Annotated in this window: 219 protein-coding genes, 1 tRNA gene, 1 other RNA gene, 4 pseudogenes and 1 other annotated feature; of the genes and pseudogenes, 136 read left to right on the forward strand and 89 right to left on the reverse strand. The window is 54.4% G+C overall.

Annotated features, from left to right (window positions below; translation table 11 throughout):
• The 4 genes from IBT46_RS27240 to lpxO form a co-directional block, all read left to right on the forward strand.
• On the forward strand, positions 1-191 hold a 191-nt coding region (locus IBT46_RS27240), incomplete at its 5' end, for a hypothetical protein (RefSeq protein WP_234480037.1).
• Positions 192-273: 82 nt separating this feature from the next.
• Positions 274-534 carry an anti-adapter protein IraP gene (gene iraP / locus IBT46_RS08530; RefSeq protein ID WP_200545332.1) on the forward strand — a complete coding sequence of 87 codons (261 nt, stop codon included), beginning with the start codon at positions 274-276 and terminating at the stop codon, positions 532-534.
• 150 nt (positions 535-684) lie between these two features.
• A complete protein-coding gene (locus IBT46_RS08535; RefSeq protein ID WP_200545333.1) occupies positions 685-990 on the forward strand; it encodes a PsiF family protein in 306 nt (101 codons plus the stop codon).
• Positions 991-1,226: 236 nt separating this feature from the next.
• Complete coding sequence (lpxO, locus tag IBT46_RS08540) at positions 1,227-2,138, forward strand: lipid A hydroxylase LpxO (RefSeq protein ID WP_200545334.1); 912 nt, start codon at positions 1,227-1,229, stop codon at positions 2,136-2,138.
• An 82-nt stretch (positions 2,139-2,220) separates the two neighbouring features.
• Here lpxO and proC read toward each other — a convergent pair whose 3' ends face one another.
• Complete coding sequence (gene proC, locus IBT46_RS08545) at positions 2,221-3,033, reverse strand: pyrroline-5-carboxylate reductase (RefSeq protein WP_200545335.1); 813 nt, start codon at positions 3,031-3,033, stop codon at positions 2,221-2,223.
• Positions 3,034-3,235: 202 nt separating this feature from the next.
• On the opposite strand from proC, the gene IBT46_RS08550 reads away from it, so the two are divergent.
• The 6 genes from IBT46_RS08550 to ppnP all read left to right on the forward strand — a co-directional run bounded on the left by IBT46_RS08550 (position 3,236) and on the right by ppnP (position 6,874).
• Positions 3,236-3,691, forward strand: a complete 456-nt coding sequence (locus IBT46_RS08550) for a YaiI/YqxD family protein (protein ID WP_105590748.1) — start codon at positions 3,236-3,238, stop codon at positions 3,689-3,691.
• A 169-nt stretch (positions 3,692-3,860) separates the two neighbouring features.
• Complete coding sequence (gene aroL, locus IBT46_RS08555; protein ID WP_200545336.1) at positions 3,861-4,385, forward strand: shikimate kinase AroL; 525 nt, start codon at positions 3,861-3,863, stop codon at positions 4,383-4,385.
• Positions 4,386-4,541: 156 nt separating this feature from the next.
• On the forward strand, positions 4,542-4,733 hold the full coding sequence (locus IBT46_RS08560) for a YaiA family protein (protein ID WP_105590750.1): 192 nt from the start codon (positions 4,542-4,544) through the stop codon (positions 4,731-4,733).
• A gap of 298 nt (positions 4,734-5,031) precedes the next feature.
• The gene (locus IBT46_RS08565) at positions 5,032-5,817 is read left to right on the forward strand and encodes an IclR family transcriptional regulator (RefSeq protein ID WP_200545337.1); all 786 of its coding nucleotides are present in this window, start codon (positions 5,032-5,034) and stop codon (positions 5,815-5,817) included.
• On the forward strand, positions 5,814-6,491 hold the full coding sequence (locus IBT46_RS08570; RefSeq protein WP_200545338.1) for an AroM family protein: 678 nt from the start codon (positions 5,814-5,816) through the stop codon (positions 6,489-6,491). Before IBT46_RS08565 ends, IBT46_RS08570 begins: the two co-directional genes overlap by 4 nt.
• 92 nt (positions 6,492-6,583) lie before the next feature.
• Positions 6,584-6,874: a pyrimidine/purine nucleoside phosphorylase gene (gene ppnP, locus IBT46_RS08575; protein ID WP_105590753.1), complete on the forward strand. Its 291-nt coding sequence runs from the start codon at positions 6,584-6,586 to the stop codon at positions 6,872-6,874.
• Between the two features lie 49 nt (positions 6,875-6,923).
• Here ppnP and rdgC read toward each other — a convergent pair whose 3' ends face one another.
• Positions 6,924-7,835 (reverse strand): recombination-associated protein RdgC, encoded by a 912-nt coding sequence (gene rdgC, locus IBT46_RS08580; RefSeq protein ID WP_105590754.1) that lies wholly within the window; start codon positions 7,833-7,835, stop codon positions 6,924-6,926.
• Between the two features lie 145 nt (positions 7,836-7,980).
• Between rdgC and mak the strand changes: the two genes are divergently transcribed.
• A complete protein-coding gene (mak, locus tag IBT46_RS08585; RefSeq protein ID WP_200545339.1) occupies positions 7,981-8,886 on the forward strand; it encodes a fructokinase in 906 nt (301 codons plus the stop codon).
• A 115-nt stretch (positions 8,887-9,001) separates the two neighbouring features.
• Here mak and eat read toward each other — a convergent pair whose 3' ends face one another.
• Positions 9,002-10,366: an ethanolamine permease gene (gene eat / locus IBT46_RS08590; protein ID WP_200545340.1), complete on the reverse strand. Its 1,365-nt coding sequence runs from the start codon at positions 10,364-10,366 to the stop codon at positions 9,002-9,004.
• A gap of 230 nt (positions 10,367-10,596) precedes the next feature.
• Between eat and IBT46_RS08595 the strand changes: the two genes are divergently transcribed.
• Positions 10,597-11,601 carry a phosphotransferase enzyme family protein gene (locus IBT46_RS08595; RefSeq protein ID WP_200545341.1) on the forward strand — a complete coding sequence of 335 codons (1,005 nt, stop codon included), beginning with the start codon at positions 10,597-10,599 and terminating at the stop codon, positions 11,599-11,601.
• Between the two features lie 149 nt (positions 11,602-11,750).
• A complete protein-coding gene (locus tag IBT46_RS08600; RefSeq protein ID WP_234480038.1) occupies positions 11,751-12,818 on the forward strand; it encodes an AraC family transcriptional regulator in 1,068 nt (355 codons plus the stop codon).
• Between the two features lie 608 nt (positions 12,819-13,426).
• Here the strand turns inward: IBT46_RS08600 and IBT46_RS08605 are convergent.
• Positions 13,427-16,798, reverse strand: a complete 3,372-nt coding sequence (locus IBT46_RS08605) for an AAA family ATPase (protein WP_200545342.1) — start codon at positions 16,796-16,798, stop codon at positions 13,427-13,429.
• Positions 16,795-18,015 (reverse strand): exonuclease subunit SbcD, encoded by a 1,221-nt coding sequence (gene sbcD / locus IBT46_RS08610; RefSeq protein WP_200545343.1) that lies wholly within the window; start codon positions 18,013-18,015, stop codon positions 16,795-16,797. Before sbcD ends, IBT46_RS08605 begins: the two co-directional genes overlap by 4 nt.
• A gap of 219 nt (positions 18,016-18,234) precedes the next feature.
• Between sbcD and phoB the strand changes: the two genes are divergently transcribed.
• The 6 genes from phoB to proY all read left to right on the forward strand — a co-directional run bounded on the left by phoB (position 18,235) and on the right by proY (position 25,647).
• The gene (phoB, locus tag IBT46_RS08615; protein ID WP_105590763.1) at positions 18,235-18,924 is read left to right on the forward strand and encodes a phosphate response regulator transcription factor PhoB; all 690 of its coding nucleotides are present in this window, start codon (positions 18,235-18,237) and stop codon (positions 18,922-18,924) included.
• Between the two features lie 23 nt (positions 18,925-18,947).
• On the forward strand, positions 18,948-20,261 hold the full coding sequence (gene phoR, locus IBT46_RS08620; protein WP_200545344.1) for a phosphate regulon sensor histidine kinase PhoR: 1,314 nt from the start codon (positions 18,948-18,950) through the stop codon (positions 20,259-20,261).
• An 18-nt stretch (positions 20,262-20,279) separates the two neighbouring features.
• On the forward strand, positions 20,280-21,203 hold the full coding sequence (locus tag IBT46_RS08625; protein ID WP_200545345.1) for a PstS family phosphate ABC transporter substrate-binding protein: 924 nt from the start codon (positions 20,280-20,282) through the stop codon (positions 21,201-21,203).
• A gap of 209 nt (positions 21,204-21,412) precedes the next feature.
• Positions 21,413-22,513, forward strand: coding sequence for a cobalamin-independent methionine synthase II family protein (locus IBT46_RS08630; protein WP_200545346.1), 1,101 nt, complete (start codon positions 21,413-21,415; stop codon positions 22,511-22,513).
• A 408-nt stretch (positions 22,514-22,921) separates the two neighbouring features.
• Positions 22,922-24,244 carry a branched-chain amino acid transport system II carrier protein gene (gene brnQ, locus IBT46_RS08635; protein ID WP_200545347.1) on the forward strand — a complete coding sequence of 441 codons (1,323 nt, stop codon included), beginning with the start codon at positions 22,922-22,924 and terminating at the stop codon, positions 24,242-24,244.
• A 53-nt stretch (positions 24,245-24,297) separates the two neighbouring features.
• Positions 24,298-25,647 carry a proline-specific permease ProY gene (proY, locus tag IBT46_RS08640; RefSeq protein WP_200545348.1) on the forward strand — a complete coding sequence of 450 codons (1,350 nt, stop codon included), beginning with the start codon at positions 24,298-24,300 and terminating at the stop codon, positions 25,645-25,647.
• Positions 25,648-25,731: 84 nt separating this feature from the next.
• Here proY and IBT46_RS08645 read toward each other — a convergent pair whose 3' ends face one another.
• The 3 genes from IBT46_RS08645 to IBT46_RS08655 form a co-directional block, all read right to left on the reverse strand.
• On the reverse strand, positions 25,732-26,721 hold the full coding sequence (locus IBT46_RS08645) for a LacI family DNA-binding transcriptional regulator (protein WP_200545349.1): 990 nt from the start codon (positions 26,719-26,721) through the stop codon (positions 25,732-25,734).
• Positions 26,722-26,947: 226 nt separating this feature from the next.
• Positions 26,948-27,550 (reverse strand): peroxiredoxin C, encoded by a 603-nt coding sequence (locus IBT46_RS08650; RefSeq protein WP_056233921.1) that lies wholly within the window; start codon positions 27,548-27,550, stop codon positions 26,948-26,950.
• A gap of 198 nt (positions 27,551-27,748) precedes the next feature.
• The gene (locus tag IBT46_RS08655; protein WP_200545518.1) at positions 27,749-28,330 is read right to left on the reverse strand and encodes an ACP phosphodiesterase; all 582 of its coding nucleotides are present in this window, start codon (positions 28,328-28,330) and stop codon (positions 27,749-27,751) included.
• Between the two features lie 125 nt (positions 28,331-28,455).
• Here IBT46_RS08655 and queA point away from each other — a divergent pair, with 125 nt between their 5' ends.
• The 5 genes from queA to secF all read left to right on the forward strand — a co-directional run bounded on the left by queA (position 28,456) and on the right by secF (position 33,933).
• On the forward strand, positions 28,456-29,529 hold the full coding sequence (queA, locus tag IBT46_RS08660; protein ID WP_105591154.1) for a tRNA preQ1(34) S-adenosylmethionine ribosyltransferase-isomerase QueA: 1,074 nt from the start codon (positions 28,456-28,458) through the stop codon (positions 29,527-29,529).
• A 73-nt stretch (positions 29,530-29,602) separates the two neighbouring features.
• Complete coding sequence (gene tgt / locus IBT46_RS08665) at positions 29,603-30,733, forward strand: tRNA guanosine(34) transglycosylase Tgt (protein ID WP_105590771.1); 1,131 nt, start codon at positions 29,603-29,605, stop codon at positions 30,731-30,733.
• 17 nt (positions 30,734-30,750) lie between these two features.
• Positions 30,751-31,080: a preprotein translocase subunit YajC gene (gene yajC / locus IBT46_RS08670; RefSeq protein WP_056233931.1), complete on the forward strand. Its 330-nt coding sequence runs from the start codon at positions 30,751-30,753 to the stop codon at positions 31,078-31,080.
• 26 nt (positions 31,081-31,106) lie between these two features.
• Positions 31,107-32,954, forward strand: coding sequence for a protein translocase subunit SecD (gene secD / locus IBT46_RS08675; protein WP_200545350.1), 1,848 nt, complete (start codon positions 31,107-31,109; stop codon positions 32,952-32,954).
• Between the two features lie 37 nt (positions 32,955-32,991).
• Positions 32,992-33,933, forward strand: coding sequence for a protein translocase subunit SecF (gene secF, locus IBT46_RS08680; RefSeq protein WP_234471790.1), 942 nt, complete (start codon positions 32,992-32,994; stop codon positions 33,931-33,933).
• A 47-nt stretch (positions 33,934-33,980) separates the two neighbouring features.
• Here the strand turns inward: secF and IBT46_RS08685 are convergent, their stop codons facing one another.
• Positions 33,981-34,550 (reverse strand): DUF3251 domain-containing protein, encoded by a 570-nt coding sequence (locus IBT46_RS08685; RefSeq protein ID WP_200545352.1) that lies wholly within the window; start codon positions 34,548-34,550, stop codon positions 33,981-33,983.
• 188 nt (positions 34,551-34,738) lie between these two features.
• Here IBT46_RS08685 and nrdR point away from each other — a divergent pair, with 188 nt between their 5' ends.
• The 6 genes from nrdR (at position 34,739) to pgpA (ending at position 38,848) form a co-directional block, all read left to right on the forward strand.
• The gene (gene nrdR / locus IBT46_RS08690) at positions 34,739-35,188 is read left to right on the forward strand and encodes a transcriptional regulator NrdR (protein WP_105590775.1); all 450 of its coding nucleotides are present in this window, start codon (positions 34,739-34,741) and stop codon (positions 35,186-35,188) included.
• Between the two features lie 4 nt (positions 35,189-35,192).
• Positions 35,193-36,302 (forward strand): bifunctional diaminohydroxyphosphoribosylaminopyrimidine deaminase/5-amino-6-(5-phosphoribosylamino)uracil reductase RibD, encoded by a 1,110-nt coding sequence (gene ribD, locus IBT46_RS08695; protein WP_200545353.1) that lies wholly within the window; start codon positions 35,193-35,195, stop codon positions 36,300-36,302.
• A 126-nt stretch (positions 36,303-36,428) separates the two neighbouring features.
• Positions 36,429-36,899 carry a 6,7-dimethyl-8-ribityllumazine synthase gene (ribE, locus tag IBT46_RS08700; RefSeq protein WP_105590777.1) on the forward strand — a complete coding sequence of 157 codons (471 nt, stop codon included), beginning with the start codon at positions 36,429-36,431 and terminating at the stop codon, positions 36,897-36,899.
• Positions 36,900-36,914: 15 nt separating this feature from the next.
• Positions 36,915-37,334 (forward strand): transcription antitermination factor NusB, encoded by a 420-nt coding sequence (gene nusB / locus IBT46_RS08705; RefSeq protein ID WP_105590778.1) that lies wholly within the window; start codon positions 36,915-36,917, stop codon positions 37,332-37,334.
• A 52-nt stretch (positions 37,335-37,386) separates the two neighbouring features.
• Positions 37,387-38,361: a thiamine-phosphate kinase gene (thiL, locus tag IBT46_RS08710; protein WP_200545354.1), complete on the forward strand. Its 975-nt coding sequence runs from the start codon at positions 37,387-37,389 to the stop codon at positions 38,359-38,361.
• Positions 38,342-38,848 carry a phosphatidylglycerophosphatase A gene (pgpA, locus tag IBT46_RS08715; RefSeq protein ID WP_200545355.1) on the forward strand — a complete coding sequence of 169 codons (507 nt, stop codon included), beginning with the start codon at positions 38,342-38,344 and terminating at the stop codon, positions 38,846-38,848. Before thiL ends, pgpA begins: the two co-directional genes overlap by 20 nt.
• Before the next feature lie 174 nt (positions 38,849-39,022).
• On the opposite strand, the pseudogene IBT46_RS08720 reads toward pgpA, so the two are convergent.
• From IBT46_RS08720 to xseB, 4 genes and pseudogenes are all read right to left on the reverse strand, one after another.
• Positions 39,023-39,997, reverse strand: a pseudogene (locus IBT46_RS08720) (aldo/keto reductase).
• Positions 39,998-40,074: 77 nt separating this feature from the next.
• Positions 40,075-41,940, reverse strand: coding sequence for a 1-deoxy-D-xylulose-5-phosphate synthase (gene dxs / locus IBT46_RS08725; protein WP_200545356.1), 1,866 nt, complete (start codon positions 41,938-41,940; stop codon positions 40,075-40,077).
• 16 nt (positions 41,941-41,956) lie between these two features.
• Positions 41,957-42,856: a (2E,6E)-farnesyl diphosphate synthase gene (gene ispA / locus IBT46_RS08730; RefSeq protein WP_200545357.1), complete on the reverse strand. Its 900-nt coding sequence runs from the start codon at positions 42,854-42,856 to the stop codon at positions 41,957-41,959.
• On the reverse strand, positions 42,856-43,098 hold the full coding sequence (xseB, locus tag IBT46_RS08735; protein ID WP_200545358.1) for an exodeoxyribonuclease VII small subunit: 243 nt from the start codon (positions 43,096-43,098) through the stop codon (positions 42,856-42,858). The genes ispA and xseB overlap by 1 nt, the downstream gene beginning before the upstream one ends.
• 299 nt (positions 43,099-43,397) lie before the next feature.
• On the opposite strand from xseB, the gene thiI reads away from it, so the two are divergent.
• Complete coding sequence (gene thiI, locus IBT46_RS08740) at positions 43,398-44,846, forward strand: tRNA uracil 4-sulfurtransferase ThiI (RefSeq protein ID WP_200545359.1); 1,449 nt, start codon at positions 43,398-43,400, stop codon at positions 44,844-44,846.
• Positions 44,847-45,030: 184 nt separating this feature from the next.
• Here thiI and yajL read toward each other — a convergent pair whose 3' ends face one another.
• Both yajL and panE read right to left on the reverse strand, forming a co-directional pair.
• Positions 45,031-45,627: a protein deglycase YajL gene (gene yajL / locus IBT46_RS08745; protein WP_200545360.1), complete on the reverse strand. Its 597-nt coding sequence runs from the start codon at positions 45,625-45,627 to the stop codon at positions 45,031-45,033.
• On the reverse strand, positions 45,581-46,501 hold the full coding sequence (gene panE, locus IBT46_RS08750) for a 2-dehydropantoate 2-reductase (RefSeq protein ID WP_200545361.1): 921 nt from the start codon (positions 46,499-46,501) through the stop codon (positions 45,581-45,583). The genes yajL and panE overlap by 47 nt, the downstream gene beginning before the upstream one ends.
• A 138-nt stretch (positions 46,502-46,639) precedes the next feature.
• On the opposite strand from panE, the gene IBT46_RS08755 reads away from it, so the two are divergent.
• Entirely contained in the window at positions 46,640-47,131 is a 492-nt protein-coding gene (locus tag IBT46_RS08755; RefSeq protein ID WP_105590788.1) for a YajQ family cyclic di-GMP-binding protein, read from the forward strand.
• A gap of 212 nt (positions 47,132-47,343) precedes the next feature.
• On the opposite strand, the gene IBT46_RS08760 is transcribed toward IBT46_RS08755, so the two are convergent.
• The 8 genes from IBT46_RS08760 to IBT46_RS08795 form a co-directional block, all read right to left on the reverse strand.
• Entirely contained in the window at positions 47,344-48,711 is a 1,368-nt protein-coding gene (locus tag IBT46_RS08760; RefSeq protein WP_200545362.1) for an MFS transporter, read from the reverse strand.
• Positions 48,712-48,839: 128 nt separating this feature from the next.
• Positions 48,840-49,727, reverse strand: coding sequence for a heme o synthase (gene cyoE / locus IBT46_RS08765; RefSeq protein WP_123335681.1), 888 nt, complete (start codon positions 49,725-49,727; stop codon positions 48,840-48,842).
• Positions 49,728-49,740: 13 nt separating this feature from the next.
• The gene (locus IBT46_RS08770; RefSeq protein ID WP_105590791.1) at positions 49,741-50,073 is read right to left on the reverse strand and encodes a cytochrome o ubiquinol oxidase subunit IV; all 333 of its coding nucleotides are present in this window, start codon (positions 50,071-50,073) and stop codon (positions 49,741-49,743) included.
• A complete protein-coding gene (locus IBT46_RS08775; RefSeq protein WP_200545363.1) occupies positions 50,073-50,690 on the reverse strand; it encodes a cytochrome o ubiquinol oxidase subunit III in 618 nt (205 codons plus the stop codon). The genes IBT46_RS08770 and IBT46_RS08775 overlap by 1 nt, the downstream gene beginning before the upstream one ends.
• Positions 50,680-52,671: a cytochrome o ubiquinol oxidase subunit I gene (cyoB, locus tag IBT46_RS08780; RefSeq protein ID WP_200545364.1), complete on the reverse strand. Its 1,992-nt coding sequence runs from the start codon at positions 52,669-52,671 to the stop codon at positions 50,680-50,682. Before cyoB ends, IBT46_RS08775 begins: the two co-directional genes overlap by 11 nt.
• Positions 52,672-52,675: 4 nt before the next feature.
• Positions 52,676-53,605 carry a cytochrome o ubiquinol oxidase subunit II gene (gene cyoA / locus IBT46_RS08785; RefSeq protein WP_105590794.1) on the reverse strand — a complete coding sequence of 310 codons (930 nt, stop codon included), beginning with the start codon at positions 53,603-53,605 and terminating at the stop codon, positions 52,676-52,678.
• Between the two features lie 533 nt (positions 53,606-54,138).
• Positions 54,139-55,623, reverse strand: a complete 1,485-nt coding sequence (gene ampG / locus IBT46_RS08790; protein ID WP_200545365.1) for a muropeptide MFS transporter AmpG — start codon at positions 55,621-55,623, stop codon at positions 54,139-54,141.
• A 45-nt stretch (positions 55,624-55,668) separates the two neighbouring features.
• Positions 55,669-56,247, reverse strand: coding sequence for a lipoprotein (locus tag IBT46_RS08795; protein ID WP_105590796.1), 579 nt, complete (start codon positions 56,245-56,247; stop codon positions 55,669-55,671).
• A gap of 288 nt (positions 56,248-56,535) precedes the next feature.
• On the opposite strand from IBT46_RS08795, the gene bolA reads away from it, so the two are divergent.
• The 4 genes from bolA to clpX (IBT46_RS08815) all read left to right on the forward strand — a co-directional run bounded on the left by bolA (position 56,536) and on the right by clpX (IBT46_RS08815) (position 60,853).
• Entirely contained in the window at positions 56,536-56,850 is a 315-nt protein-coding gene (bolA, locus tag IBT46_RS08800) for a transcriptional regulator BolA (RefSeq protein WP_105590797.1), read from the forward strand.
• A 339-nt stretch (positions 56,851-57,189) separates the two neighbouring features.
• Positions 57,190-58,494 carry a trigger factor gene (tig, locus tag IBT46_RS08805; RefSeq protein ID WP_105590798.1) on the forward strand — a complete coding sequence of 435 codons (1,305 nt, stop codon included), beginning with the start codon at positions 57,190-57,192 and terminating at the stop codon, positions 58,492-58,494.
• A 360-nt stretch (positions 58,495-58,854) separates the two neighbouring features.
• Positions 58,855-59,478, forward strand: coding sequence for an ATP-dependent Clp endopeptidase proteolytic subunit ClpP (gene clpP / locus IBT46_RS08810; protein WP_105590799.1), 624 nt, complete (start codon positions 58,855-58,857; stop codon positions 59,476-59,478).
• Positions 59,479-59,578: 100 nt separating this feature from the next.
• A complete protein-coding gene (gene clpX, locus IBT46_RS08815; protein WP_105590800.1) occupies positions 59,579-60,853 on the forward strand; it encodes an ATP-dependent protease ATP-binding subunit ClpX in 1,275 nt (424 codons plus the stop codon).
• 81 nt (positions 60,854-60,934) lie between these two features.
• Here clpX (IBT46_RS08815) and IBT46_RS08820 read toward each other — a convergent pair whose 3' ends face one another.
• Complete coding sequence (locus tag IBT46_RS08820; protein ID WP_105590801.1) at positions 60,935-61,528, reverse strand: ATP-dependent Clp protease proteolytic subunit; 594 nt, start codon at positions 61,526-61,528, stop codon at positions 60,935-60,937.
• Positions 61,529-61,836: 308 nt separating this feature from the next.
• Between IBT46_RS08820 and clpX (IBT46_RS08825) the strand changes: the two genes are divergently transcribed.
• The 6 genes from clpX (IBT46_RS08825) (at position 61,837) to IBT46_RS08850 (ending at position 69,301) form a co-directional block, all read left to right on the forward strand.
• Entirely contained in the window at positions 61,837-63,111 is a 1,275-nt protein-coding gene (gene clpX, locus IBT46_RS08825) for an ATP-dependent protease ATP-binding subunit ClpX (RefSeq protein WP_105590800.1), read from the forward strand.
• 188 nt (positions 63,112-63,299) lie between these two features.
• Positions 63,300-65,654: an endopeptidase La gene (lon, locus tag IBT46_RS08830; protein ID WP_200545366.1), complete on the forward strand. Its 2,355-nt coding sequence runs from the start codon at positions 63,300-63,302 to the stop codon at positions 65,652-65,654.
• Positions 65,655-65,876: 222 nt separating this feature from the next.
• The gene (gene hupB, locus IBT46_RS08835; protein WP_105590803.1) at positions 65,877-66,149 is read left to right on the forward strand and encodes a nucleoid-associated protein HU-beta; all 273 of its coding nucleotides are present in this window, start codon (positions 65,877-65,879) and stop codon (positions 66,147-66,149) included.
• 259 nt (positions 66,150-66,408) lie between these two features.
• Positions 66,409-68,280 carry a peptidylprolyl isomerase gene (gene ppiD / locus IBT46_RS08840; protein WP_200545367.1) on the forward strand — a complete coding sequence of 624 codons (1,872 nt, stop codon included), beginning with the start codon at positions 66,409-66,411 and terminating at the stop codon, positions 68,278-68,280.
• A 139-nt stretch (positions 68,281-68,419) separates the two neighbouring features.
• Complete coding sequence (locus tag IBT46_RS08845; protein ID WP_200545368.1) at positions 68,420-68,785, forward strand: helix-hairpin-helix domain-containing protein; 366 nt, start codon at positions 68,420-68,422, stop codon at positions 68,783-68,785.
• 108 nt (positions 68,786-68,893) lie between these two features.
• Positions 68,894-69,301, forward strand: a complete 408-nt coding sequence (locus IBT46_RS08850) for a thioesterase family protein (RefSeq protein WP_200545369.1) — start codon at positions 68,894-68,896, stop codon at positions 69,299-69,301.
• Between the two features lie 116 nt (positions 69,302-69,417).
• Here the strand turns inward: IBT46_RS08850 and queC are convergent, their stop codons facing one another.
• Together queC and IBT46_RS08860 are read right to left on the reverse strand one after the other, a co-directional pair.
• Positions 69,418-70,113 carry a 7-cyano-7-deazaguanine synthase QueC gene (gene queC / locus IBT46_RS08855; protein ID WP_200545370.1) on the reverse strand — a complete coding sequence of 232 codons (696 nt, stop codon included), beginning with the start codon at positions 70,111-70,113 and terminating at the stop codon, positions 69,418-69,420.
• 67 nt (positions 70,114-70,180) lie between these two features.
• Positions 70,181-71,881: an SgrR family transcriptional regulator gene (locus IBT46_RS08860; protein ID WP_200545371.1), complete on the reverse strand. Its 1,701-nt coding sequence runs from the start codon at positions 71,879-71,881 to the stop codon at positions 70,181-70,183.
• Positions 71,882-71,981: 100 nt separating this feature from the next.
• On the opposite strand from IBT46_RS08860, the gene cof reads away from it, so the two are divergent.
• Positions 71,982-72,803: an HMP-PP phosphatase gene (gene cof / locus IBT46_RS08865; protein ID WP_200545372.1), complete on the forward strand. Its 822-nt coding sequence runs from the start codon at positions 71,982-71,984 to the stop codon at positions 72,801-72,803.
• Positions 72,804-72,853: 50 nt separating this feature from the next.
• On the opposite strand, the gene IBT46_RS08870 is transcribed toward cof, so the two are convergent.
• The gene (locus IBT46_RS08870) at positions 72,854-73,789 is read right to left on the reverse strand and encodes a DMT family transporter (RefSeq protein WP_370569426.1); all 936 of its coding nucleotides are present in this window, start codon (positions 73,787-73,789) and stop codon (positions 72,854-72,856) included.
• Between the two features lie 94 nt (positions 73,790-73,883).
• Here IBT46_RS08870 and IBT46_RS08875 point away from each other — a divergent pair, with 94 nt between their 5' ends.
• The 5 genes from IBT46_RS08875 to amtB all read left to right on the forward strand — a co-directional run bounded on the left by IBT46_RS08875 (position 73,884) and on the right by amtB (position 79,857).
• Positions 73,884-74,357: an Lrp/AsnC family transcriptional regulator gene (locus tag IBT46_RS08875; RefSeq protein WP_200545374.1), complete on the forward strand. Its 474-nt coding sequence runs from the start codon at positions 73,884-73,886 to the stop codon at positions 74,355-74,357.
• A 41-nt stretch (positions 74,358-74,398) separates the two neighbouring features.
• Positions 74,399-76,171, forward strand: coding sequence for a SmdA family multidrug ABC transporter permease/ATP-binding protein (locus IBT46_RS08880; protein WP_200545375.1), 1,773 nt, complete (start codon positions 74,399-74,401; stop codon positions 76,169-76,171).
• The gene (locus IBT46_RS08885; RefSeq protein WP_200545376.1) at positions 76,161-77,924 is read left to right on the forward strand and encodes a SmdB family multidrug efflux ABC transporter permease/ATP-binding protein; all 1,764 of its coding nucleotides are present in this window, start codon (positions 76,161-76,163) and stop codon (positions 77,922-77,924) included. The genes IBT46_RS08880 and IBT46_RS08885 overlap by 11 nt, the downstream gene beginning before the upstream one ends.
• Before the next feature lie 273 nt (positions 77,925-78,197).
• Entirely contained in the window at positions 78,198-78,536 is a 339-nt protein-coding gene (gene glnK / locus IBT46_RS08890) for a P-II family nitrogen regulator (RefSeq protein ID WP_105590813.1), read from the forward strand.
• A gap of 19 nt (positions 78,537-78,555) precedes the next feature.
• On the forward strand, positions 78,556-79,857 hold the full coding sequence (gene amtB / locus IBT46_RS08895) for an ammonium transporter AmtB (protein WP_200545519.1): 1,302 nt from the start codon (positions 78,556-78,558) through the stop codon (positions 79,855-79,857).
• A gap of 178 nt (positions 79,858-80,035) precedes the next feature.
• On the opposite strand, the gene tesB is transcribed toward amtB, so the two are convergent.
• Positions 80,036-80,896 carry an acyl-CoA thioesterase II gene (gene tesB / locus IBT46_RS08900; RefSeq protein ID WP_200545377.1) on the reverse strand — a complete coding sequence of 287 codons (861 nt, stop codon included), beginning with the start codon at positions 80,894-80,896 and terminating at the stop codon, positions 80,036-80,038.
• Between the two features lie 222 nt (positions 80,897-81,118).
• On the opposite strand from tesB, the gene IBT46_RS08905 reads away from it, so the two are divergent.
• Complete coding sequence (locus tag IBT46_RS08905) at positions 81,119-81,676, forward strand: YbaY family lipoprotein (RefSeq protein ID WP_200545378.1); 558 nt, start codon at positions 81,119-81,121, stop codon at positions 81,674-81,676.
• A gap of 37 nt (positions 81,677-81,713) precedes the next feature.
• Here IBT46_RS08905 and IBT46_RS08910 read toward each other — a convergent pair whose 3' ends face one another.
• Positions 81,714-82,028, reverse strand: a complete 315-nt coding sequence (locus IBT46_RS08910) for an MGMT family protein (protein WP_200545379.1) — start codon at positions 82,026-82,028, stop codon at positions 81,714-81,716.
• 242 nt (positions 82,029-82,270) lie between these two features.
• Between IBT46_RS08910 and ffs the strand changes: the two genes are divergently transcribed.
• An RNA gene (gene ffs, locus IBT46_RS08915) (signal recognition particle sRNA small type) lies at positions 82,271-82,367 on the forward strand.
• Between the two features lie 598 nt (positions 82,368-82,965).
• Here ffs and IBT46_RS08920 read toward each other — a convergent pair.
• The 3 genes from IBT46_RS08920 to IBT46_RS08930 all read right to left on the reverse strand — a co-directional run bounded on the left by IBT46_RS08920 (position 82,966) and on the right by IBT46_RS08930 (position 84,092).
• Entirely contained in the window at positions 82,966-83,184 is a 219-nt protein-coding gene (locus tag IBT46_RS08920) for an HHA domain-containing protein (RefSeq protein WP_105591157.1), read from the reverse strand.
• 27 nt (positions 83,185-83,211) lie between these two features.
• Positions 83,212-83,592, reverse strand: a complete 381-nt coding sequence (tomB, locus tag IBT46_RS08925) for an Hha toxicity modulator TomB (RefSeq protein ID WP_200545380.1) — start codon at positions 83,590-83,592, stop codon at positions 83,212-83,214.
• Between the two features lie 146 nt (positions 83,593-83,738).
• The gene (locus IBT46_RS08930; RefSeq protein ID WP_200545381.1) at positions 83,739-84,092 is read right to left on the reverse strand and encodes a hypothetical protein; all 354 of its coding nucleotides are present in this window, start codon (positions 84,090-84,092) and stop codon (positions 83,739-83,741) included.
• 413 nt (positions 84,093-84,505) lie between these two features.
• Here IBT46_RS08930 and IBT46_RS08935 point away from each other — a divergent pair, with 413 nt between their 5' ends.
• From IBT46_RS08935 to IBT46_RS08945, 3 genes are read left to right on the forward strand one after another with little or no spacing between them, the layout of a single operon-like run.
• On the forward strand, positions 84,506-85,195 hold the full coding sequence (locus tag IBT46_RS08935; protein WP_200545382.1) for a metal ABC transporter ATP-binding protein: 690 nt from the start codon (positions 84,506-84,508) through the stop codon (positions 85,193-85,195).
• On the forward strand, positions 85,192-86,055 hold the full coding sequence (locus IBT46_RS08940; RefSeq protein WP_200545383.1) for a metal ABC transporter permease: 864 nt from the start codon (positions 85,192-85,194) through the stop codon (positions 86,053-86,055). Before IBT46_RS08935 ends, IBT46_RS08940 begins: the two co-directional genes overlap by 4 nt.
• Before the next feature lie 4 nt (positions 86,056-86,059).
• Complete coding sequence (locus tag IBT46_RS08945; protein WP_200545384.1) at positions 86,060-86,938, forward strand: metal ABC transporter substrate-binding protein; 879 nt, start codon at positions 86,060-86,062, stop codon at positions 86,936-86,938.
• A 42-nt stretch (positions 86,939-86,980) separates the two neighbouring features.
• Here the strand turns inward: IBT46_RS08945 and IBT46_RS08950 are convergent, their stop codons facing one another.
• From IBT46_RS08950 to IBT46_RS08970, 5 genes are all read right to left on the reverse strand, one after another.
• The gene (locus tag IBT46_RS08950; protein ID WP_234480040.1) at positions 86,981-87,961 is read right to left on the reverse strand and encodes an LA_2272 family surface repeat-containing protein; all 981 of its coding nucleotides are present in this window, start codon (positions 87,959-87,961) and stop codon (positions 86,981-86,983) included.
• 411 nt (positions 87,962-88,372) lie between these two features.
• Positions 88,373-88,513 carry a type B 50S ribosomal protein L36 gene (gene ykgO / locus IBT46_RS08955; RefSeq protein ID WP_071997379.1) on the reverse strand — a complete coding sequence of 47 codons (141 nt, stop codon included), beginning with the start codon at positions 88,511-88,513 and terminating at the stop codon, positions 88,373-88,375.
• 9 nt (positions 88,514-88,522) lie between these two features.
• Positions 88,523-88,783 carry a type B 50S ribosomal protein L31 gene (locus tag IBT46_RS08960; protein ID WP_105590823.1) on the reverse strand — a complete coding sequence of 87 codons (261 nt, stop codon included), beginning with the start codon at positions 88,781-88,783 and terminating at the stop codon, positions 88,523-88,525.
• A gap of 119 nt (positions 88,784-88,902) precedes the next feature.
• Positions 88,903-92,052, reverse strand: coding sequence for a multidrug efflux RND transporter permease subunit AcrB (gene acrB, locus IBT46_RS08965; protein ID WP_200545386.1), 3,150 nt, complete (start codon positions 92,050-92,052; stop codon positions 88,903-88,905).
• Positions 92,053-92,068: 16 nt separating this feature from the next.
• Positions 92,069-93,268: an efflux RND transporter periplasmic adaptor subunit gene (locus IBT46_RS08970; protein ID WP_200545387.1), complete on the reverse strand. Its 1,200-nt coding sequence runs from the start codon at positions 93,266-93,268 to the stop codon at positions 92,069-92,071.
• Between the two features lie 140 nt (positions 93,269-93,408).
• On the opposite strand from IBT46_RS08970, the gene acrR reads away from it, so the two are divergent.
• Positions 93,409-94,050 (forward strand): multidrug efflux transporter transcriptional repressor AcrR, encoded by a 642-nt coding sequence (acrR, locus tag IBT46_RS08975; protein ID WP_200545520.1) that lies wholly within the window; start codon positions 93,409-93,411, stop codon positions 94,048-94,050.
• Here acrR and rsmS read toward each other — a convergent pair.
• The 3 genes from rsmS to priC are packed head-to-tail and all read right to left on the reverse strand — an operon-like array spanning position 94,047 to position 95,069.
• Positions 94,047-94,196, reverse strand: coding sequence for a pleiotropic regulatory protein RsmS (gene rsmS / locus IBT46_RS08980; protein WP_200545388.1), 150 nt, complete (start codon positions 94,194-94,196; stop codon positions 94,047-94,049). The two genes, acrR and rsmS, sit on opposite strands and share 4 nt — an antisense overlap.
• A gap of 42 nt (positions 94,197-94,238) precedes the next feature.
• Complete coding sequence (locus tag IBT46_RS08985; RefSeq protein WP_105590828.1) at positions 94,239-94,484, reverse strand: hypothetical protein; 246 nt, start codon at positions 94,482-94,484, stop codon at positions 94,239-94,241.
• A gap of 48 nt (positions 94,485-94,532) precedes the next feature.
• Positions 94,533-95,069, reverse strand: a complete 537-nt coding sequence (gene priC / locus IBT46_RS08990; RefSeq protein ID WP_200545389.1) for a primosomal replication protein PriC — start codon at positions 95,067-95,069, stop codon at positions 94,533-94,535.
• 65 nt (positions 95,070-95,134) lie between these two features.
• Here priC and IBT46_RS08995 point away from each other — a divergent pair, with 65 nt between their 5' ends.
• Both IBT46_RS08995 and apt read left to right on the forward strand, forming a co-directional pair.
• Complete coding sequence (locus IBT46_RS08995; protein WP_200545390.1) at positions 95,135-95,512, forward strand: DUF454 family protein; 378 nt, start codon at positions 95,135-95,137, stop codon at positions 95,510-95,512.
• A 156-nt stretch (positions 95,513-95,668) separates the two neighbouring features.
• Positions 95,669-96,220, forward strand: a complete 552-nt coding sequence (gene apt, locus IBT46_RS09000) for an adenine phosphoribosyltransferase (protein WP_200545391.1) — start codon at positions 95,669-95,671, stop codon at positions 96,218-96,220.
• Between the two features lie 105 nt (positions 96,221-96,325).
• On the opposite strand, the gene IBT46_RS09005 is transcribed toward apt, so the two are convergent.
• The 3 genes from IBT46_RS09005 to IBT46_RS09015 form a co-directional block, all read right to left on the reverse strand.
• Positions 96,326-97,018 (reverse strand): hypothetical protein, encoded by a 693-nt coding sequence (locus IBT46_RS09005; RefSeq protein WP_200545392.1) that lies wholly within the window; start codon positions 97,016-97,018, stop codon positions 96,326-96,328.
• Positions 97,019-97,525: 507 nt separating this feature from the next.
• Positions 97,526-99,943 carry an outer membrane protein assembly factor BamA gene (gene bamA / locus IBT46_RS09010; RefSeq protein ID WP_200545393.1) on the reverse strand — a complete coding sequence of 806 codons (2,418 nt, stop codon included), beginning with the start codon at positions 99,941-99,943 and terminating at the stop codon, positions 97,526-97,528.
• A 6-nt stretch (positions 99,944-99,949) separates the two neighbouring features.
• Positions 99,950-100,222 carry a hypothetical protein gene (locus IBT46_RS09015; protein ID WP_200545394.1) on the reverse strand — a complete coding sequence of 91 codons (273 nt, stop codon included), beginning with the start codon at positions 100,220-100,222 and terminating at the stop codon, positions 99,950-99,952.
• A 152-nt stretch (positions 100,223-100,374) separates the two neighbouring features.
• Between IBT46_RS09015 and dnaX the strand changes: the two genes are divergently transcribed.
• The 4 genes from dnaX to htpG all read left to right on the forward strand — a co-directional run bounded on the left by dnaX (position 100,375) and on the right by htpG (position 105,277).
• Complete coding sequence (dnaX, locus tag IBT46_RS09020; protein WP_200545395.1) at positions 100,375-102,315, forward strand: DNA polymerase III subunit gamma/tau; 1,941 nt, start codon at positions 100,375-100,377, stop codon at positions 102,313-102,315.
• Positions 101,651-101,712, forward strand: a sequence feature (DnaX frameshifting element). Its footprint overlaps the gene before it by 62 nt.
• A gap of 52 nt (positions 102,316-102,367) precedes the next feature.
• Entirely contained in the window at positions 102,368-102,697 is a 330-nt protein-coding gene (locus IBT46_RS09025) for a YbaB/EbfC family nucleoid-associated protein (protein ID WP_105590835.1), read from the forward strand.
• Positions 102,697-103,302 (forward strand): recombination mediator RecR, encoded by a 606-nt coding sequence (gene recR / locus IBT46_RS09030; RefSeq protein WP_105590836.1) that lies wholly within the window; start codon positions 102,697-102,699, stop codon positions 103,300-103,302. Before IBT46_RS09025 ends, recR begins: the two co-directional genes overlap by 1 nt.
• A 106-nt stretch (positions 103,303-103,408) precedes the next feature.
• A complete protein-coding gene (htpG, locus tag IBT46_RS09035) occupies positions 103,409-105,277 on the forward strand; it encodes a molecular chaperone HtpG (RefSeq protein ID WP_200545396.1) in 1,869 nt (622 codons plus the stop codon).
• Positions 105,278-105,345: 68 nt separating this feature from the next.
• Here htpG and IBT46_RS09040 read toward each other — a convergent pair whose 3' ends face one another.
• Positions 105,346-106,221: a LysR substrate-binding domain-containing protein gene (locus IBT46_RS09040; protein ID WP_105590838.1), complete on the reverse strand. Its 876-nt coding sequence runs from the start codon at positions 106,219-106,221 to the stop codon at positions 105,346-105,348.
• Between the two features lie 205 nt (positions 106,222-106,426).
• Between IBT46_RS09040 and IBT46_RS09045 the strand changes: the two genes are divergently transcribed.
• From IBT46_RS09045 to IBT46_RS09075, 7 genes are all read left to right on the forward strand, one after another.
• Positions 106,427-107,131 carry a hypothetical protein gene (locus IBT46_RS09045; protein WP_105590839.1) on the forward strand — a complete coding sequence of 235 codons (705 nt, stop codon included), beginning with the start codon at positions 106,427-106,429 and terminating at the stop codon, positions 107,129-107,131.
• A gap of 53 nt (positions 107,132-107,184) precedes the next feature.
• The gene (locus tag IBT46_RS09050; protein ID WP_200545397.1) at positions 107,185-107,583 is read left to right on the forward strand and encodes an NUDIX domain-containing protein; all 399 of its coding nucleotides are present in this window, start codon (positions 107,185-107,187) and stop codon (positions 107,581-107,583) included.
• Positions 107,583-108,458 carry a DUF6024 family protein gene (locus IBT46_RS09055; RefSeq protein WP_200545398.1) on the forward strand — a complete coding sequence of 292 codons (876 nt, stop codon included), beginning with the start codon at positions 107,583-107,585 and terminating at the stop codon, positions 108,456-108,458. The genes IBT46_RS09050 and IBT46_RS09055 overlap by 1 nt, the downstream gene beginning before the upstream one ends.
• Positions 108,455-109,357: a DMT family transporter gene (locus IBT46_RS09060; RefSeq protein WP_200545399.1), complete on the forward strand. Its 903-nt coding sequence runs from the start codon at positions 108,455-108,457 to the stop codon at positions 109,355-109,357. Before IBT46_RS09055 ends, IBT46_RS09060 begins: the two co-directional genes overlap by 4 nt.
• A gap of 94 nt (positions 109,358-109,451) precedes the next feature.
• A complete protein-coding gene (adk, locus tag IBT46_RS09065; protein ID WP_105590843.1) occupies positions 109,452-110,096 on the forward strand; it encodes an adenylate kinase in 645 nt (214 codons plus the stop codon).
• A 116-nt stretch (positions 110,097-110,212) separates the two neighbouring features.
• A complete protein-coding gene (hemH, locus tag IBT46_RS09070; RefSeq protein WP_200545400.1) occupies positions 110,213-111,172 on the forward strand; it encodes a ferrochelatase in 960 nt (319 codons plus the stop codon).
• A 93-nt stretch (positions 111,173-111,265) separates the two neighbouring features.
• Positions 111,266-112,570: an inosine/guanosine kinase gene (locus IBT46_RS09075; protein ID WP_200545401.1), complete on the forward strand. Its 1,305-nt coding sequence runs from the start codon at positions 111,266-111,268 to the stop codon at positions 112,568-112,570.
• Positions 112,571-112,664: 94 nt separating this feature from the next.
• Here IBT46_RS09075 and ybaL read toward each other — a convergent pair whose 3' ends face one another.
• Both ybaL and IBT46_RS09085 read right to left on the reverse strand, forming a co-directional pair.
• On the reverse strand, positions 112,665-114,347 hold the full coding sequence (gene ybaL, locus IBT46_RS09080) for a YbaL family putative K(+) efflux transporter (RefSeq protein WP_200545402.1): 1,683 nt from the start codon (positions 114,345-114,347) through the stop codon (positions 112,665-112,667).
• Between the two features lie 334 nt (positions 114,348-114,681).
• A complete protein-coding gene (locus IBT46_RS09085; RefSeq protein ID WP_200545403.1) occupies positions 114,682-115,881 on the reverse strand; it encodes an MFS transporter in 1,200 nt (399 codons plus the stop codon).
• 259 nt (positions 115,882-116,140) lie between these two features.
• Here IBT46_RS09085 and ushA point away from each other — a divergent pair, with 259 nt between their 5' ends.
• Positions 116,141-117,769: a bifunctional UDP-sugar hydrolase/5'-nucleotidase UshA gene (ushA, locus tag IBT46_RS09090; RefSeq protein WP_370569430.1), complete on the forward strand. Its 1,629-nt coding sequence runs from the start codon at positions 116,141-116,143 to the stop codon at positions 117,767-117,769.
• 49 nt (positions 117,770-117,818) lie between these two features.
• On the opposite strand, the gene IBT46_RS09095 is transcribed toward ushA, so the two are convergent.
• Complete coding sequence (locus tag IBT46_RS09095; RefSeq protein ID WP_200545404.1) at positions 117,819-118,271, reverse strand: multidrug/biocide efflux PACE transporter; 453 nt, start codon at positions 118,269-118,271, stop codon at positions 117,819-117,821.
• Positions 118,272-118,362: 91 nt separating this feature from the next.
• On the opposite strand from IBT46_RS09095, the gene IBT46_RS09100 reads away from it, so the two are divergent.
• Positions 118,363-119,229, forward strand: coding sequence for a LysR family transcriptional regulator (locus IBT46_RS09100; RefSeq protein WP_200545405.1), 867 nt, complete (start codon positions 118,363-118,365; stop codon positions 119,227-119,229).
• On the opposite strand, the gene ybaK is transcribed toward IBT46_RS09100, so the two are convergent.
• From ybaK to copA, 3 genes are all read right to left on the reverse strand, one after another.
• The gene (ybaK, locus tag IBT46_RS09105; protein WP_200545406.1) at positions 119,226-119,705 is read right to left on the reverse strand and encodes a Cys-tRNA(Pro)/Cys-tRNA(Cys) deacylase YbaK; all 480 of its coding nucleotides are present in this window, start codon (positions 119,703-119,705) and stop codon (positions 119,226-119,228) included. The two genes, IBT46_RS09100 and ybaK, sit on opposite strands and share 4 nt — an antisense overlap.
• 178 nt (positions 119,706-119,883) lie before the next feature.
• Positions 119,884-120,684 (reverse strand): TraB/GumN family protein, encoded by an 801-nt coding sequence (locus tag IBT46_RS09110; RefSeq protein WP_200545407.1) that lies wholly within the window; start codon positions 120,682-120,684, stop codon positions 119,884-119,886.
• 101 nt (positions 120,685-120,785) lie between these two features.
• Complete coding sequence (gene copA, locus IBT46_RS09115; protein WP_200545408.1) at positions 120,786-123,299, reverse strand: copper-exporting P-type ATPase CopA; 2,514 nt, start codon at positions 123,297-123,299, stop codon at positions 120,786-120,788.
• Between the two features lie 94 nt (positions 123,300-123,393).
• On the opposite strand from copA, the gene cueR reads away from it, so the two are divergent.
• On the forward strand, positions 123,394-123,804 hold the full coding sequence (gene cueR, locus IBT46_RS09120) for a Cu(I)-responsive transcriptional regulator (RefSeq protein ID WP_200545409.1): 411 nt from the start codon (positions 123,394-123,396) through the stop codon (positions 123,802-123,804).
• Here cueR and IBT46_RS09125 read toward each other — a convergent pair.
• From IBT46_RS09125 to allD, 7 genes are all read right to left on the reverse strand, one after another.
• Complete coding sequence (locus tag IBT46_RS09125) at positions 123,801-124,253, reverse strand: NfeD family protein (RefSeq protein WP_200545410.1); 453 nt, start codon at positions 124,251-124,253, stop codon at positions 123,801-123,803. The genes cueR and IBT46_RS09125 overlap by 4 nt on opposite strands.
• On the reverse strand, positions 124,253-125,167 hold the full coding sequence (locus tag IBT46_RS09130) for an SPFH domain-containing protein (RefSeq protein WP_200545411.1): 915 nt from the start codon (positions 125,165-125,167) through the stop codon (positions 124,253-124,255). The genes IBT46_RS09125 and IBT46_RS09130 overlap by 1 nt, the downstream gene beginning before the upstream one ends.
• A gap of 131 nt (positions 125,168-125,298) precedes the next feature.
• A complete protein-coding gene (gene allS, locus IBT46_RS09135) occupies positions 125,299-126,219 on the reverse strand; it encodes an HTH-type transcriptional activator AllS (RefSeq protein WP_200545412.1) in 921 nt (306 codons plus the stop codon).
• A gap of 182 nt (positions 126,220-126,401) precedes the next feature.
• Positions 126,402-127,187: a (S)-ureidoglycine aminohydrolase gene (allE, locus tag IBT46_RS09140; protein ID WP_105590858.1), complete on the reverse strand. Its 786-nt coding sequence runs from the start codon at positions 127,185-127,187 to the stop codon at positions 126,402-126,404.
• 53 nt (positions 127,188-127,240) lie between these two features.
• Positions 127,241-128,524 (reverse strand): MFS transporter, encoded by a 1,284-nt coding sequence (locus IBT46_RS09145; protein WP_244913645.1) that lies wholly within the window; start codon positions 128,522-128,524, stop codon positions 127,241-127,243.
• On the reverse strand, positions 128,521-129,768 hold the full coding sequence (gene allC / locus IBT46_RS09150; RefSeq protein ID WP_200545413.1) for an allantoate deiminase: 1,248 nt from the start codon (positions 129,766-129,768) through the stop codon (positions 128,521-128,523). The genes IBT46_RS09145 and allC overlap by 4 nt, the downstream gene beginning before the upstream one ends.
• A gap of 155 nt (positions 129,769-129,923) precedes the next feature.
• Positions 129,924-130,973: an ureidoglycolate dehydrogenase gene (gene allD / locus IBT46_RS09155; RefSeq protein WP_200545414.1), complete on the reverse strand. Its 1,050-nt coding sequence runs from the start codon at positions 130,971-130,973 to the stop codon at positions 129,924-129,926.
• Between the two features lie 365 nt (positions 130,974-131,338).
• On the opposite strand from allD, the gene IBT46_RS09160 reads away from it, so the two are divergent.
• From IBT46_RS09160 to IBT46_RS09180, 5 genes are all read left to right on the forward strand, one after another.
• The gene (locus tag IBT46_RS09160; protein ID WP_200545415.1) at positions 131,339-133,006 is read left to right on the forward strand and encodes an acyl-CoA synthetase FdrA; all 1,668 of its coding nucleotides are present in this window, start codon (positions 131,339-131,341) and stop codon (positions 133,004-133,006) included.
• Between the two features lie 9 nt (positions 133,007-133,015).
• Entirely contained in the window at positions 133,016-134,281 is a 1,266-nt protein-coding gene (locus tag IBT46_RS09165) for a DUF1116 domain-containing protein (RefSeq protein WP_200545416.1), read from the forward strand.
• A 34-nt stretch (positions 134,282-134,315) separates the two neighbouring features.
• Positions 134,316-135,134 carry a DUF2877 domain-containing protein gene (locus IBT46_RS09170; RefSeq protein ID WP_200545417.1) on the forward strand — a complete coding sequence of 273 codons (819 nt, stop codon included), beginning with the start codon at positions 134,316-134,318 and terminating at the stop codon, positions 135,132-135,134.
• Between the two features lie 78 nt (positions 135,135-135,212).
• Entirely contained in the window at positions 135,213-136,115 is a 903-nt protein-coding gene (locus tag IBT46_RS09175; protein WP_200545418.1) for a carbamate kinase, read from the forward strand.
• A gap of 58 nt (positions 136,116-136,173) precedes the next feature.
• On the forward strand, positions 136,174-137,391 hold the full coding sequence (locus IBT46_RS09180; protein WP_200545419.1) for an MFS transporter: 1,218 nt from the start codon (positions 136,174-136,176) through the stop codon (positions 137,389-137,391).
• Between the two features lie 76 nt (positions 137,392-137,467).
• Here the strand turns inward: IBT46_RS09180 and IBT46_RS09185 are convergent, their stop codons facing one another.
• The 8 genes from IBT46_RS09185 to IBT46_RS09220 all read right to left on the reverse strand — a co-directional run bounded on the left by IBT46_RS09185 (position 137,468) and on the right by IBT46_RS09220 (position 145,258).
• Positions 137,468-138,499, reverse strand: coding sequence for an ABC transporter permease (locus tag IBT46_RS09185; RefSeq protein WP_200545420.1), 1,032 nt, complete (start codon positions 138,497-138,499; stop codon positions 137,468-137,470).
• 22 nt (positions 138,500-138,521) lie between these two features.
• Positions 138,522-140,066: a sugar ABC transporter ATP-binding protein gene (locus IBT46_RS09190; RefSeq protein ID WP_200545421.1), complete on the reverse strand. Its 1,545-nt coding sequence runs from the start codon at positions 140,064-140,066 to the stop codon at positions 138,522-138,524.
• 11 nt (positions 140,067-140,077) lie between these two features.
• Complete coding sequence (locus IBT46_RS09195; RefSeq protein WP_200545422.1) at positions 140,078-141,013, reverse strand: sugar ABC transporter substrate-binding protein; 936 nt, start codon at positions 141,011-141,013, stop codon at positions 140,078-140,080.
• Between the two features lie 70 nt (positions 141,014-141,083).
• On the reverse strand, positions 141,084-142,049 hold the full coding sequence (locus tag IBT46_RS09200; RefSeq protein WP_200545423.1) for a sugar phosphate isomerase/epimerase: 966 nt from the start codon (positions 142,047-142,049) through the stop codon (positions 141,084-141,086).
• Positions 142,046-143,044 carry an inositol 2-dehydrogenase gene (iolG, locus tag IBT46_RS09205; protein ID WP_200545424.1) on the reverse strand — a complete coding sequence of 333 codons (999 nt, stop codon included), beginning with the start codon at positions 143,042-143,044 and terminating at the stop codon, positions 142,046-142,048. Before iolG ends, IBT46_RS09200 begins: the two co-directional genes overlap by 4 nt.
• Positions 143,037-143,807, reverse strand: coding sequence for a Gfo/Idh/MocA family protein (locus IBT46_RS09210; protein WP_234480054.1), 771 nt, complete (start codon positions 143,805-143,807; stop codon positions 143,037-143,039). Before IBT46_RS09210 ends, iolG begins: the two co-directional genes overlap by 8 nt.
• Positions 143,808-143,828: 21 nt before the next feature.
• Positions 143,829-144,227, reverse strand: coding sequence for a Gfo/Idh/MocA family protein (locus IBT46_RS09215; RefSeq protein ID WP_200545426.1), 399 nt, complete (start codon positions 144,225-144,227; stop codon positions 143,829-143,831).
• Positions 144,224-145,258, reverse strand: coding sequence for a Gfo/Idh/MocA family protein (locus tag IBT46_RS09220; RefSeq protein WP_200545427.1), 1,035 nt, complete (start codon positions 145,256-145,258; stop codon positions 144,224-144,226). Before IBT46_RS09220 ends, IBT46_RS09215 begins: the two co-directional genes overlap by 4 nt.
• Positions 145,259-145,533: 275 nt before the next feature.
• Here IBT46_RS09220 and IBT46_RS09225 point away from each other — a divergent pair, with 275 nt between their 5' ends.
• Positions 145,534-146,565: a LacI family DNA-binding transcriptional regulator gene (locus IBT46_RS09225; RefSeq protein ID WP_200545428.1), complete on the forward strand. Its 1,032-nt coding sequence runs from the start codon at positions 145,534-145,536 to the stop codon at positions 146,563-146,565.
• A 35-nt stretch (positions 146,566-146,600) separates the two neighbouring features.
• Here IBT46_RS09225 and IBT46_RS09230 read toward each other — a convergent pair whose 3' ends face one another.
• The 4 genes from IBT46_RS09230 to tesA form a co-directional block, all read right to left on the reverse strand.
• A complete protein-coding gene (locus tag IBT46_RS09230) occupies positions 146,601-147,632 on the reverse strand; it encodes a LacI family DNA-binding transcriptional regulator (protein ID WP_200545429.1) in 1,032 nt (343 codons plus the stop codon).
• 90 nt (positions 147,633-147,722) lie between these two features.
• Positions 147,723-148,580: a co-chaperone YbbN gene (locus tag IBT46_RS09235; RefSeq protein ID WP_200545430.1), complete on the reverse strand. Its 858-nt coding sequence runs from the start codon at positions 148,578-148,580 to the stop codon at positions 147,723-147,725.
• Positions 148,581-148,649: 69 nt separating this feature from the next.
• Entirely contained in the window at positions 148,650-149,423 is a 774-nt protein-coding gene (locus IBT46_RS09240) for an SDR family oxidoreductase (protein ID WP_200545431.1), read from the reverse strand.
• A 31-nt stretch (positions 149,424-149,454) separates the two neighbouring features.
• A complete protein-coding gene (gene tesA / locus IBT46_RS09245; RefSeq protein WP_200545432.1) occupies positions 149,455-150,078 on the reverse strand; it encodes a multifunctional acyl-CoA thioesterase I/protease I/lysophospholipase L1 in 624 nt (207 codons plus the stop codon).
• On the opposite strand from tesA, the gene ybbA reads away from it, so the two are divergent.
• Both ybbA and ybbP read left to right on the forward strand, forming a co-directional pair.
• Positions 150,049-150,735, forward strand: coding sequence for a putative ABC transporter ATP-binding protein YbbA (gene ybbA, locus IBT46_RS09250; RefSeq protein ID WP_200545433.1), 687 nt, complete (start codon positions 150,049-150,051; stop codon positions 150,733-150,735). The two genes, tesA and ybbA, sit on opposite strands and share 30 nt — an antisense overlap.
• Entirely contained in the window at positions 150,732-153,149 is a 2,418-nt protein-coding gene (gene ybbP, locus IBT46_RS09255; protein ID WP_200545434.1) for a putative ABC transporter permease subunit YbbP, read from the forward strand. The genes ybbA and ybbP overlap by 4 nt, the downstream gene beginning before the upstream one ends.
• A 626-nt stretch (positions 153,150-153,775) precedes the next feature.
• Here ybbP and purK read toward each other — a convergent pair.
• The 4 genes from purK to ppiB form a co-directional block, all read right to left on the reverse strand.
• Complete coding sequence (gene purK, locus IBT46_RS09260) at positions 153,776-154,843, reverse strand: 5-(carboxyamino)imidazole ribonucleotide synthase (RefSeq protein WP_200545435.1); 1,068 nt, start codon at positions 154,841-154,843, stop codon at positions 153,776-153,778.
• A complete protein-coding gene (gene purE, locus IBT46_RS09265; RefSeq protein WP_200545436.1) occupies positions 154,840-155,349 on the reverse strand; it encodes a 5-(carboxyamino)imidazole ribonucleotide mutase in 510 nt (169 codons plus the stop codon). Before purE ends, purK begins: the two co-directional genes overlap by 4 nt.
• Before the next feature lie 146 nt (positions 155,350-155,495).
• Positions 155,496-156,212 (reverse strand): UDP-2,3-diacylglucosamine diphosphatase, encoded by a 717-nt coding sequence (lpxH, locus tag IBT46_RS09270; RefSeq protein ID WP_200545437.1) that lies wholly within the window; start codon positions 156,210-156,212, stop codon positions 155,496-155,498.
• Between the two features lie 2 nt (positions 156,213-156,214).
• The gene (gene ppiB, locus IBT46_RS09275; protein WP_105590887.1) at positions 156,215-156,709 is read right to left on the reverse strand and encodes a peptidylprolyl isomerase B; all 495 of its coding nucleotides are present in this window, start codon (positions 156,707-156,709) and stop codon (positions 156,215-156,217) included.
• Positions 156,710-156,945: 236 nt separating this feature from the next.
• On the opposite strand from ppiB, the gene cysS reads away from it, so the two are divergent.
• On the forward strand, positions 156,946-158,331 hold the full coding sequence (cysS, locus tag IBT46_RS09280; protein ID WP_200545438.1) for a cysteine--tRNA ligase: 1,386 nt from the start codon (positions 156,946-156,948) through the stop codon (positions 158,329-158,331).
• A gap of 55 nt (positions 158,332-158,386) precedes the next feature.
• On the forward strand, positions 158,387-159,484 hold the full coding sequence (locus IBT46_RS09285) for an AAA family ATPase (RefSeq protein WP_200545439.1): 1,098 nt from the start codon (positions 158,387-158,389) through the stop codon (positions 159,482-159,484).
• Between the two features lie 15 nt (positions 159,485-159,499).
• Here IBT46_RS09285 and IBT46_RS09290 read toward each other — a convergent pair whose 3' ends face one another.
• Positions 159,500-160,900, reverse strand: a complete 1,401-nt coding sequence (locus tag IBT46_RS09290; protein ID WP_200545440.1) for an MFS transporter — start codon at positions 160,898-160,900, stop codon at positions 159,500-159,502.
• Between the two features lie 113 nt (positions 160,901-161,013).
• On the opposite strand from IBT46_RS09290, the gene IBT46_RS09295 reads away from it, so the two are divergent.
• Positions 161,014-161,664 (forward strand): metalloregulator ArsR/SmtB family transcription factor, encoded by a 651-nt coding sequence (locus IBT46_RS09295; protein WP_234480042.1) that lies wholly within the window; start codon positions 161,014-161,016, stop codon positions 161,662-161,664.
• Between the two features lie 46 nt (positions 161,665-161,710).
• Here IBT46_RS09295 and adhP read toward each other — a convergent pair whose 3' ends face one another.
• From adhP to folD, 3 genes are all read right to left on the reverse strand, one after another.
• The gene (adhP, locus tag IBT46_RS09300) at positions 161,711-162,727 is read right to left on the reverse strand and encodes an alcohol dehydrogenase AdhP (protein WP_105590892.1); all 1,017 of its coding nucleotides are present in this window, start codon (positions 162,725-162,727) and stop codon (positions 161,711-161,713) included.
• A gap of 246 nt (positions 162,728-162,973) precedes the next feature.
• On the reverse strand, positions 162,974-163,186 hold the full coding sequence (gene ybcJ, locus IBT46_RS09305; protein WP_105590893.1) for a ribosome-associated protein YbcJ: 213 nt from the start codon (positions 163,184-163,186) through the stop codon (positions 162,974-162,976).
• Positions 163,186-164,052, reverse strand: a complete 867-nt coding sequence (gene folD / locus IBT46_RS09310) for a bifunctional methylenetetrahydrofolate dehydrogenase/methenyltetrahydrofolate cyclohydrolase FolD (RefSeq protein ID WP_105590894.1) — start codon at positions 164,050-164,052, stop codon at positions 163,186-163,188. The genes ybcJ and folD overlap by 1 nt, the downstream gene beginning before the upstream one ends.
• Positions 164,053-164,233: 181 nt before the next feature.
• On the opposite strand from folD, the gene IBT46_RS09315 reads away from it, so the two are divergent.
• From IBT46_RS09315 to IBT46_RS09340, 6 genes are all read left to right on the forward strand, one after another.
• Positions 164,234-164,310: transfer RNA gene (locus IBT46_RS09315), tRNA-Arg, on the forward strand.
• Positions 164,311-164,475: 165 nt separating this feature from the next.
• A complete protein-coding gene (locus IBT46_RS09320) occupies positions 164,476-165,690 on the forward strand; it encodes a tyrosine-type recombinase/integrase (RefSeq protein WP_200545441.1) in 1,215 nt (404 codons plus the stop codon).
• A 142-nt stretch (positions 165,691-165,832) separates the two neighbouring features.
• Positions 165,833-166,480 carry a hypothetical protein gene (locus tag IBT46_RS27245; protein ID WP_234480043.1) on the forward strand — a complete coding sequence of 216 codons (648 nt, stop codon included), beginning with the start codon at positions 165,833-165,835 and terminating at the stop codon, positions 166,478-166,480.
• A 100-nt stretch (positions 166,481-166,580) separates the two neighbouring features.
• Positions 166,581-166,778, forward strand: coding sequence for an AlpA family transcriptional regulator (locus IBT46_RS09330; protein ID WP_200545442.1), 198 nt, complete (start codon positions 166,581-166,583; stop codon positions 166,776-166,778).
• Positions 166,778-167,197 carry a hypothetical protein gene (locus IBT46_RS09335; protein WP_200545443.1) on the forward strand — a complete coding sequence of 140 codons (420 nt, stop codon included), beginning with the start codon at positions 166,778-166,780 and terminating at the stop codon, positions 167,195-167,197. The genes IBT46_RS09330 and IBT46_RS09335 overlap by 1 nt, the downstream gene beginning before the upstream one ends.
• Before the next feature lie 13 nt (positions 167,198-167,210).
• Positions 167,211-167,801 carry a BRO family protein gene (locus IBT46_RS09340; RefSeq protein WP_200545444.1) on the forward strand — a complete coding sequence of 197 codons (591 nt, stop codon included), beginning with the start codon at positions 167,211-167,213 and terminating at the stop codon, positions 167,799-167,801.
• Between the two features lie 403 nt (positions 167,802-168,204).
• Here IBT46_RS09340 and IBT46_RS09345 read toward each other — a convergent pair whose 3' ends face one another.
• Positions 168,205-168,519, reverse strand: coding sequence for a YlcI/YnfO family protein (locus IBT46_RS09345; RefSeq protein WP_200545445.1), 315 nt, complete (start codon positions 168,517-168,519; stop codon positions 168,205-168,207).
• A gap of 208 nt (positions 168,520-168,727) precedes the next feature.
• Between IBT46_RS09345 and IBT46_RS09350 the strand changes: the two genes are divergently transcribed.
• The 12 genes from IBT46_RS09350 to IBT46_RS09405 all read left to right on the forward strand — a co-directional run bounded on the left by IBT46_RS09350 (position 168,728) and on the right by IBT46_RS09405 (position 175,591).
• Positions 168,728-168,946 (forward strand): host cell division inhibitor Icd-like protein, encoded by a 219-nt coding sequence (locus IBT46_RS09350; RefSeq protein WP_200545446.1) that lies wholly within the window; start codon positions 168,728-168,730, stop codon positions 168,944-168,946.
• Complete coding sequence (locus tag IBT46_RS09355; protein WP_200545447.1) at positions 168,939-169,184, forward strand: hypothetical protein; 246 nt, start codon at positions 168,939-168,941, stop codon at positions 169,182-169,184. The genes IBT46_RS09350 and IBT46_RS09355 overlap by 8 nt, the downstream gene beginning before the upstream one ends.
• Positions 169,181-169,357, forward strand: coding sequence for a hypothetical protein (locus IBT46_RS09360; RefSeq protein WP_200545448.1), 177 nt, complete (start codon positions 169,181-169,183; stop codon positions 169,355-169,357). Before IBT46_RS09355 ends, IBT46_RS09360 begins: the two co-directional genes overlap by 4 nt.
• Positions 169,354-169,662 carry a ubiquinol-cytochrome C reductase gene (locus IBT46_RS09365; protein WP_200545449.1) on the forward strand — a complete coding sequence of 103 codons (309 nt, stop codon included), beginning with the start codon at positions 169,354-169,356 and terminating at the stop codon, positions 169,660-169,662. The genes IBT46_RS09360 and IBT46_RS09365 overlap by 4 nt, the downstream gene beginning before the upstream one ends.
• On the forward strand, positions 169,652-169,849 hold the full coding sequence (locus IBT46_RS09370; protein WP_200545450.1) for a hypothetical protein: 198 nt from the start codon (positions 169,652-169,654) through the stop codon (positions 169,847-169,849). The genes IBT46_RS09365 and IBT46_RS09370 overlap by 11 nt, the downstream gene beginning before the upstream one ends.
• Positions 169,846-170,136, forward strand: coding sequence for a hypothetical protein (locus IBT46_RS09375; RefSeq protein WP_200545451.1), 291 nt, complete (start codon positions 169,846-169,848; stop codon positions 170,134-170,136). The genes IBT46_RS09370 and IBT46_RS09375 overlap by 4 nt, the downstream gene beginning before the upstream one ends.
• Positions 170,133-170,744 carry a hypothetical protein gene (locus tag IBT46_RS09380; RefSeq protein ID WP_200545452.1) on the forward strand — a complete coding sequence of 204 codons (612 nt, stop codon included), beginning with the start codon at positions 170,133-170,135 and terminating at the stop codon, positions 170,742-170,744. Before IBT46_RS09375 ends, IBT46_RS09380 begins: the two co-directional genes overlap by 4 nt.
• Positions 170,745-170,753: 9 nt before the next feature.
• Positions 170,754-173,534 carry a TOPRIM and DUF927 domain-containing protein gene (locus tag IBT46_RS09385; RefSeq protein WP_200545453.1) on the forward strand — a complete coding sequence of 927 codons (2,781 nt, stop codon included), beginning with the start codon at positions 170,754-170,756 and terminating at the stop codon, positions 173,532-173,534.
• A gap of 345 nt (positions 173,535-173,879) precedes the next feature.
• Positions 173,880-174,044 (forward strand): hypothetical protein, encoded by a 165-nt coding sequence (locus IBT46_RS09390; protein WP_200545454.1) that lies wholly within the window; start codon positions 173,880-173,882, stop codon positions 174,042-174,044.
• A gap of 8 nt (positions 174,045-174,052) precedes the next feature.
• Positions 174,053-174,151, forward strand: a complete 99-nt coding sequence (locus IBT46_RS09395; RefSeq protein ID WP_200545455.1) for a YoaK family small membrane protein — start codon at positions 174,053-174,055, stop codon at positions 174,149-174,151.
• 146 nt (positions 174,152-174,297) lie between these two features.
• Positions 174,298-175,137 carry a protein rexA gene (locus IBT46_RS09400; RefSeq protein WP_200545456.1) on the forward strand — a complete coding sequence of 280 codons (840 nt, stop codon included), beginning with the start codon at positions 174,298-174,300 and terminating at the stop codon, positions 175,135-175,137.
• 25 nt (positions 175,138-175,162) lie between these two features.
• Positions 175,163-175,591, forward strand: a complete 429-nt coding sequence (locus IBT46_RS09405; protein ID WP_200545457.1) for a biopolymer transporter ExbB — start codon at positions 175,163-175,165, stop codon at positions 175,589-175,591.
• Between the two features lie 203 nt (positions 175,592-175,794).
• On the opposite strand, the gene IBT46_RS09410 is transcribed toward IBT46_RS09405, so the two are convergent.
• Positions 175,795-176,340 carry a hypothetical protein gene (locus IBT46_RS09410; protein WP_200545458.1) on the reverse strand — a complete coding sequence of 182 codons (546 nt, stop codon included), beginning with the start codon at positions 176,338-176,340 and terminating at the stop codon, positions 175,795-175,797.
• Positions 176,341-176,570: 230 nt separating this feature from the next.
• Between IBT46_RS09410 and IBT46_RS09415 the strand changes: the two genes are divergently transcribed.
• The 8 genes from IBT46_RS09415 to IBT46_RS09450 all read left to right on the forward strand — a co-directional run bounded on the left by IBT46_RS09415 (position 176,571) and on the right by IBT46_RS09450 (position 185,840).
• Positions 176,571-176,915, forward strand: a complete 345-nt coding sequence (locus tag IBT46_RS09415) for a single-stranded DNA-binding protein (RefSeq protein WP_234480044.1) — start codon at positions 176,571-176,573, stop codon at positions 176,913-176,915.
• 35 nt (positions 176,916-176,950) lie between these two features.
• The gene (locus IBT46_RS09420; RefSeq protein ID WP_234480055.1) at positions 176,951-177,343 is read left to right on the forward strand and encodes a ProQ/FINO family protein; all 393 of its coding nucleotides are present in this window, start codon (positions 176,951-176,953) and stop codon (positions 177,341-177,343) included.
• A 75-nt stretch (positions 177,344-177,418) separates the two neighbouring features.
• Positions 177,419-177,943, forward strand: coding sequence for a hypothetical protein (locus tag IBT46_RS09425; protein WP_200545460.1), 525 nt, complete (start codon positions 177,419-177,421; stop codon positions 177,941-177,943).
• 129 nt (positions 177,944-178,072) lie between these two features.
• Entirely contained in the window at positions 178,073-178,243 is a 171-nt protein-coding gene (locus IBT46_RS09430; RefSeq protein WP_200545461.1) for a hypothetical protein, read from the forward strand.
• Positions 178,244-178,245: 2 nt separating this feature from the next.
• Entirely contained in the window at positions 178,246-178,572 is a 327-nt protein-coding gene (locus IBT46_RS09435) for a hypothetical protein (protein ID WP_200545462.1), read from the forward strand.
• 10 nt (positions 178,573-178,582) lie between these two features.
• A complete protein-coding gene (locus IBT46_RS09440; RefSeq protein ID WP_200545463.1) occupies positions 178,583-182,149 on the forward strand; it encodes a tape measure protein in 3,567 nt (1,188 codons plus the stop codon).
• 1,148 nt (positions 182,150-183,297) lie between these two features.
• On the forward strand, positions 183,298-184,794 hold the full coding sequence (locus IBT46_RS09445) for a sensor domain-containing diguanylate cyclase (RefSeq protein WP_200545464.1): 1,497 nt from the start codon (positions 183,298-183,300) through the stop codon (positions 184,792-184,794).
• Between the two features lie 818 nt (positions 184,795-185,612).
• Positions 185,613-185,840, forward strand: coding sequence for a YgdI/YgdR family lipoprotein (locus IBT46_RS09450; protein ID WP_200545465.1), 228 nt, complete (start codon positions 185,613-185,615; stop codon positions 185,838-185,840).
• 179 nt (positions 185,841-186,019) lie between these two features.
• On the opposite strand, the gene IBT46_RS09455 is transcribed toward IBT46_RS09450, so the two are convergent.
• Complete coding sequence (locus IBT46_RS09455) at positions 186,020-187,060, reverse strand: CAP-Gly protein (RefSeq protein WP_200545466.1); 1,041 nt, start codon at positions 187,058-187,060, stop codon at positions 186,020-186,022.
• Between the two features lie 398 nt (positions 187,061-187,458).
• Between IBT46_RS09455 and IBT46_RS09460 the strand changes: the two genes are divergently transcribed.
• From IBT46_RS09460 to IBT46_RS09475, 4 genes and pseudogenes are all read left to right on the forward strand, one after another.
• Positions 187,459-187,839, forward strand: a complete 381-nt coding sequence (locus tag IBT46_RS09460) for a DUF2280 domain-containing protein (RefSeq protein ID WP_200545467.1) — start codon at positions 187,459-187,461, stop codon at positions 187,837-187,839.
• A gap of 296 nt (positions 187,840-188,135) precedes the next feature.
• Positions 188,136-189,680 carry a recombinase family protein gene (locus tag IBT46_RS09465; RefSeq protein ID WP_200545468.1) on the forward strand — a complete coding sequence of 515 codons (1,545 nt, stop codon included), beginning with the start codon at positions 188,136-188,138 and terminating at the stop codon, positions 189,678-189,680.
• Between the two features lie 878 nt (positions 189,681-190,558).
• Positions 190,559-191,221: a DUF3800 domain-containing protein gene (locus tag IBT46_RS09470; protein WP_200545469.1), complete on the forward strand. Its 663-nt coding sequence runs from the start codon at positions 190,559-190,561 to the stop codon at positions 191,219-191,221.
• A 63-nt stretch (positions 191,222-191,284) separates the two neighbouring features.
• Positions 191,285-191,458: pseudogene (locus tag IBT46_RS09475) on the forward strand (DUF2280 domain-containing protein); the annotation flags it as partial.
• Between the two features lie 461 nt (positions 191,459-191,919).
• Here IBT46_RS09475 and IBT46_RS09480 read toward each other — a convergent pair.
• From IBT46_RS09480 to IBT46_RS09495, 4 genes are all read right to left on the reverse strand, one after another.
• A complete protein-coding gene (locus IBT46_RS09480; protein WP_234480045.1) occupies positions 191,920-193,209 on the reverse strand; it encodes an MFS transporter in 1,290 nt (429 codons plus the stop codon).
• A 256-nt stretch (positions 193,210-193,465) separates the two neighbouring features.
• On the reverse strand, positions 193,466-193,816 hold the full coding sequence (locus IBT46_RS09485) for a DUF1304 domain-containing protein (RefSeq protein WP_200545470.1): 351 nt from the start codon (positions 193,814-193,816) through the stop codon (positions 193,466-193,468).
• A gap of 60 nt (positions 193,817-193,876) precedes the next feature.
• Complete coding sequence (locus IBT46_RS09490; protein WP_200545471.1) at positions 193,877-194,641, reverse strand: Fic family protein; 765 nt, start codon at positions 194,639-194,641, stop codon at positions 193,877-193,879.
• Positions 194,638-194,901: a hypothetical protein gene (locus IBT46_RS09495; RefSeq protein WP_200545530.1), complete on the reverse strand. Its 264-nt coding sequence runs from the start codon at positions 194,899-194,901 to the stop codon at positions 194,638-194,640. Before IBT46_RS09495 ends, IBT46_RS09490 begins: the two co-directional genes overlap by 4 nt.
• Before the next feature lie 356 nt (positions 194,902-195,257).
• On the opposite strand from IBT46_RS09495, the gene IBT46_RS09500 reads away from it, so the two are divergent.
• From IBT46_RS09500 to IBT46_RS09565, 14 genes are all read left to right on the forward strand, one after another.
• Entirely contained in the window at positions 195,258-195,719 is a 462-nt protein-coding gene (locus IBT46_RS09500) for a PTS sugar transporter subunit IIA (RefSeq protein ID WP_200545472.1), read from the forward strand.
• Entirely contained in the window at positions 195,716-196,039 is a 324-nt protein-coding gene (locus IBT46_RS09505) for a PTS fructose transporter subunit IIB (RefSeq protein WP_105590900.1), read from the forward strand. Before IBT46_RS09500 ends, IBT46_RS09505 begins: the two co-directional genes overlap by 4 nt.
• A 13-nt stretch (positions 196,040-196,052) precedes the next feature.
• On the forward strand, positions 196,053-197,159 hold the full coding sequence (locus tag IBT46_RS09510) for a PTS fructose transporter subunit IIC (RefSeq protein ID WP_200545473.1): 1,107 nt from the start codon (positions 196,053-196,055) through the stop codon (positions 197,157-197,159).
• Positions 197,160-197,186: 27 nt separating this feature from the next.
• Positions 197,187-199,820, forward strand: a complete 2,634-nt coding sequence (gene mngB / locus IBT46_RS09515) for a mannosylglycerate hydrolase (protein ID WP_200545474.1) — start codon at positions 197,187-197,189, stop codon at positions 199,818-199,820.
• Positions 199,821-199,829: 9 nt separating this feature from the next.
• The gene (locus IBT46_RS09520; protein WP_200545475.1) at positions 199,830-201,740 is read left to right on the forward strand and encodes a transcription antiterminator; all 1,911 of its coding nucleotides are present in this window, start codon (positions 199,830-199,832) and stop codon (positions 201,738-201,740) included.
• Between the two features lie 83 nt (positions 201,741-201,823).
• Positions 201,824-203,002, forward strand: a complete 1,179-nt coding sequence (locus tag IBT46_RS09525; RefSeq protein ID WP_200545476.1) for a carbohydrate porin — start codon at positions 201,824-201,826, stop codon at positions 203,000-203,002.
• Positions 203,003-203,103: 101 nt separating this feature from the next.
• Positions 203,104-204,033 carry an ROK family protein gene (locus IBT46_RS09530; RefSeq protein WP_200545477.1) on the forward strand — a complete coding sequence of 310 codons (930 nt, stop codon included), beginning with the start codon at positions 203,104-203,106 and terminating at the stop codon, positions 204,031-204,033.
• Positions 204,034-204,172: 139 nt separating this feature from the next.
• Positions 204,173-204,475 (forward strand): cupin domain-containing protein, encoded by a 303-nt coding sequence (locus tag IBT46_RS09535; RefSeq protein WP_370569427.1) that lies wholly within the window; start codon positions 204,173-204,175, stop codon positions 204,473-204,475.
• Positions 204,476-204,826: 351 nt separating this feature from the next.
• Positions 204,827-205,516 carry a D-galactonate utilization transcriptional regulator DgoR gene (dgoR, locus tag IBT46_RS09540; RefSeq protein ID WP_200545478.1) on the forward strand — a complete coding sequence of 230 codons (690 nt, stop codon included), beginning with the start codon at positions 204,827-204,829 and terminating at the stop codon, positions 205,514-205,516.
• Positions 205,513-206,391, forward strand: a complete 879-nt coding sequence (locus tag IBT46_RS09545; protein ID WP_200545479.1) for a 2-dehydro-3-deoxygalactonokinase — start codon at positions 205,513-205,515, stop codon at positions 206,389-206,391. Before dgoR ends, IBT46_RS09545 begins: the two co-directional genes overlap by 4 nt.
• Complete coding sequence (locus IBT46_RS09550; RefSeq protein WP_200545480.1) at positions 206,375-206,992, forward strand: 2-dehydro-3-deoxy-6-phosphogalactonate aldolase; 618 nt, start codon at positions 206,375-206,377, stop codon at positions 206,990-206,992. The genes IBT46_RS09545 and IBT46_RS09550 overlap by 17 nt, the downstream gene beginning before the upstream one ends.
• Positions 206,989-208,137, forward strand: a complete 1,149-nt coding sequence (dgoD, locus tag IBT46_RS09555; protein ID WP_105590909.1) for a galactonate dehydratase — start codon at positions 206,989-206,991, stop codon at positions 208,135-208,137. Before IBT46_RS09550 ends, dgoD begins: the two co-directional genes overlap by 4 nt.
• A gap of 71 nt (positions 208,138-208,208) precedes the next feature.
• The gene (locus tag IBT46_RS09560) at positions 208,209-211,310 is read left to right on the forward strand and encodes a beta-galactosidase (protein ID WP_200545481.1); all 3,102 of its coding nucleotides are present in this window, start codon (positions 208,209-208,211) and stop codon (positions 211,308-211,310) included.
• Between the two features lie 27 nt (positions 211,311-211,337).
• A complete protein-coding gene (locus IBT46_RS09565; protein WP_200545482.1) occupies positions 211,338-212,624 on the forward strand; it encodes an MFS transporter in 1,287 nt (428 codons plus the stop codon).
• A 76-nt stretch (positions 212,625-212,700) separates the two neighbouring features.
• Here the strand turns inward: IBT46_RS09565 and clcA are convergent, their stop codons facing one another.
• Both clcA and rpiB read right to left on the reverse strand, forming a co-directional pair.
• Positions 212,701-214,035, reverse strand: a complete 1,335-nt coding sequence (gene clcA, locus IBT46_RS09570; RefSeq protein ID WP_200545526.1) for a H(+)/Cl(-) exchange transporter ClcA — start codon at positions 214,033-214,035, stop codon at positions 212,701-212,703.
• Between the two features lie 137 nt (positions 214,036-214,172).
• Positions 214,173-214,622 (reverse strand): bifunctional allose-6-phosphate isomerase/ribose-5-phosphate isomerase RpiB, encoded by a 450-nt coding sequence (rpiB, locus tag IBT46_RS09575; protein ID WP_200545483.1) that lies wholly within the window; start codon positions 214,620-214,622, stop codon positions 214,173-214,175.
• A 350-nt stretch (positions 214,623-214,972) separates the two neighbouring features.
• Between rpiB and alsR the strand changes: the two genes are divergently transcribed.
• From alsR to IBT46_RS09625, 10 genes and pseudogenes are all read left to right on the forward strand, one after another.
• Complete coding sequence (gene alsR / locus IBT46_RS09580; RefSeq protein WP_200545484.1) at positions 214,973-215,863, forward strand: D-allose utilization transcriptional regulator AlsR; 891 nt, start codon at positions 214,973-214,975, stop codon at positions 215,861-215,863.
• Positions 215,864-215,924: 61 nt separating this feature from the next.
• A complete protein-coding gene (gene alsB / locus IBT46_RS09585; protein ID WP_200545485.1) occupies positions 215,925-216,860 on the forward strand; it encodes a D-allose transporter substrate-binding protein in 936 nt (311 codons plus the stop codon).
• A gap of 26 nt (positions 216,861-216,886) precedes the next feature.
• A complete protein-coding gene (alsA, locus tag IBT46_RS09590; protein ID WP_200545486.1) occupies positions 216,887-218,419 on the forward strand; it encodes a D-allose ABC transporter ATP-binding protein AlsA in 1,533 nt (510 codons plus the stop codon).
• Positions 218,398-219,378 carry a D-allose ABC transporter permease gene (alsC, locus tag IBT46_RS09595; protein WP_200545487.1) on the forward strand — a complete coding sequence of 327 codons (981 nt, stop codon included), beginning with the start codon at positions 218,398-218,400 and terminating at the stop codon, positions 219,376-219,378. Before alsA ends, alsC begins: the two co-directional genes overlap by 22 nt.
• A gap of 10 nt (positions 219,379-219,388) precedes the next feature.
• A complete protein-coding gene (gene alsE, locus IBT46_RS09600; RefSeq protein WP_200545488.1) occupies positions 219,389-220,084 on the forward strand; it encodes a D-allulose 6-phosphate 3-epimerase in 696 nt (231 codons plus the stop codon).
• Positions 220,068-221,003 (forward strand): allose kinase, encoded by a 936-nt coding sequence (gene alsK, locus IBT46_RS09605; RefSeq protein WP_200545489.1) that lies wholly within the window; start codon positions 220,068-220,070, stop codon positions 221,001-221,003. The genes alsE and alsK overlap by 17 nt, the downstream gene beginning before the upstream one ends.
• 158 nt (positions 221,004-221,161) lie before the next feature.
• A pseudogene (locus IBT46_RS27695) lies at positions 221,162-221,995 on the forward strand (MBL fold metallo-hydrolase).
• Complete coding sequence (locus IBT46_RS09615) at positions 221,996-223,231, forward strand: MFS transporter (protein WP_200545490.1); 1,236 nt, start codon at positions 221,996-221,998, stop codon at positions 223,229-223,231.
• Between the two features lie 924 nt (positions 223,232-224,155).
• Entirely contained in the window at positions 224,156-225,553 is a 1,398-nt protein-coding gene (locus tag IBT46_RS09620) for a sugar porter family MFS transporter (protein ID WP_105590922.1), read from the forward strand.
• Positions 225,554-225,592: 39 nt separating this feature from the next.
• A complete protein-coding gene (locus tag IBT46_RS09625) occupies positions 225,593-226,024 on the forward strand; it encodes a PTS sugar transporter subunit IIA (protein ID WP_105590923.1) in 432 nt (143 codons plus the stop codon).
• 44 nt (positions 226,025-226,068) lie between these two features.
• Here IBT46_RS09625 and IBT46_RS09630 read toward each other — a convergent pair whose 3' ends face one another.
• Complete coding sequence (locus tag IBT46_RS09630; RefSeq protein ID WP_172606527.1) at positions 226,069-226,227, reverse strand: hypothetical protein; 159 nt, start codon at positions 226,225-226,227, stop codon at positions 226,069-226,071.
• Between the two features lie 556 nt (positions 226,228-226,783).
• A pseudogene (locus IBT46_RS09635) lies at positions 226,784-228,496 on the reverse strand (flagellar biosynthesis protein FlhA); the annotation flags it as partial.
• Here IBT46_RS09635 and IBT46_RS27700 point away from each other — a divergent pair.
• Complete coding sequence (locus IBT46_RS27700; protein ID WP_370569428.1) at positions 228,477-229,253, forward strand: OmpA family protein; 777 nt, start codon at positions 228,477-228,479, stop codon at positions 229,251-229,253. The pseudogene IBT46_RS09635 and the gene IBT46_RS27700 sit on opposite strands and share 20 nt — an antisense overlap.
• 62 nt (positions 229,254-229,315) lie before the next feature.
• On the opposite strand, the gene IBT46_RS09645 is transcribed toward IBT46_RS27700, so the two are convergent.
• The gene (locus tag IBT46_RS09645; protein WP_200545492.1) at positions 229,316-230,332 is read right to left on the reverse strand and encodes a sensor domain-containing diguanylate cyclase; all 1,017 of its coding nucleotides are present in this window, start codon (positions 230,330-230,332) and stop codon (positions 229,316-229,318) included.
• Between the last annotated feature and the right edge of the window lie 354 nt (positions 230,333-230,686).

A 230,686-nucleotide genomic window follows, 5' to 3' on the forward strand; every position in this document is an offset into this window, starting at 1 on the left:
CGGAGGGGCGGCGGCGGCGGTCCTCACGGTGGATTTATGGGGCCGGGCCGATAATCACCGATGACCCCGGAGGTCGTTTGGGCTTCCGGGGTCTGTCCTGCATCTTCCTTTCTGTTGTTTTCATCTCGATAAATTTCAGCGAAACGTTTCGAAAAATTAAAAATGATTATTTGCTCTCTTTCAGTGCATAAGTAACGAAAATATAAAGCGAATACTGTTTTCTTTTATTTAAACCAGTGTTACCGTCTTGCTTTACCTTGCTGAGACAGTCGCATGAAAAATCTCATTGCAGAATTACTGATCAGGCTTGCAGAAAAAGAAACGGAATCCAAAGAACTGGTTGCCCAGGTGGAAGCATTAGAGATTGTCGTAACGGCGCTGTTACGTAAAACTGATGCAGAACAGCTGCGCCAGATAAATGAAAGTATTGATTCAGCAATCCAGACGGCTTCCGATGGCGAACAGCAACATCCGGAAGATCTCACGCTGCTGCAAAGCTATATTCAACGTCTGCTGAATCACCCCCGCCAGTAATTATTTTAGACAGAAGCTTTACCCCCTGCGACGACGGAGACGCTGTCAGCCGCTGTGATGTTGAATGCAAATCTCAGCACTTTTCCTCGCCGAATAGCAAAGCCGTGCCACACTTTACCCGTACTGAAAACAATAAGGGATGGGAAGAGTATGAAGATGAAAATGACGATCGCAATATTAATGCTATCGGCCGTCGCGGCGGGCTATGCGGGAGCTGCTGAGAAAACCGCACAGCAGCAAAAAATGACGGTTTGCAATCAGCACGCCGGCGAAAAAGGGTTGAAAGGCGATGATCGCAAAGCGTTTATGAGTAACTGTCTGAAAAAAGACGCAAAAGCTGAGGGAATGACGCCGCAGCAGATGAAAATGAAAACCTGTAATGCTGACGCAAGCCAAAAAGAACTGAAAGGCGATGCGCGTAAAGCCTTTATGAGTACCTGTCTGAAGAAAAGTTAACCGTCTACCAGACAAGTATACAGGACCATTCTAAATTAAGCGGCCACTCAGGCCGCTTATCTAAACCGCTATTAAACCGATAATCATTCACTGTTTCATGTCATCAATTTTGGCACTGGCGGATTAATTATTCCTGTTGCCTCTTATTAGAATTCCAGGCTTCACATTCTTTCCTGCGTGATCCGGGAGCACCGTACTCCTGTGTTTAACGTGGGCGTAAGCTAAGGAAGACTGACATGGTGGCTTTAATTATTATTGGTATCTTTGTGATTAGCGTTATCTATGCGCATTCGCGAGGCGCGGAAAAGCAGAAGTTCTCCAGGCAACTGTTCGACCACTCAACCTTCATGGCACCGGTAAATATGTTTATGACCGGTTTTTCTAAACTCCCCGCAAAGCAGCCCTACTTCGATCCTGCTGAATTCCCTGAGCTACAGCAGATAACCGACAACTGGCAGGCAATTCGTCAGGAGGCGCTGCAGCTTCAGGATCATATCAAAGCTTCGCAGACTCAGCAGGATGCAGGTTTTAACACCTTCTTTAAGCGTGGCTGGAAGCGTTTTTACCTCAAATGGTATGGCGATGCGCACCCTTCAGCGACGTCGCTTTGCCCGGTTACCAGTGAGCTGTTGAGTAAGATCCCTTCAATTAAAGCGGCCATGTTCGCCGAACTGCCTCCAGGGAGCCATTTGGGAAAACACCGCGATCCCTACGCGGGGTCCGTGCGTTATCACCTTGGGCTGGTAACGCCGAACGACGATCGCTGCTTTATTGAGGTCGACAGAGAGCGCCATAGCTGGCGCGATGGTGAGGCGGTACTGTTTGATGAAACCTACGTTCACTGGGCGCAGAATAAGACGGAGCAGACGCGCATTATCCTTTTTTGCGATATTGAACGCCCGATGAAATGGCGCTGGGCGCAGGCGGTGAATCATTGGGTCGGAGCGACGCTGATGTCTGCCGCCAGTTCGCCTAATGATGAAAACGATCGGGTTGGGGGGATTAATCGCATCTTTAAGTACGTCAACCGCCTGCGGGATGCCGGTCAGCGGCTAAAAAAACGTAATCGCAAGCTTTACTACTGGGTTAAGCACGGACTTATTGCGTTGATTTTTGCCATTATTATCGTGCCTGGCCTGATTCTTTAGTTCTCCGTTGGGCGGCGATATTTTACGCGGCGAGTAACATACGGGTTACTCGCCCTGGTTCGCGTAAAAATGAGAAAGTAAATTACGCCCGGCTCATCCGATCCGATTTAGCCATGCACTGCTGCATTGCTTCGATAACGGCAGCACGGAAGCCTTTCTCTTCCAGCACTTTTACCGCTTCGATAGTGGTACCGCCAGGAGAGCAAACCATATCTTTCAGTTCGCCCGGATGTTTACCGGTTTCCAGCACCATCTGCGCGGAGCCTTTTACTGCCTGGGCAGCGAAACGATAGGCCTGCGCGCGCGGCATTCCGCCCAGCACTGCCGCATCCGCCATCGCTTCAATAAACATAAACACGTAGGCCGGTGCCGAACCGCTTACGCCAACAACGGAATGGATCAGGTATTCCGGCACCAGTTCGGCTTTGCCAAAACCGTTAAAAATCTCAACGACTTCTTTCGCTTCCTCATGGGAAACCAGTACGTTTGGCGTCACCGACGTCATGCCTTCGTTAACCAGCGACGGCGTGTTCGGCATGACGCGAATAATTTTGCGGTCGTGGCCCAGCACGCTGGCCAGCGAGTCGAGCGTCACGCCCGCGGCGATAGATACCACAACGCTCTCTTTATTCAGGCTGTTGGCAATGTCCTTCAGTACGTTGAGGATGACGTTAGGTTTCACCGCACCAAACAGAATATCGGCCTCACGGGCGACGTCTTCCGCGCTTGCGGCCGGGGTAATGCCATACTGCTCCTGCATCATTTTATTGGTTGCCGGTTTGCGGTCGTAAACCCAGATATTCTCCGGCGTAACCTGCCCGGCGGCGACCAGTCCTGCAATGATAGCTTTCGACATATTGCCGCAGCCAATAAAACCGATTTTCTTGTCCACCATATTCTCCCTGCGAGTTCTGTAAAAAATGTGTGTGCTTATCTCATCCCTCCACCTTAACGCAGCTTTGAGCAGGCTTAAACCGAAAGGTTTTGGCCGAGTACCGTTCAGGCTAATTGGTGGGGTGTCGCAGATTAAGTTTGCCATTCGGCAAAAGAATGGGAAGATCGGTCTTATTATCAATTTTCAACGAAAGGAAGTGGTGATGCCAATCTGGGTAGATGCCGATGCGTGTCCAAAAGTAATCAAAGAAGTGCTGTACCGCGCGGCGGATCGTGAGCAGGTGATGGTGACGCTGGTAGCGAATCAGTCGCTCAGCGTACCGCCGTCGCGTTTCCTTCGTACGCTGCGAGTCGCACCTGGTTTTGACGTCGCTGATAATGAAATTGTCCAGCGCGCAGAAGCGGGCGATTTGGTGATTACCGCCGATATCCCACTGGCAGCGGAAGTGATGGAAAAAGGTGCCGTGGCACTCAATCCTCGCGGCGAACGTTACAGCGAGGCGACTATCCGCGAGCGCCTGACGATGCGTGATTTTATGGATACGATGCGGGCCAGCGGAGTGCAGACCGGTGGGCCGTCAACATTGAACCAGCGCGATCGTCAGGCCTTTGCTAACGAGCTGGACAAATGGCTACAGCAGCAAAAAAGGGCAAAATAGGCCCAGTGTAATTTATTTTTTACACATAATTTTTCATTTAAAACAGTGGTTTGTTTGTATTTTACTTTAACCTGACTGTAAATAAAACGTTACTGGTGGTTCCGGCAGAAAATGTCCGGTATTATGCCCGGCATTGTTCATTATTCCGCTTTGTTAGGAAAGTCCTGCTATGTCATTACCCATCTATCTCATCGGCGCTCGCGGCTGCGGGAAAACTACCGTTGGCCAGGCTTTGGCTGCGGCACTGGGTTATGACTTCTGCGATACCGACTATTATCTGCAACAGGTTAGCGGTAAGACCGTGGCGGAAATCGTTGCGGAAGAAGGATGGCCCGGCTTTCGCAGCCGTGAGTCTGCCTCGTTGATTGCTGTTACCGCGCCCGGCAAGGTGATCGCCACCGGTGGAGGCATGATTCTGGCTGCCGAGAATCGTCAGTTTATGCACGATAACGGGCACGTGATTTATCTCAACGCGCCGGCTGAAATTCTGGCCTCGCGGCTGGAAGCCTATCCTGAAAATGCGCAGCGCCCAACGCTGACCGGTCGTCCCATCGCTGAAGAAATGGCCGAGGTGCTTGCGGCCCGTGACCAGCTCTACCGGCAGGCTGCGCATCATATTGTTGATGCGATGCAGTCCCCGGAAGCCGTTGTGCAGCAGATCGTTAGCGCACTCTCGTTGGCCTGCGCCAGCTGATTTTCTTTGCCGCTCAGCGGTACGGATAATTCTGCTTCTCCTCCCTCCCGGCGTTAAGCCGCTGATAATGTCTATAATTACATCAGGTCCGGATACGGATCTGACTTCGTAGAGATATCAGCGGCTCAGATCGCTAACCACAGGAGGGAACGTGATATGCCAGGTAAACCACCCTATCCACGCCATGCCTCGGTTGTGCCGGTGAACAAGGGCGCACCCGACAATACCGTCATCTGGTACGAACTGCGTGCCGATCATCCTAAGCCAGATTCCCTGATCAGCGAGCACGAAACCGAACAGGAAGCGCTGGATGCCAAAGCGCGATACGAAGATCGTTCTAAAGAGTAAGCGCCGGGCAGGGATGCCGTATTACGATTTCTTCATCTTCCATTTTCATTCGGAGAGTATTTTCTACTTGGCCGCTTCGGCGGTAGCATAACCCTCTGCCGTTAAATCCTGTTTCACTACAATATTTTCTCTCACTTGTGATTTCCAACAGGAATATTTCCTCTCCACGTGGTTAAGCCACTTCCCGTGTTTTTGCCATGCTCAAGCTGGAATTTATAATTCTTGACCGGCGATCCTGCCGACCGTAGGGTGAATTAACAAAACAGGAACATGAGTTCCTGAAAATGGAACTCACCGAATGACAACGTTAGAAAACGCGACGGCGGTACTCAAATTATTTAACCAGCAGGGCCTGGTACAGGGGCAGCAGGGGCTGTCGTTTACTGACGTAGTGGCGGCGCTGAACCTGCCGAAAAGTACCGTCTCACGGCTGCTGGCGACCATGGAAAGCCAGGGACTACTTGAACGAAATCCCGACACGCGTTGCTTCCACCTCGGACAGATGCTGCTGTCTCTGGCCAGCCACTATCTCTCCACGCCGCTGGTCGATGGGGCTTCATCGATGATGGCGAGGCTGGCCGCGGAATCCAGCTGCACCGGCTATATATCGGTGCTGGAAGGGCGCGATGTGCTGGTGATGCGCATGTTCCAGGGGCGAATGTATGTTCAGGCCGTCACGCCGCCGGGGAGCCGCTTTCCTGCGGCGGAAACCTCTGTTGGGCGCGCTATTTTATCCCGCTACAGCGATGACTATGTGCGTAATCTCTATGCCGGAGCCTGGCGAGTTAGTTCGCCTAATTCCCCGCAAACGATTCAGCAGCTGCTGGCAGAGTTAGATCGTATTCGCGAGTGCGGCTGGGCGCTGGCTCGTAACGAAGCCCTACCGGGCATCAGTGCTATTGCCACCACGCTCAGCAATAAACACCGGGGAGAGACCGTGGCTTTGAGCCTCTCTTTTCCAACGCAAAACCAGGATCAACTCTTTTCACCTATCGCGCTGGATGCGCTGCAAATGGTTACCCGCCAGTTGGCTGGCAAGTACGGGGACCGTGCCGTTTTTACATCGCGGAGCAGTAATCTATGAATAACACCCTGGTCACGCTGACTCCCGGGCAGTCAACAAATAGTGACATTGTTCCACTGCTGCTGGAGCATCTGCCAGCCGATCGTATTGTCCACAGTGGCCTGTTAGACGGCCTGACGCCCGCGCAGATTGAACAGCAGTACGGTGCCGTGGCGGCCGAAAACGTGATGTCGATTCATTTGAATGACGGCAGCAAGCTGCTGCTTTCTGCGGCCTGCATTGAGCGCGGTCTTCAGCAGCGTATAGACCAGTTAGAGCGCTCGGGCTACGAAATCATTCTGCTGCTTAGCAGTGAAAAGTTCAGTGGGCTGACGACCCGACATGCCACGTTGCTGGAACCAGACCGCATTGTTCCACCGCTGGTTGAGGCTATCGTTGAAGGCCATCAGGTGGGGATTATGCTGCCGCAGGATGGCCTGAAGGAGCGGCTGGCGGGAAAATGGAAAAATCTCTCTTATCCGCCCTGTTTTGCCGTTGCCAGCCCGGAGCACCCGGACGAGGAACGGTTAATCGATGCGGCGCTGTCGTTGCAGGAGCAGGGGGCGGATGTGGTGGTGCTCGACAGTATTGGCTACCAGCAGCGGCATCGTGATTTTTTACAGAAACTGTTAGGGATACCCGTGCTGTTGCCAAACGTACTGGTGGCCAGGCTGGCGGCAGAACTGCTGCTGTAAAGGTCACTCAGACCGGTGAAAAAGCGTGACAGCCCGGTAAAAATGCCTCTATATTGCCTGCTTACCTTTGTATCTGATTTTAAGGAATTTATATGCTCAACGTTAGTGAGTATTTCGACGGTAAAGTGAAGTCTATTGGTTTTGACAGCGCCAGCACCGGCCGCGCCAGCGTTGGCGTGATGGCGGAAGGTGAATACACCTTTGGTACCGCACAGGCGGAAGAAATGACCGTAGTAAGCGGCTCACTGAAAGTGCTGCTGCCGGGCGAAGCCGAGTGGAAATACTATCAGCCGGGTGATGTGTTCAATGTGCCTGGCCACAGTGAGTTCCATCTTCAGGTTGCCGAGCCTTCTGCTTATCTGTGCCGCTATCTGAAAGATTAATCTGCGAAATCCAGCAAAAGGCGCGCCCCGGCGCGCCTTTTGCTATCCGTTAGCGCTGGGCTTCGCCGCCTAATGCTTCAACGGTATTGCTAATCAGCGCGGCCAGTTCACCGGTCATCAGAATAAAATCGGCATCGAAGCGGCCGGAAACATCTTCCCGATCGATATCATCATTCTGCTCACGCAGCGTATCGGCAAATTTCAGGCGCTTGAGTGAGCCATCATCCGACAGCACAAATTGAATGCGCTCCTGCCAGTCCAGCGCCAGTTTAGTCACCAGTTTGCCGGCTTCAATATGGTTAGCGATCTCATCGCAAACCAGATCCTGTTTTTTACAGCGGATTACGCCGCCGTCTTCCAGAATCGCTTTCAGTTCGGCTTCATCCATCAGCGCAAATCCGGCAGGCAGATCGCCTGAGCGCACCCATTCGGTCATCGTCAGCTCAATCGGGCTTTCCAGCGTCAGTGGCACCACCGGCAGTGAACCGAGGCTTTTACGCAGCAGGGCGAGCGTGTCTTCGGCTTTTTTCGCACTGGCGCAGTCAACCATAATCAGGTTGTTTACCGTGTCGATCCACAGCCAGGTCTGGCTGAAGCGGCTGAAGGCGCGCGGCAGCAGGCTGTGCAGCACTTCATCTTTCAGCGAGTCTTTTTCGGTTTTTTTCAGCTTGCGCGACTGTTCGTGTTCCAGCTTGCTGATTTTGGCTTCCAGCGCCTGCTTAATCACCGGAGAAGGCAGAATTTTCTCTTCTTTGCGGGCGCAGATCAGGATCTGACCGTTGGTGACGTGGGTTAGCGCGTCGCTGCGCGGGCCGATAGGGGAAACCCAGCCGGTTTTCGCCATATCCTGACTGCCGCAGGGGGTGAAAGAGAAGGCATCGAGCTGTTTTTCCATCTCGTCTGCCGCCAGTGGGATCTCGCGATTAAGACGATAAACCATCAAATTTTTAAACCACAGCATGGTGCATTCCCTCTCAGGGCGCGTAAATGGCGCGCAAGTTCAAAGTCAGCGCGCATGATAACGAATCAGCGGCGGTGTTTCATTGCCTTTCAGCCTTTCGCCTTCTAAGGTAATGATCTGAACGTTAAATTATAAGGAATAACGGGTGCGTATCGGTATCGATTTGGGTGGCACGAAAACAGAAGTGATTGCGCTGTCAGACCAGGGTGAAGAGCTGTATCGCTACCGCGTACCCACGCCGCGTAACGACTATGAGCAGACGCTGGCGGCTATTACCGATTTGGTGAAGCGAGCCGAAGCGGCCACGGGGCAGCGGGGAACGGTAGGGATGGGGATTCCCGGCACGCTGTCACCGGTAACCGGACTGGTCAAAAACGCTAACTCCACCTGGCTGAACGGCAGGCCGCTGGATAAAGACTTACAGCGTCTGCTCGGGCGTGAAGTTCGTATTGCCAATGATGCAAACTGCCTGGCCGTGTCTGAAGCGGTGGACGGCGCTGCCGCCGGGATGCAAACGGTCTTTGCGGTGATCATTGGCACCGGCTGCGGTGCAGGCGTGGCGCTGAACGGCCAGGCGCACAGCGGTGGTAACGGTAACGCCGGAGAGTGGGGGCATAATCCGCTGCCGTGGATGGATGAAGACGAGCTGAACTACCGCCGCGAAGTGCCCTGCTACTGCGGCAAAGCGGGCTGCATCGAAACCTTTATTTCCGGCACCGGTTTTGCCACCGACTACCAGCGGCTCAGCGGCATCGACCGCAAAGGTGCGGAAATTATTCAGCAGATCGAGCAGCAGGACCCGGTAGCAGAGCTGGTGATGAGCCGCTATGAACTGAGACTGGCGAAATCGCTGGCGCACGTGGTGAATATTCTTGATCCGGATATGATCGTGCTGGGCGGGGGCATGAGTAACGTCAGCAGGCTGTATCAGACCGTGCCGCAGCTGGTCAAAAACTGGGTATTCGGCGGCGAGTTTGCCACCCCGATTCGCCAGGCGGTACATGGTGACTCCAGCGGCGTGCGCGGAGCTGCTTGGCTGTGGCCGCTATAAGCCCTGGAGTCGCCACGCCTTTCTCTGAGCTGTAAACGAAAAGGGCACGGCCGTCGCGATGATGGCCGTGCCCGGATGACTAAGGTCTGCCTGAGCAGAACAACGGATTTAGGGTTTATTCGCCCTGAAGCATGACATCACGCGGTGCGTTATCACGCAGGCTTTTGGTCATCAGGAACCAGATGTAGGCCACCGCCATCAGTCCAACGAAGACGGCACCGATCAGCGGGTTAAACCACAGCATGGCAATCAGGCAAACCACCGCCAGCACCAGCGCGATGCCCGGAACAATCGGATAACCTGGTGCAAGGAAGCTGCGATCCAGTTCTGGTGCGCTGCGGCGCAGGCGGAACAGGCTCAGCATACTCATCAGATACATCACAATCGCGCCAAACACGGCCATGGTAATCATCGCGGCGGTCAGCGTCATGCCCTGCAGGTTTATCCAGCTGTCGCTGAAAATGGCCGCAATACCAATCACGCCACCGGCGATAATTGCCCGGTGCGGTGTCTGAAAGCGTGACAGTTTAGCCAGACCGGCAGGCAGATATCCGGCGCGGGAAAGGGCAAAGAACTGACGCGAATAGCCGAGAATAATGCCGTGGAAGCTGGCAATCAGTCCAAACAGCCCAATCCACACCAGCATATGCATCCAGTTCGAGTTGCTGCCGACGATCATCTTCATTGCCTGCGGCAGCGGATCGTTGATATTCGACAGGGTACGCCAGTCACCGGCTCCGCCCGCCATCAGCATCACGCCAATTGCCAGCACCACCAGGGTCAGAATACCGGCGATATAGGCGCGGGGAATGGTCCGTTTCGGATCTTTCGCTTCCTCTGCCGCCATCGCTGCGCCCTCGATAGCGAGGAAGAACCAGATGGCAAACGGAATGGCGGCAAAGATGCCGGATACCGCAGGCAGGCCAAAGTGTTCTCCGCCCGCCCAGCCGTTGGCGGCAAAGTTCGTGATGCTGAACCCCGGGGCGACCACGCCCATAAATACCAGCAGCTCCAGTACCGCCAGCACCGTCACTACCAGCTCGAACATGGCCGCCAGCTTCACGCCAAGAATATTCAACGTCATAAACACCACATAGGCCCCGACGGCGGCATATTTGGGGTTCAGTTCCGGGTATTGCACGTTCAGATAAGCGCCGATAGCCATGGCGATTGCCGGTGGTGCAAAGACAAATTCGATCAGCGTAGCCATACCGGCAATCAGGCCACCGGTTTCACCAAATGCGCGGCGGCTGTAGGCAAACGGACCGCCGGCATGGGGAATCGCCGTAGTCAGTTCGGTAAAGCTGAAAATAAAGCAGCTGTACATCGTCGCGACCATTAACGTCGTTAGCAGAAAGCCCAGCGTTCCCGCCACGCCCCAGCCATAGCTCCAGCCAAAATATTCCCCTGAAATCACCAGCCCTACCGCAATGCCCCACAGGTGTATTGTCCCTAATGCGGGCTTCAAAGTGTTGTTCATAGCGTATTCCCCGTCATTGATGTTGTCGTGACCCGATAATGACGCTGGCCCCTGAGGGAAACTTGACGGCAGCAATGAGATTTGTCACCTGAGGTCAACTTAATCATCTGAAAAGCGTGCGCTGCACGCTGCGGTCAAAACTGGGTTGTTTAAGGTCAAGCTGGAAACCGTCGGGTACAGGATGCTGAAGGCACGGAAGTAGAGCCCAACGCTGACTATGGAGCCTGATAATGACCGCCAAACAATATGACACCCTGAGTAATGAAGCGCTGCTGCGCCTGGCCGAACGTGCATTAAGTCGCTATGCGCCTTCGTTACAGGGAAAACTGAGCCTGCTGTGTCGTTCAGAGAATGCGACCTTTTTGCTACAGGCCGCTGGAAAACGCTATGCCCTGCGGCTGCACCGTGCCGACTATCATCAGCGGGCGGATATTGAAAGTGAACTGCACTGGCTCGATGCCCTGCGCCAGACCGGTATTGAAGTGCCGCAGGCGGTGAGCGATGTTGAAGGGCAGAGAGTGCAGACTCTGACGATGGCGGACGGCTCGGTGCGCCACGCCGTGCTGTTCAACTGGATAGAAGGGGAGATGCCGGGCACCGACGTTGATCCGCGCGCCTTCCAGCAGTTGGGGAACATCACCGCACGCCTGCATCAGCACAGCCGCAGCTGGCAGCGCCCGGCGGGCTTTCAGCGGATCGTCTGGGATCACCACACGATGGTCAGCCCGCAGAGCCACTGGGGAGACTGGCGCGATGCGCCGAATCTCCGTCCTGCCGATCACCGGATCGTTGATGAAGCCATTGTGCGGGTTGGCGAAGAGATGGCCGATTTTGGTAAAGATCCGCAGCGCTACGGCCTGATTCACGCCGATCTGCGTTTGACGAACCTGCTGCTGGACAATGGTCAGACGCGGGTGATCGATTTTGACGACTGCGGTTTCGGCTGGTATCTGCACGATCTGGCGGCGGCGATTAGCTTTGTTGAGCATCATCCCCGCGCCGGTGAATGGGTGGACAACTGGCTGCGCGGTTACGAACAGGTGGCACACATTAGCGATGCCGATATGGAGAAAGTGCCGACGCTGCTGATCCAGCGCCGTATTCAGCTACTTGCCTGGGCGGGATCGCACGCGGAAACGGAAATGGCCCAGAGCCTGGGATCGCGCTGGGCGGATCATTCGGTTCGTCTCTGCCGCTTCTATCTGGAGAGCGACGGGCTGCCGATCGGCGCGTGATCCTGCACCGCCAGCGAGCAACATTGCGCGCTGGCGGTGCCTGGTACGCTGTCGAACGACGCTAACATGTTGATTTTCACTCAGGATGCAGTTGGTACGATATTTGCTGTTAATCAGGGTATCTACGGCGGCATAAGGTGATGATGATCATGCAAACTTTACTGAACAGACATCCCGATATCAGCCATGTTCTGCACAGCGGAAGCGTCAGCAATCGCGGTGTGCTGGCCGCGGCAGCCAGCGGATTAAGTGGTTTTATCAGTGAGCGTGGCGGTGACGTTGACCGCATCTTCGGCATCAGCGGTATTGATGCCGAACTGCTGGCCCAGCCGACATTGAGTCTGGGGTTGATTAACTACTGCCGGGTGATGGAAGAATCGGCACGCTATTCGGACAGTGATAACTTCGGTTTACACTACGGTAGGCAGTTTAAACCGCAGTCATTAGGGTTGATTGGCTATATCGGGCTGTGCAGCGCAACGCTGGAGCAGGCCCTGCACAATGTCGTTCATGCTTTCCCGTGGCACCAGCGCGATACGTTAACGCGGCTGGTGGACAAAGGCGACAGCTGGCGGCTGGATTATCAGGTGCGCCACGGTGCGATTCTTTGCCGCCGTCAGGATGCTGAATTAACGCTGGGTATGTTCCTCAATCTTATTCGCCACGTAGCGGGCAAAAACTGGGCTCCGCGCGAGGTGCATTTTGAGCATCCGCGCCCTGAGCAGTGGCACGAGCACTGTAAGGTGTTTGATGCCCCGGTTTATTTCGATCAGCCGTTTAACTCTCTGGTGATTATGAAGCGGGATCTGGCTCGCGCGATGCCGGACAGCGATCCGCTGTTGTTAGGGGTGATGCAGGATGCTATCAGGCGGCTTAATGCCAGTGCCAGCCAGCAGAATCTTATCGACCGGGCGCGTTCTCAGGTGAATATGGCTTTGCTACAGGGAGAGCCGACACTGGAGGACGTGGCGGAAAATATGGGGATGTCGAGCTGGTCATTGCAGCGCCGTCTGCGGGAAGAAGGGGTGAGTTTTACCGCGCTGGTCGACAAGGTGCGCTGTGAGATGGCGACCCACTATTTGCAGCAGCGGCAGCTGCCGATTTCTGAGATGGCTTTGCTGCTGGGGTATTCCGAGGTGAGTGCATTTTCCCGCGCCTTCCGCCGCTGGTTTGGCGTGAGTCCGCGCCAGTGGCGGCAGGAGGAGCAGGCGAGTTAACGTTTGCATCGTGTGGCGCAGCCGCAGCTTGATTTATGCGATCTGCTGAATTGTAGATTTTTTGAGAATGGATCTGGTGTTGTCTGGCATTTTAGCGCTCTGCGCTGACTGGCAGCAGCCCCGGACTGGCGGTCCTCACGTCGCGCGCTGCGCGATACCTTCGCTCCGTTCGTCGGTCTGCCGGAGCGGCACGGACGGGACGTCCTTGTCCCGGCCGCACCTTGCGCCCGCGTCCTGCGGGCTTAACCTGACCTTCTCACTGCGCTCAGCGCTGCGGATTGCCATTCCAGGGCACCTGCCTGTCTTCGCGTTGATAAGGCAGTGGTCTTTACTACGCAGCGAGCAAAATGAAAAAAGGGGAACGGCCTCTGCCGGGGCTGCCGGGCAATCCGCAGCGCTGAGGGGAAGGCAGCTGGCCAGGAGCCGCCAACAGGGACGTTGGCGGCAGGCGGAGCCGGGTCATGGATGACACGTCTTCGCCGGTCCGTGCGGCCGGATGCGTGAGCCGAGGGGACCGCAACGCGGCGCGAGGACCCGCCCGGCAGCCCCGGCAGAGGCCGGGCACCGATCACCTGTGTTCCAGCGAATTACCTACTCACAGACGGCACTTATCCCGTCGTCGTCTCCAGCCGACTGTAGCCCAGGCCGTTAATCTTACGCACCCGAATCTGAACCGGAATGCGCTCCTTCATCGCCTCAACGTGGCTGATCACCCCAATGGTTTTACCGCTGGCGTTTAATGCATCCAGCGCATCCAGCGCGCTGTCCAGCGTCTCGGCATCCAGCGTACCGAAGCCCTCATCCAGGAATAGCGACTCGATTCGCGTCTTGTGGCTGACCAGATCGGAAAGCGCCAGCGCCAGCGCCAGACTGACCAGGAAACTCTCGCCGCCGGACAGCGTGCGTGTGTCGCGGCGGGCGTCCGCCTGCCAGGTGTCCACTACCTCCAGCTCCAGCACTTCCTGCGTTTTGCGCTGGAGCAGATAGCGGCCGTGCAGGCGGTTGAGCTGATTGTTTGCCAACCATACCAGGTGATCGAGCGTCAGTCCCTGGGCAAACCGGCGGAACTTATCACCATCACGTGAGCCGATCAGCTGATTCAGATACGCCCAGTCCTCTACCCGCTGCTCGTTCTCAGCGATCTGCGCCAGAAGCGACTGAAGCTGCTGGCGGCGCGAGGCATCATAGCTCAGCTGCTGGCGAAGCTGCCCCTGCAATCCGGCATTCTCACGCAGCTGGCGGTTCAGCTCCGCCACGCTGGCGGCCAGCGCTTCGCGCACGGCACTGCTATCCTGGCTGCCTTCCTTCTGCTGGTTGAGCTTCTCTTCGCACTCCTTCAGACGCGCCACAATCACCAGCTGCTGTGCATCCAGCGACTGAAGCTGGCCGAGCTGGGTGTTTACCAGGTCCTGCTGTTGCTGCCAGAGCTGTTGATAGCGGCGGGTGGCCGTCGCATGCGCGGTGGCCTGTTCGCGCAGCTGCTGCTGAACATGCGCGATAACGCGATCGCCAAACAGTTGCTGACGCTGCTGCTGGCAGTGAGCCAGTGCCTGCTGCTGCTCGGCGATGCGCTGGTTTTGTGCCTCCAGCTGTGCCTGCTGCTGCGCCAGCTCCTCGTCCAGCGCCTGCTGACGGCTGCTCAGGGTTGCCAGCTCCGGTATCAGCTGCGTCAGCGCGGTGGCGTTCTGCTGCCACTGCTGCCAGTGCTGTTCACGCAGCTGCAGCCAGCCGTGATAGTCGCCGTTTTCCGGCAGCGTCAACTCCAGCGGCCGCAGGCTGTCGGCCAGTGCGCTACGCTGTTGAGCAGCCTGCTGCTCTTCCTGTACCAGCTGCTGACGCTGTTCCTCCAGCTGGCGGCTGGCGGAATCATGCTGCTGCTGATGGAGCTGCGTTTGCTGCTGCAGCGTTTGCATCGCCTGCTGCTGCTGGTAGAGATGTTCTTTCTGCTGCTGGCAGTGGCGCTCTGCCTGCTCAAGCGCATTCAGCTGCTGCTGCTGTTTCTGCTCCCGCTGCTCCTGTTCTTGCAGCCAGGCCGTGAACTGCTCGCCGTCGTCAGGGGTGAAGGTCAGCCCCAGCGCCTGCACCGCATTCTGCCATCGCTTTTCCAGCTGGGCAGCCTGCTCGTTGGCCTCCTGACGATCCTGCTTCAGCCGTTCCTCCTGCCGCTGCCACTGCTTCAGCTGTTCCGCACAGGCGCTGCCGCGCTCTTTTAGTTCCTGCTCCTGCCGTTCTAGTTCTGCCAGCCGCTGCTGCGTTTCCGACAGCTGCAGCGCCTGATATTCCGCGACGGCAGGATGATCGGCTGAACCGCACAGTGGGCAGGGGTGACCCGGCTCCAGGCGGGCGCGATGTTCTTCAAGGCTGGCAATGCGCTGCTCAAGGTCGCGGCGCGCCTTAACATCCTGCAAATGCTGGTTTTTCTCTTTCCAGCTGGTGCGTAGCGTAAGTAACTGCTCACTAGTCTGCGTTATTTCACGTGCCAGTTGCTGGTCATCCTGCTGCAAACGGCTGCGCCGGGTGGTTAACAGCTGCCACTGTGGTTGTAGCGTAGCAAGCTGCTGGCGCTGTGGGCGCTGCTGGGAAAACTGTTCCAGCTCTCCGCGCAGGGATTCGGCAGAATGCTGCTGTTGCAGGGGGCTCAGTACCTGTTCAGCCTTTTCCAGCGCCTGCTGCGCTCCGGTCAGCTGCTGCTGGAGCGGTACAGCCTGCTGAGCGAGCTGCTGACGGGTACGGTCAAGCTGGTGAAGTTCCTGCTGCTGGGCCTCAATACGCAGGCGCAGTGCGGAGAGTGACTGCTCACTTTTTTGCTGCTGGCTGAAACGTTCGCGCCATAGCGGCAGGGATTCGCCATACTGCGCGAAGCGGGGATGAGCATCCTGCCACTGCTGAAGCTTCTGCTGCGCCGCCAGTTTATCCTGCTGAATCTGCTGGTTTTTTATTCGCTCCTGCTGGCGTGCCTGATACGACTGTTGGTGCTTACTTCGCTCCTGCTCCAGCTGTTTCAACAGATCGCCCAGTGAAGACAGCTGGTGATCGAGGGGAATGACCTGCTCGGCAATCAGCGTTTCCTGCACCAGCCTTTGCGCCTGATGCTGCTCTTCCGCCTGCTGTGCCTGCTGCCGCTGTTGTGCTGCACTGTCCAGCGCGTCCCGCGTTTGCCTGAGTTGCTCCGTCAGCCGCTGCTGTTGCTGGACAAGATGACTCTGATCCTGCCGGAGCTGCTCAAGCTGCTGCCATTCCTGTAGCTGCTGTTGCTGCTGATGCTGTTGCGAAGTGAGTACCTGCTCATCGGCCAACAGTTGCACCAGGCGGTCGCTGAATTCCTGCTGCTGCTCATCGCTGAGCAGATCCATTCCCGAGGCCTGGGTGCGCATGCCGTCGAGTTCGGTTTTTGCCAGCTTGTGGCGCTCGAAGACCTGCGCCGACAGCCGACCGTAGATTTCAGTACCGGTCAGCTCTTCCAGCAGCTCGGCACGTTTGTTGGCATCGGCGTTCAGGAAGGCGGCGAACTGCCCCTGCGACAGCATCATCGATTTAGTAAAGCGCTCAAAGTCCAGGCCGGTAAGGCTGGCAATCATTTCCAGCTTATCTTTGACCTTGTCGGCGACGATCTGATTATCTTCACAGCGCGCCAGCTCCACGCGCGGAGCCTGAAGATTGCCGTCGGCGGCACCGCGTGCGCGGTTCTGGCTCCAGAAGGCGCGCCATGCCACGCCTTTCACTTCAAATTCCACTTCCGCCAGGCATTCTGCCGTATCGCGGGTCATCAGGTCGTTCTGCGACTGGGTGATACTCTTCAGGCGCGGGGTTTCGTGATACAGCGCGAGGCAGATGGCGTCCAGCAGGGTGGTTTTCCCGGCTCCGGTCGGGCCGGTAATGGCAAACAGCCCGTTGCTGGCAAAAGGCTCGGCGCTGAAGTCGATTTTCCATTCGCCCTTCAGCGAGTTCAGATTCTTAAAGCGTAAGGTTAAAATTTTCACGGCTGCTCCTCATGGCGTACCGCTTCCAGCATCTGCGCGAACAGGGCTTCCGCGCGCGCCAGCCGTTCCGGCTCGCCCTCCTCCAGCGCCAGACGGCGGGCAAACACCTCTTCCACGCTAAGCTCGCTGAGGGTTTCATTATTCTGCCGGGCGATAACCCGCTCACGCTGCTCGCGGCTGCGGCGAAGCAGTACCACCTCTACCGGCAGTGTTTCGGTCAGCTGCTGAATGCGGCGCTGAAGTTCGCTGAGCCAGTCGTCGGTGACGATTTCGATATCCAGCCAGATTAATTTTCCCTGCGGGTCCGGCTCCAGTGCGGCCAGCTGCGCTTCAATCTCTTCCAGAGAGCCTTTGATCATCCGCATCGGCTGGAATAGCGGGATCGATAACGGGGTGACCTGGCTTAGCGCGCCGTCGGCAAAATCCACCACAAATACGCTTTTCTCTTTGCCCAGCTCATCAAAACTGAGTGGAATCGGTGAACCGCTGTAGCGAATGTGTTCGCTATTGGCCACGCGCTGGGCGCGATGGATATGACCGAGCGCAATATAGTCGGCAGGCGGGAAGGCATCGGCCGGGAAAGCATCCAGCGTGCCGATGTAAATATCACGCACCGCATCGCTTTTGGTCACACCCATGGTAGTCAGATGTCCGGTAGCGATGACCGGCAGCGTCAGATTCAGAGCCGTCCGCTGCGCCAGGGCCTCCTGCCAGCAGCGTTGATAGTGGTCGGTAATCGCCTCCAGCAATGTTTGCTGTTTGTCGCGCCCCGACTGGCCGCTCTGGCTGCGCATAATGTCACGTGGGCGCAGGAAGGGAATGGCGCACAGCATCGCCCCCGGCTGGCCGTCACGGGTGTTGAGCACCAGCACCTGGTCACGGATATCGTCACTGGCGGCGGCGATCACCCGGGTGTTCAGGCAGGCCAGCAGCTCGCGCGATTCATTCAGCGTCGCCACCGAATCGTGGTTGCCGCCCAGCACCACCAGCTGGCAGCCGGTCTGCTGTAAATTCACCACGAAGCGGTTATACAGCTCGCGTGCATAGCTTGGTGGCGATCCGGTATCAAAAATATCACCGGCGACTATAATCGCATCAGCCTGCTGCGCTTCTGCCTGCTCCAGCAGCCAGTCGAGAAAGGCCTGATGTTCAGCCGCCCGGCTTTTGGTATAGAAAAACTGCCCGAGATGCCAGTCGGCGGTATGAATGATGCGCATGTCACTCCCTGCATAGCCTGATGATGTTGCGAGGGATTATAAACGCTGTTGCTGTTCACGGGGCAAGTGATTGCCGGCGGTCAGGTTGAAATCATCCACGCTGCTTTTTCGCTATGCTCCCGATTTCGGGGGTGTTTTTTTCATAAAAGTGTCATAAAACTGACGCATAATGACGCCGCATATCCCCCGTGACAGCCTGTCACATTAGCAGGAGCAATAATGGCTAAGCGTATTTTGGTAGTTGAAGATGAAGCCCCAATCCGCGAGATGTTGTGTTTCGTTCTTGAACAAAACGACTATCAACCCATCGAAGCTGAGGATTACGACAGCGCGGTTAGCCTGCTGATTGAACCCTGGCCGGATTTGATCCTGCTAGACTGGATGCTGCCCGGCGGCTCCGGCATTCAGTTTATTAAGCATCTGAAGCGTGAAGCAATGACTCGTGATATTCCGGTGATGATGCTCACTGCGCGCGGCGAAGAGGAAGACCGCGTGCGTGGCCTGGAAGTGGGGGCCGACGACTATATTACCAAGCCGTTCTCGCCGAAGGAGCTGATGGCGCGAATCAAGGCCGTAATGCGCCGTATTTCGCCGATGGCGGTGGAAGAGGTGATCGAGATGCAGGGGCTGAGCCTTGACCCGTCTTCTCACCGCGTAATGTCAGACACCCAGCCGCTGGAAATGGGGCCGACTGAATATAAGCTGCTGCACTTCTTTATGACTCACCCGGAGCGTGTTTACAGCCGTGAACAGTTGCTAAACCACGTCTGGGGGACTAACGTTTACGTCGAAGACCGTACCGTTGACGTGCATATTCGTCGCCTGCGTAAAGCGCTGGAGCTGACCGGGCATGACCGTATGGTACAAACCGTTCGTGGAACAGGTTACCGTTTCTCTGCACGCTACTGATCGTTCGCACTGGAGTCTGAACCGTGTTGGAACGCCTCTCCTGGAAGAGATTATTTCTGGAGCTGCTGCTCGCCAGCCTGCCCGCGCTTCTGCTCGGGCTGCTGATCGGGTATCTGCCCTGGCTGCTGTTAGTCTCAGTGTTCTGCGTGCTGGGTTTCCACTTCAATAACTTACTTCGCCTTTCTCACTGGCTGTGGGTTGACCGCAGTATGACCCCGCCAAGCGGACGGGGTAGCTGGGAGCCGCTTTTCTACGGGCTTTATCAGATGCAGGCGCGTAACCGCCGTCGCCGCCGCGAGCTGGGGCATTTGATTAAACGCTTTCGCAGCGGTGCGGAATCGCTGCCTGATGCGGTGATTCTTACCACCGAAGAAGGGACGATTTTCTGGTGTAACGGCCTGGCCCAGCAGATGCTGGCGCTGCGCTGGCCTGAGGATAACGGCCAGAATATTCTTAACCTGCTGCGCTATCCTGAATTTACCCGCTATCTACGCCAGCGCGATTTCAGCCGCCCGCTGACGCTGGTGCTGAATAACCACCGCCATATTGAGTTCCGCGTGATGCCCTACAGTGAAGGTCAGTGGCTGATGGTAGCCAGGGACGTCACGCAGATGCATCAGCTGGAAGGGGCGCGTCGTAACTTCTTTGCCAACGTCAGCCATGAACTGCGCACGCCGCTGACCGTTTTGCAGGGATATCTGGAAATGATGAATGATTCAGTGCTGGAGGGTGGGGTGCGTGACAAGGCGCTGCATACCATGCAGGAGCAGACCCGGCGGATGGACAGTCTGGTGAAGCAGTTGCTGACACTGTCGCGCATTGAGGCCGCACCGGCGCTGGATATGCAGGAAAAAGTGGATGTGCCCAGAATGCTGCGCATTTTGCAGCGTGAGGCAGAAACTCTCAGTAATGGCCGCCATGAGATCCACTTCCACACCGACCCGCATCTGCGCGTATACGGCAACGATGAGCAGCTGCACAGCGCTATCTCTAATCTGGTGTATAACGCGGTAAACCACACCCCGGAAGGAACGCGTATCGATATCAGCTGGCTGCGCAATAGCCACGGCGCGCAGTTTAAGGTGCGGGATAACGGCCCTGGCATTGCCGCCGAGCATATTCCGCGCCTGACGGAGCGATTCTATCGGGTGGACAAAGCACGTTCCCGCCAGACCGGCGGCAGCGGGCTGGGGCTGGCGATTGTGAAGCACGCGCTGAGCCACCATAATGCCCGGCTGGATATCACCAGCGAGCCGAATAAAGAAACCTGTTTCAGCTTCCAGCTGCCGCCAAGGTTGATTGTCAGCGCCGAACTGGTTGAGAATGCGGTTCGTTAATCTGACGGGTTTCTTGCTATGAAAAAGCTGATGGCGCTGGCGCTGCTGCTGTTTACTTCCCTTGCTCCGGCCCGCGAAGGCATGCTGGCGGGGAATTTGTCCAGCGTGGGTTCGGATACGTTGGGCAATTTGATGGCGCTGTGGGGCGAGAGCTTTAACCGTCAGTATCCGGGGATCAATGTGCAGATCCAGGCGGCGGGATCGTCTACCGCCCCTACCGCGCTGGCGGCCGGTGCCGCGCAGCTCGGGGCAATGAGCCGCCCGATGCAGGCCCCGGAACGCCAGCTGTTTGAGGATAGCTATGGCTATCCGCCGCTGGCAGTACCGGTGGCGATGGATGCGCTGGTGGTGGTGATTAATCAGGACAACCCGCTGCCCGGGCTGAACGTGCAGCAGCTGGACGCTATCTTTTCGATTACCCGCCGCTGCGGGGCGCGCAAAGTGCCGGTGACCTGGGGCGATCTACAGCTGACGCAGCCGGGCTGGTCCGATCGTGGTCTTCAACGCTTTGGCCGCAACTCTGCCTCCGGCACCTGGGGGTTCTTCAAGCAGCAGGCGTTGTGTAACGGCGATTTCCGCAAAGATGTCGGCGAGTATCCCGGTTCGGCGGCGGTGGTGCAGGCAGTGGCCGGCACCTTGAACAGTATTGGCTATGCCAGCGCGGGCTTTCATATCAGCGGGGTGAAAACCGTGCCGGTGGCCCGCAGCGGTAGCGACTGGATCGCGCCAACCCCGGAAAATATCCGCAGCGGGCTCTATCCTTATGCCCGCCCGCTCTATATTTACGTCAATAAAGCCCCCGGAAAGCCGCTGGAGCCGCTGACGGCCGCGTTCCTGCGTCTGGCATTGTCGCCGGATGGTCAGAAGCTGGTCAGCCAGGCCGGTTATCTGCCGCTCTCACAGCAGCAGCGCGAGCGCGCGCTGAGCCTGCTGGCACCGTAATCCTCTTTTTATCTGTCTTAATCGCGGTTGCTGCTCATTGGTAAGATGAATTTTTTTCAACTGCGATGAATTTTCCTCGTTTGCCGCTGCCTGTTTCTCATGACACTCTTAATACCAGACATATAGACATCCAGATGTCCAAAAATAACCAGTAGTAATTATTACTACCCTAAATTATGTGCCGGATGGCAGGCCAGGAGTGACCGACTATGACAACATCTACCCATTATCGCGCCGAAGTGGTTGGCAGCTTTCTGCGTCCTGCCGCGATCAAGCAGGCACGTAAACAGTTTGAAGCCGGTGAAATTGACGCCGCCGCGCTGCGCCGCATTGAAGATGCTGAAATTCGTAAGGTTGTCGATCTGCAGCGTGAAGCGGGCCTGCAGGTCGTGACCGACGGCGAATTCCGCCGAGCCTGGTGGCACTTTGATTTCTTTGACGGCCTGGACGGCGTGGAGCGCTATGAAGCCGAGCAGGGCATTCAGTTTAACGGCGTACAGACCAAAGCGCGCGGCGTGAAAGTGACCGGCAAGCTGGGCTTCAGCAACCATCCGATGCTGGAAGATTTTCGTTTCCTGCAAAGCATCAGCGGTGATGCCGTGGCGAAGATGACTATCCCCAGCCCGAGCGTGCTGCACTTCCGCGGCGGCCGTAAGGTGATTGATGCCACCGTCTATCCCGATCTGAAAGACTACTTCGACGATCTGGCCCAGACCTATAAAGATGCGATCAAAGCGTTCTACGATGCCGGATGCCGCTATCTGCAGCTGGATGATACCGTCTGGGCCTACCTGTGCTCCGACGACCAGAAGCGTGAAATTCGCGAGCGCGGCGACAACCCTGAAGAGCTGGCGCAGACCTATGCCCGCGTGCTGAACAAGGCGCTGGAAGGGAAGCCGGATGACCTGATTGTCGGGCTGCATGTGTGCCGTGGAAACTTCCGTTCAACCTGGATCTCGGAAGGTGGCTATGAGCCAGTGGCGGAGATCCTGTTCGGCGGCGTGAATATTGATAATTTCTTCCTGGAATACGATAACGAGCGCTCGGGCGGCTTTGAGCCGCTGCGCTTTATCAAGCCGGGCAAACAGCAGGTGGTACTGGGCCTGATCACCACCAAAACCGGCGAGCTGGAAGAGGCGGCCACGGTGGAGCAGCGGATCAAAGAGGCGACGCAGTACGTCAGCCTCGACCAGATCTGTCTCAGCCCGCAGTGCGGCTTTGCCTCGACCGAAGAGGGCAACAGCCTGACGGAAGCGCAGCAGTGGGCCAAACTGCGTCTGGTTGTGGATATCGCCAACCGCGTCTGGTAAGGGGTTACCCCCTGTTATTTTGTGTATAAGGCGCGTTTTTACGCGCCTTTTGTGCATCAATTGCAGGTAAAATGCAGAAATTAACGCCGGGTCGGATAAAAAAGATACAAATCATGTAACGCGATATTCATGTTAACTAATTATATACGCTGCCTGTTGTTATTTTTACGCTATATACTACTGCTTTTTAGATCCCGTATTGCCTTTCTCCGCTATAAACGTTTTACTTACCTCCGTTTTTTCATCATCCCCCTGCATATAGAAAATAAACAGCTCTGATTCGCTGCCCGTTTGGCTCATACACGGTGGTTTCCACTGCATTAGCTTGATTTTGCAACGTTTACCGGGCGACACAGGGGATAAACCTGACATCACGATTCAATACCAGTACAGGCAGCACCGTTCCTTATGACGCATCGTTTAACTCCAAAAGATATTCTGGCGCTGGGCTTTATGACTTTTGCCCTGTTCGTAGGTGCCGGAAACATTATTTTCCCGCCGATGGTGGGTATCCAGTCCGGCGAATTTGTCTGGACCGCCGCAATCGGCTTCCTGATTACCGCCGTGGGCCTACCGGTGATCACCGTGATCGCACTGGCGCGCGTCGGTGGCGGCATTGATGCCCTCAGCTCGCCAATCGGTAAAGCGGCCGGCGTGGTGCTGGCAACGGTCTGCTACCTGGCCGTGGGCCCGCTGTTCGCCACCCCGCGTACCGCTACCGTGTCCTTCGAAGTGGGTATTGCCCCGCTGACCGGCGATGGCGCTCTGCCGCTGCTGGTGTACAGCCTGATCTACTTTGCGCTGGTGATTGGCATTTCTCTTTATCCCGGCAAGCTGCTGGATACCGTCGGCCACGTGCTGGCACCGCTGAAAATTGTTGCGCTGACCATCCTGGGTGTCGCGGCGCTGCTGTGGCCCGCCGGTGGCCTTGCTCCGGCAACCCACGACTATCAGCGTGCGGCATTCTCCAGCGGCTTTGTTAACGGCTATCTGACCATGGATACGCTGGGTGCGCTGGTGTTCGGTATTGTTATCGTCAACGCCGCGCGCTCACGCGGTATCGACAATGCGAAGCTGCTGACCCGCTATACGGTGATTGCCGGTTTGATCGCTGGTGTTGGCCTGACGCTGGTTTACCTCAGCCTGTTCAAACTGGGTTCAGACAGTGCATCGATTGTCGATCAGCAGGCTAACGGTGCCGCTATTCTGCATGCCTATGTGCAGCACACCTTTGGTGGTATGGGCAGTTTCTTCCTGGCCGCGCTGATTTTTGTGGCCTGTATGGTCACCGCGGTTGGCCTGACCTGTGCCTGCGCGGAGTTCTTTGAAGGCCTGCTGCCTTTAACTTACCGCCAGCTGGTGTTTATCCTCGGCCTGTTCTCCATGGTGGTGTCTAACCTGGGTCTGAGCCACCTGATCCAGTTCTCTATTCCGGTGCTGACGGCGATTTATCCGCCGTGTATTGTGCTGGTTCTGTTGAGTTTCACCCTGAAGTGGTGGCACAAAAGTAGCCGAATCATCGCTTTACCGATGTTAGTGAGCCTGATTTTCGGTATTATTGACGCCATCAAAACCACGGAATTTAAGGCCTTGCTGCCTGGGTTTGCCCAAAATCTGCCGCTGGCGGATCAGGGACTGGCATGGTTGCCACCTTCACTGGTGATGCTGGTATTGGTAGCCGTATACGATCGCGTGTCAGGCCACCAGTCGGTTACTGCGCATCAGCAATAAGCGTTGTAAAACTTCCCCTTACCTCATCAGGTAAGGGGTCGACAGGTGTATAGATGACAAGTTCGACACTTAAAAAGGGACTGAGCACCCGCCATATTCGTTTTATGGCCCTGGGTTCGGCAATCGGAACCGGGCTGTTCTACGGTTCGGCAGATGCTATCAAGATGGCCGGTCCCAGCGTTATTCTGGCTTATCTGATCGGCGGTGCGGTGGCGTATATCATTATGCGTGCACTGGGCGAAATGTCGGTCAACAATCCTCAGGCCAGCTCCTTCTCGCGCTATGCGCAGGACTACCTCGGCCCGCTGGCAGGTTATATCACCGGCTGGACCTACTGCTTTGAAATCCTCATCGTAGCGATAGCCGACGTTACCGCGTTCGGTATCTATATGGGCTTCTGGTTCCCGGATGTGCCGCACTGGATCTGGGTGCTGAGCGTGGTGATGATTATCGGGGCTATTAACCTCGCCACGGTGAAAGTGTTTGGTGAGGTAGAGTTCTGGCTGTCGCTGTTCAAAGTGGCTACCATCATCATCATGATTGTCGCCGGTATTGGTATTATTGTCTGGGGCCTCGGCAACGGCGGCCAGCCAACCGGCATCAGTAATCTGTGGACCAATGGCGGATTCTTCCCCAACGGCTGGATCGGCATGATGCTGTCGCTCCAGGTGGTGATGTTTGCCTACGGTGGTATTGAGATTATTGGTATTACCGCCGGTGAGGCGAAAGATCCACAGACCTCAATTCCACGGGCAATTAATGCGGTACCGCTACGTATTCTGGTGTTCTACGTTGGTACGCTATTCGTCATTATGTCCATCTACCCGTGGAACCAGGTGGGAACCAACGGCAGTCCGTTCGTGCTGACTTTCCAGCATATGGGCATTGCGGCAGCGGCAGCCATCCTCAACTTTGTGGTGGTCACTGCGTCACTGTCGGCGATTAACAGCGACGTCTTCGGCGTCGGGCGTATGCTGCACGGTATGGCTGAGCAGGGACATGCACCTAAGGTCTTTGCAAATGTTTCCCGCCGGGGCGTGCCGTGGGTCACTGTGATGGCCATGATGGCCGCCATGCTGGTGGCGGTGTATCTGAACTATCTGATGCCGGAGAAAGTATTCCTGGTGATTGCTTCGCTGGCGACGTTCGCGACCGTTTGGGTGTGGATTATGATCCTGTTCTCCCAGATTGGCTTCCGCCGCACGCTGAGCGCCGAGCAGAAGAAGGAACTGGCATTTGCCTTGCCGGGCGGGCCATTTACCGCAACGGTGGGTATTCTCTTCCTGGTCTTTATTATTGGCCTGATAGGTTACTTCCCGGATACCCGCGTATCGCTGTACGTCGGTATTGCGTGGATTCTGCTGCTGTTGGTGAGCTGGCAGTGGGTGAAGCGACGCAAATAACCGTTAATGGGTTACATAGAGTCGTGTAGCTGTAAGTTAAGTTTAAAAAAAACCGCGATCCGTGAGGATGGCGGTTTTTTTATATCAGGCAGAACAGCGGCGAACCAGATCAACCGGTACGGACTGCTCGAGTGAAGGGCGGGAAAAGTTCTCAATGCGCTTGAGCAGGGAGTCAACGGAAAACAGCGCTAACCGATCGGTATCCTGGCGTACGGTCGTCAAGCTGTAGGCGGCATAACTCGCCTGCGGGATATCATCAAACCCGACCACTTTGACATCGGTGTTTTGTGCTGACTGGCGAAGGTAGTCCATCGCTCCCATCGCCAGCATATCGCTGGCACAGAAAATTCCCTCGAGATCGGGCTGTGCTCTTAAGACAGTTTCCGCTGCATCCCAACCGCACTGATAGCTGTCCCGATCGCAGAAATGGGCCACGGGCGGTGTTGCTGGTAGAGCGGCACGAAAGGCTCGCCAGCGCTCAGCGGTATTAAAGCTGTGCCGGTTCTCTCCAATAAAAGCCAGCTGTCGCAGATTTTGTTCAACAAACAGCTCTGCAACCTGGGTTGCGCCCTGAGTATTATCACTGCAAATGCGATCGATGCCAGGCAGACAGGCATAGCGGTTAACCAGCACGACCGGGATTTTCTTTGCCAGATACTCGCGGGCCAGAGCAAAGGGGGGCGCACCCGAGGTCATGATCACTCCGGTGATATGGTAGCTAAGTAGCTTGTACAGTGCGGGGTCGAGCTGATGCGGCCCGTTTATATTCAACAGCAGTGGCATAAAACCGTGTAGCGTCAGATGATGAATCAACGAGACCAGCAGCCTGCTGTTAAAGGGATTGTCGAAACTGGTGGAAATCAGGCCAACGAAGTTGCTGCTGCCGGTTATCATCGTTCTGGCAATAATGTTGACCTGATAACCCAGTTCATTTGCCGAGGCCAGAACGCGCTGGCGGGTTTGCTCCGAGACGGAGGCCCCGGGTGTAAACGTACGTGATACCGCTGAACGTGAAACCCCTGCATGACGTGCAACATCGGCTGCCGTAATCCAGTTTTTATTATCTGACGCCATTGCAACTCCCTGTCTATTGTCGCAAGCATGAAATCTTAGCCCTGCCGCCGTAATCCGGTTACTGGCGGTTGGTGGTTGCGGGGCGGGTCCAGATATAATGGATAAAAACCGTATTCTTCAGCCTGGCAAAAGGTGCCTTCAACAAGTTAGTAACAATAATTGCAGGGGCGGGAGGAAATTCAGGCAAAAAAAAACTCGCCGAAGCGAGTTTTTTGCAGAGCTGAAATTACAGCTTAGCGGCGTTTTCAGACAGGTATTTCGCCACGCCTTCTGGCGAAGCGCCCATACCTTCTTTGCCTTTTTCCCACTGAGCCGGGCACACTTCACCGTGCTCTTCGTGGAACTGCAGCGCGTCAACCATACGCAGCATTTCATCAACGTTACGACCCAGTGGCAGATCGTTAACAACCTGGTGGCGAACCACACCGGCTTTGTCGATCAGGAAAGAGCCGCGCAGGGCAACGCCCGCGTCCGGATGCTCGATACCGTAGGCTTTCTGGATTTCACGTTTGATGTCGGCAACCATTGCGTACTGCACTTCGCCGATGCCGCCTTTATCAACCGGAGTTTTACGCCACGCGTTGTGGACGAACTCTGAGTCGAAGGAAACACCCACAACTTCAACGCCGCGCTTCTGGAATTCAGCATAACGCTTGTCGAAAGCGATCAGCTCAGAAGGGCAGACGAAGGTGAAGTCCATTGGCCAAAAGAACACAACGGTGGCTTTACCAGCGGTGTGTTTTTTAAAGTTGAAGTTCTCTACGATCTCACCGTTGCCCAGTACGGCTGCGGCGGTAAAATCTGGGGCTGGACGAGTTACCAGGACCATGTTCACTCCTGTAAAAGTAAGTTGGATGAAGGTGACAAGATGCGGGAAGTATAAGGTGTGCATCCTGCCGCGAGCCAGCGTAATACGCCGATTATTCAGATAGGTTACGCCTATCAAAAGAAAGGTTAATACTAAAACAGTATCATACAATAACCTTTTTATTGAAAAGGGCAACCGCTAAGTCAGTCTGGGGCTACTTCACAGAATTTGCCGGGCCGCCCGATCCATCATCTGCGGATACAACTGCCAAAAAAAGTCTTCAAGTTGTTGATAATTTTCTTCAAAATCGTAATAACTCTCGCTCAGTGCCGCCAGGCGTGGGCGGCGGCTGGCCATACCTCGTAGCACATTTTGTAAATACGGCGCGGCGGCATAACGCTCCATCCAGCGGTCTCGCCATAAGTAATGATTAAGAGTCTGAAAACCTTCCGGCGTACCCGGCAATTGTGGCTCGATCACACTTTTAACATGAGACAAAAAAGCTGGCAGGGAAATTTCCGGCACCAGTTTAGCCCAGTGATGTGACAGGAAATGATCCCAGATAACGTCCAGCGTAATGGGTGCAACGCGCTTCGTTTCCGGACGAAACAACTGCCGCGCAGCACGGACTTCCGGCAGCGAATCGGTCAGTGCATCGATACGTCGGTGCAGGGCAATTCCTTCGGCAATATCGGCAGAAAACTGCTGCTGCGGATTGCCGCGAATGTAGTCGGCCATCAAATTGCCCAGCAGCGAACTGTTGGCAAGCGTGGCAAGATGGAGGTGAGCGAGATAGTTCATGCGCCTACTATATCTTATTTTTATCCACGGCTTTGCAACGACGGCATGAAAGATCAAGGGCAGGTTTAGAAGTTGCCGTTTTTCAGCTAGAATATGCGCCCTGATTTCCCTGAATGTGAATGACCATGCGCGTTGCCGATTTTTCTTTTGAGTTACCAGAATCTTTGATTGCCCACTATCCGCAGGCCCAGCGCAGCGGGTGCCGCCTGCTGTCGTTAAACGGTGAGGATGGCGCGCTGACGCACGGGGTGTTCACCGACTTACTGGACAAACTTAATCCCGGTGACCTGCTGGTGTTTAACAATACGCGGGTCATCCCGGCACGTATTTTTGGCCGCAAGGCCAGCGGCGGGAAAATCGAAGTGCTGATTGAGCGTATGCTGGATGATAAGCGCGTGCTGGCCCATGTGCGCTCGTCCAAATCTCCGAAACCGGGCAGCGCACTGCTGCTGGGCGAAGATGAAAGCGTGCAGGCAACGATGACCGCACGCCATGACACGCTGTTTGAAATTGAATTTAACGACCCGCGTGCGGTGCTGGATATTCTGAATGATATTGGCCATATGCCGCTGCCGCCATATATCGATCGTCCGGATGAAGAAGTAGACCGCGAGCTTTATCAGACGGTGTACAGCCAGAAACCTGGCGCCGTTGCGGCTCCTACCGCCGGTCTGCATTTCGACGAGCCTCTTCTGGCCGCGCTGCGTGAAAAGGGCATTGAAACCGCATTTGTTACCCTGCACGTTGGTGCGGGGACATTCCAGCCGGTGCGGGTGGACAGTATTGAAGACCACATTATGCACGCCGAATATGCGGAAGTGCCGCAGGATGTAGTGGATGCGGTGCTGGCCTGTAAGGCGCGCGGCAATCGGGTGATCGCCGTGGGCACCACTTCGGTTCGTTCGCTGGAGAGCGCGGCGCAGGCCGCTGGCGATGCGCTGATTGCGCCGTTCTTTGGCGATACCAAAATCTTTATCTATCCGGGTTATCACTATCAGGTCATTGACGCGCTGGTGACTAACTTCCACCTGCCGGAGTCTACGCTGATTATGCTGGTGTCTGCCTTTGCTGGTTATAAAAATACCATGCATGCCTATCAGCAGGCGGTAGCACAGGAATATCGCTTCTTCAGCTATGGTGACGCGATGTTCATTACCCGTAATTCGCAGGCCTGCCACGAGATCCCGGGGCAGGGCTGATTTTTCCAAAGGACGGCATCGGCTGTCCCTTTGATCACCATTAACATCGAACTGTTTCTTCGGTGGAGGCAATGTGAAGTTTGAATTAGATACTACCGACGGCCGCGCCCGTCGTGGTCGCCTGGTTTTTGATCGTGGCGTGGTAGAAACCCCGGCCTTTATGCCCGTGGGCACGTACGGCACGGTGAAAGGCATGACCCCGGAAGAAGTCGAAGCGACGGGTGCGCAGATTATTCTGGGCAACACCTTCCATTTATGGCTGCGTCCTGGCCAGGAAATCATGAAGCTGCACGGCGATCTGCATGATTTTATGCAGTGGAAAGGGCCGATCCTGACAGACTCCGGCGGTTTCCAGGTCTTCAGCCTGGGAGATATTCGTAAGATCACCGAGAAGGGCGTACATTTCCGAAACCCCATCAACGGTGATGCGATCTTCCTCGATCCTGAAAAATCGATGGAAATTCAGTACGATCTCGGTTCTGATATCGTGATGATTTTCGATGAATGTACGCCATACCCGGCCGACTGGGATTATGCCAAGCGTTCTATGGAAATGTCCCTGCGCTGGGCGCAGCGTAGCCGCGATCGCTTTGATTCGCTTGGGAATAAAAACGCGCTGTTCGGCATCATTCAGGGTAGTGTTTACGAAGATTTACGCGATGTCTCGGTTAAAGGACTGGTGGAGATTGGCTTTGATGGGTACGCTGTGGGCGGCCTGGCGGTCGGCGAGCCAAAAGAGGACATGCACCGTATTCTGGAGCACGTTTGTCCGCAGCTTCCTGAAGATAAACCGCGCTACTTAATGGGCGTGGGTAAGCCACAGGATCTGGTTGAAGGCGTCCGTCGTGGTATTGATATGTTCGACTGCGTGATGCCAACCCGTAATGCGCGTAACGGACATCTGTTCGTCACCGATGGTGTGGTGAAAATCCGTAACGCGAAGTATAAAGATGACACGTCTCCGCTGGATGCCGAGTGTGATTGCTACACCTGTCGCAATTACAGCCGTGCCTATTTGTACCATCTCGATCGCTGTAATGAGATTTTAGGAGCGCGACTGAATACCATTCATAATCTGCGTTATTACCAGCGCCTGATGGCGGGTTTACGCAAGGCTATTGAAGAAGGTAAATTAGAGCACTTCGTGACTGAATTTTACCAACGGACGGGGACGGCGGTTCCGCCATTAACGTCTGATAATTAAACAATGAGGGAATTTTAATGAGCTTGTTCATTTCTGATGCCGTGGCAGCTGCAGCACCATCACAGGGAAGTCCTTACTCTCTGGTGATTATGCTGGTTGTATTTGGTCTGATTTTCTACTTCATGATCCTGCGCCCTCAGCAGAAACGTGCGAAAGAGCACAAAAAACTGATGGACTCAATCTCTAAGGGTGATGAAGTGCTGACCACCGGTGGCCTGGTAGGCCGCGTTACGAAAGTAGCGGAAACTGGTTATGTCGCTATCGCGCTGAACGAAACCACTGAAGTTGTGGTCAAACGTGACTTCGTAGCTGCCGTTCTGCCGAAAGGTTCGATGAAGGCGCTGTAATTTTTGATGTCCCTAAGGGAACTGCCGTGTTAAACCGTTATCCTTTATGGAAGTACATCATGCTGATCGTCGTATTACTCGTCGGTCTGCTGTATGCACTGCCTAACCTTTATGGTGAGGATCCGGCTGTTCAGATCACTGGTGCGCGCGGAAGCGCCGCCAGTGAGCAAACGCTGGTTCAGATCCAAAACGCATTAAAAGAAGATAATATCCAGAGCAAATCTATTGCCCTGGAAAACGGCGCTATTATGGCGCGTTTCGCCAATACCGACGTGCAGCTGCGCGCTCGTGAAGCGATTATGAAGGTTCTTGGCGAGAATTTCGTTGTGGCGCTTAACCTTGCGCCGGCTACACCCACCTGGCTGTCAATGCTGAACGCAGAGCCGATGAAACTCGGTCTTGACCTGCGCGGCGGCGTGCATTTCCTGATGGAAGTCGATATGGATACTGCTCTGGGTAAACTCCAGGAGCAAAATATCGATAGCCTGCGTAGCGATCTGCGTGAAAAAAATATTCCTTACGTTAACGTTCGTAAAACTGACAACTACGGCATGGAGATTCGTTTCCGCGATGCGGATGCGCGTAATCAGGCCGTTAGCTATCTGACGAGCCGTCACCGCGATATGGTCATCAGTAGCAGCGGCAGCAATGCGCTGACTGCGGTAATGAGCGACGAACGTCTGCGTGAAGCGCGTGAATATGCGGTACAGCAGAACATCAACATTCTGCGAAATCGTGTTAACCAGCTGGGCGTAGCCGAGCCGCTGGTGCAGCGTCAGGGTGCGGACCGCATCGTGGTTGAGCTGCCGGGTATTCAGGACACCGCGCGTGCGAAAGAGATCCTCGGTGCAACGGCAACGCTGGAATTCCGCCTGGTTAACACCAGCGTGGATGCAACAGCGGCAGCAAACGGCCGCGTCCCGGGTGACTCTGAAGTGAAAGATACGCGTGATGGGCAGCCGGTTGTGCTGTACAAACGCGTGATCCTCACCGGTGACCATATTACCGACTCTACCTCAAGCATGGATGAGTACAACCAGCCACAGGTTAATATTTCCCTGGACAGCGCTGGCGGTAACATCATGTCCAACTTCACCAAAGACAGCGTCGGTAAGGCGATGGCTACCCTGTTTGTTGAATATAAAGACAGCGGGAAGAAAGATGCCAACGGCCGTTCGATTCTGGTGAAGCAGGAAGAGGTGATCAACGTTGCGAACATCCAGTCTCGTCTGGGTAACAGCTTCCGTATTACCGGCATTAACAACCCGAACGAAGCACGTCAGCTGTCGCTGCTGCTGCGTGCCGGTGCGTTGATTGCGCCAATCCAGATTGTTGAAGAGCGTACGATTGGCCCGACTATGGGTCAGCAGAACATCACTCAGGGTCTGGAAGCCTGCCTGTGGGGCCTGATCGCTTCGATCATCTTTATGGTGCTGTGGTACAAGAAATTCGGTCTGGTGGCGACCAGTGCGCTGTTAGCTAACCTGGTGCTGATTGTCGGCATTATGTCGCTGCTGCCGGGTGCGACGCTGACGATGCCGGGTATTGCCGGTATCGTTCTGACGCTGGCGGTTGCGGTCGATGCTAACGTACTGATCAACGAGCGTATCAAAGAAGAGTTGCGTAACGGGCGTTCCGTCCAGCAGGCGATTCATGAAGGCTATAAAGGTGCGTTCTCCAGTATCGTTGATGCCAACGTGACTACGCTGATTAAAGTTATCATTCTGTACGCAGTGGGTACCGGCTCGATTAAAGGGTTTGCTATCACCACGGCGATTGGTGTGGCAACGTCCATGTTTACCGCGATTATCGGCACCCGTGCCATCGTTAATCTGATGTACGGCGGCAAACGCATCAACAAGTTGTCTATCTGAGGAGTGCGTTGTGTCACAGGAACATAGTGTTGAACAAATGAATCACGGGCGTAAAGTCGTCGACTTTATGCGCTGGGATACGCTGGCGTTCATCATCTCTGGTCTGCTGCTGATTATCTCGGTAGCGATTATCGGTGTACGCGGGTTTAACTGGGGGCTTGATTTCACTGGTGGTACGGTGATTGAGATCAACCTAGAAAATCCGACCGATCTGGACGTGATGCGCGAAAGCCTGGTGAAGGCCGGGTTCGCAGAACCGCAGGTGCAGAACTTTGGCAGCAGCCGTGATGTGATGGTGCGTATGTCACCGAACGAAGGCAATGCGGGCCAGGAGCTGGGCAGCAAGGTGCTGGCGGTGATTAATGACACCACTAAGCAGCATGCTACCGTTAAGCGTATTGAGTTCGTTGGGCCGACGGTGGGTAGCGATCTGGCGACGGCAGGCGGCATGGCGCTGCTCTCCGCGCTGATTGCCATTCTGATCTATATCGGTTTCCGCTTCGAGTGGCGACTGGCGCTGGGTACTGTGTTGGCGCTGGCGCACGACGTGGTGATCACCATGGGGCTGCTCTCTCTGTTCCATGTTGAGATCGATCTGACTATCGTTGCCTCGCTAATGTCGGTTATCGGCTACTCGCTGAACGATAAGATCGTGGTCTCGGATCGTATTCGTGAGAACTTCCGCAAAATCCGTCGCGGATCGTCTTACGATATCACCAACGTCTCTCTGACGCAGACGCTGAGCCGTACCATTATCACCTCGGCAACGACGCTGGCGATGGTTCTGATCCTGTTCATTTTTGGTGGCGAGCTGCTGAAAGGCTTCTCTCTGACCATGCTGATCGGTATCACCATCGGTACTATCTCATCGATTTATGTCTCTTCAGCGCTGGCGCTGAAACTGGGCATGAAGCGTGAACATATGATCCAGCAGAAAGTGGAAAAAGAGGGCGCAGACCAGCCTTCGATTCTGCCTTAATGGTTGAACAGCCATAAAGCTAAGGGCCACATTATGTGGCCCTTTTTTTATGGTGCGCTGACCGCCGCAGCTGGCGACGCCACCACCACATCATGCACGCGCACGTAACCCAATTGCTCCGGTGACAGATTGCTCAACCGCAGCGGCACGCTGACCTGGCTGCGTGGTAATAGCGTGCTGGCGACCTCAATTTTTTGCGACATACTGCTGATACTCAACGGCTGACCGGTGGCGCTATCCAGCTCGCCCCATTCCACTTCAGCACTGAACGACGGCAGCACAGCGTCGCCGGTTGCACGAATATCCAGGGTGGCACGCGTGCCGTTAGCTTCGCTCTGAACGTGGCTTAACGAAAGTTTCAGATCGCCCGCTTGGCTTTTCAGGATCACCCCGGTATTTGCCTGCGGCAGCAGCCAGGCCCCCTGAGCAGCACCGCTATTAAGATGCCCCTGCTGTTCCAGCGCGCTCGCCTGGCGGGTGAGCTGACGCATTTCCTTACTCAGCTTGCCGACTTCATTATGCAGCTGGTTGATTTTCGGCTGCGACGGTGCGCTGGAACAGCCGGCCAGCGCCAGCAGCGACGCAATTAATGACAGTTTCAGATAAGCCGTTGTCATTATTCATTTCCTTCTGATGAACATTTGCTTTTATCTTAGAGCAAAGCGGTCTGAATAGCCTGCCCCGAAAAGCTGTCTTTTGCGGCCCACGCCGCATAAAGTCATGCAGTTTTGCGCCGCGTGGCTTTGGCAGGCGGCTTCGTTCGCGTTACACTAACCGTCAATTTCAAGGAATATCAGGACGCATCATGCATTGCCCATTCTGTTCCGCCGTGGATACCAAAGTGATCGACTCCCGCCTGGTGGGGGAGGGAACTTCGGTGCGTCGTCGTCGCCAGTGCCTGGTGTGTCATGAGCGCTTTACCACCTTCGAAGTCGCCGAACTGGTGATGCCGCGCGTGGTGAAAAGCAATGATGTGCGCGAACCGTTTAATGAAGACAAGCTGCGTAGCGGCCTGATGAAAGCGCTGGAGAAACGCCCGGTTAACTCCGATGCGGTTGAGACCGCGCTCAGCCATATCAAAAGCCAGCTGCGTGCGACCGGTGAGCGTGAAGTGGCCAGTAAGATGATTGGTAATCTGGTGATGGACGAGCTGAAAAAGCTGGATAAAGTGGCTTATATCCGTTTCGCCTCGGTCTATCGCAGCTTTGAAGATATTCGGGAATTTGGCGAAGAGATCGCCCGCTTACAGGATTGATGCGATGCGTGATGAATTCTATATGGCGCGTGCGCTTGAGCTGGCGCGCCTCGGTTGCTTTACCACTACGCCTAATCCAAACGTTGGCTGCGTTATTGTTCGCGACGGTGAAATTGTGGGTGAGGGCTATCACCGTCGAGCAGGTGAGCCGCACGCCGAAGTGCATGCGCTGCGAATGGCGGGCGATAAAGCCCGCGGTGCCACCGCCTATGTCACCCTTGAACCCTGTAGCCACCATGGACGCACGCCCCCCTGCTGTGACGCGCTGACGGCGGCAGGAGTGAGCCGGGTGGTTGCGGCGATGCAAGATCCCAATCCGCAAGTGGCCGGGCGCGGGCTGTATCGTCTGCAGCAGGCTGGCATTGACGTCAGCCACGGCATGATGATGCAGGAAGCAGAAGCGCTGAACCGGGGATTCCTCAAGCGGATGCGCACCGGATTCCCGTGGGTGCAGCTAAAGCTGGGTGCCTCGCTGGATGGCCGCACGGCAATGGCCAGCGGTGAAAGTCAGTGGATTACCTCGCCTGAAGCAAGGCGTGACGTGCAGAGGCTGCGGGCGCAAAGCTCTGCCATTCTCAGCACCAGCGCAACCGTACTGGCCGATAATCCGTCGCTGACGGTGCGCTATGATGAGCTGGATGCCAGCACCCGTTCACGCTATGCCGCAGAAGATTTGCGCCAGCCGGTGAGAATTATCGTAGACAGCCAGAATCGCGTCACGCCACAGCATCGACTTATTGCACAATCCGGGGAAACCTGGCTGGCGCGTAACGAAATCGATGCGCTATCGTGGCCGGAAAATGTGACCCAGTTTAGCGTGCCGCGCCACCATAACCGGATCGATCTGGTTTCGATGTTTATGCTGCTGGGTAAAAAACAAATCAACAGCGTGTGGGTGGAAGCCGGGGCACAGTTTGCCGGTGCGCTATTACAGGCTGGCGTGGTGGATGAGCTGATCGTCTATCTGGCACCGAAACTGCTGGGCGATGCGGGGCGTGGTCTGTGTCTTCTGCCTGGGCTGGAGCGTCTGGCCGATGCGCCGGAATTTGTCTTCAGCGACGTTCGCCAGGTGGGCCCGGATGTGCGCCTGACGCTGACGCCGCGATACCGTTGAGCTGACGGTCATCCTCCGCTGATGATTTTGCCTGCGCTTCCGTTTGCGCAAAAGCAAGCAGACGGATAAAGAGTGTGATAGAATCCGCCCCCCTGCGGGGCCAAACAGAACCCTGAAAGGAAGATTATGAACGTTATTGAAGCTGCTGTTGCTACCCCTGATGCGCGCGTTGCCCTTGTTATTGCGCGTTTCAACAACTTTATCAACGACAGCCTGCTGAGCGGCGCGATTGATGCCCTGAAACGTATTGGCCAGGTGAAAGATGAAAATATCACCGTGGTCTGGGTTCCGGGTGCCTATGAGCTGCCAATGACCGCTCGCGCGCTGGCAAAAGCCGGCAAGCACGATGCCGTTGTGGCGCTGGGTACCGTTATCCGTGGCGGCACCGCTCACTTCGAATATGTGGCAGGCGAGGCCAGCTCCGGTCTGGCCAGCGTTGCCATGAACAGCGATATCCCGGTTGCCTTTGGCGTGCTGACGACTGAAAACATCGAGCAGGCCATCGAACGCGCCGGAACCAAGGCGGGTAATAAAGGTGCTGAAGCAGCCCTGACCGCACTGGAAATGATTAACGTATTAAAAGCCATCAAAGCCTGATTTAAGGGGAATTTCGTGAAACCTGCTGCTCGTCGCCGCGCCCGTGAATGTGCTGTTCAGGCACTTTACTCGTGGCAGATCTCCAAAAACGACATCGCTGATGTCGAATACCAGTTTCTGGCGGAACAGGACGTTAAAGACGTCGATATCAATTATTTCCGTGAGCTGGTCGGCGGCGTTGCAACTAACAGTGCATACCTCGACGGCCTGATGAAACCCTATCTGTCACGTCAGCTGGAAGAGCTGGGACAGGTAGAAAAGGCGATCCTGCGTATTTCTCTGTTTGAACTGAGCAAGCGTTCAGATGTTCCCTACAAAGTGGCCATCAATGAAGGGATCGAGCTGGCGAAAGTGTTCGGTGCTGAAGACAGCCATAAGTTTGTCAACGGCGTGCTGGATAAAGCCGCTCCGCAGATCCGTCCAAACCGCAAATAATCTCTCAAGAGGCCGCTAACCCGGCCTCTTCTTTTTACTCCCGGAATGCACTATGGATTGTGGCGAATTTGAACTGATAGCACGCTACTTTGATCGTGTAACAAGCTCCCGTCGCGATGTCGAAAAAGGTATTGGCGACGACTGCGCCCTGCTGAGCGTGCCTGAAAAACAGTCTCTGGCGATCAGTACCGATACACTGGTGGCGGGCATCCATTTCCTTGCCGATATTCATCCAGCCGACCTCGGCTACAAAGCGCTGGCGGTTAACCTGAGCGACCTCGCTGCAATGGGGGCCGATCCCGCGTGGCTGACCCTTGCGCTGACGCTGCCAAAAGTGGATGAGAGCTGGCTGGAAAGCTTTAGCGACAGCCTGTTTGAACTGCTCGACTATTACGACATGCAGCTGATCGGCGGTGATACCACGCGTGGCCCGCTCAGCATGACGCTGGGTATCCATGGGCTGGTGCCGCAGGGCAGGGCGCTGCGTCGATCCGGTGCATGCATTGGTGACTGGATTTACGTGACCGGCACGCTCGGTGACAGCGCCGCCGGTCTGGCTCTGCTGCTGGGTCAGGCTGAGTTGAGCGATCCTGCGGCACATGAAGCCTTACTCAAGCGCCATCTGCGACCTATCCCGAGAATCCTGCAGGGCCAGGCATTGCGCGATCTGGCGACGTCGGCGATCGATATCTCCGACGGGCTTATCTCCGATCTCGGCCACGTGCTGAAAGCCAGCGACTGCGGCGCGCGGATCAATCTGGATGCCTTGCCGCTGTCAGCATCGCTGAAACAGAACTTCAGCCCCGAGCAGTGTCTGCACTGGGCGCTGAGCGGTGGCGAAGATTACGAACTGTGTTTCACGGTGCCGGAAATCAATCGCGGTGCGCTGGATGTGGCGCTCGGCTATCTTGGCGTACCGTTTACCTGTATTGGCCAGATGGGCCCGCAGTCAGAGGGGCTGGTTCTGTTGCAGGATGACAGAGTCGTGGAGTTTAACCATAAAGGATTTGACCATTTTGGCTCGTGAAAAAGATGTGGCGAAAAGCCGCCTGAAGATGAGTAACCCGTGGCACCTGCTGGCCACCGGTTTCGGCAGCGGGCTCAGCCCGTGGATGCCCGGCACCATGGGGTCGATTGCAGCGATCCCCTTCTGGTATCTGCTGAATCTGCTGCCGCAGGATCTCTACGTGCTGGTACTGCTGTTAGGGATCAGTATCGGCGTCTATCTCTGTCATCGCACCGCGAAGGATATGGGCATTCACGACCACGGCAGCATCGTCTGGGATGAGTTTATCGGGATGTGGATTACCCTGATGGCGATTCCGGTCAACAGCTGGCAGTGGGTGCTGGCGGGATTCCTGGTGTTCCGTCTGTTTGATATCTGGAAGCCGTGGCCGATCCGCTGGTTTGACCGCAACGTTCACGGCGGAATGGGCATTATGGTGGACGATATCGTAGCCGGGATTGTTTCTGCCGCTATTCTCTACCTTGCCGGTCACTACTGGCTGATGTAACTCCCAATCAGGATCAACGTGATTCCGATTAGCTAGTCTGCCTTGATACAGGACGAAAAAATTATCGTCCTGTATCAACATTCAGAGACTCGTTAGAGCATCATTGCTCAACACGCCAACACGCCAACACGCCAACACGCCAACACGCCAACACGTATAGCTGGCTTTACTCGCTTACTCGAACCCAACAACCGGATGCGGCTGATAAACGCTTTCCAACTCGATAATCTCTTCCTGAGTCAGTTCGACCTCCGTTGCCTTGACCAGGTCGGCCAGCTGTTCGCTGCGTGATGCACCAATAATCGGTGCGGTCACCGCCGGTTTACTGAGCAGCCAGGCCAGCGCTATCTGCGCCCGGCTGACCCCTTTGTCCCTGGCAATCGCCTCAACGCGGGCGGCAATCGCGGCGTCGTTATCCTCATTGGCCGTATACAGCGTCTGGCCGTATTGATCGGATACCGTCCGCGCGGTGGCTTCCCCCCACGGCCGGGTCAGGCGACCTCGCGCCAGCGGGCTCCAAGGCAGTACGGCGATGTTCTCCGCCAGGCACAGCGGATGCATTTCCCGCTCCTCTTCACGCTGGATCAGATTGTACTGGTCCTGCATGCTGACAAAACGCGTCCAGCCGTAGCGATCGGCGGTGTACAGCGCTTTGGCAAACTGCCAGCCGTACATGGAAGAGGCACCGATATAGCGGGCTTTACCGGCTTTCACCACGTCGTGCAGCGCCTCCAGCGTCTCTTCCAGCGGCGTGTTGTAGTCCCAGCGATGGATTTGCAGCAGATCGACGTATTCCATACCCAGCCGGTTCAGGCTGTCATCAATTGACTGCAAAATATTCTTCCGCGACAGGCCGCCGGAAAGGTTGCTCATCGGGAAGAACACTTTGGTCGCAACCACGACCTCATCGCGGCGGGCATAGTCGCGCAGGGCCCGGCCGACGATCTATTCGCTGCTGCCGTCGGAGTAACTGTTGGCGGTATCAAAGAAGTTAATGCCGGCTTCCAGCGCCTGTTTGATTAGCGGGCGGCTGCTCTCTTCGGGTAGCGTCCAGGCGTGCTTGCCACGATCGGGTTCACCATAGGTCATGCAGCCCAAGCTCAGGCGTGATACGGTCAGGTCGGTATTCGCTAACTGAATGGTTTTCATGAAGACTCCTGCTATTTATCGTTGCGTAAGCATAGCAGGTGTGAGGCTCCCCCTCTCAGTGGGGGAGCACAGGATGCTTACTGCTGCAGCCACCCGGTAATTTGCTGCTGAATCCCTGAGGCATCCAGCTGGAAGTCGGTGCGGATCTCTTCCTGAGTGCCCTGCGGAATAAACACGTCCGGCAGGCCGAGGTTTAGCACCGGAACCGGTTTGCGCTTCGCCATCAGCAGTTCATTCACACCGCTGCCTGCGCCACCTTTAATCGCGCCTTCTTCCAGCGTAATCAGCGCATCGTGACTCGCAGCCAGCTCCAGAATCAGCGCTTCATCCAGCGGTTTAACAAAGCGCATATCCACCAGCGTGGCATTCAGTGCTTCTGCCGCAGCGGCCGCTTCCGGTAACAGAGTACCGAAGTTGAGGATAGCCAGCTTCTCGCCCTGGCGCTTAACGACACCTTTGCCCAGCGGCAGCGAAGCCAGTGGCTCGATAGTGGCACCGGTTCCGGTGCCGCGCGGGTAGCGTACCGCGCTCGGGCCGTCCTGATAGTGATAGCCGGTATAGAGCATCTGGCGGCACTCGTTCTCATCGCTCGGCGTCATGATCACCAGGTTCGGGATGCAGCGCATAAAAGCGATATCGAAAGCGCCCTGATGCGTCTGGCCGTCGGCACCCACGATGCCACCGCGGTCGATAGCAAACAGCACCGGGAGTTTCTGAATCGCCACATCATGAATCAGCTGATCGTAAGCGCGCTGGAGGAACGTCGAGTAGATCGCCACGATCGGCTTGTAGCCGCCAATCGCCAGACCGGCGGCGAAGGTCACCGCGTGCTGTTCGGCAATGGCAACGTCGAAATACTGTTTCGGGTATTCGCGTGAGAAAGTCACCATGCCCGAGCCTTCACGCATCGCCGGCGTCACCGCCATCAGTTTTTCATCCTGAGCCGCGGTTTCACACAGCCACTGGCCGAAGATTTTTGAATAGGACGGCAATCCTTCGGCGCTTTTTGGCAGCAGACCGCTTGCCGGGTCGAACTTCGGCACCGCGTGCCAGGTAATCGGGTCCTGCTCGGCCGGGGCGTAGCCTTTGCCCTTTTTGGTCATAATGTGCAGGAACTGCGGTCCTTTCAGCGCGCGCATATTACGCAAGGTCTGCACCAGCGCCAGCACGTCGTGGCCGTCTACCGGGCCGATGTAGTTAAAGCCCAGCTCTTCGAACAGCGTGCCGGGAACCACCATGCCTTTCAGGTGTTCTTCGGTGCGCTTGACCAGTTCTTTAATCGGCGGCAGGCCGGTTAGTACTTTTTTACCGCCTTCACGCAGACGTGCGTAGGTTTTGCCGGAGAGCAGCTGCGCCAGCCGGTTATTCAGCGCGCCCACGTTTTCAGAAATCGACATTTCGTTGTCGTTGAGGATCACCAGCAGGTCGGCTTTGATATCGCCGGCATGGTTCATCGCTTCAAACGCCATACCGGCCGTGATCGCACCGTCGCCAATAATGCAGGCGGTACGGCGATCCTTGCCTTCTTTACCGGCGGCAACGGCCATGCCCAGCCCGGCGCTGATAGAGGTTGAGGAGTGACCGACGTTCAGCACGTCGTATTCACTTTCATCACGCCACGGGAACGGATGCAGCCCGTTTTTTTGGCGGATTGTCCCGATGCGATCGCGGCGCCCGGTAAGGATTTTATGCGGATAGGCCTGATGGCCAACGTCCCATACGAGATGATCGAATGGCGTGTTGTAGACGTAGTGCAACGCAACGGTCAGCTCTACAACGCCCAGCCCCGAAGCAAAGTGGCCGCTGGAGCGGCTCACGCTGTCGAGCAGATACTGGCGCAGCTCATCACAGAGTTTTGGCAGGCTCTCTTTCGGTAGCAAACGTAATTCTTGCACCGTTTCTGCCAGCGCCAGCGTCGGGTATTTTCCAGGTTCAAAACTCATCAGTGACTCATTATGGCTATTTATCGCGTTCAATTATGAAGCCGGCCAGCGCCCGCAACGGGGTGGTATTATAGGATTGTGCGGCCAGCGTTTCTAATGCGCTGAGAGACTCCTGATAGAGATCCCATGCTTTTGTCCGTGCTCCCTCCAGCCCCAGCAGCGCCGGGTAAGTGCTTTTGCCCAGTTGCTGATCGGCTCCTTGCTGTTTGCCGAGCACGGCGGTATCACCTATCACATCCAGAATATCGTCCTGAACCTGGAATGCCAGCCCAATAGCACTGGCGTAACGATCGAGTGCAGGCAAGGCGTTACGGCCTCTTTCCCCTGCGGCCAGCGCGCCAAGGCGCACGGCAGAACGGATCAGCGCGCCGGTTTTATGGCGGTGAATCTGTTCGAGTGCGGTTAAATCAACCTGCTTGCCTTCTGCCGCTAAATCCAGTGCCTGGCCGCCGCACATTCCCGCAACACCGCTGGCCTGCGCCAGTTCGGAAAGCATGGCAATACGGAATTCAGCCGCAACGCCGGGCATCGGGGCATCGGCCAGAATCGAGAAGGCCAGCGTTTGCAGGGCATCGCCTGCCAGAATGGCTGTGTCTTCACCGAATTTAATATGGCAGGTTGGCTGCCCACGGCGCAGGCTGTCGTCATCCATGGCAGGTAAATCGTCGTGAATCAGGGAATAGGCATGAATGCATTCAACGGCCGCCGCAGGCGCATCCAGAGCACTGTCATCGGCGTGCAGCATCTGACCGGTGGCATAAACCAGAAAAGGACGCAGCCTTTTCCCTCCTAATAATGCGCCATATTCTATGGCATTTACTAGCGGAGTGCTCTGAAAAGGTAGCTCGGCAATATAACGCTGCAATGCGGCATTCACGCGCTGATAATGCGCATGCTGTAATGCGATGAAATCCATCAGTCGTTTTCCGGAGTAAAAGGCGTCAGATCGGCGTTTTTATCGTCATTCAAAAGGATCTGCACCCGCTGTTCGGCCTGCTGTAGCGTTTGCTGCCCGATACGCGCCAGCTGCACGCCGCGCTCGAACTCGCTCAGCGCCTCTTCCAGCGGAAGGTTGCCGCTTTCAAGGCGGGTGACGATCTGTTCCAGCTGCTGCAGTGAGCTTTCAAAACTGGCAGGCTGTTCGGATTTTTTCGGCATGTTTGATCCTGGCTTGTTATCTCTGTCAGCGGATAATGACTTATGGTATCCGACTCGAAATGATTCGCAAAATATACCCGTCATCTTTCCACTGACAATCACGTGATATGTGCACTGGTACAGAACAATCTTACGGGTGAGCGGCAGACCGGCAGTAGATGAATAAGCACCCATCGGGCAAATGATGATATACTGCTGCGCCTGAATGCAAAGGCCATGAGCCATTTTGCAAGACCCTGATTTTACCAGCTAAGTGCCTTTCGTTTCAGCACTTAATTGCCTAGCGAACCCATGCCACCATGAAGTTTATCATTAAGTTATTCCCAGAAATCACCATTAAAAGCCAGTCCGTGCGCCTGCGTTTTATCAAAATCCTTACCGGAAATATTCGCAACGTACTTAAACACTACGATGAAAACCTTGCCGTGGTGCGCCACTGGGACCATATCGAAGTACGCGCGCGCGATGAGAGCCAGCGGCCAACGATTATCGGTGAGCTGACGCGTATCCCGGGTATCCACCATATTCTGGAAGTTGAAGACCGTCCTTACACCGATGTGCACAACATCTTCGAGCAGACGCTGGAACTGACCCGCGAACGCATTGAAGGGAAATCCTTCTGTGTACGCGTCAAGCGCCGCGGTAAGCATGAGTTCAGCTCGCAGGACGTTGAGCGCTACGTTGGTGGCGGCCTGAACCAGCACGTGGCTTCTGCCCGCGTGCAGCTAAACCGCCCGGACGTGACGGTTAACCTGGAAATTGAAGACGACCGCCTGCTGCTGATAACCGGCCGCTTTGAAGGTATCGGTGGCTTCCCGATTGGCACACAGGAAGACGTGCTGTCGCTGATCTCCGGTGGTTTCGACTCCGGCGTTTCCAGCTATATGCTGATGCGTCGCGGCTGCCGCGTTCATTACTGCTTCTTCAATCTGGGCGGTGCCGCTCATGAGATTGGCGTGCGTCAGGTGGCCCACTATCTGTGGAAGCGCTACGGCAGCTCGCATCGCGTTCGCTTTGTTGCTATCAACTTTGAGCCGGTGGTCGGTGAGATCCTGGAAAAAGTGGATGATGGCCAGATGGGCGTGGTGCTGAAACGCATGATGGTGCGCGCGGCGTCGAAAGTGGCCGAACGCTACGGCGTGCAGGCGCTGGTCACCGGTGAAGCGCTGGGGCAGGTTTCCAGCCAGACTCTCACCAATCTGCGCTTAATTGATAACGCCAGCGATACCCTGATCCTGCGTCCGCTGATTTCACACGATAAAGAGCACATCATTAATCTGGCGCGTGAAATCGGAACGGAAGACTTTGCCCGCACCATGCCGGAGTACTGTGGTGTGATCTCGAAAAGCCCGACGGTGAAAGCCGTGAAGGCGAAAATTGAAGCGGAAGAGCAGAACTTCGATTTCACCATTCTCGACCGCATGGTGGAAGAGGCGACCAACGTCGATATCCGCCAGATCGCTGAGAAAACTCAGGAAGAAGTGGTGGAAGTGGAAACCGTGGCGTCATTTAGTACGAATGACGCGGTGCTGGATATCCGCTCCAACGACGAACAGGATGCTCGTCCGCTTGAGGTTGACGGCGTTGAAGTGAAATCCCTGCCGTTTTACAAGCTGAGCACTCAGTTTGGCGATCTCGACCAGTCGAAAACCTGGCTGCTGTACTGCGAGCGCGGCGTGATGAGCCGTTTGCAGGCGCTGTATCTGCACGAGCAGGGCTTTACCAACGTGAAGATTTATCGCCCTTAACATACGGAATGGCAGCACACTCACTGTTGCCATCCCCCATCAGTCCAGCTGCGGATATCCAGATTTCTAAGAAAAAGCCCGGATATCCGCGCTGAAATAAATCACGCTTGTTAGCGTTAATCACGCTTGATGGGCGTACTTTGCCAGCCTTATCTTCAGCAACTCAGTAATAAGTTGCCGTTGCTCAATCCTTATAGTCGTAAATCCCTGCCGCCAGTACCATCTGCTCGCCAACTTCACGCGCTTTGTCTTTACCCACCAGTAAATCAATCAGCTTGAGGGCGAAATCAATGGTGGTACCCGGTGCCTGGCTGGTCAGCAGATTCACGCGACGATCCCAGACTACGCGGCGATCCATCCACTTACCTTCGGGAATGGTCTCTTTCAGCCCCGGGAAGCCGGTCATATTCCCCACCGGGAACAGGTCGTGCGGGATCAGTACGGTGCCCGGGGTGGCGCACATAGCGGCCACGATGCGGCCGGAAAGGTGAAACTGCCGCACGGCCTCGACCAGCAGCGGGCTGTCGCGAAAACACTCGGCACCCTTCAAACCGCCCGGCAGGACGATGGCATCGAACTCGTCGTCGGCCACCTGCACCAGCGGCGCATCCGCCAGCAGCCGCACTCCGCGTGAACAGACAATTTCACGATCGCCGTTTTCGGCCACGCTCGCGGTGACGACGCGAATGCCCGCGCGCACCAGTAGATCGATGGTGGTAACGGCTTCGGTTTCTTCACTCCCAGGTGCCAGGCAAACCAGCACCGATGCGTTCGCGGTCATAATCTTGTTCCTTACGCTTAATAAATTCAAAAAGACGGTTGTTCTCCGGTGTTACCAGGCCCTGAGCGCGGGCACGACGGATCACGTAGCCGTTGATATAGTCAATTTCCGTACGGCGCTGGGCACGGATATCCTGCAGCATGGAAGAGGTATTGCCCGCCGTGCTGCGGATCACATCCATCACGTAGTCGATCAGCCATTCGCGTGAGATATGCTGGCCTTCTCGTTCCATGACGGCGGCCACTTCATTGCTGAGCGCGTCAATTTCCTCACGGTGCTCCATCAGCTCGCCGTTGGTGCAGTCGTAAAATACGGTGAGTGGGTTAATCACGCAGTTCACCGCCAGCTTCTGCCAGGCCGCAGAGGCGACATTGTTGTGCCAGGCGACATCAGGTAGTGCGGCATGCAGCGTTTCCGCGAGCTCGCTCATTGCTTCAGCAGCAGGAGAAATGGGTCCGACATGCGTTATCCCGGAGGCTACGTGGACGATCACTGTGCCATCGTGCCTGGCCGCATGCGTCGTAACGCCGCGCAGCAATGGCTGACGCAGCGTTTTCAGTTCATCAAGTGTGCCCATGCCGTTGTGCAGCAGCAGCACCGGACAGTTTTCCGGCAGGATAAACTGCAGGTTCTTCACGGCCTCAGATACCTGCCAGGCTTTCAGCGTGACCAGCAGCAGATCGCTTTTCGCGAGAAAGGTCGGATCGTTAGCGATCAGCGTTTTATTGATCGGGGAGCCGTGTAAATCGATCACGTTTACCGAGCAGTAGGGTTGTGGAACCCTTAACCAGCCCTGAACTTCATGCCCCTGTTGTTCAAGAGCAGCAAGCCAGATCTGCCCTAAAGCTCCGCATCCAAGTACGGTGATTTTCATTGTTCCTCCCCGCGGCGGGGTGAGTTAAACAGTTTACCCGCGCATCTGTTGATTATTATAGCTTTCAGCGTCCGCAGTTTTATTTACCCGTGGCAAGCAGGTATTATGCCTGTCACTTTAGTCTCAGGAGAATAGATCATGCCATCTTTCGATATCGTTTCCGAAATTGACATGCAGGAAGTGCGCAATGCCGTTGAAAACGCCAACCGCGAAATCGCCACCCGCTTTGATTTCCGTAACGTGCAGGCCAGCTTCGAGCTGAACGAAAAAAATGAATCCATCAAGGTTGCCAGCGAGTCAGATTTCCAGGTGAAACAGCTGCTGGATATCCTGCGTGAAAAACTGCTGAAGCGCGGCATTGAAAATGCGGCGCTGGACGTGCCCGAAGAGATTGAGCACAGCGGTAAAAACTGGAGCGTCGATGCCAAAATGAAAAAAGGCATTGAGAGCGATGTAGCGAAGAAGCTGGTTAAGCTGATCAAAGACAGCAAGCTGAAAGTTCAGACCCAGATTCAGGGTGATGAAGTTCGCGTTACCGGTAAGTCACGCGATGACCTGCAGGGCGCAATGGCGCTGGTGCGTAAGGGCGAACTGGGCCAGCCATTCCAGTTCAAAAACTTCCGCGACTGATCCTCACATCGCCTCTTTGTTTTGGCGTTTCGGACCGTGATGTAAGGCCCGAGTGCTGAGGTGCAGGTGATATGAGGTTGGCTGGCTGGCCCCTGTTCAGGGGCTGGCTGGTACATATTCATTTCAACGCGAATGGGTCTGCAATGACGTGCGGATCTGAAGCATTGCACCGACCACGGCCGGGCGGTGCATTTGCGGTATTTAGATACGGTTTACGCCGCTGAAGCAATCAGTTTTTCCAGCGTAGCGCGGCTGGTGACCTTACTGTCGATTTTGACGTAGGCACTTTGCTCTTCCGGCACGATAAATACGGCCGTTACGCCAGGCTCGGTTTTCAGCTTCTGCTCCAGTGCATTTTTATCCAAGGTACAGGCTTCCAGCGTTATCCGCAGGCTGCTGACGTAAGGCGGTTCCTGCATGGTGATGCTGACCAGCAGCCAGACCGCGGCGATGACTGCGCCAACCACAAATACGCTCTGCGCATCAAAATGACCAAATACCCATCCGCCCATGCTGCCACCGATCGCCACGCCGATAAACTGGCTGGTTGAGTACAGCCCCATAGCGGTGCCTTTGAAGCCGGGAGGGGACTCTTTGCTGACCAGCGAGGGCAGAATGGCTTCCATCAGATTAAAGCCGACAAAGAACAGCTGCACGCCGATAACCAGCGTCCAGAAATGGCCACCAGCCAGCCAGAGGACGACTTCCGCCACCAGCATCAGCGCCACGCAGAAGATAAACACGCGCTTCATACGGCGCTTCACTTCGGCGTAAATAATAAAGGGCACCACGCTGACGAAGGCGATAAGCATGGTCACCAGGTACACTTTCCAGTGTTCGGCGGCCGGTAAGCCCGCGCGTTCAAACTGGCCCGGCAGCGCGACAAAGCTCGACATCAGCAAAATGTGCAGGCAGAGAATGCCGAAATTCAGTTTCACCAGGCGGCTGTTTGCCAGCACATCGCGGAAGCTGCCTTTCACCATGCCCGACTCGCGGTTGAGCACGTGGCTGGAGGCGGAAGGCACCACCAGAAGGGTAATAACAATACCTGAGGTTGCCAGCACGGCGATCATCCAGAACAACGCGTGCAGGCCAAACGCATTGGTCACGATCGGCCCCAGCACCATGGCGATAGCGAAGGTGATGCCAAAGCTGATGCCGATAAACGCCATCGCTTTGGTGCGGTTCTGTTCGCGTGTTAAATCGGAGAGCAGCGCCATTACCGCTGCGGCTATCGCACCGGAGCCCTGTAGCGCTCGGCCAAGGATTACTCCCCAAATTGAGGTGGTTAATGCGGCAATCACGCTACCAAGAACAAAAATAATCAGTCCGCCGACGATCAGCGGCTTGCGGCCAATACGATCGGAAAGCAGACCAAAGGGGATCTGGAATACGGCCTGGGCTAAACCGTAAATGCCGATGGCCAGCCCGATCAATGCTTCGCTGGCTCCCTGTAAAGCCATGCCATAAGTGGTGAGGACCGGTAACACCATAAACATGCCCAGCATACGCAGGGAAAAAACCGTCCCCAGGCCCCAGGTAGCACGAAGCTCGACCGGGGTCATTTTATTATCGTTCATTACTACCTCATACATTTAGTGCGCATAGTTTATGTGCGAGGGGAGGGCGGGTACAACATTACTTGCGAAGAAGTCGTAACAAAAAGAAAGGGCGCGAAATCGCGCCCTTTATCGTGATGCAGCTTTGCTTACCGGACGTAAGTCAGCAGATCTTTAGAAGCGGGGGTCATAAAATCGACAGACATCATCACGCTCAGCGCGGTGATAGCAACGATTGAAAACACGAACAGTTTACGCGCCCAAACTCGGTCGTTTGAGGTTTTGTAACCTGACAGTGCCATACCCAGCCACCAGACGCTAACCGCTGCGGCCACCACCAGATATTTATATCCGGCATAACCACCCAGCGTCAGCATCAGCGTGGCAATCATAAACGCCAGGATATACAGCGTAATATGATTTTTCGCGACCGAAATGCCTTTCACCACCGGCAGAACCGGAATGTTGGCTGCCTGGTAATCTTTAAAGCGGAAGATAGCAATCGCATAGGAATGCGGCATCTGCCACAGGCTAAAGATAGCCAGCAGGATCAACGCACCGGCGTCAAACTGATTGGAAACCGCACAGTAGCCGATCACCGGAGGTGCTGCGCCAGAGAGGCTGCCAATCAGGGTGCCGTAGACGGAGTTGCGCTTCATGTACAGGCTGTAAACGCCGACATAAACCACGAAACCCATCACCGCCAGCCACATGGCCAGCGGATTTGCTCCGAAATACAGCATCGCAAAGCCAGCAATACCTAAAACGGTCGCATAAACCAGGCTCAGTTTCGGAGAGATGAGGCCTTTGACCATCACCCGATTCTTGGTTCTCTCCATCTTTTTGTCGATGTCGCGGTCAATGTAGTTGTTATAAACACAACCCGATGCCACCACCAGCGAAACGCCGACAAGGGTGAAGAGAAACAGGGAGTAATCGATGCTGCCTTTAGAAGCCAGCAGGAATCCCCCGATAACAGAAATTAAATTCCCGAAAATAATCCCTGGTTTTGTTACTTGCAGGTATCGCTTAATCATCACAGTAGCTCTGTTAGTGGGTCATCATGTTGTAGTTGAGGTTCCACATGATCCAGAGAGAGCCGACAACAACAATCAGGATGATGATCGCCGCGAAGACGATAGCAACCATATTCCAGCCGCCCTCAGACTTGCTGTCCAGGTGCAGGAAGTACACCAGGTGAACCAGCAGCTGAACAACCGCACACACCAGAACCACAGTCAGCGTAACCGCTTTAGAAGCACCGCCGTCCATAACCATCCAGAACGGGATACCGGTCAGAATGATCGACAGGATAAAGCCGATCATATATGACTTCACGCTACCGTGTGACGCGCCGCCATGTTCGTTTACAGAATGACTCATTACATGGCCCCCATCAGATAAACAATGGTGAATACGCAGATCCAAACCACATCCAGGAAGTGCCAGAACAGGCTCAGGCACATAATACGCGCGCGGTTAGTATCGTTCAGGCCACGCTTGGAAACCTGGAACATCAGCACCAGCATCCAGATCAGGCCAGAGGTCACGTGCAGACCGTGGGTACCAACCAGCGTGAAGAACGCGGAGAGGAAGCCACTACGATCCGGACCGAAGCCCTCTTTGATCAGGTGATGGAATTCATAGATTTCCATCCCGATGAAGCCCAGACCGAACAGGAAGGTCATGAACAACCAACCGAGTACGGCCCCTTTCTGGCCTTTGTTCATGTTGATAACTGCAAAACCGTAGGTAATGGAGCTCAACAGAAGCAGGGCGGTTTCAACCAGTACGAACGGCAGCTCAAAGATATCTTTGCCTGCCGGGCCACCGGCGGTGTTGTTAACCATCACACCATACGTCGCAAACAGGGTTGCGAAGATGATGCAGTCACTCATCAGGTAGATCCAGAAGCCAAAGATCTTATTGGCTCCCGCATCGTGATGCCCATGGTCCCCATGGGCGTCGTCGTGGTGTTTAGTCAGAGTTTCAGTTGACATTTTTCAGACCTGCTTTGCTAATTTCGTCAAAGTGCTGATTCTCGATTTTTTCGATTTCGGCAACAGGAACGTAGTAATCCACGTCTTCGTCAAAGCTCTTCACGATCCAGCTCACGATCATGCCCAGGAAGGACAGACCCAGAAGCCACCAGATGTGCCAGATTGCTGCGAAACCAAAGATGGTAGCGAACAGAGCAATGATGATACCGGCGCCGCTGTTTTTCGGCATATGAATTTCTTCATAGTGCGTCGGCTGTTTATAAGCTTCACCTTTTTCCTTCATTTCCCAGAACGCATCGCGCTCGTGAACGTGAGGAACAACGGCAAAGTTATAGAACGGTGGCGGTGAAGAGGTTGCCCACTCCAGCGTACGTGCACCCCATGGGTCACCGGTCAGGTCACGGTTCTGTTCACGGTCGCGAACGGAAACGTAGAACTGAGTCAGCTGACAGATTACACCACAGGCAATCAGTGCAGCACCGAATGCAGCTACAACCAGCAGCGAGTGGAACTGAGGATCGATGTCCTGGCTAATACGACGGGTCATACCCATGAAGCCCAGCGCGTACAGCGGCATAAAGGCAACAAAGAAGCCGATAATCCAGAACCAGAACGCACGGATACCCCATTTTTCATTCAGCGTGAAGCCGAACGCTTTAGGGAACCAGTAGGTCACACCCGCGAAGCAACCGAATACTACACCACCGATAATGACGTTATGGAAGTGAGCAATCAGGAACAGACTGTTGTGCAGAACAAAGTCAGCACCCGGCACGGCCAGCAGAACCCCGGTCATACCACCTACAGAGAAGGTGACCAGGAAGCCAACGGTCCACAGCATTGCAGAGTGCATCTGAATGCGACCCTGATACATAGTGAACAGCCAGTTGAAGATTTTAACACCGGTCGGGATGGCGATGATCATCGTCATAATACCGAAGAAGGCGTTAACGTTCGCACCCGCACCCATGGTGAAGAAGTGGTGCAGCCAAACGATGAAGGACAGGATGGTAATAACTACCGTTGCCCACACCAGAGAGGTATAACCAAACAGACGCTTTTTAGAGAAGGTTGCAACGATTTCGGAGAACACACCAAAGACTGGCAGAACCAGGATGTATACTTCCGGATGACCCCAAACCCAAATCAGGTTGACGTACATCATCATGTTGCCGCCCATATCATTGGTAAAGAAGTGGAAACCAAGATAGCGGTCAAGCGTCAGCAGCGCTAAGGTCACGGTCAGAACCGGGAACGCAGCGATGATTAATACGTTAGTACACAGTGAAGCCCAGGTGAACACCGGCATTTTGAACATAGTCATGCCAGGCGCACGCATTTTCAGGATAGTAACGAAGAAGTTAATACCTGTTAATGTCGTACCAATACCGGATAACTGCAGACTCCATATCCAGTAGTCAACCCCGACCCCCGGACTGTACTCCGCACCGGAAAGTGGTGGATAAGCCAGCCAGCCGGTCTGAGCAAATTCGCCCACGCCCAGTGACAGGTTAACCAGAACCACACCGACAACGGTGAACCAGAAGCTCAGGTTGTTCAGGAACGGGAAGGCCACGTCGCGTGCGCCGATCTGTAGAGGAACAGCAATGTTCATCAGACCGACAACAAACGGCATCGCTACGAAGAAGATCATGATCACGCCGTGGGCGGTGAAGATCTGGTCGTAGTGGTGCGGTGGCAGGAATCCTGCTTCACCTGCAGAGGCAAGCACCTGCTGGCTACGCATCATGACCGCATCGGCAAAGCCACGCAGCAGCATGACGAAGGCCAGGATGATGTACATGATACCGAGTTTTTTGTGGTCGACAGAGGTCAGCCACTCGCTCCAAAGATAGTTCCACTTACCGAAGTAAGTGATTGCAGCCACAAGCGCCAGGCCACCAAGAATGATGGCTGCTACCGTAACAACGATAATCGGCTCGTGGAGGGGCACTGCATCCAGTGTTAATTTACCTAACATTGTATTATTCCTCGGCTCCCGCGTGAGCGGAATGGCTCATATCCATACCTTCATGCGATGACATGTCCATACTTCCGCCGTGGTTCATCTGGAACTGATTGATAACATCTAAGAACAGACCAGGTTTCACACTTGAGAAGAATTCAACAGGGTGATTTTCGCTAGGCGCTGCCAGCTTATTAAAATCATCCATAGTCGCGAGTGTAGAGGTTGACTCTTTCGCTTTTGCTACCCACTGCTCGAAGGTTGCTTCGTCAGGAGTGGCAATCGCTTTAAACTTCATACCAGAGAAACCACGACCACTGAAGTTCGAGGAGATACCGTTAAAGGTGCCAGGTTCGTTCGCAATCAGGTGAAGCTTCGTCTGCATTCCGGCCATTGAGTAGATCTGGCTACCAAGAGTAGGAATAAAGAAGGAGTTCATCACTGAGTTAGACGTGATCTTGAAGTTAACTGGGCGATTAGCGGGGAACGCAATCTGGTTGACGGTTGCAATACCCTGTTCCGGGTAAATGAACAGCCATTTCCAGTCGAGCGAAACAACCTCAATCTCAACAGGCTTCTGATCGGAAACTAGCGGCTTGCTTGGCTCCAGCGCGTGGGTAGATTTCCACGTCAGAATACCAAGGAAAACAATGATTAAGATTGGCACAGTCCAGACAACGGCTTCAACTTTGTTAGAGTGTGACCAGTTTGGGCTGTATTTCGCATTGGTGTTTGATGCCCGATATTTCCAGGCGAACACCACGGCCATTAAGACTGCCGGGATAACGACGATCAACATCAGGCCGAAAGCCGTCAGTATCAGCGAACGTTGCTCCATTGCAATCTGTCCTTTGGGATTTAACAGTGCACTATCACAACCACTTAACAAAATGGTGCCTGCGATTAATGACAAAATCCCCAAACTTTTATTGTATTTACTGAGTCTCATTTAACGACCTCAATGACAAGGGCTCTATTGTCGTTTAAGTGTGGCGGCATTTTACGGGAAGGTTTCAGTACTGTAAACCTGCAACAGGTTGTGTCAGCGAGGTGTTGACACCTTTTGCCAAGGCTGTCACATATGTTGCTGGCGGTGACAAAATATTAATGGCAGCAATGGGTTGGAGGCAATATAACAAAATTCTATGAAAAAAAGTCAGGTCAAAATCCAGACGCTATAACCAGACGGTTATTGATCCAATTATTTAACAAGTCCTTATCAATTGTGTGATAATAAACGGCATAAAACTAATTACGCACCGGGTTTTAATACTCTTTATTTAAAAATATTTTTCGCGTAAAACTTTTCCAATCCCGCTCAAAAAGCCAAAAAATTTTATTTTTATTCAACTGGCAGTTGTAGCTGTAATCTGCTACGCAAAAATAATCCAGGCAGGTGTTACAATTGCCTGGATTATTGTTATTAAATTGTTATGGAAATAATTTCCTTAACAAATCGAATTTATCAGCTTAAGCGGCGATTTATTCGGCACTTTCAGATAATTTTCGGCCTGCCAAAAAATCGAGTAACGTTCCTGCTGCTATGCCTGCCAACATCAGTGAAACAGCTGTTTTTAACAATCCGGAAACAATAACATCAGGCACGGTTAAATCCGATGCGTTTAGTGCCAGGACGATCAGCCAGAGAATCAACAGTAGCGATCCGAGCACCAAACTGCGCAGGGCCCAACGGTATGCATTGGGAAATGCAGTGCGCGGTGGAAAGTCTGGATGTTTCTGCGCATATTCAAGCGTTGATCGGCAGCCCGCCAACAGCAGCAGCCCGGGCAGCGCAGCAACGACCGAGAAAGCATAAAAGGTCGGCCAGCCCCAGCCATCAACAAACCAGCCAGCAACCGGCCCAACATACACTCGCCCAACGGCAGACAGGGCAGAGAGCAGAGCGAACTGGGTTGCTGAAAACGAGCGGTTGCACAGCGTCATCAGCAGTGCGACAAATGCCGCCGTGCCCATTCCACCGCAGAGGTTTTCCACGGTTACCGCCGCCGCCATGCTGTAAAGGTGTTTATCCGTCACCGACAGAATCCAGTAACCCAGATTGGAAACGGCCTGCAGGATGCCGAACAGCATCAACGCGCGGAACAGGCTCAGACGCTGCATCAGTACTCCGCCGACCAGCGCGCCAACAATAGTCGCTATCAATCCCAGCGTTTTATTGACCAGGCCGACATCGCCCGCGTCAAAGCCCACGCCGCGGATCAGAAAAATGGTGGTCAGGCTGGCGGCAAAGGCATCGCCCAGCTTGTAGAGCACAATCAGTGACAGAATCAGCCAGGCATTGTTGCGATTAAAGAAATCGCGCAGCGGAGCAACGACCGCCTGTTCCAGAGAACGCGGGACTTCGGAGGTTAGCGCGGGTTCTTTAGCCAGTAGCGTTGCGATAACACCCGGGACCATCATCAGCGCCATCAGCCACCAGATGGCCTGCCAGCCGAGGTAGCGGTCGGCCAGCCATAGCGCCAGGCCGCCGGAAACCAGCATCGCCAGTCGGTAACCCAGCACGCTGATGGCGGCACCGTTACCGCGTTCGGCCGCGCTCAGTACATCGGTTTTCCACGCATCAAAAACAATATCCTGCGAGGCGGAACAGAAGGCGATCAGCACCGCCAGCGCCGCCAGCAATGTCAGGTCGCGCGAAGGCTGTAAAAAGCCCATCATGGCGATGCCGACGATAAGCAGTAGTTGGGTAATCAGTAGCCAGCCGCGTCGACGGCCAAGAAATGGCGGCGTATAGCGATCCATCAGCGGTGACCAGAGAAACTTAAACACGTAAGCCTGGCCGACCAGTGAGAAGAAACCGATGGTTTTGATATCGACATTTTCCACCGCCATCCACGCCTGCAGAGTGCCGGAGGTTAATGCCAGGGGAAGGCCGGATGCGAAACCAAGTAATAAAAGGAGGGCGGAGTTGCGCCGGGTGAAAATGTGCAAATAGTGATTGGGCATACGGACCTTAAAGTCAGGCCCGCTATCCCGGCGGGCCTGCAATGATTAACGAGAGTTTTGCTTGATGAACTCGCTGACCGACGTGTCCTGAGCCATATCGGCAATCACGTCACCCAGTGTTGCGTTAACCGCATTGGTAATTTTTTCGTTGCTGGCGTTGAAAGCACCTTCCACGCTGTAGACCTGGCGATAGTTTTTCACCTGCTTATTGCCGTTTTTAGCGGTAGCAATAATCGAAATATCGGCCTTGGTGGTAATGCTGTAGCGGACGTTGCCCTGAGTCACGTCGGCATAAAGATTATTCACCACGATTTGCAGGTCGACTGCACCGCTTGGACCAACCATATAGCCACGGGCCGTCATCTGTTTCTCCAGGCTTTCCTGTAGCAGGAAGCGAAGATCGCGTGAAGGAGTCAGTGTGATCAGCTGACCGTCACGGTTCACTTTTGCCAGTGCCTGATCGGTACGCTGATCGGCTCCGTTGATACTGATGGTGACGCCCATCAGGCCTGGGTCCTGCTGGGGCAGCTTGATTTTAGGTGAAATATCAAGCGTGTTGCTGCTTGTCGCACAGCCAGCCAGCATAAACATGGCCAGCAGGGGGAACAGTAATTTTTTTAACATGCTTATTTTCTCGATAACGTGAGTTGTATTGCTGAAAAAACTCCGGCCATCATAACATCGCCTGTAGTCAGGGGAAGCCCCGATAGCGCGTAAATTCATCGCGTTGTCGTATTTTCGGACGACTGAACGCTTGAGGCTTGGACTGCAATCAGGCCTGAGTGTTTCACGTTCGATAAGTAAAAATGTTGGCTGATTTGAAAATTTCGTTAAAGTGCATCGGGTTTGCATAAAAAACGACTAACATTTAAAGAGATGGGGCGCAGTTCTCTGCTGGAGAGGAGTTCGGTTATGATCCGTGAACAAATAGAAGAAAAGTTACGTACGGCATTTTCACCGGTGCACCTTGAGGTCCATGACGAAAGCTATCGTCACAACGTCCCTGCGGGGGCGGAAAGTCACTTCAAGGTGGTGATCGTCAGTGACAGTTTTATCGACCAGCGTTTCCTGGTACGGCACCGTGCGATTTATGGGGTGCTGGCTGATGAACTTGCAGGAAGCGTCCATGCGCTGGCGTTGCACAGCTACACGGTCAAAGAGTGGGAAAGCCTGCAGGATACCGTGCCCGCCTCGCCTAACTGTCGGGGAGCCGGAACGCTGGCATAACTATTAATTATCTTCCAATACCAAACGGCCTCTGGGCCGTTTTTTCGTTTATAGCCGCTGAAAAGCCTCTGCTCTCATCAAATTCTTGCGGTTTCATCGCAAAAATGTAAAAAGTAGCGTGCGTCGGGGGAGTGTGCAGCCTCGACTCGCTTAGACGTTGCCGCTATAATGCGGCGTCTATTTTTTCACAGAATGTCTTCGGGACGCTTCTGTTAACAGGGAATGCGGTTCTGGCATCAGAAGCCGTCCCGGTTCTTAGATTCATTCAGTTATCGGTGTTTCCACCGTAGCAGGGTGCATCTGAAGTTGACCGAGCACGTGATTTTTTGAGGTAATAAGATGCAAGCTTCAGTAGAAACAACTCAGGGCCTGGGCCGTCGCGTAACGATTACCGTTCCTAAAGACGTGATCGAAACTGCAGTTAAAAACGAGCTGGTTAGCGTAGCTAAGAAAGTACGTATCGACGGTTTCCGTAAAGGTAAAGTGCCGATGACCGTCGTTGCACAGCGTTACGGTGCCTCCGTTCGTCAGGACGTGCTGGGCGATTTGATGCAGCGCAACTTTGTTGATGCGATCATCAAAGAAAAAATCAATCCGGCTGGTGCACCAAACTATGTACCGGGCGAATACAAAATCGGTGAAGACTTCACTTTCTCTGCTGAGTTTGAAGTGTATCCGGAAGTTGAGCTGCAGGGGCTGGAAGCAATCGAAGTTGAAAAACCGGTTGTAGAAGTCACTGACGAAGACGTTGATGCCATGCTGGATACCCTGCGTAAGCAGCAGGCGACCTGGAAAGAAACCGACGCGGCTGCTGGCGCGGAAGATCGCGCAACCATCGATTTCACCGGTTCTGTGGACGGCGAAGAGTTCGAAGGCGGCAAAGCGTCTGATTTCGTACTGGCAATGGGCCAGGGTCGTATGATCCCAGGCTTCGAAGAAGGCGTTGTTGGCCATAAAGCCGGTGAAACCTTCACTATCGACGTTAACTTCCCGGAAGATTACCACGCTGAAAACCTGAAAGGTAAAGCAGCGAAGTTTGAAATCGTGCTGAAGAAAGTTGAAGAGCGTGAGCTGCCAGAATTCACCGAAGAGTTCATCAAGCGTTTCGGCGTGGCTGATGGTTCTCTGGCTGGTCTGCGTACCGAAGTACGTAAGAACATGCAGCGTGAACTGAAAGGCGCCGTGCGTAACCGCGTGAAGTCTCAGGCTATCGACGGCCTGGTTGCGGCTAACGACATCGACGTTCCTGCTGCTCTGATCGACGGCGAAATCGACGTGCTGAAGCGTCAGGCTGCACAGCGCTTTGGCGGTAACGAGAAGCAGGCTCTGGAACTGCCTCGTGAACTGTTCGAAGAGCAGGCAAAACGCCGCGTAGTGGTTGGTCTGCTGCTGGGTGAAGTGATTCGTACCCACGAGCTGAAAGCTGACGAAGACCGCGTTAAAGCGCTGATCGAAGAAATGGCTTCTGCTTACGAAGATCCATCAGAAGTTATTGAGTTCTACAGCAAAAACACCGAGCTGATGAACAACATGCGTAACGTTGCGCTGGAAGAGCAGGCTGTTGAAGCCGTGCTGGAAAAAGCGAAAGTGACTGAGAAAGCCACTAACTTCCAGGAACTGATGAACCAGACCGCTCAGGCCTGATTTAACTTTACTGGTTGTTCAACGAAAGCCCGCAGCCATTGGCTGCGGGCTTTTGCTATTTAATGAACTGGAATCGACTGCTTTTGCTGACAATTTGTCTATTTATTCCGCAAATTGTCGCCTGAGCCAATATTCCTGGTTAGCAGTTGATAAAAACGTTGTTATGCTTGAAATAGCGGGGCAATATCCCCAGATTGTTATCACTGGCATACGCGTTCATCAGAGTATGCAACGATGCTATCAGGCCTGTTGAGCGCCCGGGTAGCTTCGGCGGAAAGGACCGGAATCATAGTGTTCCCGATCGCTCTCAAGTAGAATCGCTGCGGAGTGTGGCCAAATGAAATGTATCAGGAGACGATAATGTCATACAGTGGCGAACGTGAATTAACTGCACCTCAGATGGCTTTAGTGCCAATGGTTGTTGAACAGACCTCTCGTGGAGAGCGCTCTTACGACATCTACTCGCGCCTGCTCAAAGAACGCATCATTTTCCTGACCGGTCAGGTTGAAGACCATATGGCTAATCTGATCGTGGCCCAGATGCTGTTCCTGGAAGCAGAGAATCCCGAAAAAGACATTCACCTGTACATTAACTCTCCTGGTGGCGTTATCACTGCCGGGATGTCGATTTATGACACCATGCAGTTTATCAAACCTGACGTCAGCACAATCTGTATGGGACAGGCCTGCTCAATGGGCGCATTCTTGCTGACCGCTGGCGCAAAAGGCAAACGTTACTGCCTGCCAAACTCACGCGTGATGATTCACCAGCCGCTGGGCGGCTTCCAGGGGCAGGCTTCTGACATCGATATTCATGCGCGTGAAATTATCAAAACGAAACAGATGATGAATGAACTGATGGCGAAGCACACCGGCCAGAGCGTCGAAACGATTGAACGTGACACTAACCGCGATCGTTTCCTGTCGGCGGCTGAAGCCGTAGAGTATGGATTAGTTGATTCCGTACTGGCTCAGCGCAACTGATCTGTTTTGCCATGTATCCGTCGCTTCGCAGGCCAGACTTCGTGCTGGCCTGCGGTCGCTGACCCGGTGGGGCAGTGAGTGCGACAATGAGGGGGAGTGAATGACCGATAAACGCAAAGACGGTTCGGGAAAACTGCTGTACTGCTCTTTTTGCGGCAAAAGCCAGCATGAAGTACGCAAGCTGATTGCCGGCCCGTCAGTGTATATCTGCGATGAGTGCGTTGATCTGTGTAACGACATCATTCGCGAAGAGATTAAAGAGGTTGCGCCGCACCGCGAGCGTAACTCGCTGCCCACGCCGCACGAGATCCGCCATCACCTGGACGACTACGTTATCGGTCAGGAGCGGGCGAAGAAAGTGCTGTCGGTGGCGGTTTATAACCACTACAAACGCCTGCGCAACGGCGACACCAGCAACGGCATCGAGCTGGGCAAAAGTAACATTCTGCTGATTGGCCCGACCGGCAGCGGTAAAACCCTGCTGGCCGAAACGCTGGCGCGCCTGCTGGATGTGCCGTTCACCATGGCGGATGCCACCACGCTGACCGAAGCCGGTTACGTAGGTGAGGATGTGGAAAACATCATCCAGAAGCTGCTGCAGAAATGCGATTACGACGTGCAGAAAGCGCAGCGCGGGATCGTCTACATCGATGAAATCGACAAGATCTCCCGCAAATCGGACAACCCGTCGATTACCCGTGACGTGTCCGGTGAAGGCGTGCAGCAGGCACTGCTGAAGCTGATTGAAGGCACGGTTGCCGCCGTACCGCCGCAGGGTGGCCGTAAGCATCCGCAGCAGGAGTTCCTGCAGGTTGATACGTCGAAGATCCTGTTTATCTGCGGCGGCGCGTTCGCCGGCCTGGATAAGGTGATTTCCCAGCGCGTGGATACCGGCTCGGGGATTGGTTTTGGTGCCACGGTAAAAGGTAAAGCGGAAAAAGCGACCGAAGGCCAGCTGCTGGCGCAGGTGGAGCCGGAAGATCTGATTAAGTTCGGTCTGATCCCGGAATTCATCGGTCGTCTGCCGGTGGTGGCAACGCTGACCGAGCTGAGCGAAGATGCGCTGATCCAGATCCTGTGCGAGCCAAAAAATGCGCTGACCAAGCAGTATCAGGCGCTGTTTAACCTCGAAGGTGTGGATCTGGAGTTCCGTGATGAGGCGCTGACGGCGATTGCCAAAAAAGCCCTGTCGCGTAAAACCGGCGCGCGCGGGCTTCGCTCTATCGTTGAAGGCGTATTGCTGGATACCATGTACGATCTGCCTTCAATGGAAGACGTGGAGAAGGTGGTGGTTGACGCTTCGGTGATCGAAAACAACGGTGAGCCTAAACTGATTTACGGTAAACCGGAAGCACAGCAGGCGTCTGGCGAGTAGTATTAACGCCCGTCTGAGCATAAAAAATGGCCCGCAGCGAAAACTGCGGGCCATTTTTATATCAGCCTTTCAGCGGAGAAATCAGACCTTGAGTTCATCCCACTGGCTGATCACGTGCGTGGCAATACCGTAGTCGATAGCCTGTTCCGGGCTCATCCAGTAATTGCTGTCGGTGTCTTTTTCAACTTTCTCGAGCGGCTGCCCGGTCGCTTTGCTGATCAGCTTATTAATACGCTCACGCGCACGCAGCAGTTCTTTCGCTTCAATTTCAATATCTGAAACCTTGCCGCGCACGCCGCCTAGCGGCTGATGGATCATAAAGCGGGTATTTGGCAGCGAGTAGCGATTATCTTTGTCGGCTGCCAGGAAGATGGTGATCCCGGCGCTGGCTACCCAGCCGGTACCGATTACCACAACTTTAGGCTTCACGAATTTAATCATGTCATGGATGGTGTCGCCTGCTTCCACGTGGCCACCCTGGCTGTTGATAAACAGCTTGATTGGCTCGTCGCCCATCTCCTGCAGGATCAGCAGCTGAGCCGTCACTTTCTCGGCCAGTTCCTGATTAATCTCGCCGGAAATGATAATAGAGCGTGACTGCAGCAGCTTGTTCACTGCCAGCGCTGAATTCTTCTCTTCCTGGCCTTTTTCTTCTTTCTTTGGCTCTTGAGGCATGCTTTACACTCCATCGGGATCTGATAAGTCACGAGAGTTTAGCATAATCAAACAGGTAGCTAAATCAACAGTCATTGGGATGAATATTCAGATTTCAAAACAGAGGGATAGTGAATATCAATAACCCAAAATAGCATGCCGGATGTTTTTATGAACAATCCTGGACCAATTCACAATTCCACTGTGGGACTTGCGCCGTTGCTGAGTTTTACTCCCATTTTAAAGGGGAAATGGGCTATATTAATTGCTGGTACGCGTAAATTTAGACAGCCCACTTCAGGTCTGTTTAGCAAGACATGAGGTTACTGATGACAGACAAACGCAAAGACGGTTCAGGAAAACTGCTGTACTGCTCTTTTTGCGGCAAAAGCCAGCATGAAGTACGCAAGCTGATTGCCGGCCCGTCAGTGTATATCTGCGATGAGTGCGTTGATCTGTGCAACGACATCATTCGCGAAGAGATTAAAGAGGTTGCGCCGCACCGCGAGCGTAACTCGCTGCCCACGCCGCACGAGATCCGCCATCACCTGGACGACTACGTTATCGGTCAGGAGCGGGCGAAGAAGGTGCTGTCGGTGGCGGTTTATAACCACTACAAGCGCCTGCGCAACGGCGACACCAGTAACGGCATCGAGCTGGGTAAAAGTAACATTCTGCTGATCGGCCCGACCGGCAGCGGTAAAACCCTGCTGGCTGAAACGCTGGCGCGCCTGCTGGATGTGCCGTTCACCATGGCGGATGCCACCACGCTGACCGAAGCCGGTTACGTAGGTGAGGATGTGGAAAACATCATCCAGAAGCTGCTGCAGAAATGCGATTACGACGTGCAGAAAGCGCAGCGCGGGATCGTCTACATCGATGAAATCGACAAGATCTCCCGCAAATCGGACAACCCGTCGATTACCCGTGACGTGTCCGGTGAAGGCGTGCAGCAGGCACTGCTGAAGCTGATTGAAGGCACGGTTGCCGCCGTACCGCCGCAGGGTGGCCGTAAGCATCCGCAGCAGGAGTTCCTCCAGGTGGACACGTCGAAGATCCTGTTTATCTGCGGCGGCGCGTTCGCCGGCCTGGATAAGGTGATTTCCCAGCGCGTGGATACCGGCTCGGGGATTGGTTTTGGTGCCACGGTAAAAGGTAAAGCGGAAAAAGCGACCGAAGGCCAGCTGCTGGCGCAGGTGGAGCCGGAAGATCTGATTAAGTTCGGTCTGATCCCGGAATTCATCGGTCGTCTGCCGGTGGTGGCAACGCTGACCGAGCTGAGCGAAGATGCGCTGATCCAGATCCTGTGCGAGCCGAAAAACGCGCTGACCAAGCAGTATCAGGCGCTGTTTAACCTCGAAGGTGTGGATCTGGAGTTCCGTGATGAGGCGCTGACAGCGATTGCCAAAAAGGCCCTGTCGCGTAAAACCGGCGCGCGCGGGCTTCGCTCTATCGTTGAAGGCGTATTGCTGGATACCATGTACGATCTGCCTTCAATGGAAGACGTGGAGAAGGTGGTGGTTGACGCTTCGGTGATCGAAAACAACGGTGAGCCTAAACTGATTTACGGTAAACCGGAAGCGCAGCAGGCTTCTGGCGAATAAATAACCAAATCTTTCCAGTCAGTTAACCGAAAAGGGGGAAAATCTTCCCCCTTTAACATTTCTGGTCACCCCGACGTTGAATCTATTCCATTCATCCCCATATACTCAAATACCTGTGGGTAAACCGCTTCTGTTAAGGATGATGCGGTTCCCCTTACCTGGCGGAAATTAAACTAAGAGAGAGCTCTATGAATCCTGAGCGTTCTGAACGCATTGAAATCCCTGTGTTGCCGTTGCGTGACGTAGTGGTTTATCCGCACATGGTCATTCCGTTGTTTGTTGGTCGTGAAAAATCGATTCGCTGCCTTGAAGCCGCCATGGATCATGACAAAAAGATCATGCTGGTCGCTCAGAAAGAAGCTTCAACGGATGAACCAGGCATTAACGATCTCTTCTCTGTCGGGACCGTCGCCTCCATTTTACAGATGCTGAAACTCCCGGACGGCACGGTGAAAGTGCTGGTAGAGGGTTTACAGCGTGCTCATATCACGACTTTATCCGATAACGGCGACCATTTTGCCGCGCAGGCAGAATACCTTGAGTCTCCGGAGATTGAAGAGCGCGAGCAGGAAGTGCTGGTGCGTACGGCGATCAATCAGTTTGAAGGCTACATCAAGCTGAATAAAAAGATCCCGCCTGAAGTGCTGACCTCGTTGAACAGTATTGATGATGCTGCGCGCCTGGCCGATACCGTTGCGGCGCACATGCCGCTGAAGCTGGCTGACAAACAGTCCGTGCTGGAAATGTCCGACGTTAATGAGCGTCTGGAATATCTGATGGCGATGATGGAGTCGGAAATCGACCTGCTGCAGGTTGAGAAACGCATCCGTAACCGCGTGAAAAAACAGATGGAAAAAAGCCAGCGTGAGTACTATCTGAATGAGCAGATGAAGGCCATTCAGAAAGAGCTGGGCGAGATGGACGATGCGCCTGACGAAAATGAAGCGCTGAAGCGTAAAATTGACGCGGCCAAAATGCCGAAAGAGGCAAAAGACAAAACCGAAGCTGAATTGCAGAAGCTGAAGATGATGTCGCCGATGTCGGCTGAAGCCACCGTCGTTCGTGGCTACATCGACTGGATGGTTCAGGTTCCGTGGAATGCGCGCAGCAAAGTGAAGAAAGACCTGCGCAAAGCGCAGGAAACGCTGGATACCGACCATTTCGGCCTTGAGCGAGTGAAAGACCGCATCCTTGAGTATTTAGCCGTACAGAGCCGCGTCAGCAAAATCAAAGGCCCGATTCTGTGCCTGGTTGGGCCTCCGGGCGTGGGTAAAACCTCGCTGGGGCAGTCAATCGCCAAAGCCACAGGGCGTAAATACGTACGTATGGCGCTGGGCGGCGTGCGTGACGAAGCGGAAATTCGCGGTCACCGTCGCACCTATATCGGTTCGATGCCGGGTAAACTGATCCAGAAAATGGCCAAAGTGGGGGTCAAAAACCCGCTGTTCCTGCTGGATGAGATCGACAAGATGTCCTCGGACATGCGTGGCGATCCGGCCTCTGCGCTGCTGGAAGTGCTCGATCCCGAGCAGAACATTGCCTTTAACGATCACTATCTGGAAGTCGACTACGATCTCTCCGATGTGATGTTTGTGGCAACGTCTAACTCGATGAACATTCCGGCTCCGCTGCTGGACCGTATGGAAGTGATCCGTCTTTCTGGCTACACCGAAGACGAAAAACTGAACATCGCCAAACAGCACCTGTTGCCGAAGCAGATCGAGCGTAACGCCCTGAAGAAAAATGAAATTTCAGTCGATGACAGTGCGATTGTTGGCATCATCCGCTACTACACGCGTGAAGCGGGTGTGCGTAGCCTTGAGCGCGAACTGTCCAAGCTGTGCCGGAAAGCAGTGAAATCGCTGCTGATGGATAAGTCGCTGAAACGTATTGATATCAATGGCGACAACCTGAAAGACTTCCTCGGCGTACAGCGCTTTGACTACGGCCGTGCCGACAGTGAAAACCGTGTCGGTCAGGTGACCGGTCTGGCGTGGACGGAAGTGGGTGGCGATCTGCTGACCATTGAAACCGCCTGCGTACCGGGTAAAGGCAAGCTGACCTACACCGGTTCTCTCGGTGAAGTGATGCAGGAGTCCATCCAGGCTGCGCTGACCGTGGTGCGTGCGCGTGCGGACAAGCTGGGCATCAACGGTGACTTCTACGAGAAGCGTGACATCCACGTTCACGTTCCTGAAGGGGCTACGCCGAAAGATGGTCCAAGTGCAGGTATTGCCATGTGCACCGCGCTGGTCTCCTGCCTGACGGGTAATCCGGTGCGTGCTGATGTGGCCATGACCGGTGAGATCACGCTGCGTGGCCAGGTGCTGCCGATCGGTGGTTTGAAAGAGAAACTGCTGGCAGCGCATCGCGGCGGGATCAAAACGGTACTTATTCCGGACGAAAACAAGCGCGACCTGGAAGAGATTCCGGATAACGTGATTGCCGATCTTAAGATCTATCCGGTGAAGCGGATCGAAGAAGTTCTGGAGCTGGCCCTGCAAAATGCCCCTTCCGGCATGCAGGTTGTCACCGAAAAATAGTAATTTAAGATAAATCGCCGTAAAACGAGGGCTGGCAGGTGAATTGTTACTTGCCAGCCTTTTTTTGTCCGGCTAATTTAGGATGCTGTTAAGCCAGTCATAGCAACGATTGCCGATGGTAATGGCTCAACAAGTTAGGTTCGCGGTCATAATAAACGACTGCACATACGTTTCTGGCAGGGTGCCAGTCACGGTGTGAAAAATAAAAGAGGGGATGATTAGGTGAACAAGTCACAGTTGATCGACAAAATTGCTGCAAATGCAGATATTTCCAAAGCTGCAGCCGGACGTGTACTGGATGCGTTTATTGCCTCTGTTACTGATTCTCTGCAGTCTGGTGACGAAGTGGCGCTGGTAGGATTCGGCACCTTCTCCGTGCGTGAGCGTTCAGAGCGTACTGGTCGTAACCCACAGACGGGTAAAGAAATTACTATCCCTGCGGGCAAAGTACCGGGCTTCCGTGCCGGTAAAGCGCTGAAAGACGCCGTTAACTAAGCAATATGCTGCCGTTGAAACAGATTTCTTCGGCGGAGTGAGGATCGCCAGGGCGTTCTCATGTAACATACAGGCACATCATCAGACTGATGTGCCTTTTTTTTATGATTCAGTGACATTCGCATAATGCGGTTGTCTACAGGATGTAACTCCCTGGAGTCACTGGAGTTGCAGCAATGCATGGCGTTGCACGTCCTCGGGAACGCGGGACGATAGCGCAAGGTTTTACATTCACACTACAGCGGAGTGTTGTCACACCATGATGGACAATTTACGCGCGGCCTCGAACCATGTCGTGCTCAAAATTATACTGGGTTTGATCATCCTGTCCTTTGTTCTTACCGGCGTGGGCGGATACCTGACAGGCGGCAGTGGTGATTATGCGGCCAAGGTAAATGGTCAGGAAATCAGCCGTGCTCAACTTGAGCGAGCTTTCAGCAACGAGCGTGCACGTCAGCAGCAGATGCTGGGCGAACAATTCTCCGCACTGGCAGGTAACGAAGGTTACATGCAGCAAATGCGTCAGCAGGCGCTTTCGCAGTTGACCGATGAAATTCTGCTAGACCAGTATGCGAAAAATATTGGCCTGGCAATTAGCGACGATCAGATTAAGCAGGCGATCTTCACCCAGCCCGCGTTCCAGACCGACGGCAAGTTTGATAACGCCAAGTATCTGGGCCTGATTGGCAATATGGGCTTTACGGCCGATCAGTATGCGGAAGCGCTGCGTAAGCAGCTGACCACTCAGCAGCTGATTAAGTCCGTGACCGGTACCGACTTTGTTCTGGGCAGCGAAAGTGATGCGCTGGCCGCGTTAATTTCCCAGCAGCGTCTGGTGCGCGAAGTGACGATTAACGTTGGTGAACTGGCGGCAAAACAGACCGTCACCCCTGACGAAATCAATAACTACTACCAGCAGAATAAAAACAGCTTCATGTCTCCTGAGCAGTTCCGCGTAAGCTACATCAAGCTGGATGCGGCAAGCATGCAGGAGCCGGTCAGCGAGAGTGAAATCCAGGGCTGGTATGATGAACATCAGCAGGATTACACTCAGCCGCAGCGCAATCGCTACAGCATCATTCAGACCAAAACCGAAGCGGAAGCGCAGTCGATTCTGGATGCACTGAAGAACGGCGGTGATTTTGCCGCGCTGGCAAAAGAAAAATCAGCTGACCCGATTTCAGCACGGCAGGGCGGCGATATGGGCTGGCTGGAGCCGGACACTACCCCTGATGAGTTGAAAAACTCAGGCCTGAAAGACAAAGGGCAGCTGTCAGGGATCATCAAATCGTCAGTTGGCTTTATTGTCGCTCGCCTGGATGATATCCAGCCTCAGCAGGTTAAAGCGCTGGCCGACGTTCGTGATGATATTGCGGCAAAAGTGAAGCAGGAAAAAGCCGTCGATGCTTACTATAAGCTACAGCAGAAAGTCAGTGATGCGGCAAGCAACGACACTGAGTCACTGGCGGGAGCTGAAGAAGCGGCAGGCGTTAAAGCGGTGGAAACGGGCTGGTTCAGCCATGATAATCTGCCGGCTGAGCTGAACTTTAAACCGGTTCAGGAAGCGATCTTCAACGGCGGCCTTGCCGGTGATAATGGTGCTCCGGGCCGAAATTCAGACATCATCACTGTTGATGGCGATCGTGCTTTTGTCCTGCGTATCAGCGAACACAAGCCTGAAGCCGTTAAGCCGTTGCCAGAGGTGACCGCGCAGATCACCGATACCCTGAAGCAGCAGAAAGCGCAGGCGGCCGCGAAGTCGCAGGCGGATAAACTGTTGGCAGATCTGAAAGCCGGCAAAGGTGATGAGGCGCTGAAAGCGGCGGGTCTGAGCTTTGGTCAAACCCAGACGCTGACGCGTACCGGGCAGGACCCTCTGACGCAGTCAGCCTTTGCGCTGCCGCTGCCTGCAGCGGGTAAAGCATCTTACGGTGTGGGTGAAGATATGCAGGGCAACGTAGTGCTCCTGTCGCTGGATAAGGTACAGACGGGTGAAATGCCGACTGCACAGAAAACCGCGCTGGTTCAGGGCGTAACGCAGAATAACGCACAGATTGCCTTTGAAGCGCTGATGACTAACCTGCGTAAAGAAGCCAAAATCAAGTACGGTGCGGCTGCACAGGCGCAGTAAGCCTCGCAAAATCACTGCAACTGATTGCAACTCGAAAGGCCGCTTATGCGGCCTTTTCCATTTCTGAAATCTGCCGTTTGCCGCCTGAAAAGCGCTGACGTAGGTTAGTCATGCTGTCAAACACATGGAGGAAAACAGCATGTTCAAATCAACGCTTCAGGCTTTTTCACTGGCATTCGGTATGGCGCTTATCACACCTGCTCTGGCAGCAGGTAACGCGGACATGCCAAAGGAGGTGAAGGCCGAAACCAGAACGGAAGTGGGAACGTCGGTGCCGTCGGGTGCTGGCAAGAGCGGTGAAGATGTGAGTGGTCAGGTGAGCATTAACAGTGCCACCGCGCAGGAGCTGGCGGCCACGCTGAACGGCGTGGGTCTTAAAAAAGCGGAATCTATCGTCAGCTATCGTGACAAGTATGGTCCCTTCAGCCAGGTCGATCAGCTGACCGAGGTTCCGGGGATCGGCAAGGCGCTGGTCGAACGTAATTTGGCACGAATTAAACTGTGATCCGTTTCGCGAGTCGGGCACGTTGTCTGCAACGTCGGTGCTCCGGCTGCTAATCTCTTAGAGGTCATACCAGTTGGCGTGGCCTTTTTTACTCTGAGATCGGAAGCAATGCAGACCACCATCAAAGTTCGTGGCTATCATCTTGATGTTTATCAACACGTCAATAACGCACGCTATCTGGAGTTTCTTGAAGAAGCCCGCTGGGCCTGGCTTGAGGAAACCGAATCCTTTCACTGGATGACGACCAATCATCTGGCGTTTATTGTGGTGAATATCAATATTAACTATCGTCGGCCCGCGGTGCTTGGCGATGTCCTGCTGGTCAGCAGCAGGGTGCAGCAGTTGAACGGCAAAAGCGGCGTGATTGCTCAAACGGTAACGCTACAGCCCGGCTGCGAGGTAGTGGCGGATGCACTGTTAACCTTCGTCTGTATTGACCTGCGCACTCAGAAAGCGCAGCCGATGGAAGGGGAACTGCGTCAGAGGCTGGAGGCGATGCTGGAGCCGAGTGAATAGAGCATGATGCTTTCACTCATTCAGCCAAACGGGAAACGGCTTAATGCCACCAACGCTCTTTTTTTCGGGTTGCCGCGGATGACCGGGAGGGTGCCCGGTCATCATCGCCCTGGCGCTTAAACCAGGCCGGTTTTCGTTTTCATCGCCTGCATCACAGTATCAGCATTGTGCTGATATTCCTGCAAACCGTTAGCGCGCAGATGGCAGGCCGCGCACTCGCCGCAGCCATCGCCCTGGATGCCGTTGTAGCAGGTCAGCGTCTGTTCACGAACCAGTTTAAGCTGCTGCCAGTAGTCGGCCAGCGCCCAGGTTTCCGCCTTGTTCAGCCACATCAGCGGTGTTTCAAAGCGGATATCGCGCGCCATGCCCAGTGATACGGCATGGTTAAGGGCTTTTACAAACTCATCGCGGCAGTCAGGATAGCCCGAAAAATCGGTTTCACACACGCCGGTAATCACCGCTTCGGCTTCCACCTGATAGGCATAAATAGCCGCCAGCGTGAGGAAGAGTATATTACGCCCCGGTACAAAGGTACTCGGCAGGCCGCTACTGGCGGGGTCCCAGTCAGGGACTGGGATGTTATCGCGGGTCAGGCTGCTGACCGCCAGTTCGTTAAGCAGGGTGACATCCAGAACCTTGTGCGCACGAGCACCCAGCGACAGCGACAGCCGCTGAGCAACGTCAATTTCTGCCCGATGCCGCTGGCCATAATCAAAGGTCACGCAGTGGACTTCGTCGTACTGCTTAAGGGCCTGGATCAGGCAGGTTGTTGAATCCTGACCACCGCTGAATACTACGACTGCACGTTTCATACTTACTCTTCCTGATAATGTTCTGCCCGCTATGGTACTGCCTGAATCGATAGAAAGGTAGTTTCACTCAGTCAATGGCTACCGGCGGCGGGAGCCATGCGCGGGAAAAATCAAACCAGCCCCACGCATTAAGCCGTATCCCCTCGACGTCCGGCGGTGCACTAACCTGATAGCGATAGTTAAACAGCGGCGTAATGGCAGCCTGGTGCATCAGTTTTTTAAACACGTCGTGCATTGCATCGTGTCGTCCGACCCCGTCAGCGTGCTGTTGAAGTTCGTCCAGTGATTTCAACAGCTTCTGCCATTCCGCTTTGCCGATAATCACCGGCCACAGCGGGTCCAGCCTTAGCCAGCTTTCAAGGGTGAATACTGGTGCTTCACCGATCAGGCGATCGCCCATCACCAGGTCGGCCTCCGCCAGCGACGGATAATCCTGCCAGTTTTTCGCCGGGTGAAAGTGCAGGCTGAGGCGGCAGCCCTGTGCTGCCAGCAGTTGCTGAAGCCGGATAGCCATTGCGTGCAGTTCTACCGGCAGATGGTAATGCAGGCTTAACGTCGCAGGGAGTGCCGTTTGCCGATCGGGTTTCCACTGCGGAATATGCCAGCCCGGAAGCATCTCATTACTGGGGGAAATCAACCCTTCTTCCAGCGGCAGCTGTTCGACCAGTCCTGACTGGTGTACCAGCGCCATAATGTGCTGTGCCTGCGCGGCGTTAAGCCCGGCACGTTGTCCAATAGCCAGGTAACAGAACCCCAGGCTGATACGCTGGCTCACGGGCTGTAATTGTGCGAGGTCCTGCTGTGCCCCTATCGCTATCTGCACCGGATGGCGGCAGCTGGTTCCAAGTTCGCGGTCAAAAAGCTGCGGAGCGATCCAGTATTCAACCGCCTGCATGAGAGGATGGACGCCGTGATACCAGCCGTGGCTTTCCAGCCTGACCAGCATTGTCGAGTTGGCGACCAGCCGCCACGGGCCTGTACCGATATCCGGATTGTCGGGATGAGGTAACAGGCAGCATACGCTGGCCAGCCGGTGAGCAAGCCAGTAGTCTGCCTGATGCAGATCGATGCGCAGGCAGAGCGCATGGGCTTGAGATACGCGTTTCACGCTGGCGAGCATTCGCTCTCCGGTCGGGCTGGCGAGAATATTTTGCAGCGTCTGCTGCAGCTGTTGTGCGGTTACCGCTTCGCCGTGGTGCCAGCGTAGCTGGGGTCGCAGGAAGAAAAACCAGCTCAGGCCATCGTCACTAATCTGCCAGTGGTGAGCGAGGTCGGGGATAGCGTCATCACCGGCCAGTCGGCTCAATCCCGAGAACACTTGCTGGGCCAGATGCTGCTCTGCACGCCCGGCCAGCACCAGGGGCCGCAGCGGGTCCAGCTTGCGGTAATAGGGTATACGCAGCGTCGGCTGATTATTCTGCCACTGGCCGCCAAGAAACGGCTGAAGAAGCTGGCTGAGCTGCTCGGTGGCGAGCGGCACCAGCTGCAGGGCGTGCTGCGGCTGCCCTCTGTCCAGCTGTTGCAGCATCATTTCGCTACGCAGTGCTTCAGGCGAGCGTAAAAAGGTCACGGTTCCACGCTTGCCGCGCCCCGAGCGCGCCTCCCAGCCCAGCCATCCCGCCTCTTGCCACTGATTAAGCAGGGTGCGAACGTGGCGTTCGCTACAAAAACAGCAGTTGGCTATTTCGCCCACGCTGGACGATAGCGGCTGGCCTTCGCTGCGCTGCCAAAGCCGCTGATATTGATTTAACCGGTTAATTTCACGCATCAGCCTAAACCCGGAACAGTTTTGTGAAAGTATTCACTATTTGTTCCGCAAATACCAGGTGATACTTGCTGACAGATTAACCACCGTTGCCGGAGTGATTATGGTTCGCCTTGCTGCATTTGATATGGATGGAACACTGCTGTTACCGACTCATCAGTTTGGGGAGCAAACTTTGTCGAGCCTGAGATCGCTGCAGGCGCACCCGGTACAGCTTGCTTTTGCTACCGGCCGGCACTTCCTGGAAATGCAGCCGCTGATGCAGCAGCACAATCTGCCTGCCTGGTTAATCAGCGGCAACGGGACCCGCGTTCACGATGCCGCGGGTGGGCTGTTGTTTGGCTCAGATCTGCCACCGTCGGTTGCCCGTCAGGTGATCCACAGCCACTGGCAGACTAAAGCAAGTCTGCACGTTTTCAACGATGACGGCTGGTTTACCCAATTTGATGAGCCTGAAATTTTAGATGCGCATCAGCTGAGCGGCTTTAGCTACCATATTGCCGATCCACGTACGCTGGCGGAGCATCAGGTCACTAAAATTTGTTTTCTCGGCGAGCATGATGATCTGTGCCAGCTGCTGATTCAGCTGCGTGAGGTGCTGGGAGACAGCGCTCATCTCTGCTTCTCGGCCAGCCACTGCCTGGAGGTGTTACCACTGGGTTGTAATAAGGGATCGGCGCTGGCTCAGCTTACAAAGCATCTGGAGATAGAAATGGCAACCTGCATGGCCTTTGGCGATGCGATGAACGATCTGGAAATGCTGAATCAGGTTGGGTATGGCTTTATCATGCAAAATGCCATGGCGCAGCTGAAAGCGCAGCTACCGCATTTACCGGTTATTGGAAATTGCGCGACGCAGGGAGTGTCGCATTACCTCAACCACTGGCTTAACACACCACATCTCGACTATTCCCCCGAATACTGAGACCCGTTTTCCAGTGTGCCGGACAAGATGTCCGGCTTTTTTATTTGTATTCAGCGTTGTATTGCTGCGGGCACAACCACTTTGCGTTTCTGTGCCGCGCCGCGATACAACGTCAGTAAAATCCCCAACAGGAACGGCAGCAGCAGCAGTAAGGATTCGCGACTGATACTGCTGCCGTTAAGCCCGTTTTCCAGTGCGATGGCAATCAGCGGAAAGACCAGAAATACCAGCGAGGCCTGGAAAGGTCGCGCGACCTGTTGCAGCGCGAAGTAGCACAGTATCCCCCCGACACCCGCGACGAATCCCAGATAAGCAATAGCCATCAGCGCCTCAGGGGCAAACGCGTGAAAATCCGGTGATTCGCTAAGGCCGGTCAGCGTTAACAGCACCCCGGCACCCAGGCAGGGAAGAGCGTTGTAGCTCAGAACGGAAATCCCGGCGCAGCGTTTTTTACACTGAACATACATCAGTGCGTGGATCAGCACCGCCGCTACCAGCGCCAGAATACCCTTCATCTGGCTGACCCCATTGGCCTGGGTTTCATGCCACAGAATGGTACTGAGTGCACCAAGACTGATTGCCAGCCCCAGCAGCTGCTGAAGTGATGTTTTTTCCCGCAGAAACAGCAGCGATGCTGCCAGCACCGCCGCAGGCATGGTGGCGAAAATAATCGCCGCCAGGCTGGAAGAGGTGTAACGCTCACCGTAGATCATCAGCGTAAAGGGAATGGCAAAGTAGAACAGCATAACGCAGAGCTGGAAACCGCGCTGGCCTGCGGGGAACAGCAGCGGAGCGCGGCGATAGCGTGCCAGCAGCAAAAGTAGCGGGGCGGCACACAAAAAGCGTAGCCCCGTAGCGAAAACAGGGGGAACCGTGGCAACGGCAATTTTCATCGCCATCCATGTCGTCCCCCATGTCAGGGCTACTGCGCCAAAAAGCCCGGCAATAAGCAGATTACGGTAAATATTCTTGTTCATCGTCATCATCCCTGAAATGGTCTGGAGTGGATTCAGATTAACTAAACCATCGGGGAAAAGGTTGCTATAATCATGCTTCTCACCAGACCAATGAGAGAAAATTTTGCTACAAAACCCGCTTGATAAAAAAGACCGCATGCTGCTTAACCTGCTCCAGCAGGACTGCATGCTCTCACTGCAGGCCCTGGCCGATGCGGTCAGCCTGACCACCACGCCCTGTTGGAAGCGCTTGAAAAGGCTTGAGGATGAGGGCTATATTCGCGGCCGGGTAGCGCTACTTGACGGTGAAAAGCTGGGCCTGGGGCTGACGGCGTTTGTGCTGATAAAAACCCAGCAGCACAGCAGCAGCTGGTTTCAACAGTTTGTGACGTTAGTGCAGGCAATGCCTGAAGTGATGGGTTTTTATCGTATGGCAGGAGAATATGATTACCTGTTGAAGGTGCAGGTAGCCGATATGAAAAGCTACGATGGTTTTTACAAACGGCTGGTCAACGGTATTCCAGGCCTGATCGATGTCACTTCGAGTTTTGCCATGGAAGAGATAAAATACACCACCGCTTTGCCGGTTGCCCCCTGAACGGCAGCCGTCTTCTTTTCGGTCGATAATCAGGATATTTTGTGCGACTTTTCAGCCAGCTAAGTTGGTATTTCCTTCGTGAATGGCGGCGTTACGTGGGCGCCGTTCTGTTGCTCATCGTCATTGCGCTGCTGCAGCTGCTGCCGCCCCATATCGTTGGCACCATCGTTGACGGCGTTAGCCAGCAGCAGATGAGCCATCAGCGTCTGCTGGTGTGGGTGGGTGTCATGTTGCTTACTGCCGTGGTGGTCTACCTGCTGCGTTACGTCTGGCGCGTGCTGCTGTTTGGTGCCTCCTATCAGCTGGCGGTGGAGCTGCGTGAAGATTTCTATCGTCAGCTCAGTCGTCAGCATCCTGAATTCTATTTACGCCATCGCACCGGTGATCTGATTGCCCGCGCCACTAACGATGTTGACCGCGTGGTCTTTGCTGCCGGTGAGGGCGTGTTGACCCTGGTGGATTCACTGGTAATGGGCTGCGCCGTGCTGATTGTGATGAGCACGCAGATCAGCTGGGAGCTGACGCTGCTGGCGCTGCTGCCGATGCCGGTGATGGCGCTGGTGATTAAACGCTACGGCGATCAGCTGCATAACCGCTTTAAGCTGGCGCAGGCGGCCTTCTCCTCGTTAAACGATCAGACCCAGGAAAGCCTGACCAGCATTCGGATGATCAAAGCTTTTGGCCTGGAAGATCGCCAGTCGGCGCAGTTTGCCGACATTGCTCGTGATACCGGAGAAAAAAATCTGCGCGTTGCCCGGGTTGATGCCCGCTTTGATCCGACAATTTACGTGGCGATTGGCCTGTCGAATCTGCTGGCGATCGGCGGCGGTAGCTGGATGGTCTGGCACGGCGAGATAAGCCTCGGCCAGCTGACCAGCTTTGTGATGTACCTCGGCCTGATGATCTGGCCAATGCTGGCGCTGGCGTGGATGTTTAACATTGTTGAACGCGGCAGCGCCGCATGGAGCCGCATCAAGGCGATGCTGTCAGAAGCACCGACAGTCACCGATGGAACAACAGTTCTGCCGGAAGGGCGCGCGGAATTACGAGTGGCGATCGGCGAGTTCCGCTATCCGGCCGCCGCTCAGCCCGCGTTGTCTGAAATTCATCTTAGCCTGGCTCCGGGACAGATGCTGGGGCTGTGTGGCCCGACCGGTTCCGGTAAAAGCACGGTGCTCGGCCTGATCCAGCGTCATTTTGATATCGATCGCGGGGATATCCGCTACCACGGTATTCCACTGACGGAACTGCAGCTGGACAGCTGGCGCAGTCGCCTGGCGGTGGTCAGCCAGACGCCGTTCCTGTTTTCTGACACCATCGCCAATAATATTGCCCTCGGCAATCCGGGAGCGACTCAGGATGAGATCGAGCGGGCGGCAATGCTGGCCTCGGTTCACGATGACATTATACGCCTGCCAGCAGGCTATGAGACTGAAGTCGGGGAGCGCGGGGTAATGCTGTCCGGCGGGCAAAAGCAGCGTATTTCTATTGCCCGCGCGCTGCTGCTCAATGCCGAAATTTTGGTACTGGATGACGCGCTGTCGGCTGTTGATGGTCGTACCGAACATCAGATCCTGCACAATCTGCGCAGCTGGGGTGAAGGGCGCACCATCATCATCAGTGCACACCGACTCTCCGCCCTGACCGAAGCCAGTGAGATTCTGGTATTACAGCATGGCAAAATCGCCCAGCGCGGCAGCCATGAACAGCTGGCCGCTGCCAGCGGATGGTATCGTGATATGTATCGCTATCAGCAGCTGGAAGCCGCGCTGGACGAAGATGAATCAGAGCAGGAGGTGCCGCATGGCGAATGAAAACCGGCGGCTGTGGCCAACGCTTAAACGGTTGCTTTCCTATGGATCGCCGTGGCGCAAATCGCTAAGTCTGGCGGTGCTGATGCTGTGGGTGGCCGCAGCGGCGGAAGTGCTGGGACCGGTGCTGATTAGTTACTTTATTGACAATATGGTGGCGAAACATCATATGCCGCTGGGCCTGGCTGCAGGTCTGGTAACCAGCTTCCTGCTGCTGCAGCTACTGGCTGCGGCGCTGCATTACTGGCAGTCACTGCTGTTTAACCAGGCTGCGGTTGGCGTGGTGCAGCGCCTGCGTACCGACGTCATGGACGCCGCGCTGCGTCAGCCGCTCAGCGCGTTTGATACCCAGCCGGTCGGGCAAATCATATCCCGTGTCACCAACGATACCGAAGTCGTACGCGACTTGTACGTTACCGTGGTGGCGACCGTTTTGCGCAGCGCGGCGCTGGTGGGGGCTATGCTGGTGGCGATGTTCAGCCTCGACTGGCGCATGGCGCTGATTGCAATCGCAATTTTTCCGGCTGTGCTGATCGTTATGCTGATTTATCAACGCTACAGCACGCCAATTGTTCGCCGGGTGCGCAGCTATCTGGCAGACATCAACAACGGTTTTAATGAAGCGATCAACGGCATGAGCGTTATCCAGCAGTTCCGCCAGCAGGCGCGGTTTGGTGAGCGTATGGGGGCCGCCAGCCGCTCGCATTATCTGGCGAGGATGCAGACGCTGCGGCTGGATGGCTTTCTGCTGCGGCCATTGCTCAGCCTGTTTTCCGCGATGATCCTGTGTGGCCTGATGCTGTTGTTTGGCTTTTCGTCGGTGGGAGCGATTGAGGTCGGGGTACTTTACGCCTTTATTAATTACCTTGGCCGCCTTAATGAACCGCTTATCGAGCTGACGACTCAACAGTCGATGCTGCAGCAGGCAGTGGTGGCCGGTGAGCGCATCTTCGAACTGATGGATGCGCCGCGTCAGCCCTATGGCGACGATCCGCAGCCGCTGTCCAGCGGCTGCATTGCTATTCGCGACCTGACTTTTTCCTATCGTACCGGTAAGCCGGTGCTGACCGATATCAACCTGGAAGTCGCCCCGCGTGATTTCGTTGCGCTGGTTGGCCATACGGGGAGCGGTAAAAGTACGCTGGCTAATTTACTGATGGGCTACTATCCGCTGAGTAAAGGTGAAATCCTGCTGGATGGCCGCCCGCTGGAGTCACTCAGTCATGCGTCGCTGCGGCAGAGTGTGGCGATGGTACAACAGGACCCGGTCGTGCTGGCAGACACCTTCTTTGCTAACGTTACTCTGGGGCGGGATATCAGCGAACAGGCGGTCTGGCAGGCGCTGGAAACCGTGCAGCTGGCCTCACTGGCGCGAAGTATGAGCGACGGGATTTACACCCGACTGGGCGAGCAGGGAAACAACCTTTCCGTTGGGCAAAAACAGCTGCTGGCGATGGCGCGGGTGCTGGTGGCCACGCCGAAGATCCTGATCCTGGATGAAGCCACCGCCAATATTGACTCGGGTACAGAACAGGCGATTCAAAAGGCACTGCGTGCTATACGCCAGCAGACCACGCTGGTCGTCATTGCTCATCGCCTTTCCACTATCACCGAGGCGGATACGATCCTGGTGCTGCACCGTGGGCAGGCAGTTGAACGCGGTAATCATCAACAGCTGCTGGCTGCCCAGGGGCGCTACTGGCAAATGTACCAGCTACAGCTGGCGGGCGAAGAGCTGGCTGCCGCAGAGAGCTGATCTTTATGCAGCATCCTATGCACCAAATTCAGGCGAAAAAATAACCATTGCCCTGACTTAATGCACCGAACTTACGCAAAACGCACCGTTAAGGTGCGTTTTTTCTATACTCCTCTTACAGGCTTTCTGTTCGCGGTATCCCATCCCAGGCTGCGCTTCAGATCCGCACTGACTAATCACCTGAAAACTGCCTGTTTTTCATTTCTGGCACAGCCTTTGCTTTAGTAAATCCGTGTTCGTGAAACAACCGTATTCAATACTGGAGGGGATCGTATGAAGCTGGTTACCGTGGTAATCAAACCGTTCAAACTGGAAGACGTGCGTGAAGCACTGTCATCTATCGGCATTCAGGGTCTGACCGTGACGGAAGTTAAAGGTTTTGGCAGACAAAAAGGGCATGCAGAACTTTATCGCGGAGCTGAGTACAGCGTTAACTTCCTGCCAAAAGTAAAAATTGATATTGCGATTGCAGATGACCAGATTGATGAAGTGGTTGATGTGATTAGCAAAGCTGCCTACACCGGCAAAATTGGTGACGGGAAAATCTTTGTTGCAGAACTGCAGCGGGTGATCCGTATTCGCACCGGCGAAACTGACGAAGCAGCACTGTAATTCGGGGCTAAGAATTGTGATGGGATGGGATAAAATGAAGAAACTCGCTAAGTTTGGCCTTGCCAGCATTGCTCTGTTACCGTCGCTTGCCATGGCTGCCGCACCGGCGGTAGCGGATAAAGCCGACAACGCATTTATGATGATCTGCACCGCGCTGGTGCTGTTTATGACAATTCCGGGCATTGCGCTGTTTTACGGCGGTCTGATTCGCGGTAAAAACGTGCTGTCCATGCTGACCCAGGTGGCCATGACCTTCGCTATGGTCTGCGTTGTGTGGATGGTTTACGGATATTCTCTGGCCTTCAGCGAAGGCAACGCGTTCTTCGGCAGCTTTGACTGGGCGATGCTGAAAGGTATTGCGCCAACCACGCTGATGGGTTCCTTCTACCAGTACATCCACGTCGCGTTCCAGGCTTCCTTTGCCTGTATCACCGTGGGTCTGATTGTGGGTGCTATTGCTGAGCGTATCCGCTTTGCAGCCGTGCTGATTTTCGTACTGATCTGGCTGACCTTTGCTTACCTGCCAATTGCACACATGGTCTGGGCGGGCGGTTTCCTGGCTCAGGATGGCGCGCTGGACTTCGCGGGCGGCACCGTTGTACACATCAACGCTGCGGTCGCGGGTCTGGTCGGTGCTTACCTGCTGGGCAAACGTGCGGGCTTTGGTAAAGAAGCCTTTAAACCGCACAACCTGCCAATGGTGTTCACCGGTACTGCAATCCTGTACTTCGGCTGGTTTGGCTTCAACGCCGGTTCTGCAGGTACTGCGAACGAAATCGCCGGTCTGGCATTCCTTAACACCGTTGTAGCAACGGCGGGTGCAATGCTGACCTGGACCTTCGGTGAGTGGGCACTGCGCGGTAAACCTTCGCTGCTGGGCGTCAGCTCCGGTGCGATTGCGGGTCTGGTAGCGATTACCCCTGCCTGTGGTTACGTTGGCGTCGGTGGTGCTCTGATTATCGGTCTGGTTGGTGGTCTGGCGGGTCTGTGGGGTGTGACCACTCTGAAGAAATGGCTGCGTGTTGATGACCCTTGTGATGTGTTCGGTGTTCACGGCGTCTGCGGTATTGTTGGCTGTATCCTGACCGGTGTGTTCGCATCTTCTTCACTGGGCGGCGTGGGTTATGCAGAAGGCGTGACCATGGGCCATCAGGTCTGGGTGCAGCTGGAAAGCGTTGCGCTGACCGTTGTCTGGACCGCTGTTGTCGCGTTTATCGGTTTCAAAGTGGCGGATATGATTGTTGGCCTGCGTGTTCCTGAAGACCAGGAGCGTGAAGGTCTGGACGTCAACAGCCACGGCGAGAATGCTTACAACCAGTAATCTGGCCGGGTAAGCAAAAAAAGGAAAGTAGTGCGCTAAAAATAAAAAATCTTGCGGGCCATTATGGCCCGCTTTTTTTGTGATACATCCCAGTAACACCGCAACCCCTCAAACCGCAAGTCCAGCAGCATGTTCGTGTTGCGCCCATCCCCCGTTGTCATTATCGTCTGAGGTTGCTTCACTCGCGCTGGCGGATAACGCCTTCCTGTACCGTTGAAGCAACCAGCGTCCCCTGCTGGGTGTAGAACTCGCCGCGAACAAAACCACGGGCGCTGGAAGCCGAAGTGCTCTCCACGCTGTACAGCAGCCACTCATTGAGGTCAAACGGACGGTGGAACCACATGGAGTGGTCGATAGTCGCGACCTGCATACCCGGCTCAAGGAAGCCTTTACCGTGCGGTTGCAGCGATACCGGCAGGAAATTGAAATCGGACACATAGCCGAGCAGATACTGATGAATACGCTTATCTTCCGGCATCGTGCCGTTTGCGCGTATCCACAGGTGACGATAGGGTTCGTCCACGTGTCCTCTTAGCGGGTTATGAAATTTCACCGGGCGGATTTCAAACGGTTTTTCCGACAGGAATTTGTCGCGATAGGTTGCCGGGATATGTGGAGCAAGTTTGTGCGCGATTTCGTGCTCGGATGGCAAATCATCAGGTCCGGGGACCACCGGCATCGTTTTCTGATGCTCAAAGCCGCTTTCCGGGCCCTGGAATGAGGCGGTCATGTAAAAAATTGGTTTGCCATTTTGAACCGCCTTCACCCGGCGAGCGCTAAAGCTGTTGCCGTCCCTCAGGTTTTCCACATCGTAAATAATCGCCTTCTGACTGTCGCCAGGGCGCAGAAAGTAACTGTGAAAAGAGTGGATGATACGCTCGCTGGGAACAGTCTGTTTGGCAGCATAAAGCGCCTGGCCGACAACCTGGCCACCAAAGACCTGACGCAGACCAAGATCTTCACTTTGCCCGCGGAATAAGCCCTCTTCAAGGCTTTCCAAATCGAGCAGATTTAACAAATTTTGCAGCGCCTGGCTCATAAACGGCATCCTCTTAAAATTTCAGTGCTCAGTTTGCGAGATCCGACCAGTTAGCGTCAACGCCTGTTTATGGGATCTGCGCAGTTCGTGCGGAAAGAATGAAAATCGCTGGTAACAGGAAAAATCCAGCAACATGTGCCAGAATTAAAGCCTTACGGGCAGTAAAACTCTGCCCCTGAACGGCATTATCGCGCCGTAGGGATCAAAAAGGAGAAGACATCCATGAAACTCTGGTTTGTATTGAGCAGTGCCGCTCTCGCGGTGGCGATCTCTGGCTGTGCGGACAAGAGCAAAGATGTACCGACACCGACACTGGGTTCGCAGGTACAGGGCCAGCAGGCTGTTATCCAACAGCCTAATGTGAGCGGTACGGTGTGGATCCGCCAGAAAATTGCGCTGCCGCCGGACGCGGTGCTGACGGTGACGTTGTCAGATGCCTCGCTGGCCGATGCGCCGTCGAAGGTGCTGTCGCAGCGGGTGACACGCACCGAGGGCAAGCAGGCTCCGTTCCAGTTCGTACTGCCGTTTAATCCGGCGGATGTCCAGCCGAACGCGCGTATCCTGCTGAGTGCAGCCGTCACGGTGGATGGCAAAATGCTGTTTATCACCGATTCGGTGAAGCAGGTGGTCACGACGGGCGGCACGCGACAGGATCTGACGCTGGTGCCGGTTCCATCGGTGCCGCTGCAAACGCAGGACGGTGCGGCCACCACGGTGCCGTCGACCTCACCTACACAGGTCACGCCTTCCTCGGCGGTTCCTGCACCAACCTCATACTGATTTAGCCGTTGACTCAAGCGCCCCTGCGGGGGCGTTACTAAGGCTTCCAGCGATAGCGCTTTAAATCAACTTTACCCTCTGGCGAGACCTCAATGCCTTCGGCTTCCAGCGCCAACCGCTGTCGGCTCAAATCATCCCCCGTAAGCGAAATTTCCCCCATGCGGTTAATCACCCGATGCCAGGGGAGTTTGCTACCTTCCGGCAGGCGTTTCAGTACGCCGCCAACCTGACGTGCAGCTCTGGGTGAACCTGCCAGATGGGCAATCTCTCCGTAAGTGGTGACGGAACCGTAAGGGATAGCTGCAAGGATTTGAAAGATACGCTGGCGAAAGTTATCGTGTTCTGTGTCCAAATTCACTCCCTGGCCATAGCGGTAAACAGCAACCAATCGCGAAGCCGTTCAGAAAGGGATCAGTATAAAGGACAGATGCTGATATTTGAGCTGATAAATCAGAGCGATTTGGCAAGTAATGAGGGAATATCACCCGTATTGTGCAAGAAACAAACGGTCATCGGAGGCCGGCTTGCAATTGCCCTGGGGTTCATTGATAATGCGCCTGCGCTTCGGTGATCCGAGGCCGTCAATGGGGGCCCTGTTGGTTCTCCCGCAATGCTAATTTGTGAATTCGGTCAGGTCCGGAAGGAAGCAGCCGTAACAAGTGACGCGTGTGCCGGGATGTAGCTGGCAGGGCCCCCACCCATTTCTGCTTTCGTAACTCTCCCCTTAGCTCTCCCCTTAGCTCTCGCCTTACCCTAATCACGTTGAGACTCTCCTGAGATAAAAGCGGCATATCCGCATATCACTACAAAATTCCTTATGTTTAACATGCTTGCCGGGGTTGTGAACGGTGTTACCAGCCACAGCACTGGCTGAGGATCATGACTGTACAGCATAAGAAATTGAACTACAGAATGGGCATCACTAACGTGGGGAATTAACGAGCATCGATTAAAGGCGACGATGTTGATTTAAACGAGCGCGAATCAGTGACGATTGCCGTTGAACGGTCTGTAAATTGAATTTAATCATCCGCTCAACGTCTTACAAGCGATTGAACTCTACAAACTATGTTAAGAGTACAGCCCTCATAGATTATTTGTGAAATGCTGGAATTAATTAGGGATCAGCTCGATGTCATACTCCTGGCAGACATCCTTTCTGCACATCAACGATTGGTTTCAATGAATTTTGGGACAATCTTTACGGTGTACTGCTGGTTGGACGTCGCCCGTTACGCCCTGGCCAGCTCTGCCCACGCTACTCTATTAAAATCAAAACCATTTAAATGTTAGCGTACAAATTTCCACACGGAAACGGGGACTTTGTCATAAAGTTTATTCATGGTTAGTTCAGCAAGACGATGATCGGCTGCTGAATAAAATATAGCCAATTCGTCATCAGATAATTCGTACTTGTTCTTTTCAATCACGCGCTCGAGGGTGTCAATAGAACGACAGCGTCTGAGGCGCATCAGATAATCAGTTTTAGTTAAAAGTTTGTCAGTCATCATTAAACCGTAAGGAGTAGTGGGTTACTAAAATGAATGGCTGGCCTGGATTTGGCCGGGCGCACACTCTTCTGCAAAAATGCTGAACAGGCGTTTTGCTGATTTTTGCCAACGCTGAAGATCCTGTGCATTTATGCCGTAGTTGCTGAATAACATAAAAGTATCATCGAGATAATCGTCAATCTGTCCAATCAGATCGGTATCATCAACGTGCTTGATTTTGTAATTCATAGTAAAAGCAGCAATGTGTTCAATCAGATCATTAAGCTGCAGGTTGATGGCAGAAGTAGGATCGTTAACCCAGCCGTGGTGGCTGTCGCCTAACGTTGCCATACTTTCATCATACAGGTTTTCACACAAGAATTTCAGCTGTGCAATATCATGCCTTCTCGGTGAGTATTCGTCCATCTTTTTCCCCTCCATCGCTAGAAAAACATGCTTATTAACAGCACTTTTATACTCGGTTGGCCAGGAAGTGATAATTACTCTTCAAATGAAACATCTATTTAAAATATAACTTAGTTTCATTTTTTTGTTAACTAATTGACTGATTATTACAATTCTTCTGACATAGAGTCCGGCTCGTTGTCTATGAAATCAAACCGCAATGCACCATCTGAAAGCACAAAGTTGACTGAACTATAAGTGGTTTCGTCTGAATCAATATCAAGACAGGCATTGAAGACGTTCCAAAGGAAACTATAGTTCATTTTATAACGCGATTGCCCCAAGTCTTCCAGAGAAATAACATTCAGACTATTCGGAACATAACGAGCATTAGGGGAATACCAAGTCAAATTCCCGACCAGCTCATCCTCTATTTTAGGAATGTTCTGTTTAATTTCCTCTATTAACTCTAGTGGAATAATGACATTTTGACGATTTTTTAATGGTAAAGTTCTGTGCATTTTTCACCCTGAAGTTAATTGTTGCTAATAAAGATGATGCATTTTTACAGCTAAAGCCAATCGGTTGTCATTCTGGTTTAGCCTATCGTTTTGATTTGTCAATTGATTATTATTTTCTGTGGATCCTATTTTTTTTGAGTGACTTCACGCTTGTTGAATTTTCTTTATATAAATCACCGCGAAACACGTTACGGCATAATGTAATACTTAGATACATTTTAATCTTATCAATTCGCCAATTTTAGCAGTAAATTTGCGTTATGTTATAACATATTGAATGATGCTATGCGCTACCCATCCTCTCCTTTTTATCGATTCGGCACCCTGTTCAGTAGCCCTGCCTGGCTAAGAGCGATGCTATCCATCGTAGTGGTCCTGCTGCTTTTGTTGATGACAAAATGGGCGATCGCTTGATGATTACACTGAACAAACTCGTCGTTGGTTATCAACAGCGTGCTGTCACCCCTGAGCTGGTGGGTGAGTTTACCCAGGGAAGTATGACAGCACTGGTCGGCGATAACGGCAGCGGTAAATCGACGTTACTAAAAACGCTGTGTGGCATGATCCCGCCGGTGAGTGGCAGTATCAGCCTGCCAACTCCGCGCCCAACGATTGCGTGGCTACCGCAGCATGCAGAACTTGAAAAAACGTTTCCCCTCACCGTGTTCGATCTTGTAGCGATGGGCTTCTGGCGGCAGTGCGGCTGGTTCGGTGCTATTAATCGCCAGCAAAGGAAACAGATTTTTGAGGCCCTGGAACGGGTCCGTATGTTGCCGTTTGTCGATGCATCGCCGGGTACGCTTTCTGGCGGGCAGCTGCAACGTGTACTGTTTGCCCGCCTGCTGATCCAGGATGCCGAACTGTTGCTGTTAGATGAGCCGTTTAGCGGCGTAGACAGCGATACGATTGCTCTGCTTATCGAGCTGCTGGCGGAGCGCCATCGAGCCGGCTGCACGTTAATTGTCGTTCTGCACGATATGGCGACGGTCGCTAATCATTTCCCTCAGGTCCTGCGTTTAAAACCGAATCATAGCGAATGGTCCTGCCGTAGCTGCGGTGTGACGGGGCTGAAATTTTCACGCAGCGCGGGGGAGCGAGCATGATACTCATTGAGCCTTTTATCGAATTTGGTTTCATGCGTCGTGCGCTGGTGGCCTGTGTCGCTCTTTCGATTAGTGCAACGCCACTCGGTGTTTTTTTACTGCTTCGACGTATGAGCCTGGTAGGGGATGCATTGTCCCACGCGGTGCTCCCCGGTGCGGCGATTGGCTATTTGATCTCGGGACTGTCCCTGGTGGCAATGGGTATTGGTGGTGCGATTGCCGGGCTGACGGTAGCACTGCTGTCCGGCGCGGTCAGCCGCTATACACCGTTGCGGGAAGATGCCAGTTTTGCCGGTTTCTATCTTGGTTCGCTGGCGCTAGGGGTTACGCTGGTTTCCCTGCGCGGCTCCAGTGTCGATCTGCTGCATGTACTGTTTGGTTCGCTGCTGGCCGTTGATGCGCCATCAATTTTGCTGGTCAGCAGTATCAGCGGTATTACGTTACTGGTGCTGGCACTCATCTATCGTCCATTAGTGATCGATGCTTTCGATCCTACGTTTCTTGCTGCGCAGAATCGCTGGACCTCACCGCTGGTACACGGAATCTTTCTGATACTGGTGGTGATCAATCTGGTTGCGGGCTTCCAGGTGCTGGGAACGTTAATGAGCGTCGGTCTGATGATGCTGCCTGCTGCCAGTGCCCGCTTCTGGAGTCGCCATCTCTCCGGCACTCTCGCCGCCGCGATGCTGCTGGCAATAATTTCCAGTTTTAGCGGTCTTTGCGCCTCATTTTATCTCTCTCTGCCTGCCGGACCCGCCGTGGTACTGAGCGCGGCAGTACTGTTCTTTATCTCGATTTTATTTGGACCCTGCGGCGGTATTTTTTCCGTACGCAGAACATTGTCTATGGCGAAGGAGTAAAAATATGAAGAAGTTACCTTTGGCGCTGGCACTGTCAGCCCTGTTGGCCGCTCCGGCGGTGATGGCAAACACGGTACAGGCCGTGGCCAGTTTTAGCGTACTGGCTGATATCGTACAAAACGTCGGCGGTGAGCATGTGGTGGTCAAAAGTCTGGTCGGGCCAAATGGCGATCCGCACAGCTTTGAACCGACACCAAAGGACAGTCAGTCACTGGCTCATGCCGATTTAGTGTTTGTCAGCGGCCTTGGGATGGAGGGGTGGATGGATCGCCTGATTACTTCTTCTGGTTATAAAGGGCAGACCATTGTGGCTTCCAGCGGTATTAATACGCGAAAAATGGAAGAGGATGGCAAAACAATTACCGACCCTCATGCATGGAACAGCATGCAGAATGGTGTGATCTATGCGACTAATGTGATGAATGCCCTGATTGCCGCCGATCCAACTGATGCAGCCTACTTCCGCCAGCAGGGTAATGCCTACATTGAGCAGTTGAAAAAGCTGGATAGCTGGGCACAGCGGGAATTCGCGCAGATCCCTCAATCGAAGCGCAAGGTATTAACCAGTCATGACGCGTTTGGCTATTTCGGCCAGCGATATGGCGTCAGCTTCCTGTCTCCGGTCGGGTTTTCGACGGAATCTGAAGCCAGTGCATCAGATGTAGCCAGCCTGATTAACCAGCTTAAGAAAGAGAAGATTAACGCGTGGTTTATTGAGAATCAGACCGATCCTCGCCTGGTAAAACAGATTGCCTCTGCCACCGGTGCAAAACAGGGTGGAGAACTTTATCCAGAAGCCTTAACGGAAAAGGGCGGGGAAGCCGATAGCTACGTGGCCGCGTTTAAACATAACGTCACCGCGATGGTTGCCAGTATGAAGTAAATCAACAAGGCGGATCGTCTGGCGATCCGCCCTGTTTATCGATCAGAATGAACGGTGGTAGTTGACCAGCGGCAGTACCGGAACGGTGGCATTGGTTGCAATATTAATGACACCGATCTGTAACCCTTCAAGATTTTTGGTGGCGTTGACCAGACCAAACTGGAAGGACGTACTTTCGGAATAGTTAAAAGCACCAATGTCTGCGTTGGTGGTACCCGAAGAGGCGTTCACTGCGCCGAAGTTGAAACCGTTGACGTTATGAGCCACGTTGACCACGCCGATGTTTCCACCCTGCACATCGTTCGCCATGTTCACCAGACCAATATTGGCCCCCTGAACGTTATGCGACATGTTAATCGCACTGAAGTTAGCTCCCACGGTATCCTGCGACAGGTTATACAGTGGCGAAATGTTTAAACCGGTAATGTTGCCCGAAACGTTGACCAGGCCGAGGTTAAGCCCCTCAATGTTACCTTCGCTCCAGTTACCGACAGCGCCAATGTTGACGCCGGTGGCATTGCCGGTGTGGTTGAGGAGGCTGACGTTAACCCCGGTGCTGTCACGCTGGGTCCAGTTAAAGGGCGCAACGTTTATCCCCTGCAGGTTGCCCGTGGTGTAGTTTCCGAGCGCACCAAAGTTAATACCGCTCATATCGGCAGTTTGCGTTGCAACACCCAGATTAATACCGGTGAACCGCTCTGCGCCACTATACAAACCCAGGTTAAAGCCGGTCATATCACCCACTTTGTTGGCAAGGCCGATGTTCACGCCATTGTCAGTGCCGCCGTGCCAGTTAAACAAACCAATCGCAACACCGTTCATACCGTTTCGAATATGCGAACCGGCAACGGCACCGATCTGCAACCCGTTAAGCTGATCCAGCTCGCCGTATCCAAGGATCGGCAGGTCAAAACCATTAACGGTTCCGGTATTGCTGTACAGGAAGCTGCCGTGAAAACCATTCACTTCGTTATCATCTGGCAGGTTATTGAATGAGGAGAGTTGAATGGGTGTGGAAGCCATACTGGCCGCAGAAAACATAACGCATGACAAGGCTAATGCTAATGTTGAACGTTTCATTTTGATATCCCTATTTAATTATGATGCGTAACATTATTGAATGACAGGGGGTCATATAATGTAGTGCCACTACACTGCAGCAATCGCCAAATATCGAAGTAATCAAAGTGATACTGCGATGGTGGAATGATGATGCTTCGTATAAATTACTGATTTAACGATGATTTCTTTGACAAAAAATGCGCATAAACACACCGTCAACGGACGGTTTTTAGCGTGGCAATCAGGTTAAATAGATGGATTTTCGAGGAAAAAAAATTATTCAATGCGAAGGGAGAGGGTGGTTGAAAATAAAAAGACACAAAATAGGCGAACCCTTTGATGATTCGCCTGGCACATTAAGTTCATTTTAACTTAGCGTTTTTTCTTTCTTCCCTGCACTGCTTTAAAGCGAGGGTTGCTTTTACAGATCACAAATACCCGGCCGTGGCGGCGTACGATTTTGCAATCTTTGTGACGCTTTTTGGCTGATGCCAGCGAGCTTAATACCTGCATGGGAAGCCCTTACTTTTTCATTACGTTGAGAATGCCACCAAAGCGCTGGCTGAAACGCGCGGCGCTACCTTCTTTGGCAAAGTCTTTCTGTTTACCGGTGTAGTACACGTGTGATGCGGAAGAGACATCCAGCGTTACGTAAGGCATAACTTTGCCATCATGTTCGATGGTGCGGTCGGTTTTAATTGTCGATCCCACCACAAAGTAAGCATCGGCCGTGGTGTCATGGAACACCACCTGACGGTAGGCAGGATGAATACCCTGTTTCATCGTTTACTCCATTTGTTATGTTATACTATAACAATAGTATGCGCCGACGTTTGTGAAATTGCAACTGCAAAAAAAGAGGCCGCACAGGGCGGCCTCTTAAGGATTTCGACAACGGTCGATTATTTGTGGTGTTCAACCGGATGGCTGTGTTCCAATTCCTCTTTGTTCTTACTAAAGCGGCGGCGAACCACCACAAAGAACACAGGGACGAAGAAGATAGCCAGAACGGTTGCGGTAACCATGCCGCCCATTACGCCAGTACCTACGGCGTTCTGCGCGCCGGAACCGGCACCGGAACTGATCGCCAGCGGCAGTACGCCGAGGATAAATGCCAGAGAGGTCATCAGAATAGGACGTAAACGCATACGTACCGCTTCCAGAGTCGACTCGACCAGCCCTTTTCCTTCCTTCTCCATCAGGTCCTTAGCGAACTCAACGATCAGGATGGCGTTTTTCGCCGATAGCCCTATGGTGGTCAACAGTCCCACCACAAAGTAAACGTCGTTACTCAGCCCACGCAGTGTGGTGAAGAGCAGAGCCCCCACAACACCCAGTGGAACGACCAGCATTACCGAGAACGGGATCGACCAGCTCTCGTACAGTGCTGCCAGACAGAGGAAGACCACAATCAGTGAGATGGCGTACAGGGCAGGGGCCTGGTTTCCTGACAGACGTTCCTGATAGGACATACCGGTCCACTCATAGCCGATACCCGTTGGCAGTTTAGCCGCCAGCTCTTCCATCAGGTTCATCGCATCACCCGAGCTTTTGCCCGGTGCCGGCTGGCCCAACAGCTCCATCGAAGGCAAGCCGTTGTAGCGTTCCAGACGCGGCGAACCGTAGATCCACTGACCGGTGGTAAAGGTGCTGAATGGCACCATTTCACCGCTGGTGGAACGGACATACCAGTTGCCGATATCGCTTGGGAGCATACGGTAAGGGGCTTCACCCATCACGTACACTTTCTTCACACGGCCGCGGTCAATGAAGTCATTAACGTAGGAACCGCCCCAGGTTGCGGCCAGCGTGGTGTTGATATCAGAGAGTGATACCCCCATCGCGCGCGCTTTTTCTTGATCGATGGTCAGCTTGTACTGCGGCGTGTCTTCCAGGCCGTTAGGGCGAACACCGACCAGCGTATCCGGGTGCTGTGCAATCATGCCCAGCAGCTGGTTACGGGCTTCGGTCAGCTTCTCGTGGCCCAGGCCAGCTTTATCGGTCAGCTGGAAGTCGAAACCGGTCGCCGTACCCAGTTCTACGATGGCTGGCAGGTTGAATGGAATCACCATGGCATCTTTAATCGATGACAGTGCACCCATCGCCCTGGCGGCAATCGCCGGTACTTTGTTTTCCGAACTGGCTCGCTCATCCCAGTCTTTCAGGCTGACAAACGCAATACCGGTATTCTGTCCACGTCCTGCAAAGCCAAAGCCGTTTACGGTAAACACCGAGTTCACGTTGTCTTTTTCTTTGGTCAGATAGTAGTCAGTCACCTGATCCAGCACTTTCTGAGTACGTTCCTGAGTGGCACCAGCAGGCAGCTGCGCCATGGTCAGTAACACACCCTGATCCTCTTCCGGCAGGAACGAGGTTGGCAGTCGCAGGAACAGGAAGGCCATGCCCACAACGATCAGCAGATAAATCACCAGATAACGGCCGGTGCTGCGAACGATATGACCCACGCTATCGGTATAGTGCTGGGTACTCTTATCGAACAGACGGTTGAACCAGCCAAAGAAGCCGGTGGTTTTACCGTGCTCGCCTTTAGCAATCGGCTTCAGCATGGTGGCGCACAGCGCCGGGGTCAGGATCAGTGCCACAATCACCGACAGCACCATCGCAGACACGATGGTAATCGAGAACTGACGATAAATAACCCCGGTTGACCCACCAAAGAAGGCCATCGGAATAAATACCGCAGACAGAACAAGGGCGATACCCACCAGGGCACCCTGAATCTGCTCCATCGATTTTCGCGTGGCTTCCTTCGGCGGCAGGCCTTCTTCGGCCATCACGCGTTCAACGTTCTCCACCACGACGATGGCGTCATCTACCAACAGGCCTATTGCCAACACCATACCGAACATCGTCAGGGTGTTTATCGAATAGCCGAAGGCGCTGATAATGGCAAAAGTACCCAGCAAGACTACCGGTACCGCAATGGTTGGAATCAACGTAGCGCGGAAATTTTGCAGGAACAGATACATTACCAGGAACACCAGCACGATCGCTTCAACGAGCGTTTTAACCACTTCATTAATCGAAATTTTAACGAAAGGTGTAGTGTCGTACGGGTAAACCACTTTCAGGCCGGACGGGAAGAACGGTTCCAGCTTGGACAGTTCAGCTTTCACAGCAGAGGCTGTATCCAGTGCGTTTGCACCGGTCGCCAGCTTAATCCCCAGACCAGAAGCGGGTTTACCGTTAAAGCGGGCGATGATCTCATAGTTTTCACCGCCCAGTTCGATCTGCGCAACATCCTTCAGACGAACCTGCGAACCATCGGTATTCACCTTCAGCAGAATATTGCCAAACTCTTCAGCCGAAGTCAGGCGCGTCTGTGCAATGATCGAGGCGTTAAGCTGCTGCCCCTTCACCGGCGGTGACCCACCCAGCTGGCCCGCTGCAACCTGGGAGTTCTGCGTATTGATTGCGCTGATCACATCCACGGGAGTTAGCTGGAAGTTATTCAGCTTATGCGGGTCCATCCAGACACGCATGGCGTACTGCGCACCGAACAGCTGCGTATCACCGACGCCAGAAACGCGACTGATCGGGTCTTTTACGTTGGACCCGATGTAGTCGGCGATATCGTTTTGCGTCATGGTGCCGTCTTCGTTAATGAAGCCGGCAACCATCAGGAAGCTGCTGGAGGATTTCTGAACGCGAATACCCTGCTGCTGTACTTCCTGTGGCAACAGCGGCATGGCCAGCTGCAGTTTGTTCTGAACCTGAACCTGAGCAATATCGGCGTTGGTGCCGGACTCAAAGGTCAGCGTCAGCTGCAACGTACCCGTTGAGTCACTGCTTGAGCCCATATACATCAGGCCATCAATGCCGTTCATATTTTGTTCGATAACCTGCGTGACGGAGTCCTGCAAGGTTTTCGCATCAGCACCCGGGTAGGTGGCAGAGATCTCGATTGCCGGTGGTGCAACGTTAGGATATTGCTCAATCGGCAGTTTCAGGATCGACAATGCGCCCGCCAGCATAATAATGATGGCGATAACCCAGGCGAAGATCGGGCGATCGATAAAAAACTTAGCCATGAATCAGTGGCTCCTGTTAAGACTTGCTTTGTTCAGACTGCGCCTGAGGCTGTGTTGCTGCTTTGGAGCTGTCTTCGCTAACTTCCTGTGGCGTTACGGCTGCACCCGGTCTGACGCGCTGTAGTCCGGTCACAATCACCTTGTCACCATCTTTCAGCCCACCGGTAACCAGCCATTTGTCGCCTATGGCCTGGTCGGCGGTCAGATTGCGCACTTCAACCTTGTTGTCTGCACCCACGACCATCGCCGTAGCCTGACCGGTTGGTGTACGGGTTACGCCCTGCTGTGGAACCAGCAGCGCATTTGGGTTGGTGCCTTCATCCAGACGAGCACGAACAAACATGCCCGGCAGCAGACTGTGATCCGGGTTAGGGAACACGGCGCGCAGCGTGATAGAACCGGTGGTTTCATCGACGGTGACATCAGAGAATTCCAATGTACCGCTCTGCGCATACTCGCTACCATTCTGCATTAACAGCTTAACTTCGGCCTTGCCGTTTGCCTGCTGCAGCGTACCGGCATTCAGTTCATTGCGGAGACGAATAAAGTCTTCGCTTGACTGAGTGACATCAACATAAATCGGGTCCAGCTGTTGAACGGTAGCCAGGGCAGTTGTCTGGCCACTGGTCACCAGTGCACCTTCGGTAACGGAAGATTTACCAATACGGCCACTGATAGGCGAAGTGACTTTGGTGTAAGCCAGATTAATGCGCGCGCTTTCCACCGAGGCCTGGGCTGCCTGAACGGCTGCTGCGGTCTGGCTCTGCGTGGCGATCGCCTGGTCATAATCCTGCTGACTGATGTACTTGGTACCCAGCAGAGGTTTGTAGCGTTTAACCGTCAGGCTGGCGATTTGTGCATTAGCCTGTGCCTGAGCAAGAGAACCCTTCGCACTTTCCCACTCGGCTTTATAGGTCGCCGGGTCAATTTGATAGAGGGATTCACCCGCCTTAATGTCGCTACCTTCAACAAAATTGCGTTTCAGAATAATGCCAGAAACCTGCGGGCGAACTTCTGCGATACGGAAAGATGAGGTACGACCTGGCAGGTCGGTAGTAATTTTTAGTGGTGCACTTTTCAGCGTGACGATACCCACTTCAGGTGCCTGTTGTTGCCCAGCCTGTTGTTGCTCTTTGTTGTCGCATCCTGTCAGAACCAGGGTGCCTGAAAGCATCAGAACGGCTGCCAGAGGCGTTAGCCCTCTGTTTTTGTTCATAAATAAACCTCGAATGTCCGGTATCGATTGTTCAATGGATCACAAACTCATAAACCCATTGCTGCGTTTAAATTATGGTCGTGCTATGGTACATACATTCGGAAATGTATGTAAATCTACCATTTTGTAAAAACCCCACTATGGCACGAAATACCAAACAGCAGGCGCAGGAAACGCGCAATCACATTATCAATGCAGCGATCGAACGCTTTTCAGAAGTCGGCGTTTCCAAAACGTCGCTGGCTGATATTGCCGCTGCCGCTGGCGTTACACGGGGGGCAATCTACTGGCATTTTAAAAATAAAACTGATTTGCTAAACGAAATCTGGGCACAGTCCGACTCCGTTATGGCGGATCTGGAAATTGAGTATCAATCAAAATACCCGGCGAATCCACTGTCTGTTATGCGAGCAATGATACTGTATGTCTTTGACGCGACAACCAGCGATCCAAGAAGACGGGCATTGATGGAAATTATTTATCACAAATGCGAATTTGTTGGTGAAATGGCCACGCTGCAGCTCATGCAGCAAAATCTCTATCTGGAATGCTATGAAAAGATAGAGGATGTATTAAAACAGTGTATACAGGCAAAACAGCTGCCTGAAAACCTCAATACTCCGCGCGCTGCCATCGTCATTCGTGGCTACATCAGCGGAATTATCGAAAACTGGCTGTTTATGCCGGATAGCTTCAACCTTGCTGAAGATGCGCCGCAGCTGGTCGATACGCTGGTGGAGATGCTGATCCATTGTCCAACGTTACGCCATCCCTCCCGCTAAGCTTTTTCGGCAATCTTTCGCTCAAAGTCTCGCTGAACGATAGCCAATGCAGCCAGAACCGTTTCCGCATCCAACTGATTTTCCTCCAGTAGCATAATAAGATCAACGGCCAGTTTGACCTCTTTGGGGGCGTTTTCCAGCGACATGATGACTCCTTATTTTCGATTCCGGGACGATAACAATACGGTTCAGATACGCAAAATTTTAATGACCACACCCATCACCAACGCCCCTGCCAGCGCCATCAGCTCGGAGCGGACATCCATCAGTGCCAGCGTACCAAAACCAAAATAGCTGCTGATATAGCCGCCGATCAGTGCACCAATCGTGCTCAAAACCAGCGTTGCGGCTCGTCCACCGGGGCGGCCGGGAAAATAGCGCCTGATAAAAATACCGACAAGTAACCCAATGATAATCCAGGAAAGCAGCCCCATTTTACCTCTCCAGCCAGATTGTGCTGTTAGTATAGTTCGCCTTAACGGCTAGCGATCGCGTTCGCGATTTTCAATACTGCGTTCAATGCGTTTTAGCGCCTGCAGACATCGCTGCAGGCGACCTTCCAGTGCGGCAAGTTCGCGCTGAAGCTGCTGTTGTTGCGCCAGCGTCTCCTGAATTGCAAGCAGGCTTTCGCGATCGGCAATCATCGCCCGTAGGCGGCGCTCGAAATCCTGATGCTGGGAGAGTTTCTCATACAGATTTTCTTTTTCCACCACCGGTTCGGCTTCGCGGCTGCGCAGCGTCTGGGTGGCCAGTTCACGCTGTAATGCCCCCATCTGCAATACCACGCGCTCGGCCATCCAGGCAACGCGCTCGGCGCGGTTGTCCTGCACGCTTTGCTTTAACTGCATCATCGTCTGCTGCACTTCCACCAGATAATCCCCCAGTCGGGTGGAATGGCCGTGAAACAGCTGATGATCGAAACGCGCCTTTGCCGTGCGCTGATTGGCGTGTGGCTCCACGGCGCGAGCCAGTTGTGCCAGCTGAGTATCCAGCTGCTGCAATAAACCTGTACTTTTCATGTTCTTCTCCGTGGCCACGATCGCGATATGATAACCTGTTTACGACATTTTTTTACGGGTGCACGATGCAACGTTACATTTTATTGATTCTTGGCTGGCTTGCGATGGTGCTGGCGACGCTTGGTGCCGTTTTGCCGCTGCTGCCGACAACGCCGTTCCTGTTACTGGCCGCCTGGTGTTTTGCCCGATCGTCGCCGCGCTTCCATCACTGGTTGCTTTATCGTTCCGTATTTGGCCGCTACCTGCGTCACTGGCAGCAGCATCGTGCCATGCCGCCCGGTGCAAAAAGTAGGGCGATAGTTTTTATCCTGCTGTCCTTTGCTTTTTCACTGTGGATGGTAAAAATTCTTTGGGTTCGCCTGATGTTACTAACGATCCTGTGCTGTTTATTGGTGTTTATGGCCCGGCTTCCGGTCGTTGAGGAAGAGCAAGAAAATCGCTGATTTTCTTAAACGCGGTTGCAATTGTTCGGCGGTTTGCATAGATTTGGTCGTTTTCGTGCGTGGCTTCCCTCCTTCGTTAGAATTTCACCCGACCGTTTCGCGGCTGGGGGAGATGAAGCTGCGCGAGTCAGATTTGTATTTACCAGGCATAACATTATGACCGCGACTGCGCAGCAGCTAGATTTTCTTAAAAACAGTATCAAAAGCATCCAGGACTATCCAAAACCGGGCATCCTGTTTCGTGATGTCACCAGCCTGCTGGAAGACCCGAAAGCGTACGCGCTGAGCATTGAGCTGTTAGTTGAACGCTACCGTAACGCGGGTATCACCAAAGTTGTGGGTACGGAAGCACGTGGCTTCCTGTTTGGTGCACCCGTTGCACTGGGTCTGGGGGTGGGCTTTATTCCCGTGCGTAAGCCGGGCAAACTGCCGCGCCAGACTTTCTCCGAAAGCTATGAGCTGGAATACGGTACCGACCGTTTAGAACTGCACTGTGATGCCATCCAGCCGGGTGATGTTGTTCTCGTCGTGGACGATCTGCTGGCGACCGGTGGCACAATTGAAGCGACCGTTAAACTGATCCAGCGCGCGGGTGGCACGGTGAAAGATGCGGCCTTCATCATCAATCTGTTTGACCTGACCGGTGAAGCACGCCTGAAGGCGCTGGGGCTGAATGTTTACAGCCTGGTGAACTTCCCGGGGCACTGATGCTGTTTCGGTGGGCAGCGGCGTTGCTGCTCACCGTCATCCCTTCTGCAAGATTTCGCTATTCTTGATGGCGTTTCTGACTAAATATCACCCTTTCTTACCCCGTCAATTCGCCGCTGGAGCATCGGAAAAGGCAAGCCCGGCCGTTTGCGATTCCGGATTCGTCGTAACTGGAGCGGTAAGCTTGCCCGTCTGCGATTTCGTCTCGGGGACTGTCGGTGCCGGGCGTTCCTGATCCTGGCTATCGTTATTTTGGGGCTTGGTCACTTCAGGTGTGCTGGGTTTCGCTTCCGCTTTTTTCTTAGCAAGCGGGGAAACAGGCGTTATCGCCGGGGGTTGATTGATCTGTAATACGGGTAAGTCAGCAAAGGTGATCTGCCGCCGATCAACCGCAGCCAGAATTTCATCAGTACAATCCACCTGCTTTTCGCTACTGGCCAGCGCCAACTGAGCCGGGAAAATAGCGCCGATGCTATGTTCTTTACGCCACTTTTCTGCTTCTTCGTAAATGATTTTTTTCAGAGCATCGCTCACACCGCGTTCTTCCACGCTAAACTGCCTGACCAGTGTTTCCTCGGCGTTACTGAAGACCCGCTGCTGCTCCTCTTCAGGGGCGTTCTGATAACTTCTGTGTAAATCCTCCATGCCCTGCTGGAAGCGCCTGTCGATAATACTGAGATGCTCGCGCCCGGCCTTTCCGGGAGCAGACTGAGCAATAATTCTTTCCACATCCAGCAGAGCGATCCGCTCTGGAATGCCCTGATGCTGATGAAAAATATAGCCCACGGCCACAATCAACAGGACGCTCAGTACCGCGCAAAGTATTTTCATTCGGTGTTCTCACTTAATCTGTAAATGACCAGCAGCAGCGCTGGCAGGGGTAAACGGCAGACAACAGTCAAACCCGGTGCAGGATGCTGTACCAGGGGAACGGTGAAATTGATGTTCAGGTGGGGCAGGTCATAGTCAATTTCCTTTTGACGTTATTGGCAGGACCACATCCTTAAGATATTACCCAATCCATTTTCGAGAAGTTGTCTCCCCAATAGCTGGCGCTATATTGCATATTCTATGTGGTTTTTTTTGGCTTTTAGTGTGTTGATAATTAAATTCAGCTTATTTTAAGTAAAAATAAAGGCCACCGGCGAAGGTGACCTTTGATTTACTTTATAACAACGATGGTGAGGAGTTTGCTCAGAACTTTCCCACCAGGAGATAATACCATTCTGTTAAGTAATGAATCTGTCAACGATAAATACGATCGGGTAATATTTTTGTAATTTTCTACAATTTAAATATCGCCGATCACCATGTTTTACCAATATTGAACTGGAACTGCTCCGATTTATCACCGTCATACTTTTTCAGCGGTAGCGCGTAAGAGAAGACCAGTGGGCCAAGCGGTGACTGCCACTGGACGGCCAGACCGGATGAAACGCGAACCTGGGACGGATCGCCGTAGTCTTGAATCCCGGCGGCTTCGGTCTGCTCGGTGTTTTGCCACTGGGTATCCCAGACCGTTCCGGCGTCAACGAACAGTGAAGTCCGCAGCGAGCTGGCATAGCGATCGCCGACAAACGGAGTGGGCAGGATCAACTCGGCGCTGATGATAGCCATCGCATCGCCGCCCACCGCGTCGGTCGATTTCTCCACCGGGCACGCGCCGTAGCTGCTTTCACTGCCGTTGCAGCGGTAATACGCCGCTTTTGGACCAATGGTATTCGACGAGAAGCCGCGGACGGTGCTGGAACCACCGGCATAGAAATTATCATAGAAGGGCACGTCGCTGCCGCCCAGACCGCCCGCGTAGCCCAGCTTGGTTCGGGTCAGCAATACCCAGCTGTGGCTGTCGCTCAGCGGCAGATAGGCGCTGGCGTTCAGGGTATTTTTAAAGTAGCTGTTGCTTGAGCCTGGCAGGGTGATTTTGCTGGTAAAGCTGGCGCTGACGCCGGAGGTCGGGAAGAAGCCCCGGTCCAGCGAGTTATAGCTCCAGCCAATGCTGGCGAAGACATCGTTGGCGACAAAATCAGAGTTGCTGTCACCGTCCTTGGTGACCACCGCCGGATCGATCCCGCGTGAAGCCAGGTAGCGCCAGGTGGCCAGCTGCGGTTCCATATCGGTCAGGCTGTTATAAACATAGTCCAGCCCCAGGTTCATCATGCTGTGTTCGCTGACCGGCAGGCCAAGGTTGCTGCCGAAGCCGAAGCTTTTCAGATTATATTCCGCCAGCGAGTTATCTTCGGCGCTGTAATCGTTATAGAAAAACTTGCCGCCGAGACTGACGCCGTCCACGGTGAAATAAGGATCGGTGGCGGAGACTTCAACATAGGTCTGATAGTCGTTTTTGGTCCCGCTGAAGCTGACGCTGTTGCCGGTGCCCAGCCAGTTATCCTGCGTCACGCCAACCTGGAAGCTGATGCCGCTGTCGGTGCCATAGCCGATACCGAAGTTCAGGGTGCCGGTATTGCGCTCCTTCACTTTGTACACCACATCAACCTGGTCGCTGCTGCCGGGAATACGCTGCGTTTCGGTTTCCACGCTTTCAAAATAGCCCAGCCGGTTAAGCCGCTCTTTACCCTGTTCCACCAGATCGCTGCCCAGCCAGGCACCTTCCATCTGGCGCATTTCCCGCCGCAGTACCGCATCGCGCGAGGTGTCATTACCGTTAAAGATAATATGGCGCACGGTAAAGCGATGACCGGCATCGACGTTAATTCGCAGCTTGACGGTTTTCGCCGTGTCATCGATCTCCGGCTGAGTCTGCACCCGGGGCCAGGCGTAGCCGTAGCGGCCCAGCAGTTTCTTGATATCGTTTTCAATGCGCGTGGCCTGGGCTGCGCTGTAGGTTTCACCCGGCTTGATGCGCGCCAGCTCTTCGATCTGCGCGGAATACCCCGCAAGATTACCGCTGACTTCCGCTGACGACAGGGTATAGCGCTGGCCTTCGGTAAGGTTGACGGTAATGAATAAGCTCTTTTTATCCGGCGTCATGCTGATTTGCGTGGAGTCGACGGAAAAACGGGCGTAGCCGCGATCGAGGTAGAAGCTGCGCAGCGTTTCGATATCGCCCGCCAGTTTTTGCTTTTGATATTTCCGATCGCCGACCAGATTCCACCAGGGTACTTCATCGCGCAGCTGGAAGTGGGAAAGCAGTTCGTCGGTGCTGAAGGCGTGGTTACCGATCAGGTTAATCTGCTGAATTTTGGCGGAAACGCCTTCCGTAAAGACCAGCTTTAAATCGACGCGGTTGCGCGGTAGGGGCGTGACAACTGCCTTAACATTAGCGCTGTATTTACCCACGCTGAAGTAGAAATCCTCCAGCCCTTTTTCAATCGAGGTGATGGTGGTGCGATCCAGCGCTTCCCCCACGCGCACCCCGGATGCCTCCAGGTTTTGCGTCAGCATGTCATCTTTGATCGCTTTATTACCGGCGAAGGTGATGCTGGCGATGGTCGGCCGCTCTTTTACCTGCACGATTAACGTTGTGCCGTCGCGAAGTACCTGCACATCCTCAAAGTTACCGCTGGCAAAAAGGGCGCGAACCGTCTCGCTGAGATCCTGCGCGGAAACCGTATCGCCGGTTCGTACCGGCATATTCAGCAAGACGGCACCGGGCGTAACGCGCTGCAGGCCGCTAAAGGTAATATTATTTACCTTAAAGTCATCCGCACCATAGGCAGCCAGGCTACTTAATAAAAGCAATCCAGGAAAATTCTTTTTCATTGGGTTTCAGTCAGGAACCTGTATTGAAATAGGGGGAACACAATAAAATGAAATCGTGTCAGTAAGTGGCGGTTGCATTTGCCAAGCCGACTCTGTTGATAACTGACTGTATTTTATTTTTTTGATTCCCTTGCGTTTGGCTATTTTCAAAAAAATTACATCTTGCTGGGGCTTCTTTAACAGAAGGATGGTGTGGTGTTTTATTTTATTTTTTACAGGCTGGTAAATTAACTCTGTGAGTTTTTTATCATTAAAGCGTAAATAAATTGCCTGATTCATTTTGAATAAAAAAACATCTCTTTCCCGACAGTGGCTGCGTCAGGTTTTGTGAGCGTGCTCGGTATAGGGAACTATCCGACAGGAACCGCGACGGGCGGGAGAGGATTCTGTTATAGTATCTTCTTTTGATTCAGAACAATGATGAAGTCCGAATGAGCTATCAGGTACTGGCCCGTAAGTGGCGTCCACAAGCGTTTACTGAAGTCGTTGGTCAGGAGCATGTCCTGACCGCGCTGGCTAACGGTCTTTCGCTGGGCCGTATCCATCACGCTTATCTGTTTTCCGGCACTCGCGGCGTCGGGAAGACGACGATTGCCCGTCTGTTAGCCAAAGGGCTGAACTGCGAAACCGGCATCACCGCTACGCCGTGCGGCCAGTGCGATAACTGCCGTGAAATCGAACAGGGGCGCTTTGTTGACCTGATTGAGATCGATGCCGCATCGCGCACCAAAGTCGAAGACACCCGTGACCTGCTGGATAACGTGCAGTACGCACCGGCGCGCGGGCGCTTTAAAGTCTATCTGATCGACGAAGTCCATATGCTTTCGCGTCACAGCTTCAATGCGCTGTTGAAGACGCTGGAAGAGCCGCCTGAACACGTCAAATTCCTGTTAGCCACCACCGATCCGCAGAAGCTGCCGGTGACCATCCTGTCGCGCTGTCTGCAATTCCATCTGAAAGCCTTAGATCAGGATCAGATCCGCGGTCAGCTTGAGCATATCCTGCAGGTTGAGCAGATTTCCGCTGAAACGCGTGCACTGCAGCTTCTGGCGCGCGCCGCCGACGGCAGTATGCGCGATGCCCTCAGCCTGACCGATCAGGCTATCGCCATGGGGCAGGGGGCGGTCACTACGGTGACGGTGAACGATATGCTCGGCACGCTGGACGACGAACAGCCGCTGGCGCTGATCGAAGCGCTGGTCAGTGCGGATGGTGCGCAGGTGATGGCGCTGCTCAACCAGGCGGCATCGCGCGGCGTGGAGTGGGAAGCGTTGCTGGTAGAAATGCTGACCCTGCTGCACCGCATTGCGATGGTGCAGCTGCTGCCCTCGGCGCTTGGTGAGGATATGGCCACGATTGAACAGCGTCTGCGCGAGCTGGCACGAGTGCTGCCGCCAGCAGACGTACAGCTTTATTACCAGACGCTGCTGGTGGGGCGCAAGGAGCTGCCGCTGGCGCCGGATCGCCGCATGGGCGTTGAAATGACGCTGCTGCGAGCGCTGGCCTTTCATCCTAAAGCGGTGATTGCTGAACCTGTTGCCCGGCCGGCTATTATCGCCCAGGCCGTACCCCAGACTGCACCTCAGGCTCCGCTGACGCCACCATCCCAGCCGGCAGTCGCGCATACTATTCCAGATGCGCCGCCGCCTCAGGGATTGCCTGACACCACCAGCCAGCTGCTACAGGCGCGTACTCAACTGATGCGCCAGCAGGGAGCAACCAAACCAAAAAAGAGTGAGCCGGCGGCGCAGGGTGCGCGGCCGGCCAGCTCTGCACTGGAGCGTCTGGCAGCCGCAACTGAACGTGGGCAGAAGCGCCCGCGACAGGATGCTGCACCCGCCGCACCGGTAAAAGAGGAAGCGTACCGCTGGAAGGCGCAGACGCCGAAGGAAGAGGTGAAAGCTGAACCGGTAGCCACGCCGAAAGCGTTGCGCAGCGCGCTGGAGCATGAAAAAACGCCGGAGCTGATCGTCAAACTGACGGAGGAATCACTGGAGCGTGATGCCTGGGCGGCCGAAATAGCCACCCTGACCATGCCGCGGCTGGTGCAGCAGCTGGCGCTGAATGCGTGGAAAGAGGTGACGGACGGCGGTGTTTGTCTGCATCTGCGGTCCAGCCAGCGGCATCTGAATTCCCCGTCGGCGCAGAAGGCGCTGAATGATGCCCTCAACAATGCCGCCGGTCATCCCATTGAATTAACCGTGGTGGAAGATGATAATCCTGCGGTGCTGACGCCGCTGGAGTGGCGGCAAAAAATTTATGAAGAGAAGCTGGCGCAGGCGCGCCAGTCGATTATCGCGGATAATAATATTCAAACGCTGCGACGCTTTTTTGACGCAGACGTTGATGAAGAGAGTATCCGCCCTGTGTAACCCGCCGCATCACCGTTTTGTTGGTGTGGCCTGAGCGAAAGAGAGAGAACTTATGTTTGGTAAAGCCGGATTGGGTAACCTGATGAAGCAGGCCCAGCAAATGCAGGACAAAATGGCGCAGGTTCAGGAAGAGATCGCCAAAATGGAAGTGACCGGTGAATCCGGTGCCGGCCTGGTGAAAGTGACCATTAACGGCGCGCACAACTGCCGTCGTGTGGAAGTGGACCCAAGCCTGCTGGAAGATGACAAAGACATGCTGGAAGATCTGGTTGCTGCGGCATTTAACGATGCGGCTCGCCGCGTTGCTGAAGCGCAGAAAGAGAAAATGGCCGCCGTGTCATCCGGTATGCAGCTGCCACCTGGCTTCAAGATGCCGTTCTGATGCAGACCAGCCCGCTCCTTGAAGCACTAATGGAGTCGCTGCGTTGCCTGCCGGGCGTTGGGCCTAAATCGGCCCAGCGCATGGCTTTTCAGCTGCTGCAACGCGACCGTAGCGGTGGTATGCGCCTGGCACAGGCTCTGACTCGTGCGATGTCTGAGATTGGCCACTGTGCGGACTGCCGGACCTTTACCGAGCAGGAGATCTGTACCATCTGCGCGAACCCACGTCGCCAGCAGAACGGTCAAATCTGTGTCGTTGAAAGCCCGGCGGATATTCATGCCATTGAACAGACCGGGCAGTTTTCCGGCCGTTACTTTGTGCTGATGGGCCATCTTTCCCCGCTGGACGGCATCGGACCGGGAGATATCGGCCTGGATCGTCTGGAGCAGCGGCTGGAAAAAGAAACCATTCAGGAAGTGATCCTCGCGACCAACCCGACAGTAGAAGGTGAGGCAACCGCCAACTACATTGCCAGCCTGTGTGAACAGTATGGCGTGGAAGCCAGCCGCATTGCGCACGGTGTTCCGGTCGGCGGCGAGCTGGAAATGGTCGACGGCACGACGCTGTCCCATTCACTGGCCGGGCGCCACAAGATTAAATTCTGACCATTCAAACGGCACGAGTTTTCGTGCCGCCTTGAAAATCCAGCGCTTCTCCCCCATCTCTACCCTCAACGTTCATCAACCTGTTTTAGTTGAGGTAGCAATGACCATGAAAGGACAAGAGACGCGTGGCTTCCAGTCAGAGGTGAAACAGCTTCTGCACCTGATGATCCACTCACTCTATTCAAACAAAGAAATCTTCCTGCGCGAACTGATCTCCAACGCCTCGGACGCTGCGGATAAACTGCGCTTCCGTGCATTATCCACCCCCGATCTTTACGAGGGTGACGGCGAGCTGCGCGTACGTGTTTCTGTCGACAAGGAAAACCGTACCCTGACGCTGAGCGATAACGGTATCGGTATGCGTCGTGACGAAGTCATTGAAAACCTGGGCACCATTGCCAAATCTGGTACTAAATCCTTCCTCGAGTCCTTAGGCTCCGATCAGGCGAAAGACAGCCAGCTGATCGGCCAGTTCGGCGTGGGCTTCTACTCGGCGTTTATCGTTGCGGATAAAGTATCCGTGCGTACCCGTGCTGCCGGCGCTGCCGCTGATGAGGGCGTATTCTGGGAATCCGCAGGCGAAGGTGAATACACCATCGCGGATATCACCAAAGAAGATCGCGGCACCGAGATTACGCTGCACCTGCGCGAAGGCGAAGACGAGTTCCTCGATGCATGGCGCGTGCGCAGCATTATCAGCAAATACTCCGATCATATTGCCCTGCCGGTTGAAATTGAATCCCGTAACGAAGAAGACGACACCACCAGCTGGGAAAAAATCAACAAGGCTCAGGCGCTGTGGACCCGCAGCAAGTCTGAAATCAGCGAAGACGAATACAAAGAGTTTTATAAGCACGTTGCTCACGACTTCACCGACCCGCTGACCTGGAGCCACAACCGCGTGGAAGGTAAGCAGGAGTACACCAGCCTGCTCTATATTCCGGCTCAGGCACCGTGGGATATGTGGAACCGCGATCACAAACACGGCCTGAAGCTGTACGTGCAGCGCGTGTTTATCATGGATGACGCAGAGCAGTTTATGCCGAACTATCTGCGCTTCGTGAAGGGGCTGATCGACTCAAACGATCTGCCGCTGAACGTCTCCCGTGAGATCCTGCAGGACAGCCGCATCACTCAGACCCTGCGCAGTGCACTGACTAAGCGTTCTCTGCAGATGCTGGAAAAAGTGGCGAAGGATGACGAAGAGAAATATCAGACATTCTGGCAGCAGTTCGGCCTGGCACTGAAAGAAGGCCCGGCGGAAGACAGTGCGAACATCGAAACCATCGCCAAACTGCTACGCTTTGCCTCAACCAGCAGCGAAGGCCCGGCACAGACCGTGTCGCTGGAAGACTACCTCAGCCGCATGGTGGAAGGTCAGGAGAAGATTTACTTCATTACTGCCGATAGCTATGCCGCGGCGAAGAGCAGCCCGCATCTGGAGCTGTTCCGCAAAAAAGGTATCGAAGTCCTGCTGCTCTCCGATCGCATCGACGAATGGATGATGAGCTACCTGACCGAGTTCGACGGCAAGCCGTTCCAGTCCGTCAGCAAAGCCGACGATGCGCTGAGCAAGCTGGCCGACGAAGAAACCGAAGAGCAGAAGGAAGCCGAGAAGGCGCTGGAGCCGTTCGTTGAGCGCGTGAAAACGCTGCTGGGTGAGCGTGTGAAAGAAGTGCGTCTGACTCACCGTCTGACCGATACCCCGGCCATCGTCACCACCGACGCGAACGAAATGAGCACCCAGATGGCCAAGCTGTTTGCCGCTGCGGGCCAGGACGTGCCGGACGTGAAGTACCTGTTCGAGCTGAACCCGGATCACGCACTGGTTAAACGCGCTGCCGATACCCAGGACGAAGCGCGCTTCGCCGAGTGGATCGAGCTGCTGCTGGATCAGGCGCTGCTGGCCGAGAAGGGCTCGCTGGACGATCCAAACCAGTTTATTCGCCGCATGAACCAGCTGCTGTTGGGCTAATCATCAAGCACGTGAACTGAAAGGGGCCGGATTATCCGGCCCCTTTTTGCGTCCATCTGCCGACCTCGTCAACCGCCGCCGGAAGCCTCTTCCAGCAGCCAGCGACGGAACAGGGCAATCTCCTGTTCTTCACGCCGTGTTTCTTTCACCATCATCCACGTTGCGCGATCCACCTCGGCGAAGCCTAAGGGGGCGATCAGTGACCCCTCCTGGATCTCTTTTTTCACCAAAATCTGCGGTGTCATAATAATGCCCATGCCGCTACGCGCCGCCTGAATAGCCAGCGTCAGATTATCGAAGTGGCGTCCGGCCCAGAAATCGCCCCGAGCTCCGGTTTTTTTTGCCCATTCAGCCCAGGCGTGCAGCTTGGTATCGGCATGCAGCAGCGGAAGGGTGGCGAAATCGGTTTCATAGGTAAAGCGATTAGCGAACTCTGGCGAACAGACCGGACCAATATAATCGACGGTGATCAGCGTGGCAGCGATATCCTCTCCGACAGACTGTTCATGACTGACGATCAGCACATCGCAATACTCGTTACGTACGCGCTCAATATCGACATGAGTTTGAAAGGTCAGGGCGATCTCCGCGTGGCGGCTGGTAAAACGGCTGATCCGCGGGATCAGCCACTGGGCAAGAAAGCTGGGGGCGCAGGAAATCGTCAGGCTGTGCAGGTTACGCGCGCGGATCTTTTCGCAGGTCGCTTCAATTTCGCCAAAGGTTTGTATACAGCAAACCTTCAGCCGCTCGCCGTCCGAGGTCAGCTGAACCCGGCCACCTACCCGCAGAAACAACGGTTTATCTAACCACTCTTCCAGCAGTTTGATTTGATGGCTGACCGCACTATGAGTTACGTGCAGTGATTGTGCAGCGAGGCTAAAGCTTTGATGCAGTGCCGCCTGATGAAAATAGCGCAGAGCGCGCAGCGAAGGTAGTCCGGACATAGCCCTATCCGTTAGAAAATCTCACATCCAGTGTCTGTTTATATCATTTTAAAGTCCAGTCGATTTTACCTACTCTGACCCCGGAGTTATCAGCAGAACAACTGCGTGAGATAGAGTGTTTTTTCTTTTAACCCCATATACATACAGCGATATTTTTTCTTGTCAGCCGACGATTACGCACAACAGCTATGTGAAGGAAAGGAAAATGACAAATCAGTATTCCGTAAAACCACAGCTCGTCATGTTCACCGGTGGTCGCGATAGTACGCTGGCAGCGTGTTATCTGATGTTACAGGGTATTCCTGTGCACCTCTGGTCAGGAAACAGCGGATGTTCACTGCATCGTGGCATTTTAGCGCATCGCGTTGATGAATTAAGAGGTCGTTTCGGTGATTTGGTCGTCGATCATACCGTCGCTGATATCAGCGGAGCGTTTCGCTCAATCGCCATCGAAAATCTGGAAAGTGACATTCTTAAGTACCGAAAAAATCTGGTTCTTTTAGGCGAAAAGTTAGCTATTCATGCACATCTCGTTGATTTCTGCCATCGAAACGGTATTAACACCATTAACGACGGTATCACTCACTACCAGATGGAATTCCCGGAGCAGCGTCAGGTAGCGAAGGCATTTCTTGTGGAGATGATGGCTCAGTACGACATCAACTATCAGTCACCCATTTATGAATTCGCCCAGTCGGCGGACGACGTGAAATATCGCCTGCTGCAATTGGGGATTTCCACTAAGTCGCTGGAAGGGATCAGTATTTTCGCCGACAGCTTCTCCACGCCTTCAGACGAGGTAATTCTTGCCTATCTGCGAGAAAAAGCCCCGCTGGCGCAGAACATCGTGCGTTTCCTGTCCGGTGAAACCCTGCTGACCCCGGTGCTGAAAGCCAGCGCCGTTGCCTGAATCAAACCGTTAATCGTGGCGTAACCGTTGTGTTACGCCACGCGGAGTTTGCTATGAAAGTTATCGTTAAATGCGCAGCCATCATCATCAACCAGCGCTCACTCCTGCTGACGCGTAAACGCGGTACCGAGATCTTTATTTCCCCGGGCGGTAAGCCGCTTGCCGGTGAAGATCATCTCAGCTGCCTGAAGCGTGAGCTTCAGGAAGAGCTGGGTGTACAGATCAAAACCTTTCGTCCATTCGGCCTGTTCCACGGCCTGGCCGAATTTGAACAAACGGCGATTGAAAATCATGTCTATCACGTGGAAATCAGCGGCCAGCCGCGTGCGGGGTCTGAGATAGAAGAAATTGCCTGGGTGAACTATCGTCTCCCTCCCTGCGAGATCGCCGTGGGGTCGATATTCCGCGATAACGTGATGCCGCTCCTTTTCCAGCAAGAGTTAATAAATTGATGGATACCTCCTCACTCTCCCTTCAGTTACAGCAGGTCCACGGCGACCAGTTTTATAAGCGAGCGCGTATGCTGAGAGATGAACTCCGTGAAGAACTGACCCGTGTTTACCGCCTGGATAAGTATGAGCTGTTCCTGGTCCAGTCGGTGCGGGTTGGATTGGTCATTCTTTCCCACCTGCTTCATAAACAGGAAACGACGCTGTGCCTTGCCAGGCATGCCCACTATCAACCGGTCAGCGAGCTGTTTAACTTTCCTAATACGCACTGTACCGGGCCGGGAACCGTGCCGATTATTACTCACGTCAATCCCTACACTGCGGAAGTCAACAGTCTGAAAGGAACGAAGGGCAAGGGGGTCGTTGATGCTTCCCACAGCTTCGCCACCTGTCGTCATGGCGAACTGATTGCTGACAGTTCCGTCTTTGTTGCGCCGCTGCACAAACACGCCTCCCTGACTATCGGACTGGCGATTATCGCCCTGCGCCCGGAAGACTTCAGTACTCTGATGCGCAGCGAACTGCTGCTGTTTGAGGAGTCTACCGCCTCTGACAAGCCGCTGATTGAAGCGCTGAACAATCTTCGTAGTCCCGACTGGCAGCCGTTCAATATGTCCAGTGTGGGAGCTATCAGCCTGAAAGACGTGGGCGGAATGGATTTTGATTCGCTTGGTAACGCGGGTGGCCCGTTCGGCTGCTTTAACATTCCCCCGCTCAGTGAAACATTGAAGAAAAAGGTGAAGGCGGCCGGGGCGAGCTATTTCGAACAGACCGGCACGCTGCGGCTTTCCTCCTGGGCTCGTGGAGACGGAAGTCAGCGAATTGATACAACGGCAGAAATACAACAACAGCTACAAGCCCTGTGGGAGGGGAAATGAAAAACGCACTGCCGGTGAATGGCAATCTGATTGGTATTATGGGTGGCATTATTCTCAGCACCGATTCGGTGTTTATCCGCATGATGGGAATTGAAAATTCGTGGCTGATCGTGGTGCTGCGCGGCATCTTTATGTGGGGTATGTGCCTGCTGGTCTGGCTGCTGTGGCGGAAGAGTCGTTCAACGTTAGGCACACCCTGGCTGACCCAGGAAAATGCGCTGTCGACGCTGTTTTTCTGCATTTCCTCGGCCTGCTTCGTCAATGCGCTGAATCGCGGTAGTGTGGCGACCGTGCTGGTGATTATCTCCTCAACGCCGTTTATTTCGGCGCTGATTTCGCGGCTGCTTTTTAAGACGAGCATTGACCGCAGTGTGCTGCTGGCATCGTTGGCGGGGATACTCGGCGTAGCGGTGGTCATGTCCGGTCGCGGCGTGGGCCACAACGGTATTGCCAACCTCTATGCACTGGGTACGGCGTTCTCCATGGCTCTGGCTTTTATCTTCACTTCCCGCGTCAGCGGTGGGACGGCCGGTCTGCCTTCGCTGGGGGCAATCCTGGCTTCGGTGGTGATTGTGCTGTGGTCCGGCAGCGATCTCCTCGAAAGTCTGAAAATGCTGACGCCGGCGCAGTATGGTTGGTCGCTCGCAGAAGGCGCGCTGATTATGCCGCTGGCGATGGGATTGATCACATTATCGACGCGTTTTGTTTCTCCGGCCAATGCCGGGCTGTTTTTACTACTTGAGACGGCGCTGGCTCCGCTATGGATGTATCTGTTCCTGGATGAAATCCCTACCATTCATGCAGTTATTGGTGGGGCGATTATTATTCTGGCGGTGGTCTCACAAACGGTTTATGCCCGTCGCCGGGTGGATGTGCAACGCTACGCGGATGCAGGATAGCCGCGCGCTTCCTTGTGGTGAGCGGCCCATTAATGTTATGTTCATACACTTGGATAAAGTAAACATATAAGCAATTCGCAAGGGGATTTACGCAATGCGTATTATTCTGCTCGGGGCTCCGGGTGCAGGTAAGGGGACTCAGGCTCAGTTTATTATGGAGAAATACGGTATTCCGCAAATCTCCACGGGTGACATGCTGCGTGCCGCGGTTAAAGCGGGAACGGAGTTAGGTCTGAAAGCCAAAGAGATTATGGATGCTGGTAAACTGGTCACCGACGAACTGGTTATCGCGCTGGTCAAAGAGCGTATCGCTCAGGAAGACTGCCGTAACGGTTTCCTGCTGGACGGTTTCCCGCGCACTATCCCTCAGGCTGATGCCATGAAGGAAGCGGGCATTAAAGTCGACAACGTGCTGGAGTTCGACGTACCAGATGAACTGATCGTTGAACGTATTATTGGTCGTCGCGTTCATGCGCCATCCGGCCGCGTTTACCACGTGACTTTCAATCCACCGAAGGTGGAAGGGAAAGATGACGTGACCGGCGAAGAGCTGACAACGCGTAAAGATGACCAGGAAGAGACCGTCCGTAAGCGTCTGGTTGAATATCATCAGATGACCGCTCCGCTGATTGCTTACTACAGCAAAGAAGCTGAAGCGGGCAACACCGCGTACAACAAGATCGACGGCACACGTAAAGTGGCTGAAGTCAGCGCTGAGCTGGCAAAAATCCTCGGTTAAGTTTAAGGGGGCCGGTTAAATCCGGTCCCTTTTACAGCAATTGGTTTTTCCCCCGCAAATTTCCGTTAGAATGAGTCTCGTTTTCATCTCCGCTGATGCCATCAAAAGGAATAACAATGAGGCAAGATAAGCCAGGCGTACTGCTGGTCAATTTAGGCACACCAGATGCTCCGACCACCTCCGCAGTAAAACGCTATCTTAAGCAGTTTCTCAGTGATAAACGCGTGGTCGACACGCCGCGCTGGCTGTGGTGGCCGATTCTGAATATTGGTATTCTGCCGATTCGTTCACCGCGCGTGGCCAAGCTGTATGCTTCCGTCTGGACCGATGAAGGTTCACCGCTGCTGGTGTTCAGCAAGCGTCAGCGCGACGCGCTGGCGGCGAAACTGGATATACCGGTTGAACTGGGCATGAGCTACGGCAATCCCAGCCTGAAAAGTGCCGTGGACGATCTGATGGCTCAGGGCGTGAATAAGCTCATCGTCCTGCCGCTCTATCCGCAGTTTTCCTGCTCAACCGTCGCATCGGTGTGGGATGGTCTCAGCAGCGTGTTTGCTGGCTACCGTAGCCTGCCAACGGTGCATTTTATTCGCGACTACGCCGACCATCCTGCCTATATCGCCGCGTTGAAAGCGTCGGTCGAGCGCTCTTTTGCGCAGCACGGCAAACCGGATCTGCTGCTGGCCTCGTTCCACGGTATTCCACAGCGCTTTGCCAATGAGGGCGACGATTATCCACAACGCTGCCATGACACCTTTGATGCGTTAAAAACCGCACTGGGGCTGACCGACAGCGAAGCGATGCTGACCTTCCAGTCACGTTTTGGACGTGAACCCTGGCTGACGCCATATACGGATGAAACCATGCAGGGCCTGCCGGCCAAGGGCGTGAAGCACGTACAGGTGTTGAGCCCGGGCTTCGCGTCAGACTGCCTGGAAACGCTGGAAGAGATCAACGAGCAGAACCGCGAATTCTTCCTGCACGCGGGCGGCACCCGGTTTGAGTACATTCCGGCGCTGAACGACGATGAAGCGCATATCGATATGATGCTGGAACTGGTTAATCAGTATCGCTAACTGACGAAGCGATCGGTCGTTTTCCACCGCCGATCGCCTCGTTGCGCAAATATGTTATGATTGCGGCCTGCTTCCCCTTCTGGTCCTGCAATTATGAAATTCCCCGGTAAACGTAAATCCAAACACTATTTCCCCGTCAGCGCGCGCGATCCGCTGTTACAGGTCGCTCAGCCGGAAAACGAGGCCGCTAATAGCTGGATTGTGGGCATCGACCAGATCCTTGTTGATATTGAAGCCAAAGTGGATGATGACTTTGTGCGTCGCTATGGCCTCAGCGTGGGCCATTCGCTGGTGATTGAAGATGATGTGGCGCAGGCGCTGTATGAAGAGCTGATGGCTGAGAATCTTATTACCCATCAGTTTGCCGGTGGCACCATCGGCAATACGCTGCACAACTACTCGGTGCTGGCCGACGACCGCTCTGTTCTGCTGGGCGTGATGTGTAATAACATTCAAATCGGCAGCTATGCCTACCGCTACCTGTGTCATACCTCCAGCCGCACCGATCTGAACTACCTGCAGGGCGTTGACGGCGCAATTGGCCGCTGTTTTACGCTGGTGGGCGATAACGGCGAGCGTACCTTCGCCATTAGCCCGGGAATGATGAATCAGCTGCGCGCTGAAAGCGTGCCGGAAGAGGTGATTGCCGGCGCATCGGCACTGGTACTCACCTCCTATCTGGTGCGCTGCAAACCGGGTGAACCGATGCCGGAAGCGACCATGCAGGCTATCCACTATGCCAAAAAGCATAACGTGCCGGTGGTGCTGACGCTGGGTACCAAATATGTGATCGCTGATAATCCGCAGTTCTGGCGCGATTTTATGCGCGACCATGTGTCGATCGTGGCGATGAATGAAGATGAAGCTTTTGAGCTGACCGGAGAAAGCGACCCGCTGAAGGCATCGAATCTTGCCCTCGACTGGGTGGATCTGGTGCTGTGTACCGCCGGGCCGAACGGCCTGTATATGGCCGGATTCACCGAAGAGGAGGGCAAACGCACCACGCGCCATCCGCTGCTGCCTGGTGCAATCCCGGAATTCAACCAGTACGAATTCAGCCGTGCGATGCGTCATCAGGACTGCACCGTACCACTGCGGATTTTCTCCCATATCGCGCCCTATATGGGCGGGCCGGAGAAAATTATGAATACTAACGGGGCCGGTGACGGCGCGCTGGCGGCGCTGCTGCATGATATTACCGCCAATAACTTCCACCGCAGCAACGTTCCCAACTCCAGTAAGCACGCGCGCAGCTATCTGACCTACTCCTCGCTGGCGCAGGTGTGTAAATACGCCAACCGCGTCAGCTATCAGGTGCTGAACCAGCATTCACCGCGCCTGTCGCGCGGCCTGCCGGAGCGGGAAGACAGCCTGGAAGAGTCTTACTGGGAACGATGATACAAGGAGAGGGCAGGCAGGCCGTCCACCATCTCTGGCATTGAGCCGGTGTGATAAAAAAGGGACGACGCGAAGTCGTCCCTTTTTGCTGACATCAGATCGGGCACTCTGCCGGTGCTTCAACCGGGTTGAGCAGGATCAGATTGAGCATACTGTTGGCAATCTCACGCTCGCCCATCACCACGCGGTCGGCACCGCGTTCCATAATGTAATCCACTTCGTCGTCATAATGGGCACGGGCGATAATCTCAATGTTCGGGCGCTTTTCGCGAGCGGCGGTAACGATCTCCCCGGCCTCATAGCCGTTAGGGATGGTCAGCAGCATCCAGCGCGCGCAGTCGAGCCGCGCCAGGTCCATAATATCGCCCCGGGCGGCATTTCCTAATACGGCTTTAATTCCCTGCTCGCGCAGCGCTTCAACGCGCGGGCGGCTGTTTTCGACGACCACAATTGGAATACCCGCTTCCATCAGGCGGCTACCAAGGAGGCTGCCAACGCGGCCAAAACCAACCACCACCGCGTGATTACACAGGTCCACCGGGATCTGCTTCTCTTCTTCGATGGCTTCTTCCATGGTCTGCTCTTCGATGGTTTCGGTTTTTTGCAGATAGCGCTCCAGCAGAGCGAAAAGGATCGGATTCAGCATAATCGACAGAATGGCACCGGCAAGCACCAGATTGCGGCCGGTTTCCGGCAGCAGGTTCAGGGAGACGCCCAGTCCGGCCAGGATAAAGGCGAACTCACCGATCTGCGCCAGGCTGACTGAAATGGTCAGCGCCGTGCGCTTGGAGTGGCCAAACAGTCGCACCAGGAACAGCGCGGCAAGGGATTTACCGAAGACGATAATCGCCAGCGCGCCCAGCACCGCCAGCGGCTGCTGTATCAGGATCATCGGATCGAACAGCATGCCGACCGACACAAAGAACAGCACCGCAAAGGCGTCGCGCAGCGGCAGCGTATCGTGTGCAGCACGATGGCTCAGTTCAGACTCATTAAGCACCATACCGGCAAAGAAAGCACCCAGAGCAAAGGAGACATCAAAGAACTCTACGGCGCCAAAAGCAATACCGAGCGCCAGTGCCAGCACCGCCAGGGTAAACAGCTCGCGCGATCCGGTTGCGGCGCTGCGGGCGAGTATCCACGGTACGACGCGGCGGCCAACCACCATCATCAGCACCATAAAGGCCACCACTTTACCGATGGTCAGCACCAGATCGAACAGCAGCAGGCCGATACTGGCATTACCTTCTTCGAACATACCGGCAATAGCAGGCAGCAACACCAGCGCCAGCACCATCACCAGGTCTTCAACAATCAACCAGCCAATCGCAATTTGCCCGCGCTGGCTGTCAATCAACTGACGCTCTTCCAGCGCACGGAGCAGCACCACCGTACTCGCTGTGGAAAGGCACAGCCCGAACACCAATCCGGTGAGCATCGACCAGCCCATCGCCCATGAAAGCCCCATTCCCAGCAGTGTCGCCACGGCTATCTGTGCGATAGCGCCGGGAATGGCGATCGACTTTACCGCCATCAGATCTTTTAAAGAGAAATGCAGACCCACGCCGAACATCAGCAGGATCACGCCAAGTTCAGCCAGTTCGGGAGCAAGATTGGTATCAGCAACAAAGCCTGGGGTGAAAGGACCGGCAAGAACGCCAGCCAGCAGGTAACCAACAAGGGGAGAAATGCGCAGGCGATTAGCCAGCATACCAAGGAGGAAGGCGAGAACCAGGCCTCCTACAATGGTGGTGATAAGCGGTGTGGTGTGGTGCATGCCTGTCTCCTTATGTATGCCTGCTCGTCATACTTCAAGTGGCAGATGCCCTGCTTGTTGCCCTGGTCACTGTGCGATCCGTGCGCCGGGCTGGGGGGCCTCCCGCTGTACTGCAACTCGAACTAATTAGAGTATAAATGTGTCCAGTTGTAAGTTTTCAGTGTATGGCATAATCCGCCGGGACGCTTGTGTTTATTGAGACTAATGGAAAAAAATATGAACCATACGCTGAAATTTGTCAGTAAGTGCGATTTTAGGCACTTATCAGATTACAGTGCTGGTGTTACCGGAGCGTGAACCGGTGCAAAAATCAGACAATTGCACCGGTAAGGGACTATTTACGCCGGTTATCAGGCAGGAAAGCCGTGAGAATACCGAGAAGCGGCAGATAAGCGCAGATTTGATAGACCAGTTCGATGCTGGTATGGTCGGCCAGCAGACCGAGCAGGGCGGCACCCAGTCCACCCATACCGAAGGCAAAACCAAAAAACAGCCCGGAAACCATACCGATACGCCCCGGCATCAGCTCCTGGGCATAGACCAGAATGGCGGAAAACGCCGAGGCCAGCACGAAGCCGATAATCACCGACAATACTCCCGTCCACAATAAGTTCATATGCGGCAGCAGCAGCGTAAAGGGCGCAACGCCGAGAATAGAGGCCCAAATCACCCGCTTACGGCCAATCTTATCGCCGATCGGGCCGCCGATCACCGTCCCTGCCGCCACCGCAAACAGGAAAATAAACAGGTGCAGCTGCGCGCTCTGTATCGACAGGCCGAATTTCTGCATCAGATAGAAGGTGTAGTAGCTGCTCAGACTGGTGAGGTAAAAATACTTAGAGAAAATCAGCACCAGCAGAATGCTAATCGCGAAGGCGACCTGGCGGCGCGGCAGCGGACTGACGGCGGGCACGGTGCTTTTCTTCGCCGTGCGATTCTGCGTCTGATACCAGCGGCTGATTTGTAACAGGACCACAATCGCCAGCAGCGCCGCCAGTGAGAACCACGCAACGTTGCCTCGGCCATAGGGGGCAATCACCAGCGCGGCCAGCAGCGGGCCAAGCGAACTGCCAAAGTTACCGCCGACCTGGAACAGCGACTGCGCCAGGCCGTGCCGTCCGCCCGATGCCATCCGCGCCACGCGCGAGGATTCCGGATGAAACACCGAGGAACCGGTGCCCACCAGCGCGGCGGCCAGCAGGACGGTGGTAAAATTCCCGGCCAGCGCCAGCAGGATCAGTCCGGAAAGCGTAAAGCCCATGCCGACGGGCAGTGACCACGGCTGCGGATGCTTATCGGTGTAGTGCCCAATCAGCGGCTGTAACAACGACGCAGTGAGCTGATAGGTTAGCGTGATCATGCCGATTTGCACAAAGCTTAATGAGAAATCCGCACGCAGCAGCGGGTAAATCGCGAGGATCAGCGACTGGATCATATCATTCAGCAGGTGGGCGACGCTGATGGCGCCGAGAATGCCAAATGCGGTACGCCGGACGGGCGATGAGGGAGAAGAGAGCGGGGATTCACTTGCCATTAAATTAACCTGTCATCTATTTATGTTTTTATGAGCGCAGAGAAGCAAATTCGCTGCAAAGCCCTCTTTTATAACTAACACCCTCCGCGTGAGTAATTACCATTTAGAGCTATTTCAGCGCTGTGGTTGCGGGGCTGTCACAAAAAGTGAATACTTTTGCTGATTATTTTGCCAAAGCCGCATTTGTGCGGGTTGGTTTGCGGTTGATGAAACAAGGAGAAGCGCAGTGCTGGTATTTAATAAACGTATCCTGAGTCTGTTGACCGTTGGGTTGCTTAGCGCACCGCTGATAGCGCAGGCCTGGGTAAAAGACCGTACCTATAAATTCACCGTGCTGCATACCAACGATCATCACGGTCGGTTCTGGAACAATGAACGCGGTGAGTACGGGCTGGCGGCGCAGAAAACCATGATGGATAAGATCCGTCTGGACGTGCAGTCGCACGGTGGGGCAGTGCTGATCCTCTCCGGCGGCGATATCAATACCGGCGTACCGGAATCCGACCTACAGGATGCCGAGCCTGATTTCCGCGGGATGAATTTGATTGGCTACGATGCCATGGCGATAGGTAACCACGAGTTTGATAATCCGCTGTCGGTGCTTCGCCAGCAGCAAAAGTGGGCGAAGTTCCCGCTGCTCTCCGCCAATATCTATCAAAAAAGTACCGGCAAGCGCCTGTTCCAGCCGTACGCGCTGTTTAATCGTAAAGGACTGAAGATCGCCGTGATCGGTCTGACCACTGACGACACGGCCAAAATCGGCAATCCGGAAAACTTCACCGATATCGTGTTCCACAAACCGGCAACCGAAGCGAAAGCGGTGGTGGAAGAGCTGCGCGCAAAAGAAAAACCGGATGTGATTATTGCCGCTACCCATATGGGGCATTATGACAACGGTAATCATGGTTCGAATGCGCCGGGCGATGTGGAAATGGCCCGCGAACTGCCCGCTGGCTACCTGGATATGATCGTGGGCGGCCATTCACAGGACCCGGTGTGTATGGCGCAGGAAAACGTCAAACAGGCAGACTACGTGCCGGGCACTCCCTGTACGCCGGATCGCCAGAACGGCACCTGGATCGTGCAGGCCCATGAGTGGGGCAAATATATTGGCCGCGCCGATTTCACTTTCCGCAACGGCAAGCTGAAGCTGGAACACTACGAACTTGTACCGATCAATCTCAAGCATAAAGTCACGAACGCTGACGGCGGCACCAGCTGGGTGAACTACACGGCGGAAATCGATAAAAACCCGGCGATGATGAAACTGCTGACGCCGTTCCAGAAAAAGGGCGAGGCGCAGCTTGGCGTGAAAATAGGCAGCGTTAACGGCCATCTTGAGGGTGACCGCAGCAAAGTACGTTTCGTGCAGACCAATATGGCGCGATTAATCCTTGAAGGGCAGATTGAACGCACCAAGGCCGATTTTGCGGTGATGAGCGGCGGCGGCGTACGCGACTCCATTGAAGCCGGAGATATCACCTATAAAGACGTGCTAAAGGTACAGCCGTTTGGTAATACATTGGTTTATGTCGATATGAAAGGCAGCGAAGTGCGTGATTATCTGGCGGTTGTCGCGAATAAGCAGGTGGATTCCGGTGCCTATGCGCAGTTTGCCCGCGTCAGCCTGATTGCCGACGGTAGCGGAGTCAGCGACGTGAAGATTAACGGCGAACCATTGCAGGACGATAAGGTGTACCGCATGGCTACCCTGAGCTTCAACGCCACCGGGGGCGACGGCTATCCGGAAGTGGATAAGCAGGCCAGCTATGTCAATACCGGCTTTGTTGATGCAGAAGTGCTGAAGCAGTACATACAGGCGCACTCCCCGCTGGATGCGGCAAAGTACCAGCCTGCCGGTGAGATTGTGTATAAGAAAGCGGAGTAAAGTCTGCTGCTGTGAATATGGAGCACGCGAGTGCTCCATATCCGCGTCGTCAGGAAGACGTATGAGCCTGACGGCGCTGTTCACGTGAACGCATCAGGCGCTCACGAAGCTTATCGTAGACCCAGTTGTACACCACCGTGTAGGGCAGGAAGAACAGGAAAAAGCCCAGTTCAACCAGAAATGCCTGCCACAGCGTCACACCCAGCATCCAGGCCGCCAGCGGCAGACCAATCAGAATAAATCCACCTTCAAAGCCCAGAGCATGCATCACGCGCAGTGCCAGACCGCGTTTTACACGTTCGCGCGGGAACAGGCGATCGAACCCGGCGTTATAAATCATGTTCCAGATCATCGCCACGGTGGAAAGCATAATGGCCAGTGCGCCCATCTGAAATAGCGGTTTGTTCATAAGCCAGGCGGCGACAGGGGAAATGATTGCAATCGCCACCAGTTCAAAGCCTGCAGCATGATAAAAACGTTCTTTCAGCGTACGAGTGGACATATGTCCTCCTGAGTGATTTAGGAAGCGTATTTTCTATCCTTTTGCTGCTAAGATAAAATGATTATCCATCGATAAAAGCGATACATCCGCGATGCGTTATTCACCGGAATCCCTGGAAGCGTTCGTACAGACCGTAGAAAGCGGCTCGTTCTCCGCCGCGGCACGAGCGCTGCGCAAAAGCCAGTCAACGGTCAGTACCGCCGTGGCCAACCTGGAAAGCGATCTCGGGCTGATTTTATTTAACCGCGAAGCGCGTACCCCGGTACTGACCGAAAATGGCCAGCGAGTGCTGACGCAGGTTAACGTGATTCTTAATGCCGCCGCGCAGCTGGATGAGCTGGCTATGCGTCTGGCGGGCGACGTCGAGCCCTGTTTACGGCTGGCGATCTCCGATTTCTGGCAGGCCGATCATCACGAACATTTGCTTAAACGCTTTGCCAGCCGCTATCCGGATATCGAGTTTGAATGCATGATTGCCGAAGACGGCGATGTTATCGATCTGTTGCAAAGCGGCAGGGCGCATATCGGCGTGATCCGCGTGCAGGACCGCTATCCGGCAAATATCAGCCTGCGGCGTCTGCAGGTGGAAGCGAAAATGGCGATTTACCTGCATAAGGATCATCCGCTGGCGCAGCAGGATAGCGTAACGGAGGTCGAACTGCAGGGCATCCGTCAGCTGCGGCTGAATACCTGGTCTGAACAGGAACCGGTGCCGGGAGGTAAAATCTGGCTGGCACCGTCGTACTTGCTGCTGCTGGAGATGGCGGAGCAGGGATTTGGCTGGAGCGTACTGCCGCGCTGGCTGACCGAACAGTTTGGCCACCAGCTGCTGCGTGAGCTGCCGGTGGCGGGCTGGCCGCAAAATATCCAGGTGGATGTCGCCTGGTCGCGGCTCTCACCGCCCGGCCCGGCGGGGCGCTGGATGATCGATCAGCTGATTAACCAGCGGCCGGATTAATCGCGTTTGGCGATATCGGCAAAACTGGCGCTCAGCAGTTTTGCCAGGTCACCCGGAGCCAGTTCGAGATCCAGCCCGCGCTTGCCGCCGGAAACATAAATCGTTTCGAAGTGCTGGGCCAGATGGTCGATGACCGTCGGCAGGCGCTTTTTCTGCCCCAGCGGGCTGATGCCGCCCAGCAGATAGCCGGTGCTGCGCTGGGCGAACTGCGGATCGGCCATCTCGACTTTTTTGGCACCCAGCGCTTTCGCCACTTTTTTCAAATCAAGCTGGCCCGCAACCGGTGTAACGGCAACGGCGAGGGTTTTATTGTCGCCGTTAAGTGCCACCAGCAGCGTTTTATATACCCGCTCGGCGTCAAGATTGAGCTTACGCACCGCCTCATCGCCAAAGTTAGTTTCGTTGCTGTCGTGCTCGTAAGGATGCAGCGTAAAGTTTACTTTTTGTTTTTCTAATAGTTTTACCGCCGGAGTCATCGCTTTAATCCTTCCTGTTCCATTCGCGTGCTTGCCGCTTAAAATTGGTGAATAAAAGTACTGGAGAAAAAGTGCGCATTGAGCGACAATCTGCCCCGCGTCAGCACCCGTGCTGATAGATAACCAAAATCATAAAAACTTCATTATTGACTGGCCGATAGAAATATCGGCCATTTTTTTAGCGGCCCAGCAGGTCCGGGAGATTTCCTTCACCGTAAAGATGCAGTGCGCCGACCGCTAAAATATAGCGCCCCGCCGGCAGTGCGTGCAGCTGCTGGCACCATCGCTGATTACGCTGATGCATAAGCAAATCACTCAGGCTGCTGCTGAAGGTATCCGGTAGTACCGTTTTCCCACTGCTGCCCGGTGGGGCTTCCAGCCACCAGCTGACCATCGTTTGCAACAGCCGGGCATTAACGTGCCAGTGCTGCAACGTATCTTCCAGTAGCGTCATGCCTTGATCCGGCAGCGATTTAAGCAGCGCCAGCTGGGTTTCCGGTCCTTCCAGTTCAATGATTTTTATCTGCCGTTCTTTCGCCGCCTGCAACAGCTGGTAATCAATGCCACAGTCTGCGCGAAGCCCGAGCCGCTGAGCCTGCTGCGCCTGGAGCATCAGCGCCACCTGCCATGCGGGCAGGGTATCAATACGTTGCAAATCAACACTCAGTTCGCTGCACAGCTTTTCCAGTAGCTGGAAACGTTCGGCAGACAACCGCTCAGCCAGTGGAGGGCAGACCTCACTATCGCTGAAGGGTGAACCACCGGTGGTGATATCCGCCTCTACAATCAGGGCATCAACATACTGCAGCTGATTGATCAGTTGCCCCGGTAGCGGAGACATATTGCGTGTGCCCATATGGATACTGCCGACCAGATGCAGGTGCCGCTGGCCCAGGGAAATATCCAGAGCCGGATAACGATACTCTACCGGCCAGAACCGGCGCGACAGCTGCCGCAGTGCGTGAATGACTTTGCTCATTGTTCCCCCGGCGGATCGCGTTATTAGCTCTCATGCTAACGCGATAAGTCGCTGAGCGACAGGGCAAAACGCAGCACACCGACAGTCCGCGCCCTGAAGCATTAATCCTGCGGCGGACGGTAGCGGATCAGGCGGTTTGCGTTACTCACCACGGTGATTGAAGAGAGCGCCATCGCTGCCCCGGCCACGACCGGATTCAGCAACGTGCCGGTCAGCGGAAAGAGTATTCCAGCCGCAATCGGAATGCCGCAGGCGTTGTAAATAAACGCGCCCAGCAGGTTCTGTTTCATATTGCGCAGCGTGGCTTTGGCAATCGCCAGTGCGTCCGCCACGGCATTCAGATCCTGACGCATTAAGGTAATCGCCGCTGTTTCAATGGCAACATCGCTGCCGCCGCCCATCGCAATGCCGACATCGGCCTGTGCCAGCGCCGGGGCATCATTAATACCGTCACCGATCATCGCCACCTGCTGACCCTGCTGCTGTAGCTGGCTAATCGCCTGAGCTTTGCCTTCAGGCAGCACCCCGGCGATTACCCGATCGATGCCCGCTTCCCGGGCGATGGCGTTGGCGGTAATTTCATTATCCCCGGTCAGCATCACCAGCTGATAGCCGCGACGATGCAGGCGCTGTAATGCACTGATGCTTTCCTGGCGCAGCGGATCGCGGATGGCAAACAGCGCGACGATTTTGCCTTCCGCCGCCAGCAGCACCGGCGTGGAGCCATTGGCGGCATGCTCAGCCAGCGTTCCCGTAATCTCGCTGGTATCGATCTTTTGCTGCTCCATCAGCGCCAGGTTACCCAGCAGCAGCGGCTTGCCGTCAAGTATGCCGCTTACCCCCAGGCCCGGTATTGTACGAAATTGCGCAACCTCCGGCAGCGACGCCAGTGCGGCGTGGCTGATAATCGCCCGCGCCAGCGGATGGCTGGAACCCTGCTCGAGAGCCGCAGCCTGGCGCTCCACGTTCGCTGCCTCTGCGCCATTGAACAAGACAACCTCGACCACGCGCGGTGCACCTTCGGTTAGCGTACCGGTTTTATCGAACACCAGCGTAGTCAGCGTGCTGGCACGTTGTAATGCATCGGCATCGCGCACCAGTACGCCAAACTCGGCCGCGCGACCCACGCCAGAAATAATCGACATCGGCGTTGCCAGCCCCAGCGCACAGGGGCAGGCAATAATCAGTACGGTGGTGGCAATCACCAGCGTGTAGACAATCTGTGGCGCGGGGCCAGCGAAATACCAGATCGCCGCGCTCAGCAGCGCAATCAGCACTACGGCGGGAACAAAAATCGAGGAGATCTTATCGGCCAACTGACCGATTTCCGGCTTGCTGCTTTGCGCCTGCCGTACCAGTTGGATAATGCGTGAAAGCGTGGTGTTTTTACCGATCGCCTGCGCGCTGAACAGCACGCTGCCGTCCTGAAGGACCGTTCCTGCGTGGATCGTATCACCCGGTGATTTTTGCTGCGGGATGGCTTCTCCGGTCAGCATCGCCTCATCCAGCCAGGCTTCACCCTGTACAATGGTGCCATCGACCGGCACGCGATCGCCGGTCGTCACGCGCAGCGTCATGCCCAGCTGAACTTCGCTCAGCGGCAGCACACGATCGCCGGCCTCGGTTACAACCCGAGCGGTGGGCGGCGTCAAATCTAACAGTTTTTCCAGCGCCTGCGAGGAACGCTGGCGGGCACGTTGTTCCAGCATATGGCCGAGATTAATCAGGCCAATAATCATTGCACTGGCTTCGTAATAGAGGTGGCGGGCTTCCATCGGGAACCATTCAGGCCACAGATTCACGCTGATGGAGTAAAGCCACGCCGCACCGGTGCCGAGTGCTACCAGCGTATCCATGGTGGCGGTACGATTAAGCAGGCTGCGCCAGGCGCTGCGGTAAAAATGCCCTCCGGCGATAATCATCACCAGCAGGGTAAGTGCGCCAATGACAAGCCAGCCGCTGCGGTTCTCAGCGGTGAGCATCATATTGTCGCCGATCATTCCCCAGCCCATCAGCGGGATGCCGAGAGCAAGGGCCAGCGCGGCCTGCCAGCGGAAGCGCCGGGTGGCGATCTGCGCACTCTGCTGCTGCTTCTCGCGGCGTTCGGTTTCATCTTCAATAATTTCGGCAGCGTATCCCGCATTGCTGACGGCATCGATCAGCGTTTGCGGCGAGACGGTGCCGAGTACCAGCGCGCTGCGCTCGGCAAGGTTAACCCGTGCCTGGCTGACACCCGGCACGTTTTGTAAGGCATTCTGTACTCGTCCAACGCAGCTGGCGCAGCTCATGCCGTCAATTAACAGCTGATAGCTGTCGCCAGCGTCGGATGCCGGAAGCTGGGAAACGGCCGCTGTCAGCGCTTCCGGCTGAGGTTCTGATTCTGTCAGCGGATCAGGCTTTGGGTGGCTGTCGTCCGCTGACAGGGTGGCGTGATAGCCTGCGCCTTCCACGGCGGCAATCAGCGCTTCTGCGCTGGCGCTACCGGTGACGCGTGCTTCATTCACGGTCACGTCGGCCTGTTCAACATTATCGAGTTTGGTGAGCGTTTCCTGAACCCGTTTAACGCAGTGGCCACAGGTCAGGCCATCCAGCGCCAGTAGTGTAGTATGTGACATAGAAGACTCCTTGTTGCCCGGTTTGACCCGGTGCGTTATTTGCAGTAGTTATGAAGGTTAAACCTTCCATCAAGGTGAAGGTCAAGGAGCAAATATGAATATCAGTGAGGTCGCCAGGAAAACCGGGCTGACCAGCAAAGCGATTCGCTTCTATGAAGAAAAAGGGCTGGTGACGCCGCCGCTGCGCAGTGATAACGGCTATCGCACCTACTCGGCGAAGCAGCTGGAAGAGCTGACGCTGCTGCGCCAGGCGCGGCAGGTCGGCTTTAATCTTGACGAGTGCCGGGAAATGGTCAGCCTGCTCAACGACCCACAGCGTCACAGCGCTGATGTCAAAGCGCGCACGCTGGAAAAAGTAAAGGAGATTGAGGAGCACATCGAACAGCTGACGCAGATGCGCCTGCGGCTGCTTGATATGGCAGCCAGCTGCCCCGGCGATGACAGCGCGGACTGCCCGATTATCAATCACCTGGCGGGCTGTTGTTCAACAAAAAAACCGGCTTAATTTTCCCGGCGCGCAACCTGTAGGGTAATCCCCTCAACGGCGACCACGATGATGTTGCAGCCCGCGGGGAGGTCTTCTTCTGCCTGTACCCGCCAGTTGCCGTCACCGATTTTCACGTGGCCAAAACCGTTAACCAGCGCGCTATCCAGCGTCAGCCGGCGGCCAATGAGCTGCTGACCGCGTTGGTTAAGCGAGGAGGGCGGCAGGCGACGATTGCGGCGCTGAAGCCAGCGATACCACCACAGTGCGGCAAGTACGGTGAGTACCGCAAAGCTTAATCCCTGCCACTCCCACGGCATCGGCACCAGCCACACCAGCAGCGCAACCAGTACGGCAGCAATGCCGCTCCACAGCAGATATCCGCTGGTGCCCAGCATCTCGGCAGCCAGCAGTAGCCCACCCAGCGTCAGCCACAGCCACCAGGGATTAGCCAACAGTTCAACGATCATCAGCGATTCCGCTCAGGTTTACGCTCGCCGAGCAGTTCGCTGATACCGGCAATGGAGCCCAGCAGGCTGCTGGCATCCAGCGGCATCATTACCACCTTGCTGTTGTTAGCGGCCCCGATATTTTGCAGGGCATCGGTATATTTTTGCGCCACGAAGTAGTTAATTGCCTGAATATCCCCGGCGGCGATGGCTTCTGAAACCATCTTTGTGGCCCGTGCTTCGGCTTCGGCACCTCGTTCACGTGCTTCAGCGGCCAGGAATGCGGACTGGCGTTCACCTTCAGCTTTCAGGATCTGCGACTGCTTTTCCCCTTCCGCACGCAGGATTGCTGCCTGGCGCACGCCTTCAGCTTCAAGAATATCGGCACGCTTGGTACGCTCGGCTTTCATCTGGGCGTTCATCGAGGCGATCAGTTCTGCCGGTGGCCGCACGTCGCGGATCTCAATGCGGGTGATCTTCACCCCCCATGGGTTGGTGGCTTCATCGACGATTTGTAACAGGCGGGTGTTAATATTATCGCGCTGCGACAGCATCTCATCCAGCTCCATTGAGCCGAGCACCGTACGCATATTGGTCATGGTCAGGTTGATGATCGCCAGCTCAAGATTACTGACCTCATAGGCCGCGCGCGCCGGATCGACCACCTGAATAAAGCAGACTGCATCAATAGTCACGCTGGCGTTATCCTTCGAAATAATCTCCTGAGAAGGAATATCCACCACCTGCTCCATCATATTAATTTTCCGGCCAATGCGATCCATAAAGGGAATCACCAAATTTAAACCGGGCTGTAACGTGTTGGTATAGCGGCCAAAGCGTTCGACGGTCCACTGATAGCCCTGCGGGACAATTTTGATACCGGACCAGACAATGATCAGAGCCAGAACGACAATGACGGGAATAACAGCAAGCATTAATAACCTCCGGATTGTTATTATCAGGGCCGATTGACTTTTGCCCAGCCGCTATCAGTTTGCTGTATTTATGCGCGCTAGCATAGCCGCGCGGGGATTTTTTTGCCCATCCTGCGCTTATTTGCGCGACGTTACGCAGAAAGGTCGATATTTTGCAGAAAATCGCGAACCGGTCCGGCCTGCTGCTGGAACAATGAGACGATCTCCTCCACCGCTTTTCCCGCCTCATTTTTCCAGGCCAGTGAAAGCGGGGAAGGCTGCCGCTGATTGGCCACCTCGCAACTGACCAGTTGCCCACTGTTGATATAGCGCTGACAGAGTTCCGCAGGCAGGAAACCGACGCCCAGCCCCTGTAGATGGCACTCCAGCTTGCTGCTTAAATCCGGAACGATAATCTCTTTTTGCCCCGGCAGTAGCCAGGCCACCCGTTTGGTCAGATTCCGCGAGGTATCTTCGATATTAATCGCCGGCCATGCGCGCAGTTTGTCCTCGTGTACCGGGCCTTCACACTCGGCGAGAGGATGATCCGCTGCCACGACAAACAGCCAGCTGACGCCGCCCAGTTCCAGCATGCTGACGTTATTAGCCAGCGCTTCCGAACCGGTCACGCCAATCGCCAGCTGAAAATCATCGTGCAGCAGGGAATCCCACACGCCCATATACACCTGGCGGGAGATAAGAAACTGAGTCAGCGGGAATTTCTGATGCAGGTGCGCCAGCAGTTTTGCCACCGCCTGCGGCGAGTAGAGCAGGTTATTAATCACTATATTCACCTGGCGCTCAACGCCGTGATTAATCTGCTGCAGTTCACCCGGCATCGCATCCAGCCAGGCCAGCCACTGGCTGCAGCGCTCCAGCAGGTGATCGCCTGCTGGCGTCAGCTGCACGATACGGGTGGTGCGCATAAACAGCTGGGTACCGACATCCTCCTCCAGCATTTTTATCCGGTAGCTGATGGCCGCAGGGGTTTTGAACAGCGCTTCGGCCGTTTTAGAAAAGCTGTGGCTTTCCGCCACGTGGATAAAGGTACGGATAGTTTCCTGGTCAAGCACAGAGAATAGGCTCCTGATAAACACGCCCAATAACCGGACGGCAAACGCTAAGCCTAACAGGATAACAGCTGATGAATGATGATGCAGAGCCAGAAAAGAGTTGATGAATGTTGCAGAAAGTTGAAAGGGACGGCCAGGTACGACAGGCCATGCTGCAAACAGCCTGGCCTGTCCGGTTTACATCAGCAGTCTACGTCGCGATTACAGTCTTTTGAGTAGATGTAGCTGAACTCATCTTTACCAACCGCATACCCCGCCTGCGGCACATACGCGCCCATAAAGATGTAATCCCCTTTTTTCACCGGAATCCATTCGTTATCGAGGTTATAAACACCTGCGCCGGAAAGCACATAGGCACCGTGCTCCTGCACGTGGGTTTCCACGTAGCCGTGGCTGGCACCGGGTTTGAAGGAGAGAATGTGCATGTTCATATCAAAACCCAGCTCTTTCGGCAGCAGGTCCTGCAGGGTGACGTCGCTCATTCCCTCATAGTGAATTTTTTCGAGGTTTTTCACATTGTCGCTGACTACGTGGGCCTCATAGCCTTTAATGCGCTGATAGGTTCGCTTATAGAGGAACAGCTGGCTTGCCTGGCCGCCGTTGGTGTTCTCAAGGCGCAGCGTCACGCCCGCCGGGCAATACAGGTAGCCACCGCTGGTCAGGGGATAGTCGGTGCTGTCGGCGGAGGCAGTAACCTTACCGTCAATCACATAAACGAAGGTTTCAACATTTTCTCCGCCAAATCCCTGCTGGTTGCGCCCGCCGTCGTGCAGGGTGACCAGATAATCCACGAAAGTCGCACCGAGCTTTGGCGTGGCCAGAATAGTAACATCGCAGTTTTCAAAACCGGGAATGACGTTTCTTACCAGCCCTTCCGGTGGGATCAGCGCATAATTTTTACGTTTAATAATGGAGCGCGATGCCAGAAGGTCCTGCGGATAGCCGATCTGATTCGTAAAGTATCCCACAATAATTCTCCTTAAAAATTTAGCGGCCACCACATCGGTGGCCGGATACAGCGTTATGCCTGGGCCGCAGTCTGACGTTTACTTTTCTGCTTCATCAGCACATTCACGATGAAGAAAATCAGCGTACCTACCACCAGAATGCCGGCTGAAATATAGAAGCCCATTACCTTGGAACCGGTGTTGTCGGAAATCACCCCGGTCAGGAAGGGGGCAATCACTGAAGAGGACATACCGAAGAAGTTAAAGACGCCAAAACTGGTGCCGTAACCTTTCTTCGGTGCGTTATCGGCAACGAATGAGATCATGATCGGGTCAACGGCCAGCTTGCCCAGCAGTCCGTACAGGATCAGGCTGATTAGCAGCGTGGTGGAATCCGGGGAGATCACCGTACAGACCAGCATCACCGCCGCACACAGCTCAAGGAAGATGATCAGCTGGACTTTTTTGTTACGGAAGCGATCCGACATACGGCTGAAGAACAGCGCACCGGGAACGGAAGCAAAGGCCACCAGCGCGGAGGAGAAGCCAATCGCGACACCTTCAAATCCACGTTCCTGTTGCAGGAACGACGGCAGCCAGGTGACGATCATGTAGTAGCCGTAGCAGGTAGCGAAATACATCACATACGCTGAAATCATGCGCATGCTGAACAGCCCGCTGGACTCATTGGTTTCTTCCGGTGCGGCAGCAGCGGCAGTAGTGCTGGTCGGCTGGCTGGCCAGATGACTGCTGTAGGAACCGCCTTTAATCACCACGGCAAAGACGAGGGTCATAATCACCAGCAGGGCGGTGATCATAAAGATCGTCAGCTGCCAGTCCATCCCCATACTTTTCACCAGCAGGCTGGAGGCAATCAGGCCGATGGCCATCCCCAGCGCTGAGCCACTGTTAATAATTGCCGTAGCGAGGCCACGACGCTCCAGCGGAATGTTTTCTGATGACAACGAATAGGCCGAGCCGTAGTAAGAGCCGCAGCCCATACCTGCCAGCAGGCTGCCTGCATAGACCATGGTCAGGCTGGTGGCGTTACCGATCAGCAGCGTGGCGATGATAAACAGGCAGAAGCCCGGTATCAGCACCACTTTTTTGCCAAACTTATCGACCAGAATCCCTGAAGGGATCTGCATACCGGTGTAGGCAAAGAAATAGAAGCTGGCGATCAGCCCCATTTCCGCGTTGGAATGCGCGCCGATGGTGGCCTGAATTTCAGGGAAGATGGGGGTCAGAATGGTGCGATAAATCCAGATCACCGCCCAGCCAAGACAGAGGACAACAACGATTTTCTTCCAGTACAGCGGATCGAACCCGCTGTTGGATGCCACTTTACTATTACTCACAGGCTGCCTCCCTCTTCGGTCCAGGCGAGTTGATAAAGCGTATGGGCCAGCACTTTCACCCCTTCCGCCAGGTCGTCAAGATGGGTTTTTTCCGCCGGGTTGTGGCTGATGCCGTCGATGCTTGGCACGAAAATCATCACCGTTGGTACATGCGGAGAGAAAATCTGTGAATCGTGGCCTGCGCCGCTGTGGATCAGGCGGTAATTGACTTTGTGTTTTTCACACAGATGGCTGACGCACTCAACCAGCTGCTTATTCATTGGAATGGGCTTCTCGTCCATCCAGCGGTCGATCTCAATTTCAATGCCCATTTCAGCAGCGATGCGGCGCATATCTGCTTCAATTTCCAGCGTAAATCGATCCAGCGCCGCCGCATCGGTATGGCGGCAGTCCATGGTGAAATGCGTAAAACCGGGAACGACGTTAACCGTATTGGGTTTCGGTTCCACCTTGCCGAAGGTCAGCACCAGCGGATCGCCTTCTGCACGGGCTTTGGCAATAGATTCGGTACAGATGCGGCTGAAGGCATAGACCGTATCGCGGCGATAGCCCATTGGCGTAGTACCGGCGTGATTTGATTCACCTTTCAGGCGGATATCGTAGCGGCGCTGGCCAACGATACTGGTCACCACACCGATGGTTTTTCCTTCGGTTTCCAGCACTTTGCCCTGCTCAATATGGATTTCAACGAAGGCAGCGATATCTTTGCGTACAGGCTGATCTTCGGGGCGGAAATCGAAGCCTGCACTGTGCATCGCATCGACAAAGTTAACGCCTTTGGCATCGGCAATATTTTCCACGTCCTGGCGCCGGGCCTGGCCGAAAATGTTTTTACTGCCCCAGAAGACGTATGGGAAGCGGCTGCCTTCCTCTTCGGCCAACGCAATCACTTCCAGTGAACGCAGCGGCGGGCCATAGGTGTCTTTCAGGTAGTTTGCAGCCAGGAATGAGGCTTCAATACCAAACTGGCCGTCGAGGTTACCGCCGTTGACTACGGTATCAATATGAGAACCGGTAAGAATGGTCTGCTCGGGATATTTCGAGCCAGTCAGCCGGGCTGACAGGTTGCCGGTGGCATCGTGCGAGGCAGTAAATCCAGCGGTTTCGAAAATCTGCTTCAGGGCTTTCTGCGCCTCTACCCACTCTTTGGTATACAGCAGGCGCGTCATGCCGCCGGTTGGATCGGCACCGATTTTAGATATTTTGCTAGAAATATCGGTAATGTCTTGTCGGAAATCTTTCATCTTTATCTTCCCGCTTGCAATTCCCTGAGTAAAGTAAAGGGCGTTAAACGTACATTTAATCAGCAGCCCTGCTTTGCCCGGATTATTTATAAGACGTTACGGCGGTGGCGTATATTTAAACGATGCCAGCGCCGCGCTGCTTTATTGCCAGGATGTTAGCTGGCAAACGGATCTTTATGATCGTACGATTTTTGATAAATATCGTCAGAAATCAGGTACTGATATATTTCATCTACAATGTCGATGCCGTCACGATCGCTTTCAATTTCGCGAAGATGGCTACCCTGACCGGGATAAAGCACTTTTTCCACGCCCGGTGCCGGTTTCACTTCATTCAGTTCTTTCATCACCTGGCTGATATTTTTACGGAAGCTGCTTTCATTGGTGAAATAGCTCGGATTTAACACAATATGCAGCTGCCCCAGTTCGCGACCTGCACTGAGATCGTGATACATCGAACTCACATGTTTGCCGAAAGGCAGTCCCAGCAGAATGCCGGAAAGGATATCGACCATCATCATCAGGCCATAGCCTTTAGGCCCGGCGATCGGCAGTAGACCGCTGACGGCAAATGGATCGGTGGTGTTTTTGCCTTCAGCATCGACGGCCCAGGTATCCGGGATAGGCACGTTGCGTGAACGGGCGTCCAGTACTTTGCCCCACGCCTGCACGGTGGTTGCCATATCAAAGGTGATATTTTCGTCGCCTTCCGCCGGTGCGGAGAAAGCAATCGGGTTGGTGCCGTAGTAAACATCCGCACCGCCGTAGGGAACCACCATCGGATCGGACTGGCAGACGGAGATCCCAATCATACCGGCTTTCGATGCCTGCTGGACAAAGTAGGAAAGTGCGCCGCTGTGGCCGATGCGGCGAACGCCGACCACCGCCACGCCGTTTTCTTTCGCCATGTCGATGGCGCGATCCATGGCCAGCTTCGCGGCTACGTGACCGGCACCGTTGTCGCCGTCAAAAATGGCGCTGCAGGGGCCGGTTTTTTCAAAGGTGAAGTGGGGATGATTGTTGGTGCCTCCCTTGCTGATGCGCTCTGAGTAGTATTCAACCCTGACCGCTCCGTGAGAATGGATGCCGCGTGCATCAGCATGAACCAGAACATCCGCGACGATACCGGCATGTTCCTGGCTTAATCCTGCGGAATGAATTTTATTCCGAATAAGTTGATATAATTCTTGTTTAGAGACTTTCATAAATAGTCCTTTGGTTACTGCGGTTTAATTAATCCACCTCTGCGGCCTAATGTATAAAGCTGGGAGTTAAATAATGTGATCCAGACAGGCATTATTCCATTGGCTCAAATTTTCTTTGAATGCTCAGGGGATTATTAGAATATTTCTAACAAATAAGCCCTTCCTTTCTCAGTGAATTTATTAATCCGGCAGGTATTCGACGATTTTTTCTAACAATGGGTAAAGTGTGATAGCACTCACCTTTATCAACCCTTTTTATTTGTAGTTTTTCGGGCAGCAATAATGGCTCGGAAATATACAGGTTATGAAAATATTTAGCCGCCGTTAATGATTGTGATGTTCACAAGATGTTTAAGGATATTACTATGGTCCATGCTTTTCTTAAAAAAGGGAGTTTTCAGGACTCAGTCAGCCTGATGCTAATTTCCCGCAAGCTCAGCGATTCTCCACGCGTTGATGAAATATCGGTGATGATGGGGACACCTGCGAATAAATCCCTGCTGGAGGCCACCGGTTTCTGGCACCCGGAATTCAATGAGGCAACCCCTAACGACATCTGCGTGGCGATCAAAGCCGACTCCGCCGACGAATCAATCACGGCAGAGATTGCCGATGAGCTGGATACCGCGCTGAAGGCGATTGCTCAGGGCCAGCAGGGCGGCAAACGCCTGCTTAAAGCGCGCAGCTGGCGTACCGCACGGCAGAAACTGCCGGATGCCAACCTGGTACTGATTTCGATTGCCGGTGAATATGCCGGGCAGCTGGCCGATCAGGCGCTGGACGACGACTGCAACGTGATGATGTTTTCCGATAACGTCAGCGTGGAACAGGAACGCGCACTGAAAACCAAAGCCAGCGAAAAAGGACTGATCGTGATGGGGCCGGACTGCGGCACCGCCAATATCGCTGGTGCACCGCTGGCCTTTGCCAACGTGGCCCCGAAAGGCTGCATCGGGATTATCGGCGCATCGGGCACCGGTATTCAGGAACTGACTTCGCAAATTACCCTCGCAGGGCAGGGTGTTTCTCACGCTATCGGCCTGGGCGGCCGTGACTTAACCGCCGACGTGGGCGGCATCAGCGCCCTCAGCGCGCTGCGTATGCTGGCCGCCGATCCACAGAGCAAAGTGTTGGCATTCGTTTCCAAACCTCCTGCGGAAGCGGTGCGCACCCGGGTGATTGCCGAAATGAAAACCCTCGGCAAACCGGTGGTGGCACTGTTCCTCGGGGCGAAAGCCGCGCAGAAGCAGGATGGCAATATTACCTTCGCCGCCACGCTGGATGAGGCCGCGCGCCTTGCCGCGATGCTGGGGCACGTGCAGCAGATGGCCGAACAGCAGCCTGCTGTCTGCGGGGGAAAAATCTCCGGTCTGTACGCAGGCGGCACGCTGGCCGCAGAGTGCGCGATGCTGCTGGCGGACCGCCTGGGCGTTGAGGCCGACAGCAGCCACCACCACGGCTCAATGCTGAACGCCGACGGTCATCGCATCATTGATATGGGTGACGACTTCTACACCCAGGGCAAACCGCACCCGATGATTGACCCGTCAACCCGCAATCAGGAAATCGCCCGGCTGAGCCAGCAGACGCAGGTTGGCGTACTGCTGCTGGATGTGGTCATCGGCTACGGCGCGCAGGAGGACCCGGCAACCTCGCTGGCGACCGAAGTAAAATGCCTGCGTGAAAAACGTGGTACGGCCCATCCGCTGGCAGTGATCGCCACCGTCACCGGGACTGAACAGGACCCGCAGCAGCGCTCAGCGCAGATCGCCATCTTAAATGAGGCAGGGATCGCGGTAATGAATTCACTGCCGGAAGCGGTCGCGCTGGCCGGTTATCTGACCGATCCGCAGCCTGCCCAGTCAACCGAACCGGTTCCGGCGCTGCTGAACGGTGTGTCGGTCATTAATGCAGGCCTGCGCAGCTTTGCCGAGGATCTGCAAGCCAACGAAATTTCAGTGGTTCACTACCAGTGGGCTCCGGTTGCCGGCGGCAACCAACGTTTAGCTAACATACTGAAAAAATTAAAGTAAGGGATTGATATGTACGATTCTATTGAACAAGCCAACGCCGCGGTTATCGCCCGCATTCGTGAAGCCCGCCCACACTGGATTGACGTCGATTTAGCAAAAAAACGGGTTCCTGAACTAAATCAGGGCAGAAAGCTGCTGCATGCCGGTCCTCCCGTCACCTGGCAGGAAATGAGCGGCCCGGTTCGCGGTGCCTGTATCGGTGCCTGCCTGTTTGAAGAGTGGGCCAGCGATGAACAGCAGGCGCTGGCGCTGCTGGAAAAGGGTGAAATCGAGTTTATCCCCTGCCATAACGTCAGTGCCGTGGGTCCGATGGGCGGCATCACTTCCGCGCATATGCCGATGGTGGTGGTGAAAAACCATACCCACGGTAACTTCGCCTACTGCAACCTGAACGAAGGCATCGGTAAAGTGATGCGTTTCGGTGCCTACGGCCCGGACGTGCAGGAACGCCACCGTTGGATGCGCGACTCGCTGACCCCGATTCTGAAAGACGTGCTGGCAACCTTTGCTGACGGTATCGACCTGACCGCCCTGATGGCGCAGGCCATTACCATGGGTGACGAATTCCACCAGCGTAATATCGCCGCCTCCGCGCTGCTGATGCGCCAGCTGGCACCAAAAATCACTCTGCTGGATCGTGATAAGGCCGAGCTTGGCCGCGCGATGCACTTCCTCAGCATCACCGATCAGTTCTTCCTCAACCTGGCGATGGCCTACTGCAAGGCGGCGATGGATGCCGGTGCGGAGATCAAACAGGGAACCATCGTGACGGTGATGACCCGTAACGGCAAAAACTTCGGCGTTAAAATCAGCGGCATGGGCGATCGCTGGTTCACCGCACCGGTGAATACCCCGGAAGGGCTGTTCTTCTCCGGCTATAGCCAGGCCGATGCGAACCCGGATATCGGCGACAGTGCGATCACTGAAACCTTCGGTATCGGCGGTGCGGCGATGGTTGCAGCACCTGGCGTAACCCGCTTTGTCGGTGCGGCAGGCGGTATGACGGCGGCCACTGAAATTTCGGAAGAAATGGCGGAAATCTTCCTTGAGCGCAACATGATGCTGCAAATTCCAACCTGGGATTTCCAGGGTGCCTGCCTGGGCCTTGACGCGCGTCGCGTGGTGGAAACCGGCATCACCCCATTGATCAACACCGGTATTGCCCACCGCGAAGCGGGCGTCGGTCAGATCGGTGCGGGTACCGTGCGTGCGCCGCTGGGCTGCTTTGAAAAAGCCATCGAAGCGCTGGCCGAAGAGCTGGGTATCACCGGTTAAGTCAGTACTAACCGGGGAGTCCGGGGGAGGAGAGATGGAAAGTATTGCGCTGGCCGTCAGCCGTCATGCCACAGAGGACTTCGGTCCACTGCGCTGCGTCGGGCATTTTCGCAACGCGATCAATCTTCTTACCCCGGGCCAGCATTTGCTGACGCTGCACCGTGAAGGGCGTGGGCTAAGTCCGATGGGATGGGAAATCGCCGATGAAGACTTTGACGATTTCTCCGACGAACTGGCCGAGTCCCCGGCGTGCGAACTGCTACCAGAGGGGATCGTGCTGGCGGATATCTGCCTCTGCCCGTCGGAACATCGTGCCGATCTGTCTCTGTCACGAACCGGGCAGATCGCCGTCGATCCGCTGGAGGCGGTGCTGGCTGCCACAACGGCTGAAACCGGGCTGTTCGGCCGCCTCGAGCACATCATCAGTCAGCCTTTAAACGCGGAAATTCTGCAGATGCAGCAGCAGTTCCGCGCCTGGCTGCTGAGCGAAATCGTGGACTGGAGCAGCGTGCTGGGAAAAGGCCCGGGTCTGACGCCGGGCAACGATGACACGGTGCTGGGGATGCTGTTTTGTGCCTGGTTCGATCGGCGTATTGATGTTACCCGGTTACCCGCATTTTTTGCCGCCAGCCGCCCGCTGGATGAGCTGACGACGCTTGTCAGCGTCAACTATCTACGGTTTGCCGCGCAGGGGGTTTTCTCCTCGCCGATGCAGCAGTTTGCAGCGGCGCTGTCCGGTGACCGTTCGCTGCCCGCTGCCGTTGGCGAGCTGCTGGAAATCGGGCACTCCTCCGGCGTGGATACGCTGCTGGGCATCTGGTCCGGGGCCAGAGTTATCAACAGTCTTTATTAAATTTGCAGGAAAAATCGCTGCCGGGCTCGCTCCGGCAGGGGTTCCTGTTACCTGAATTCAGAGAAAACAGAGGTTCGAATGGAAACGTTAGTGATTGCTCTGGGGGGCAACGCCCTGTTGCAGCGTGGTGAAGTGCTGTCCGCTGAGAACCAGTACCGCAGTATTTCTCTTATTGCCGATGCGGTTGGCAAGCTGGCGAAAAAATACCGCATCGCTATTGTGCACGGCAACGGCCCACAGGTCGGGCTGCTGGCCTTGCAGAACCTGGCCTACCGTGACGTGCCGCCTTACCCGCTGGATATACTGGTGGCGGAAAGCCAGGGGATGATCGGTTACATGCTGGCACAGCAGCTGTCGGCGTATCATCCGTCGCAGCCGGTTTCCACGCTGCTGACCCGCGTGCTGGTGGACAGCAACGACCCTGCTTACCAGCAGCCGAGCAAATTTATTGGCCCGGTTTACCAGCCGTCGCAGCAGCAGGAGCTGGAACAGAAATACGGCTGGAATATGAAGCTGGACGGCAGCTATCTGCGCCGCGTGGTTCCTTCGCCGGAACCAAAGAAAATTATTGATATTGAAGCAATTAATTTATTGATGTCGAAAAATCATATCGTCATCTGCAACGGCGGTGGCGGTGTACCGATGGTTGCTGAGGGCGACAGTCTGGTGGGCAGCGAAGCGGTGATCGACAAAGATCTGGCCTCGGCGCTGCTGGCGGAAGCGCTGGATGCCGATCATCTGGTGATCCTCACCGACGCGGATGCGGTCTACGAACACTGGGGAACGCCGAAGCAGCGCGCGATCCGCTCTGCCACCACGGGTGAACTGGCACCGCTGGCGGTTAACGACGGTGCGATGGGACCAAAAATCATGGCGGTCAGCCGCTTTGTACAGCGCAGTGGCAAAGTCGCACATATCGGTGCACTGAAGGACATTGACGCCGTGCTGGCCGGTACGGCGGGAACACTAGTGACACCGTAAAGTAGTATCAGGAATCACGATGGGCCTTCGCGCCCGTCATACCAGGGAGTATGGCTTTATGCAAACAACAAAAAATGAACGGGTCCCGTACTGGATTAAAACCGTTATTATCTTTTTCCTCGGCTGGGTGGTGATTTACGCCGCACGTTCGGTACTCAGCCCGGTAATGCCGCAGATCGAAACCGAATTCGGCCTGTCTAAAAGTCAGCTGGGTTTGATCAGCAGTCTGTTCTTTCTGGCCTATACCCTGCTACAGGTTCCGGCCGGACTGCTCGGCGACCGCTTAGGCAGAAAGCGCATTCTGGTCGGCGGCTTTATGCTGTTTACGCTCTTTATGGCCGCTATCAGCATTTCACCCACCTTCCTGATTTTTATGCTGTTGTGGATGCTGACCGGTGCATCGCAGGGCGTCTATTACGGCCCGCAGTACGCACTCTCATCAGAAGCTATTCCGAAAAAGTGGATCACCCTCGGCAGCGCGGTAATCGGCAGCGGCATGTCGTTTGGTATCGCGCTGGGTTATTACCTCTCCAGCTTTATGATTGAGCACTACCACACAACGTGGAAGATGCCGTTCCTGGCGATGGCGCTGCCGGTATTGATCGTAGCGCTGCTGATGCTGGTGTTTATCCGTGAAAAAGCACCGTCTACGGATGCTAACCCTGCTGCCGGGACAGAAACCAAAGGCGACTTCAAATTCGGCGATCTGTTTAAAAATCGCAATTTGCTGATGGCCTACATCACCATCTTCTGCTCGATTTACGGCTTCTTTGTCATCATCACCTGGCTGCCGTACTACCTGCAAAAAGAGCGCGGGATGGACATTGTGCACGCGGCGGGCATCGCCTCGATCGTGCCGTGGATATCGGTGCTGGGTACGCTGATTTGCAGCTATATTTCCGACAAGCTGGGCCGTCGGAAACCCGTTGTGATGTGCATGCTGCCGTTCTCGCTGCTGGCGATTTTCGGCATCGTTTACTCCTCGAGCGAAGCGGCGCTGATTGGCGTGCTGGTGCTGTACGGTTTTATCGGCAAAATCAGTCTTAACCCGGTACTGATTGCGCTGGTGGCGGATAACGCACCGCGCGCCGCGCTGAGTACCGCCTTCGGCCTGTACAACTTCTTCGGCATGGCGGCATCAATCTTTGCCCCATACGTAACCGGGTTTATCGCCGACAGTACCGGATCGCTGAACGCGGGCTTCTACTTTGCTGCATTGATCACCGTGGTGGGATTTGTGGCGATGCTGTTTGTGAAGGAAGGTAAGCGGGTTTAGCCCGTTGTGGAGAGGCTCATCGCCGGATGAGCCTCTTAGTGCAGGTGGAGCTGAACGATTACCACCCACCGCCAAACTACACTTTTTTCTTCGATTTCCCCGACTGACGATATTGATCCACGATCACTGCCATCACGATAATCGAGCCTTTAATAATATCCTGGTAGTAAGCATCCACCCGCAGGAAGGTAAAGCCGGACATCATCACCCCGAGGATCAGCGCGCCGATAACCGTTCCCAGAATGCGGCCGCGGCCGCCCGCCAGTGAAACCCCGCCGATCACCGCAGCGGCAATCGCGTCCAGCTCGTACATCATCCCCATCCCGGCCTGCGCGGTTTTAATGCGGGCAATCGCCACCATCGCCGCCAGCCCGGCCAGCAGCCCGGCAATCACGTAAATCTTGATTAGATGGCGTTCGATATGAATGCCGGAAGCGCGCGCTGCCGCCGGATTCGCGCCGATAGCGTAGGTAAATTTCCCAAAGCGGGTGTAGCGCATCACCAGATGGAAAATCAGCGCCACCAGCAGGAAGATGGCTACCGGTGCCCAGCGGCCCAGACCGTTCCCCAGCCAGGCAAACCCCTCGGTGAAGCCCGACACCGGGCTGCCTTCGGTATACCAGTTGGCGATGCCGCGTGCGGCGACCATCATGCCAAGGGTAGCAATAAACGGCGGAATCTTCGTCAGGCCGATCAGCAGGCCGTTGACCAGTCCGGCGAGAGCGCCGATTGCCAGCCCCACCAGCAGCGGCACAAAGAACGGCAGATCGCTTAAGTGGGGATAGAACAGCTTCGGCCACACCGAGGACTGCGCGAAGGTGGCCGCCACCATGGCGCTCATCGCCACCACGGAACCGGAGGAGAGGTCGATCCCGCCGGTGACGATCACCAGCGTGACGCCAACGGCAATAATGCCAATGACCGCCACCTGCAGGATGATGATTTGCAGGCGCTGCATATTAAACAAAAAGCTCTGTCCGACAATCAGCCAGCCGGCAACTTCAAACAGGGCGGCAATGCCCAGAAACACCAGGAAAATACTGGCTTCGGTCGGCAGGCGTTTTTTACGCCGTGCCGATACTGACGGCACATTATCAGTGGTAGACATCGTCATACTTTCCTCACGTCTGTTAATGAGCGGCCAGGCTCATAATGGTTGTCTGGTCCGCCGTTGCGGCGTTTACAATTCCGGTGACTTTGCCTTCGTGCATCACCACGATCCGATCGCTCATTCCCAGCACCTCCGGCAGTTCAGAGGAGATCATGATGATCGCCACCCCCTGGCGGGCCAGTTCCACAATTAACCGGTGGATCTCAGCCTTGGCCCCCACATCGATCCCTCGGGTGGGTTCATCCAGGATCAGAATGCGCGGTTTGGTCAGCAGCCAGCGGCAGATCAGTACCTTCTGCTGATTGCCGCCGGAGAGGTTCTCAATGCACTCATGCATATCCGGCGTTTTGACCCGCAGCTTCTGGCAGATTGCGTGGCAGTCGGCTTCCAGCTGCGCTGCATCAACAATGCCATTGCGGCAGTAGCCTTCATGGATGGCGGCGATCTGCATATTTTCCTGAATATCCAGCGGCAGGAAGCAGCCGGTCTCCTTACGATCTTCGGTCAGCATCGCCATGCCGTGGCGAATGGCTTTATATGCGGAGGAGATAACCCGTTCATGGCCGTCGAGCGTGATGGTGCCGCCGGTCGCCGGGGTGACGCCGAACAGCGTTTCCGCCACGTTTGAGCGCCCGGAACCGACCAGTCCGGCAAAACCCAGGATCTCCCCGGCACGCAGCTCGAAGGAAACATCGCGGAATACGCCGTCCAGCGTCAGGCCGTCGGCCTTCAGCACCACCTCGCCAATTTCCACGCTCTCCTTGGGAAACATCTGGGTGATCTCGCGGCCCACCATCATCTGGATCACCCGATCGCGGCTGATATCGCTGGCGGCATGCGTGCCCACGTATTTCCCGTCGCGAAACACGGTAAATTCATCAGCGATTTCGTACAGCTCGTTCATCTTGTGGGTGATATAGACAATGCCGATACCGCTGGCGCGCAGGTCGCGGATAATCGCAAACAGATGTTCCACTTCGGTTTCGGTAATTGACGAGGTGGATTCATCCATAATCAGCACGTCGGCATTCAGTGATACCGCCTTGGCGATCTCCACCATCTGCCGGCTGGCCATCGACAGATCGCTAATTTCAGCATCGGGGTCCAGGTTGATCTTCAGGCGCTTCAGCAGCGCTTCGGTTTGCTGGTACATCGCCGTATGATCGATGAAGCCAAAGCGATTGCGCGGCTCACGACGTATCCAGATATTCTCGGCTACCGTCATCGGATTCATCAGCAGCAGTTCCTGATGGATCATGGCGATCCCAGCCTGCTGTGCCACCAGCGGGCTGGAGAGGGAAACCGTTTCTCCGCGAAGCCGGACCTCGCCGCTGTCAGGCTGGTACAGGCCGGAGATGATTTTCATCAGCGTCGATTTTCCCGCGCCGTTTTCACCCATCAGCGCGTGGACGCTGCCGGGACGGATACGCAGGCTGACGTTATCCAGCGCGACCACGCCGGGAAACGCCTTGCGGACGTTATCCACTTCCAGCACATATTCGTAATCGCGCGAGGGAGAAGGGCCGCCCCGAGGGGCGGCGGCGGTTAAAGTTGCAGTTATCATGGTCTGCCCGCTTATTTAACAAACTGGTTCATATTGGCTGGCGTCACCAGCTGATAGGGGATCAGTACGCGATTTGGCAGTTTCTCACCCCTGGCCAGTTTTACGGCCGCAATCACCGCTTCCTTACCCTGGGCGACTGCGTCCTGGAACACGGTGACGTCAAGATCGCCCGCTTTCATCGCCGCCAGTGCGTCAACGGTGGCATCGATCCCGGCGACGACCACCGAGTCCATCGGGCGGCCCGATGCTTTCAGCGCCTGTATCGCGCCCAGCGCCATTTCATCGTTGTTAGCCAGTACGGCATCGAAGGTCAGGCTGGTGGAAAGCCAGTTGGTCATCAGGTTATTGCCGCCGGTACGGGTCCATTTACCCACCTGCTTATCGACCACTTTGATCCCCTGGCACGGCGCTTTACTGAAGACGTCGACTACCGCTGCCGTGCGCTGTACCGCCGACTGCTGGGCCAGATCGCCCATCATAATCAGTACGTTGCCTTTGCCGTTCAGCAGGCGGCAGACCTCTTTCGCCTGTAGCGTGCCGCCTTCTTTTTCACTGGAGCCGACGAACGCCTGGCTGGCCGGTAGTGAGTTGATATTGGCCGGCTCGCGGTTGACGTAAACCAGCGGAATATTGGCCGCTGCGGCATCGTCACTGATGGACTGCACGGCGTCGCTGTCCACCGGATTCACGATGATCGCGGTCGGGCTGGAAGCGGTGAAGTTCTGGATCTGATTCAGCTGGGTGCCTATCTCATTTTTTCCATCTTCGATTTGGGTCTGAACGCCTTCCGTTTTCGCCTGCTGAATAATGGCGGTGCGCAGGATGGTCAGCCAGTTATCGTCAAAGGCGGACATCGCCACGCCAATACGCGGCGTGGCGGCAGTAACGGCACCGGAGAGGGGCAACATGCAGAGCAGAGTGATAATATTTTTTTTAAGGGTACGCATGATGTTCTCTTTCTTTTCATGGGGGAGGAAAAGGGCCGCGTGAACGGCCCGGTATCACCTGTCCGCTGACTTAACCGATATCCGGCAGACGGTAGTCCGACGGCGCATCGGCAAGGCAACGTTCCAGTAACGCGACGGATTTACGCATCCCTTCATCGCGTGCCAGCACTACGTCTTCGTGCTCGATACTCAGCACGTCGTCGTAGCCCACCTGGCGCAGGTGGTAGCAGAACTGCTTCCACCACTGTTCGTCCTGTCCATATCCCAGCGTGACGTAGTTCCACGCCCGCTCGCGGCTGCTGACCGGATGCAGGGTTTCCAGCCGGCTGCTGAGTGCGGTCTGGCGGGCATTAACAAAGGTATCTTTGGCGTGTACGTGGTAGATCGCCTCACCCAGCTCATGAATGCAGGCCAGGGGATCGGCTCCCATCCACAGCAGATGGCTGGGATCGAAGTTAACGCCCACCGTTTCGCCAACCGCTTCCCGCAGCCGCCAGAACGACGGCACGTTGTAAACCAGCTGCCCGCCGTGAAACTCGATGCACAGGCGGCTGACGCCGTGCTCGCGGGCGTTTTTTACCCGCTGTTTCCACCACGGGATCGCCACTTCATTCCACTGATATTCCAGAATCTGCGAGCAGAACGGCGGCCAGGCCACGGTGATCCAGTTCGGCCAGCTGTCGCCCGGTCCGCCCGGCAGGCCGGACATCATCACCACGCGATCGATATTCAGCAGTCCAGCCAGCTCCAGCGTCGCATCGGCACAGGCCTGATGGTCGGCGCCGCTCTGGCCGGGATGCAGCGGGTTGCCGCTGGCGTTCAGCGCGGAGATGGTCAGGCCATGATCGGCGACCTTCGCCAGGAAATTCCGCCGCGCGTCGCCGCTGGCCAGCAGCCCCTTCAGGTCGATATGCGGTGCCGAGGACCAGTTGCCGCAGCCGAATTCAATATGGCTGAGGTCCAGTTCGGCGGCGGCGCGCAGCATCTCGTCCTGGCTGAGATGACCGAGGCTGTCGGTAACCATGCCGATTTTCATACGCGGTTCCCCGGCTGCACGGCTTTACCGGTGCGCAGAGATTCCAGCGCCGCATCCGCCAGCAGCAGTGCCTGCAAACCGTCTTCGCCGGATGGATGAATAGCAGTGCCGTTTTTCAGGTGTTCGATCAGCCCACCCAGCTCCAGACGATAGGCATCGCCGTAGCGCTGCAGGAAGAAGTGCATTGGTTTCTGCGCCACCACGCCTTCCGCGACCGATTTAATCAGGCTGCTTTCCGGGTGGTTAGCTACCGCCAGCATCCCTTTGCTGCCGTGGACTTCAATACGCTGGTCGTAGCCGTAGCTGGCGCGGCGACTGTTGGTGATCACCGCGATTTTGCCGCTGGCGCAGGTCAGCGTAATCACCGCCGTATCCACATCGCCCGCCGCTTTAATCTCCGGATCGACCAGCGATGAGGCGCTGGCGAAGACCGATACCGGCTCTTCCTGCAGCAGCCAGCGGGCCATATCCAGGTCGTGAATGGTCATATCGCGGAACAGGCCGCCGGAGGTTTTCACATAGTCGGCGGAAGGGGCGGCAGGATCGCGCGAGCTGATGGTGACCAGTTCGGTATTGCCGATCTCGCCGTTAACCAGGCTTTGCTGTAGCCCAGCCATGCTTGGGTCGAAGCGACGGTTAAAGCCAATCATCAGCGGAACATCCGCTTCGCGCACCGTGGCGAGGCAGCGTTCCACCCGCTCCAGGCTGAGATCCACCGGTTTTTCGCAGAAGATCGCTTTGCCGGCGCGGGCGGCGGCTTCAATCAGATCGGCATGGGTATCGGTCGCACTGCAGATGGCGACAATATCAACATTATCGTCATTCAAAACCTGATCCAGCGTGCTGACCTGTGCGCCATATTTTGCCGCCAGCGCTTGCGCCGCCGGGGCATAGACATCCATCACGCGAACCAGACGGCAGTCCAGGTGGGCGGCAATATTACCCGCGTGAATTTGCCCGATGCGGCCCGCACCCAGTAATGCAACATTAAACATGGTTTTCCCCTTGGTTAAATTCCGCGATAGCAACCGGACGGCGCTCGCGCGATGAGAGTTGAATGGCTTCCAGAACCTGCGCGACGGCCAGACCATCGCTGAAGGCGCCTTTTTGCCACGGTTTGCCTTCGGCCACCGCCTGCATAAATTCGGCCATCATAAAACCGAACCCTTCGGCGTAGCCGACCGCCACGCCGTCGTGCGGCACCGGGATCAGATCGCTGAGGAACGGGAACGACGGCTGGTTAGCCAGGGTGATAAAAGCACCGCCTTCGCGTTCAGCGCGGGCAATATGCAGTTCGCCGGGGCGTTCGGAATTAAACAGAATGGTGCCCCGGCTGCCGGTCAGCGTGAACGACAGGGTATTGCCCATGCCGACGGTGACGCGGCTGGCGGAGAACATCCCCTGGCAGCCGTTGCGAAAGCGCATCACGCAGGAGCTGATGTCGTCGGTATCGACTTTTTCACTGCGATCGCTGAGCGCCACGTGGTTGTGGCCCGCGTTAGCGGCCAGCGGCAGATAGCGGTGGGTAATCAGCGTATCGGTCGCGGCACCGACTATTTCGCTGATATCGCCGCAGAAGAAGCGGGCAATATCGATCGCATGCGCACCGATATCATGCAGCGCACCGCCGCCCGCTTTGCTTTCGGTATAGCGCCAGCTGTGCGGCAGCAGCGGATCGGCCGCGTAGCCGCACTGGTACTGGATAAGCAGATGGTTCAGGGTACCGATTTCACCGTTCTCCACCAGCTGTTTGATCATCGCCACGGCGGGAATTCGGCGTTAGTTAAAGACGCTGCCGCTGACGCCTTTGCTCGCTTTTGCCAGCGCGGTCATCTCTGCCGCCTGCGCTGCGGTCAGCGCCAGCGGTTTTTCGCACAGCACGTGCTTACCGGCGCGCAGTGCGGCGGTGGCCACCTCGGCGTGCATAAAGTTCGGTAACGTGACGCTGACAATGTCGATTTCCGGGTCAGCAATGACCGCCTGCCAGTCGCTGGCTACGTGGGCGAAGCCCCAGACCTTAGCCAGCTCGCGGGCTGCATCTTCCCGCGCATCGCAGACGGTGTGCAGAACAAACTGATGCTGGTCGCTGGCGAGCCGGGCCTGATGGGCGCGGTAGCCGGAGGCGTGAGCGGCACCGATCATCCCGGCCCCGATAATGGCGATATTGAACGTTTTCATTTCGCCACCTCGACCCACTGTCCGCTCTCCGCTGAAGCAAACAGGGCGTCCATCACCTGCATCTGGGCGATAGCATCTTCCACACCGAATTCAGGCGTCAGTTCGCCGCGAAGGGTGCGGGAGAAGTTCGTGACTTCACACTGATACTGCTCCACCACCGGCAGCACCTGCGGCTGCGGTGCGGCATCGTCCAGACCGGTATGGGAGTCTACCCACAGCGTGGCCGGGGAGCCGCTGCCGGGTACATAAGGGGCTGAGAGGTCGAGCAGGGATTTTTCACACACCACCTGCACGCGCTGCGAAGCGGCCATCTTCAGGCTGACGGTTAGCGTGGCCTGCTGCCCCTGACCGAAATCGAGGATCGCGTGGGTTGTTTCATCGGTGCCGTTATGGGCGGATCGTACCATCGAGCAGAAAACCCGCTCCGGCTGGCGCTCGAACAGATAGCGTGCGGTCATCACCGTATAGCAGCCGAGATCGTAGAGTGCGCCCCCGCCTTTTTTGACGTCAAAGCGAAAATCACCCGGGTTATCCAGCATGAAGGAGAGCAGGATCTGCGCCGCCTGAATCCGTCCGTGATCGCCGCTGCGGATCTGCTGGCGCAGGATGTCAAACTGCGGATGGTGGCGAACCATAAAGGCTTCTGCCACCAGCAGGTTGGCCGGGATATCGCGCAGGCGCTTTGCTTCGCTGGCGGTCAGCGCCACCGGCTTTTCGCAGAGTACGTGTTTGCCGTGCGCGGCAGCGGCCAGCACCATATCGATATGCTGATCGTTCGGCAGCGGAACGTAGATAGCCTCAATATCGGGATCGTTAAGCAGCGCTTCATAACTGCCGTACGCCTGCGGAATACCAAACAGATCGGCTTTGGCCTGCGCTTTTTCCAGCGAGCGCGAAGCGATGGCTTTTACCTCACAGTATTCACTGGCCAGCATCGCCGGAATAATTTTGGCGCAGGCGATATTCGCCGTGCTGACTACTCCCCAGCGCACCGGATTTGAAACATTAGTAACGTTATGATTTGACATCATTTACCTCTTTTAGCGATGACCTGAAAATATTTTTCACAGGATGCGAAAGTAAAAATTTTGTTTCGCAATTGATCGCCTGGCAGGGGGGTGAAGTCAATTTAACGTCGGATAAATCTCGTCAAAAAATGATTTTCATAACACAATTATTTGATGTATTTTACATCATTTTTAATAATTATGATGTAATTCAATTTGATGGAATATTTGGAGTTTTTAATGTAACTGGTTATGATTATTAACATTTTAAAGGCTGGTATAATTGCATCAGGAATCCTATGTCAGAGAAACCTTTTCGTCGTGGCCCAACGGTTGTTGAAATTGCGAAGGCGGCAGGCCTGAGCACCTCGACCGTCGATCGGGTGCTGAATGCCCGCAGCGGCGTGCGGGCGGTCACCGGCAAAAAAGTGCAGGCGGCCATCAACCGCCTTGGGGGGAACTGGCAGGAAAATGCCTCGTTACCGCTGCGGCGTATCGCCTTTATCTGCGAGGCAGGTTCAAGCTTTATCAATCTGATTGAGAAAGAGGCCAAAAAATACAGTGCCGCTCACCCTGAACTGCACTTCACCTTCGACAGCGTGCCCAACGTGCAGGTGAATGCCGATCGCTTCAGCGCGCTGATCCTGCGGCGAGCCGAAGAATGTGAAGGAATTATTCTGGTTTCGCGGGATGAGGTAAAAACCAACCGCGCGGTGCGTGAGGCGGTGGAAAACGGCGTGCCGGTGATCTGCCTGACCACCGATCTACCCAACTCACGGCGCAGCGCCTACGTCGGGCTGGATCAGATTGGTACCGGTGCTACCGCCGCCTGGCTGATGGGCCGAATGCTGCCGCGCGTGCCGGGGAATATTCTGCTGCTGTGCAGTTCAGCCTATCGCGCCCAGGAAGAGCGCGAGGTGGGCTTCCGCCGGGTATTACGCGCCGATTACGCTCATCTGAATATTCTGGAACGGGTGAATATCAACGATGAAGCCGAAGGCGCGTGGCTAAGCGTAAAAAAATACCTGAAGGAGAATGCGCCGATGGCGGGTATTTATAATATGGCGGGGGGGAATCGTGGTATTGCCCGGGCGCTGCGCGAAGCCGGGCTGACGGATAAGGTGCTGTTTATTGGCCACGAGCTGAGTGAATTCACCCGCAGCCTGCTGGAAACCGGGGAAATGGACGCGGTGCTGGGCCACGATGTGCAGAGTGAAATTAACCACTGCCTGACGATTTTTGAACAGATCCGCGCGGGGAAACCGGCGGTCAGCATCAAAACTCCGCTGATTATCTACAACAAAAACTCATTTTTTGATGCGGGATACTGATGCGCAGTCTGTATGTACAGGCTTAATTCTGCGCGTTATTCGTTATCCGCCGGGGAGGGGAGATCGAAGCGGGAATATTTGGTGAACATCAGCAGCGGCATATAGCTGGAGCGGACGGGTTGGCCTTTCACCAGTCGCTGAGCGAGAGTAAAGCAAGCTTCGATCTCACGTTCGCTGTCATGGCCAAAAATAACGTTAACGTCGTCCTGTTCAAGCATTCGCTGGCTGTGCTCGGTCAGCTCATGAGCAATAAAAATAACCTTTCCTGCCAGTTTTTCTTCGGCCAGCGCCCTGGCAATGCCGCGGTTACCACCGGCGACGTTGTAAACGGCGGCGATATCGCGATTATCCTGAAGATATTTTTTTATCAGCTTGTAAGTCTCCGCTGATTCATCGTTGGAGCTGATTTTTTCCTGAATCTCAAGGTGGGGGAATTCATTACGCATCACCCGGCGAAAGCCCATTTCGCGCTCTTCCTGATTGCGATAGGTGGCGCTAACCACAAACAGCACTTTGGCCGCTTTTACCGGCAGCATTTTTCCCATCAGCAGCGCGGCATTAGCTCCAGCGCTCACCTCATCAACCCCAACGTAGGCGGCAGAATGGGGCAGATCGGTTGACAGACAGATCACCGGTACACCGCTGGCACCGGCGCTGCGCACCTCACTATTCACCTGCACATCCTCGCGGGAAACCAGTACCACCGCATCGGATTCGCTAACGCGTTGTTTTAACAGTTGGCTGAAAGCCTGGGCATCGCGCTGATAGTTGGGCACGCTGTCAAAGGTGGTGGTGATAGCGGGATAGCCTGTCTTAACGCTCTCTAGCGCACTTTTCACCAGTTCGATGTAGCTGGTACCGGCTTCCAGAACAAAGGCGATTTTCATCTGCTGCCCGCTGTCCTGCTGTGCGGAGAATTGCCTGAGCGCTTCCTCGACCCGCTGGCGGGTATTTTCACGTACGCCGGGGCGCTGATTCAAAACCCGATCCACCGTGGCGGTACTTAACCCCGAAATTCGGGCAATATCCTGAATGGTTGGATTTTTCTTCGAGAAGCGGTCAGTCATTTGTCAGTACCGGAATAGAGTCAGGAGCAGGCAGCTACGGCTAAGTAACAGGCCGGACGCAGCCCGTGATGCCGCGTCCGTACCGGATAATCAGTAAAGCAGGGAGTAAAGCTGGCGGCGGTACTTGCTGGCCAGCGCATCGCCGGTACCCAGCGCGGCAAGAATTTCCTGCAGGATTTTACGCGCCTGGCCATCCGCAGCGCCAAGATCTTTCTTCAGATGAACGAACAGCAGCTCCAGCGCCTCTTCGTTGCGGCCAACCTGATGGAGCTGGATCGCCAGCTGGGTTGCCAGTGACGCGTCTTCCGGGTTCTCGGCGATCTGCTGCTGCAGCTGCTGAATTTCCGGGGTATCCGCCGCCTGTTTCAGCAGATCGATCTGCGCAATCAGCCCCTGATAGCGGCTGTCCTGATCCTGCAACGGCACCGCTTTCAGCACCGCTTCCGCTTCGTCGCTGCGGTTCAGGCCAATCAGCACTTCAGCCAGCAGGAAGCCGATATCGCTACGCTGATTGCTCAGCTGCCAGGCATCTTTCAGCAGCGGCAGGGCCTCCAGCGCTTTGCCTTCGTCCATCAGCTGCATCGCCTGCTGCGCCTTCAGCTCTTCTTCCTTCGGCAGCACTTTTTCCAGCAGGGCACGGATCGCCTCTTCCGGCTGCGGCCCCTGGAAGCCGTCGACCGGCTGACCGTTCTGGAACAGATACACGGTCGGGATTGAGCGCAGGCCAAACTGCTGCGCGACGGCAGGTTCTGCATCACAGTCCAGCGTTGCCAGAATAAACTGACCGGCATACTCCTGCGCCAGGCGCTCCAGCAGCGGCGTCAGTTGCAGGCAGTGCTGGCTGCGCCCGGACCAGAAATAAAACAGTACGGGAACCTGCATTGACTGTTCCAGCGTCTGGTGCAGGTTGGTTTCATTAATTTCAACAATCGCAGCGTGTGGTGCCATGAATTCGTCTCTTTTCACGTGAGTTTCATACTGTATTGGGGCAGACCGGCGGGCTTCAAGCCCTGTGGGCTAATTCTGCCGTAAAAACCAGTCCAGCGCCCGACCCGGCAGCAGCCTGCGCAGCAGCGTCATGGTCCAGGTGACCAGCGTCACCGGATAACGCAGGCGCGGATGCTTGCTTTCCAGCGCGTGGTGTAGCTTCGGCAAAATCGCCTCCGGCGGCAGGGTAAAGCGGGCGGCGATGCCCGGGTTTTTCACCGGTTTATCCTGCTGCGCCTGGCTGACATTATCGGTAAACCGCGTACTGATTGGCCCCGGTTCGATCAGGCTGACGCGCACGCCGCTGGCGTGAAGCTCCATACGCAGCGCATCGGACCAGGCTTCCAGCGCATATTTGCTGGCGGCATAGGCACCGCGGCCCGGCGTAGAGATCAGCCCCAGTACCGAGCTGGTGTTAATTATGCGCCCGGCACCGCTGGCGATCAGCGCCGGCAACAGCAAAATAGTCAGCTGGTGGGTACCGAACAGGTTGGTGGAAAACTGCCGCTCCAGCTGGGCACGGGTAACCGATTGCAGCGGTCCATACTGGCCAAAACCGCCGTTGTTAAACAGTCCGAACAGGCGGCCCTCGCACAGGGTGAGGATCTCTGCTGCACCGCGCTCAACACTTTCTGCATCATCCAGATCGAGCAAAACGCCGCTGAAGCCCAGCTCATTCATCCGCTCCACGTCCTGCGGCTTGCGGCAGGCGGCAATCACATGATAGCCCCGGCGCAGCAAATCGCTGGCCGCCACCAGGCCAATTCCGCTGGAACTGCCGGTTATTACGATAGATTTTTGCATAACTTTACCTGTTACAGCGTTCGTGGCCGGGTTACTCATGGTTAACTAAAGGAGCCAGCTGTTTTGCCATCAGGTCGGCAATAAACGACTGCGCGGCAGGGGCCGGATGAATACCGTCATCCTGCATCCACTCCGGTTTCAGATACACCTGCTCCATAAAGAACGGCACCAGCGGGATGCTATTACGCTCCGCCAGCTGCGGATAAATGGCGGCAAACGATTCGGTATAGCGGCGGCCATAGTTGGCGGGCAGGCGAACCTGCATCAGCAGCGGCTGCGCCCCGGCGGCTTTAACCTGTTTAATGGCGCTGTCGAGATCCTGCTCCAGCTGTTTAGGCGGGAAGCCGCGCAGACCGTCGTTGCCGCCCAGTTCAATCAGCACCCAGCGGGGCTGATGCTTTTTCAGCAGAGCGGGCAGACGTGCAACCCCCTGGGCTGCGGTGTCGCCGCTTATGCTACCGTTAATAATAGCGGGTGATTTTTGCCACTTATCATTGAGTAACGCAGGCCATGCGGCACTGGCGGACATGCGGTAACCGGCGCTGAGGCTGTCGCCCAGTACCAGCAGCGTATCCGCCGCCGTCGCGCGCATCGTCATCAAAGCTAACAGCAACAGGAAAGGGTAATGCCAGCGGAAAACATTCTTGAAGTTCATCGTCTTAGTAAGTCCGTCGGTCAGGGTGAGCATCAGCTTTCCATCCTTACCGGAGTTGAGCTGGTTGTCAAACCGGCTGAAACTATCGCCCTGATCGGCGAGTCGGGTTCAGGGAAATCGACGCTGCTCGGCATTCTTGCCGGTCTGGACGACGGCAGCGAAGGGGAAGTGATGATGCTGGGGCAGCCGCTGCATAAAATGGATGAAGAACAGCGGGCGGAGCTGCGGGCAAAAAATGTCGGCTTTGTTTTCCAGTCTTTCATGCTGGTGCCAACACTGAACGCGGTGGAGAACGTGCAGCTTCCGGCGCTGTTGCGCGGCGAGAGCGACCGGCAGAGCCGCGAACAGGCCGCGCAGCTGCTCGGCCAGCTTGGGCTTGGCCAGCGCCTCAGCCATCTTCCCGCTCAGCTTTCCGGCGGGGAGCAGCAGCGCGTGGCGCTGGCTCGCGCTTTTAACGGCCGCCCGGCGCTGCTGTTTGCCGATGAACCGACCGGTAACCTCGACCGTAAAACCGGCGATCGCATCGCCGATCTGCTGTTTTCCATGAATCACGAGCTGGGCACCACGCTGATTCTGGTTACCCACGATGAACAACTGGCGGCGCGTTGCGATCGTCGTCTGCGGCTGCGCGACGGCAAGCTGTGGGAGGAATCATGATCTGGCGCTGGTTCTGGCGCGAGTGGAAATCCCCCTCGCTGCTGATTGTCTGGCTGGCGCTGACGCTGGCGGTGGCCTGCGTGCTGGCGCTGGGATCGCTCAGCGATCGCATGGAGAAAGGCTTAACTCAGCAAAGCCGTGATTTCATGGCGGGCGACCGCACGCTGCGCAGCTCGCGTGAGGTGCCTGCCGAATGGCTTGAGCAGGCACGCAGCGACGGGCTACAGGTTGGGCGCCAGCTGACCTTTATGACCATGACCTTCGCCGGTGATACCCCGCAGCTGGCGTCGGTGAAAGCGGTGGATGACGCCTATCCGATGTTCGGCCAGCTGGTGACCGAGCCGGCCGGGTTAAAACCGGCGGCGGGAACTGTACTGGCTGCGCCCCGGCTGCTGGCGCTGCTCGAACGTAAAAGCGGCGAAAATCTGGATGTGGGCGATACGACTTTACGTATTGCCGGGGAGGTCATTCAGGAACCGGATGCCGGATTTAATCCGTTTCAAACGGCCCCGCGGCTGCTGATGAATCTGGCTGACGTGGAAAAAACCGGTGCCGTACAGCCGGGTAGCCGCCTCACCTGGAATTATAAATTTGCCGGAAATCCGCAACAGCTTGCGCGCTTTGACGACTGGATAGCCTCGCGCCTGACGCCGGACCAGCGCTGGATTAGCGTGGAAAACTCGGACGATGCGCTGGGTAAATCCATGCAGCGCGCCCAGCAGTTCCTGCTGCTGTCGGCGCTGCTGACGCTGATGCTGGCGATTGCCGCCGTAGCGGTGGCGATGAACCACTACTGCCGCAGCCGCTACGATCTGGTGGCGGTACTGAAAACCCTGGGCGCTAACCGCAAGGCGTTACGCAAGCTGATTGTCGGGCAGTGGCTGGCGGTACTGCTGCTGGCGGCGATCTGCGGTGGCGTTATTGGTATGGGGTTTGAGGCGCTGCTGCTGCGTATGCTGCGCCCGGTGCTGCCTGGTGAACTCCCCGCCGCCAGTGCATGGCCGTGGCTGTGGGCGGTAGGATCGCTGTTCGTGATTTCCCTGCTGGTTGGCCTGCGGCCCTATCGTCTGCTGCTGGCAACCCAGCCGCTGCGCGTGCTGCGGCGCGACGCGGTGGCGAATATCTGGCCGCTGAAAATTTATCTGCCGCTGATGGCGCTGGTGGTGGTGGGGCTGCTGGCTTTGCTGGTCGGCGGCAGCAAACTGCTGTGGGCGCTGGTGGCGGGCATTGTGCTGCTGTCGCTGCTGCTGGGCGCGGTGGGATGGGGCGGACTGCTGCTGCTGCGTACCCTGACGCTGCGTAATCTAGCATTTCGCCTGGCGGTTAACCGCCTGCTGCGGCAGCCGTGGACCACGCTGAGCCAGCTGGCGGCATTCTCGCTGTCGTTTATGCTGCTGGCGCTGCTGCTGGTGATGCGCGGCGATCTGCTGGACCGCTGGCAGCAACAGCTGCCGCCGGGTAGCCCGAACTACTTCCTGCTGAACCTGACCGAGCAGCAGGTGCCGCAGGTGAAAACCTTCCTTGAACAGCATCAGGTGAAGCCGGAAACCTTCTATCCGGTGGCCCGCGTGCGTCTGACCGGCATCAATCAGCAGCCGGTCGATCCGAAGATGGATGAATCACTCAACCGCGAGCTGAATCTGACGTGGCAGCGCGACCTGCCGGATCATAACCCGCTCACCGCAGGTACATGGCCTCCAAAAGCGGGTGAAACCTCGATGGAGGAGGAACTGGCGGGAAGGCTGGGCGTTAAGCTCGGCGACACGCTGACCTTTACCGGCGATACCCAGGACTTTACGGCGAAAATTACCAGCCTGCGCAAAGTGGACTGGGAAAGCCTGAAGCCGAACTTCTTCTTTATCTTCCCGCCGGGCGCGCTGGATGCGCAGCCGCAGACCTGGCTGACCAGCTTCCGCCTGGATAATAACAACGCGCTGCTGGTGCAGCTAAACCGCGAGTTTCCTACTCTGAGCCTGCTGGATATCGGCAGTATTCTGCGGCAGATCGGGCAGGTACTGGCGCAGGTGAGCCAGGCGCTGGAAATTATGGTGGTGCTGGTGACCGCCTGTGGCGTGCTGCTGCTGCTGGCGCAGATCCAGGTGGGCATGCGCCAGCGGCATCAGGAACTGGTGGTGTATCGCACGCTGGGTGCGGGTAAAAAGCTGCTGCGCGGTACGCTGTGGTGCGAGTTTGCACTGCTGGGCGTAGTGTCCGGCGCGGCGGCGGCAATCGGTGCGGAGGCGGCTCTATGGGGATTACAGCGAAAAGTCTTCGACTTCCCGTGGCAGCCGGATTTCGTGCTGTGGCTGGTGCTGCCGCTGACCGGTGCGCTGCTGCTCTCCCTGTGCGGTGGCTGGCTGGGCGTGCGGTTGCTGAAGGGCAGGGCGCTGTTCCGGGGATATGAGGCGGGGTGAGATCGTTAGGCTAGTATCTGCGAGGCGTGGTGTTCGAGCTTGGCATCTGCCAGGCATGGTGTTCGCGCCGACCGGTGGGTGCCCTGGCCTGGCGGGTCCTCGCGCCGCTGCGCGGTCCCTTCACTTCGCTCGTCAGCCTGTCGGACCAGCGTAGACGGGGCGTCCTGCCCCGGCTACGCTTTTCGGCCGCGTCCATGCGGCCGAATCCTGGCTTCCTCTCTTCGTTCAGCGCTGCGGATGCTGCGGCCAGGGCACCCACCGTTCGGCTCCCGGAACGCGGTGTCGTTGGAATGAAAAGGCAGGGGGATCTTGCTTATTGTGGGTGGGGCTTGGATGTTACAGGCTGTAATGGTTAACGTCAGTTGTAGCGAGCAGCAACGTCATGATGAACGGGCAATCGGTGTCGGTCAGGTTCGCGGACCGTTGAGCGCAGGGACGCGCGAATCGAGGCCACACGGACGTGTTCACGCCGAGTCCGCGAACCTGACCGACACCGATACGCCCGACGACGATCTTCCCGCGACACAAACCCGACACCGATTAGCCGGATTCAGGGGTAACAGCCATAAAAAAACGGACCTCAAAAGGTCCGTTTTTTCCAACAAGTAAAGCTCAGCAAAAAGCGATCAGCCCAGCTTCTCAACCGCCCAGGCAATCCCGCTGGCGTACTCTTCCGGCAGCATCGGCACCAGCGCATTCAGCGCGTCGCTCAATGCTGCGGTGCTAACGTCAGAAAGATTCAGGTGGCCGACCTTACGGCCCGGACGCACTTCTTTATCGTACCAGTGCAGATGCACCAGCGGCTGCTGCAGCCAGTCCAGATTCACGTCAGTGCCGATCAGATTCACCATCACCGCCGGGCTGCTGACCACCGGCTTCGGCAGCGGCAGATCGAGGATCGCCCGCAGATGCAGCTCGAACTGGCTAATCGACGCGCCATTCTGCGTCCAGTGGCCGCTGTTGTGTACGCGCGGGGCCAGCTCGTTAATCAGCAGACCTTCCGGCACCACGAAGCACTCCATCGCCATCACGCCGACGTAGTTCAGCTCGTTCATGATGGCTGACAGCATCTGCTCGGCCTGCTGCTGATGGGCAGCATTCACCACCGGCAGCATGACGCTGGTACGCAGAATACCGTCCTGATGCAGGTTATGAGTCAGCGGGTAGAATACCGTGCGGCCATCGTGCCCGCGCGCGCCTACCAGCGACACTTCGCCGGAGAAGTTAATGCCGCGCTCAACGATGCACTCGCCGTAGCACTCTTCCGGCAATGAATTGGTTTCATTCGCACGCAGGCGCCACTGTCCGCGTCCGTCGTAGCCACCGGTACGACGTTTGACGATTGCCAGTTCACCGAGGGTGGTAAACACCTGCGGCCACTGGTCGGCGGAGGAAAGCAGCTGCCACGGCGCGGTGGCCAGCCCCAGCCGGTCAAGCAGCTGTTTTTGCGTCAGACGGTCGGCCAGCTGGGGGAAAATATCGCGGTTAACGAAGGCGTTATGACCTGCCAGTTCGCGAGTCAGCGCGGTTTCCGGCCAGCGTTCAATTTCAGCGGTAATTACGCTGGCGGCAATCGGCAGCGCTTCCGGTTCCGCATCCAGACCGACCGGATAAACGGCGATCCCCAGCGGTTCCCCCGCCTGGCGCAGCATGCGGCCAAGCTGTCCGTTACCTAATACGCAAACCGGTTTCATGCCTCACCCCGTGGGTCCGGGTTGTTCAGCACTTCATCGGTCTGGGACTGACGCCATGCCGCCAGACGTGTTGCCAGCTCGGCATCGTGCAGGGCAACGATTTGCGCCGCCAGCAGGGCTGCATTGGCCGCGCCGGCTTTACCAATGGCCAGCGTGCCAACCGGAATACCGCGTGGCATTTGCACGATAGAATAAAGGCTGTCGACGCCGCTCAGTGCCGCGCTCTGTACCGGCACGCCCAGCACCGGAACCAGCGTTTTGGCCGCCAGCATACCCGGCAGGTGAGCCGCGCCGCCTGCGCCTGCAATAATCACCTGATAGCCGTTATCCGCAGCCTGTTCGGCAAAGCTAAACAGCTTGTCCGGGGTACGGTGGGCAGAAACCACTTCGCAGTGGAAGGGAACGTCCAGGCTGGTGAGGATTTCCGCTGCAAACTGCATGGTTGCCCAGTCACTTTTGGAACCCATAACAATAGCAATGCGGGCCGGTGCGGCGTTAGATGACATGCGGGGCTGACTCCTGTGATTGTAAAACGTCACCGTAGTAACCCTGGGGCTACCCGATGGGAAGGGCTGAGAGAATAGCATGAGTCAGCGGCAAGGAAAACGGTTGCGTAGCGGATTATCACGCCATCTCAGGGCAAAATTTTGATTCAGAACGGGAAGGAAATCAGCGCCGTCTCTTCTGCACTGACTCGGATCATCGATCCCTGCTCGTGCCAGGCACCCAGAACAATTCTTTCGGCCGGGTGACCGTCAACCATCAGCTGATGCACCGCCGGGCGATGGGTGTGGCCGTGGATCAGGATTGGCGCATGATGGCGATGCATTGCTGCTTCAACCGCCTGCGGGCTCACGTCCATAATCGCCATGTCTTTGCTGCTGTTCGCCTCTTTACTTCCGGCGCGCATTTTCACCGCAATACGCTGGCGAATAAACAGCGGCAGGGCGAGGAACAGTTTTTGCAGCCAGGGCTGATGCACTTTGGCACGGAAACGCAGATAGCCGACATCGTCGGTACAGAGCGTATCGCCGTGCATAATCAGCACGCGCTTACCGTAAAGATCCAGCAGCTGCTCTTCCGGCAGCAGAGTCATGCCTGCGGCGCGGGCAAAGCGTTTGCCGACCAGGAAATCGCGGTTACCGTGAATAAAGAAGCAGGGGATGTTGAGCTGGCTCAGAGCCTGAGCGACGTCGGCGTGTAGCGGATTCGGATCGTCGTCGCCGATCCAGGCCTCAAACAGATCGCCAAGAATATAGAGGGCGTCAGCATGCTGCGCTTCCCGGCGTAAAAAATGAAGAAAACCGGCAGTAATTGCCGGTTCCTCAACACACAGATGAATATCTGCGATAAACAGCGTGTGCGACATTATTACTCGCTGACGGTAACTTTCTGGATAATCACGTCGTCTTTTGGCACGTCCTGGTGCATACCGCTGCGGCCGGTAGAAACGGCTTTGATTTTCTCAACCACGTCCATACCTTCAACCACTTCAGCGAACACGCAGTAACCCCAGCCCTGCAGGCTTTCGTCACGGAAGTTCAGGAAGTCGTTGTCGGCAACGTTGATAAAGAACTGTGCGGTAGCAGAGTGAGGTGCCTGAGTACGCGCCATCGCCAGGGTGCCTTTGGTGTTCTTCAGACCGTTGTTCGCTTCGTTGCGGATCTCGTCTTTGGTGTTTTTCTGCTTCATGCCAGGTTCGAAACCGCCGCCCTGAATCATGAAACCGTTAATTACGCGGTGAAAAATGGTGTTGTCGTAGAAACCTTCACGGCAGTACTCCAGGAAGTTTTTTACGGTTGCCGGCGCTTTGTCATCAAAAGTTTTGATTACGATATCGCCGTGGTTAGTCTGGAAAGTGACCATATTTTCATCCTGTCAGGGTTAGAGTATTAAGAATGCGCGTCGGTGGAATGGACAAATGTCCGCTCCGTGCGGCAGACGGGTCTTATATCACAAAATGTGATGGCGAGTCAGCCCTGCTGCATAACAACATCCGCGCTATAGCGATACCTGGCGTAGCGCTGGCATGAAAAATGCGTCAGAATACGGGATTATCATTTTTTCATTAACCCCGCACACGCCTAAAACGGAATGTCTCAATGCTAAAGATTTTCAACACCCTGAGTCGTCAAAAAGAGGAATTTAAACCTATCCATGCCGGTCAAGTTGGCATGTACGTGTGCGGCATTACCGTTTATGACCTCTGTCACATTGGACACGGCAGGACCTTTGTGGCGTTTGACGTTGTGGCTCGCTATCTGCGTTACCTCGGCTATTCACTGAAGTACGTGCGTAACATCACCGATATTGATGACAAAATCATCAAGCGCGCCAACGAAAACGGCGAAACGATCGGTGAACTGACCGACCGCATGATTGCCGAAATGCACACCGATTTTGCCGCGCTGAACATTCTGCCGCCGGACCAGGAGCCGCGTGCGACCCGCCATATTGATGAAATCATCGAGCTGGTGAGCACGCTGATCGCCCGTGAGCACGCCTATGTCGCCAGCAACGGCGACGTGATGTTCTCCGTAGATAGCGACCCGACCTACGGCTCACTGTCGCGACAGGACCTGGAGCAGTTGCAGGCCGGTGCGCGCGTGGAAGTGGCTGATGTAAAACGCAACCCGATGGACTTCGTGCTGTGGAAAATGTCCAAGTCCGATGAACCGGGCTGGGCATCGCCGTGGGGCAATGGCCGTCCGGGCTGGCACATTGAGTGCTCGGCGATGAACTGCAAACAGCTGGGCCACCACTTTGATATTCACGGCGGTGGTTCCGATCTGATGTTCCCGCACCATGAAAATGAAATTGCTCAGTCCACCTGCGCCCACGACGGCCCGTATGTGAACTACTGGATGCACTCCGGCATGGTGATGGTTGACCGCGAGAAGATGTCAAAATCGCTGAACAACTTCTTTACCGTGCGCGACGTGCTGGCGCACTACGATGCGGAAACCGTGCGTTACTTCCTGATGTCCGGCCACTATCGCAGCCAGCTGAACTACGGCGAAGATAACCTGAACCAGGCGCGTGCCGCGCTGGAACGCCTCTACACCTCGCTGCGTAATACCGATGCGTCGGCAGCGCCTGCCGGTGGAGAAGCGTTTGAAGCCCGCTTCCGCGAGGCGATGGACGACGACTTCAACACGCCGGAAGCCTACTCGGCGCTGTTCGACCTGGCGCGTGAGGTTAACCGCCTGAAGTCAGAAGATAAAACCGCCGCCGATGCGCTGGCTGCCCGTCTGCGTCAGCTGGCCGGTGTGCTTGGCCTGCTGGAGCAGGACCCGGAACTGTTCCTGCAAAGCGGCGCGCAGAGCAACGATAATGAAGTGGCGGAGATCGAAGCGCTGATTAAAATGCGCAACGATGCGCGTAAAGAGAAGAACTGGGCGCAGGCCGATGTGGCCCGCGATAAGCTGAATGAGCTGGGCATTATTCTTGAAGATGGCCCTGCCGGTACCAGCTGGCGTCGTAAGTAACTCCTCACTCCGGGCCGGCAATCGCTGGCCCGTTTTACATCCGGGACGCGTTGATATGATTCGTCAGTTTGCCCTCACTAACTATCGCTCCATCCGCCATCTTGAGTTTGAACTCGGCCAGCTGAATGTCATCAGTGGTCCCAACGGCTGCGGTAAATCCAATCTGTATAAAGCGGTACGCCTGCTGCACGAAGCAGCGTGTGAACGCCTGTCGCTGGGGCTGGCGCAGGACGGTGGCATTCAGAAGGCGATGTGGGCGGGTGGAAAGCGGCCCGGTGAACGCAACAGCGAGCTGAAACGCATGGTGCTGGCGGTTGAGATGAGCGACTTCGACTACCAGCTGGAAATTGGCTTTCCCGAGCCGCTGATCAGCCTGTTTAACCTCGACCCGCTGGTGAAAAAAGAACAGCTGTGGCTGAGCGGCCAGCGACGCCGCCGATCGGCGCAGCTTCTGGAGCGCAACAACCAGACTGCTTTTTTGCAAAATATCGAGGGTGAAAGAGTGGCTTATCCGGCCTCGCTGCACGCGGAAGAGTCGGTGTTTGCTCAACTGGCGGAACCGCATCTTTACCCGGAGGTGTCGCAGGTGCGCGAGAGCCTGCGCGGCTGGCGTTTCTACCATGAATTTGCCGTGTGGCCGGGCAGCGCGCTGCGTGCGCCGCAGGTGGGCATTCGCTCACCGGTGCTGGCCCACGACGGCAGCAATCTGGCCGCCGCCTTTGAAACCATTCGCGAGCGCGGCCACAGCGAGCTGCTGTTCTCAATTCTTGAGCGGGCGTTTCCCGACAGCCGTTTTGAAGTGGACGCACAGGGCGGGCGCTTTCAGCTGTTGATGCATCGGCAGGGCATTCTGCGGCCGCTGGAGTCCGCCGAGCTGTCCGACGGTACGCTGCGCTTTCTCTGCCTGGTGGTGGCGCTGCTCAGCCCGCGTCCGCCCGCATTTATGGCGCTTAACGAGCCGGAGAACAGTCTGCATCCCGATCTGCTGCCCGCGCTGGCGGAACTGATTGCCGAAGCCAGCCGCTACAGCCAGCTGTGGGTGACCAGCCATTCGCCGCTGCTGGCGCAGCAGATTGCCGAACACGCCGAGGTGCGGCACTACCAGCTGGGCCAGGTAGATGGTGCAACGGTGATTAGCGATGCCGCTGTCTGAACGGCATCGTCCCGGTTATTTTGCTTTAGCCGCCCGGCTGGCGCTGTAAATCGCCAGCAGCGGTGCCAGCGCCAGCACGCCAAACAGCACCCGCGAGGCGCTGATTGCCCCCTCGGTACCGCCCGGCACATTCAGCCCGCCCATATTCGCCAGCATGCCGGAGAGCGCAGCGCCCAGCGCGGTAGCGAATAGCTGTACGGTAGAAATCGAGGTGGCGGCGGCGTCCTGATCTTCTGCAGGCGTTACCTCCAGCACCCGGGTCAGCAGATGCGGCCAACCGATACCAATCCCGAAGCCCACCAGCAGCAGCGCCAGCGAGATCGCCACCAGCAGCGTGATGCCCTCGGCGATCTGTACCGGAATCGCCACGGCCAGCATGACCATCCCGGCCAGCACCAGCACCGGGCCAATAACAATCGCCAGCGTAATACGCTTGCCCTGCCAGCCGGAGCTCCAGACTTCGGCCAGCGTCCAGCCTGCCGCCATCAGCGCCGCCAGATAGCCCGACATCAGCGGAGACTGGCCGTGCAGGTGCTGAAGGAAGTAGGGTACGAAGGTTTCACTGGTCATGCCGACCACCAGCAGGCCAATGGTCAGATACAGCATCAGCAGCGGCGAGTGAAGGCGCAGCGCATTGCGCGGCAGCAGGCCAGCGACGCCTTTCAGTTCACGACGTACCAGAATCGCCACCAGAATCACCGCCACGCCAACCCCGAGCAGGTTATAGCTCAGATCCGCTTCGGTACTGCCGAGGCTGATGGCCAGTACCGCCGCCGTCAGCAGCAGCAGCTGGATACCCGGCAGCGGCGCGGCAGGCCCGCGATCCTGAGCATCGGCGGGCAGCGCACGCCAGATAAGCCAGGCGTACAGCAGCGACACCGGAACCAGAAAGCCAAATGCCATCCGCCAGGCGTTGATATCGGCAAAAATACCGCCGATCGCCGGGCCAACCAGCGTGGCAACGCCCCACATGCCCGACACCAGCGCAAAGGCACGCGGCCACAGCGACTTCTCAAATACTTCGTAGATCATCGCGTAGCCCAGCGCGAACAGGAAACCGCCGCCCAGCCCCTGCACGGTACGGCCCAGCAGCATCACCAGCATCGACGGTGCCAGGGCGCACAGCAGGCTGCCGGTCAGGAACAGCGTGATGGCAATCATATAGGCACCGCGCGCACCGGTGCGGTTCAGCGTGCGGCTGGTCAGTGCCGAACCGAGTATCGAGGCAACCACGAACAGCGTAGTGTTCCACGCATACAGATTCAGCCCGCCGATCTCCTGAACGACCGACGGCAGCACGGTGGTGGCGATATAGATATTGATGGCGTGCAGCGCAACGCCGCCGGAAAGTGCAGCCGAGCGTGCGGCATTCTGACCGGAGAGCAGATCTCCCCAGTTCCCTTCATGCGATGACATAGTGACTCCGTGAGGCATAATGGTTATTCGCTCAGACGTTGTCGGCCGCACAGCTCTGAGGTAAATTAATAAAACAAGAAAACACTTGGAATATTAGTGGGGGTATAAAAATCTTGTCAACGGAACCTTCACATGAAGAGCACTTATCGACATCACAGCGGCTGCTTCATCTGCTGAAAACCCGTGGGCCACAGCAGGCTGCTGAAGCGGGAAAGGTATTGGGAATGACCGCAGAAGCCGCGCGCCAGCAGTTCAACAAGCTGGCGGCGGAGGGGCTGGTTGCTGCCTTCTCTAAATCGCGCGGCGTGGGCCGCCCTTCACAGTTCTGGCAGCTGACGCCGGAAGGACAGAAGCAGTTTCCGGATACTCACCCGGAACTGACCGTGCAGCTGCTTGAAATCGTCAGAGAAACGTTTGGCGAGCAGGGAATCGATCGGCTGATTGAAAAGCGCGAGAAGAAAACCCGCGAGTTTTATCGGCACGAACTGGCTGCGCTTGGCGGTTTAACCGAACGCGTTGCGCGGCTGGCGGAAATCCGTTCTGCTGAAGGCTACATGGCGGAGTATGAGGTGCTGGATGATGGCAGCCTGCTGCTGATTGAGAACCACTGCCCTATCTGCGCGGCGGCAACGGTCTGTCAGGGATTTTGCCGGGCGGAACAGGCCATTTTTAGCGAAGTGCTGCACGCCGATGTGGTGCGCGTTGAGCATATTCTCAGCCAGGCCAGGCGCTGTGCCTATCGGGTACAGCCCTGGCGCGAGTAGCGGTTGGGGACAACCGGCCTGCGGGGAGCAGGCCGGCTAAAGGGAATTATTTCGCCCCGGTAAAATCAATCACCATACGGCCAACGATAGTGCCGCTTTCCATTTCGTGGAAGATGGTGTTGATATCTTCCAGCGGACGGCGGGTGACCTTCGGCAGCACTTTACCTTCGGCAGCAAACTGGAAGGCTTCGGCCAGATCTTCACGCGTGCCAACCAGCGATCCCACCACCTGAATACCGTCCAGCACCAGGCGTGGAATGTTCAGGCTCATCGACTCCGGCGGCAGGCCAACGGCCACGATGCGCCCACCGGCGCGCATGGCGTCTACCGCTGAGTTAAAGGCCGCTTTAGCAACGGCAGTCACTACCGCCGCATGAGCGCCGCCCACACGTTCCTGAATCAGTTTTGCCGCGTCTTCATTGCGTGAGTTGATCACCATATCCGCGCCCATATCTTTGGCGAACTGCAGCTGCGAATCGTTGACGTCAACGGCAATCACCTTCGCGTTAAAGACGTTTTTAGCGTACTGCAACGCCAGGTTGCCCAGACCGCCAAGGCCGTAGATCACCAGCCATTTTCCCGGTGCAATGCCGGAGACTTTCACCGCTTTATAGGTGGTAACCCCGGCGCAGGTCACGCTGCTTGCTGCCGCAGAATCCAGACCGTCCGGCACTTTTACCGCGTAGTCCGCCACCACGATGCACTCTTCCGCCATGCCGCCGTCGGCAGTGTAGCCCGCGTTAACCACGTCACGGCACAGGGTTTCATTACCGCTGTTGCAGTACTCACAGTGGCCGCAGCCCTTGAAGAACCAGGCTACGCTGGCGCGATCGCCGGGCTTCAGTGAGGTGACGCCCGGGCCGATTTCCTTGACGACGCCAACGCCTTCGTGGCCAAGGATGACCCCGGTTTTATCACCGAAATCACCATTTTTAACATGCAGGTCGGTATGGCACACGCCACAGCAATCCATTTTTAACAGGGCTTCGCCGTGCTTGAGTGGGCGGAGGGTTTTTTCAACAACGTTCACTTTGTGATCGTGAGTGACTACAGCAGCTTTCATGCTCTACCTCTTCCGTTTAACAGGGGATAAGGCAGGGTAACGCCTGCTGTCGGTAATTTATTGATATGAATCAACGATCAACGGAGTAATCATTTGTGGGTAGGAGAATGGAGAAATCTTGAGCGGGTTGCCGTAATACAGAGCATCGGCTGTTTACATCGGCATAAAAAAGCCGCTATCCCGAAGAATGGCGGCTTACGCTGACAAACAGACGTGTTCTCGGCTGTTTGATGCGTTTGTTGAGCGTCAGGCGGTAACGGTAACCTGATTGCCATCGAATTCGACGGTCTGACCGGCCACGATTTTGCAGCGCTTGCGGGTTTCCACCGCGCCGTTGACGGTCACGTAACCGTCGGCAATCAGGGATTTAGCCATTGCGCCGCTTTCAACCCAGCCCTCCAGCTTCAACAGGTCGCAGAGATCCACATGTGGATGATCGCCAAGGGAAAAAGTTGCCATTATTCTGCTGCTCCATCATCGCTGCCTTCACAGGCCTGCAGGGTATTCTGAATCAGGGTTGCCACGGTCATCGGACCCACGCCGCCCGGGACCGGAGTGATATAGGACGCGCGCTCGGAGGCGGTTTCAAACTCTACATCGCCCACCACTTTGCCGCTTTCCAGGCGGTTGATGCCCACATCGATCACAATCGCGCCAGGCTTAATCCACTCGCCGGGAATAAAGCCGGGTTTGCCAACGGCAACCACCAGCAGGTCGGCGTGCTCCACGTGATGACGCAGATTTTTGGTGAAGCGGTGAGTCACGGTGGTGGTGCAACCGGCCAGCAGCAGCTCCATGCTCATCGGGCGGCCGACGATGTTTGAGGCTCCGACCACTACGGCATTCAGGCCGAAGGTGTCAATATTGTAGCGCTCCAGCAGCGTGACGATGCCGCGTGGCGTGCACGGGCGCAGCTTCGGCGCGCGCTGGCACAGACGACCGACGTTGTAAGGGTGGAAGCCGTCCACATCTTTTGCCGGAGAGATATGCTCCAGCACCTTCACGTTGTCAATGCCGGCCGGCAGCGGCAGCTGCACCAGAATACCGTCAATCGCCGGATCGTTGTTCAGTTCGGTAATCAGATCCAGCAGCTCTGCTTCGCTGGTCGTTGCGGGCAGATCGTAAGAGCGGGAGAGGAAACCGACCTCTTCACAGGCACGACGTTTGCTGCCGACATAGATTTGCGACGCCGGGTTTTCACCCACCAGAACTACGGCCAGGCCAGGTGCACGTTTACCGGCTGCCAGACGCTGTTGTACTTTTTCCGCAACCTCTTGCCGCACCTGCTGCGCAATCGTTTTACCGTCAATAATTTTTGCTACCATCAGAGAGGGGATCCATCTGTGTTGAGTTAAATCGGGGATTGGCTCTATTTTGTCAGAAGCGGGCGCTGCTGTCAGGCGGAGATTGGCAGGATATCGTTCATTACTTCGTCATCGGGTGGCGAAAGGCGGTAAAATCGTTGACTAAGCGGAGGTTGACCGTATAATCCGACCCACTCACCGTGCGCCCTTAGCTCAGCTGGATAGAGCACCGGCCTTCTAAGCCGTAGGTCACAGGTTCGAATCCTGTAGGGCGTGCCATTTTCATCTCTCCTGAAGTATCTCAAAGTCTACAAAACCCAGTAAATCAGCCTTTAAAGCGAAATCTCGTTATCGTGACATGTACTAACATCTATTGAAGTCTACAACCCTGTGGGGGTACATTTGGGGGTATGGTTCCGTTCAATGAGATGAGATACCCCCAAAATGAAGCTTAACGCCCGCCAGGTCGAGTCTGCCAAAGCAAAGGATAAGCCCTATAAGCTGGCTGACGGCGGCGGCCTGTATCTGCTGGTGAACCCTAATGGCGCAAAGTACTGGCGGCTGAAATACCGCGTTGCTGGTAAAGAGAAGTTGCTGGCGGTGGGGGTATATCCTGATGTGCCACTGGCCGACGCCCGGCGGCGTCGTGATGACGCAAAAAAGGTACTGGCAGCTGGTGGCGATCCTGGGCAGGAAAAGCAGGCCGAGAAACAAGCCAAAGTGCTGGCCGTTCAGAACAGCTTCGAGGCAATCGCCATCGAGTGGCACGACCACAAAAAAGGGAACTGGTCAGAAGGCTATGCCTCCGACATCCTGGAATACCTGTCCAAAGACATTTTTCCCTTCATCGGTAAGCGCGCGATCAACGACATTAAACCAGCTGAGATGCTGGCCGTGCTGCGTAAGATGGAACAGCGCGGTGTTCTGGATAAGTTAAAGAAGACCCGGCAGGCCTGCAGGCAGATTTTTACCCATGCGGTGATAACCGGCAGGGCAGAGAACAACCCCGTTACCGATCTCGCTGGCGCGCTGAAAGCACCAAAGCAGAAGCACTTCCCCCATCTGAGCCTCGACCAGCTACCCGGCTTCCTCAACGCGCTGAATGATTACAGCGGCAGTATGGTGACACGTTCCGCCACCCGCCTGCTGATGCTCACCGGCCTGCGGACAATCGAGTTGCGCTCCTCTGAGTGGGCTGATATCGATCTGGAGAAAGACCTCTGGCAGATACCCGCCGAACTAATGAAGATGCGCCGGCCGCACGTTGTGCCTTTGTCCAATCAGGTGAAAAGACTCCTGGAGGAAGTCCACCAGCTTACCGGCCGCGGGAAGTATGTTTTCCCTGGCCGCAATGACGCCGGTAAGCCAATGAGCGAGGCCAGCATTAACCAGGTTATTAAGCGCATTGGCTATGACGGCAAAGCCACCGGGCATGGCTTCCGGCACACGATGAGCACCATCCTGCACGAGCAGGGGTACAACACTGCCTGGATTGAAACCCAGTTGGCGCACGTCGATAAAAACTCGATCCGCGGCACTTACAACCATGCCCAGTATCTGGATGGCCGCCGGGAGATGCTCCAATGGTATGCCGACTATATGGAGGCGCTGGCGAATGGCGATAATGTGGTTCATGGCGCTTTCGGTAAACGCGCCTAACTGGATGAATAGACAGTGGTAGTGGTTGATAGTAGACTTCAGTAGACGAATAAAGAATAGGCTATGTCTAGGCTGATCCCCGAAAACCCGTACACCTCTACGGGCTGGCATAGCCGCTATATTAGAGGGCGCGAGGTGGCGTGTGAGTTGGCTTCTCTTAGAGGAACATCACAATTTTGTATCTGCTTGGCAACTCATTCATGGCATAGCTCAGGTCAGTGGTGCCAATTTATCTCAAGCAACACATTTACTTGTTAGATTGAACGAGTTTGATAAAGTTGATGGGGGCTACCTAATCCCTTTTTATGGTCACAGAAAATACGATGGTTATTTTTCCGCTTCTGAAGTGGAAATTGAACTGTGTATCATTGCGTTAAAAAAGGCCGTTCTATCACAGGTCGTCTCGATATTTGATGGCGAGAAAGAAATTGAAGTATCGCTTGAGGACGGGTTGAAATCGGGGAAAGGAATGGATTTCTTTTTCAGGAAGCAAGACGTGCTGAAGGCTATCGAATACAAATCAATGGAAATGGGAATAGATATCCCGCTACCTGACTGTGTTATTTCCGAGCGAAAAGAAATCACAGCCAGACCCTCTAAAAAAACCGAGAATGCTCAAGCCAGGTTCATCAAAAGCCTGCTTACCGTCATGTATGGTGAAGATATGGCCAACTCACCGCGCAAACACATTGATGGAAAAATGGCTCAAATCCGAGATGATTTGGCAGCAAAGGACCTACCTTGCCCCAGCGGGGTTACAGTTGAAAACTGGCTGTCAGACATAGATTAATTGCAATATTACATTTTGAGCCTGCAATATTGCGCCTTTCCCTTAAGCAGAAGCCCATCATCTGCCCTGTAGACCTCAAGCAACTACAGGAGCCTTACAGATGTCTGAATCATTGATACGTTTCCCGGAAGTACAACGCCGCACAGGATACAGCAAGGCGTGGATTTATCGTCTGATGCGTCAGCAGCGTTTCCCACCGGCTGTGAAAATTGGTGCACGGGCCATTGCCTTCATTGAAAGCGAGGTTGACGCTTGGGTAAAACAGCGGATCGCTGAATCGCGTGGGGAGGCAGTGTAATGCAAAAGAAAACCCGCACAGAGGCGGGCATTATCGAACAGGTTAGCGCCTTCGATAATACCCGCACCAGCTCCAACAAACCAGCCCCGAAAAAGCACCGAGCTCGCTGCTACATGATGCGCACCGGCGTGAATGGCTTCACCGAGAACGAGATTCTGCGGTACTGCCGGCTGTCCAGCGCTCGTAACTATGCGACAGAGTTAGAACGACGCCTCGATATTCGCCTGGAGCGTATTGACGAGCCGAACAGCGACGGGATCGGTAGCCACTTCCGGTACCGCATTACCTGCCGCGCTGACGTAATGCGCGTGATCCAGCTCGTTAACCGTAATGCCGCAGCTGGTGGCTACACCGGCCTGTCGAAGCAGGAAGTAAACGACATCCTCACCTTGTACCCGGACGCGTTCACCGCCGCTTAATCGGAGCCTGACAATGAAAACTGAAAAAAGCAGATTAATTTCTGAGGCCGCCCCTCAGCCCTCCACCAGCATGGCAGTTATTTTTACTGCTGATGAAGGTGATATTTCGGTAATTAAGTTTGAAGGTAAGACCGTTCGCATTGTGAATGTATATGGCGTGCCGTGGTTCGTTGCTAAAGATATTTGCGAGGCGCTGGATATCGTCAACTCACGCGATGCTTTGAAGTCTTTGGATGACGACGAAAAGAATACTGTAGCTTTAACCTACGGTAATCGGGGTAACCCGCGTCACGGTGTCGTTGCGGAGTCTGGTTTCTACAAACTGATCGCCCGCAGCAGGAAGGCCAGCACGCCCGGCACATTTGCCCACCGGTTCACCAATTGGGTATTCCGTGATGTGATCCCGTCTATCCGCAAAACAGGTGCGTATGGCGTGCCCTTCGCGTTCCTGAATGACCACAGCAAGCGCAAAGCAGCTTACACCCACAAAGTCAGCAAGCGCGGCTCTGCCCTTCAGTCCTGCAAAGCTGAGAAAGCACGTCTAATCGCCGAAGAAGCAGAATTGTGGCGCAAGTATCAGCCTCAATTGCCGGAGGTTCACTAATGAATGCCGTCCAGATGAAGGGCTTCCCGCTGGCTGGCCTGTTAACCTTTGTTAACCTTCAGAACTTAGCAAAACTTAGCCACAACCTCACAAAACCAGACATGCGGAACTTGTCAAAACTTGACATTGTTATCGGCAAAATTACGACAAATTGCGACGTTGAGAACCTGTCAAAACCTGACATACGCCCGGTGGTGCGTTTAACAGCTTGGCTGTCAAAAGTTGTCATTGAAAGCGTCGGGACGTTGACAATTGTTGACATCAAAAGCGCCGAAATGATGGCAAATGATGGCACTCCGCAGCTATCACGGGGCGAGCCCGCCCCCATCGCTCAGGAGTTTTGCGAGTCCATAAAAAAGGGCAGCACATTCGGTGCGGCCCCGGGTGTTGATCTGTCGGTGGGTCAGTCTTCAGCAGCGTCTGATTTTGGTGCGCGTCGTTGTAGTTCTGTACGGGCGACACTCACCAGCTGCTGGATATCCTCGCCGGCTTTCGCGCCGATCTCCTCAATGCGGATAAGCGCGTCTCTTGCTAAAAGGAGTGCGGATTCTGCGCCTCCACTTAACTGGCGGCGGGCAATCTCCCCACGTATTGCGGTGACAATGAAATTAGCCGTTGATTCATTATCGTATTTAACGGCATCCATTTCCTCGATTGCGTCATGTGGCACACGCGCCGCCAGAGCCTGTGATTTTGCATTTTTCGCTCCTGTAGCCATTACTGAACTCCTCAAATATTGGTGTGCAACAGTATACAGCGAAAGTGAAAACATAAAAGACTTGACGTGTTCACCACCTACATACGATTATGTTTACACCTTATCCACAGGTAAGGCACAGGAAACACCAGAAATAACGAAGCCCGGCAGTGCGTCAACACCGTCCGGGCCTCTCACCACCACCGTTAAAGCAAGTAACGAGGTAGCTATGTCCGATCATATCACACCCATTTCCGGGCGGGATTCACTCACCCCGAAAAAATACCAGTACCGCTTTCTGGCGCTTTCACGCGCTGACGCCGCTGCTCGGCCGTGCCGCGTATCCATCGAGGCAGCCACGGAGCAGGAAGCCCGCCGCGCGCTGGCCCCGCTGTTCATCCTGTCACTGGCCGCCCGCCTGCCTGCACAGGAGGCGCACCATGCGTGATACCCCAGCCATCGTCAAACCTCAGCAGTCTGCTGCCCTGGACTACCTGAAGCACGATGCCGCCACCGCCGCCCGGTATGCGGACGAGTTACAGCAGCTGTTTAACCTGCATTTGGATGCCCGTCTGCGTCAGGCAAACCCCGAGGCCGGCGCGCGCTTCTGGACGCTAATTAACGAGCTGAGACTCGCCACTGGCCGGACGGAAATGCGTATTCGCTCACTGGAGGCAAGCCAATGACACGTCCCGTAACGCAACGCGAAATGAACGCTGTCGATGCTCTGGAGAAAATCAAAGCCATCCTGAATGCCGCGCTATTTCTGACATCTACCAGACATGAGAAAGACGCTCAGATAGAGCTGATTGGCCTTGCAGAAGATGTTGCCACTCGCGCACTGGGGGATCGCCAATGACAATTTACAACGACCTGAATCGTGTCGATTTCAAGTGTGAAGATCCGCAGCAACTGCAGGAAGTAGCAAACACTGCCAGCAATGCTGCTGCCAATCTGCTGATTGGCGTATCGGCCTTAGGCTCCCTGATGTTCTGGTCTGCTGATAACGAGGAATACAGCCCGGAGCAGGCGAAAGAGGACATGTACAGCATCGGCGCAATGCTGATGCCGCTGGCGGAAGTCGTGCGCGCACTCAGTGATAACGCTGAAAATGCCCGTTTTGTTGCCAGAGAATTGGTTAAAGGAGGTCAGCATGGCTCATGAAATCACCCTGCAGCAGGCAGCTGAAAGCGCTGATCAGGCCTGTGTTGCGCTACATATGCTTAGCAAGGCTGTTGGAGATATGGACACTGGGGGCATTGAAACCGCCATTGTTCTGATAAGTCGGCTGGTGGGGCGTTCTGCCGCCTGGCTGCTTGAGGAACAACATCAGCGGGAGAACGCGCAATGAGAGCTCACACCAATATCGACAAGGGAAAAACCGAACGTGAACACATGTTGCTCGTGCTGAGCCGACCGGAAGGGGTTTTCCCCAGCACTCCGGAGAACCTGTCGCGTGATCGCCTGATGCGCATCCGCGCCGGCGTCCAGCACCTGCTGATTAAAGTAGTACCGACCCTCGAAAGCTCTCCGGTTCGCCAGGAGGTTTACCTGTGGCTGGATGAAATGCTGACCATTCTGAGCGCCGAACAATGTTGCGCCACGCAGGAAGAGATTAAACGGGGTAAAGGTCTGTGAAGAATATCCTGAATTTCCCACGTAATACCTCAACCCTGAGCCGTATCACTGCCGAGGCCGTGCCGGATGGTGTGCTGATGGGCAATCGTGTGATCGGTTATGCTGCGGTGGTTCGCCAGCTCGACAAGGGGCAGTTTGATGCTCCTGTCTCTGACGGGTTTGGCATCATAGCCGAGCTGTCCCTCGCTGAGGAAATGGGCTGGTTCATTCCTACCGTTGAACAGCGCGTGATTGTCTGGCGCTGGATTGTGGCCGGTGTGTTCATCGTTGAGCAGATGAAGGAACACGGACTGTCAGATGTTCCACAGGGCGACGGCAGGACGGTTAAAGCTGCTATGTATGTTGGCCCACAAGGTGCTATCAGCATCTACCCTGCGGCGGAACGGTTCGCTCTGGCTAATCACGCTGAGCAGGTGATTTTTGAAGAGTTCACCCACGACGAGCCACTGCTGAAGGTGGTGGTTATGTATCAGTCGATGGTTGAGCCGTCACCTCATGGCGGGCTAACGCTGTCTGCTGCCGGGCGTGAAGGGCTTTACATCCTGCATGACGGGTTTATTGAACTGCTGCAAACCGAAGGTATGCCAGCAACGCCAACGGCGCACTGAGGGGAGCATATGCGAAACATCGACTTAATCAGGGAAGTAGCAAACACCGCCGCCGGGCGCTGGCCTTACGTGCTCGGGCTGGTGGGCATCACCGTCCCAAAATCACCGCGCCAGCACGCCAGCTGCCCCGCCTGCGGCGGCAGTGACCGGTTCCGCTTCGACGACGGAGGCCGCGGCTCCCACTTCTGCAACCAGTGCGGGGCCGGGGATGGTCTCGACCTGGTGGCAAAGGTTAACCGCTGCGATGCCACCAGCGCCGCGCAGATCGTCGCTGATGCGCTGGGTATTGATTACCGGGTAGCAGATACAGACCCGGCAGCCAGCGCCCGTCGGCGTGCGCAGATTGACGCAGAGCGCCAGCAGCGTGAGCAAGCTCGGCAACTGCAGGACGCGGCCAGCGAAGCAGAACGGCGCCAGGCGTTTGAGCGTGAGTATCAGATACTCCTGAAACGTGCACGACCAGGCGTAAGTGAGTACCTCACTGCCAAAGGGCTGCCGGGGGCTTACCACCAGTGCCTGCCTGATGGCCGGATGCTGATTAGCCTGACTGATGAAACAGGTGCGGTCACCGGTGCGCAGACCATTACCCGCAGCGGCGTCAAGATGGTGCTGACCGGCTCGGTTAAATGCGGCTCATATAACGCCGTGAACGCACCTGAGCAGCCGCAGGACGTGATTATTGCAGAAGGCATGGCTACGGCGCTGACGCTCAACCTGATGCGTCCTGACGCGTTGACGGTTGCGGCCATTGATGCTGGTAACCAGGTGCCGGTCGCAGAGGTGATGCGCCGCCTCCACCCCGCCGCCCGGATCACGATTGCCGCAGATAACGACTGGCATTATCCGGGGGAGCTGGACGAACACGGCAAACCGAAGGTTAACACTGGCCGTCTGCGTGCCGAGCAGGCAGCGCGTATCGCTGGTGGGTGGGTGTCACTGCCACCGGTAGAGCATAAGGCCGACTGGGACGACTACCGCCAGCAGAACGGGCTGGAAGCGGCCACAGCAGCGTTTAATGAAAATCAGTACCAGCCACAGGATGAAACGATGAAAGCCCAGCTCAAAGCCACAGAGGCCAACAAAAGCCCCGCTGACAAAGAGGAGCAGCTCAGAGCGCGGGTTGAGAGCCGCCGGGATGGCGTTTTCTGGATCACCGCTAAGGTGGACAAAGACAGCGGTGAAATCATCACTAACGAGGCGTGGCTGTGCTCCCCTCTGGAGGTGATCGGTATTGGCCGTGACGACAAAGACCAGTTCCTTATCCTGCGCTGGCAGCCTGCAGGCGCAACGACAACGACCGTACAGGCGCTGCCGCTGGCCGACATCGGGGAGCGTGAGGGCTGGCGTGTGCTGAAAGCCGGCGGCGTCAACATCACCACCAAACCCGCGATGCGCGCGACCCTGGCAGACTGGCTACAGCGCAGCGGCCCGCGTGAGATATGGCGCGTGGCACAGGCCACAGGCTGGCAGTGTGGCGCGTACATCATGCCCGATGGCGAGATCATCGGCTCCCCGGATATGCCGGTGCTGTTCAATGGTCGCAGCTCTGCGGCGGCGGGCTATACTTGCAGGGGAACGGCTGACAGCTGGCGCAGCAGCATTGCCCGGCTGGTGGCCGGCAACTATTCGATGATGACCGGGATCGGTGCGGCGCTGGCGGCCCCGCTTATCGGTCTGGCGGGCGCTGACGGCTTCGGGATCCATTTCTACGAGCAGTCGAGCGCCGGTAAGACCACCACGGCCAACGTGGCCAGCAGCCTGTATGGCAATCCCGACCAGCTGCGCCTGACGTGGTACGGCACCGCACTGGGGCTGGCAAACGAAGCCGCAGCACACAATGACGCGCTGATGCCTCTGGATGAAGTTGGCCAGGGGGCTGACGCCCGTAGCGTGGCGCAGTCGGCTTACGCCCTGTTTAACGGCGTGGGCAAACTGCAGGGGGCGAAGGAAGGCGGCAACCGGGATCTGAAGCGCTGGCGCACCGTGGCTATCAGTACCGGGGAAATGGATCTGGAGACGTTCATCTCCACCACTGGCCAGAAGGTGAAGGCCGGGCAGCTGGTGCGCCTGCTGAATATTCCGCTCAGTAAAGCCGTGAGGTTCCACGATCACCAGAACGGCAAACAGCACGCCGATGCGCTGAAAGATGCTTATCAGAGCCACCACGGAGCCGCCGGACGTGCCTGGGTGAAATGGCTGGCAGACCACCAGCAACAGGCCGTTGAGGCCGTCAGGGACGCGGAGAGCCGCTGGCGCGCGCTGATTCCGGCTGACTACGGTGAACAGGTACACCGTGTGGCGGCCCGGTTCGCCATTATCGAGGCTGCGCTGATGCTGGGCCGAGTTATCACCGGGTGGGACGAGCATACGTGCCGTGATGCTGTACAGCACAGCTTTAACGTCTGGGTACGGGAGTTCGGCACCGGGAACAAGGAGCATCAGCAGATCATCGAGCAGTGCGAGGCGTTTCTAAATGCCCACGGGCTGAGCCGCTACGCACCGTTCCCGTATGACCCGGCGGGGCTGCCCATTCGTGACCAGGCAGGTTATCGTGCGAAAGGCGCTCACGATGCTGATCCGATGATTTTCTACACCTTCCCGTCAACGTTTGAGCAAGAGATAGCGAAGGGCTTCAACGCCAAACAGTTCGCTGAGGCGCTGAAACAGGCCGGGATGCTGACGCCGCCCACCAGCGACCGCGGATATCAGCGGAAGTCACCGCGCATCGAGGGGCGGCAAATCCGGGTGTACGTGCTGAACTTCCTCCCCGAAGACGGCCAGCCAGAGTAAGGTAATTTTTAATACATACGTAGTTTAGGTGTTGGTTCAGTTGGTTCAGTTGGTTCAGTGATAAAGGTTTATTGATTTATAAGGTTTTTATCTTCCGGGCTGAACCAACACTGAACCAACAAAGGGCTGTTTTGAACCAACAACGAGTTATCGATCCTTTCCTGGCCGGCCTCTCTTCTCAGTAAACCCCCTCACTCAAAGCGTGACATGGTCTGCTAAATGCGGGCGTTTTCTTATCAATCATTGATCGAATGCAGATAATTCTGATATAGATTTGTAGACGTCTATAGAACGTAATGGACGATGAAATCATTAATACGTCTGGGATAATCGCAGGAGCGATACATGAAAAAGGTCATCTTAGTGACACTCTTGTCACTTTTTGCATTCACAGCAACCGCAGCCAATACCCCCTGTTCTGGTAAGAAGGGCGGCATATCTCACTGTTCCGGCGAAAAGTTCGTTTGCAATGATGGTTCAATCAGCAAGTCGAAGAAGATTTGCCGTTAGGATGAAAAATGAAGATCGGATATTTATTCCCCGCTGCATGTGGCATAGCAGGTGTGGTGCTTCTGGCCTGGTTTGTCGCCAGTGGCGCTTGGATACCGGGAAATTAGGTGGAATCCAAGCATTCTGGTGAGATGAGGTTTCAGAGATGTGATTAGGGCTTTTATGATAACTCCCTAATTTTATAGATAGTTCCGTGATATAAAAAGAACGGCGCGCTTTTGTTATTTTACTAAGAATTAAAAAGGTTATAAGAATGAAGATTGGTTTCTACGCAGCATATGCTGAAGATGGCAAAAAAAATAAATATAGCATTGATGTGCTAAGTTTTCTCTTGCAAAAAATAACTCAATCCCAACAAATCTCTTTGGATTGCAATGATTATTATTTGTATCTGCATTTAATTGATCCAAAAACAATTCTATTTACGAAGACAAATGACTCAAACTTAATTCAAAAAATCAACAGGTCGAAGTCTTCCGTAGAAGAGATTCGAAAAAGTTTAGCAAGTGATGAATCTCTAGGGTTTGCCTCTTTCATATATTTTGATGACAGCATAATTGGCTTCGCGAGAAGTATGTACGGGCCAACTACAAGCGATCTGATTTGCATTCTTAGCAAAGAAAAAATGCCAATCCCTGCCAGTACTAAAATTATAGTTGAACCACTAATGCGCGGCACTACAAAAGCGGATGTGCAAAAAATGCACTTTATTGGAAGAACTACCGTGAAGGTAGAAGCTTCATCAGGGCTTTCTGAGGGAATCTTGAAGCTTTTAGGTGCAAAAAATATAGAGGGAGAATTGCTAGACTCTTTAGAGATAGTTATCAAACCTAAATTCAAGAGGAATATTAAATCTCTTACTAAAGAGATAGTTAACAACCCGAATAAACAGTATTCAGATGTTGCAATGAGAGCGAAAGACGAGGCTGGTGATGTCCTTGCAGATCATTACCTTACAGAGAAGGGGCATTTGTCTGCTACAATCCATAAGGCGACCAATGCCGAGATCGCTGAAGAGATTGAGTATGGGTTTGCGCGAATGAAAAAAAATATTTTGGAAGTGTTTGCTAACCAAGTCGGGAAATTGAAATAAACTCGCTTGCTAAAAGGAGGGGGGTATGTCAAAAAAAATAATTCTAGGATTGATTGTTATTGCTGTGCCTTACTGTATTGTATATTTTATATATATCGCTTTTAGGCATTATATCCCCGGCGTGTCTTTTTCTAATCATAGAGATGGCTTGGGCGCAGCAATTGCTACATATGCAGGAACAATGGTGGCAATATTGATTGCAGCCATGACATTCCTTCTTGGAAGTCAGGCGAGAAAAGTTAGCCAGCTTAAACAATATGGATATATGACTTCAATCGTTATCATGTATGGTTTAAGCTTCGTAGAACTCGGCATACTTTTTTTTACAGGGATATTACTAATCTCTAGCATGCAAGGTTTTCTACTTCCTACCATTGCGATAGGAATAGCAGTAGCGTCCTTTATGCATATTTGCATGCTATCCATACAACTATACAATGTTACCCAAGATTAAAGAGAAATCCGGCCACCGCGCCGGTTTTTTCATCTCGCCATAGCGGCACCCCTTCTGTAAAACTCACGCATAACCTTATGAGCTATAGATCACTTGCCACCCTTCAAAATGCCCATATCTTATTTATAGGCATCAACGACGTGTCATGCCTATGTATGGCATGAACGACATGTTATGCCTATGAGGGCTGATATCCCTTAGCGTTAACTTGCTGTGCTGGGAGGGAGCGGATATCTGAGGTCGATTTGTGGGGCATCGCTTAAAAGCCGGCCAGATCTTGCCATCAGGTATCCTGCCATCTCTTCTGGCGTCAAATCTACATGGAACATGTCTTTATCCTGGAACCATTCATCAGGCCAGTAAATGAGGTCCGACGGATTGGCATCAAAGTTTTTCTCCAATAATCCCAGCGCGTAACTTTGTTCAGATTCCTTGCCTTCAGCATTGCAAACGAAATTGATTATTTGAATTAGCTCATTCCAGGTTAAATCATCAATGTACTTTTCCTGGTTAAACGCCGTCCGGGTAAAGTTCTTCGCACTGGTCCACGAGGAAAAGTCCCGGAAATCAGAGAATGCTTGCGGGTTGATAACCTGGGCGTTCCAGTCGGCGATCATCGCTTTCAGCCCTTCATCATCTTCGCCTAAGCCGGTATCAATCCGGGAGCGTATCTCTTTGGCTGCTTCAGCTAACATCTCAAGTTTCTGGCGACTGATTTTAGCTGGCTTCAAGCGCTCGGGTAATGGCATTTGGTCTTCCTTGCTAAGTTGAGGTTCGGTAGCGATGGGTCGTTAATCAATCTGCTTTAAAGCGGCATCCAAAGTCCAGACACAAACAATTTCCTTTCTCAAAACGATCTTATTTTCGTTTCATAAATTGCCATGCAAACGTTAAATTTTCCAGAATGACGGTACAGATGTGAACATATTGTCGGTTGGTGGCAGACTCGCAGACAGGCATCACATCTGGTGGTAAGCCAATGGCAATGGAACGTCTCGCAGTCTCCGTGACATGTCACACCGCTCAGAACGGCGAAGCCACTTACTGGCTGGGCGTGGTGGCTTTTGGTAAGCAAGCCGATGATCTGGCCAGACACCGTAAAGGCGATATGGTCAGCGTTTCCGGCTCCCTGCAGTTGAACCAGTGGAAAGCGCAGGACGGTATTCAGAAAGAACAGCCTCAGGTTGTCGCTGACATCGTGATAAGCGCCCGGACGGCGCGGCCGGGCTGCAGACAGAGTTCAGAACAGGAGCCTCCATCTGCCGCGCCTGGGTGGGACTCAGAAGGGATTTATAACCAGGTTTCACCACGCGATGACTTTTGAGAGATAGCCACATGATCAGCACAAAAAAAGACACAATGGCGGCTGAAGCTTCCGGCGGCCCCGAAACAGCACCCAGAGGCCACCAGCTCACTCCTACCGCAAAGCGGAACCGCCGGCGGATAGATAATCTGATAAAGCACTTCCCGGACGTTCTGAGCCGAAAGGAGCCCGTGCCGCTCAAAGTTGGCATTCTGGACGATATGGTAGACAGCCTGCAGGCGCGCGGAGCCACCATGGGAACCGGGCAGGTTAAAGCTGCCCTGACAGGTTACACCAGTGCACGACGTTACCTGCGCGCTATTGCTGCTGGTGGGCCACGCTATGGCATTGACGGGCAGCCATGTGGCGAAGTAGCACCGGAGCACCAGCAGATCGCCGCGGATGCTATCGAACAGCAGAATGCCAGGCCGGTACTGGAGCCGGGTTAACAGAGGGGGTTTCAGTTGCCAGCGCATGGCCTCGCACAATAGGATTGACCGCACAACAATGAAAGGGGATCGGACGTGAAAAAGCTCTTACTAATTGCTTCATCCTGTTTACTTCTGGCGGGCTGTAACGATGAAAATAAAGTATTCGGTGTGGAAATTGGCGGTTCCGAGAAGCAACTTCGCAACAAAGTCACCATAGAAAGTGAGGATTTAATACCATCTAAGGTTCACTTCTTGGAGTTGGCGCTGAAGGCCGCACCTGAAAATGACGTGGGGGATGAGGCTACTTACGTGGCATCTTCTGTCGATGGGGTAATAGTAGGTGTTCGCGCTAAGAGGGATGACGAAAAAGGAATTTATTATTCAGGAATGTTAGCTTACGCCAAAAATAAATTAGGTAATCCGATAGCATCTGACCAAGGAATTATTAATGAAGAGAAAGTTAACGAAATACCTATAGGTTGTGCAAAAAACGGATCCTGCCCCACCCCTCAATACACGGCTTATAGAAAAGGTAGCTTAAACGCCCTTGTTTCCAGTGGTAATGGCCAGACGGATATAATGTTTTACGATGATGATCTTCAAAAAGCCTTTAAATAAAGCCTACACCCGCCCCGCATTGCGGGGTTTTTCTTGCCGCAATCATTGCGTTTTATGAAACGATTGTTTGATTTATTGCAAATATCGCAATAATATAAAACTGTACAAACAACCAGCAAGGTGTGTCCGATGGCCCATAATCCCAACTTCAAGCCCGTACTACTGACCGCCGCGCAGATGGAAGCGATTAAACGCATCCAGCAGCAGCAGCGTGATAGCTCGATGCTGAATGCTGCGCCAACAATCAGTGCGATAGCTCGTGGGCTGATTGATAAAGCGCTTAAGCACATGGAGGTGTAGCAATGGAGCAATTACAGCGCCTTGCCGATGAAATCGCAGAAACCTACATTGCGCAGCTCATCAGAGAAACCGGCAGTTCGTTCATTGAGCACAACAATGTGCGTGGTGAAGTCGTAAAAACTTTCCTTGCTTCAGGCCTTTTGGATAACGCAGTTAACGCTGCAAAGTCCTTGCTGGGATCGGCAAGTTATGAAAATGAGGCTTATAAGATGCTGGTGGGCCTTATTAACTTTAACGGCCCCAGCCGAACTATTACAGAGCAGGGGATCAAAGTTATCAGCCTGATGAATCGTAAAGCCCTGTCCAAAAATAAACCAACCCTTCAATAAGGCGGAAAAAATGGCCGGTTCATTTAATGCAGGATCTGTAATTTACGAAGTAGATATGGATACCCATAAGCTTATTGAGGCCCGGCGTCAGGTAGAAGCAGCCCTGAATGGAATGGGCGGCAGCATGGGTAGGCTTGAGGCCAATATTAATCGTACTGAACGCGCCGTTGACTCAGCCAGCCGCACAATGTCCAGCCTAAGTTCCGTGGCTAAAGGTTTACTGGCAGCGCTCTCTATCCAGCAGGTGGGTGCGTACGCTGACGCCTGGACCGTACTGAATAACAAGGTCGCTAACTCCGTTAAGCAGGGAGAGCAGCAGGCTGAGGTTATGCAGCGTATCTTCGATATTTCGCAGGCTACACAGTCCAGCCTGAACGGTACCGCAACCCTTTATGCCCGACTGGAACGAGGCACGCGCCTGTATAACACCAGCGCGGAAGACCTGACAAAGCTTACGACGATCATCAACCAGGGGTTTGCTGTTTCAGGGGCAACGGCTCAGGAAGCTGAAAACGCCATCGTTCAGTTGTCGCAGGGGCTTGCTGCTGGCGCGCTACGTGGTGAAGAGTTCAACTCTGTCTCTGAGCAGGGTAGTCGCCTCACAATCGCACTCGCTGACTCTCTTGGGGTGTCGCTGGGTCAACTGCGCGCCATGGCTGCAGAGGGTAAACTCACAACCGAAGTTATCGTGAATGGGCTGTTATCGCAGGGTGACGCGATCGGTAAGGAGTTTGCCAAAACCACGGTCAGTATTTCGCAGGGGCTGCTGGTGGCCGGTAACAATGTGACTAAGTTCTTCGGTGAAAACTCCACAGTGAAGTCTTTCGCAGCTGGCTTCCGTGACTCAGTAATCACCATTTCAGAAAATCTGGAAATGCTCAGTGGTGCGTTAATTGCCGCCGCAGCGGTGATGGGCGGCCGATTTACTGGTGCGATGGTAATAGCAACCGCTTCCCAGGTGTCGAGGATCCGAACAACCATCCAAAGTATTGCCGCCACCCGGCAGTCAGCGCAGCAGGAGGCAGCCGCCGCCGCAGTGACGTTAAGAAAGGCTGAAGCAGATAAAGCCGCTGCCCTTTCTGCTCTGAATTTGGCAACGGCGGAATACAACGTTGCCAGAGGTTCGGCGGCAGAGGCGATTGCTCTTGAAAACGTTATCCGGCTGCGCGGTGTTTATGTCGCAACGGCAGCTGAGGCAGCATTAGCGAACAATGCGCTGGCAGCATCACAGGCAAAAGTTGCGGCAACGGGCATTACGCTTTCAAACACGATGAAGGTCATCAACACTGTCACCGCTCCGCTGGGTGGGCCCATCGGTGTTTTAGCAATTGTCGCCGCCGGCTGGTATCTGTATGCGCAAAGACAGGCAGAGGCGAGAAAGGAGTCGATAGCATTTGCTGATACACTGCCCGATGTAATTAAAAAGCTAAAAGACATGAATCTGGCGCAGGCGCAGGGTGTTCGGGCAGATACGATTAGCTCTATCAAGGCGCAAAAGGAAGCTCGTGAAGAACTGAAAAAGAGCATTTCAGGTCTGAGTGCTGATTATAAGAAATATATAACTTTATCGCATCAATCTGGTGCTGCTGAAGATGAAAATAATGGCTACTACGTTACCGCATCCAGAATAGCAAATGAGTTAGCGAAGAAGCGTCGAGATCTGGACGGGGTCACAGCGAAGCTGAACCAAACGAATGAGGCCCGTAGACTCATCGATATTGAAGTTAACCGGGCCATTGTTGACCAGATGAAGGCCGCGCGTGATAACGCGCGGGCAGTTGCTGAGGCGGAAAAGCAAGCCTCTTTCCTCGGCGGCACTCAGGCGTTCCTGGCCGAAAAGCTGGGGCAGTCAACACATGAACTACAGAAATTCAACGCTGAAAGCCTCAAAATTAATTGGGGTGGCACCGCTGGTGAGAAACTCATCAAACAGGCCGAGCGGCGTTTAGAGCTATCAAAACTCGAGGGAGAGGCAAAAGCCCGACTGCAGGCTAAATATGACGCCGAAGATGCGGGAACGGTCGATCCGCTGGCAATTAAGCAACTTCAGGATATGTATGCTGCCACGGAAAAGAATACCCAAGCCCGCAAGGACCAGACAAAAGAAGACAACGCCGCAACATCTGCAGCAAACAAGCTGGCGAATCAGCATGAGGCCGTCACTCAGAAGCTGGCCAGCCTGCAGCAGCAGGCAGCACTGACCGCTGATTCAACACAGGAGCTTACCCGGGCTCAGGCCATCCAGCGTGCAGGGGAGTCACTGGGCAGCGCAGCAACGCCAGAGCAAGTCAAACAGGCCCATGATTATGCTGCCGCCATCTGGGATACAGCCGCTGCCATCAAGGCGCGCAACGCCGTTCCGGAGCTGAAAGAAAACGCCGACTACACTGCGCAGAAATCGCAGCTGGAGATGCTGAAGAACGCGACGGATTCCAACGGTAAGCTGCTGCTCAGCCAAGATCAGTACAACCAGGCATCTGAACAGTTGGAGCAGGACCATCAGGACAAGCTGGCACAGATACGTGCCGGGAAGGTTGTCACGCCACAGCAGCAATCAGCGGGGATGGTGGACCCGGTACAGGCACTGGCTAACGAACAGGCGCGTAAGCTGGCCTTAATCCAGGCGTTCGAGAAGAATAAAACCCTGACGCAGGATCAGGCGCTGGCGTTGCGCAATGCCGCTGAAACGCAGTACGAACAGCAGCGGATTGCGGCACAGTGGGAGATATGGCGCAACCAGAGCGCCGGTAATGAGGCGTTGGCTGCTTCATTCGACGCTCTGGCCGGTAATGCCTCCAACGCGCTGACGGGCATGATTACCGGCAGCATGAGCGCCAGTGAAGCGATGCGGTCACTTGGCTCCACCGTGCTAAACAGCCTGGTAAACACGTTCGTGCAAATGGGTGTGGAGTGGGTCAAGTCGGCGGTTATGGGCTCAGCTGCGCAGCAGGCCGGAGTTGCGGCATCGACCGCTACGCAGATCGGCGGTATCGCTGCCACTACCGCAGCCAGCACGACGGCGGCCGGCGCCACTATGGCTGCATGGCTCCCCGCTGCTCTGGTTGCCTCTGTGGGGTCCTTCGGCGCCGCGGCAATTGTCGGAGGCGCCGCCCTGGCCAGTGCTTTTGCGTTGTCTAAAGTCATGGGACGTAAAAACGGCGGTCAGGTCAGTGCTGGTGGCCTGTATGAGTTCGGCGAGGGTAATCTGCCAGAAGTACTGCAGATGGGCGGAAAGAGTTACATGCTGCCGGGTAACAATGGTCGGGTGTTCAGCAACAGCGATGTTACCGGCGGTGCGCCGATGATCAAGAAAGCATCCACCGGGAGTGAATATTTATCAAATTCGAAAGGAAATCCGGCACAGAATGACTCTTTGAGCAGCAAACAAGTTCAGGTCAATGTCCAGTTTTACGACCAGACCAGTGGCGGACAGCACTCCTTTGAAGCTCAAGCCAGGCAGGAAGGTAATGTGGTTACTGTTGACGCATTTTTGAGAGATTTTGAGCGAGCTGGACCAATGTCTTCGCAGGTTCAGCGGACCTTTGGCCTGAATCGTAAAGCAAATGGCTCTTTCTAACATAAATTACTTTGGCTGGGTTTATTGTTCGCGGTGAGTTGAAATCTAACGTAGGATGCGCATGGATGCGTATTGCCATGGCAGGAAGCTATGCTTTTTCAAGCTACTGCTAATGGAAAAATTAGTTAATAGTTGAAAAAATAACCTTCCTAACGTGGGCAGTTTACAATCAATAACATAGATTGAATTTCTTTTCAGACTTACAAATGAGTACCAGTAGGTTATATTTTTTGGTGGCCATAGTGTTTTTTGGGGTTGTGCAACTCTTATCTTAATAAGTATAAGTTAGCTATCGATAATGTGGATGATTTGTAAGTTTTTCTTGATGTTTTTTGCTTCTCCCACTAACCCACGGCATAAAGTAAAAAAATTAAACTATCATTGAGTAAAAATTCTTAAGATTATCGTCGATTTCATATACTCCAGGTCGAATTGTCATTGAAAGAAAAGATGGTTGGGAATAGTCCCCGCAGAGTATCCACTCGTCCTCTAATCCATCTCTGTAAGCGATCGCCGTTCCATCTCCTTTAAGGATTTTTGGGGTAATCCAACTTTTGTGATAGAGCACAACGCTCAGTGGATCCTGGCAATAAATTCCAGGCTTCAGCCATAATTCATCGTGCCCATACTTTCTTTTAAGCTCTTTTAATAAGTAAATAAAACTCATTTTTCTTGTCATTAGTTAATCTCTGCGATGTAGAATACGTTGTTTTTTTATCATATGAGGTTGCTTTGACCAATCATGTATTCAGGCTCAGATTAGAACTGAAGTAGATAGGAGTCTATAATTATTACAGGTAATTACAATAACTAGTTAAACAATAACAAGAAAAAATATTTTGAATGAGTTTTTTCGATAGCTGATGACTTGCATTGTAAAAATTCAAGTGGTAATTTATAAGCTTATGTTAAAAAAGGCTATTTTTTTATTTTCATGTTGTAATCGGACTGTTCACTTAGCAGAAAAGGAAATCAACATGAATACCGATGCCTGTGTTATTAATTAAATTAATGATTTCATCTGCATAAATGACTCAGTGACCTGCTAGACTGATTCTCACTCGATACTTCTACCACAGGCAGCTTGCATGACGAGGAAAAAACTGAAGCTTAGGACATTGCTTATCTGTTTGTCCACTGGTGGAGTGATGCTGACATCGTTGATCATAATGAGTTGTATTAGTTATTTTCAACGAGAAAATATTCGGGAAACTCTTGCTGACAGGAATGCTGCTTACGCTCAAAAAGTTGCGAGCACAACGGAGCAATATTTTTCTTCCGCACAAAAGCAGCTGGCATGGAGCGCAGACTTTATATCATTAAACTATAGTTTGCGAATGATACGGTCAGAGGTTGAGCGTGTTTATCAGCAATCTGACTATTTCAACTCAGTGATATTTGTTAGTAAAAATCATGAAGTGCTTGTAACAACTAATAAAAGAAGAAACATGGATGGTTTAAAGGTTTTTTCTGAAAATAGTTTTAAAGCAATTTCTTTAAGAAAGCCAATTATATCAGATCCTTATATCTCTGTTGCGGGTAACCTTGTGGTTGTGATATCACAACCTGTCTTTTCAAAAGGTGGTAATTACATTGGTTATCTTGGAGGTACAATCTACCTCAAAGATGAAAGTATGCTTAGTCGTATTTTGAATCAGCATTATTATGGGGCTGCAACTAAGGTAAGGATTTTAAGTGATGGTGGGGTGGTTATTTATGATCGAGATGTAAGTCTTATTGGTAAGAGTGATTTGTCACACAAACCCTCAAAAACCCCCAGTCTTGATATTGAATTGACGAGGAGAGTATCCAATCCGGATCTAATATCCGGCGAAGTGATTTTGAACGGTGTTGCATGGCATATTATTGTCTCGAGCAACCAAGAAATAGTTAACAACATTCTCTTTAAATCAATAAGCAACGCGGTACCTTATATTTTCTTCCTTGTTTTTATAGTTTTTTTGGGGGGTGTTTGGTTTTCTGGTAGGATTTCAATTCCTCTGGAGAAACTTGCAAAGTTTACTTCAAAAAATGACGAATCCAAAATTCTGGAGACGTTTTCAAATGTTAATACATGGTACGATGAAGCTGAACAATTGAGAAAAGCTTTACAATCAAGATTTTTGAGTATTAATAAAAGAACGGAGAAGCTAAAAAATGAGTCGATGACAGACCATATGACAGGAATTCTTAATCGTAGAGGGTTTTTTAGGCAGTTAAATCTCCTTTCTGAGAATATAACATATAGCCTAATGATGATTGATGTCGATAATTTTAAAATGATTAACGATAAATTTGGTCATGATGAGGGGGATATTGTTCTGAAGGAATTTTCAGGGATTCTTAAATCATATTTCAAGAAACCATCGCTAGTATGTCGCTATGGAGGTGAGGAATTCATTGTTTTAATGAAAGACAGTAATCATATCGAAGCAATTGCAGAAAGTGATAGAATCAAAAATATAGTATCAAGCCATAGCTTTGGAAATGTGGGAAAGGTCTCCTTCTCAGCGGGTCTTGTTACCTTTGTTAATAGTGATGTGGAAATTAGAGATGTTCTGCTTCTTGCAGATAGTTTGCTTTATAAAGCTAAGAAATCGGGAAGAAATGTTGTCTTCAATCAAACGTACACTCAGGTTGATTAAATATAAAAAATAGAAGGAATATCATGTGTGGCTTTCAATTTTTTTAGGGTGTTATGTGTAACAAGGTTAATTATTTTTTTATCCTCCTTAACACCTGATTTAATGTTGAATTTTGACGTGGGGTTGCTTTTTGAATGAGGTTTTACGATTCTTTTTGCACGCTAAAATCATAAAGTATATATCTTTTCATTGATGGTTATCTAAGTGTTGTCTTGTTTTTTCACCATCCTTTATAACATTTGCAGATAGTGGTTAGTAAATTTAAAAATAAGAATGATTCACATGGTGAGAAGATTTGTGAAGAGGTCGTTAACCCTATCTTTGCATGGGTTGACGGATGGTGGATTATCATAAGTAGATTAACGGAGATTTAAAGTGGTAGCTGCTTTTCTATAAAACCATGCGAAAATCATGATGTAAGGTTTAGGGTATGGTGTTGGGGCTAAAGGGGCACGGAAGGCATTTAGCATATCTAAAGCGGTTTCTGCCAGAATGTGTCTACGAAAGTACCATTTCGAGTATGTTTTCTCAATTAACCCGCAAGAAATCAAAAAAGCAGCTATCCTTAATTAGTCAGGTTTTTTCGTGACTATCATGATGAGACTTGGCAATTGCGAGGCTTCTAGATTCTTCGAGGATGTCATGGGAAATCATAAGATGTGCTTGCTGTATATTGAACTACGCTTTCAATGCTGCTGGTGATTAAATTGGAATTAATATCTCTGGTGTACCAAAGAAGATGTCTAGATAAAAGTCTTGATAAACCATGTTCTGTTATGAACTTTCAGAAACTGTATAACTGATAAAGGGATTGAAATATGAAGAAGATTTTCTTAAGTACTTTCGCAGCAATTATTGCTCTGTCTGCACTTACTGGATGTACACGCACTAGCTATGCTATACACACAAATGATGGCAGAACGATTATCAGTGACGGAAAACCTAAAGAATCAGAAACAGGTTTAATTGGTTATACTGACGCAAATGGAGTAAAACAGCAGATAAATAAACAAGATGTAAAAGAGGTGTCGGAAATACCTCACTAACATCAATCCATCTAGCGAACAGGCTTCAATCCGCGTACGGGTGGCCTGTTCGCCGTTTGTGAATGTCATAATCAGCTAACAACACAGTCATTACTGAACACTACTCCAGACGTTGATTAACTGCCTCATACCCAAAATTTCCCGGGCAACTGTTGTCCTGCCGCCCGGGAGTTGCAACATTAAGCCCGAATACGTCGGTACTCAGGGTGTGTGTTAACCCCCCAGAGGCCTGCGAACGCACTTACGATTGCACCGATCAGGAGTGCTATAAACGACCACAGGGCCATCCTTGCCCCAGCACTTGCCGCGGCGTCAGCTTTTTCAATGGCTTCTTTCTTGAGTTCTGCATAGCGCGCTTTGGTTTCTTCCAGTTGACCCTGAGCATCATTCAGACGTTCCCTGACCTGAGCTATGGCGTTATCACGGGATTCAATAAAGTTATCGACAGCTTTGTCTGCTTCTTGCTGCGTCATTGTGGTATTAGCTGACAAAGCCTTTTTAACATCTTCCCGATCTACTGAATTTGCAACAGTCTCAGCACGCGATTTCAGCTTATCGCTCAGGCGATTAAGTATGACATCACTGCTATCAGGACTCACAGCAAGATCCTTGAGCGCACGGGTAATATCATTCCCTGCAGCTTTAAGCTGTGCCTGAAGATATTCAGGCTGAAGCTCGGGAATGCCTGATTTTTTTAGAGCATCTGCAACTTTCTGGTCAGCATTATTTGCTTCAAAGCTGGTATCAAGCCCCATACGTTCAGTAAGCTCAGAGGCTACATCTACCGATCCACCAGCAGCTTTCCCTGCAAGACTACCTATGCCGCTCACGGCACTTCCGGTTGCAGAAGCGACACCACTGATAGCACTGCCTGCAGTATTTAATACTCCACCTATAGCAGCAAAGCCAAGCACCGAAGCAATAATTAACGATGTAGCCCAGCTCAGAAAACCGTGAACAGTACCATCCGTCCCTGCAAGACGGCCCGAAATAAACCCGCCACAGGCAAGGCTTATAACAACCGAAATCACAGACCAAGCTATAACAGCCTTATCAGCACCATTAATGATATCCTCTGATTTTGGCTGTAACATTGAAAGGCCGAGACTAGTCCCGAGCGTTGTGAAAAGTAGCGACAATGCAATTGCTGTTACCACTCCTGCAATCACACTCCCCCATGAAATACGTCTGAACAGAACAGCATCTTTATGAATTTCCATAATATGTCCTTAAATTATAAAAAAACGCACCAGTTGCCTTAAAAGTGTAGCTTTGTTTCAAGATTATTCCGAATGCTAGCGGCCACATGAGTGTCTTAGATATGACTTTAGGAGCTAAATGATTAGTTTTTTTGATAATTTGATTGGTAGGAAATATGAAAATAATGCTAATAGATGAATTTTTGCACATTCTTTTATAGGAGTTGTAAATTTTTGGATATCTAAATTTGCGTCTGGTGCAGAGGAACACTGTTACATCACTGGGCATCAGGCCGCGTTGTGAATGACTGCAAGTGACTTGCAGCAGTGATCGGAGATTTAGGAAGTGTGGCTCTGTTGCCGGGTTTCTATGCTAAAGTTGAGCATAATTTTGACAGAGTATGACAGGACGGTGATTCATGGCAGCGCTCCCCTCAGTTGTTAAGGCATTCATCGTTCAGGCGCTTGCGTGTTATGACACACCAACTCAGGTCGTTAAAATAGTCCAGGAAGAGTTCAGCCTGAATATTACGCGCCAGCAGGTTGAATCACACGATCCAACGAAGGCGAACGGCAGAAAGCTGGCGCAGAAGTGGGTGGATCTGTTCACTTTCACCCGGGCGCAACTTCAGAAAGAGCTCTCGACCATCCCGATCGCCAACAAAGCCTATCGGCTGCGGTCGCTGGACAGGATGGCCGCAGATGCAGAAAGTCGGAGCAACTATGTGATGACGGCCCAGCTACTCGAACAGGCCGCCCGGGAGTGTGGTGACGCCTATGTGAACAGGAAGAAAAACTAAGCTAATTAACAGCTTGGCTTCCAGAAGAATTCACCCACTACTGACATACAGATAATGTGTTCAGTAGTATTAGTCAGGTAACACGTCATTTAATGAGCCTAGTTTAATGCTGGCTATCAGAATCGCCGATAAGCAGATCATGCACTCTTTTATTAAGATAGCTAGAAAGATAGTCAGAGCTTATCCTTAAGTGTGTTTATTTTAAACCGGCATGACTTTTTTTAGGTAACAATCGCACTGTTCTGATTTGCGCGTTGTTAAATGCTGTTTAAAGTAGAAATAGCAATAAAGCCATTGTGAGGTACAACCATGCCAAAGAAGCTATTGCGTACATCCGATTCTCGACATCAGCCCAGCTAGCAGGTGATTCGATAAGGCGCCAGAATAGACTGATTGATGAATGGATCTCTCAAAACCCTGGTTACGAACTGGATGACATAACTTACCACGATTTGGGGCTGAGTGCTTTTAACGGGGCGAATGCTGTTAGAGGGGCGTTATCTGACTTCATTAACGCGGTAGAACATGGGTATATACCTAGGGGCACAGTTCTCTTAGTCGAGAGTTTAGACAGGCTTTCGCGAGAAAAAATAGGAGATGCGACAGATCGCCTAAAAAACATCCTGAGAAATGGCATCGATGTTGTGACTCTCTCCGATCATACCCGATACTCTGAATCATCCTTAGATGACCCTTACACCTTAATCAAAGCCATATTGATATCTCAGCGTGCTAACGAAGAAAGCGAAGTCAAATCACGCCGAATGCGCTCTGCATGGCAGAAGAAGAGAGAAGAGGCAGAGAAAACAGGAAAAATTATTACCCGTTCCTGCCCGCGATGGCTGAAGGTATCTGAAGATGGGCGTGGATTCCAGATAATTGAGGCACGAGCAAAGGTAATAAACCAGATTTTTAAACTCAGACTAAAGGGACACTCGTTGAACGGCATCACAAAATTGCTGAACGATAAAAAGACAGAAACACTAGCGGGTGAAGTCGGTGTGTGGAATCCATCAACGATTGAGAAACTCTTAGGCAATAAGGCGCTTATCGGTACATACGTGCCGTCCTATCAAACGATGTCAAAAGGTGTTAGAGAGATTCCGAATTACTTCCCTCAGATTGTTGCCGAAAAACTTTTCAATGATGTTCAAGGTTTCAGGCTGACACCATTCGGGAAAGACGCTACTTATGACAATCCATATTTGGTCAATATTTTCCGTTCCGTACTCAGGTGTAAGCGCTGCGGGCATTCGATAATGATGTCGGGGATTGATAGCAAGGGCATGGGGTACTATGTGTGCCCGATGAGGCGCCTGCATCGATGTGACTCTCCTGCGATCAGGAGAGGGGACGTTGATACAGTGTTGATAGGCACACTGCTTGCTAGCCTTGATTGGTTTCTGAAAAGTCATGTTGGTTCTGGCCGTATCAAGCCGCTAGAAAATCGTCTGACTGAATTACACATTCAGATAAACAGGCTCATTGAGGCGCTACAAATAGCACCTGATGTAGAGCAGATTGCAAATAAAGTCAGAGAGTTAAACAAGGAACTCCGAAATGGCGAGATTCAACTGAGGATGCTGAAGAGTAAGGGGGACCGAACGTCTGGATTTGCCATATCTCAAATGGATTTGAGCAACCGCAAGAACAGAGAGCGATGTCGGGATTATGCAATTCGTTGCCTAGAGAAGATTGTAGTTGATACTGCTTGTGGGCGTTGTGACGTCTATCTTGCGAATGGCGTTAGGCTGTTAAATTTTCCATTGCTCAAACCGATAAGCCAGCAATCCCTGATAAGTGCGATAGAGTATTTGGACGAAAACACGCTTGTTTTGTGAGCTAATTGGCTGTGCCGATAAGCATAACTAAAAAAATGTTGGTTCGCGGTCTCTCATTGTTGGTTCAGCGCCCCCCTATGTTGGTTCAGTTTTTCAGAAAATAATCAGTTAAAACAGTCGTCTTTACAAATTGAACCAACTGAACCAACCGAACCAACACCTTTCTGCTTATATAGAGAGAAACACCCGTGGCGTGAACTGGCATACTCATCTGCGCAGTCGATAATCCCCCCTTCATAAAACTTCAGTTCGCAGCAACATCGATGCGCCAGTGTCATCGCCATTTCTCCCGGCCAGCGCGGCAAAGCAGTACCCGCTTGCCCCCCGGGATTGCGTAGCATGAAGCCCCCAAACTGCGCAGTCGGGTAAGCGAATCACAACCCTGCAGATCAGGTCAGGAGGGTACAGGCTTCTCTGGCCGGCGGCGGTACGCATTGAGCTGGTACGCAGTGAGGTACGCAGCGAAAAGGCACATTCTGATGCGTACCTGAGCCGTATGCGACTCACCGACACACCCACATCTTAGACAGGCAGACAATAGAATTGATCATGCTCAGCCTTGCCAAAAAGAGCGGAGAGCCGCTCAACAGGCACTCCCTCATCGGCTTAGAACAAGCGCTTAAGACAAAAAATGAAAGACTAAATGTACTATCAATTGGATATCCAAGACTAAGAGCGAACCCACAATGAAGACGTCCGGAGACCCTACCAGACTTGTGTAGATTCTTTTAAGCGATTGACATATCATGATCCCATGTATAACATTGAGGTTGTGCGAGTAAAGCCTGGTTAACTGCGACGCTTGAAAAAGTATCGTAAGCGTTATGTAAGAACGTCAGCCCAGGGTTCGCACACCACTTCTGAATAAAAATTCCCACATGCCTTCACTTATAGTTTATCTCGATGAAAGTGGCGATTTAGGCTGGAGTTTCGATCGTCCTTATCGCGCCGGTGGTTCTAGCCGTCATCTCACAATTTCAAGTTTAGCTGTTTCGCCCGCGGCCAAGGACTATCCCAAGCGAGTTATACGTAAACTATATAAAAAGTTTAAGTGGGATACTAAAGTCGAGAAAAAATGGTCTGACATGAACCAGATCGAGCGAAATTTTTTTGCTCAGAAGGCATTAGAGCTCCTGCAAAGTAACCCCCAAAGTATCAACTATCATTCCATAACGGTCAAAAAAGAGAATGTTCAGCAGCATATACGTAGTGATGCTAACAAACTATATAACTACATGATATGCTTGTCATTAATTGATGAAATGAGTCGGTACGATAACGTCACATTTGTACCCGACCCACGTTCTATAAAAGTACAAAGCGGTAATAGTTTACACGACTACCTTCTTACCCAACTTTGGTTTGAACGTGGGGTTCAGACTCTGTTAACCACCAATCCTATGCCTAGCGATCAATGTTTGAGCCTGCAATTTGCTGATATGCTATCGGGCTTAGTTCAGCATCATTTTGAAGATGGCAACTCTGAGGCATGGAATATTTTGAATGGGCAAATCCAAATAAAGAAACTGTTCTTTAGATAGCGCTTCTTATTAATTTTTTTCTATCTCTGCCATGCGCTATAAATTTCCTTCATCCACGCTTTATCGGCTTTCGTGAAAGAGTTCTCGACCATTCCGATCGCCAACAAAGCCTATCGGCTGCGGTCGCTGGACATGATGGCCGCACAGGCAGAAAGTCGGAGCAACTATTCGATTACGGTCCAGCTAATCGAGCAGGCCGCCCGGGAGTGTGGTGACGCCTACGCGGACAGGAATAAAAGGTAAGCCATATGCCACTAGAGAAACAGATACGCAGTCTCAGGCGAGTCACCTTAAGAGCTGTTGGTGGACATGCCTCGTGGTGCGATAAATGGGTCCAAAAGGGCCACACAAAAACATTTGGGGGTACATTTGGGGGTATGTAGATAAATCGAATGTTAAAAATAACATTAATTACAATCTGTTAGGTGTTAATGTTGAATCCTGTAGGGCCATTAATTTTCAAGTCATTAAGCTATTCTCAATACTCCCTGATTTTATCCCTGCGTCGTATTTGTGTCGTGAATACTCTAAAGTGCGTTAATTTTGCGTGTATTTGCAGCCATATGGTGTTCGGTTTCGTATGCCCTTAACGCCATACCCTGTCGATAAACACCCATTCAGCTAAACAACCCAGACGCAAAAAAACCACCCCTGAGGGTGGTTTTTCGTTTATTCGAATCAGAGTATCGGCTAAACCATCAAGCCTTAGCCCCAATCGCCGTTACCGACTTACCATCCTGCTTTGTCTGCGGACGCACCGAATACATGATCGCCACCGAAACAAACAGCGATACCGCCATCAGCACAAACGACAGGCTCGGATTACCGGTCAGGCCGTTCAGTAATCCCACCAGCCAGGCACCGGTAAAGGCACCCAGCGCGCCAAAGCTGTTGATCAGGCCCATTGAGACACCGGCCACGCTTTTTGGCAGAAGTTCGGGGATCAGCGCAAAGAACGGACCGTAAGGCGCGTATATACAGGCGGCAGCAAGAATCAACAGCCCGTAGGAGATCCAGAATGAATCACTGCCCAGCAGCCACGAACCGGTAAACGCCAGTCCCGCGACCAGCAGCAGCGGCCAGACAAACAGTTTGCGGTTCTGAATTTTGTCAGACAGCGTTGAGACGATCAGCATCAGCACGATCGCCGCCAGGTAAGGCACGGCGGCCAGCCAGCCAACGGAGACGATATCGCGATTGGCCCCTGCCTTAATAATCGACGGCATCCACATCATGAAGCCGTACACGCCAATGCTCCAGAATACGTGCACCAGGCACAGGCAGATCACGTTGCGCGAGGTGAAGGCTTCGCGGTAATTTTTTACCGGCTTGATGTCCTGCTGTTCGGCGACCATCGCCTGTTCTAAGTCGCGCTTCTCACTCGCTGACAGCCACGACACCTGTGACGGCTTATCGCGCACCGCCCACCACCAGAAAAAGGCCCAGGCAACCGCCGGGATACCTTCGATGATAAACATCTCGCGCCAGCCCCAGGCCTGGATCAGATAGCCGGAAAGAATCGACATCCACAGCACGGTCACCGGATTGCCGAGTATCAGGAACGTATTGGCCCGCGAGCGCTCACCTTTGGTAAACCAGTTGCTGATAAAGATCAGCATCGCCGGCATCACCGCAGCTTCCACCACGCCGAGCGTAAAGCGGATAATCATCAGCATCGGAATATTCGCCACCAGTCCGGTAGCGGCAGCCAGTGCTCCCCACAGCAGCAGACTGACAAACACCAGCTTGCGGACGCTGCGTTTTACGGCATAAACCGCGCCGGGAACCTGAAAAAAGAAGTAGCCGAGGAAGAACAGGGCACCTATCAGCGATGAAATATTCTTGGTAATCCCCAGATCTTTATCAATACCGGCCGCGGCGGCAAAACCGTAGTTGGCGCGGTCAAGATAGGCAAGACTGTAGGTAATGAATATTATCGGCATTAAATAGAGCCAACGTTTTTGCGATAGTTTGACGTTTTTATTCATTGGGCATCCTGGTATCAAATAACGTTTATTTAGCGACGATGGATTGCTACCCATAGACACATCACCTTCAGGCACTCCACGGTCTTTTTAGCGGCAGGCAGCGTTTACTGTTACCGATAACAGTAAATAACATGACACAACGGATGCGCGACAAACAGCGCAGTTGATGGATTTAAAACAGAGTTGTGATAGCGCTTAGAAAGTTTGGAACATGGATAAGTAACATGCGGAAAGTGGGATTACGGAGCAGGGCGCATTAGCCATACAACAGCGCCGCCAGCGCAATCAAAGCCGGAATCGACTGCACGTAAAGGATCTTCCGGCGGGCGGTAGCTGCCCCGTAGATGCCGGCAATCATCAAGCAGCTGAGGAAAAACAGCTTAAACTGGAATCCGCCCTCGCCAAGCCACAGCCCCCACAGCAGACCGGCGGCCAGAAAGCCGTTGTACAGTCCCTGATTTGCCGCCAGCACGCGGGTGCTGCGTGCAAACTCCTCGCTCAGATTAAATGCCCGGCGGCCGGTTGGGGTATCCCACAGAAACATCTCCAGGATCAGGATATAGATATGTATTGCCGCCACAAGGGCGATAAGCGTGTTGGCTAGCATGGCGGATACCTCAGTGAAAGAATATCTTCAGAAGAGTATAGGTAACTTCCAGTTAATCATTCAGTCTTCTGAGTTTTCAGACGTTGGCTCCGTGGGATATCTGGTGCCATATGCTTTATATATTTGCTTCACCTGCGGATTATCCAGACTTTCATAAGTCATCTCTTCCTTATCCAGTCCATCCAATCCTTTGATTCCACTTATCATATCCGACCAACTTTCTCGGCTGGCGATCTCAACGACCAGGGGGCTTAGATAGCGATCAAGGTGGCCTTTGAATGGTTCTTTGATTTCTGCACTCAGAGCCTGAAGATAGTCATCTTTATTTGTTTTCGACCAGTCGATAGTGAAGTTAGCTCGCCAGCAGAGTTCCATAAAAACCAGCAGAATAGTACGCCCATTACCATCCAGGAAAGGATGCGAAAATGCCAGTTGCCCCATGACTTCCCCCGGCCGCTCTTTGAACCGGGTTTTATTTGCAGCAAGCCTGAGTGCGTAATCGACAGACATTCTTATTGCGTGGGGATGTTCGAAAATAGTGGCGTTCTCGTCTTGCAGGGCTCCTTTGAAAACGGCTAAGTGCGGCACCAGTTCATTACGATCTTTACCCGCCCAGGGATAAAAATCAGAGAAGAGTATTTCATGGACGTTGAGGACGGTTTCGTAGTCGATTGACTGCCGAGAGGCGAGTAGGTTCAAGGCATCTTCAATACTGAGTTCGAAACAGATATGCTCAAATTTTTTCACTTCTGCGGGATCTTTGAGCCGCCGGAGATTCCGGAGATAGCCAGCAGTATCGAAATCGTTGAAGGGATCGAAGATCATCCGGCAGCTTTATTATAAAAGTCTTTCTTTTCCTGAAGATACTCATCCTGAAAGCTGAGCGCTTCCGACTTACTCAGAATGCCTTTTCGTTTAAGATTGACCAGCAGCTGTTCGATGTTGTCCAGTTGAACATCATCCCCGGCCAGGCGCGTAATGGCTACGGCCATACGGCTAAAACCGTCACGTTCTGCTGTAACATTATGAGATTGAGCTAATCTGCGGACTTGATTAGCAACGCTGATTTTAGCTGTTTTGGTCATCGAAGAGCCCTCGCATGTTGGTTTAATTATAACATCACGTGGCTACGCTGTCTCTCGAAGGCAGTACAGGCTTTGTCTCTGGCTGCGGGGTTAATCACTTCACCGATTCATAGCGATCTGTAAAATAAATATCACCCACCTCACAAAATCCCCTTATTCATTTCCACTAATTACCCCATCAAAAATAAGCGTCACATCACAGTTATTCCACCTTTTGAGAAGTAAGTCTCATTTTATTATCCACAATAACAAGCGGTTTCCCCCTGGCGGAGGAAACCGGTTCTCTTTTCGCTTTCGTTAATCCGCTTATTATGTTGCCAGGACATGCTGAAGACAAAAGTGGAGACGTCGCAATTATGTTGATTGCCAGAGAGAACATTTTTCTGAATAAGAATTTTAGTAGTAAGGGGGAGATATTTCAGTTTCTGTCGCAGCAGGCGGTTGAGCGGGGCTGGGCGGCGGATGCAGAAAAAATAGAGGCGGATCTGTGGGCCCGCGAAAATCAGTATTCCACCGGCTTTGAAGGCCAGATTGCCATCCCGCATGCCAAAACGGTCAACGTGACCGAGGCGGGGGTGATCTTTATCCGCCTGCAGCAGGCGCTGGACTGGGAAAGCCTGGACGACAGCCCGATAAAAATCGTTTTCGGCCTGTTTGTGCCGGAATCCGGTGCGCAGCTGCTGCACCTGAAAATCATCAACAGCCTGGCCAGCCAGATCGTCGAGGACGACTTCCGTCAGCAACTGTTTGATGCCAAAAGCGAAGATGAACTGTTCAACTACATGCAGTCGCGTGTGGTGATTGAGGAGGACGCATGAATATTGTTGGAGTCACTTCCTGCATCGCTGGCCTGGCCCATACGCCAATGGCGGCAAAATCGCTGGAAAAAGAGGGCGCAAAGCTGGGCCACAACGTCAAAGTGGAACAGCAGGGTGCGATGGGCATGATGAACAAGCTTTCCCCGGCGGACATTAGTGCTGCCGATTTTGTGCTGATTGCCGCCGATCGATCCATAGAAGAAGAGGAGCGTTTTGAAGGGAAAGTCATAATCCGGGTAAAAATTGGACAGTGCGTCAGCCACGCCGCTGAAGTCATTAAGAAATGCGTCGCCGCCGTTGAAGAACGTAAAAATAAATAACTCTGGTGATCCTATGAAAAAAATAATGGTGGATATTAAGAACCATCTGATGACGGGTATTTCCTTTGCCCTTCCGGTGATTATTGCCGGTTCACTGATGGTGGCCGTAGCAAAAATTATCGGCATTGCCTTTGGTGCTTCCGATCTTAATCAGTTTGCCGACGTGCAGGGAATTAAAAACTGGCTGTATCAGACTCAGGAAATAGGCTTCAAAATAATCGGGCTGATGAATTATATCCTCGGTGCCTATGTGGCCTATTCCATCGCCGGGAAAAAAGGGCTGGCGGCCGGTTTTGCCGCCGGGCTGATCGCCTCCATCACCGGTTCCGGCTTTCTCGGCGCGGCAATCGGTGGCCTGCTGGCGGGCTACTCCTCCGACTGGGTGGCGCGCAAAGTACGGATCACCGGCTCGGCGGCGACCTCGGTGCCGTTAATTATCCTGCCGTTTATCACCGTTGGCCTGCAGGTGCTGGTCATGCTGCTGCTGCTGGGCGATGCCCTGAGCTGGCTGAACAGTTCGCTGATGTCCTGGGTGCAGGAGATGACCAAAGATGGCACCAGTACCGTGGTACTGGCGGCGGTGCTCGGCGGCATGATCTGCTTCGACCTCGGCGGCCCGGTGAATAAAGCGGCGTGGGGTACGGCGAATGTGCTGTTCCTCAGCGGCGTGTATCTGCCCGCCATCCTGGTCAACGTGGCGATTATTATCCCGCCGCTGGGCTATGCCGCCGCACGTTTCCTGCGCCCGGCTAACTACAGCCAGACGCTGAAAGAGGCCGGCAACGGCTCGGTGATTATGGGAATCCTCGGCATCTCCGAAGGGGCGATCCCCTTTACGCTGAAAAACCCGGCACGCCTGATCCCGCTTAACGTTTTTGCCGGTATCGCTGGTGCCATGACCGTGGCCCTGCTGAAAGCCTATCCGATTATGCCGCCGCTGGGCGGGCTGTACGGCGGGTTTACCGTCGGCAACGCCTGGGCCTACTTCGCCGGTGCGCTGGTCGGCACGCTGGTTATCGCCTTCGGCGCCAACCTGCTGGTCAACTTTAACGATGAACCGACGGGAAGCGCGCAGGCCGATGACTTTGCTGCGGACAGTATCGAAATCAAATTTGATTAATGACCCGAGTGGTTTAGGGACGATGTAATGAACAAGAAAACCGTACATGTTTATACCCACACGCACTGGGACCAGGAGTGGTACTTCACCACCTCGCGCTCGCGTATTTACCTGTTCAGCCATATTAAAAATGTGCTGCGCGTGCTGGAAGATAACCCGGATTTCCCCAGCTACCTGCTGGATGCGCAAAGCTCGCTGATTGAAAGCTATCTGCAGTGGGCACCGAAAGATCGCGACCGCCTGCATCATCTGATTGCCGAACAGCGCCTGATTACCGGCCCGTGGTACACCCAGACCGACCAGCTGGTGATCCATCAGGAGTCCGTAGTGCGCAACCTGTATTACGGTCAGCGTATTGCCGCAGAGGCCGGTCACAGCCTGCCGCTCGGCTACGTGCCGGACTGCTTTGGCCAGGGCGGCAACATGCCGCAGATTTATCGCCAGTTCGGCATCCGCCACGCGCTGTTCTGGCGCGGCATTGCCGATAATACTCTGCATGAAACCGAGTTTCTCTGGCAGGGTGATAACGGCGATAAGGTCTTTGCCGTACAGATGCCGTGGGGCTACCACTATGGCGGCCTGATCGACGAAACGCCGGCGACCATGAAGGCGTTTCTCGACGAGAAAATGGCACCGATCGAAGCCCGCAGCACGCGCCAGCATCTGCTTTATCCGCACGGCTTTGACCAGGCCCCGGTACGGGAAAACCTGCCGGAGCTGGTACGTTCGTTCAATGAATGTGACAGTGCCCGCCACTACCAAATCAGCAGCCCGCTGGAGTTTGTGCAGGCGGTGGAAAACGAGTCAGGCGGGGAAGTGCGAGTATTGCAGGGTGAACTGACCGAGGGCAAACACTCCCGCGTGCATAAAACCATCTTCTCCTGCCGCGCCGACCTTAAGCTGCTGAATAACGAAGTGGAAGCGCTGCTGGTCAACACGCTGGAACCGGTACTGGCGATCGGTCGCGGGCTGGGGCATGACTATCCATCGCGTATCGTGGCGGATATCTGGAAGCTGATGTTCTATAACGCCGCACACGACAGCATCGGCGGCTGCAACAGCGACGACACCAACCGCGATATCGCCTTCCGCTATAAGCAGGCGCGCGATTTGGCAAATAACCTGCTAGAGTCGGCCACCCGGCAGATCAGCATCCGCATCCCGCGCGAACACGACTACAGCTTTACCGTGTTCAACCCGCTGCCGAACCCGGTCACGCAGCAGATCATCTTCGAGGCGTGGCTGCCCGGCCTGCCGTTCACCCTGCGGGATGCCGACGGCAATGCGCTGCCGTGCGTCATTGAAGAACAGGAAGATCTGACCCAGTACGTGCTGAATCAGACCATCCGCCTGAACCCGGGCAAACCGTATCATCGCCCGGAAAAAGTGTTCCGTACCCGCCTGACGGTGGCCGCCCGCGATCTTCCGGCGCTGGGCTACACCCGCTGGCACCTGGATTTCTCCGCCGACGGCATCAGCCCGCGCCAGGTGGATGCCGGGACGGTGATTGAAAACGCAGCCTATCGCATTGAAGTGGAGGGCAATGGCCTGCTGGCGATTACCCACAAGGCCAGCGGAAAACGCTATCAGCGGCAGATGCTGCTGGTGGAAAACGGCGACGACGGCGACTCCTACAACTATTCGCCGCCGCGTCAGGACATGTTCATCACCTCGGAGAATGCGCTGGTACAGGCCAGCCGCCAGCAGGACGATCTGCGCCAGACGCTGCATCTTGAGTATCTGCTCTCGGTGCCTGCCAGCCTGGAAGAGCGAGCGCAGGGTATTGCTCGTTCACCGATGAAAGTGGCGGCGACCGTCACCCTGCAGGATGACGATCTGATCCGCTTCAGGGTGGATGTGGAAAATGATGTGCTGAGTCATCGGCTGTGCGTACACTTCGCCACGGATATTCTGGCCAACGTCTCCTGTGCGGATCAGCTGTTTGGCGTGGTCACCCGGCCGGTGCAGCTCAGCAACGCGCTGGCGGTGTGGGAAGAGGAAAACTGGCACGAGAAGCCGATCGCTATCGAGCCGATGCAGAGCTACGTCAACCTGCACGACGACCAGCACGGTTTCACCCTGCATACCAACGGCGTGCGCGAGTATGAAATCGTCGGTGACGGCTTTGATACCATCGCCGTAACGCTGTTCCGCACCTTCGGCTATATGGGCAAAGAAAACCTGCTGTACCGGCCAGGACGCGCCTCCGGCGAGTCGGTGATTGCCACGCCGGATGCTCAGCTGCTGGGATCGCTCTCGTTTAGCTTCGGCTGGCGTATCCACAGCGGCAGCTTCAACCAGGGGCAGCACGCAAGGGTGTCGAAGCAGCTGCTGACCACCTTCCCGGTGTATCAGGACAGCGATTTCCTCAACGGGCGTCTGCGCTTCTGCCTGAACGATGAAGTGCGCGACTATCCGGAAACGCTGAGTCTGTTCAGCCTGCCGCACGGCGAGAACGATGCGCTGGTCAGTACGGTGAAATGCGCCGAACAGGAAGAGGGCTACATCGTCAGGGTGTATAACCCGCAGCTGGAGCAGGCCGTCGCTCTGCCGGATCTGGCGAATGCCCGCCCGGTGATGCTGGATGAACGTACGCCGATGCCGGTACGCCAGCAGCTGCAACAAAATGATGTTCAGACGCTGTATATCACCAGGGATTAAGAGAGAAATATGAGACTGTTCACCAATAAACGGGTCAGAGATATTTTCGTACAGATTGCCAAAGGTCCGGCGACGCAGGCGTTTCTTGCCAAAGAGATGAACGTGTCAACGCGCACCATCCGCAGCGATCTGAAAGAGTTAAGCGATATCATCCCCCGCTACGGCATCAGTCTCTTATACGATCGCAAAACGGGGTTTGAAGTGAAATGCGACGACCCCGCCAGCTATCACGCCCTGCTGGAAGAGTCCGACAGGCCGGTCAACCAGACCCGATCCGCGGCGGATCGCAGAAAGCAGCTGATGGCGCTGCTGCTGCGTCAGCAGGGATACGTGGCGCTGGAAGAGCTGGAGTCGGACTGGTTTATCAGCATCTACAGCCTGAAAAACGACGTGGCGCTGCTGAAACGCCACTTCTCTTTCTATCAGATTGCGGTGAACGCGGTGGGGAACGAACGATTAAGGATCGCCGGGGATGAAGTGAATATCCGCCGCTGCATCTACGATCACCTACTGCGCTCAACGGAAACGGAAAGCGATTACCGCGAGCTGTTTGCCTGCGAAAGCGCCTTCTCCGAAATCAAAAATGCGCTAAGCCAGCTGCTGGTGAATAACCAGCTGCGCTTCAGCGATGTGAATCTGCGTTCTTTTACGCTCTGCTGCGGCATTGCGCTGGAAAGAATACGCGGCGGCAACTGGCTGCTGGATTACGATTTTAACCAGTGCGACACGCTGTGGAAGCCCATTGCGCGCCAGGTTCTGCAACTGCTGCTGGCGGATCAATCCGGCAGCGTACCGCCGGGCGAAGTTAACTATATGGCGATGAACCTGGCGGCCTTCTGCTCGGTTAGCGGCGACAGCGATCTGCCGGATCGCTGCTACGATGCGGAACTGACGGTGATGAACCATTTCTTAAGCTACGTCAGTTCCGTCTGGTACTGCGACGTCAGCTACGACGAGCAGTCGAAAAAGAACCTGCTGAATCACATTAAGGCGATGCGCACCCGGGTGAATCACGGCATCACCATTATCAACCCGCTGCTGGATCAGATTAAGCGCCACTATCCGCTGATGTACGAAATGACCCTGACCGCCTTCAGCGAGCTGGATAATTTTTTCACCGGCAAGCTGAGCGACGATGAGATCGGTTATCTGGTGATGCACATTGGCGCGGTGCTGGAGGATACCCTCTATCAGCACCAGGGCAGTGCGATCAGCGCGCTGATCGTCAGCGATCAGGGCATGGCCTCTACGCGGATCGTTAGCCAGCGGATCGTGCGTATGTATCCCAATATGGCGATTGGCGAGCCAATCTCCGTTCAGCAGTATCAGGCGATGGAAAACATCGCCGAGGACGTGGTGATCAGCATGGTGCCGGTGGTGGAGAAAAACCGAAAGGTGATTAATCTGCCCGCGCTGCCGGAGCGCTGGCAGCTGGAGAACATCAAATACTACCTGACCAATCATCGCTCCCCGGCAGATACGGTGATGAACTATTTCTCACCGGCGCATTTCTTTATTTTCGAGCAGTCCGAACATAACAAAGACTCGCTGATTGAGTTTCTTGCCCGGCGGCTGGAGTCCACCGGCAAGGTTGATGCCCGCTACTTGCCGTCGGTGGTGGAGCGTGAAGCGCACGCCTCCACGCTGCTGGCGGATAAAATCGCTATTCCTCACCCGATGGGGCTGGTGGCCTCCACCACCCAGGTGACCGTGGCGGTATTCCCACAGGGCATCGAATGGGATGCGGGGAAAGTGGTGAAATTAGTGTTCATGCTGGCAATCAGTGAAGACGCCTTTGTCGATAGTATGATTATTTACGACTATCTAACCAATATTCTCGATGATGACATTATCGATAAATTAAGTGCGTCCGGCACCTTTGCCGATTTCATGTGTTTATCCGGGAGGTATTTCATCTAAAAAAAGAAAGGCAGAGTCATAAATGTTGATGGCAAATTAAATAATAAAAACCCAATCCGATTAAAATAAGAAAGGAATTAATAATGAAATTTAATCATTATCTCTGTAGTCTATTCCTGTTTTCCGTTCCGGCTCTTTCTGCAATCACCGTGGATACGCCGGAAGGCAGCCTGAAGTTTTATGGCGACGTGGAGTTTAACGTGGATGCCGCGAGTAAGACCGGCCAGTTAACGTCGCTGCGTACGAATTCAGGCAATAACTGGAACGCCGGAAATACCGAGCGCTGGGACGTCAATGGCCGTATTTTACTCGGCGTGGACGGCTATCGCAGCGTGGCGAATAATAAATTTGCCGGATTCACCGTCCAGCCGCTGGCCGATCTCTCCGGCAATATGAATCTTGACGATGCCGCCTTCTTCTTCGGTCAGGAAAAAGACTGGAAGGTGAAAGTGGGGCGCTATGAAGCCTTCGATATGTTCCCGCTTAACCAGGATACGCTGATTGAGTATTCCGGTAATACGGCAAACAACCTCTACGACGACGGCTTCGGCTACATCTATATGATGAAAGAGGGCCGTGGCCGCAGCAGCGCCGGTGGCGCGATCCAGCTGAGCAAAACGAGCGGGCCGTTCTACTTTGAGCTGAACACCTTCGCCAGCGACGGCACCAAACTGTTCCAGGATCAGGCCTATCACGGCAACGCGCTGGAAAATAAAAAGAACGTCATCTATCTGCGTCCGATCGTTGCCTATACGGTAAATGACGTCACCGCCGCCATCGCCATGGAAACCAACGTGGTCAGCAATGCCTACGGCTACAATGATGCTAACGGCAACTTTAACGACCAGTCAAAACGCAACGGCTACGGTGCCACCTTCAGCTGGAACGGGCAAAAATCTAATCCGGACGATGGGGTAGTATTTAACCTCAGCACCGCCTATCTGGATGCCACCGACGAGAAAGACTTCAGCGCCGGAACCAACGCCCTGTGGCATGATTTTGAGCTGGGCTATATTTACGCGAAAAACGACGTGCAGAAATTTAATTTCGCTAATACCGACATCGTTAATGCCGATGAGGTTATTCTGGGTAAATATGATATTCACACCGTGCATGCCTCATACCGTATTCGCAACGTGATGGAAATGGATAACTTCGATGTTTATTTAGGCGCCTACTGGTCCCGACTGAGCATGGATAACGAGCAGGGTGACGATAAAGATCGCTACGGCGCTCGCGTAAGATTTAAATATCACTTCTAATTAAAATAACCGCTTTCCCGTGCGCGCTGTTTATCAGTGCAGGACGCTTGCTGCCTGAATAACGGTGACGCACGGGGATGTATTTCACAGCAGGGGGCATTATGCATTATCTCGGTCTGGATATTGGCGGCACCAAAATGGCGGCGGTGGTGATGAATGCCACGGGCGAGGAAATAGCCCGCTACCGACGTACAACAGTAAAAATCGACTATCCGGCATTTATTGATGAGCTGTGCGATTTCGTGGCGGAAATACGTGTGCAGAGCCAGCAGCCATTATCGATGGGTATTGCACTACCCGGCGGTATTTCCCCCGCCAGTGGCAAAATCAAAAACTCCAATATTCTGGTGCTTAACGGCCAGGATCTGAAAACCGATCTGGAGCAGCGTCTGGATACTGCGGTGGTGATTGCCAACGATGCTAACTGCTTTGCACTGTCGGAAGCCTGCGATGGTGCAGGAAAGGGCGCAGAGGTGGTATTCGGCATCACCCTTGGCACCGGCTGCGGCGGCGGAATGTCGGTGAAGCAACAGATATTTACCGGAGCGTGGGGCAACGCGGCGGAGTGCGGTCATATCACCCTGCCGGACTACGCTGAACGGCAGGATGGCCCGCTGGCCATCTGCTACTGCGGCAGGCAGAACTGCGTGGAGTCATTTGTTTCCGGCACCGGGCTGGCGGAGCGTTACTTCCGGCTGAGCGGCGAGCCGCGTACGGCCCCGGAGATTATCCGGCTGGCGCAGCAGGGCGATCCGCAGGCGTTACAGCAGATAGCACGCTTCAAAAGCCAGCTGGCGCGGCTGCTGGCGACGATCGTTAATATCGTCGATCCGAACATCATTGTGATTGGCGGCGGGCTGTCGAATGAGCCGCTGCTGCTGGAGGGGCTGGCGGAAGCCACCGGCGAGCGGGTGTTTACCGACCGGTTCCTCACTCCGATCGTGGTGGCGCAGCACGGCGACAGCAGCGGTATGCGCGGCGCGGCCTGGCTGGCTATTCGCTCGCAGACTGACCGTTCTTTTGCAGGCTGACGGTTCTCTTGCCGGACGGTTAATGGTTCACCGGCTGGCTGCTCGCTCGCGGCGGCGGCATAGCTTAGAACAATGACGAATTTGCGTTCGGACAGAAACAGGGTAGTGATAGCGTTTTACTCAGCAAAAGGAGCACGCGGTGAGTCACGGAAACCTGGCAATGCTGGCCGCAGATTTACCCGCCGTCTGGCGGTCAACCCTCCTCGGCAGCGTCGGCAATGCCAATATCAAACTGATCAAAATGGGCGGCGAGGGGATTCCTGAAGAATCCCACGCCGAATTTGATGAACTGCTGGTGGTTATCGACGGTGAAATGCCGCTTATCGTCGGGGATAAGACCGTCTTGCTCAGCGCCGGCGACTATTATCTGATCCCGGCAGGAGCAACACATCGGGTGCCGCCGGGCAGCTATGGCACGTTGCTGCTGGTAGACAGGGAGTAACATGCCGGATGCCGGATCTCAGTATCCGGCTAACAGCTCACGCCTTGCCGCTTCAGCCAGAAAGTGGCTGCGATCGCGGTAATTCTCTAATTTTCCCCATCTTTATCTTTCCCCGTACTAAAACAACGGCAAACATGCCTTGCTCCATCACGGACATATCTCCGTCAGCCGAGGGCGAATCTCCAATAGCAATTGCTCTTTTTGTGATCCAGATTGTAGTACAATTTTAATGATTAGTACTACAATCTGGCGCATGATAAGGCGAACACGATCACGTTTGTACTGCAATCGTGAGGGAAAAACGGGCATTCAGGGTAAAGTAACTCGGGACAACGACTCAAAGGACACACCATGACCCTGAATAAAACCGACCGCCTGATTGTGGAACTGGGCCGACAGATCGTCGGCGGAAAGTATGTGCCAGGTGCATCGCTACCGGCAGAGGCCGAGCTGTGTGAAGAGTTTGAAACCTCACGCAACATCATTCGCGAAGTGTTCCGTTCGCTGATGGCGAAACGGCTGATTGAAGTGAAGCGCTATCGCGGCGCCTACGTGGCACCGCGCAACCAGTGGAACTATCTCGATACAGATGTATTGCAGTGGGTGCTGGAACAGGACTACGACCCGCGACTGATTGGCGCGATGAGCGAAGTGCGAAACCTGGTAGAGCCCTCTATTGCCCGCTGGGCGGCGGAGAGAGCCACTTCCAGCGACCTGGCTCAAATCGAACTGGCGCTCAATGAGATGATCGCCAACAACCAGGATCGGGATGCATTTAATGAAGCGGATATTCGCTATCACGAAGCGGTACTCGCCGCCGTACACAACCCGGTGCTACAGCAGCTGGGTGTGGCCATCAGTTCGCTACAGCGGGCCGTATTTGAACGTACCTGGATGGGCGATGAGGCCAATATGCCAAAAACGCTCCAGGAACATAAAACACTGTTTGATGCCATTCGCCATCAGGACAGCGATGCGGCAGAACAGGCGGCGCTGACGATGATCGCCAGCTCAACACGAAGGCTAAAGGAAATTACATGACATCTCGCTACATCGCCATTGACTGGGGTTCGACCAACCTGCGTGCCTGGCTCTGCCAGAACGGCACAGCAACACAAAGCAGGCATTCGCAACAGGGCATTACGCGCCTGAATGGTCAAACCCCGCAGGCGGTGTTAGCGGAGTTGACCCACGGTTGGTGCGACAGAGACACGCCGATAATCATGGCGGGCATGGTCGGGAGCAACGTCGGCTGGAAAGAGGCTCCCTATCTGCCTTTACCGGTGACGCTTAACGGTATCGGGGAACGGTTAACCCACGTTACCGGCCCGGTGTGGATCGTTCCCGGTCTGAGCGTCAACCGTAGCGACAACCATAACGTCATGCGCGGGGAAGAAACGCAGCTTCTTGGCGCGTATCAGCTGGCCCCATCCTCTCTTTACGTCCTTCCGGGCACCCACAGTAAATGGGTACAGGCCGACAGCGACTGCATCAACGATTTTCGTACCCAGATGACCGGTGAACTGCACGATGTTCTGCTGCGCCATACGCTGGTGGGCGCGGGCCTGCCTCCGCAGGTCATCGCCCCGCAGGCTTTTAGCGAGGGGCTGACGCGTGGCCTGAACGATCCTGCCGTGCTGCCGACGCTGTTTGAAGTTCGCGCTGCGTACGTGCTTGGCGCACTGCCGCGCGAGCAGGTCAGCGAGTTTTTATCCGGCGTGCTGATCGGCGCCGAAGTGGCTGCGATGGCCACTCTGTACTCCGGCCAGCAGGCCATGACGCTGGTAGCGGGAGCGAATCTGGCCGCACGCTATCGGCAGGCGCTGGACGCCATCGGACGAAACGTCACGGTGGTAGAGGGCGACACGGCATTTCAGGCAGGAATAAGGAGCATCGCTTATGCAGTGGCAATCTGAACTACCGCTTATCGCTATATTGCGCGGTATCACGCCGGAAGAAGCGCCGGAGCATGTTGGGGCGGTGATCGAAGCCGGTTTTGACATGGTTGAAATTCCGCTGAATTCCCCGCGCTGGCAGCAAAGTCTCACCACTATCGTGGAGGAGTTTGGCAGCAGAGCGCGGGTGGGTGGAGGTACCGTACTTCAGCCGGAGCAGGTCGACGCACTGGCGGCGATAGGCTGCCGCCTGATCGTCACGCCGAATACGCATCCCGGGGTGATCTGCCGTGCGGTGGAACACGGCATGACGGTCTACCCCGGCTGTGCCACCGCCACCGAGGCTTTCACCGCGCTGGAGGCGGGCGCGCACGGGCTGAAAATTTTTCCGTCATCGGCGTTCGGTCCGGATTATATCAAGGCGCTGAAAGCGGTCCTGCCCCCCGACGTGCCCGTATTTGCCGTGGGTGGCGTTACGCCGGCAAATCTGGCGCAGTGGATCGGCGCGGGCTGCGCCGGTGCCGGGCTGGGTAGCGACCTGTATCGCGCCGGTCAGCCTGCGGCGCAGACCGCACGGCAGGCGGCGGCATTTGTTAAAGCGTATAGAGAGGCAGTGCAATGAAGATTACCAAAATCACGACCTGGCGTTTGCCCCCGCGATGGATGTTTCTGAAGATCGAAACGGATGAGGGCGTGGTGGGCTGGGGCGAACCGGTTATTGAAGGGCGTGCCCGCACGGTGGAAGCGGCCGTACACGAGTTGGGCGATTACCTGATTGGTCAGGACCCGGCACGCATTAACGATTTGTGGCAGGTGATGTATCGCGCGGGGTTTTATCGCGGCGGCCCGATCCTGATGAGTGCGATTGCCGGCATTGACCAGGCCCTGTGGGATATCAAAGGCAAAGTACTGAATGCGCCGGTCTGGCAGCTGTTGGGCGGGCAGGTGCGCGACAAAATGAAAGCCTACAGCTGGGTGGGCGGCGATCGCCCGGCGGATGTCATTGACGGCATCAATCGGCTACGTGCGATCGGTTTTGACACCTTTAAGCTGAACGGCTGTGAAGAGATGGGCATGATCGACAGCTCCCGCGCAGTGGATGCAGCGGTGAACACCGTAGCGCAAATTCGTGAAGCCTTCGGTAATCAGATTGAGTTTGGACTGGACTTCCACGGTCGGGTCAGCGCGCCGATGGCGAAAGTGCTGATTAAAGAACTGGAGCCATATCGCCCGCTATTTATTGAAGAACCGGTCCTGGCGGAGCAGGCAGAATATTATCCCCGGCTGGCGGCGCAGACCGCCATTCCGATTGCCGCCGGTGAACGCATGTATTCCCGCTTTGAGTTCAAGCGCGTGCTGGAAGCCGGCGGCCTGGCTATTTTGCAACCCGACCTGTCCCACGCGGGCGGTATTACCGAATGCGTTAAAATTGCCGCAATGGCTGAAGCCTATGACGTCTCGCTGGCTCCACACTGCCCGCTGGGTCCGATTGCCCTTGCTGCCTGTTTGCACGTTGACTTTGTTTCCTATAACGCCGTCTTCCAGGAGCAAAGTATGGGCATTCACTATAACCAGGGCGCCGAGCTCCTCGACTTTGTAAAAAACAAGGAGGACTTCGCGATGCAGGGCGGATTCTTTAAACCGTTAATGAAGCCGGGACTGGGTGTGGAAATTGATGAAGCCAAAGTCATTGAAATGAGTAAAACCGCTCCGGACTGGCGAAATCCACTCTGGCGTTTACAGGATGGCGTGGTTGCTGAATGGTAATAAAAAAATAAATATCCTTCCCTTTAATTTATTTAAGCAAGATCACCGTCCGCAATAAAACGGGAATAAAAATGAGCGAATATAGCAACGCTTTTGCAGAAATAATAAAGCGTAAAGACTGGCAGAACCTGGTTATTACCCATCTTAATCGATTACCTGCACATGCGCGGATGAACAGCTGGCGCAGTGAAAGTGATGCCCGCGATAATACCCCTTCACCCAACCGCCGCTGCCTCAACGGCCAGTGGGAATTTACCCTTTATAATAGCCCGGAGCAGGTTCCGGCCCGCTGGCTGGAATACAGCGATGAAACGGTAAATAAAACGCCAGTACCTTCTAACTGGCAGGTGCAGGGCTACGATGTTCCTATTTACACCAACGTCACTTATCCCATTAACACCACGCCGCCGCAGGTGCCGCAAAATAACCCGACGGGCTGCTATACCACTACCGTTGAAATAGACGAAAGCTTGCTGGCTGAGGGCGTCGTGAATATTATTTTTGACGGTGTGAACTCGGCGTTTCATTTATGGTGCAACGGCAACTGGGTGGGCTATTCACAGGACAGCCGACTGCCGGCGGAGTTTTCTCTGAATCAGTGGGCGAAGCCGGGTAAAAACCGGCTCTGCGTGATGGTAATGCGCTGGAGCGTGGGCACCTGGCTGGAAGACCAGGACATGTGGCGGATGAGCGGAATTTTCCGCCCGGTTTGGTTACAGCATCGGCCCGCCGCTCATCTTGCCGATGTGATCATCAGCCCGCATCTTAACGAGGATTTCGATAGAGGCTACCTGCACATTCAGGCCACGCTGGGCGGCGATGTTAGCGAACCCGAAGCCTGGGCGGTAAAGCTGACGCTCTGGCAGGGCGAACAGGTCTGCGTGCAAAAAACCGTTCCCTTTGGCACGCAAAAAATTGATGCCCGCGGTCCGTGGCGCGAGCGGTTGGACACCCGCCTGACGCTGGACAATCCGCAGTTGTGGAGTGCAGAGCAGCCACACCTCTACCGCCTGACGGCCACGCTGCTGGACCCGAACGGTCAGGTCGTGGAGAGCGAAGCGTGGAATACCGGCTTTCGCCACGTGGAGATTGCTGACGGTCTGCTGAAAATCAACGGTAAGCCGCTGCTGGTTCGTGGCGTTAACCGGCATGAGCATGACCCGGCGCTGGGGCAGGCGGTGGATGACGCTTCAATGTTGCAGGATATCCTGCTGCTGAAGCAGAACAACTTTAACGCCGTACGCTGCTCGCATTACCCCAACCAGTCCCGCTGGTACGAACTCTGCGATGAATACGGCCTGTACGTGGTAGATGAAGCAAACATCGAAACCCAGGGGATGATCCCGATGCGGCGTCTGGCGGAAGATTCGGAATGGCTCCACGCCTTCTCCGCCAGGGTCACGCGGATGGTACACAGCAACCGCAACCACACCGCGATTATTATCTGGTCGCTGGGTAACGAATCCGGCATCGGCAGTTCGCACGAGGCGCTCTATCACTGGGTGAAGAAAAACGATCCGACGCGGCCCGTGCAGTATGAAGGCGGCGGTGCGGCTACGTCGTCGACCGATATTATCTGCCCGATGTATGCCCGGGTCGATCAGGACCAGCCTTTCCCGGCGGTGCCGAAATGGGCCATCAAGAAATGGATTGGCCTGCCCGGCGAACAGCGGCCGCTGATCCTATGCGAATATACTCACGGCATGGGCAACAGTCTGGGCGGTATTGAAAAATACTGGCAGGCTTTCCGTCAGTATCCGCGCCTGCAGGGCGGTTTTCTCTGGGACTGGATGGATCAGGCGCTGATCCGCAAAGATGAAAGCGGCGTGCCGCATTACGCTTACGGCGGCGATTTTGGCGATACGCCGAACGACAAGCAGTTCTGCCTGAACGGGCTGTTGTTCCCAGACCGCACTCCACATCCGTCACTGCATGAGGTGAAGTACCTTCAGCAATATTTCCACTGTCGCCTGCTGAGCAGCCAGCCGCTGGAAATTGAAGTGGCCAGCGAATACCAGTTCCGCGCCAGCGATAATGAAACGTTGTTCTGGTCGGTTCAAAGTCGGGGCGTGGATGTGGCACAGGGAGAAATCACGCTGAATATCGCCGCGGAGGGCCACGTCCGACTGACGCTGCCCTGCGATATTTCAGACTTCAGTCAGCTAGCCGAACTGAGCTTAATGCTGGAAGTCCGCCAGCCGAACGCCACACCGTGGAGTGAAGCGGGGCACGTGGCTGCGTGGCAGCAGATCGCGCTGCCGTCCGACTGGCTGGCGCTGCCGCCGAGGATACGTGGTGATGTTCAGCTTAGCGAAGCGGGCGAGTGTTATTACGTCACCGCCGGCAGCCGTCGTTGGGCATTTAACCGCGTAGAGGGGCAGCTGACGCAGTGCTGGCTGGATGGCGAGCCGCAGCTGCTGACGCCGTTCCGCGATCAGTTTGTGCGTGCGCCGCTGGATAATGACATCGGCACCAGTGAGCTGGGCCAGGAGCAGCCGGATGCCTGGGCCGTGCGCTGGCGTACGGCCGGTCTGTACGACATGGAGAGCGAGTGCATCAGCTGCTCGGCACAGCAGTTGGAGGACAGCGTAGAAATCGTCGCCGATCTGCATTGGTGGGCCAATGGCAGGCTGGCGATTGCCAGTCGCTGGCACCTGCGGTTCGACGGAGAAGGCCAGCTGCATCTGACGGTGGAAGGCAGCCGTGCTGCATCACTGCCGCCGCTGGCGCGAATTGGCATAACCGCGCAGCTCGCGGATCGCCAGGCACCGGTATCCTGGCTGGGTAACGGTCCGTGGGAAAACTATCCCGACCGCGCCGCCTCCGCACGTTATTCCCGCTGGACCTTGCCGCTGGAGGCGATGACCACGCCCTACATTTTCCCCTGCGAAAATGGCCTGCGTACCCACACTCGGGAGCTGAGCTGGGGCGAGTTTTATCTGTGCGGGGAGTTTCATTTCTCCCTGCAGCGCTACAGTACCCGGCAGCTGAAGGCGGTCGATCACCGACATTTACTGCGCGAGGAACCCGGCGTTTGGGTCAATATCGACGCCCGCCATATGGGGATCGGCGGCGATGACTCATGGACCACCAATATCGTGCCGGAAGCGGATCAATTAACCGAAAAAAACTGGCGCTACAGCGTCACTATCGCGTTCTCACAACAACAATAATTATTATCCGATCGTAAAGGTGAACCTATGAACATCGGTACTCTGAACCCTGCTGAGAAAAAGAATTTTATTTCGTTCTTCCTCTTCTTTTTCTTTTACTACTTTATTATGTCCGCCTACTTTCCGTTCTTTCCGGTCTGGCTGGCGGACGTCAATCATCTGACCAAAACCGAAACCGGCATTGTCTTCTCCTGCGTGGCGTTCTTCGGCATTCTGTTCCAGTTTCTCTTCGGCTATATCACCGACAAGCTGGGGTTACGTAAACACCTGCTGTGGGTGATTGTTGCCGGGCTGGTCTGTTTCGCGCCGTTTTTCCTGCTGGTGTTTAAACCGCTGCTGGCGGAGAGCATCTATCTGGGCGGCGTCGTGGGGGGAATTTATCTGGGGTTTGTCTTTTCCGGCGGGTCCGGTGCGGTGGACGCCTATATTGAAAAGGTCAGCCGCGCCAATAACTTCGAATACGGCAAGGTGCGCACCTCCGGCTGCATTGGCTGGGCGGTGTGCGCCTCGTTGACCGGCATGCTGATGGGGGTTAACCCGGACATCATCTTCTGGATCTCCTCCGGCTTTGCGCTGATCCTGGCGGTGCTGCTGGTCATTACCCGCCCCGAGCCGGAATCAAAAGAGAAAATTATCGAGGTCACCGGTAAAAAAGGCGATATCTCCATTCCGGTTGCCCTCAGCCTGTTTAAGCTGCCGAGCTTCTGGGCCTTTTTAATCTACGTGCTGGGCGTGGCCAGTATCTATGATGTCTTCGACCAGCAGTTCGCTAACTTCTTTAAAAGCTTTTTTGCCGATCCGCAGCGTGGCAATCAGGTGTTTGGCTTTGTCACCACCGGCGGCGAGCTGCTGAACGCCTGCATCATGTTTATCGCGCCGTTTGTCGTGTGGAAGGTGGGGGCAAAAAAGGTGCTGCTGCTGGCCGGGACGATCATGACTATTCGTATTCTTGGTTCTTCGATTGCCACCACGCCGGTCGAAGTGGTGCTGTTGAAAACGCTGCATATGTTTGAGATGCCATTCCTGTATATCGGCACCTTTAAATACATCAACAAAGTCTTCGATCCGCGCCTTTCCGCGACTATTTATCTGGTCGGATTTAACGTGGCAAAACACGTTTCGGCGATATTTCTTTCCTCATACGTCGGGCAGATGTACGACACGATGGGCTTCCATAAGGCCTACCTGTTCCTTGGTTGCATCACCCTGAGCTTTACTGTGCTCTCTTTCTTCTTGCTGAAAGGAACCCCGCCGGAAGCGAGGACGGCAAAAGAGGAAACCGCCACCCGCGATACGCAGCATTCTTCACCTTAACGCGAGTGCAAAATGACACCGGGGCTATTATGCCGACGGTGTCATTATTACTGCTGATATAACAATAAATTGGCCGCTATTTCACTTCCGCCTGCTGTCCACCCTGCCGCGCCAGCGTGCGGGCGAGGATCGTTGAGTAGAGCGGCTGGCCGCCGAGGAACTGCGCCACCAGCGTGGCACCGAGGCAGGTGATAATCATCGGCAGAATCAGCTGATAGTTATTGGTCATCTCCAGCACCAGCACAATCCCGGTCAGCGGCGCGCGCACCGATGCGGCGAACAGCGCACCCATTCCGGCGATGGCGAACGTAGCGGGCTGGAGCGCATACAGTGGGAAAAACTGCGACATCGCCAGGCCGAAAGCGGTCCCCAGTACCGTTCCCAGGGCCAGCATCGGGGCGAAAATTCCGCCGGGTGCGCCGGAGGAAAAGCACAGCAGGGTGGTCAGCAGGCGCAGAACAAAAATCAGCAGCAGCATCTGTAACGAGAACGTACCCGAAGCAGCCTCGGGGATCAGCAGGTTACCGCCGCCGACGATGGCCGGAAACAGCAGCGTCATCACGCCGCAGGCACCGCCGAGGATCGCCCCGGTGACCACCACTCGCCAGATCCGGCGCTGATAAATCCGCGCGTAGAGATCCTGCATCACGAAAATCAGTTTGTTAAACAGCACTCCTACCGCGCCGAACAGCACGCCAAGCAGCAGATACAGCCACAGCGTCGGCACGGGTGCATCCGTCAGCTGGCCGACATCAATAATCGGCCGACCGCCGTTAAACAGCTGGAAGACGATGCTGGCCATAATCACGCCGATAAACACCGCCTTAATCGAAATCAGGTTGTAGCGGAACTGCGGGCGCATCTCTTCCAGGATAAACAAAATCCCGGCCAGCGGTGCGTTAAACGCTGCGGATAAGCCCGCAGCGGCACCGGTGGCCAGCAGCGAGTGGCGGGCTTCGCCGCTTTTCAGCCGGAACAGGTCAAACACCATGCGGCCAATATTGCCACCCAGCTGCACGGTTGGCCCCTCACGGCCCAGCACCATTCCGGCACCCAGCGTGCCCAGCCCGCCGAAAAATTTTACCGGGATCACCCGCCACCAGCGTACCGGGCGCAGTTCTTCCAGCGCACCTTCGATCTCCGGAATACCTGAACCACCGGCTTCCGGAGCGAACCGCCGGACCAGCCAGTATCCCACCGCCGCCAGCGCTGCCGAAACGGCGAAGGCACACAGGTACAGCTGCCAGCCCGGCAGCACGTCGGCGGTCAGGTTGACGGCGCGCCAGTGCTGAATCGCCTCTACGGTTCTGGCGAAAATTACCCCCACCAGACCGACCAGCGTGCCGACCACGGCGGCGGAAATCAGCACGGCGACCGGCGTTTTATCCCGATTGAGTAAGGCCCGAAACATCCGGTAGCGGGCGGGAGGCGACTGCGGCACATTGACGACGGAAGCGGGTTCGTGGCTCATGGTATGGGCAAGGTTGCTGAAAGATGCCCGGAATTCTAGACCCACATCCCGCGCGATACAAAGGTTACGCCCGGAACTTAATCAACCCGCTTTTCCAGTGCCGCAATCGCCTCCACGCGAGTTTGATGGCGTCCCCCTTCAAACTCCGCGTCCAGCCAGGCATCAACAATCATCTTTGCCAGCTCCAGCCCGACGACCCGCGAGCCGAATGCCAGCACGTTGGTGTCGTTATGCTGGCGCGACAGTCTGGCGGAGTAAGGTTCGCTGCATACCACCGCCCGAATGCCGGGAAATTTGTTGGCGGTAATCGAAATCCCCACCCCCGTCCCGCAAATCAGCAGCCCGGCCTGCGCCTCGCCGTCAATAATCCCCTGCGCCACGGCGCTGGCAAAGTGCGGGTAGTCGGTGCGTTCTGCACCCCAGGTTCCTTTATCGATAACCTCAATGCCTCGGCTTTGCAGGTGGGCAATAATGTCTTCTTTCAGGATAAAGCCAACGTGATCGCAGCCAAAAACGATCTTTTTCATACCCTTCCTCCTTACATGTTTACTTCACGGTTTGTTTGTATTTGTGATTAATTGCGTCTTTGTGCGCAAAAGTAGAGCAATAAAATCCCGTTTCGGCTCTGTTCTACACCGACGGTTCAGCGATTTCAACAGCGGTATAGTGAGTGGTTGGCGTTACTGTTTCCGCTATCAATACGGCCTTTTTTGCTAAGGCTATGAATTTTATTGTGAAGGTGTGATTGCAAAAAAAACGTTACTTCACAAAAAATAAAACTTTATGAATTTGGAAATATTGTGAAGTTGTTAGCATATTTCAAGCCGCGACTGTGGTGTTATAGTGTCGTCATCATTCATCAGGACAGAAGAGCGCGATGAGCCAGTCTGAATTTGAAAAAGAGCTTCCCCAGGGCATTGGGCTTGCCCCCTGGCTGCGGATGAAGCAGGAAGGCATGACCGACAATGAAAGCCGCATCGTTGACTGGCTGCTGCAGCCGGGCAATTTAAGCGATGCGCCGGCGATAAAAGACGTAGCAGAGGCGCTAACGGTATCGGAAGCGATGATCGTTAAAGTGGCGAAACTGCTGGGCTTCAGCGGTTTCCGCAACCTGCGCGCGGCGCTGATCGATTACTTTTCGCACTCGGAGCAGGTGCTTCCCGCCGAGCTGGCGTTTGATGAAGCGCCACAGGACGTGGTCAACAAGGTGTTTAACATCACCCTGCGCACCATTATGGAAGGGCAATCGATCGTTAACGTTGACGAAATCCACCGTGCGGCACGCTTCTTCTATCAGGCGAAGCAGCGTGATTTGTACGGCGTCGGCGGGTCGAACGCCATCTGTGCCGATATCCAGCACAAGTTTTTACGCATCGGTGTGCGCTGCCAGGCCTATCAGGACGCACACATTATGATGATGTCTGCCTCGCTGCTGAAAGAGGGCGACGTGGTGCTGGTGGTTTCCCATTCCGGGCGCACCAACGATTTGAAATCCGCCGTGGAGCTGGCAAAAAAGAACGGGGCGAAAATTATCTGCATTACGCATAGCTATCATTCCCCGATTGCCAAGCTGGCGGATTATATTATTTGCTCACCCGCGCCGGAAACGCCGCTATTAGGGCGCAACGCTTCCGCGCGGATATTACAGCTTACCTTACTGGATGCGTTATTTGTTTCCGTCGCCCAGCAGAATATTGAACAGGCAACACTGAATATGCAAAAGACCGGCGCAATTGTGGATTTCTTTTCCCCCGGCGCGCTGAAGTAATCATATAAGCCCGTTCCGCAAGGAAACGGGCAACCCGTACCCCTACAATGAGACTCTTTCCATGAATAAATATCTGAAATTGTTCAGCGGCTGCGCTATGGGCTTAATGTTATCCGCTAATGTATTTGCCGCTGCCGACTATGCGGTCATATTAAAAACGCTATCGAATCCTTTTTGGGTTGATATGAAAAAAGGCATTGAGGAAGAAGCAAAAACGCTGGGCGTTAGCGTGGATATTTTTGCATCGGCCTCGGAAGGGGATTTTCAATCGCAGCTCCAGCTGTTTGAAGATTTGAGCAATAAAAAATATAAGGGCATTGCCTTTGCGCCGCTCTCCTCGGTGAATCTGGTGATGCCTGTCGCTCGCGCCTGGCAGAAAGGGATTTATCTGGTGAATATCGACGAAAAGATCGATATGGATAACCTGAAGAAAGCGGGCGGTAACGTTGAGGCATTTGTTACCACTGATAATGCGGCGGTGGGGGCCAAAGGGGCGGCCTTTATTATTGATAAGCTCGGTGCGGAAGGCGGAGAGGTGGCGATCATTGAAGGCAAAGCGGGTAACGCCTCCGGCGAGTCGCGCCGCAGCGGATCTACCGATGCGTTCAAAAAAGCGACGCAGATCAAGCTGGTTGCCAGCCAGCCCGCCGACTGGGACCGCATTAAGGCGCTGGACGTAGCGACGAACGTATTGCAGCGCAACCCCAACCTGAAAGCGTTCTACTGCGCCAACGACACGATGGCGATGGGCGTGGCGCAGGCGCTGGCGAATGCGGGCAAAACCGGTAAGGTACTGGTGGTCGGCACTGACGGCATCCCGGAAGCACGCAAAATGGTGGAGGCCGGGTTGATGACCGCCACCGTGGCGCAGAACCCGGCGGATATTGGCGCAACCGGGCTGAAGCTGATGGTGGATGCCGCTAAATCCGGTAAAGTCATCGCACTGGATAAAACGCCCGAATTTAAGCTGGTGGATTCCATTCTGGTAACGAAATAACCGTTATTTAATAAAAGGTCAGTGCTATGGTTGCGCCATATATATCGATGGCGGGGATCGGCAAATCCTTTGGTCCGGTTCACGCATTAAAATCCGTTGACTTAACGATATATCCTCACGAAATACATGCGCTGTTAGGGGAAAACGGCGCAGGTAAATCCACGCTGATGAAAGTACTGTCGGGAATACATGCGCCGACAAAAGGCACCATTACAATTAATGAAATAGATTACGACAGGCTCGATCATAAAATGGCGGCGAAGCTGGGTATCGGTATTATTTACCAGGAGCTGAGCGTGATTGATGAATTGACCGTGCTGGAGAATCTTTATATTGGCCGCCACCTGACCAAAAAAGTGTGCGGCGTGAATATCGTCGACTGGAAAGAGATGCGCGTTCGGGCGGCGATGATGCTGCTGCGCATCGGTTTAAAAGTCGATTTAGAAGAAAAGGTGGCAAACCTGTCCATCAGCCATAAGCAGATGCTGGAAATTGCCAAAACCCTAATGCTCGATGCCAAAGTCATCATCATGGACGAACCCACCTCGTCGCTGACCAATAAAGAGGTGGATTACCTGTTCCTGATTATGAATCAGCTGCGCAAAGAGGGGACGGCGATCGTCTATATCTCCCACAAGCTGGCGGAGATCCGGCGGATTTGCGATCGCTATACGGTAATGAAAGACGGCAGCAGCGTCTGTTCGGGCCGGGTCAGCGAGGTCAGCAATGACGACATCGTGCATCTGATGGTGGGGCGCGAGCTGCAAAACCGCTTTAACCGCATGAAAGAGAGCACCGGCAACGTCGAACGGGACACGGTGTTTGAGGTGAAAAACGTCACCAGCCGCGACCGCAAGAAAGTGCGGGATATCTCATTTAACGTCAGTCGTGGCGAAATCCTCGGCTTTGCCGGGCTGGTGGGGTCCGGGCGCACCGAGCTGATGGACTGCCTGTTTGGCGTGGACAAGCGCAGCAGCGGCGAAATTCGCCTCAACGGCAGGGACATTTCGCCGCGATCGCCGCTGGACGCGGTGAAAAAGGGCATGGCCTACATCACCGAAAGCCGCCGGGATAATGGCTTTTTCCCCAACTTCTCCATCGCGCAGAACATGGCCATCAGCCACAGCCTGAAGTCCGGCGGTTTTAAGGGGGCAATGGGGCTGTTTCGCGAAGCGGAGGAGCGCACCGTGGCGGAAGCACAGCGCCAGCTGCTGGCGCTGAAGTGCCACTCGGTGGCGCAGAACATCACCGAGCTTTCCGGCGGCAATCAGCAGAAGGTGCTGATCTCCAAGTGGCTGTGCTGCAATCCGGAGGTGATCATTTTTGACGAGCCCACGCGCGGCATCGATGTCGGCGCAAAGGCAGAAATCTACAAGGTGATGCGCGGGCTGGCCGACGAAGGCAAGGTCATCCTGATGGTGTCATCCGAGCTTCCTGAAATTATCGCCGTCTGCGACCGCATCGCCGTGTTCTGCGAAGGGCGGCTGACGCAAATTCTGACCAATCGCGACAACCTGAGCGAAGAGGAGATTATGGCATGGGCATTACCACAAGAGTGAAGGGCGATCTGGCAGAGAAAAAGCCGTTCAACTTCGCGCAGTTCTGGGACAAGTACGGCACCTTCTTTATTCTGGCGATTATCGTCGCCATCTTTGGCACGCTGTCGACGGAATATTTCCTGACCGCCAACAATATCACGCAGATCTTCGTGCAAAGTTCGGTGACGGTGCTGATCGGCATGGGTGAGTTCTTCGCGATCCTGGTGGCGGGTATCGACCTCTCGGTTGGGGCGATCCTCGCGCTCTCCGGCATGGTCACCGCCAAGCTGATGCTGGCGGGCGTCGATCCGGCGCTGGCGGCGCTGATTGGCGGCGTACTGGTCGGCGGCGCACTGGGAGCGATCAACGGCTGCCTGGTTAACTGGACGGGGCTGCATCCATTTATCATCACCCTCGGCACTAACGCTATTTTCCGCGGCATTACGCTGGTGATTTCTGACGCCAACTCGGTTTACGGCTTCTCCTTCGACTTCGTTAACTTCTTCGCCGCCAGCGTGCTGGGCATTCCCGTCCCGGTGATCTTCTCGCTGATTGTTGCCGTGCTGCTGTGGTTCCTGACCACCCGTATGCGGCTGGGGCGCAATATCTATGCCCTTGGCGGTAACAAGAACTCGGCGTTCTACTCCGGCATCGACGTCAAGTTTCACATTCTGGTGGTGTTTATTATCTCCGGCGTTTGTGCGGGGCTGGCGGGTGTGGTTTCTACCGCCCGTCTGGGCGCCGCCGAACCGCTGGCCGGTATGGGGTTTGAAACTTACGCCATCGCCAGCGCCATTATCGGCGGCACCAGCTTCTTCGGCGGTAAGGGGCGCATCTTCTCCGTGGTTATCGGCGGCCTGATAATCGGCACCATCAACAACGGGCTCAATATCCTGCAGGTACAAACCTATTACCAACTGGTGGTGATGGGCGGGCTGATTATTGCCGCCGTTGCCCTCGACAGACTGATTAGCAAGTAAGGAACGAACGATGAAAATCTCTCCCTCCCTGATGTGTATGGACCTGCTGAAATTTAAAGAGCAGATCGAGTTTATTGACCAGCATGCCGACTATTTTCATATCGACATCATGGACGGCCACTTTGTGCCTAATCTGACCCTGTCGCCGTTCTTTGTCGCCCAGGTGAAAAAGCTGGCGACTAAACCGCTGGACTGCCATCTGATGGTTACTCGTCCGCAGGACTACATCAGCCAGCTGGCGCAGGCAGGCGCGGATTTTATTACCCTGCATCCGGAAACTCTTAACGGCCAGGCGTTTCGCCTGATTGATGAAGTTCGCCGGCTGGGCATGAAGGTGGGGCTGATCCTCAACCCGGAAACGCCGGTTGAGGCGATGAAATACTACCTGCACAAAGCCGATAAGATCACCGTGATGACCGTCGACCCGGGCTTTGCCGGGCAGCCCTTTATCCCGGAAATGCTGGAGAAGATCGCCGAGCTGAAAAACCTGCGCGAGCGGGAAGGGCTGCATTACGAAATTGAAATCGACGGCTCCTGCAACCAGAACACTTATAAGCAACTGATGGCGGCGGGGGCCGACGTATTCATCGTGGGCAGCTCCGGCCTGTTTAATCACGCTGAAAATATTGACGACGCGTGGCTGCTGATGGCCAGCCAGATCCTGGCAGCGAAAAAAGAGGTGAAGCCCCATGCCTACACCGCGTGATGTGGTTGCCGGAGTGGATATGGGGGCGACTCATATCCGCTTCTGCCTGATGGCGGCCGAAGGGGCGGTGCTGCACTGTGAAAAACGGCGCACCTCGGAAGTGATTTCCTCCGGTGTTGCCGCAGGCGTTGCCGAACTGCTTCAGCGCCAACTCACTTTGCTGGAGGCGCGCTGCCGCGGCCTGGTGATGGGCTTTCCGGCGCTGGTGGGCAAGGACAAACGTACCATTATTTCCACGCCCAACCTGTCGCTGGCCACCGATGAACTGCTTAATCTTGCGGAAAAGCTGGAGGTGAAGCTGGGCTGCCCGGTGGAGTTTGCCCGCGATGTGAACCTGCAGCTCTCCTTTGACGTCGCGCAAAACGGCCTGATGCAGCAGCAGGTGCTGGCGGCCTATCTCGGCACCGGCATGGGTTTTGCCATCTGGCTGAACGGCGGACCCTACACCGGCGCGCACGGCGTAGCGGGTGAGCTGGGGCATATTCCGCTAGGGGATATGGCGCTGCGTTGCGCCTGCGGCAATCCGGGCTGCCTGGAGACCGTCTGCTCCGGCATTGCGTTGCAGCACTGGTATGAACGGCAGGCGCGCGATTATCCCATGGGTGAGATTTTTATCCACGCCGCCGATGACCCCTTTGTGCAGCAGCTGATTGCCCATGCGGCGCGGGCGATTGCTACCGGCATTAACCTGTTCGATCCGGATGCGGTGATCCTCGGCGGTGGGGTAATGGATATGGCCAACTTCCCCCGCACCGCGCTGATCGGGCAGACAAAGCAGCATCTGCGCCGCCCGTTGCCGTATCAGGCTGTGCGGTTTATCTCCGCGTCTTCCTCGGACTTCAACGGTGCGCAGGGCGCTGCCACCCTGGCGTGCGGGCGTTTTATTCCGCAGGTTCAGCACTCAACCGCTTTAAATTAGCTTACCTTGCACCAGGTCAATAATGCCTGAGGTAGCGGTTGTCCCGTTTGTATTTCGTTTTATATTACCGACGCGTTCCGAAGCTTACTGATGTTCATCTGCTTAAGGGAGAATTCCGGAACGACGAATCAGTTTTCACTGAATAAAAGGGATATAATATGAAGATACACTTCCTGGGATCGGCCGCGTCTGAAGGCATTCCCAATCCGTTCTGCCGCTGCAATCACTGCCAGCAGGCGAGACGCCTTAAAGGCAAAGATATCCGCACCCGTTCCTCCGCCATCATTGATGACGTCATGATGATTGATGTGGCGCCCGAGTTCAGCCAGCAGCTGCTGCGCGACGGGCTGGATGCGAACGGCATCACCGATCTGCTGTTCACCCACACCCACCCCGACCACTTTAACGTTGGCGATCTGTTCAGCCGCATGTAGGGCTACGGATTTGAGCTGGACCATCCGCTGGCGGTGTTCGGTAACGACCGGGCGATTAACGGCTGTGCGGCGGTGCTGCCCGGCTTTACCAAACAGCGTTTTGAGTTCAACTGCCTGCCGCCGTTTGTCACCGTCGAAAGCCACGGCTATCGGTTAACTCCGCTGCTGGCAAACCATGCCAAATGGGAGCTGTGCTACGTCTGGCTGATTGAAAAAGAGGGTAAAACGCTGTTCTACGGCCACGATTCCGGCTGGTTCCCGGAACAAACCTGGCAATGGCTGGCGGGTAAGTCGCTGGATCTGGTGGTGCTGGAATGCACTTACGGCTTTAACGGCAACGACCGCAGCGATAACCATATGAGTCTGGAAACGGTGTTCGCCGCTCAGCAGAAGCTGCGCGATATGCACTGCCTGCACGACGCCAGCCAGATGGTAGTTTCCCATATTTCCCACAGCGGCGGTCTGATGCACGAGGAGCTGGTGGCCGCCTGCCGCGAAAAAAACATAACCGTCGCGTACGACGGACTGATCGTTGAACTCACTCACGGAAGAGCGTAAATGGATTTAAATAAAACCCCCCGGCTGCTGATCATGATGTTTGTGCAGTACTTTATGCAGGGGGCATGGAACATGACCATGGGACTGGTTCTGAGCACTTACGGCATGGCGACGATTATCGGTTCATCGTATGCGCTGCTGGGCCTGGCGACCATCCTGTCGCCGCTGTTTATCGGCATGGTGGCAGACCGTTTTTTTGCCTCGCAGAAGGTGATGGCGATTTTGCATCTGATTAACGCCGCCGTGCTGCTGTGCGTGCCGCAGTTTATTGAGGCGCACAACACCGGTATGACCCTGCTGCTGATCTTCCTGGTAGGGTTGCTGTTTTATCCCACCACCGCGCTGGCGAACAGCATTAGCTTCAGCCATATCGACGGCGTGAAGTCCTTTCCGGTGATCCGCGTGTTCGGCACCTTCGGCTTTATGGCGGTGGGTTTTATCATCGGCCAGATGGGCTATTCCGGCGATACCACCACGTGGTACATCGCGTCGGCAACCGGGGTGCTGCTGGGGCTCTACTGCTTTACTCTGCCGGACACGCCGCCGAAGGCCAAAGGTCGTGCACTGACTGTGCGCGATCTGCTGTGCCTGGATGCGCTGGCGCTGTTCAAGGACCGTAACTTTTCCATCCTGATGCTCAGCATCTTTGTACTGATGGTGCCGAAAACCGCCTACTCGGCTTACATTCCGGTGTTCCTCAAGGCGCTGGGCTTTGATAACGCCGCTTCAATGATGCAGGTTGGCATCGCCTGCGAAGTGATCTTTATGTTCCTGCTGTCGTATTTCCTGCTGAAGGCGGGCTTCAAGGTGACGCTGATGATGGGGGCGGTGTGCTGGATTGTGCGCTCGCTGCTGTTCTCCCACGCGGCAATCGACGCCAGTATGATGTTTGTATTGATCGGTCTGATGCTACAGGGCTTCTGCTGGGATTTCTTCTTTACCGTCGGCGATATCTATGTGGACCGTAAAGCACCTCCTGAGATTCGCGCACAGGCGCAGGGGCTGCGGTTTATCGTTTCCAATGGTTTTGGCCTGCTTTTCGCGTCGACCCTGTGCGGGCAGATCTTTAACAGCACGGTGACCGGGGAGGGCGCGGAAGCGCTGCCGCAGTGGGAAAGCTTCTGGATCTACCCGGCGATTGTCGCGGTGGTGGTTTCCCTGTTCTTCTTTATCTTCTTCAGGGACGATTTGTCGCAGCGGAAAACCGCAGCGCCGCTGAACGCCGCCAATCCATAATCCTGCGTATTTCACCGGCCTGTAGAGCGTCTGACTCTGCAGGTCGGCTTCGTTGCCTGTAAGTATTCCATTCCGTGCCGGTCTGCCTGCTGCTTCTTTGACGATCCGCTGTGCCATTTCGCTGCCCTCTGGTGCGGACTTCGCATTCTGACGTCAATTCTCTGCCCGGTCCTGATTTCACGCAAATCTGCAAATTCTTGCTATGAAAAGCAGACCTGGTTTGGTGGAATTTTTTTTCTAATGTCGATATTTTTTGAAATGAAATTCTTGTCAGTGATGAAAATTTATGAAGCGGTTACCCGTAACGTTTTCAATAATATCCCCATATTTTATCGGTTTTGGTAAAAAAAACACGGTTAATCATGCGGTAATGGCGAATTCGTGTAATGAAATGTAAAGTCGAAAAATTGAATATTAATGAAACTAAAAGGTCATTTTGTGATTTAGGTAGAATTTTGGTTTCGATTTGAATGCTATGTTATCAGCAGGTAAAAAACGGAAGAGTGATGAATCTTGCTGAGATGATGAAATGGGGTCACCAACGCGTCTGACGCGATTGAGGCAGAAAGGAACCTGAATCGTTGTTGCGGACCTTCCCTAGGGGAAGCATACAGTCGAAGACCGAAACGGTCTGGAAGGCGGTATGAGCTAACGTGGGTGAAATATATTATCTCAACACGACCGTTAAAGATTGCGCGGAAAATTTATGATTTAAATTGAATAAGTAAAATGTATCAGGGGGAGTAACACTAAGTTTTATTATCGTGCCAGGTTGGTTATTTCGTATTTTTTAATTATTAAATAGAACCCTTTACCCTGCTTAAAAACGCCAGGAAAAATTTCATTTCCTCATAAATGAGGCGGTGAGGTATTACTTTATTAAATTTCCGGGGTTTGCGAGTCATTTAATGAAAGGATATGTATATGTCTTTATTGATGAATCTTAATACGCAACAACGAAAACGATTACATCAGATAACATTAGTAGCAACGTTCGGCGGCCTGCTGTTTGGCTATGATACCGGTGTTATTAATGGTGCCTTTTCTTCATTAAAAGAAAACATGGCTCTGACGCCGGACACCGAAGGTCTGGTGATGAGCGTCCTGCTGATTGGTGCTGCACTCGGCAGTGTCGGTGGCGGTAAGCTGGCTGACTTCTTCGGCCGCAGAAAGTACCTGATTTATCTCTCCTTTGTCTTCTTTATTGGCGCAATCTTATCCGCCGCCGCCCCGAACGTCACCAGCCTGCTTATTGCCCGATTTATCCTCGGTTTCGCCGTAGGGGGAGCCTCGGTAACTGCCCCAACCTTTATTTCGGAAGTCGCCCCAACGGAAATGCGCGGCAGGCTAACCGGGCTGAATGAAGTCGCGATTGTTATTGGCCAGCTGGCCGCCTTTGCGGTGAACGCGGTAATCGGCCTTATCTGGGGGCATTTGCCGGAGGTCTGGCGCTACATGCTGCTGGTACAGGCGCTGCCGTCCATTTTCCTGTTAATCGGTATGTGGCGTGCACCGGAAAGTCCGCGCTGGTTAATCAGTAAAAACCGCCGGGAAGAAGCGCTGGCGATTTTAAAACAGATCCGTCCTGAAGCACGCGCGGTGCAGGAATACCAGGACATCATCACCTTAATTGAGATTGAAAAAGAGAAGAAGCTGCACACGCAAAGCGCCACTTCGGTGATCTTCAGCACGCCGTGGATCATGAAACTGATTCTGGTGGGTATTGCCTGGGCCGCCCTGCAGCAAACCACCGGCGTTAACGTCATTATGTATTACGGCACGGAAATCCTGAAAACCGCCGGCTTCTCCGAAAAAATGTCGCTGATCTGTAACGTGCTGAACGGCGTCTTCTCCGTCGGCGGTATGATCTTTGGCGTAATGTATCTGGTTGACCGCTTCAAACGTAAAACGCTGATCGTCTACGGTTTTGCGCTGATGGCAACGCTGCACCTGATTATTGCCGGTGCCGACTACTTCCTGGTCGGAGATATGAAAGCCACCGTTATCTGGCTGCTGGGGGCGATCTTCGTTGGCGTCATGCAGGGCACCATGGGCTTCCTGACCTGGGTGGTACTGGCTGAACTGTTCCCGCTGAAAGTTCGCGGCCTGTCGATGGGTATTTCAGTCTTCTTTATGTGGGTGATGAACGCGATCGTCAGCTATCTGTTCCCGGTACTGCAGGCAAAACTGGGTCTGGGTCCTGTCTTCCTGATCTTCGCCGTTATTAACTATCTGGCCATTCTGTTCGTCGTCAAGGCACTTCCTGAAACCTCCAACAAATCGCTGGAGCAGCTGGAAGAAGAACTGTCTGCCGGAAACTGATAGCGTGATAGTGTGGATTCAATAAAAAGGAGGCGGACTATGATTGATATTATTACCGTTGAAAACCTGCATCTTGGACGGCAGGCAAAAAACAAAGCCGAAGTGTTAGAGATGGTCGGCAAAGAGTTTAAGGCTAAAGGGTATGTAAGCCAGGACTGCGTGGCTTTTCTGAATGAAAGGGAGCACCAGGTTTCGACTTTCCTCGGCAACGGCATCACCCTGCCGCATTTACCGAAGTCGGAAAATCATATCATCGTGAAAACCGGCATTGAGATTTTCCAGTTCCCGGATGGCGTGATCTGGGATCGGAATAACGTCATGTTTATTGCAATTGGCGTAATAGCCAAAGAAAAAGAGCACATCGATGTCCTGCGTGATGTGGCCTCAATCTTTAGCGATGAAATTATCTCAAATGCACTGTCATTAATTTCCAGTGAAAAAGATTTCCTGAGAATTCTTAACCGGAAATAATATCCTCACCCATAGGTACGAGAGTATCTATGGGTTTTCTTCCCTCAGCTCATGCCAATACCAATTAACGTATTCACCAGCCCTGCGGTCATCAGTACCACACCGGGTACCAGGAAGTTGAGATCTTTCTTGCTGTAAAATTGCGTCATTAAACCCAGCCCGACCGCAAACATCGGCAGGGAAATGATGGAAAATGTTGACATGCTGACTCCTTTCTCTATTGAGAATAATCCTATACTGACTTTGCTGAAATGCCACCCCAGTTAAAAAATAATTATCATTGTTTATGAGGTGATTTATTATTTATCAATAAGTTAGTGGTGGATAATTTTTGTTTTTTTCGTGAAGCCTTAACGCAACTGATAACCGAATCTGCCAGAACGGCAGGTGTCCGATCGCGCGGCAAGGCATGGCGCTATTTTTGCATCGAATCCGTACTCAATCCTGATTCCACTCCAGAGAGAAACCTGTCTCCGCAGGCTGATATATACCCTGGGATGGTCTTAACCACTGTGAACCGCCGCAACCTTTCGGTCCATTGCCTTCAGGCAGATACAGATTCAGACGTTTCTGGGAATTTGATTCGTCAATCCACGGTGAACCGATTTGTCATCGCGTATTTTACCGCCGTGGAAATTTTCGCAGGTGGTGACCGTTTATGCAGCACGAATAATCTTAATTAAGGATGCACCGGTTTCACCCACATTGACGAATTTATGCCCCCATTCTTTTGCTGCGGGAAAGTTCCGTGCCGCTTTGTCAGCTCACCGTACCCACAATGCGCAGATCCACCTCATCCGGCACTTCGTTATAGGAAAGCACGTGCAGCCCGGCGGCGAACAGGCGGCTGTAGCGAGCAATCAGCGGCCGCAGCTGCGGCGTGACCAGCAGCACGGAGGTCAGGTTCTGCGCCTTCAGCTGTTCCAGCACCACCGGCAGCGTGGTTTGCAGCTGGGTCAGAATATTCGGATCGACCGGGAAGCTGTCCAGGCTGACTTTTCCGGCCTGCTGTGCCTGGTTCAGGGACCCCAGCAGCAGGTTTTCCAATGTATTGTCCAGCGTGTAGGCCGACAGCGGCTTGCTGTCAGGCGCTATCGCCGCCACCATCGCCCGGCGCAGGGCGAAGCGCACATCGGAGGCCAGCAGAATCGCATCTTTGGTGATCGCCGCACTTTCTACCAGAGTGGTGGCAATGGTGGCGATGTCCTTCAGCGAAACCTGATCCTGTAGCAGCAGGCGGTAAATCTTCAGCTGCTGGCTGTAGTTCAGCGCGGCGTTGAGATCTTCAGCCAGTCTGGGTGCCGTACCCGACAGGCGCAGATTCAACTGGGTGATATCGTCATAGTTAAACAGCTCCGGCAGATGCTCGCGGGTGACCCGGTTAATATGCGTGGCGATAACGCTGGCGCAGTCCACCACCTGATACCCGAGGTTCAGCGCCTGCGGTTTCATTTCCGGGGTGATCCAGGTGACGGCCAGGCCGTAGGCGGGATCGGTATCCAGCACGCCGTCGATCTCGCCGTACTGTTCCGCCGTTGGGATCGCCATCAGACGATCCGGATGAACCTCGCCCACCGCCGTGCGCACGCCGTTCACCTTGATCGCATACTGCGCCGGCTTCAGGCGGAAGTCTTCGCGAATCGACATCTCCGGCAGCAGCACGCCGCTGGTTTCTGACACCACCTGGCGTACGCCGCGCACGCGCAGAGTCAGTGGATTACCCTTCGATTTATCCACCAGCGTCACCAGCTTGTAGCCGAGGTTCAGCCCCAGCGGCTCAATCAGCGGGATGCTTTCCCAGCAGACGTTTACGCTATCGCTGTCGTCCAGCGCGCTGGTCAGCGCAGCGATATCCTGCTCGCTCTGCGCGGGCTTTTCGATAACCTTGCTTTGTCGCCAGGCGGTAAACACCAGCAGGGCGGTAAACACCAGGAACACCAGATGCGGCATGCCGGGCACAATCGCCAGTACGAACATCACGAAGGCGGCGGTATAAATCGTGGCGGGTTTAGCCATCAGCTGGCGGTGAATATCGTCGGAAATTCCGCTGCTGTCGTCATCGCTGACGCGGGTAACGATAATCGCCGCCGCCGTTGCCAGCAGCAGGGAAGGGATCTGTGCCACCAGGCCGTCACCGATGGTCAGCAGCACGTACTGATCGAACGCCTGGCCGGCATCCAGATTGTGCTTGAAAATCCCGATCAGAATACCGCCGACCACGTTGATGATCAGAATCATAATCCCGGCAATGGCATCGCCGCGCACAAACTTCGAGGCGCCGTCCATCGCACCGTAGAAGTCGGCTTCGTTAGCGACGTCCTTGCGGCGAATGCGCGCCTGCTCCTGATTAATCAGCCCGGCGTTGAGATCGGCATCAATCGCCATCTGCTTACCGGGCAGGGCGTCGAGGGTGAAGCGTGCCGACACTTCGGAAATACGCTCGGCCCCTTTGGTGACCACCACGAAGTTGATTGTGGGCGCGGTGTCAAAAGAGGAGCGGCAGGAGATTGTCGCTAACCTGAACGGGACCTCGATTTTTGACGGCACGGTATTCAGCCCGATTAGCGATCCGGCGGCGATTGCCGGTCCTGCGCCCATTATGACCAGCCTGCCTGTGCAAGCCGCCGAGTCGAGCGAATCCGCGGAGCAGGAAGCGTCGCAGCCGGAGTCGCTGGAAAATGTGTTGTCGCGTTCGGATCGCGAGCTCAATGAACTGGGTGAGGCGATAGCCCGTATCACGGCGGAGTTAAACGCGCAGGGTAATCTGACGCTGGAAAAAGTCCCGCAGGGCCTGCGCATTCTGCTGCAGGACGACGACGATCGGGTGATGTTCGAACGCGGGAGTGCGCAGATGACCCCTTTCTTTACTCGGCTGCTTAGCGAGCTGGCCCCGGTATTTAACCGTATTGATAACAAGGTGATCATCAACGGCCACACCGACGCGGCTAACTACCGTGATAACGCCGGATACAACAACTGGAATCTGTCCGGCGATCGCGCGCTGGCGGCCAGAACGGTGCTGGAGAAAGGAGGGCTGGAGGCGAAGCGAGTACTGCAGGTGAACGCGATGGCGGATCGCATGCTGCTGGACCCGAAGAACCCGCTGTCGGCCCGTAACCGCCGTATCGAGATCATGGTGCTGACCCAGTCAGCATCGGACACGCTGTATCAATTTTACGGGCGTAACGGCGTCAAGGTAGTTAAACCGATTGCCGAACGCCTGCAGTGATTCTGTCAGTGCCTTGAGTCAGAGAGCTGGGCTCAGCCGGCGGCAATTTGCCGCCGGTTTTCTTAATGCTGCACGTGCCTGCGGCGTATTTTATCCTGATACATGCTGCTGTCCGCATCGTGGACCGCCAGGTCCGGCGTACAGGCCAGCGGATTTGCCGCGATAACCCCCAGGCTGGCACCGCCGTAATCAATCAGATTGCCGCGAAGCTCATACCTTCCTGTTAGTTTCTCCGCCAGCTGTGCTTTAAACGTCTGCACGTGATCGTCGCTGACGGCGTCGATCTGCGGCCCCAGACTGGCGATGATAAATTCATCCCCGCCCAGGCGACCAATGATATCTTCCGGCCCGGCAAACTGACGCAGCCGCTGGGCAATCGACTGTAGGAACCGATCGCCGCTTTCATGGCCGTAGCTGTCGTTAATGGCTTTAAAACCGTCGAGATCGACAAAGGCCACCAGCACCGAGCGTTCCTCTATGGCCGCCGCGGCAAACAGTTTTGGCAGATGGTTGAACACGGAACGACGATTGGGTAGCCCGGTCAGTTCATCGGTCATACTGACGGCGGTCAGCGCATCGTTGGCTTCGCGCAGCTCCTGCAGCAGCTGCTCTTTACGAATGTACTGGCCGATCAGTTCGGCAAACAGGTGGATAATCTGTTCCGCACGATCGGACAGTGGATGGCTTTGCGCACTGGCGGCGCAGAGCGTGCCGTATAAAACGCCGTCGCCCAGCATGACTGGCGTACTGAGGTAGGTGGTGATACCCAGCGCTTTGGCGGCTTCAGAATCGGGCCAAACGCCGGGTACATCGTTGGTGAAGCTGCGGCCATCTTCCATCGCGCGTTTGCACAACGTATCCTGCCACGGCACCGACAGGCCTTCGGGGATCTGCATTTTCTGCGTGTTACGGGCATACAGGATATGCTGAAGCCCTTTGGCATCATCAATATGCGTCAGGTAGGTTGATTCCATATCGGTAACCAGTTCGAGCATTTCCAGCAGCTGGCGCACAAAACCTTCCAGCGTTCTTTCCGATCCCAGCGCCGTTGAAATACGTTCAATCAAGTTTTCGGACATAGATCTTTTTCCTGGTAGTGAGGTCAAGCATGCCCCTGAAAGCAGAGGCTAAATTTACAAATAGAAATCGGGCTGCCTTCTCGCTATATATATGAATATGCGGAAGCGTATAACGTTATTAAATTCTCTAAATTCAGTAAGTTTTGTTATAAAACGGCAAAAAATGACAGGCGTAATTATAACGACCCGTAAGCGCCTGCTGCCCTGATAGCGGGGCAATCTGCGCGTGAAAAACATCAGTGTTGTGATTGGCCAGCTTAAGTGCCGGAGCAAATCGACTTTATTTGGTAAAAAAAGCGTAAACGTATTCAGAAATGCATAATTACAGATGAAAAAAATTATGCAATTTATACA

The organism is Erwinia sp. S38 (assembly GCF_016624545.1).
GTDB lineage: Bacteria > Pseudomonadota > Gammaproteobacteria > Enterobacterales > Enterobacteriaceae > Erwinia > Erwinia coffeiphila.

Bases quoted from the DNA above. Each gene is read 5' to 3' on its own strand.
- iraP (WP_200545332.1), top strand. From the start codon at position 274: ATGAAAAATCTCATTGCAGAATTACTGATCAGGCTTGCAGAAAAAGAA.
- IBT46_RS08535 (WP_200545333.1), top strand. From the start codon at position 685: ATGAAGATGAAAATGACGATCGCAATATTAATGCTATCGGCCGTCGCG.
- lpxO (WP_200545334.1), top strand. From the start codon at position 1,227: ATGGTGGCTTTAATTATTATTGGTATCTTTGTGATTAGCGTTATCTAT.
- proC (WP_200545335.1), bottom strand. From the start codon at position 3,033: ATGGTGGACAAGAAAATCGGTTTTATTGGCTGCGGCAATATGTCGAAA.
- IBT46_RS08550 (WP_105590748.1), top strand. From the start codon at position 3,236: ATGCCAATCTGGGTAGATGCCGATGCGTGTCCAAAAGTAATCAAAGAA.
- aroL (WP_200545336.1), top strand. From the start codon at position 3,861: ATGTCATTACCCATCTATCTCATCGGCGCTCGCGGCTGCGGGAAAACT.
- IBT46_RS08560 (WP_105590750.1), top strand. From the start codon at position 4,542: ATGCCAGGTAAACCACCCTATCCACGCCATGCCTCGGTTGTGCCGGTG.
- IBT46_RS08565 (WP_200545337.1), top strand. From the start codon at position 5,032: ATGACAACGTTAGAAAACGCGACGGCGGTACTCAAATTATTTAACCAG.
- IBT46_RS08570 (WP_200545338.1), top strand. From the start codon at position 5,814: ATGAATAACACCCTGGTCACGCTGACTCCCGGGCAGTCAACAAATAGT.
- ppnP (WP_105590753.1), top strand. From the start codon at position 6,584: ATGCTCAACGTTAGTGAGTATTTCGACGGTAAAGTGAAGTCTATTGGT.
- rdgC (WP_105590754.1), bottom strand. From the start codon at position 7,835: ATGCTGTGGTTTAAAAATTTGATGGTTTATCGTCTTAATCGCGAGATC.
- eat (WP_200545340.1), bottom strand. From the start codon at position 10,366: ATGAACAACACTTTGAAGCCCGCATTAGGGACAATACACCTGTGGGGC.
- IBT46_RS08595 (WP_200545341.1), top strand. From the start codon at position 10,597: ATGACCGCCAAACAATATGACACCCTGAGTAATGAAGCGCTGCTGCGC.
- IBT46_RS08600 (WP_234480038.1), top strand. From the start codon at position 11,751: ATGCAAACTTTACTGAACAGACATCCCGATATCAGCCATGTTCTGCAC.
- sbcD (WP_200545343.1), bottom strand. From the start codon at position 18,015: ATGCGCATCATTCATACCGCCGACTGGCATCTCGGGCAGTTTTTCTAT.
- phoB (WP_105590763.1), top strand. From the start codon at position 18,235: ATGGCTAAGCGTATTTTGGTAGTTGAAGATGAAGCCCCAATCCGCGAG.
- IBT46_RS08625 (WP_200545345.1), top strand. From the start codon at position 20,280: ATGAAAAAGCTGATGGCGCTGGCGCTGCTGCTGTTTACTTCCCTTGCT.
- IBT46_RS08630 (WP_200545346.1), top strand. From the start codon at position 21,413: ATGACAACATCTACCCATTATCGCGCCGAAGTGGTTGGCAGCTTTCTG.
- brnQ (WP_200545347.1), top strand. From the start codon at position 22,922: ATGACGCATCGTTTAACTCCAAAAGATATTCTGGCGCTGGGCTTTATG.
- proY (WP_200545348.1), top strand. From the start codon at position 24,298: ATGACAAGTTCGACACTTAAAAAGGGACTGAGCACCCGCCATATTCGT.
- IBT46_RS08645 (WP_200545349.1), bottom strand. From the start codon at position 26,721: ATGGCGTCAGATAATAAAAACTGGATTACGGCAGCCGATGTTGCACGT.
- IBT46_RS08650 (WP_056233921.1), bottom strand. From the start codon at position 27,550: ATGGTCCTGGTAACTCGTCCAGCCCCAGATTTTACCGCCGCAGCCGTA.
- IBT46_RS08655 (WP_200545518.1), bottom strand. From the start codon at position 28,330: ATGAACTATCTCGCTCACCTCCATCTTGCCACGCTTGCCAACAGTTCG.
- queA (WP_105591154.1), top strand. From the start codon at position 28,456: ATGCGCGTTGCCGATTTTTCTTTTGAGTTACCAGAATCTTTGATTGCC.
- yajC (WP_056233931.1), top strand. From the start codon at position 30,751: ATGAGCTTGTTCATTTCTGATGCCGTGGCAGCTGCAGCACCATCACAG.
- secF (WP_234471790.1), top strand. From the start codon at position 32,992: ATGAATCACGGGCGTAAAGTCGTCGACTTTATGCGCTGGGATACGCTG.
- IBT46_RS08685 (WP_200545352.1), bottom strand. From the start codon at position 34,550: ATGACAACGGCTTATCTGAAACTGTCATTAATTGCGTCGCTGCTGGCG.
- nrdR (WP_105590775.1), top strand. From the start codon at position 34,739: ATGCATTGCCCATTCTGTTCCGCCGTGGATACCAAAGTGATCGACTCC.
- ribD (WP_200545353.1), top strand. From the start codon at position 35,193: ATGCGTGATGAATTCTATATGGCGCGTGCGCTTGAGCTGGCGCGCCTC.
- ribE (WP_105590777.1), top strand. From the start codon at position 36,429: ATGAACGTTATTGAAGCTGCTGTTGCTACCCCTGATGCGCGCGTTGCC.
- thiL (WP_200545354.1), top strand. From the start codon at position 37,387: ATGGATTGTGGCGAATTTGAACTGATAGCACGCTACTTTGATCGTGTA.
- dxs (WP_200545356.1), bottom strand. From the start codon at position 41,940: ATGAGTTTTGAACCTGGAAAATACCCGACGCTGGCGCTGGCAGAAACG.
- ispA (WP_200545357.1), bottom strand. From the start codon at position 42,856: ATGGATTTCATCGCATTACAGCATGCGCATTATCAGCGCGTGAATGCC.
- xseB (WP_200545358.1), bottom strand. From the start codon at position 43,098: ATGCCGAAAAAATCCGAACAGCCTGCCAGTTTTGAAAGCTCACTGCAG.
- thiI (WP_200545359.1), top strand. From the start codon at position 43,398: ATGAAGTTTATCATTAAGTTATTCCCAGAAATCACCATTAAAAGCCAG.
- yajL (WP_200545360.1), bottom strand. From the start codon at position 45,627: ATGACCGCGAACGCATCGGTGCTGGTTTGCCTGGCACCTGGGAGTGAA.
- panE (WP_200545361.1), bottom strand. From the start codon at position 46,501: ATGAAAATCACCGTACTTGGATGCGGAGCTTTAGGGCAGATCTGGCTT.
- IBT46_RS08755 (WP_105590788.1), top strand. From the start codon at position 46,640: ATGCCATCTTTCGATATCGTTTCCGAAATTGACATGCAGGAAGTGCGC.
- IBT46_RS08760 (WP_200545362.1), bottom strand. From the start codon at position 48,711: ATGAACGATAATAAAATGACCCCGGTCGAGCTTCGTGCTACCTGGGGC.
- cyoE (WP_123335681.1), bottom strand. From the start codon at position 49,727: ATGATTAAGCGATACCTGCAAGTAACAAAACCAGGGATTATTTTCGGG.
- IBT46_RS08770 (WP_105590791.1), bottom strand. From the start codon at position 50,073: ATGAGTCATTCTGTAAACGAACATGGCGGCGCGTCACACGGTAGCGTG.
- IBT46_RS08775 (WP_200545363.1), bottom strand. From the start codon at position 50,690: ATGTCAACTGAAACTCTGACTAAACACCACGACGACGCCCATGGGGAC.
- cyoB (WP_200545364.1), bottom strand. From the start codon at position 52,671: ATGTTAGGTAAATTAACACTGGATGCAGTGCCCCTCCACGAGCCGATT.
- cyoA (WP_105590794.1), bottom strand. From the start codon at position 53,605: ATGAGACTCAGTAAATACAATAAAAGTTTGGGGATTTTGTCATTAATC.
- ampG (WP_200545365.1), bottom strand. From the start codon at position 55,623: ATGCCCAATCACTATTTGCACATTTTCACCCGGCGCAACTCCGCCCTC.
- IBT46_RS08795 (WP_105590796.1), bottom strand. From the start codon at position 56,247: ATGTTAAAAAAATTACTGTTCCCCCTGCTGGCCATGTTTATGCTGGCT.
- bolA (WP_105590797.1), top strand. From the start codon at position 56,536: ATGATCCGTGAACAAATAGAAGAAAAGTTACGTACGGCATTTTCACCG.
- tig (WP_105590798.1), top strand. From the start codon at position 57,190: ATGCAAGCTTCAGTAGAAACAACTCAGGGCCTGGGCCGTCGCGTAACG.
- clpP (WP_105590799.1), top strand. From the start codon at position 58,855: ATGTCATACAGTGGCGAACGTGAATTAACTGCACCTCAGATGGCTTTA.
- clpX (WP_105590800.1), top strand. From the start codon at position 59,579: ATGACCGATAAACGCAAAGACGGTTCGGGAAAACTGCTGTACTGCTCT.
- IBT46_RS08820 (WP_105590801.1), bottom strand. From the start codon at position 61,528: ATGCCTCAAGAGCCAAAGAAAGAAGAAAAAGGCCAGGAAGAGAAGAAT.
- clpX (WP_105590800.1), top strand. From the start codon at position 61,837: ATGACAGACAAACGCAAAGACGGTTCAGGAAAACTGCTGTACTGCTCT.
- lon (WP_200545366.1), top strand. From the start codon at position 63,300: ATGAATCCTGAGCGTTCTGAACGCATTGAAATCCCTGTGTTGCCGTTG.
- ppiD (WP_200545367.1), top strand. From the start codon at position 66,409: ATGATGGACAATTTACGCGCGGCCTCGAACCATGTCGTGCTCAAAATT.
- IBT46_RS08845 (WP_200545368.1), top strand. From the start codon at position 68,420: ATGTTCAAATCAACGCTTCAGGCTTTTTCACTGGCATTCGGTATGGCG.
- IBT46_RS08850 (WP_200545369.1), top strand. From the start codon at position 68,894: ATGCAGACCACCATCAAAGTTCGTGGCTATCATCTTGATGTTTATCAA.
- queC (WP_200545370.1), bottom strand. From the start codon at position 70,113: ATGAAACGTGCAGTCGTAGTATTCAGCGGTGGTCAGGATTCAACAACC.
- IBT46_RS08860 (WP_200545371.1), bottom strand. From the start codon at position 71,881: ATGCGTGAAATTAACCGGTTAAATCAATATCAGCGGCTTTGGCAGCGC.
- cof (WP_200545372.1), top strand. From the start codon at position 71,982: ATGGTTCGCCTTGCTGCATTTGATATGGATGGAACACTGCTGTTACCG.
- IBT46_RS08870 (WP_370569426.1), bottom strand. From the start codon at position 73,789: ATGATGACGATGAACAAGAATATTTACCGTAATCTGCTTATTGCCGGG.
- IBT46_RS08885 (WP_200545376.1), top strand. From the start codon at position 76,161: ATGGCGAATGAAAACCGGCGGCTGTGGCCAACGCTTAAACGGTTGCTT.
- glnK (WP_105590813.1), top strand. From the start codon at position 78,198: ATGAAGCTGGTTACCGTGGTAATCAAACCGTTCAAACTGGAAGACGTG.
- amtB (WP_200545519.1), top strand. From the start codon at position 78,556: ATGGGATGGGATAAAATGAAGAAACTCGCTAAGTTTGGCCTTGCCAGC.
- tesB (WP_200545377.1), bottom strand. From the start codon at position 80,896: ATGAGCCAGGCGCTGCAAAATTTGTTAAATCTGCTCGATTTGGAAAGC.
- IBT46_RS08905 (WP_200545378.1), top strand. From the start codon at position 81,119: ATGAAACTCTGGTTTGTATTGAGCAGTGCCGCTCTCGCGGTGGCGATC.
- IBT46_RS08920 (WP_105591157.1), bottom strand. From the start codon at position 83,184: ATGACTGACAAACTTTTAACTAAAACTGATTATCTGATGCGCCTCAGA.
- tomB (WP_200545380.1), bottom strand. From the start codon at position 83,592: ATGGACGAATACTCACCGAGAAGGCATGATATTGCACAGCTGAAATTC.
- IBT46_RS08930 (WP_200545381.1), bottom strand. From the start codon at position 84,092: ATGCACAGAACTTTACCATTAAAAAATCGTCAAAATGTCATTATTCCA.
- IBT46_RS08935 (WP_200545382.1), top strand. From the start codon at position 84,506: ATGATTACACTGAACAAACTCGTCGTTGGTTATCAACAGCGTGCTGTC.
- IBT46_RS08940 (WP_200545383.1), top strand. From the start codon at position 85,192: ATGATACTCATTGAGCCTTTTATCGAATTTGGTTTCATGCGTCGTGCG.
- IBT46_RS08945 (WP_200545384.1), top strand. From the start codon at position 86,060: ATGAAGAAGTTACCTTTGGCGCTGGCACTGTCAGCCCTGTTGGCCGCT.
- IBT46_RS08950 (WP_234480040.1), bottom strand. From the start codon at position 87,961: ATGGCTTCCACACCCATTCAACTCTCCTCATTCAATAACCTGCCAGAT.
- ykgO (WP_071997379.1), bottom strand. From the start codon at position 88,513: ATGCAGGTATTAAGCTCGCTGGCATCAGCCAAAAAGCGTCACAAAGAT.
- IBT46_RS08960 (WP_105590823.1), bottom strand. From the start codon at position 88,783: ATGAAACAGGGTATTCATCCTGCCTACCGTCAGGTGGTGTTCCATGAC.
- acrB (WP_200545386.1), bottom strand. From the start codon at position 92,052: ATGGCTAAGTTTTTTATCGATCGCCCGATCTTCGCCTGGGTTATCGCC.
- IBT46_RS08970 (WP_200545387.1), bottom strand. From the start codon at position 93,268: ATGAACAAAAACAGAGGGCTAACGCCTCTGGCAGCCGTTCTGATGCTT.
- acrR (WP_200545520.1), top strand. From the start codon at position 93,409: ATGGCACGAAATACCAAACAGCAGGCGCAGGAAACGCGCAATCACATT.
- rsmS (WP_200545388.1), bottom strand. From the start codon at position 94,196: ATGTCGCTGGAAAACGCCCCCAAAGAGGTCAAACTGGCCGTTGATCTT.
- IBT46_RS08985 (WP_105590828.1), bottom strand. From the start codon at position 94,484: ATGGGGCTGCTTTCCTGGATTATCATTGGGTTACTTGTCGGTATTTTT.
- priC (WP_200545389.1), bottom strand. From the start codon at position 95,069: ATGAAAAGTACAGGTTTATTGCAGCAGCTGGATACTCAGCTGGCACAA.
- IBT46_RS08995 (WP_200545390.1), top strand. From the start codon at position 95,135: ATGCAACGTTACATTTTATTGATTCTTGGCTGGCTTGCGATGGTGCTG.
- apt (WP_200545391.1), top strand. From the start codon at position 95,669: ATGACCGCGACTGCGCAGCAGCTAGATTTTCTTAAAAACAGTATCAAA.
- bamA (WP_200545393.1), bottom strand. From the start codon at position 99,943: ATGAAAAAGAATTTTCCTGGATTGCTTTTATTAAGTAGCCTGGCTGCC.
- IBT46_RS09015 (WP_200545394.1), bottom strand. From the start codon at position 100,222: ATGAATCAGGCAATTTATTTACGCTTTAATGATAAAAAACTCACAGAG.
- dnaX (WP_200545395.1), top strand. From the start codon at position 100,375: ATGAGCTATCAGGTACTGGCCCGTAAGTGGCGTCCACAAGCGTTTACT.
- IBT46_RS09025 (WP_105590835.1), top strand. From the start codon at position 102,368: ATGTTTGGTAAAGCCGGATTGGGTAACCTGATGAAGCAGGCCCAGCAA.
- recR (WP_105590836.1), top strand. From the start codon at position 102,697: ATGCAGACCAGCCCGCTCCTTGAAGCACTAATGGAGTCGCTGCGTTGC.
- htpG (WP_200545396.1), top strand. From the start codon at position 103,409: ATGAAAGGACAAGAGACGCGTGGCTTCCAGTCAGAGGTGAAACAGCTT.
- IBT46_RS09040 (WP_105590838.1), bottom strand. From the start codon at position 106,221: ATGTCCGGACTACCTTCGCTGCGCGCTCTGCGCTATTTTCATCAGGCG.
- IBT46_RS09045 (WP_105590839.1), top strand. From the start codon at position 106,427: ATGACAAATCAGTATTCCGTAAAACCACAGCTCGTCATGTTCACCGGT.
- IBT46_RS09050 (WP_200545397.1), top strand. From the start codon at position 107,185: ATGAAAGTTATCGTTAAATGCGCAGCCATCATCATCAACCAGCGCTCA.
- IBT46_RS09055 (WP_200545398.1), top strand. From the start codon at position 107,583: ATGGATACCTCCTCACTCTCCCTTCAGTTACAGCAGGTCCACGGCGAC.
- IBT46_RS09060 (WP_200545399.1), top strand. From the start codon at position 108,455: ATGAAAAACGCACTGCCGGTGAATGGCAATCTGATTGGTATTATGGGT.
- adk (WP_105590843.1), top strand. From the start codon at position 109,452: ATGCGTATTATTCTGCTCGGGGCTCCGGGTGCAGGTAAGGGGACTCAG.
- hemH (WP_200545400.1), top strand. From the start codon at position 110,213: ATGAGGCAAGATAAGCCAGGCGTACTGCTGGTCAATTTAGGCACACCA.
- IBT46_RS09075 (WP_200545401.1), top strand. From the start codon at position 111,266: ATGAAATTCCCCGGTAAACGTAAATCCAAACACTATTTCCCCGTCAGC.
- ybaL (WP_200545402.1), bottom strand. From the start codon at position 114,347: ATGCACCACACCACACCGCTTATCACCACCATTGTAGGAGGCCTGGTT.
- IBT46_RS09085 (WP_200545403.1), bottom strand. From the start codon at position 115,881: ATGGCAAGTGAATCCCCGCTCTCTTCTCCCTCATCGCCCGTCCGGCGT.
- IBT46_RS09095 (WP_200545404.1), bottom strand. From the start codon at position 118,271: ATGTCCACTCGTACGCTGAAAGAACGTTTTTATCATGCTGCAGGCTTT.
- IBT46_RS09100 (WP_200545405.1), top strand. From the start codon at position 118,363: ATGCGTTATTCACCGGAATCCCTGGAAGCGTTCGTACAGACCGTAGAA.
- ybaK (WP_200545406.1), bottom strand. From the start codon at position 119,705: ATGACTCCGGCGGTAAAACTATTAGAAAAACAAAAAGTAAACTTTACG.
- IBT46_RS09110 (WP_200545407.1), bottom strand. From the start codon at position 120,684: ATGAGCAAAGTCATTCACGCACTGCGGCAGCTGTCGCGCCGGTTCTGG.
- copA (WP_200545408.1), bottom strand. From the start codon at position 123,299: ATGTCACATACTACACTACTGGCGCTGGATGGCCTGACCTGTGGCCAC.
- cueR (WP_200545409.1), top strand. From the start codon at position 123,394: ATGAATATCAGTGAGGTCGCCAGGAAAACCGGGCTGACCAGCAAAGCG.
- IBT46_RS09125 (WP_200545410.1), bottom strand. From the start codon at position 124,253: ATGATCGTTGAACTGTTGGCTAATCCCTGGTGGCTGTGGCTGACGCTG.
- IBT46_RS09130 (WP_200545411.1), bottom strand. From the start codon at position 125,167: ATGCTTGCTGTTATTCCCGTCATTGTCGTTCTGGCTCTGATCATTGTC.
- allC (WP_200545413.1), bottom strand. From the start codon at position 129,768: ATGAAAGATTTCCGACAAGACATTACCGATATTTCTAGCAAAATATCT.
- allD (WP_200545414.1), bottom strand. From the start codon at position 130,973: ATGAAAGTCTCTAAACAAGAATTATATCAACTTATTCGGAATAAAATT.
- IBT46_RS09160 (WP_200545415.1), top strand. From the start codon at position 131,339: ATGGTCCATGCTTTTCTTAAAAAAGGGAGTTTTCAGGACTCAGTCAGC.
- IBT46_RS09165 (WP_200545416.1), top strand. From the start codon at position 133,016: ATGTACGATTCTATTGAACAAGCCAACGCCGCGGTTATCGCCCGCATT.
- IBT46_RS09170 (WP_200545417.1), top strand. From the start codon at position 134,316: ATGGAAAGTATTGCGCTGGCCGTCAGCCGTCATGCCACAGAGGACTTC.
- IBT46_RS09175 (WP_200545418.1), top strand. From the start codon at position 135,213: ATGGAAACGTTAGTGATTGCTCTGGGGGGCAACGCCCTGTTGCAGCGT.
- IBT46_RS09180 (WP_200545419.1), top strand. From the start codon at position 136,174: ATGCAAACAACAAAAAATGAACGGGTCCCGTACTGGATTAAAACCGTT.
- IBT46_RS09185 (WP_200545420.1), bottom strand. From the start codon at position 138,499: ATGTCTACCACTGATAATGTGCCGTCAGTATCGGCACGGCGTAAAAAA.
- IBT46_RS09190 (WP_200545421.1), bottom strand. From the start codon at position 140,066: ATGATAACTGCAACTTTAACCGCCGCCGCCCCTCGGGGCGGCCCTTCT.
- IBT46_RS09195 (WP_200545422.1), bottom strand. From the start codon at position 141,013: ATGCGTACCCTTAAAAAAAATATTATCACTCTGCTCTGCATGTTGCCC.
- IBT46_RS09200 (WP_200545423.1), bottom strand. From the start codon at position 142,049: ATGAAAATCGGCATGGTTACCGACAGCCTCGGTCATCTCAGCCAGGAC.
- iolG (WP_200545424.1), bottom strand. From the start codon at position 143,044: ATGTTTAATGTTGCATTACTGGGTGCGGGCCGCATCGGGCAAATTCAC.
- IBT46_RS09210 (WP_234480054.1), bottom strand. From the start codon at position 143,807: ATGATCAAACAGCTGGTGGAGAACGGTGAAATCGGTACCCTGAACCAT.
- IBT46_RS09215 (WP_200545426.1), bottom strand. From the start codon at position 144,227: ATGAAAACGTTCAATATCGCCATTATCGGGGCCGGGATGATCGGTGCC.
- IBT46_RS09220 (WP_200545427.1), bottom strand. From the start codon at position 145,258: ATGATGTCAAATCATAACGTTACTAATGTTTCAAATCCGGTGCGCTGG.
- IBT46_RS09225 (WP_200545428.1), top strand. From the start codon at position 145,534: ATGTCAGAGAAACCTTTTCGTCGTGGCCCAACGGTTGTTGAAATTGCG.
- IBT46_RS09230 (WP_200545429.1), bottom strand. From the start codon at position 147,632: ATGACTGACCGCTTCTCGAAGAAAAATCCAACCATTCAGGATATTGCC.
- IBT46_RS09235 (WP_200545430.1), bottom strand. From the start codon at position 148,580: ATGGCACCACACGCTGCGATTGTTGAAATTAATGAAACCAACCTGCAC.
- IBT46_RS09240 (WP_200545431.1), bottom strand. From the start codon at position 149,423: ATGCAAAAATCTATCGTAATAACCGGCAGTTCCAGCGGAATTGGCCTG.
- ybbA (WP_200545433.1), top strand. From the start codon at position 150,049: ATGCCAGCGGAAAACATTCTTGAAGTTCATCGTCTTAGTAAGTCCGTC.
- tesA (WP_200545432.1), bottom strand. From the start codon at position 150,078: ATGAACTTCAAGAATGTTTTCCGCTGGCATTACCCTTTCCTGTTGCTG.
- ybbP (WP_200545434.1), top strand. From the start codon at position 150,732: ATGATCTGGCGCTGGTTCTGGCGCGAGTGGAAATCCCCCTCGCTGCTG.
- purK (WP_200545435.1), bottom strand. From the start codon at position 154,843: ATGAAACCGGTTTGCGTATTAGGTAACGGACAGCTTGGCCGCATGCTG.
- purE (WP_200545436.1), bottom strand. From the start codon at position 155,349: ATGTCATCTAACGCCGCACCGGCCCGCATTGCTATTGTTATGGGTTCC.
- lpxH (WP_200545437.1), bottom strand. From the start codon at position 156,212: ATGTCGCACACGCTGTTTATCGCAGATATTCATCTGTGTGTTGAGGAA.
- ppiB (WP_105590887.1), bottom strand. From the start codon at position 156,709: ATGGTCACTTTCCAGACTAACCACGGCGATATCGTAATCAAAACTTTT.
- cysS (WP_200545438.1), top strand. From the start codon at position 156,946: ATGCTAAAGATTTTCAACACCCTGAGTCGTCAAAAAGAGGAATTTAAA.
- IBT46_RS09285 (WP_200545439.1), top strand. From the start codon at position 158,387: ATGATTCGTCAGTTTGCCCTCACTAACTATCGCTCCATCCGCCATCTT.
- IBT46_RS09290 (WP_200545440.1), bottom strand. From the start codon at position 160,900: ATGTCATCGCATGAAGGGAACTGGGGAGATCTGCTCTCCGGTCAGAAT.
- adhP (WP_105590892.1), bottom strand. From the start codon at position 162,727: ATGAAAGCTGCTGTAGTCACTCACGATCACAAAGTGAACGTTGTTGAA.
- ybcJ (WP_105590893.1), bottom strand. From the start codon at position 163,186: ATGGCAACTTTTTCCCTTGGCGATCATCCACATGTGGATCTCTGCGAC.
- folD (WP_105590894.1), bottom strand. From the start codon at position 164,052: ATGGTAGCAAAAATTATTGACGGTAAAACGATTGCGCAGCAGGTGCGG.
- IBT46_RS09320 (WP_200545441.1), top strand. From the start codon at position 164,476: ATGAAGCTTAACGCCCGCCAGGTCGAGTCTGCCAAAGCAAAGGATAAG.
- IBT46_RS09330 (WP_200545442.1), top strand. From the start codon at position 166,581: ATGTCTGAATCATTGATACGTTTCCCGGAAGTACAACGCCGCACAGGA.
- IBT46_RS09335 (WP_200545443.1), top strand. From the start codon at position 166,778: ATGCAAAAGAAAACCCGCACAGAGGCGGGCATTATCGAACAGGTTAGC.
- IBT46_RS09340 (WP_200545444.1), top strand. From the start codon at position 167,211: ATGAAAACTGAAAAAAGCAGATTAATTTCTGAGGCCGCCCCTCAGCCC.
- IBT46_RS09345 (WP_200545445.1), bottom strand. From the start codon at position 168,519: ATGGCTACAGGAGCGAAAAATGCAAAATCACAGGCTCTGGCGGCGCGT.
- IBT46_RS09350 (WP_200545446.1), top strand. From the start codon at position 168,728: ATGTCCGATCATATCACACCCATTTCCGGGCGGGATTCACTCACCCCG.
- IBT46_RS09355 (WP_200545447.1), top strand. From the start codon at position 168,939: ATGCGTGATACCCCAGCCATCGTCAAACCTCAGCAGTCTGCTGCCCTG.
- IBT46_RS09360 (WP_200545448.1), top strand. From the start codon at position 169,181: ATGACACGTCCCGTAACGCAACGCGAAATGAACGCTGTCGATGCTCTG.
- IBT46_RS09365 (WP_200545449.1), top strand. From the start codon at position 169,354: ATGACAATTTACAACGACCTGAATCGTGTCGATTTCAAGTGTGAAGAT.
- IBT46_RS09370 (WP_200545450.1), top strand. From the start codon at position 169,652: ATGGCTCATGAAATCACCCTGCAGCAGGCAGCTGAAAGCGCTGATCAG.
- IBT46_RS09375 (WP_200545451.1), top strand. From the start codon at position 169,846: ATGAGAGCTCACACCAATATCGACAAGGGAAAAACCGAACGTGAACAC.
- IBT46_RS09385 (WP_200545453.1), top strand. From the start codon at position 170,754: ATGCGAAACATCGACTTAATCAGGGAAGTAGCAAACACCGCCGCCGGG.
- IBT46_RS09390 (WP_200545454.1), top strand. From the start codon at position 173,880: ATGAAAAAGGTCATCTTAGTGACACTCTTGTCACTTTTTGCATTCACA.
- IBT46_RS09395 (WP_200545455.1), top strand. From the start codon at position 174,053: ATGAAGATCGGATATTTATTCCCCGCTGCATGTGGCATAGCAGGTGTG.
- IBT46_RS09400 (WP_200545456.1), top strand. From the start codon at position 174,298: ATGAAGATTGGTTTCTACGCAGCATATGCTGAAGATGGCAAAAAAAAT.
- IBT46_RS09405 (WP_200545457.1), top strand. From the start codon at position 175,163: ATGTCAAAAAAAATAATTCTAGGATTGATTGTTATTGCTGTGCCTTAC.
- IBT46_RS09410 (WP_200545458.1), bottom strand. From the start codon at position 176,340: ATGCCATTACCCGAGCGCTTGAAGCCAGCTAAAATCAGTCGCCAGAAA.
- IBT46_RS09415 (WP_234480044.1), top strand. From the start codon at position 176,571: ATGGCAATGGAACGTCTCGCAGTCTCCGTGACATGTCACACCGCTCAG.
- IBT46_RS09420 (WP_234480055.1), top strand. From the start codon at position 176,951: ATGGCGGCTGAAGCTTCCGGCGGCCCCGAAACAGCACCCAGAGGCCAC.
- IBT46_RS09430 (WP_200545461.1), top strand. From the start codon at position 178,073: ATGGCCCATAATCCCAACTTCAAGCCCGTACTACTGACCGCCGCGCAG.
- IBT46_RS09435 (WP_200545462.1), top strand. From the start codon at position 178,246: ATGGAGCAATTACAGCGCCTTGCCGATGAAATCGCAGAAACCTACATT.
- IBT46_RS09440 (WP_200545463.1), top strand. From the start codon at position 178,583: ATGGCCGGTTCATTTAATGCAGGATCTGTAATTTACGAAGTAGATATG.
- IBT46_RS09445 (WP_200545464.1), top strand. From the start codon at position 183,298: ATGCTGACATCGTTGATCATAATGAGTTGTATTAGTTATTTTCAACGA.
- IBT46_RS09450 (WP_200545465.1), top strand. From the start codon at position 185,613: ATGAAGAAGATTTTCTTAAGTACTTTCGCAGCAATTATTGCTCTGTCT.
- IBT46_RS09455 (WP_200545466.1), bottom strand. From the start codon at position 187,060: ATGGAAATTCATAAAGATGCTGTTCTGTTCAGACGTATTTCATGGGGG.
- IBT46_RS09460 (WP_200545467.1), top strand. From the start codon at position 187,459: ATGGCAGCGCTCCCCTCAGTTGTTAAGGCATTCATCGTTCAGGCGCTT.
- IBT46_RS09470 (WP_200545469.1), top strand. From the start codon at position 190,559: ATGCCTTCACTTATAGTTTATCTCGATGAAAGTGGCGATTTAGGCTGG.
- IBT46_RS09480 (WP_234480045.1), bottom strand. From the start codon at position 193,209: ATGAATAAAAACGTCAAACTATCGCAAAAACGTTGGCTCTATTTAATG.
- IBT46_RS09485 (WP_200545470.1), bottom strand. From the start codon at position 193,816: ATGCTAGCCAACACGCTTATCGCCCTTGTGGCGGCAATACATATCTAT.
- IBT46_RS09490 (WP_200545471.1), bottom strand. From the start codon at position 194,641: ATGATCTTCGATCCCTTCAACGATTTCGATACTGCTGGCTATCTCCGG.
- IBT46_RS09495 (WP_200545530.1), bottom strand. From the start codon at position 194,901: ATGACCAAAACAGCTAAAATCAGCGTTGCTAATCAAGTCCGCAGATTA.
- IBT46_RS09500 (WP_200545472.1), top strand. From the start codon at position 195,258: ATGTTGATTGCCAGAGAGAACATTTTTCTGAATAAGAATTTTAGTAGT.
- IBT46_RS09505 (WP_105590900.1), top strand. From the start codon at position 195,716: ATGAATATTGTTGGAGTCACTTCCTGCATCGCTGGCCTGGCCCATACG.
- IBT46_RS09510 (WP_200545473.1), top strand. From the start codon at position 196,053: ATGAAAAAAATAATGGTGGATATTAAGAACCATCTGATGACGGGTATT.
- mngB (WP_200545474.1), top strand. From the start codon at position 197,187: ATGAACAAGAAAACCGTACATGTTTATACCCACACGCACTGGGACCAG.
- IBT46_RS09520 (WP_200545475.1), top strand. From the start codon at position 199,830: ATGAGACTGTTCACCAATAAACGGGTCAGAGATATTTTCGTACAGATT.
- IBT46_RS09525 (WP_200545476.1), top strand. From the start codon at position 201,824: ATGAAATTTAATCATTATCTCTGTAGTCTATTCCTGTTTTCCGTTCCG.
- IBT46_RS09530 (WP_200545477.1), top strand. From the start codon at position 203,104: ATGCATTATCTCGGTCTGGATATTGGCGGCACCAAAATGGCGGCGGTG.
- dgoR (WP_200545478.1), top strand. From the start codon at position 204,827: ATGACCCTGAATAAAACCGACCGCCTGATTGTGGAACTGGGCCGACAG.
- IBT46_RS09545 (WP_200545479.1), top strand. From the start codon at position 205,513: ATGACATCTCGCTACATCGCCATTGACTGGGGTTCGACCAACCTGCGT.
- IBT46_RS09550 (WP_200545480.1), top strand. From the start codon at position 206,375: ATGCAGTGGCAATCTGAACTACCGCTTATCGCTATATTGCGCGGTATC.
- dgoD (WP_105590909.1), top strand. From the start codon at position 206,989: ATGAAGATTACCAAAATCACGACCTGGCGTTTGCCCCCGCGATGGATG.
- IBT46_RS09560 (WP_200545481.1), top strand. From the start codon at position 208,209: ATGAGCGAATATAGCAACGCTTTTGCAGAAATAATAAAGCGTAAAGAC.
- IBT46_RS09565 (WP_200545482.1), top strand. From the start codon at position 211,338: ATGAACATCGGTACTCTGAACCCTGCTGAGAAAAAGAATTTTATTTCG.
- clcA (WP_200545526.1), bottom strand. From the start codon at position 214,035: ATGTTTCGGGCCTTACTCAATCGGGATAAAACGCCGGTCGCCGTGCTG.
- rpiB (WP_200545483.1), bottom strand. From the start codon at position 214,622: ATGAAAAAGATCGTTTTTGGCTGCGATCACGTTGGCTTTATCCTGAAA.
- alsR (WP_200545484.1), top strand. From the start codon at position 214,973: ATGAGCCAGTCTGAATTTGAAAAAGAGCTTCCCCAGGGCATTGGGCTT.
- alsB (WP_200545485.1), top strand. From the start codon at position 215,925: ATGAATAAATATCTGAAATTGTTCAGCGGCTGCGCTATGGGCTTAATG.
- alsA (WP_200545486.1), top strand. From the start codon at position 216,887: ATGGTTGCGCCATATATATCGATGGCGGGGATCGGCAAATCCTTTGGT.
- alsC (WP_200545487.1), top strand. From the start codon at position 218,398: ATGGGCATTACCACAAGAGTGAAGGGCGATCTGGCAGAGAAAAAGCCG.
- alsE (WP_200545488.1), top strand. From the start codon at position 219,389: ATGAAAATCTCTCCCTCCCTGATGTGTATGGACCTGCTGAAATTTAAA.
- alsK (WP_200545489.1), top strand. From the start codon at position 220,068: ATGCCTACACCGCGTGATGTGGTTGCCGGAGTGGATATGGGGGCGACT.
- IBT46_RS09615 (WP_200545490.1), top strand. From the start codon at position 221,996: ATGGATTTAAATAAAACCCCCCGGCTGCTGATCATGATGTTTGTGCAG.
- IBT46_RS09620 (WP_105590922.1), top strand. From the start codon at position 224,156: ATGTCTTTATTGATGAATCTTAATACGCAACAACGAAAACGATTACAT.
- IBT46_RS09625 (WP_105590923.1), top strand. From the start codon at position 225,593: ATGATTGATATTATTACCGTTGAAAACCTGCATCTTGGACGGCAGGCA.
- IBT46_RS09630 (WP_172606527.1), bottom strand. From the start codon at position 226,227: ATGTCAACATTTTCCATCATTTCCCTGCCGATGTTTGCGGTCGGGCTG.
- IBT46_RS09645 (WP_200545492.1), bottom strand. From the start codon at position 230,332: ATGTCCGAAAACTTGATTGAACGTATTTCAACGGCGCTGGGATCGGAA.